At 61.5% G+C, this 223490-nt stretch carries 236 protein-coding genes, 4 tRNA genes and 1 pseudogene (2 of these 241 cut by a window edge); 118 read left to right on the top strand and 123 right to left on the bottom strand.

Annotated features, from left to right (window positions below; translation table 11 throughout):
• The 4 genes from NKF26_RS04435 to ppc all read left to right on the top strand — a co-directional run.
• Positions 1-352, top strand: the final stretch of a protein-coding gene (locus NKF26_RS04435; protein WP_253225534.1) for a hypothetical protein. The gene continues 521 nt to the left of window position 1, outside the view; 352 of the gene's 873 nt are visible here — the last part of the coding sequence; the start codon falls outside the window, past its left edge; it ends in the stop codon at positions 350-352.
• Entirely contained in the window at positions 349-765 is a 417-nt protein-coding gene (locus NKF26_RS04430; RefSeq protein ID WP_253225533.1) for a hypothetical protein, read from the top strand. Before NKF26_RS04435 ends, NKF26_RS04430 begins: the two co-directional genes overlap by 4 nt.
• A gap of 159 nt (positions 766-924) precedes the next feature.
• Positions 925-1254 (top strand): transcription factor S, encoded by a 330-nt coding sequence (locus NKF26_RS04425; RefSeq protein WP_253225532.1) that lies wholly within the window; start codon positions 925-927, stop codon positions 1252-1254.
• A 74-nt stretch (positions 1255-1328) separates the two neighbouring features.
• Entirely contained in the window at positions 1329-4004 is a 2676-nt protein-coding gene (ppc, locus tag NKF26_RS04420) for a phosphoenolpyruvate carboxylase (RefSeq protein WP_253225531.1), read from the top strand.
• A 14-nt stretch (positions 4005-4018) separates the two neighbouring features.
• Here the strand turns inward: ppc and NKF26_RS04415 are convergent, their stop codons facing one another.
• Positions 4019-5584: a globin-coupled sensor protein gene (locus NKF26_RS04415; RefSeq protein WP_253225530.1), complete on the bottom strand. Its 1566-nt coding sequence runs from the start codon at positions 5582-5584 to the stop codon at positions 4019-4021.
• A gap of 193 nt (positions 5585-5777) precedes the next feature.
• On the opposite strand from NKF26_RS04415, the gene NKF26_RS04410 reads away from it, so the two are divergent.
• Positions 5778-6287, top strand: a complete 510-nt coding sequence (locus NKF26_RS04410) for a hypothetical protein (protein ID WP_253225529.1) — start codon at positions 5778-5780, stop codon at positions 6285-6287.
• A 3-nt stretch (positions 6288-6290) separates the two neighbouring features.
• Here NKF26_RS04410 and NKF26_RS04405 read toward each other — a convergent pair whose 3' ends face one another.
• Both NKF26_RS04405 and NKF26_RS04400 read right to left on the bottom strand, forming a co-directional pair.
• A complete protein-coding gene (locus tag NKF26_RS04405) occupies positions 6291-6728 on the bottom strand; it encodes an acyl-CoA thioesterase (protein ID WP_253225528.1) in 438 nt (145 codons plus the stop codon).
• A 68-nt stretch (positions 6729-6796) separates the two neighbouring features.
• Complete coding sequence (locus tag NKF26_RS04400) at positions 6797-7630, bottom strand: ZIP family metal transporter (protein ID WP_253225527.1); 834 nt, start codon at positions 7628-7630, stop codon at positions 6797-6799.
• 107 nt (positions 7631-7737) lie between these two features.
• Between NKF26_RS04400 and NKF26_RS04395 the strand changes: the two genes are divergently transcribed.
• Positions 7738-8421 (top strand): DUF2071 domain-containing protein, encoded by a 684-nt coding sequence (locus NKF26_RS04395; protein ID WP_253225526.1) that lies wholly within the window; start codon positions 7738-7740, stop codon positions 8419-8421.
• Positions 8422-8474: 53 nt separating this feature from the next.
• On the opposite strand, the gene NKF26_RS04390 is transcribed toward NKF26_RS04395, so the two are convergent.
• Positions 8475-9173 (bottom strand): SDR family NAD(P)-dependent oxidoreductase, encoded by a 699-nt coding sequence (locus NKF26_RS04390; protein WP_253234028.1) that lies wholly within the window; start codon positions 9171-9173, stop codon positions 8475-8477.
• A 115-nt stretch (positions 9174-9288) separates the two neighbouring features.
• On the opposite strand from NKF26_RS04390, the gene NKF26_RS04385 reads away from it, so the two are divergent.
• The gene (locus tag NKF26_RS04385) at positions 9289-9759 is read left to right on the top strand and encodes a metal-dependent hydrolase (protein WP_253225524.1); all 471 of its coding nucleotides are present in this window, start codon (positions 9289-9291) and stop codon (positions 9757-9759) included.
• Here NKF26_RS04385 and NKF26_RS04380 read toward each other — a convergent pair.
• From NKF26_RS04380 to NKF26_RS04370, 3 genes are all read right to left on the bottom strand, one after another.
• Positions 9747-10157, bottom strand: coding sequence for a helix-turn-helix domain-containing protein (locus tag NKF26_RS04380; RefSeq protein ID WP_253225523.1), 411 nt, complete (start codon positions 10155-10157; stop codon positions 9747-9749). The genes NKF26_RS04385 and NKF26_RS04380 overlap by 13 nt on opposite strands.
• Positions 10158-10228: 71 nt before the next feature.
• On the bottom strand, positions 10229-11146 hold the full coding sequence (locus NKF26_RS04375; protein WP_253225522.1) for an alpha/beta hydrolase: 918 nt from the start codon (positions 11144-11146) through the stop codon (positions 10229-10231).
• 38 nt (positions 11147-11184) lie between these two features.
• On the bottom strand, positions 11185-11334 hold the full coding sequence (locus NKF26_RS04370) for a hypothetical protein (protein ID WP_253225521.1): 150 nt from the start codon (positions 11332-11334) through the stop codon (positions 11185-11187).
• A gap of 202 nt (positions 11335-11536) precedes the next feature.
• Between NKF26_RS04370 and NKF26_RS04365 the strand changes: the two genes are divergently transcribed.
• The 4 genes from NKF26_RS04365 to NKF26_RS04350 all read left to right on the top strand — a co-directional run bounded on the left by NKF26_RS04365 (position 11537) and on the right by NKF26_RS04350 (position 14754).
• Positions 11537-12274, top strand: coding sequence for an ABC transporter ATP-binding protein (locus NKF26_RS04365; protein ID WP_253234027.1), 738 nt, complete (start codon positions 11537-11539; stop codon positions 12272-12274).
• Positions 12271-13518, top strand: a complete 1248-nt coding sequence (locus NKF26_RS04360; RefSeq protein WP_253234026.1) for an ABC transporter permease — start codon at positions 12271-12273, stop codon at positions 13516-13518. The genes NKF26_RS04365 and NKF26_RS04360 overlap by 4 nt, the downstream gene beginning before the upstream one ends.
• A gap of 121 nt (positions 13519-13639) precedes the next feature.
• Positions 13640-14188, top strand: a complete 549-nt coding sequence (locus NKF26_RS04355; protein WP_253225518.1) for a redoxin domain-containing protein — start codon at positions 13640-13642, stop codon at positions 14186-14188.
• Positions 14185-14754 (top strand): thioredoxin domain-containing protein, encoded by a 570-nt coding sequence (locus NKF26_RS04350; RefSeq protein ID WP_253225517.1) that lies wholly within the window; start codon positions 14185-14187, stop codon positions 14752-14754. Before NKF26_RS04355 ends, NKF26_RS04350 begins: the two co-directional genes overlap by 4 nt.
• 30 nt (positions 14755-14784) lie before the next feature.
• On the opposite strand, the gene NKF26_RS04345 is transcribed toward NKF26_RS04350, so the two are convergent.
• Entirely contained in the window at positions 14785-15384 is a 600-nt protein-coding gene (locus tag NKF26_RS04345) for a TetR/AcrR family transcriptional regulator (protein WP_223301771.1), read from the bottom strand.
• 163 nt (positions 15385-15547) lie between these two features.
• On the opposite strand from NKF26_RS04345, the gene NKF26_RS04340 reads away from it, so the two are divergent.
• The 3 genes from NKF26_RS04340 to NKF26_RS04330 all read left to right on the top strand — a co-directional run bounded on the left by NKF26_RS04340 (position 15548) and on the right by NKF26_RS04330 (position 18134).
• Positions 15548-16156: a TetR/AcrR family transcriptional regulator gene (locus tag NKF26_RS04340; protein ID WP_066141740.1), complete on the top strand. Its 609-nt coding sequence runs from the start codon at positions 15548-15550 to the stop codon at positions 16154-16156.
• Positions 16153-17628 carry an MATE family efflux transporter gene (locus tag NKF26_RS04335; RefSeq protein ID WP_253225516.1) on the top strand — a complete coding sequence of 492 codons (1476 nt, stop codon included), beginning with the start codon at positions 16153-16155 and terminating at the stop codon, positions 17626-17628. The genes NKF26_RS04340 and NKF26_RS04335 overlap by 4 nt, the downstream gene beginning before the upstream one ends.
• 71 nt (positions 17629-17699) lie before the next feature.
• The gene (locus tag NKF26_RS04330) at positions 17700-18134 is read left to right on the top strand and encodes a universal stress protein (protein WP_253225515.1); all 435 of its coding nucleotides are present in this window, start codon (positions 17700-17702) and stop codon (positions 18132-18134) included.
• 13 nt (positions 18135-18147) lie between these two features.
• Here NKF26_RS04330 and NKF26_RS04325 read toward each other — a convergent pair whose 3' ends face one another.
• Both NKF26_RS04325 and NKF26_RS04320 read right to left on the bottom strand, forming a co-directional pair.
• Positions 18148-18762 (bottom strand): TetR/AcrR family transcriptional regulator, encoded by a 615-nt coding sequence (locus NKF26_RS04325; RefSeq protein WP_253225514.1) that lies wholly within the window; start codon positions 18760-18762, stop codon positions 18148-18150.
• 193 nt (positions 18763-18955) lie between these two features.
• Positions 18956-19114, bottom strand: a complete 159-nt coding sequence (locus NKF26_RS04320) for a hypothetical protein (protein ID WP_253225513.1) — start codon at positions 19112-19114, stop codon at positions 18956-18958.
• Positions 19115-19434: 320 nt separating this feature from the next.
• On the opposite strand from NKF26_RS04320, the gene NKF26_RS04315 reads away from it, so the two are divergent.
• The 3 genes from NKF26_RS04315 (at position 19435) to NKF26_RS04305 (ending at position 24390) form a co-directional block, all read left to right on the top strand.
• Positions 19435-21054, top strand: coding sequence for an MDR family MFS transporter (locus NKF26_RS04315; RefSeq protein WP_253225512.1), 1620 nt, complete (start codon positions 19435-19437; stop codon positions 21052-21054).
• Between the two features lie 166 nt (positions 21055-21220).
• Positions 21221-22489: an MFS transporter gene (locus NKF26_RS04310; protein WP_253234025.1), complete on the top strand. Its 1269-nt coding sequence runs from the start codon at positions 21221-21223 to the stop codon at positions 22487-22489.
• Positions 22490-22542: 53 nt separating this feature from the next.
• Positions 22543-24390 (top strand): prolyl oligopeptidase family serine peptidase, encoded by a 1848-nt coding sequence (locus tag NKF26_RS04305; protein WP_253234024.1) that lies wholly within the window; start codon positions 22543-22545, stop codon positions 24388-24390.
• A gap of 39 nt (positions 24391-24429) precedes the next feature.
• On the opposite strand, the gene NKF26_RS04300 is transcribed toward NKF26_RS04305, so the two are convergent.
• Positions 24430-25017 carry a DUF6663 family protein gene (locus tag NKF26_RS04300; protein WP_253225509.1) on the bottom strand — a complete coding sequence of 196 codons (588 nt, stop codon included), beginning with the start codon at positions 25015-25017 and terminating at the stop codon, positions 24430-24432.
• A gap of 90 nt (positions 25018-25107) precedes the next feature.
• On the opposite strand from NKF26_RS04300, the gene NKF26_RS04295 reads away from it, so the two are divergent.
• The gene (locus tag NKF26_RS04295; RefSeq protein ID WP_253225508.1) at positions 25108-25530 is read left to right on the top strand and encodes a pyridoxamine 5'-phosphate oxidase family protein; all 423 of its coding nucleotides are present in this window, start codon (positions 25108-25110) and stop codon (positions 25528-25530) included.
• Position 25531: 1 nt separating this feature from the next.
• Here NKF26_RS04295 and NKF26_RS04290 read toward each other — a convergent pair whose 3' ends face one another.
• Complete coding sequence (locus NKF26_RS04290) at positions 25532-26467, bottom strand: hypothetical protein (RefSeq protein ID WP_253225507.1); 936 nt, start codon at positions 26465-26467, stop codon at positions 25532-25534.
• A 172-nt stretch (positions 26468-26639) separates the two neighbouring features.
• Between NKF26_RS04290 and NKF26_RS04285 the strand changes: the two genes are divergently transcribed.
• The 3 genes from NKF26_RS04285 (at position 26640) to NKF26_RS04275 (ending at position 28495) form a co-directional block, all read left to right on the top strand.
• Positions 26640-27671, top strand: a complete 1032-nt coding sequence (locus NKF26_RS04285) for a PAS domain-containing sensor histidine kinase (RefSeq protein WP_253234023.1) — start codon at positions 26640-26642, stop codon at positions 27669-27671.
• A gap of 144 nt (positions 27672-27815) precedes the next feature.
• Entirely contained in the window at positions 27816-28127 is a 312-nt protein-coding gene (locus tag NKF26_RS04280) for a nucleoside triphosphate pyrophosphohydrolase (RefSeq protein WP_253225505.1), read from the top strand.
• Positions 28128-28183: 56 nt separating this feature from the next.
• The gene (locus NKF26_RS04275) at positions 28184-28495 is read left to right on the top strand and encodes a hypothetical protein (RefSeq protein WP_253225504.1); all 312 of its coding nucleotides are present in this window, start codon (positions 28184-28186) and stop codon (positions 28493-28495) included.
• Between the two features lie 3 nt (positions 28496-28498).
• Here the strand turns inward: NKF26_RS04275 and NKF26_RS04270 are convergent, their stop codons facing one another.
• Together NKF26_RS04270 and NKF26_RS04265 are read right to left on the bottom strand one after the other, a co-directional pair.
• Positions 28499-29416: a sulfite exporter TauE/SafE family protein gene (locus NKF26_RS04270; protein ID WP_253225503.1), complete on the bottom strand. Its 918-nt coding sequence runs from the start codon at positions 29414-29416 to the stop codon at positions 28499-28501.
• 217 nt (positions 29417-29633) lie between these two features.
• On the bottom strand, positions 29634-29879 hold the full coding sequence (locus NKF26_RS04265; protein ID WP_253225502.1) for a hypothetical protein: 246 nt from the start codon (positions 29877-29879) through the stop codon (positions 29634-29636).
• An 86-nt stretch (positions 29880-29965) separates the two neighbouring features.
• On the opposite strand from NKF26_RS04265, the gene NKF26_RS04260 reads away from it, so the two are divergent.
• Entirely contained in the window at positions 29966-30616 is a 651-nt protein-coding gene (locus NKF26_RS04260) for an HAD family hydrolase (RefSeq protein WP_253225501.1), read from the top strand.
• 2 nt (positions 30617-30618) lie between these two features.
• On the opposite strand, the gene NKF26_RS04255 is transcribed toward NKF26_RS04260, so the two are convergent.
• From NKF26_RS04255 to NKF26_RS04240, 4 genes are all read right to left on the bottom strand, one after another.
• Complete coding sequence (locus tag NKF26_RS04255) at positions 30619-31458, bottom strand: fructosamine kinase family protein (RefSeq protein WP_253225500.1); 840 nt, start codon at positions 31456-31458, stop codon at positions 30619-30621.
• Positions 31459-31534: 76 nt separating this feature from the next.
• Positions 31535-31921 carry a hypothetical protein gene (locus NKF26_RS04250; protein WP_253225499.1) on the bottom strand — a complete coding sequence of 129 codons (387 nt, stop codon included), beginning with the start codon at positions 31919-31921 and terminating at the stop codon, positions 31535-31537.
• On the bottom strand, positions 31918-32508 hold the full coding sequence (locus tag NKF26_RS04245) for a signal peptidase I (RefSeq protein ID WP_253225498.1): 591 nt from the start codon (positions 32506-32508) through the stop codon (positions 31918-31920). The genes NKF26_RS04250 and NKF26_RS04245 overlap by 4 nt, the downstream gene beginning before the upstream one ends.
• On the bottom strand, positions 32505-33095 hold the full coding sequence (locus tag NKF26_RS04240; protein ID WP_253225497.1) for a hypothetical protein: 591 nt from the start codon (positions 33093-33095) through the stop codon (positions 32505-32507). The genes NKF26_RS04245 and NKF26_RS04240 overlap by 4 nt, the downstream gene beginning before the upstream one ends.
• Positions 33096-33521: 426 nt before the next feature.
• Between NKF26_RS04240 and NKF26_RS04235 the strand changes: the two genes are divergently transcribed.
• The gene (locus NKF26_RS04235) at positions 33522-34469 is read left to right on the top strand and encodes a TasA family protein (protein WP_253234022.1); all 948 of its coding nucleotides are present in this window, start codon (positions 33522-33524) and stop codon (positions 34467-34469) included.
• 150 nt (positions 34470-34619) lie between these two features.
• Positions 34620-34838 carry a hypothetical protein gene (locus tag NKF26_RS04230; protein WP_253225495.1) on the top strand — a complete coding sequence of 73 codons (219 nt, stop codon included), beginning with the start codon at positions 34620-34622 and terminating at the stop codon, positions 34836-34838.
• 51 nt (positions 34839-34889) lie between these two features.
• Here NKF26_RS04230 and NKF26_RS04225 read toward each other — a convergent pair whose 3' ends face one another.
• Complete coding sequence (locus tag NKF26_RS04225; protein WP_253225494.1) at positions 34890-36398, bottom strand: phosphoenolpyruvate carboxykinase (ATP); 1509 nt, start codon at positions 36396-36398, stop codon at positions 34890-34892.
• A gap of 216 nt (positions 36399-36614) precedes the next feature.
• On the opposite strand from NKF26_RS04225, the gene eif1A reads away from it, so the two are divergent.
• Complete coding sequence (gene eif1A / locus NKF26_RS04220; protein WP_082837733.1) at positions 36615-36899, top strand: translation initiation factor eIF-1A; 285 nt, start codon at positions 36615-36617, stop codon at positions 36897-36899.
• Between the two features lie 181 nt (positions 36900-37080).
• Complete coding sequence (locus NKF26_RS04215; protein WP_253225493.1) at positions 37081-37449, top strand: rhodanese-like domain-containing protein; 369 nt, start codon at positions 37081-37083, stop codon at positions 37447-37449.
• Positions 37450-37528: 79 nt separating this feature from the next.
• Here the strand turns inward: NKF26_RS04215 and NKF26_RS04210 are convergent, their stop codons facing one another.
• The 4 genes from NKF26_RS04210 to NKF26_RS04195 all read right to left on the bottom strand — a co-directional run bounded on the left by NKF26_RS04210 (position 37529) and on the right by NKF26_RS04195 (position 40649).
• Positions 37529-37723: a cold-shock protein gene (locus NKF26_RS04210; RefSeq protein WP_007977946.1), complete on the bottom strand. Its 195-nt coding sequence runs from the start codon at positions 37721-37723 to the stop codon at positions 37529-37531.
• Between the two features lie 223 nt (positions 37724-37946).
• The gene (locus NKF26_RS04205; protein WP_253225492.1) at positions 37947-38651 is read right to left on the bottom strand and encodes a CARDB domain-containing protein; all 705 of its coding nucleotides are present in this window, start codon (positions 38649-38651) and stop codon (positions 37947-37949) included.
• Positions 38652-38816: 165 nt separating this feature from the next.
• Positions 38817-39644 (bottom strand): polysaccharide deacetylase, encoded by an 828-nt coding sequence (locus tag NKF26_RS04200; RefSeq protein WP_253225491.1) that lies wholly within the window; start codon positions 39642-39644, stop codon positions 38817-38819.
• A 162-nt stretch (positions 39645-39806) separates the two neighbouring features.
• Positions 39807-40649, bottom strand: a complete 843-nt coding sequence (locus tag NKF26_RS04195; RefSeq protein WP_253225490.1) for an ion transporter — start codon at positions 40647-40649, stop codon at positions 39807-39809.
• 269 nt (positions 40650-40918) lie between these two features.
• On the opposite strand from NKF26_RS04195, the gene NKF26_RS04190 reads away from it, so the two are divergent.
• Positions 40919-41920: an intradiol ring-cleavage dioxygenase gene (locus NKF26_RS04190; RefSeq protein WP_253225489.1), complete on the top strand. Its 1002-nt coding sequence runs from the start codon at positions 40919-40921 to the stop codon at positions 41918-41920.
• A 66-nt stretch (positions 41921-41986) separates the two neighbouring features.
• Here NKF26_RS04190 and NKF26_RS04185 read toward each other — a convergent pair whose 3' ends face one another.
• The gene (locus NKF26_RS04185; protein WP_253225488.1) at positions 41987-42961 is read right to left on the bottom strand and encodes an amidohydrolase family protein; all 975 of its coding nucleotides are present in this window, start codon (positions 42959-42961) and stop codon (positions 41987-41989) included.
• A 227-nt stretch (positions 42962-43188) separates the two neighbouring features.
• Between NKF26_RS04185 and NKF26_RS04180 the strand changes: the two genes are divergently transcribed.
• The 4 genes from NKF26_RS04180 to NKF26_RS04165 all read left to right on the top strand — a co-directional run bounded on the left by NKF26_RS04180 (position 43189) and on the right by NKF26_RS04165 (position 47511).
• On the top strand, positions 43189-44817 hold the full coding sequence (locus NKF26_RS04180) for an MFS transporter (protein WP_253225487.1): 1629 nt from the start codon (positions 43189-43191) through the stop codon (positions 44815-44817).
• Positions 44818-44982: 165 nt separating this feature from the next.
• The gene (locus tag NKF26_RS04175) at positions 44983-45333 is read left to right on the top strand and encodes a hypothetical protein (protein ID WP_253234021.1); all 351 of its coding nucleotides are present in this window, start codon (positions 44983-44985) and stop codon (positions 45331-45333) included.
• 124 nt (positions 45334-45457) lie between these two features.
• Complete coding sequence (locus NKF26_RS04170) at positions 45458-45847, top strand: pyridoxamine 5'-phosphate oxidase family protein (RefSeq protein WP_253225485.1); 390 nt, start codon at positions 45458-45460, stop codon at positions 45845-45847.
• Positions 45848-46488: 641 nt separating this feature from the next.
• Positions 46489-47511: a lysylphosphatidylglycerol synthase transmembrane domain-containing protein gene (locus tag NKF26_RS04165; RefSeq protein ID WP_253225484.1), complete on the top strand. Its 1023-nt coding sequence runs from the start codon at positions 46489-46491 to the stop codon at positions 47509-47511.
• A gap of 22 nt (positions 47512-47533) precedes the next feature.
• Here the strand turns inward: NKF26_RS04165 and NKF26_RS04160 are convergent, their stop codons facing one another.
• Complete coding sequence (locus tag NKF26_RS04160) at positions 47534-48751, bottom strand: cation:proton antiporter (protein WP_253234020.1); 1218 nt, start codon at positions 48749-48751, stop codon at positions 47534-47536.
• Positions 48751-49266 (bottom strand): cation:proton antiporter regulatory subunit, encoded by a 516-nt coding sequence (locus NKF26_RS04155; RefSeq protein WP_253225482.1) that lies wholly within the window; start codon positions 49264-49266, stop codon positions 48751-48753. The genes NKF26_RS04160 and NKF26_RS04155 overlap by 1 nt, the downstream gene beginning before the upstream one ends.
• 144 nt (positions 49267-49410) lie before the next feature.
• Here NKF26_RS04155 and NKF26_RS04150 point away from each other — a divergent pair, with 144 nt between their 5' ends.
• Positions 49411-49692 carry a hypothetical protein gene (locus tag NKF26_RS04150; RefSeq protein WP_253225481.1) on the top strand — a complete coding sequence of 94 codons (282 nt, stop codon included), beginning with the start codon at positions 49411-49413 and terminating at the stop codon, positions 49690-49692.
• A 3-nt stretch (positions 49693-49695) separates the two neighbouring features.
• Here NKF26_RS04150 and NKF26_RS04145 read toward each other — a convergent pair whose 3' ends face one another.
• From NKF26_RS04145 to NKF26_RS04135, 3 genes are all read right to left on the bottom strand, one after another.
• Entirely contained in the window at positions 49696-50466 is a 771-nt protein-coding gene (locus NKF26_RS04145) for a Nif3-like dinuclear metal center hexameric protein (protein ID WP_253225588.1), read from the bottom strand.
• Positions 50467-50767: 301 nt separating this feature from the next.
• Entirely contained in the window at positions 50768-51583 is an 816-nt protein-coding gene (speB, locus tag NKF26_RS04140) for an agmatinase (RefSeq protein WP_253234019.1), read from the bottom strand.
• Positions 51584-51964 carry a translation initiation factor IF-5A gene (locus NKF26_RS04135; RefSeq protein WP_066141637.1) on the bottom strand — a complete coding sequence of 127 codons (381 nt, stop codon included), beginning with the start codon at positions 51962-51964 and terminating at the stop codon, positions 51584-51586.
• Positions 51965-52418: 454 nt separating this feature from the next.
• Here NKF26_RS04135 and NKF26_RS04130 point away from each other — a divergent pair, with 454 nt between their 5' ends.
• Both NKF26_RS04130 and thiI read left to right on the top strand, forming a co-directional pair.
• A complete protein-coding gene (locus NKF26_RS04130) occupies positions 52419-53048 on the top strand; it encodes an RNA ligase partner protein (RefSeq protein ID WP_253234018.1) in 630 nt (209 codons plus the stop codon).
• 86 nt (positions 53049-53134) lie between these two features.
• Entirely contained in the window at positions 53135-54304 is a 1170-nt protein-coding gene (gene thiI, locus NKF26_RS04125) for a tRNA uracil 4-sulfurtransferase ThiI (RefSeq protein ID WP_253225478.1), read from the top strand.
• A gap of 8 nt (positions 54305-54312) precedes the next feature.
• On the opposite strand, the gene NKF26_RS04120 is transcribed toward thiI, so the two are convergent.
• From NKF26_RS04120 to NKF26_RS04105, 4 genes are all read right to left on the bottom strand, one after another.
• Entirely contained in the window at positions 54313-54828 is a 516-nt protein-coding gene (locus NKF26_RS04120) for a DapH/DapD/GlmU-related protein (protein WP_066141628.1), read from the bottom strand.
• A gap of 62 nt (positions 54829-54890) precedes the next feature.
• On the bottom strand, positions 54891-55190 hold the full coding sequence (locus NKF26_RS04115) for an ArsR family transcriptional regulator (protein ID WP_253225476.1): 300 nt from the start codon (positions 55188-55190) through the stop codon (positions 54891-54893).
• Between the two features lie 69 nt (positions 55191-55259).
• Positions 55260-56549: a phosphoribosylamine--glycine ligase gene (gene purD, locus NKF26_RS04110; RefSeq protein ID WP_253225475.1), complete on the bottom strand. Its 1290-nt coding sequence runs from the start codon at positions 56547-56549 to the stop codon at positions 55260-55262.
• Between the two features lie 74 nt (positions 56550-56623).
• On the bottom strand, positions 56624-57064 hold the full coding sequence (locus NKF26_RS04105) for a hypothetical protein (RefSeq protein ID WP_253234017.1): 441 nt from the start codon (positions 57062-57064) through the stop codon (positions 56624-56626).
• A gap of 128 nt (positions 57065-57192) precedes the next feature.
• On the opposite strand from NKF26_RS04105, the gene mch reads away from it, so the two are divergent.
• The 4 genes from mch (at position 57193) to NKF26_RS04085 (ending at position 60305) form a co-directional block, all read left to right on the top strand.
• Positions 57193-58125: a methenyltetrahydromethanopterin cyclohydrolase gene (gene mch, locus NKF26_RS04100; protein ID WP_253234016.1), complete on the top strand. Its 933-nt coding sequence runs from the start codon at positions 57193-57195 to the stop codon at positions 58123-58125.
• A complete protein-coding gene (locus tag NKF26_RS04095) occupies positions 58122-58607 on the top strand; it encodes a hypothetical protein (protein WP_253234015.1) in 486 nt (161 codons plus the stop codon). The genes mch and NKF26_RS04095 overlap by 4 nt, the downstream gene beginning before the upstream one ends.
• A 161-nt stretch (positions 58608-58768) precedes the next feature.
• Positions 58769-59557 (top strand): TrkA family potassium uptake protein, encoded by a 789-nt coding sequence (locus NKF26_RS04090; RefSeq protein ID WP_253225471.1) that lies wholly within the window; start codon positions 58769-58771, stop codon positions 59555-59557.
• 70 nt (positions 59558-59627) lie between these two features.
• Positions 59628-60305 carry an HAD family hydrolase gene (locus NKF26_RS04085; protein WP_253225470.1) on the top strand — a complete coding sequence of 226 codons (678 nt, stop codon included), beginning with the start codon at positions 59628-59630 and terminating at the stop codon, positions 60303-60305.
• Between the two features lie 15 nt (positions 60306-60320).
• On the opposite strand, the gene NKF26_RS04080 is transcribed toward NKF26_RS04085, so the two are convergent.
• The 4 genes from NKF26_RS04080 to NKF26_RS04065 form a co-directional block, all read right to left on the bottom strand.
• Positions 60321-61967, bottom strand: coding sequence for a GTPBP1 family GTP-binding protein (locus NKF26_RS04080; protein ID WP_253225469.1), 1647 nt, complete (start codon positions 61965-61967; stop codon positions 60321-60323).
• Between the two features lie 90 nt (positions 61968-62057).
• The gene (locus NKF26_RS04075) at positions 62058-63062 is read right to left on the bottom strand and encodes a restriction endonuclease (protein WP_253225468.1); all 1005 of its coding nucleotides are present in this window, start codon (positions 63060-63062) and stop codon (positions 62058-62060) included.
• Between the two features lie 67 nt (positions 63063-63129).
• A complete protein-coding gene (locus NKF26_RS04070) occupies positions 63130-64557 on the bottom strand; it encodes a BGTF surface domain-containing protein (RefSeq protein WP_253225467.1) in 1428 nt (475 codons plus the stop codon).
• A 239-nt stretch (positions 64558-64796) separates the two neighbouring features.
• Positions 64797-65351: an NUDIX domain-containing protein gene (locus NKF26_RS04065; RefSeq protein WP_253225466.1), complete on the bottom strand. Its 555-nt coding sequence runs from the start codon at positions 65349-65351 to the stop codon at positions 64797-64799.
• A gap of 174 nt (positions 65352-65525) precedes the next feature.
• Here NKF26_RS04065 and NKF26_RS04060 point away from each other — a divergent pair, with 174 nt between their 5' ends.
• Positions 65526-66923: a hypothetical protein gene (locus NKF26_RS04060; RefSeq protein ID WP_253234014.1), complete on the top strand. Its 1398-nt coding sequence runs from the start codon at positions 65526-65528 to the stop codon at positions 66921-66923.
• Positions 66924-66974: 51 nt separating this feature from the next.
• Here the strand turns inward: NKF26_RS04060 and NKF26_RS04055 are convergent, their stop codons facing one another.
• From NKF26_RS04055 to NKF26_RS04045, 3 genes are read right to left on the bottom strand one after another with little or no spacing between them, the layout of a single operon-like run.
• Positions 66975-68090 (bottom strand): NAD(P)-dependent alcohol dehydrogenase, encoded by a 1116-nt coding sequence (locus NKF26_RS04055; RefSeq protein WP_253234013.1) that lies wholly within the window; start codon positions 68088-68090, stop codon positions 66975-66977.
• The gene (locus NKF26_RS04050; protein WP_253234012.1) at positions 68087-68791 is read right to left on the bottom strand and encodes an SDR family oxidoreductase; all 705 of its coding nucleotides are present in this window, start codon (positions 68789-68791) and stop codon (positions 68087-68089) included. The genes NKF26_RS04055 and NKF26_RS04050 overlap by 4 nt, the downstream gene beginning before the upstream one ends.
• Before the next feature lie 54 nt (positions 68792-68845).
• Positions 68846-69568, bottom strand: a complete 723-nt coding sequence (locus tag NKF26_RS04045; RefSeq protein WP_253225462.1) for a hypothetical protein — start codon at positions 69566-69568, stop codon at positions 68846-68848.
• Positions 69569-69715: 147 nt separating this feature from the next.
• On the opposite strand from NKF26_RS04045, the gene NKF26_RS04040 reads away from it, so the two are divergent.
• Positions 69716-70432: a class I SAM-dependent methyltransferase gene (locus tag NKF26_RS04040; protein ID WP_253234011.1), complete on the top strand. Its 717-nt coding sequence runs from the start codon at positions 69716-69718 to the stop codon at positions 70430-70432.
• Positions 70433-70635: 203 nt separating this feature from the next.
• On the opposite strand, the gene NKF26_RS04035 is transcribed toward NKF26_RS04040, so the two are convergent.
• The 5 genes from NKF26_RS04035 to NKF26_RS04015 all read right to left on the bottom strand — a co-directional run bounded on the left by NKF26_RS04035 (position 70636) and on the right by NKF26_RS04015 (position 72693).
• Positions 70636-70708: transfer RNA gene (locus NKF26_RS04035), tRNA-Pro, on the bottom strand.
• 42 nt (positions 70709-70750) lie between these two features.
• Entirely contained in the window at positions 70751-71203 is a 453-nt protein-coding gene (locus tag NKF26_RS04030) for a TIGR00725 family protein (protein WP_253225460.1), read from the bottom strand.
• Between the two features lie 2 nt (positions 71204-71205).
• On the bottom strand, positions 71206-71802 hold the full coding sequence (gene trmY, locus NKF26_RS04025) for a tRNA (pseudouridine(54)-N(1))-methyltransferase TrmY (RefSeq protein ID WP_253225459.1): 597 nt from the start codon (positions 71800-71802) through the stop codon (positions 71206-71208).
• 49 nt (positions 71803-71851) lie between these two features.
• A complete protein-coding gene (locus NKF26_RS04020) occupies positions 71852-72064 on the bottom strand; it encodes a hypothetical protein (protein WP_253225458.1) in 213 nt (70 codons plus the stop codon).
• Between the two features lie 35 nt (positions 72065-72099).
• On the bottom strand, positions 72100-72693 hold the full coding sequence (locus NKF26_RS04015; protein ID WP_253225457.1) for a glycosyltransferase family 2 protein: 594 nt from the start codon (positions 72691-72693) through the stop codon (positions 72100-72102).
• Between the two features lie 505 nt (positions 72694-73198).
• On the opposite strand from NKF26_RS04015, the gene NKF26_RS04010 reads away from it, so the two are divergent.
• The 3 genes from NKF26_RS04010 to rnhB all read left to right on the top strand — a co-directional run bounded on the left by NKF26_RS04010 (position 73199) and on the right by rnhB (position 77453).
• Entirely contained in the window at positions 73199-74776 is a 1578-nt protein-coding gene (locus tag NKF26_RS04010) for a PQQ-binding-like beta-propeller repeat protein (RefSeq protein WP_253225456.1), read from the top strand.
• 64 nt (positions 74777-74840) lie between these two features.
• A complete protein-coding gene (locus NKF26_RS04005; RefSeq protein ID WP_253225455.1) occupies positions 74841-76136 on the top strand; it encodes a tRNA pseudouridine(54/55) synthase Pus10 in 1296 nt (431 codons plus the stop codon).
• A gap of 621 nt (positions 76137-76757) precedes the next feature.
• Entirely contained in the window at positions 76758-77453 is a 696-nt protein-coding gene (gene rnhB / locus NKF26_RS04000; RefSeq protein ID WP_253225454.1) for a ribonuclease HII, read from the top strand.
• 10 nt (positions 77454-77463) lie between these two features.
• Here the strand turns inward: rnhB and NKF26_RS03995 are convergent, their stop codons facing one another.
• The 4 genes from NKF26_RS03995 to secF all read right to left on the bottom strand — a co-directional run bounded on the left by NKF26_RS03995 (position 77464) and on the right by secF (position 81866).
• Positions 77464-78675 carry an ATP-grasp domain-containing protein gene (locus NKF26_RS03995; RefSeq protein WP_253225453.1) on the bottom strand — a complete coding sequence of 404 codons (1212 nt, stop codon included), beginning with the start codon at positions 78673-78675 and terminating at the stop codon, positions 77464-77466.
• Positions 78672-79322: a low molecular weight phosphotyrosine protein phosphatase gene (locus tag NKF26_RS03990; RefSeq protein WP_253225452.1), complete on the bottom strand. Its 651-nt coding sequence runs from the start codon at positions 79320-79322 to the stop codon at positions 78672-78674. Before NKF26_RS03990 ends, NKF26_RS03995 begins: the two co-directional genes overlap by 4 nt.
• Positions 79323-79449: 127 nt before the next feature.
• Positions 79450-81009 (bottom strand): preprotein translocase subunit SecD, encoded by a 1560-nt coding sequence (locus NKF26_RS03985; RefSeq protein ID WP_253225451.1) that lies wholly within the window; start codon positions 81007-81009, stop codon positions 79450-79452.
• Complete coding sequence (gene secF, locus NKF26_RS03980; protein ID WP_253225450.1) at positions 81006-81866, bottom strand: protein translocase subunit SecF; 861 nt, start codon at positions 81864-81866, stop codon at positions 81006-81008. The genes NKF26_RS03985 and secF overlap by 4 nt, the downstream gene beginning before the upstream one ends.
• A 131-nt stretch (positions 81867-81997) precedes the next feature.
• Between secF and NKF26_RS03975 the strand changes: the two genes are divergently transcribed.
• Positions 81998-82339 (top strand): hypothetical protein, encoded by a 342-nt coding sequence (locus NKF26_RS03975; protein WP_253225449.1) that lies wholly within the window; start codon positions 81998-82000, stop codon positions 82337-82339.
• Here NKF26_RS03975 and NKF26_RS03970 read toward each other — a convergent pair.
• The 5 genes from NKF26_RS03970 to NKF26_RS03950 form a co-directional block, all read right to left on the bottom strand.
• On the bottom strand, positions 82336-83247 hold the full coding sequence (locus NKF26_RS03970; RefSeq protein ID WP_253225448.1) for a carbohydrate kinase family protein: 912 nt from the start codon (positions 83245-83247) through the stop codon (positions 82336-82338). The genes NKF26_RS03975 and NKF26_RS03970 overlap by 4 nt on opposite strands.
• A gap of 41 nt (positions 83248-83288) precedes the next feature.
• Positions 83289-84107 (bottom strand): DUF63 family protein, encoded by an 819-nt coding sequence (locus tag NKF26_RS03965; protein ID WP_253234010.1) that lies wholly within the window; start codon positions 84105-84107, stop codon positions 83289-83291.
• A 121-nt stretch (positions 84108-84228) separates the two neighbouring features.
• Positions 84229-84609 carry a helix-turn-helix domain-containing protein gene (locus tag NKF26_RS03960; protein WP_253225445.1) on the bottom strand — a complete coding sequence of 127 codons (381 nt, stop codon included), beginning with the start codon at positions 84607-84609 and terminating at the stop codon, positions 84229-84231.
• A gap of 130 nt (positions 84610-84739) precedes the next feature.
• Entirely contained in the window at positions 84740-85411 is a 672-nt protein-coding gene (locus NKF26_RS03955; protein WP_253225444.1) for a helix-turn-helix domain-containing protein, read from the bottom strand.
• Between the two features lie 48 nt (positions 85412-85459).
• Entirely contained in the window at positions 85460-86419 is a 960-nt protein-coding gene (locus NKF26_RS03950) for a ribose 1,5-bisphosphate isomerase (RefSeq protein ID WP_253225443.1), read from the bottom strand.
• A gap of 93 nt (positions 86420-86512) precedes the next feature.
• Between NKF26_RS03950 and NKF26_RS03945 the strand changes: the two genes are divergently transcribed.
• The 4 genes from NKF26_RS03945 (at position 86513) to NKF26_RS03930 (ending at position 90788) form a co-directional block, all read left to right on the top strand.
• Complete coding sequence (locus NKF26_RS03945) at positions 86513-86983, top strand: phosphate-starvation-inducible PsiE family protein (RefSeq protein ID WP_253225442.1); 471 nt, start codon at positions 86513-86515, stop codon at positions 86981-86983.
• Positions 86984-87115: 132 nt separating this feature from the next.
• Entirely contained in the window at positions 87116-88471 is a 1356-nt protein-coding gene (gene serS, locus NKF26_RS03940; RefSeq protein WP_253225441.1) for a serine--tRNA ligase, read from the top strand.
• Between the two features lie 76 nt (positions 88472-88547).
• Entirely contained in the window at positions 88548-89969 is a 1422-nt protein-coding gene (locus tag NKF26_RS03935) for an FAD-dependent oxidoreductase (protein ID WP_253225440.1), read from the top strand.
• Positions 89970-90062: 93 nt separating this feature from the next.
• Positions 90063-90788 carry a helix-turn-helix domain-containing protein gene (locus NKF26_RS03930; RefSeq protein ID WP_253225439.1) on the top strand — a complete coding sequence of 242 codons (726 nt, stop codon included), beginning with the start codon at positions 90063-90065 and terminating at the stop codon, positions 90786-90788.
• A gap of 27 nt (positions 90789-90815) precedes the next feature.
• On the opposite strand, the gene NKF26_RS03925 is transcribed toward NKF26_RS03930, so the two are convergent.
• From NKF26_RS03925 to NKF26_RS03910, 4 genes are all read right to left on the bottom strand, one after another.
• Positions 90816-91283 (bottom strand): hypothetical protein, encoded by a 468-nt coding sequence (locus NKF26_RS03925; RefSeq protein WP_253225438.1) that lies wholly within the window; start codon positions 91281-91283, stop codon positions 90816-90818.
• A 7-nt stretch (positions 91284-91290) separates the two neighbouring features.
• The gene (locus tag NKF26_RS03920) at positions 91291-92859 is read right to left on the bottom strand and encodes a sodium/proline symporter (protein WP_253234009.1); all 1569 of its coding nucleotides are present in this window, start codon (positions 92857-92859) and stop codon (positions 91291-91293) included.
• Complete coding sequence (locus NKF26_RS03915; RefSeq protein WP_253225436.1) at positions 92856-93452, bottom strand: hypothetical protein; 597 nt, start codon at positions 93450-93452, stop codon at positions 92856-92858. Before NKF26_RS03915 ends, NKF26_RS03920 begins: the two co-directional genes overlap by 4 nt.
• 114 nt (positions 93453-93566) lie before the next feature.
• On the bottom strand, positions 93567-93893 hold the full coding sequence (locus NKF26_RS03910) for a nuclear transport factor 2 family protein (protein ID WP_253225435.1): 327 nt from the start codon (positions 93891-93893) through the stop codon (positions 93567-93569).
• Between the two features lie 259 nt (positions 93894-94152).
• Between NKF26_RS03910 and NKF26_RS03905 the strand changes: the two genes are divergently transcribed.
• Positions 94153-94656 (top strand): DUF367 family protein, encoded by a 504-nt coding sequence (locus tag NKF26_RS03905; RefSeq protein WP_253225434.1) that lies wholly within the window; start codon positions 94153-94155, stop codon positions 94654-94656.
• 75 nt (positions 94657-94731) lie between these two features.
• Positions 94732-94881: a 50S ribosomal protein L40e gene (locus NKF26_RS03900; protein WP_253225433.1), complete on the top strand. Its 150-nt coding sequence runs from the start codon at positions 94732-94734 to the stop codon at positions 94879-94881.
• 46 nt (positions 94882-94927) lie between these two features.
• Here NKF26_RS03900 and NKF26_RS03895 read toward each other — a convergent pair whose 3' ends face one another.
• Both NKF26_RS03895 and NKF26_RS03890 read right to left on the bottom strand, forming a co-directional pair.
• Complete coding sequence (locus NKF26_RS03895; RefSeq protein WP_253225432.1) at positions 94928-95473, bottom strand: GNAT family N-acetyltransferase; 546 nt, start codon at positions 95471-95473, stop codon at positions 94928-94930.
• A gap of 81 nt (positions 95474-95554) precedes the next feature.
• Positions 95555-96163 (bottom strand): MBL fold metallo-hydrolase, encoded by a 609-nt coding sequence (locus NKF26_RS03890; RefSeq protein WP_253225431.1) that lies wholly within the window; start codon positions 96161-96163, stop codon positions 95555-95557.
• 81 nt (positions 96164-96244) lie between these two features.
• Between NKF26_RS03890 and NKF26_RS03885 the strand changes: the two genes are divergently transcribed.
• From NKF26_RS03885 to NKF26_RS03870, 4 genes are all read left to right on the top strand, one after another.
• Positions 96245-96430, top strand: coding sequence for a DUF5786 family protein (locus tag NKF26_RS03885; RefSeq protein WP_253225430.1), 186 nt, complete (start codon positions 96245-96247; stop codon positions 96428-96430).
• 1 nt (position 96431) lies between these two features.
• Positions 96432-96977, top strand: coding sequence for a DUF99 family protein (locus NKF26_RS03880; protein ID WP_253225429.1), 546 nt, complete (start codon positions 96432-96434; stop codon positions 96975-96977).
• Between the two features lie 82 nt (positions 96978-97059).
• Positions 97060-97893 (top strand): pantoate kinase, encoded by an 834-nt coding sequence (locus NKF26_RS03875; RefSeq protein WP_253225428.1) that lies wholly within the window; start codon positions 97060-97062, stop codon positions 97891-97893.
• Between the two features lie 64 nt (positions 97894-97957).
• Entirely contained in the window at positions 97958-98701 is a 744-nt protein-coding gene (locus NKF26_RS03870; protein ID WP_253225427.1) for a 4-phosphopantoate--beta-alanine ligase, read from the top strand.
• Here the strand turns inward: NKF26_RS03870 and NKF26_RS03865 are convergent.
• A complete protein-coding gene (locus NKF26_RS03865) occupies positions 98698-99849 on the bottom strand; it encodes a glycoside hydrolase (protein ID WP_253225426.1) in 1152 nt (383 codons plus the stop codon). The two genes, NKF26_RS03870 and NKF26_RS03865, sit on opposite strands and share 4 nt — an antisense overlap.
• Before the next feature lie 250 nt (positions 99850-100099).
• Here NKF26_RS03865 and NKF26_RS03860 point away from each other — a divergent pair, with 250 nt between their 5' ends.
• The gene (locus NKF26_RS03860; RefSeq protein WP_253234008.1) at positions 100100-101989 is read left to right on the top strand and encodes a cation:proton antiporter; all 1890 of its coding nucleotides are present in this window, start codon (positions 100100-100102) and stop codon (positions 101987-101989) included.
• Here the strand turns inward: NKF26_RS03860 and NKF26_RS03855 are convergent.
• The 3 genes from NKF26_RS03855 to NKF26_RS03845 form a co-directional block, all read right to left on the bottom strand.
• Entirely contained in the window at positions 101986-102510 is a 525-nt protein-coding gene (locus tag NKF26_RS03855; RefSeq protein ID WP_253225425.1) for a hypothetical protein, read from the bottom strand. The two genes, NKF26_RS03860 and NKF26_RS03855, sit on opposite strands and share 4 nt — an antisense overlap.
• A 205-nt stretch (positions 102511-102715) precedes the next feature.
• Positions 102716-104341 carry a glycosyltransferase family 39 protein gene (locus NKF26_RS03850; protein ID WP_253234007.1) on the bottom strand — a complete coding sequence of 542 codons (1626 nt, stop codon included), beginning with the start codon at positions 104339-104341 and terminating at the stop codon, positions 102716-102718.
• Between the two features lie 258 nt (positions 104342-104599).
• Entirely contained in the window at positions 104600-105748 is a 1149-nt protein-coding gene (locus NKF26_RS03845) for a thiolase family protein (RefSeq protein ID WP_253225422.1), read from the bottom strand.
• Positions 105749-105890: 142 nt separating this feature from the next.
• On the opposite strand from NKF26_RS03845, the gene NKF26_RS03840 reads away from it, so the two are divergent.
• The 3 genes from NKF26_RS03840 to NKF26_RS03830 all read left to right on the top strand — a co-directional run bounded on the left by NKF26_RS03840 (position 105891) and on the right by NKF26_RS03830 (position 109960).
• The gene (locus tag NKF26_RS03840; RefSeq protein WP_253225421.1) at positions 105891-107699 is read left to right on the top strand and encodes a flippase activity-associated protein Agl23; all 1809 of its coding nucleotides are present in this window, start codon (positions 105891-105893) and stop codon (positions 107697-107699) included.
• Between the two features lie 110 nt (positions 107700-107809).
• Positions 107810-109138 (top strand): ATP-binding protein, encoded by a 1329-nt coding sequence (locus NKF26_RS03835; protein WP_253225420.1) that lies wholly within the window; start codon positions 107810-107812, stop codon positions 109136-109138.
• 3 nt (positions 109139-109141) lie between these two features.
• Positions 109142-109960, top strand: a complete 819-nt coding sequence (locus NKF26_RS03830; protein WP_253225419.1) for an MBL fold metallo-hydrolase — start codon at positions 109142-109144, stop codon at positions 109958-109960.
• 3 nt (positions 109961-109963) lie between these two features.
• On the opposite strand, the gene NKF26_RS03825 is transcribed toward NKF26_RS03830, so the two are convergent.
• The 6 genes from NKF26_RS03825 to NKF26_RS03800 form a co-directional block, all read right to left on the bottom strand.
• Entirely contained in the window at positions 109964-111373 is a 1410-nt protein-coding gene (locus NKF26_RS03825) for an arylsulfotransferase family protein (protein ID WP_253225418.1), read from the bottom strand.
• A gap of 78 nt (positions 111374-111451) precedes the next feature.
• Positions 111452-112408: a DUF5787 family protein gene (locus tag NKF26_RS03820; protein ID WP_253225417.1), complete on the bottom strand. Its 957-nt coding sequence runs from the start codon at positions 112406-112408 to the stop codon at positions 111452-111454.
• A 311-nt stretch (positions 112409-112719) separates the two neighbouring features.
• Entirely contained in the window at positions 112720-113121 is a 402-nt protein-coding gene (locus NKF26_RS03815) for a GNAT family N-acetyltransferase (protein WP_253225416.1), read from the bottom strand.
• Between the two features lie 71 nt (positions 113122-113192).
• Entirely contained in the window at positions 113193-113516 is a 324-nt protein-coding gene (locus tag NKF26_RS03810) for a CTP synthetase (RefSeq protein ID WP_369682116.1), read from the bottom strand.
• Positions 113513-114430 carry a glutamine-hydrolyzing GMP synthase gene (gene guaA, locus NKF26_RS03805; RefSeq protein ID WP_253225414.1) on the bottom strand — a complete coding sequence of 306 codons (918 nt, stop codon included), beginning with the start codon at positions 114428-114430 and terminating at the stop codon, positions 113513-113515. Before guaA ends, NKF26_RS03810 begins: the two co-directional genes overlap by 4 nt.
• A complete protein-coding gene (locus NKF26_RS03800) occupies positions 114430-116076 on the bottom strand; it encodes a CTP synthase (protein WP_253225413.1) in 1647 nt (548 codons plus the stop codon). The genes guaA and NKF26_RS03800 overlap by 1 nt, the downstream gene beginning before the upstream one ends.
• 185 nt (positions 116077-116261) lie before the next feature.
• On the opposite strand from NKF26_RS03800, the gene radB reads away from it, so the two are divergent.
• Complete coding sequence (gene radB, locus NKF26_RS03795) at positions 116262-116960, top strand: DNA repair and recombination protein RadB (RefSeq protein ID WP_253225412.1); 699 nt, start codon at positions 116262-116264, stop codon at positions 116958-116960.
• 86 nt (positions 116961-117046) lie between these two features.
• Here radB and NKF26_RS03790 read toward each other — a convergent pair whose 3' ends face one another.
• Positions 117047-118189 carry a CBS domain-containing protein gene (locus NKF26_RS03790; protein ID WP_253234005.1) on the bottom strand — a complete coding sequence of 381 codons (1143 nt, stop codon included), beginning with the start codon at positions 118187-118189 and terminating at the stop codon, positions 117047-117049.
• Between the two features lie 95 nt (positions 118190-118284).
• On the opposite strand from NKF26_RS03790, the gene NKF26_RS03785 reads away from it, so the two are divergent.
• Positions 118285-118587 (top strand): lycopene cyclase, encoded by a 303-nt coding sequence (locus NKF26_RS03785; protein ID WP_253225410.1) that lies wholly within the window; start codon positions 118285-118287, stop codon positions 118585-118587.
• Between the two features lie 173 nt (positions 118588-118760).
• The gene (locus NKF26_RS03780; protein WP_253225409.1) at positions 118761-119429 is read left to right on the top strand and encodes a hypothetical protein; all 669 of its coding nucleotides are present in this window, start codon (positions 118761-118763) and stop codon (positions 119427-119429) included.
• 479 nt (positions 119430-119908) lie between these two features.
• Here the strand turns inward: NKF26_RS03780 and NKF26_RS24045 are convergent, their stop codons facing one another.
• The 3 genes from NKF26_RS24045 to NKF26_RS03770 form a co-directional block, all read right to left on the bottom strand.
• Complete coding sequence (locus NKF26_RS24045; RefSeq protein WP_256486598.1) at positions 119909-120034, bottom strand: hypothetical protein; 126 nt, start codon at positions 120032-120034, stop codon at positions 119909-119911.
• A 232-nt stretch (positions 120035-120266) separates the two neighbouring features.
• The gene (locus tag NKF26_RS03775; RefSeq protein WP_253225408.1) at positions 120267-120473 is read right to left on the bottom strand and encodes a hypothetical protein; all 207 of its coding nucleotides are present in this window, start codon (positions 120471-120473) and stop codon (positions 120267-120269) included.
• Positions 120474-121045: 572 nt separating this feature from the next.
• Positions 121046-121119 (bottom strand) — tRNA-Val (locus tag NKF26_RS03770).
• Positions 121120-121285: 166 nt separating this feature from the next.
• Here NKF26_RS03770 and trpD point away from each other — a divergent pair.
• Genes trpD through trpG form a run of 4 tightly spaced genes read left to right on the top strand, consistent with a single transcriptional unit; the run spans position 121286 to position 125146 of the window.
• Positions 121286-122290 carry an anthranilate phosphoribosyltransferase gene (trpD, locus tag NKF26_RS03765; RefSeq protein WP_253225407.1) on the top strand — a complete coding sequence of 335 codons (1005 nt, stop codon included), beginning with the start codon at positions 121286-121288 and terminating at the stop codon, positions 122288-122290.
• On the top strand, positions 122287-122925 hold the full coding sequence (locus tag NKF26_RS03760) for a phosphoribosylanthranilate isomerase (RefSeq protein ID WP_253234004.1): 639 nt from the start codon (positions 122287-122289) through the stop codon (positions 122923-122925). Before trpD ends, NKF26_RS03760 begins: the two co-directional genes overlap by 4 nt.
• Positions 122922-124538 carry an anthranilate synthase component I gene (gene trpE / locus NKF26_RS03755; protein ID WP_253225405.1) on the top strand — a complete coding sequence of 539 codons (1617 nt, stop codon included), beginning with the start codon at positions 122922-122924 and terminating at the stop codon, positions 124536-124538. Before NKF26_RS03760 ends, trpE begins: the two co-directional genes overlap by 4 nt.
• Positions 124535-125146: an anthranilate synthase component II gene (trpG, locus tag NKF26_RS03750; protein WP_253225404.1), complete on the top strand. Its 612-nt coding sequence runs from the start codon at positions 124535-124537 to the stop codon at positions 125144-125146. The genes trpE and trpG overlap by 4 nt, the downstream gene beginning before the upstream one ends.
• A 2-nt stretch (positions 125147-125148) precedes the next feature.
• On the opposite strand, the gene NKF26_RS03745 is transcribed toward trpG, so the two are convergent.
• A complete protein-coding gene (locus tag NKF26_RS03745) occupies positions 125149-125313 on the bottom strand; it encodes a hypothetical protein (RefSeq protein ID WP_253225403.1) in 165 nt (54 codons plus the stop codon).
• Between the two features lie 349 nt (positions 125314-125662).
• Here NKF26_RS03745 and NKF26_RS03740 point away from each other — a divergent pair, with 349 nt between their 5' ends.
• Positions 125663-128746 (top strand): adenosylcobalamin-dependent ribonucleoside-diphosphate reductase, encoded by a 3084-nt coding sequence (locus NKF26_RS03740; protein WP_253225402.1) that lies wholly within the window; start codon positions 125663-125665, stop codon positions 128744-128746.
• A gap of 51 nt (positions 128747-128797) precedes the next feature.
• On the opposite strand, the gene NKF26_RS03735 is transcribed toward NKF26_RS03740, so the two are convergent.
• The 4 genes from NKF26_RS03735 to NKF26_RS03720 are packed head-to-tail and all read right to left on the bottom strand — an operon-like array spanning position 128798 to position 131409.
• On the bottom strand, positions 128798-129085 hold the full coding sequence (locus tag NKF26_RS03735) for a hypothetical protein (protein WP_066141450.1): 288 nt from the start codon (positions 129083-129085) through the stop codon (positions 128798-128800).
• Positions 129082-129357 (bottom strand): winged helix-turn-helix domain-containing protein, encoded by a 276-nt coding sequence (locus NKF26_RS03730; protein WP_066141447.1) that lies wholly within the window; start codon positions 129355-129357, stop codon positions 129082-129084. Before NKF26_RS03730 ends, NKF26_RS03735 begins: the two co-directional genes overlap by 4 nt.
• A 40-nt stretch (positions 129358-129397) precedes the next feature.
• Entirely contained in the window at positions 129398-130924 is a 1527-nt protein-coding gene (locus NKF26_RS03725; RefSeq protein WP_253234003.1) for a molybdopterin-dependent oxidoreductase, read from the bottom strand.
• 2 nt (positions 130925-130926) lie between these two features.
• Positions 130927-131409 (bottom strand): PGF-CTERM sorting domain-containing protein, encoded by a 483-nt coding sequence (locus NKF26_RS03720; RefSeq protein WP_253225400.1) that lies wholly within the window; start codon positions 131407-131409, stop codon positions 130927-130929.
• Positions 131410-131590: 181 nt separating this feature from the next.
• Here NKF26_RS03720 and NKF26_RS24040 point away from each other — a divergent pair, with 181 nt between their 5' ends.
• On the top strand, positions 131591-131713 hold the full coding sequence (locus tag NKF26_RS24040; RefSeq protein ID WP_255359056.1) for an HVO_2523 family zinc finger protein: 123 nt from the start codon (positions 131591-131593) through the stop codon (positions 131711-131713).
• Here the strand turns inward: NKF26_RS24040 and NKF26_RS03715 are convergent.
• Positions 131707-132354 carry a TVP38/TMEM64 family protein gene (locus NKF26_RS03715; RefSeq protein ID WP_253225399.1) on the bottom strand — a complete coding sequence of 216 codons (648 nt, stop codon included), beginning with the start codon at positions 132352-132354 and terminating at the stop codon, positions 131707-131709. The two genes, NKF26_RS24040 and NKF26_RS03715, sit on opposite strands and share 7 nt — an antisense overlap.
• Before the next feature lie 86 nt (positions 132355-132440).
• Here NKF26_RS03715 and NKF26_RS03710 point away from each other — a divergent pair, with 86 nt between their 5' ends.
• Positions 132441-132803 (top strand): DUF5830 family protein, encoded by a 363-nt coding sequence (locus NKF26_RS03710; protein WP_253225398.1) that lies wholly within the window; start codon positions 132441-132443, stop codon positions 132801-132803.
• A gap of 50 nt (positions 132804-132853) precedes the next feature.
• On the opposite strand, the gene NKF26_RS03705 is transcribed toward NKF26_RS03710, so the two are convergent.
• Positions 132854-134020: a hypothetical protein gene (locus NKF26_RS03705; RefSeq protein ID WP_253225397.1), complete on the bottom strand. Its 1167-nt coding sequence runs from the start codon at positions 134018-134020 to the stop codon at positions 132854-132856.
• Between the two features lie 192 nt (positions 134021-134212).
• Here NKF26_RS03705 and NKF26_RS03700 point away from each other — a divergent pair.
• The 9 genes from NKF26_RS03700 to NKF26_RS03660 all read left to right on the top strand — a co-directional run bounded on the left by NKF26_RS03700 (position 134213) and on the right by NKF26_RS03660 (position 139985).
• Positions 134213-134364 (top strand) — tRNA-Met (locus tag NKF26_RS03700).
• A 390-nt stretch (positions 134365-134754) separates the two neighbouring features.
• Positions 134755-135555 carry a lamin tail domain-containing protein gene (locus tag NKF26_RS03695; RefSeq protein ID WP_253225396.1) on the top strand — a complete coding sequence of 267 codons (801 nt, stop codon included), beginning with the start codon at positions 134755-134757 and terminating at the stop codon, positions 135553-135555.
• Between the two features lie 163 nt (positions 135556-135718).
• Positions 135719-135883, top strand: a complete 165-nt coding sequence (locus NKF26_RS03690; RefSeq protein ID WP_253225395.1) for a hypothetical protein — start codon at positions 135719-135721, stop codon at positions 135881-135883.
• A 269-nt stretch (positions 135884-136152) separates the two neighbouring features.
• Complete coding sequence (locus NKF26_RS03685) at positions 136153-136410, top strand: hypothetical protein (RefSeq protein WP_253225394.1); 258 nt, start codon at positions 136153-136155, stop codon at positions 136408-136410.
• A 344-nt stretch (positions 136411-136754) separates the two neighbouring features.
• Positions 136755-137561, top strand: coding sequence for a ZIP family metal transporter (locus tag NKF26_RS03680; RefSeq protein WP_253225393.1), 807 nt, complete (start codon positions 136755-136757; stop codon positions 137559-137561).
• Between the two features lie 220 nt (positions 137562-137781).
• The gene (locus NKF26_RS03675) at positions 137782-138045 is read left to right on the top strand and encodes a hypothetical protein (RefSeq protein WP_253225392.1); all 264 of its coding nucleotides are present in this window, start codon (positions 137782-137784) and stop codon (positions 138043-138045) included.
• A 117-nt stretch (positions 138046-138162) separates the two neighbouring features.
• A complete protein-coding gene (locus NKF26_RS03670; RefSeq protein ID WP_253225391.1) occupies positions 138163-139128 on the top strand; it encodes an aldo/keto reductase in 966 nt (321 codons plus the stop codon).
• An 82-nt stretch (positions 139129-139210) separates the two neighbouring features.
• On the top strand, positions 139211-139690 hold the full coding sequence (locus NKF26_RS03665; RefSeq protein WP_253234002.1) for a hypothetical protein: 480 nt from the start codon (positions 139211-139213) through the stop codon (positions 139688-139690).
• Positions 139691-139715: 25 nt separating this feature from the next.
• Complete coding sequence (locus NKF26_RS03660; protein ID WP_253225389.1) at positions 139716-139985, top strand: hypothetical protein; 270 nt, start codon at positions 139716-139718, stop codon at positions 139983-139985.
• Between the two features lie 2 nt (positions 139986-139987).
• Here NKF26_RS03660 and NKF26_RS03655 read toward each other — a convergent pair whose 3' ends face one another.
• Together NKF26_RS03655 and NKF26_RS03650 are read right to left on the bottom strand one after the other, a co-directional pair.
• Positions 139988-141202, bottom strand: coding sequence for a PLP-dependent aspartate aminotransferase family protein (locus tag NKF26_RS03655; RefSeq protein ID WP_369682115.1), 1215 nt, complete (start codon positions 141200-141202; stop codon positions 139988-139990).
• 275 nt (positions 141203-141477) lie between these two features.
• Complete coding sequence (locus NKF26_RS03650; protein ID WP_253234001.1) at positions 141478-143781, bottom strand: PQQ-binding-like beta-propeller repeat protein; 2304 nt, start codon at positions 143779-143781, stop codon at positions 141478-141480.
• A 408-nt stretch (positions 143782-144189) separates the two neighbouring features.
• Between NKF26_RS03650 and NKF26_RS03645 the strand changes: the two genes are divergently transcribed.
• The 3 genes from NKF26_RS03645 (at position 144190) to NKF26_RS24035 (ending at position 145911) form a co-directional block, all read left to right on the top strand.
• Positions 144190-144612, top strand: a complete 423-nt coding sequence (locus tag NKF26_RS03645) for a VanZ family protein (protein ID WP_253225387.1) — start codon at positions 144190-144192, stop codon at positions 144610-144612.
• 15 nt (positions 144613-144627) lie between these two features.
• Positions 144628-145698 carry an archaeosine biosynthesis radical SAM protein RaSEA gene (locus tag NKF26_RS03640; RefSeq protein WP_253225386.1) on the top strand — a complete coding sequence of 357 codons (1071 nt, stop codon included), beginning with the start codon at positions 144628-144630 and terminating at the stop codon, positions 145696-145698.
• A 90-nt stretch (positions 145699-145788) separates the two neighbouring features.
• The gene (locus tag NKF26_RS24035; RefSeq protein WP_256486587.1) at positions 145789-145911 is read left to right on the top strand and encodes a hypothetical protein; all 123 of its coding nucleotides are present in this window, start codon (positions 145789-145791) and stop codon (positions 145909-145911) included.
• A gap of 607 nt (positions 145912-146518) precedes the next feature.
• Here NKF26_RS24035 and NKF26_RS03635 read toward each other — a convergent pair.
• The 4 genes from NKF26_RS03635 to tgtA form a co-directional block, all read right to left on the bottom strand.
• Complete coding sequence (locus NKF26_RS03635) at positions 146519-147322, bottom strand: GNAT family N-acetyltransferase (protein WP_253225385.1); 804 nt, start codon at positions 147320-147322, stop codon at positions 146519-146521.
• 102 nt (positions 147323-147424) lie between these two features.
• Positions 147425-149176: an archaeosine synthase subunit alpha gene (gene arcS, locus NKF26_RS03630; RefSeq protein WP_253225384.1), complete on the bottom strand. Its 1752-nt coding sequence runs from the start codon at positions 149174-149176 to the stop codon at positions 147425-147427.
• Between the two features lie 140 nt (positions 149177-149316).
• A complete protein-coding gene (locus NKF26_RS03625; RefSeq protein WP_253234000.1) occupies positions 149317-149715 on the bottom strand; it encodes an SPW repeat protein in 399 nt (132 codons plus the stop codon).
• A gap of 391 nt (positions 149716-150106) precedes the next feature.
• Positions 150107-151579, bottom strand: coding sequence for a tRNA guanosine(15) transglycosylase TgtA (gene tgtA / locus NKF26_RS03620; RefSeq protein WP_253225382.1), 1473 nt, complete (start codon positions 151577-151579; stop codon positions 150107-150109).
• 842 nt (positions 151580-152421) lie between these two features.
• Between tgtA and deoC the strand changes: the two genes are divergently transcribed.
• A complete protein-coding gene (deoC, locus tag NKF26_RS03615) occupies positions 152422-153057 on the top strand; it encodes a deoxyribose-phosphate aldolase (RefSeq protein ID WP_253225381.1) in 636 nt (211 codons plus the stop codon).
• A gap of 22 nt (positions 153058-153079) precedes the next feature.
• Here the strand turns inward: deoC and NKF26_RS03610 are convergent, their stop codons facing one another.
• Positions 153080-153820 carry a hypothetical protein gene (locus NKF26_RS03610; protein WP_253225380.1) on the bottom strand — a complete coding sequence of 247 codons (741 nt, stop codon included), beginning with the start codon at positions 153818-153820 and terminating at the stop codon, positions 153080-153082.
• Between the two features lie 553 nt (positions 153821-154373).
• Between NKF26_RS03610 and NKF26_RS03605 the strand changes: the two genes are divergently transcribed.
• Together NKF26_RS03605 and NKF26_RS03600 are read left to right on the top strand one after the other, a co-directional pair.
• Positions 154374-155627: a tRNA (N(6)-L-threonylcarbamoyladenosine(37)-C(2))-methylthiotransferase gene (locus NKF26_RS03605; protein ID WP_253225379.1), complete on the top strand. Its 1254-nt coding sequence runs from the start codon at positions 154374-154376 to the stop codon at positions 155625-155627.
• Positions 155628-155975: 348 nt separating this feature from the next.
• Complete coding sequence (locus tag NKF26_RS03600) at positions 155976-156914, top strand: hypothetical protein (RefSeq protein WP_253225378.1); 939 nt, start codon at positions 155976-155978, stop codon at positions 156912-156914.
• A 56-nt stretch (positions 156915-156970) separates the two neighbouring features.
• On the opposite strand, the gene NKF26_RS03595 is transcribed toward NKF26_RS03600, so the two are convergent.
• The 3 genes from NKF26_RS03595 to NKF26_RS03585 form a co-directional block, all read right to left on the bottom strand.
• Positions 156971-157498, bottom strand: a complete 528-nt coding sequence (locus NKF26_RS03595; RefSeq protein ID WP_253225377.1) for a plastocyanin/azurin family copper-binding protein — start codon at positions 157496-157498, stop codon at positions 156971-156973.
• Positions 157499-157594: 96 nt separating this feature from the next.
• Complete coding sequence (locus NKF26_RS03590) at positions 157595-158545, bottom strand: cation diffusion facilitator family transporter (RefSeq protein ID WP_253225376.1); 951 nt, start codon at positions 158543-158545, stop codon at positions 157595-157597.
• A 63-nt stretch (positions 158546-158608) separates the two neighbouring features.
• Complete coding sequence (locus NKF26_RS03585) at positions 158609-159145, bottom strand: HIT domain-containing protein (protein ID WP_253225375.1); 537 nt, start codon at positions 159143-159145, stop codon at positions 158609-158611.
• 232 nt (positions 159146-159377) lie between these two features.
• On the opposite strand from NKF26_RS03585, the gene NKF26_RS03580 reads away from it, so the two are divergent.
• The 3 genes from NKF26_RS03580 to NKF26_RS03570 all read left to right on the top strand — a co-directional run bounded on the left by NKF26_RS03580 (position 159378) and on the right by NKF26_RS03570 (position 162136).
• Positions 159378-160055 carry a TrkA family potassium uptake protein gene (locus NKF26_RS03580; RefSeq protein WP_253225374.1) on the top strand — a complete coding sequence of 226 codons (678 nt, stop codon included), beginning with the start codon at positions 159378-159380 and terminating at the stop codon, positions 160053-160055.
• A gap of 1 nt (position 160056) precedes the next feature.
• Complete coding sequence (locus NKF26_RS03575) at positions 160057-161730, top strand: TrkH family potassium uptake protein (protein WP_253233999.1); 1674 nt, start codon at positions 160057-160059, stop codon at positions 161728-161730.
• A gap of 205 nt (positions 161731-161935) precedes the next feature.
• A complete protein-coding gene (locus NKF26_RS03570; RefSeq protein ID WP_066141277.1) occupies positions 161936-162136 on the top strand; it encodes a hypothetical protein in 201 nt (66 codons plus the stop codon).
• A gap of 87 nt (positions 162137-162223) precedes the next feature.
• Here NKF26_RS03570 and map read toward each other — a convergent pair whose 3' ends face one another.
• Positions 162224-163117: a type II methionyl aminopeptidase gene (gene map / locus NKF26_RS03565; RefSeq protein ID WP_253225372.1), complete on the bottom strand. Its 894-nt coding sequence runs from the start codon at positions 163115-163117 to the stop codon at positions 162224-162226.
• Between the two features lie 66 nt (positions 163118-163183).
• A complete protein-coding gene (locus tag NKF26_RS03560) occupies positions 163184-164032 on the bottom strand; it encodes an isoaspartyl peptidase/L-asparaginase (protein WP_253225371.1) in 849 nt (282 codons plus the stop codon).
• 210 nt (positions 164033-164242) lie between these two features.
• Here NKF26_RS03560 and NKF26_RS03555 point away from each other — a divergent pair, with 210 nt between their 5' ends.
• The 3 genes from NKF26_RS03555 (at position 164243) to icd (ending at position 168734) form a co-directional block, all read left to right on the top strand.
• Positions 164243-165622 (top strand): PQQ-like beta-propeller repeat protein, encoded by a 1380-nt coding sequence (locus tag NKF26_RS03555; protein ID WP_253225370.1) that lies wholly within the window; start codon positions 164243-164245, stop codon positions 165620-165622.
• A 150-nt stretch (positions 165623-165772) separates the two neighbouring features.
• Positions 165773-167368 (top strand): PQQ-binding-like beta-propeller repeat protein, encoded by a 1596-nt coding sequence (locus NKF26_RS03550; RefSeq protein WP_253225369.1) that lies wholly within the window; start codon positions 165773-165775, stop codon positions 167366-167368.
• A 100-nt stretch (positions 167369-167468) separates the two neighbouring features.
• Complete coding sequence (gene icd / locus NKF26_RS03545) at positions 167469-168734, top strand: isocitrate dehydrogenase (NADP(+)) (protein ID WP_066141269.1); 1266 nt, start codon at positions 167469-167471, stop codon at positions 168732-168734.
• Positions 168735-168960: 226 nt separating this feature from the next.
• Here icd and NKF26_RS03540 read toward each other — a convergent pair whose 3' ends face one another.
• The 4 genes from NKF26_RS03540 to NKF26_RS03525 all read right to left on the bottom strand — a co-directional run bounded on the left by NKF26_RS03540 (position 168961) and on the right by NKF26_RS03525 (position 171688).
• On the bottom strand, positions 168961-169224 hold the full coding sequence (locus NKF26_RS03540) for a lipoyl domain-containing protein (RefSeq protein ID WP_253225368.1): 264 nt from the start codon (positions 169222-169224) through the stop codon (positions 168961-168963).
• Positions 169217-170236, bottom strand: a complete 1020-nt coding sequence (locus NKF26_RS03535) for an alpha-ketoacid dehydrogenase subunit beta (RefSeq protein WP_253233998.1) — start codon at positions 170234-170236, stop codon at positions 169217-169219. The genes NKF26_RS03540 and NKF26_RS03535 overlap by 8 nt, the downstream gene beginning before the upstream one ends.
• Complete coding sequence (locus tag NKF26_RS03530) at positions 170236-171231, bottom strand: thiamine pyrophosphate-dependent dehydrogenase E1 component subunit alpha (RefSeq protein ID WP_369682124.1); 996 nt, start codon at positions 171229-171231, stop codon at positions 170236-170238. The genes NKF26_RS03535 and NKF26_RS03530 overlap by 1 nt, the downstream gene beginning before the upstream one ends.
• Before the next feature lie 121 nt (positions 171232-171352).
• On the bottom strand, positions 171353-171688 hold the full coding sequence (locus tag NKF26_RS03525; protein WP_253225365.1) for a cupin domain-containing protein: 336 nt from the start codon (positions 171686-171688) through the stop codon (positions 171353-171355).
• Between the two features lie 185 nt (positions 171689-171873).
• Between NKF26_RS03525 and NKF26_RS03520 the strand changes: the two genes are divergently transcribed.
• A complete protein-coding gene (locus tag NKF26_RS03520; RefSeq protein WP_253225364.1) occupies positions 171874-172602 on the top strand; it encodes a hypothetical protein in 729 nt (242 codons plus the stop codon).
• Positions 172603-172612: 10 nt separating this feature from the next.
• On the opposite strand, the gene larC is transcribed toward NKF26_RS03520, so the two are convergent.
• Complete coding sequence (gene larC / locus NKF26_RS03515) at positions 172613-174004, bottom strand: nickel pincer cofactor biosynthesis protein LarC (RefSeq protein WP_253225363.1); 1392 nt, start codon at positions 174002-174004, stop codon at positions 172613-172615.
• Between the two features lie 198 nt (positions 174005-174202).
• On the opposite strand from larC, the gene NKF26_RS03510 reads away from it, so the two are divergent.
• On the top strand, positions 174203-176425 hold the full coding sequence (locus NKF26_RS03510; RefSeq protein ID WP_253225362.1) for a CDC48 family AAA ATPase: 2223 nt from the start codon (positions 174203-174205) through the stop codon (positions 176423-176425).
• A 659-nt stretch (positions 176426-177084) separates the two neighbouring features.
• Here NKF26_RS03510 and phoU read toward each other — a convergent pair.
• The 5 genes from phoU to pstS all read right to left on the bottom strand — a co-directional run bounded on the left by phoU (position 177085) and on the right by pstS (position 181673).
• Positions 177085-177762: a phosphate signaling complex protein PhoU gene (gene phoU, locus NKF26_RS03505; RefSeq protein ID WP_253225361.1), complete on the bottom strand. Its 678-nt coding sequence runs from the start codon at positions 177760-177762 to the stop codon at positions 177085-177087.
• A 6-nt stretch (positions 177763-177768) separates the two neighbouring features.
• Positions 177769-178620, bottom strand: a complete 852-nt coding sequence (pstB, locus tag NKF26_RS03500) for a phosphate ABC transporter ATP-binding protein PstB (protein ID WP_253225360.1) — start codon at positions 178618-178620, stop codon at positions 177769-177771.
• Between the two features lie 77 nt (positions 178621-178697).
• On the bottom strand, positions 178698-179576 hold the full coding sequence (gene pstA / locus NKF26_RS03495; RefSeq protein WP_082837726.1) for a phosphate ABC transporter permease PstA: 879 nt from the start codon (positions 179574-179576) through the stop codon (positions 178698-178700).
• Positions 179577-180545: a phosphate ABC transporter permease subunit PstC gene (pstC, locus tag NKF26_RS03490; protein ID WP_253225359.1), complete on the bottom strand. Its 969-nt coding sequence runs from the start codon at positions 180543-180545 to the stop codon at positions 179577-179579.
• Positions 180546-180560: 15 nt separating this feature from the next.
• Positions 180561-181673, bottom strand: coding sequence for a phosphate ABC transporter substrate-binding protein PstS (gene pstS / locus NKF26_RS03485; RefSeq protein ID WP_253225358.1), 1113 nt, complete (start codon positions 181671-181673; stop codon positions 180561-180563).
• A 323-nt stretch (positions 181674-181996) separates the two neighbouring features.
• Here pstS and NKF26_RS03480 point away from each other — a divergent pair, with 323 nt between their 5' ends.
• The gene (locus tag NKF26_RS03480; protein ID WP_253225357.1) at positions 181997-182992 is read left to right on the top strand and encodes a phosphate uptake regulator PhoU; all 996 of its coding nucleotides are present in this window, start codon (positions 181997-181999) and stop codon (positions 182990-182992) included.
• Positions 182993-183229: 237 nt separating this feature from the next.
• On the opposite strand, the gene NKF26_RS03475 is transcribed toward NKF26_RS03480, so the two are convergent.
• Positions 183230-183607: a 30S ribosomal protein S8e gene (locus NKF26_RS03475; RefSeq protein ID WP_253225356.1), complete on the bottom strand. Its 378-nt coding sequence runs from the start codon at positions 183605-183607 to the stop codon at positions 183230-183232.
• A gap of 91 nt (positions 183608-183698) precedes the next feature.
• Between NKF26_RS03475 and NKF26_RS03470 the strand changes: the two genes are divergently transcribed.
• Entirely contained in the window at positions 183699-184145 is a 447-nt protein-coding gene (locus NKF26_RS03470) for a DUF2240 family protein (RefSeq protein WP_253225355.1), read from the top strand.
• 24 nt (positions 184146-184169) lie between these two features.
• On the top strand, positions 184170-184550 hold the full coding sequence (locus NKF26_RS03465) for a hypothetical protein (protein ID WP_253225354.1): 381 nt from the start codon (positions 184170-184172) through the stop codon (positions 184548-184550).
• On the opposite strand, the gene NKF26_RS03460 is transcribed toward NKF26_RS03465, so the two are convergent.
• Positions 184547-185221, bottom strand: coding sequence for an HAD family hydrolase (locus NKF26_RS03460; RefSeq protein ID WP_253225353.1), 675 nt, complete (start codon positions 185219-185221; stop codon positions 184547-184549). The genes NKF26_RS03465 and NKF26_RS03460 overlap by 4 nt on opposite strands.
• Positions 185222-185295: 74 nt before the next feature.
• Between NKF26_RS03460 and pyrF the strand changes: the two genes are divergently transcribed.
• Entirely contained in the window at positions 185296-186093 is a 798-nt protein-coding gene (pyrF, locus tag NKF26_RS03455) for an orotidine-5'-phosphate decarboxylase (protein ID WP_253225352.1), read from the top strand.
• Positions 186094-186117: 24 nt separating this feature from the next.
• On the opposite strand, the gene NKF26_RS03450 is transcribed toward pyrF, so the two are convergent.
• The gene (locus NKF26_RS03450) at positions 186118-186345 is read right to left on the bottom strand and encodes a hypothetical protein (protein ID WP_190303713.1); all 228 of its coding nucleotides are present in this window, start codon (positions 186343-186345) and stop codon (positions 186118-186120) included.
• Between the two features lie 187 nt (positions 186346-186532).
• On the opposite strand from NKF26_RS03450, the gene NKF26_RS03445 reads away from it, so the two are divergent.
• From NKF26_RS03445 to cofC, 4 genes are all read left to right on the top strand, one after another.
• Positions 186533-187429, top strand: coding sequence for a complex I NDUFA9 subunit family protein (locus tag NKF26_RS03445; RefSeq protein WP_253225351.1), 897 nt, complete (start codon positions 186533-186535; stop codon positions 187427-187429).
• Between the two features lie 202 nt (positions 187430-187631).
• On the top strand, positions 187632-188807 hold the full coding sequence (locus NKF26_RS03440; RefSeq protein ID WP_253225350.1) for a tubulin/FtsZ family protein: 1176 nt from the start codon (positions 187632-187634) through the stop codon (positions 188805-188807).
• Complete coding sequence (locus tag NKF26_RS03435; RefSeq protein WP_253225349.1) at positions 188785-189582, top strand: DUF4398 domain-containing protein; 798 nt, start codon at positions 188785-188787, stop codon at positions 189580-189582. Before NKF26_RS03440 ends, NKF26_RS03435 begins: the two co-directional genes overlap by 23 nt.
• A gap of 75 nt (positions 189583-189657) precedes the next feature.
• On the top strand, positions 189658-190281 hold the full coding sequence (cofC, locus tag NKF26_RS03430; RefSeq protein ID WP_253225348.1) for a 2-phospho-L-lactate guanylyltransferase: 624 nt from the start codon (positions 189658-189660) through the stop codon (positions 190279-190281).
• A 21-nt stretch (positions 190282-190302) separates the two neighbouring features.
• On the opposite strand, the gene NKF26_RS03425 is transcribed toward cofC, so the two are convergent.
• Complete coding sequence (locus tag NKF26_RS03425) at positions 190303-190950, bottom strand: S26 family signal peptidase (RefSeq protein ID WP_066141213.1); 648 nt, start codon at positions 190948-190950, stop codon at positions 190303-190305.
• A 112-nt stretch (positions 190951-191062) separates the two neighbouring features.
• Between NKF26_RS03425 and cofG the strand changes: the two genes are divergently transcribed.
• Entirely contained in the window at positions 191063-192148 is a 1086-nt protein-coding gene (cofG, locus tag NKF26_RS03420; RefSeq protein WP_253225347.1) for a 7,8-didemethyl-8-hydroxy-5-deazariboflavin synthase subunit CofG, read from the top strand.
• A gap of 33 nt (positions 192149-192181) precedes the next feature.
• Here cofG and cofH read toward each other — a convergent pair whose 3' ends face one another.
• On the bottom strand, positions 192182-193534 hold the full coding sequence (gene cofH, locus NKF26_RS03415; RefSeq protein WP_253225346.1) for a 7,8-didemethyl-8-hydroxy-5-deazariboflavin synthase subunit CofH: 1353 nt from the start codon (positions 193532-193534) through the stop codon (positions 192182-192184).
• A gap of 145 nt (positions 193535-193679) precedes the next feature.
• On the opposite strand from cofH, the gene NKF26_RS03410 reads away from it, so the two are divergent.
• Positions 193680-194699, top strand: a complete 1020-nt coding sequence (locus NKF26_RS03410; protein WP_253225345.1) for a phosphoribosylaminoimidazolesuccinocarboxamide synthase — start codon at positions 193680-193682, stop codon at positions 194697-194699.
• 852 nt (positions 194700-195551) lie between these two features.
• Complete coding sequence (locus tag NKF26_RS03405) at positions 195552-196190, top strand: class I SAM-dependent methyltransferase (RefSeq protein WP_253225344.1); 639 nt, start codon at positions 195552-195554, stop codon at positions 196188-196190.
• 2 nt (positions 196191-196192) lie between these two features.
• Here the strand turns inward: NKF26_RS03405 and NKF26_RS03400 are convergent, their stop codons facing one another.
• Positions 196193-197149, bottom strand: a complete 957-nt coding sequence (locus NKF26_RS03400) for a formyltetrahydrofolate deformylase (protein WP_253225343.1) — start codon at positions 197147-197149, stop codon at positions 196193-196195.
• Between the two features lie 210 nt (positions 197150-197359).
• Between NKF26_RS03400 and purS the strand changes: the two genes are divergently transcribed.
• Positions 197360-197611 carry a phosphoribosylformylglycinamidine synthase subunit PurS gene (gene purS / locus NKF26_RS03395; RefSeq protein WP_066142421.1) on the top strand — a complete coding sequence of 84 codons (252 nt, stop codon included), beginning with the start codon at positions 197360-197362 and terminating at the stop codon, positions 197609-197611.
• Positions 197608-198282, top strand: a complete 675-nt coding sequence (gene purQ, locus NKF26_RS03390) for a phosphoribosylformylglycinamidine synthase I (RefSeq protein ID WP_253225342.1) — start codon at positions 197608-197610, stop codon at positions 198280-198282. The genes purS and purQ overlap by 4 nt, the downstream gene beginning before the upstream one ends.
• Before the next feature lie 33 nt (positions 198283-198315).
• Here the strand turns inward: purQ and NKF26_RS03385 are convergent, their stop codons facing one another.
• Both NKF26_RS03385 and NKF26_RS03380 read right to left on the bottom strand, forming a co-directional pair.
• Positions 198316-199251, bottom strand: coding sequence for an EamA family transporter (locus NKF26_RS03385; protein WP_253225341.1), 936 nt, complete (start codon positions 199249-199251; stop codon positions 198316-198318).
• A 298-nt stretch (positions 199252-199549) separates the two neighbouring features.
• Complete coding sequence (locus tag NKF26_RS03380) at positions 199550-200092, bottom strand: winged helix-turn-helix transcriptional regulator (RefSeq protein WP_253225340.1); 543 nt, start codon at positions 200090-200092, stop codon at positions 199550-199552.
• A gap of 1161 nt (positions 200093-201253) precedes the next feature.
• Between NKF26_RS03380 and NKF26_RS03375 the strand changes: the two genes are divergently transcribed.
• Positions 201254-202183 carry a hypothetical protein gene (locus tag NKF26_RS03375; protein ID WP_253225339.1) on the top strand — a complete coding sequence of 310 codons (930 nt, stop codon included), beginning with the start codon at positions 201254-201256 and terminating at the stop codon, positions 202181-202183.
• Positions 202184-202590: 407 nt separating this feature from the next.
• Here NKF26_RS03375 and NKF26_RS03370 read toward each other — a convergent pair whose 3' ends face one another.
• A complete protein-coding gene (locus tag NKF26_RS03370) occupies positions 202591-203088 on the bottom strand; it encodes a CBS domain-containing protein (protein ID WP_066141194.1) in 498 nt (165 codons plus the stop codon).
• 116 nt (positions 203089-203204) lie between these two features.
• Positions 203205-204167: a diacylglycerol kinase family protein gene (locus NKF26_RS03365; protein WP_253225338.1), complete on the bottom strand. Its 963-nt coding sequence runs from the start codon at positions 204165-204167 to the stop codon at positions 203205-203207.
• A 54-nt stretch (positions 204168-204221) separates the two neighbouring features.
• Between NKF26_RS03365 and NKF26_RS03360 the strand changes: the two genes are divergently transcribed.
• A complete protein-coding gene (locus NKF26_RS03360) occupies positions 204222-204938 on the top strand; it encodes a PHP-associated domain-containing protein (protein ID WP_253225337.1) in 717 nt (238 codons plus the stop codon).
• 28 nt (positions 204939-204966) lie between these two features.
• Here the strand turns inward: NKF26_RS03360 and NKF26_RS03355 are convergent, their stop codons facing one another.
• Entirely contained in the window at positions 204967-206271 is a 1305-nt protein-coding gene (locus tag NKF26_RS03355; RefSeq protein ID WP_253225336.1) for an arginine deiminase family protein, read from the bottom strand.
• Between the two features lie 294 nt (positions 206272-206565).
• On the bottom strand, positions 206566-206979 hold the full coding sequence (locus tag NKF26_RS03350; RefSeq protein ID WP_066141181.1) for an Lrp/AsnC family transcriptional regulator: 414 nt from the start codon (positions 206977-206979) through the stop codon (positions 206566-206568).
• A 102-nt stretch (positions 206980-207081) separates the two neighbouring features.
• Here NKF26_RS03350 and carA point away from each other — a divergent pair, with 102 nt between their 5' ends.
• Positions 207082-208152 carry a glutamine-hydrolyzing carbamoyl-phosphate synthase small subunit gene (carA, locus tag NKF26_RS03345; RefSeq protein WP_253233997.1) on the top strand — a complete coding sequence of 357 codons (1071 nt, stop codon included), beginning with the start codon at positions 207082-207084 and terminating at the stop codon, positions 208150-208152.
• A 64-nt stretch (positions 208153-208216) separates the two neighbouring features.
• On the opposite strand, the gene NKF26_RS03340 is transcribed toward carA, so the two are convergent.
• Positions 208217-208945: an SDR family oxidoreductase gene (locus NKF26_RS03340; RefSeq protein ID WP_253233996.1), complete on the bottom strand. Its 729-nt coding sequence runs from the start codon at positions 208943-208945 to the stop codon at positions 208217-208219.
• 232 nt (positions 208946-209177) lie between these two features.
• Between NKF26_RS03340 and NKF26_RS03335 the strand changes: the two genes are divergently transcribed.
• The 3 genes from NKF26_RS03335 (at position 209178) to NKF26_RS03325 (ending at position 212103) form a co-directional block, all read left to right on the top strand.
• On the top strand, positions 209178-209447 hold the full coding sequence (locus NKF26_RS03335) for a hypothetical protein (protein ID WP_253225333.1): 270 nt from the start codon (positions 209178-209180) through the stop codon (positions 209445-209447).
• 145 nt (positions 209448-209592) lie between these two features.
• Positions 209593-210726, top strand: coding sequence for a hypothetical protein (locus NKF26_RS03330; protein ID WP_253225332.1), 1134 nt, complete (start codon positions 209593-209595; stop codon positions 210724-210726).
• Positions 210727-210963: 237 nt separating this feature from the next.
• On the top strand, positions 210964-212103 hold the full coding sequence (locus tag NKF26_RS03325) for a hypothetical protein (RefSeq protein WP_253233995.1): 1140 nt from the start codon (positions 210964-210966) through the stop codon (positions 212101-212103).
• Positions 212104-212118: 15 nt separating this feature from the next.
• On the opposite strand, the gene carB is transcribed toward NKF26_RS03325, so the two are convergent.
• Positions 212119-215253, bottom strand: a complete 3135-nt coding sequence (gene carB / locus NKF26_RS03320) for a carbamoyl-phosphate synthase large subunit (protein WP_253225330.1) — start codon at positions 215251-215253, stop codon at positions 212119-212121.
• 238 nt (positions 215254-215491) lie between these two features.
• On the opposite strand from carB, the gene NKF26_RS03315 reads away from it, so the two are divergent.
• From NKF26_RS03315 to NKF26_RS03305, 3 genes are all read left to right on the top strand, one after another.
• The gene (locus NKF26_RS03315) at positions 215492-215644 is read left to right on the top strand and encodes a hypothetical protein (RefSeq protein ID WP_253225329.1); all 153 of its coding nucleotides are present in this window, start codon (positions 215492-215494) and stop codon (positions 215642-215644) included.
• Between the two features lie 201 nt (positions 215645-215845).
• A complete protein-coding gene (locus NKF26_RS03310) occupies positions 215846-216391 on the top strand; it encodes an FxsA family protein (protein WP_253225328.1) in 546 nt (181 codons plus the stop codon).
• A gap of 37 nt (positions 216392-216428) precedes the next feature.
• Positions 216429-216502, top strand: a tRNA-Ile gene (locus NKF26_RS03305).
• A 269-nt stretch (positions 216503-216771) separates the two neighbouring features.
• Here NKF26_RS03305 and NKF26_RS03300 read toward each other — a convergent pair.
• The 3 genes from NKF26_RS03300 to NKF26_RS03290 form a co-directional block, all read right to left on the bottom strand.
• Positions 216772-216969, bottom strand: a complete 198-nt coding sequence (locus tag NKF26_RS03300) for a hypothetical protein (protein WP_253233994.1) — start codon at positions 216967-216969, stop codon at positions 216772-216774.
• A gap of 12 nt (positions 216970-216981) precedes the next feature.
• Complete coding sequence (locus NKF26_RS03295; protein WP_253233993.1) at positions 216982-217374, bottom strand: hypothetical protein; 393 nt, start codon at positions 217372-217374, stop codon at positions 216982-216984.
• A 98-nt stretch (positions 217375-217472) separates the two neighbouring features.
• On the bottom strand, positions 217473-217880 hold the full coding sequence (locus tag NKF26_RS03290; RefSeq protein WP_253225323.1) for an SHOCT domain-containing protein: 408 nt from the start codon (positions 217878-217880) through the stop codon (positions 217473-217475).
• A gap of 82 nt (positions 217881-217962) precedes the next feature.
• Between NKF26_RS03290 and NKF26_RS03285 the strand changes: the two genes are divergently transcribed.
• Complete coding sequence (locus tag NKF26_RS03285) at positions 217963-219282, top strand: cytochrome P450 (RefSeq protein ID WP_253233992.1); 1320 nt, start codon at positions 217963-217965, stop codon at positions 219280-219282.
• A 66-nt stretch (positions 219283-219348) separates the two neighbouring features.
• On the opposite strand, the gene NKF26_RS03280 is transcribed toward NKF26_RS03285, so the two are convergent.
• Together NKF26_RS03280 and NKF26_RS03275 are read right to left on the bottom strand one after the other, a co-directional pair.
• Complete coding sequence (locus NKF26_RS03280; protein ID WP_253225321.1) at positions 219349-219726, bottom strand: hypothetical protein; 378 nt, start codon at positions 219724-219726, stop codon at positions 219349-219351.
• Positions 219723-220730: a PGF-CTERM sorting domain-containing protein gene (locus NKF26_RS03275; protein ID WP_253233991.1), complete on the bottom strand. Its 1008-nt coding sequence runs from the start codon at positions 220728-220730 to the stop codon at positions 219723-219725. The genes NKF26_RS03280 and NKF26_RS03275 overlap by 4 nt, the downstream gene beginning before the upstream one ends.
• 106 nt (positions 220731-220836) lie before the next feature.
• Here NKF26_RS03275 and NKF26_RS03270 point away from each other — a divergent pair, with 106 nt between their 5' ends.
• From NKF26_RS03270 to NKF26_RS24350, 3 genes and pseudogenes are all read left to right on the top strand, one after another.
• Positions 220837-221049, top strand: a complete 213-nt coding sequence (locus NKF26_RS03270; protein WP_253225319.1) for a hypothetical protein — start codon at positions 220837-220839, stop codon at positions 221047-221049.
• A gap of 77 nt (positions 221050-221126) precedes the next feature.
• On the top strand, positions 221127-221645 hold the full coding sequence (locus tag NKF26_RS03265) for a peptidylprolyl isomerase (RefSeq protein WP_066141140.1): 519 nt from the start codon (positions 221127-221129) through the stop codon (positions 221643-221645).
• Positions 221646-221839: 194 nt separating this feature from the next.
• Positions 221840-221998 (top strand): annotated as a pseudogene (locus NKF26_RS24350) (creatininase family protein); the annotation flags it as partial.
• Between the two features lie 26 nt (positions 221999-222024).
• Here the strand turns inward: NKF26_RS24350 and NKF26_RS03260 are convergent.
• Positions 222025-222198 (bottom strand): hypothetical protein, encoded by a 174-nt coding sequence (locus tag NKF26_RS03260; RefSeq protein ID WP_253225318.1) that lies wholly within the window; start codon positions 222196-222198, stop codon positions 222025-222027.
• Positions 222199-222378: 180 nt separating this feature from the next.
• Here NKF26_RS03260 and NKF26_RS03255 point away from each other — a divergent pair, with 180 nt between their 5' ends.
• Positions 222379-223490 carry the 5' portion of a DUF255 domain-containing protein gene (locus tag NKF26_RS03255; RefSeq protein ID WP_253225317.1) on the top strand. The gene runs 526 nt beyond the window's last position, so 1112 of the gene's 1638 nt are visible here — the first part of the coding sequence; it begins with the start codon at positions 222379-222381; the stop codon falls past the right edge of the window.

The following is a 223490-nucleotide window of genomic DNA, read 5'->3' as shown; positions in this document are numbered from 1 at the left end:
CGCACTCGTCTCCATCCGCGATCAGACGCGCACCCTCGCGGCGCGGAGCGCGACGCAGGCGGCGACGGCGGAACTCGCCCGGACGGCCAACCGCCACGGGGTGACGAGCGCGAAGTGCGGCGACTGCGAGGGGAGCGTCACCATCGCGCTGTTGACCGAACCGTCCTGTCCGCACTGCGGCGCGACGTTCGAGGACGTCGAACCCAAGGAGGGCTTTTTCGGCGCGAACTGGTTGGTCGTCGGCCGTCCGCCCGCCCTGGAAGGCGACGTGTTCGGGGGCGATGACTTCGACGCCGACACCGACATCGACTCGGACGTCGAGGAGTTCCTGACCGAGGTGACCGAGGAATGAATGGGAGCGGTTCGGACGAGGGTCAGGATACCGGTTCCGGCCGAAACGAACCGCTCGGGAACCTCGCGGCGGAGATCGAGGAGCGTCGCAAACGGCGCTCTGAAACGGGTTCGGCCGACGAGACGTTCGTGGAGATGGACGTTGGCGAGGTTGACGCCGCCGAGGTCTGGGCCGACCTGCTGGGCGAGGACAGCGGCGAACTGGTCGTCACCGCGCCTCGAGTCGAGGAGGACGACCGAGACGTTCGCGTCGTCCCAAAGACGACCTGTCAGGGGTGTCCGCACGTCGCCGACCCGCCGACCTTGCGCTGTACCCACGAGGGGACCGACATCCTCTCGATGGGCGATATGGACCACCTTCGGGTCGCTGATTGTCCGATGGTCGCAGACGACGATTTCGAGGCGACGGAGTAGGTATCGCTAGTTTCTACGACTTTGGCGGCGTCTTCACTCGCTACGAGAGGATGTTGTGATTTCTGAGATTACAACTACCGAGCCGCATGAAGACCACTCGATTTTCTCGCCGCCGTGTTCGTACGTGGCGCTTTTCAGGCTCGACACCCAAGATGTGATATGCAATTCTGCGACGACTGTGGCTCCATGATGCGGACGATGGGGTCGAAGATGGTCTGCTCGAACGAGGACTGTCAGGCGACGATGGAGAAGGACGAGGAACGCGCCGCCGAGTTCGTCTCGACGGAAGCACAGGACGACTCCGACGTCATCGAAACCGAGGAGGGTGCGGACTTCGAGGGGAAACCGACCGCCAAGGACGTACACTGTGACAAGTGCGGTCACGACGTCGCGTGGTACACCATCAAACAGACCGCGTCCGCCGACGAGGCACCGACGCGCTTCTTCAAATGCAAGGAATGCGGCTACCGCTGGCGGGAATACAACTAACTTTCATTTCAAATTTCTCGCAGATATTACCCTGAGACCGACGTTTTACGTTGGGTGCCCACCACCGCTATGGTATGAGATTACATACCCGGGACGTACGACAGGACGTCCGTGAACTCGCCGCACTGCTGGGAGACGTACTCTCACGCCTCGGTTCCCGCGAGGCGTTCGAGGCCGTGGAAACCGCCCGAACCGAAGCGATCGACTACCGCGCCGGAGATTCGGAGTCGCGTGAGGCGCTCCGCGACGAACTCGACGACCTCTCGCCCGAACTCGCGGGCAACGTCGCGCGGGCGTTCGCCACCTACTTCGAACTCATCAACCTCGCCGAGGAGCGCGAACGCGTGCGGGCCATCCGCGAGGGGACGCAGGACGGAACGCTCGAAGATGGGCTTCGCGCGACCGCGGAAACCCTCGCGGAGGACGAAGCCGACTCGCAGACCGTCCAGCGGGTACTGGACGACGTCAACGTCGTGCCGACGTTCACCGCGCACCCGACCGAAGCGCGCCGGAAGACGGTGAAGGCGAAACTGCGCTCCGTCGAAGCGCTGCTCTCTGAACTGGACGAGCGCATGTTGACCGATCAGGAACAGGACAAACTGGAGCGCCAATTGGAGAGCGAGGTCACTGGCCTCTGGGAGACGCGACAGGTTCGAAAACGCCGTCCGGAGGTGGCCGACGAGGCGCGGAACATCCTCTGGTATCTGGAGAACGTCCTCTTCGACATCGTGGGCGACGTGTACGACGAACTCGACCGCACCATCGGCGAGGAGTTCGACGTGGACGTGCCGGAACTGTTCGCCTTCCGGTCGTGGGCCGGGAGCGACCGGGACGGTAACCCGTACGTCACGCCGGAAGTCACGGCCGACACGCTGGCCCGACAGCGCGAAGTCGTGCTGGAACACTACCGCGACGAACTCAAACGCCTCTCCGGAGTGCTGAGTCAGGACGGCGACCGCGTCGAGACGAGTTCCCTGTTCGATTCCTCGCTCGACGCCGACCGCGAGCAGTTGCCCACGATTGCGGAGCGGGCGACCGAACGCTACCCGGACGAACCGTACCGACAGAAACTCGCGCTGATGCGCGAGCGAATCGACCGCGTCGGCGACGTTCGTCCCGGCGGGTACGAAAACGCCGACGAACTGCTCGCGGACGTGGACACCATCGCCGACAGCCTCCGCACCGACGGCGCGGAGAGCGTCGTCGAGACGGAAGTGGACCCGCTTCGACGACGCGTCGAGACGTTCGGCTTCTCGCTCGCCGCCCTCGACTTGCGCGACCACCGGCAGAACCACACCACGGCCATCGCGGAGGCACTGGCACGCGAAGGGTTCGACTACGATTCGATGACCGAGGACGAACGGGTCGAACTGTTGACCGACGCCATCCTCCAGGACGAACCGATAATCGACCTCGACACCGAGGGACTTTCGGAGACGGCGACCCGAGTGCTCACGCTGTTCTCCGAGACCGCCGATTGGCAGCGCGAGTACGGGCAGGAGACCATCAACACGTACTGCATCAGCATGACCGACGAGGCCAGCCACGTCCTCGAAGTGCTGTTCCTCGCCGACCAGGCCGGAATCGTCGACCTACCCGGCTACTCCGGACTCGACGTGGTTCCCCTGCTCGAAACCGAGTACGCGCTGTCAGGCGCGCGACGCATCATCGGAACCCTGTTCGAAAACGAGGCCTACGCCGCCGCACTCGAAGCCCGCGGCGGTTCACAGGAAATCATGCTCGGCTACTCCGATTCGAACAAGGAGAACGGCTTTTTGGCGGCCAACTGGAGCCTCTACCAGAACCAGAAGCGACTCGCGGAGATAACCGACGAGTACGACGTCACCCTCCGCCTGTTCCACGGACGTGGAGGGTCGATTTCCCGCGGCGGCGGTCCGATGAACGAAGCGCTATTGGCGCTTCCCCGCGAGACCGTCTCGGGGCAAGTCAAGTTCACCGAACAGGGCGAGGCCATCGCCGAGAAGTACGCCAATCCCATCATCGCGGAGCGAAACGTCGAGCAGATGCTGGACGCCCAGATTCGGGCGCGGTACGCCTCCCTCGAAGAGGGAGAGGAGACGATTCCGGACGAGTGGGCCGAAGCGATGGATGTCGCGGCGGACGCCGCCCGCGACGCCTACCGCGACCTGCTCGAATCCGACGGCTTCGTCTCGTACTTCGAGAAGACGACGCCGATAACCGTCATCGAGGACTTGAACCTCGGGTCGCGGCCCGCGTCGCGCTCGGGCGAACGAACCGTCGAGGACCTCCGTGCGATTCCGTGGGTGTTCTCGTGGACGCAAGCCCGCTGCATCCTGCCGGGATGGTATTCCCTCGCCCAGGGGTTGGACGCCTACGGCGACATCGACACCCTCCGGGAGATGTACGAGAACTGGCCGTTCTTCCGGACGACGGTGGACAACGCGGCGATGGCGCTCGCCCGAACCGACCTCGAAATCACGGCTGAGTACGCCGACCTCGCACCGAAGCAACTGCGCGAGCAGTTCTTCCCCGAACTCCAAGCCGAGTACGAACGCTCGGTCGAACTCGTGTTAGAGATCACGGGACGCGATGACCTTCTCTCTCGGGAGTGGCTACAGGAGAGCCTCTCCCGCCGGAACCCCTACGTCGATCCGCTCAACCTCCTACAGGTGCGACTGCTCCGGCAGTCGCACCTGACCGAGACCGAACGGCGAACCCTCCGTCTCACGGTGACCGGTGTCGCGGCGGGGATGAAAAATACGGGATAACGGCCGTCTATCGCTCAGATTCGGTCGATATCGCTCTCAGCTTCGCCGAGGTGAGCGACGATGCCGTCCAGTTCCTCGATCGTCGCCGCCTGCTTTTCGTTCGTCTCCGCTATCGACGACACCTTCTTCGATATCCGTGCGGACCGTTCGGCCGCCTCGTCTATCATGGTGGCGACCTCCTGTGTACTCGCGGCCTGTTCGTCCGTCGCAGAGGTGATTTGCTCCATCCCGACGGCCGTTTCGGTGGCCGATTCGACGATACGTTCGAGTTTTTCGCTGGTTCGTTGGACGGCGGTGACCGTCTCGCTGATCGAGGCTTCGCTCTCGCCGAGGCTGTCGAGCGTGCTCTCGGTCCGGGACTGGATGCGGTCACCCATCGACTCGATTTCGGCGGCACGCTCCTTCGACTCCTCTGCGAGCGATTTGACCTCCTCGGCGACGACGGCGAACCCGTCGCCGGCCTCGCCTGCCCGCGCGGCTTCGATCGAGGCGTTCAGCGCCAGCAAGTTCGTCTGGTCCGCCACGTCGTTTATCATCTCGACGGCATCGCTGATTTCGCCCACCGCGTTCTGGAGTTCCTCAGCGTCCTCGACCATACTCTCACGGGCGTCCTCCGTCGATTCGGTCGCGCCGATAGCCCGTTGCCCGAGTTGCTTTCCCTCCTCGGCGAGCGTCTGGGATTCGCGGCTCTGTCGCCCCACTTCGCTCGCGCTGGCCGCGATTTCCTCGACGGTCGCGCTCTGGGTGGACACCTCGCTGGCGATTCGGTCCATGTTGTTCGATTGCTCCTCGGTCAATCCGCTGATTTCGGCGGAACTCGCCGCGACGTCCCCCGCCGACTCGTGTGCATCGAGAACGTGTTCCTCGGTCGATTCACGCAGGTTGCGCGACCGCTCGATTTCCCGCTTCATCTGCCGACTGTGCGAGTGGACGTAGGTGTCCGCCGTGATCTGCATGTCGAGGTTGAGCACGCGAAGCACGGACAGCATCTCCTCGAAGCTCTCGCGTACCGCGTCCCGGACTCCGCCGAGGAGGTCCTCGGCGTTCGTGGACGCGGCGAGTTGCCCGCCGTCGGTCATCGCGGACGAAAACTCGTCACGGACCATCGCTTCGATCTCGTCCTGCAGTCGTTCTTCCACGATGGACGAGATCAGGTCGTAGTAGACGCCGTACTGTCCGATGTAGTGGTTCAACGGCATCCCCAGCATGTCGTGGAGCTTTCCGATCCGCGCGCGGTTGCGGACGTACTCGGTTCCGTAGGACCCGTCGGCGAGCGTGACGAGATACTCCCCTTGCGTCCGCTTGAGCGAGTCGATGGTGCGCGTGGAATTCTTGAGAATCTCGTCCGTTTCCTCGTCCAACTGTAGGTTCGCGTAGAATCGGTCGGCGATCTCCGCGCGATGGTCCTCGAATACGGGACGGAGGGCCGCTAGTCGTCGAGCGTCCGCACTATCGAAGTCGAGAAACGACTTGCGTCGCTCGATTTCCGCCATGTCGAGACCCATCTCCGAAAGCTGTTCGTCCATGTCCACTCGCTTCCCGAGAGCGGAGTTCCCGAATACGTCGCCCGCTGAGTTCATGGCTGGAATTGAGGCAAACGTATTTAAATTATTACCGTTCTCGGAGGCGGAGAGTCGGCGGAAAGCTAAAGGTATACGCGCTGTATTCGGCTCTGCGGTAGAAAGTTGTTCATTTTCGGGATTATTTGACGGGCGGTCCGGACGACCGACCGGAATCGGACGACCTTTCCCCGCGCACGGCAGAACCGCGAACGTGAGCGAAGACACTCCGGTTCGCGTCGAAGTGCATCCGGGCCGCGAGGCAGTCGTGGAGTTCGACCCCGACCTCACGTTCGAATGCGTCGATAGCTGTACGTGGTGCTGTCATCACGGCGTGATGCTGTACGACCGCGAGTACTTCGAGTTGGGCGAGCACGCCGATTTGAACGACGCGACGACGAGTTTTCGTGGTGAGGATTTCGTCCGCCGCGAGGCGAAGGACCACGACGAAACGGGCGAAGACGGCTGTGCCTGTCACTTCCTCCGCGGGGACGGTCTCTGTGAGTTGCAGGCCGAAGACGGGTGGAAACCCGCGCGCTGTTTCGTCTACCCCGTCTCGATTCACACGGAGGATGGGGAGATGTACGTCGATATCCGGGAATCGGCGTGGGATCACTGCGAGGGGATGAACGTCGGAGAGCGCAAAGTCATCGACCACCTCGACGCCTTTTTGCCCGAATATCTCTGGGACGTCGAGAATCCGGATTCGGCGCGGGAACTCTGACTGTTATTTTTCACCGGCGAGGGCGGCTTCACGGAGTTCCTCGCCGCGTTCGGTTTCCACCTGAATGTCCGGCACCTCCGTGGGCCGTCCCTCGTCGTCCACCGCGACGAAGACGAAGTACGACTCGGTCGTCTGTTCGCGCTCGCCCGTCCGGGGTTCCTCGCGGAAGGCGCGGAGTTTCACCTTCACGCTCGTCCGTCCAGTGTCGTAGACGTACGACCGGATGACCGTGGTATCCCCGACGGGAATCGGTCGCTGGAAGTCCATCTGATCCACGTTGGCGGTGACGCACGTCTCGCCCGCGAGGCGCATCGCCGACATCGCCCCGATTTCGTCCATCCACTTCATCACGATTCCCCCGTGGGCGGTCTCGTAGTTGTTGGCGTGGTTCGGTTGCACGCGTTCGCGGTTTTCGATGTAGGTGTCCATCAACGTCGGCATACACGTGGATTCCTCAAGCGAACCAATAGTCGTTGCGTGGTCGGTTTCGTATGATGGTACGCCGACGGTCACATCGGGCGACTGATGACCACCCACAGGCCGAACACGACGGCACCGCCGAGGAGGGTGCTCGCCACCGCGTGCATACGGAGTTCGTCGAGGAGGTGGTGTGCGTTGTCGCTCAACTGTGCGACTTCGTACACCTCGCCGCCGAGTTCACAGCGTGGGAGGAAGTCCATGGCGACGTGGAGGAAGACCCCGGCAGCGAACCCGAAGACGAAGCCGTTTATCGCGGGGTCCGAGGGGAGGTGGAGCAGCGCAGAGCTGATGGCGGCAATACCGATTCCGGCGGCGGGGAGGAGGAGGACGGAGACGGATTTGCCACTCTCCCGAAGACGGTGGGCCGCGACGTATCCGGCGGGACCCTTGTGCGAAACGATGGTGAGCCCGAGGAGCAGACCGAGGCCGGGCATGTTGCCGTAAACGAGTCCGACGATGGCTCCCGCGGCGAGCGAGTGGGCGGTCAGTTCGATCGACGTGTGGTCGAGTGCGGTTTCGAGGTGCGTCGCCCGGTGACCGATGGTGTGGGCGCTGAACCCGGCGAGAATGCCGAAGGCAATACCGAAGCCGCCGAACTCGGCCTGATGGGAAATCGCGCTCGGGACGAGAAACACAGCGGCGCTGGTGATCATCGCGCCGCTCGCCAACCCGAACGCCCAGACGAGTTGCTTCGCGTGCATGGAGTCGTTCACACGGCCACCGAGGGCGGCACCGCCCGCCATGGCGGCGAACGCGACCCACGCGATGACGAGTACCTTCGAGAGATGAGCCACGATTCCGACCCCAGAGAGAACGACGAAGGCGACGAACCCGGCGAGACCCAGACGGGAAAGTCCTGACATTGTTATTAAAACTGTTCGTGGAGTTGTTAAACCCGTCGGTCGCCCGCCGCAAAACTATTGCGGGGCGGAACCGGGAAAGGAAGCATGATGCCGAAGTCGGTGGAACCGTGACCGTTCGCGCACTCCGGTTCACGTGGCGTGACTGTCTGTTCGTCCACTGGCCGGTCGAGTCGGCCGCACTCGACAGCGCGGTTCCGGATTCGTTGGCGCTCGACACCTACGATGGCCAGGCGTGGGTCAGCGTCCTCGCATCGACCATCGAGAACGCGCGAATACCCGGAACGCCCAGCGTCGTGGGGATGACGTTCCCCCAGATCAACTTTCGCACGTACGTCCGCCTGGGGAACGCGCCGGGCGTCTACTTTCTGAGCCTCGATACCGGCAGTCGAATCGCGGCCCGCGTGGCCCGAATGCTCTACCATCTCCCGTACTACTACGCCGACATCGCCAGCGAGACGGGAACGGAAAATCGAGTGCTGGGTCGGCGTGTTCACCCCGACACGCTTCCGGTCGAATTCGAGGCGACCTATCGCCCCGAAGAACCCGCGACCACTCCCGACTCCGGGACGCTCGATTACTTTCTGACCGAGCGCTATCGACTGTTCGTTCCGCAGGCCGGAATGACCGCCCGCGTCGAACACGACCCGTGGACCCTCCAGCGAGCGGCGGCCGACGTGCGCGCCGATTCCCTGTTCGAAGCGAACACCCTTCCCGAACCCGAGACCGAGCCACGGGTTCGGTACTGTCCGAAGACGGAGTTTCACGTTCATACGCCGACCCGACTCGACTGACCACTTGGCTCGCTTCGACCGACCACCCGAATCGGTTCGACTGACCGACGAACTCACTCCCGCGTTGCCTTCCGCCACTCCTTCAGTCCGATGGTTTCGCCATCCACGTCCTCGGCGTTCGCGTCCGTCGCGGCCCAGACGAACAACTCGGCCACGTCCTCCGGGTTACGTCCCTTCCCGCCCATCATCTCGGTTCCGACGACGCCGGGGTCGATGCCGACGACGGGAACGTCGAGTTCCGCGGAGAACCCGCGAACCAACCCCTCGGCGGCGGCCTTCGACACGGCGTAGGAACCGTAGCCCGCGTGCGTTTCGTGCCCGATACTGCCGGTCGGGACGAGTATCCGAGCATCGTCGTTCAGGTGGGGGAGCGATTCCCGAATCGCCGCGTACACCCCACGGCAGTTCGTCCGGAGGGTGTCGTCGAAGGCGGCGTAGGATTCCATCGTCAGCGGCGTTTCTCCGGGCGTCCCGTGATACACTCCGGCGTTGGCGACGACCACGTCGATACCGTCGGTGCCGTTTCTCGCGGCGGTTTCCATCAGCCGCTCCACGTCGAACTCGTCACGTACGTCGGCGCGGAGACCCACCGCCTCCCCACCCTCGTCCTCGATGGCTGCGACGCTCGCCTCGACTTCCTCCGCGTCGCGTCCGCAGAGGGCGACGGTCGCACCATCGTTCGCCAACGCGCCCGCGACCTGTCGGCCGATTCCTCGTGTCCCGCCGGTGACGACCGCCGTCGATTCGTCCATGCGGAAGCGGACGGATGGCTGTGTGAAATCGGTTTCCGTCGTCCCCCCGTACCCGCGAGTCGTCACCTCCCAGCGGTCGCGTTGCAGTTATCCGCGTGCAGTGTAACTGAGAAGCATGTATCAGCCGGGCCACTGTGGCGTGGCACTCGCCCTCTACGCTCCAGTCGGCGGTGCGCTCGTTGCGTCGGGGTTCACCTCGACGGCGTTTCTCGGCGCTGGCGTCGTCCTCGCGTTGACGATGCTCCCCGACCTCGACACGCGGACGGACCGGGTTCGGCACCGCGGTCCGACCCACTCCATCGTCTTCGCGGCGTTCGTCGGACTGCTCACCGGATTCGTCGGCGGTTTACTCGCGGGAACGAGCGGTGCGGAATTCGGCGGTTTGGTCGGGGCGCTCGCAATCGTCGCCCATCTCCTCGCGGACGTCATCACACCGATGGGAATCCGTCCGTTCTGGCCGGTCTCGGACAGGAAGTTCACCTTCGATATCGTACTCGCAAGCAATACGCGAGCGAACGCACTGCTGTTCGTGTTCGGCGTCGTCTTCACCGGGGGGTCGTGGTTTCTCGGCAATCAGTTCGGCTGAACGGTCGCGTCGATGGTACTCGTTCGCTGTTCGTCCTCGGCCGCGAACAGAAGATAGCGCTCGAACTGCCCCGGAATCCGGTTCAACTGAACGGTTCGCTCCGTCCGGTCGTACTCGACGAGTCCCGCCTGCTGTAACTTCGGAAGGTGGACGTGATCCAAGGCGAGAACTACTTGGCGATCCGTTGTTACCGTCTCGTCCGCTGTGATCCCTTCGGTGTCGATTCCGTTTAGCTCACTCCTGGTGACCGCGATAGCGAGGTCGGAGAGCGCGATCGGGTCCGACCGACCGTACAGTTCGTACAGCACCGCTCTTCGACGAGGCGAGACCAGTACGTCGAAGACCTCATCGAGCGCAAGGGCGGCTGCTGTCTCGTTGCCGTTTATTTTCACCGACATCAGTTCAGGTATTAAATTACACGGCAATAAATGTAACTATAATATCGTAGAAGGAGTAAATTCAGAGCATATTACACGCGTACGTTCCGGTCGAGGAACGCCGCCTCGTAGCCGACGACCGTATCGAGCGCGTCGTCGTACACGTCGAAGTGTCCGATCGGCAGTTCGAGGTACGTCGCGTCGGCCGCTTCTGCGGCCGACTGTACCGACGACACTGGGACGATGTCGTCGTCGCGTCCGGCGATCAGGAGCATCGGACACGGGACGTCCTCCACGACCGAAATCGGGCGGTAGAACGGGATTTCGAGGAAGGCACGCGCCGGTACCTCGTTCTCCCACACCGGCGGGTCGGGAACGATGGTTTCCATCCCTTCCATCGCACCCGGCGTGTTCAGGACGGCGAACTCGTCAGGGTACCCGGCGATCGGAACCGTGTGCGGACTCCTGAAGGTGTACTTTCTGACGAGGTCACGCACCCCTGCGACGGTCCCTCTCAGCGATTTTTTGATACCGGACGCGCGGGCGACGGCCCGTCCGTCGACGAACGGTACCTGTGCGACGACGGCGGCGATTCGGTGGTCGTCGGCCGCCGCCTCGATGACGTGTCCGCCGCTGTAGGACGTTCCCCAGAGCGCGATCTTTCGACGGTCGATGGCGTTCAGTCCGCGAACGTGGTCGATCGCCGCTTTCCAGTCCTCGACGTGACGGCTGGCGTTTACGAGATTACGCGGTTCGCCGTCGCTGTCGCCGAAGTTCCGGTAGTCGAAGAGGAACACGGCGTACTCGCGGGCGACGAACTCCTTTGCGATCTCCGGGAGACCGAAGATCCGTTCCGCGCCGAAGCCACCCGCCATCACGACGACGGGCGGGTTCGAGACGCCTTCCGGCGTGTAGAGCCATCCGGCACACCGCGTCCCCTCGCTTTCGAAATCGACATCGTTCTTCGCGTATCGAAGCCGCGACAGCTCACGTGCCCGTGTCTTCGTCATTGTTCGTTACGAGGACGACGAGGAACATAAAACTCGTCTCACGGGTTCACGAACGACAGTTCCTCCTTCTTCCCGGTCACGGCCCGCATCATACACCCACGACACACCCACAACTCGCCGGTTCGCCCGACGAGATGCGTCCCGTTCGACTTGCGCTGTTCGCAAATATCACAAACCCCCATGGTCATTCGTCAACCCCCGTGAATGTCAATCCCGCGCCCATCACCGGTTGGTGTAGGGGGGATGCCGTCCGTTTGGTATCACGTCTCGGGGAAGGTTTATCCCTTGCTGAATGAATGTTCGGTCAGTACGGTGTGGGGGACTCGCCGGTCGTTCACACCCACAAAACGAACCGTTCGAACGTCGAACACCGAACACGCTACCAACCATATGCCAAACGCAACCGAACGAACGACGTCCACCTCGGCAGTAACGCTGACGGACGTGCGCAAGACCTACCATCGCGGCGAACCCGTCCACGCGCTCGACGGTATCGACCTCACCATCGAACGGGGGTCGTACACCGCCGTCATGGGGCCGAGCGGGTCGGGGAAGAGTACACTGATGAACGCCGTCGGTTGTCTCGACATGCCGACGGAGGGATCGATCACGGTGAACGGAACCGAAATCACGACGCTTTCGGATACGAAGCGAACGACGCTTCGGGGCGACGAGATCGGTTTCGTCTTCCAGACGTTCAACCTCATGCCGAAACTCACCGCGAAGGAGAACGTCGCGCTTCCGATGGTCTTCCAAGGGGAGCGAAAGAAAAAACGAAACAAACGAGCCAGCGAACTGCTGGAACGCGTCGGATTGGGGGAACGACTCGACCATCGACCCAACGAGCTGTCGGGCGGCCAACGCCAGCGCGTGGCCATCGCCCGCGCGCTGGCGAACGACCCGGCCATCATCCTCGCCGACGAGCCGACCGGTAACCTCGATAGTGAGACGGAAGGCCGGATTCTCGCCCTGTTCGAGGAGTTGCACGACGAGGGGAACACCATCTTCCTGGTCACCCACGAGCGCACCGTCGCCGAGCACGCCCAACGCATCGTCCACCTGCTGGACGGCGAAATCGAACGTATCGAGACGGTGGACTCCCCACGCCGAATGGAGGTGGGTCCATGAACATCGGCCAGAGTTTCGCGATGAGTTGGCGGTCCATCCGCGACCACAAACTCCGGTCGGTGTTGACGACGCTCGGCATCATCATCGGCGTCGGGTCGGTCATCACGTTCGTCACCCTCGGGGCGAGCCTCCAAGCCGCCGTCGTCGGCCAAGTTTCGGCCGGTTCGAACCCGTCCATCGTCGCGAGCGTCGGCCCAGCGAGTACGAACGACGGCCCCGGCGGCCCGCAAAGTCAGAGTGCGTCGCTACCCGTGTTCACCGAACACGACATCGAGCAGTTACGAGGGCTCGATAACGTCGGTTCCGTGGTCCCACAGGGGAACGTGCAGGTGTCCTCGCTCGGCTACGACGGCCAAACGATCGGGTGGGAGAGCGTGACGGCGACAACGGCGGATTCGTTCGCCGCGGACTCGTTCGAGTCGGGACACGCGTTTACCGCCGGGAAGGAACAAGTCGTGCTGAACAAACCGGCGGCGAGCCTGTTCTCGACGAACGTCTCGACCGGTGACACCCTCACGCTCCAGTTCGGCGACGGCCCGCAAAACGTCACCGTCGTCGGCATCCTGAACGCCTCGTCCAGTGCGAGCGTGTTCGGCACGTCACAGCCACAGGTCTACGTCCCCACGGACCCGTTCTACGTAACCACGGTGAAGAGTCCGGCGACCGGCGAGCAGCAACGCGCCTACCCGCAGGTGACGGTACGGGCGGTCGATTACGACCACGTCGATAGCGTCCAACCGGCGGTCAAGTCGTATCTGGCGAACGACTCCGACGCCAGCGAACTCAAACCCGCGTCCTACGAGGTGTCCCTCCAGACGAACCAACAACTCGTCGATCAGATCCAGGAGGTCATCGGAACGTTCACGAGTTTCATCACCGGCATCGCCGTCATCTCGCTCATCGTCGGGGCCATCGGTATCGCCAACATCATGCTGGTGAGCGTGACCGAACGCACCCGAGAAATCGGCATCATGAAGGCCATCGGCGGGCAGAAACGCGACATCATCCAACTGTTCCTCGTCGAGGCGGTCATCCTCGGCGTCATCGGTTCGCTCGTCGGCACCGTCGTCGGCATCGCGGGCGGATACGCCGCCGCACAGGCCATCGGCTTCGACCTCGCGTTCGCGCCGAAGTGGTTCGTCGTCGCCATCGGCGTCGGTATCGGCGTCGGACTGGTCTCCGGTCTGTACCCTGCGTGGAACGCCGCCAGAATCGACCCCATCGACGCGCTCCGCCACGAGTGAGGAGTGAGCCGAGTCGGCTCCCCGTTCTATGGCCGACAGAGTTCCACTTCTCGATGCTCGTACCACCCGCAACAGATATACTACGTAAAGCCTTGACTCTCCAGAGAGGGGGGAACGGGACATGAAACAATCACCATACGATCAGAAGTTCTCCGTCTGTGGGGCGAACGACTCGGGGGAAACGAGCTACCCGGCGGACGCGCTCGAATGCGGCACGGATGCACCCGACTTCACGCTCTATTCGACGCCGGACCAAACGCTTTCGTTGCGCGAATTTCGAGGAAAACCCGTCATTCTCGCGTTTTATCCCGCGGATTGGAGTCCAGTCTGTGGCGACCAGATGTCGCTCTACAACGAGATACTCGACGAGTTCGGACGATACGATGCACAGCTACTGGGAATCTCGGTCGATGGCGTCTGGAGCCACGATTCGTTCTCCGACGACCACAATCTCCACTTCCCGTTGCTCGCCGACTTCGAGCCGAAGGGAAAGGTGGCGAAAACGTACGGCGTGTATCGACCGGAAGACGGAACGAGCGAGCGGGCGCTCTTCGTCATCGACGACGAGGGGGTGATCCAATGGACGTTCGTCTCCCCCGTCGGTGTGAACCCCGGCGCGAGCGGGATACTACAGGCGCTCAATGCGTTCGAAAACGGGGACGCGAGATGAGCGATCGGACGCCGATTTCCCCGGACAACACGCTCGCCGGTCCGATCGATGAAACCGATCATTTACGAGGGAACCCGGATGCACCCGTCACGTTGGTCGAATACGGGGATTACGAGTGCCCCCACTGTGGCCGGGCGTATCCGATCGTCAAGTCGATCCGGGAGGAGATGGGCGACGACCTCCGGTTCGTCTTTCGAAACTTCCCGTTGAAACAGGCCCATCCACACGCCCTCCACGCCGCAGAGGCGGCCGAGGCGGCCGGTGTGCAGGGAAAGTTCTGGGAGATGCACGACCACCTCTACGAGCATCAGGACGCGCTCGAAGACGACGACCTTCGGCGGTATGCCGAGGAGTTGGAACTGGATACGACACAGTTCGAACGCGACGTGTTCGACGAGGATCGGTTCGAACAGCGGATTCTGCACGATTTCAAGGGCGGAATCCACGGCGGCGTCAACGGTACGCCGACGTTCTTCATCGACGGCGCGCGGTACGACGGGCCGCTCGAAGAGGCGAGCCTCGCGAATGCGCTCCGGGATGCGATGGAGAGAAACGAGCCGCGATAGTTCCGGGAATCGAGCGGCAGCGGCGGGTTCCTACTCGTCCATCAAAACGTGTTCGACGTACTCCCTGGCCGTCTCACGCGCTTCTTCGAGCGCGTTCTTCTCGTCCAGAGAGACGTACCGGTTTCGCGCGCCGTCCACGATGAGCATCAGCGCCTCCGCCGCGTGTGCCGGGTCCTCGGCGGCGAACACGCCCGCGTCCGTCCCGTCGGCGATGACGGTCTTGAGCAGATATCGTGTGTACTCGTCGTTGCGCTGGAACTGTTCGCGCACGGCGTCGTTGTACGGCGCCTGCGCACGCATCTCCAGCATCGCGGTCAGGAATTCGGGGTAGCCTTCGCGGTCGGTCAGCAGTCGATCCAGAAGGGAGTCGAGTCGTTCCCGCGGGGCGGTCGTCTCCACCTCGTGAACCCGGTCGATGAACTTGTCCAACAGATAGCTCAAAAACGCCGCGAGGAGGTCGTCTTTCGTGTCGTAGTGATAGTGAATCGCGGCCGTCGATTTGCCATACTCCTCCGCGATGGAGTGTATCGTGAGGTTCGCATAGCCGTGTTCACAGAGTGCCCGATAGGTCGCCTGCATTATCGCCTGTTCGGCGTCGGAACGCTCGTCACCGTCGGAAGGCGCTGCCATTAACTAAACAACTAGTTATCGCGGCAAAACGCTTGTGGTCTCGATGCGAACAGCGTGTATTGACCAGTATGACACGTGAATTGGCATCCCTCCGTTTCGTCCCTGTTTTTCTCCTGATAAACAACACAACTATTAACTCTCCTGACTAACTATTCAGTTAGAGATGGGAACACAGCAGTCGAACGGGCCGCCGCCCGAAACACACGAGGCCATCATGGCCGCCACACATCGGGCGCTCTGCAAACACGGCTATGCGAACCTCACGATGAAGCGTATCAGCGACGAGTTCGGCAAGAGCAAGTCGCTTCTCCACTACCACTATAACTGTAAGGAGGAGTTGCTCCTCTCGTTTCTGGACCACCTCCACGAGAAGTTCGACGCGAAAATTTCGACGGACGACTACGACACCGCGACGGACGCGCTGCTTTTCAGCATCGATGCGCTGTTTCCCGACCCCGACTCGGAGAGCGACTTCGACATCGCCATGCTGGAGATGGGGATGCAAGCGCCCTACAACGACGCGTTCCGCGACCAGTTCCAGGAGAACAACGACCGACTGCGGGAACTGTTCGCCGATATCATCGCTCAGGGTATCGAGCGCGGCGAGTTCGAGGAGGACATCGATCCGGAACGGGCGGCCGAACGACTCCTGATATTTCTCGACGGGGTCCGGGGCCGAGGAGTCGTCCTCGGATCCAACGACCCGAACGAAGTGGGGCGTGAAGTCATCGACGAGTTCGTCGACGATATTTGTGCCGGAGGCGACGAATGAGCGCCGGAAATAGGGATCTGGACCTGACCGACGGCGACTTGTACAAACCGCTCCTCATCCTGTCGGCACCCATCGTCGCCAGCCAGTTGATGCAGGTCGTGTACAACCTCGCGGACACGTTCTGGGTCGGCCAGATCGGTCCCGGCGCGGTGAGCGCGGTTTCCTACGCGTTCCCGATAATCTTCCTGCTCATCAGCCTCGGAACCGGCTTTTCCATCGCCGGAACCGCGTTAGTCTCACAGAACAAGGGGGCGGGCAACCACGAGCGCGTGGACCACGTCGCGGGACAGACCATCTCGTTCACGTTGCTCGCGTCGTTGGTGTTCGCGGTCATCGGGTATCTCGCCGCACCGACCCTCGTCTCGCTCATCGGGACGACGCCGGGAACGCAGATATATCGGTGGACCGTGGAGTTCACGCGGACGACTTTCCTCGGCGTGTTCTTCATGTTCGGTTTCTTCATGTTTCAGGCGCTCCTGCGTGGCTGGGGCGACACGCGGACGCCGATGTATCTCATGGCGTTCGGCGTCACGCTCAACATCGTCCTCGACCCGTTCTTCGTCTACGGGTTCACCGACAACCTGCTGTTGCAGGCGCTCGGACTCGGTGGCCTCCAGACGACGCTGTTCGACGCCACGGGCTTCGCCGGGTTCGGCGTTCAAGGGGCGGCGATAGCGACCGTCCTGTCGCGCGGAATCGCCGCCGTCGTCGGCCTCACCATCCTGTTCAGCGGCCGCGTCGGGATTCACCTCTCGTTCGACGATATCGTTCCGGAACCGGAGACGGTGAAGAAGATCGTTCGCATCGGCGTCCCGGCGAGCGTCGATATGTCGATGCGGGCGCTCGGTATCACGTTCCTGACCGCCATCGTCGCCATGGCCGGGGACCCGGCGGTCGCGGCCTACGGTATCGGTAATCGGCTGAACTCGCTCGTCTTCCTCCCCAGCATCGGGCTCGCACAGGGGACGACGACGATGGTGGGCCAGAACCTCGGTGCGGACAAACCGGAGCGTTCGGAGCGGGCGGTGTACTACGCGTCCGCCACGCTGGCGGTCGTCCTCGTCGTCGTGAGCGTCGTCGCGTGGCACTTCGCGGAACCCCTCATCGGTATCTTCGTCGGCAGCAGCGAGAACTTCAGCCGTCAAACCGTCATCCACATCGGCGCACAGTATCTCCGCATCATCGGTCCGACGTTCCTGTTCCTCGGCGTCTTCCGGGTCGTCACCTCGGCGTTCCGCGGGGCCGGGGATACGACCACCGCGATGGTGTTCACCATCCTCTCGCTGTGGGTGTTCCGTCTCCCTGTGGCGTACTATCTACTGGAGATACGGGGGATGGGTCCCACGGGTGTCTGGTACGCGATAGCGTTCTCGAACGTCGCCGCGGCCATCCTCGCGTTCCTCTGGTTCCGCCGTGGGACGTGGAAGACGAGCGAGGTCGAGGGAGCCAACACCCCGTCACCGGCCGACTGAACGGGATACTTTTCCTCGCGTTCGTCGTTTCCACCGAAACAACTGTACTGGTCGCTGTCGATAGACGACCTATGTCTCGGCGAATTCTGGTCCCCATAGACGCTGCACCACAGTCAGAAACTGCTCTCGAACACGCCGCCGACGTGTATCCGGAGGCGACCATCGTCCTCCTGCACGTTCTCGATCCTCGATCGTGGATCTCCTCGGACGAGTTCGGGGACATGCTCTACGCGGACGACGTGGAGAAGGCCGAACAGGAAGCCACGGAGGAACTCCTCGAAAAGATGACCGAACTGGCGGACGAACTGGATGTCACGACGGAGACGGTCAAACTGATGGGGCGACCGGCACACACCATCGTGGAATACGCGGGAGACAGCGAGAACGATATCGACGGTATCGTCATGGGGAGCCACGGACGAACCGGTCTCGACAGGATTTTCCTCGGCAGCGTCGCGGAGTCCGTGACGCGGCGGTCACCGGTTCCCGTCACCATCGTTCACTGAGTCCGGTGTCGGTTCAGTTCTCGTCAACGAGGAGGCGAAGGCGGACGTAAGCGTCGAGTTCGTTACGAGCCGTTTCGATGGCATCGTTGTTCGTCGTGACGCGTTTGGTCATCGCCCCCGTGACGATCAGAAGGAGAAACTCCGCGACTTCCTCGGCATCCACGTCGTGGAAGGTTCCCTCGTCGATACCTGACTGGATGACGCGCGTGAGGAGTCCGCGGAAGAACTCGTCGCTGCGCGTGAAGTGGTTCCGATACTTCTCGTCGTGGGCGGCCTGCGCGCGGAGTTCGACCATCGCGCGCGAGAAATCCCGGTAGTCGTCGGGAATCGGTGTGACGAAAATGCGGTCGAAGATGGCGTTCAGATGGTCCCGCGGACTGCCCGAGGACTGCTTCGCCGGAATTCGCTCCTTTTGCTGTTCGAGCATGAATCCTAGGAAATCCAGCAAGAGGTCGTCCTTTCCGTCGTAGTGATGATAGAGGAGGGACTTGCTCTTCGGAAACTCGTCGGCGATGCGCTGAATCGTGAGGTCGGCGTAACCGTGCTTGCAGAGGGCCAAATACGTCGCCCGCATGATGGCACCACGAGTGTCGGTCGGATCCTCAAGAAAAGATGGTTTCGCCGTCATTACCGGCTGAAACCCTCGTCTATCGTTTTCCGCGTTGGCCGAGGCGGGTCGAACGTTTCGCGTTCCGAGGACCGACCACCGAACGCGATGGCTTTCGCATCGAATCGGTGCATACGCTAGCTACGGACTCCGGGTATAAAAATTGAATGAACGTTCAGTCATCTCTCCCCCCTACATGCTCCAGTATGGCGGGTTAATCGGAGCCATCGGCCGGAAAATCCGCCGCCGAGAGCGATACCGAATCCTCCCGATACGACTCGAACTTTCCCTCGGCCCACGAAATAACGACGAACCACATCGTTCGCGGCACCCTCGCTGCTGGCGTAGTTGACGACCGCGTTTGGACTGTCATCGAACCGAAGTAGGGATGAACGGAGATAGAGGAACCTGTGAGTACTATGCAAGCGGTGTGCACCGTGCAATCAGTGTAGTCGTGTCGTCTCCTCGCGACGACTCGCTACCGTGCTGAAAGCGGATGGAGACCGCCAAAACAAAACCACTAATCGTGAGGAATTGGGGGAGGGAAGCGTTCTCGCACCCGAAATGGAGTCCTGAGTGGCAATTCTTCTCTCGAAACATTTATCACTGACTAACTGTTCAGTAAGCCATAGGTGACTGAATGTTCATTCAATATTTACGCAGTGATCCACCGCTCGAACGGAGGATCAACGTATGAGTACAGAATCGAGTAACGGACTCGGTCGTGAACGGGCCATCATCCTCGGTGGACTCATGCTGGGGATGTTGCTGGGCTCCATCGACCAGTCCATCGTTTCGACCGCGCTCCCGCGCATCGTCGGCGACCTCGGCGACGCGAGCAAGATGTCGTGGATCGTCACTGCCTACCTCGTGACGGTCACGGTGACGACGCCGCTGTACGGGAAGCTGAGCGACATTTATGGACGCTCGCTCATCTTCGAGACGTCCATCTCCATCTTCCTGATCGGCTCGATCCTCTCCGGACTCGCCGGGGAGTTCGCCGCCGTCAACGACGTCGTCGGCCCGATGACGCAACTCGCGGCCTTCCGCGCGCTGCAAGGTATCGGCGCGGGTGGTCTCATCGCCATGGCGACGACCATCCTCGGCGACATCTTCTCGCCCCGCGAACGTGGGAAGTACATGAGCTACATGATGCTCATCTTCGGTGGCGCGACCGTCGGCGGACCGCTCCTCGGCGGGTACCTCACCGACCACTACAGTTGGCGTTGGATCTTCTACATCAACGTCCCCATCGGACTCGCGGCGATCCTCATCACGCACTTCAAACTCGACCTCCCGACGCCGGACGCCGACCACGATATCGACTACCTCGGGGCGGCGCTCCTCGTCGTCGCGGTCGGTTCGCTCATGCTCGCCACGACGTGGGGCGGTAGCGAGTACGCCTGGGATTCCGTCCAAATCCTCGGGCTGATCGCTTCGACCATCGTCTTCGGCGTCCTGTTCGTCCTGCAGGAACTGCGGGTCGACGAACCGGTCTTCCCGGTTCACCTGCTCGACAGGCACACCGTCGTGGGCGTCATGACGCTGAGCTTCTGTCTCGGTATCGGGATGTTCGGGGCAACCATCTACCTCCCCGTCTTCCTGCAGGACGTCCTCGGCGCGAGCGCGACCAACTCCGGCCTGCTCCTGTTCCCCCTCGTCGGCGGGATGCTCGTCACGAGCGGTGCGACGGGACAGTTGATGACCCGGTTCGGCCGCTACAAGGTCTTCGCCGTCGTCGGAACCCTCGTCGGGTCGGTCGGCTACTGGTTCCTCCACACGATGGGACCATCGACCACCTCGACGGAATCGACCATCTTCATGATCATCACCGGGATGGGACTCGGATTCGTCATGCCCGTCCTCACCGTGGCGGTTCAGAACGCCGTCGACCGAGAGGACCTCGGTGTCGCGACCACCTCCGTCACGTTCAGTCGGAGCCTCGGGAGCGGTATCGGCGTCGCCGTCCTCGGTGCGCTGTTGAACAACCAACTCACCAACCGCCTCTCCGACGCCTTCGCCGGACAGGCCGGTTCCGGTCAACTCACGTCCGACGCCGCGAGCATCGGCCCGGAGGCCATCGAAAAGCTCCCGGACCAGATTCAGCACGTGGTGGTGACGGCGATGGCGAACAGCATCGACACCGTGTTCCTCGCCGGAATGGGTGTACTCATCCTCGCGTTCATCGTCTCGCTCACGCTCCCCAACGCGGAACTCAGCGAAGAGGCCCACGTCTCGATGGGCGAGGGCGGCGCGGAGCCGATGGACGGCGCGATGTCCTCGGACGACTCGACGGCTTCGAGCGACGACTGACCACCCATATAGTCGATTTGACCGCTTTTTTCGCGCGCTACGGTTCTTTTTTCGGACAATAACATCACGGACTACCTCGTTCGTAACCGTTTTTACTAACTGATCAGTAAGTCGTGTATGAACCGTCTCTCGAACACGAGTAGCCACGCCACGGGGCGTGAGAGACATGCTTGACGAACTCGGCGAGCACAAGGGTGCGTTCGTCGGACTATTCATCGCAACCGGCGTCTCGATGCTCGGCTTCAGCATCCTCGAACCGATTCTCCCGACGTACGCACAGGACCTCGGCGCGTCCGGCGTCATCGTCGGACTCATCTTTTCCGGATTCGCCATCTCTCGGGGCGTTCTCGCGCCGTTTACCGGTCGGGTTTCCGACTCCTACGGACGGAAGAACCTGCTTCTCACGGGTCTCGGTCTGTTCGCCGTCCTCTCCATCGCGTACTCGATGGTTTCGTCGCCGCTCATGCTCGGGGTCGTGCGGTTCTGTCAAGGGTTCTCGTCGGTCCTCGTGACGCCAATCGCACAGTCGTACGTCGGCGACATCACGCCGGAAGGAAGCGAAGGCTCCATCACGAACCTGTTCTACGTCTCGCTGTTCGGCGGTATCGCCATCGGGCCGACCGTCGGCGGCTATTTCGCCGACCACGCGATTCACACGCCGTGGTTCACCCTCACCGGAATCACGACGCCGTTTTACGTGATGGCGGCGCTGACCGTCGTCTCGTTCTTCCTCGTCGTCGTTCTCGTTCCCGAACTCCCCGACGACGTGCGCGATACCGCGGGGGCTCCGAACCCGTGGGAGGCCGCCCGTGCCGTCTGGGCCGACTTCGAACTCCGCGGTATCATGACGTATATCGTCGCTCGAGGATTCTACCGCTGGGGCTTCAACTCCTTTTTCCCCGTCCTCGCAACCTCGGCGGCCTTCGGGCTGTCATCGACGATGGTCGGCGTCGTCCTCTCGGTGTATATGGCGGTCGGTGGTGTTCTCCAGATTCCGCTCGGTCGGCTATCCGACGATTACGCGGAGTATCGCGTTCACTTCATCGTCACCGGCGGTTTGTTGAGCGCGTTCACCATGCTCGCCGTACCGTTCGCCACCACGCTTCCCCTGTTAATCGGCCTCATGATCTGTATGGGCGCGTTCAGCGCCGTCTCCCGAACCTCCGCGGTCGCCATTCGCACCGAACGCGGCCGCGTCCACGGGATGGGTCTCGTGACGGGCGCGTTCACCGCCTCCCTTTCGGCCGGACAGGTGTTCGGCCCGGTCGGTTTCGGAGCCATCACGGACACGTTTCGGATACAGGACGCCTTCTACATCGGCGGTATCGTCGGCATCATCGGGACGCTCGGCGCGTTCTACTACCTTCACAAGGGCCTCCAACAGGACGACGAAGCGGTCGAAGGGGTTACCGAGGACGCCCAACCACTCGACTGAGTAGTTGATAGACGAACAACATTATTACCGTCGGATACGCATCGAAGACAGGTATGTCCGATCCGACGCACGATTCCTCCGACTCGGCGGTCCCGCTCGAAGCGCTCGCGTCCCTCCCGGAGTTCTACCATCCGATGGTGTCACGCGACGGCGAACGCGTCGCGTGTTACTACGACGGAAGCGGCCGAAACGAACTGTGTATCCTCGACGTCGAATCCGGCGAACTCGAACAGGTAAGCGACGGAAACGTCCCGAAGAGCGCCCGCTGGCACGTTTGCTGGGACGCTGACGGTGAACGGATATTCTTCCACCGTGACGACGGCGGCGACGAACAGAACGATATCCACGCGTTGACGACGGACGGCGACCGCGAAACGATCGTGGAAACCGACGGCCAGGCCGTGATTTGCGACGTTTCCCCGGACGGTCGATACCTCCTGTACGCGAGCGACGAGGGCGAGCAGATGAACCTGTACCGCGCCGACATCGAAACCGGAGAAGCCGACCAGCTCACGGACTACGACCAACCGACGTGGAACGCGATGTACGCTCCCGAGGGGGACCGAATCGCCTACGTGACCAACGAAACCGACGACCTCGACAATATGGACGTGTACGTCGCCGCCTCGAACGGGAGCGACCCGCGACGCCTCGACGTCGGCGAAACCAGGTCGGAAACGTCAGTTTCCGACTGGGGACCGGACGGCACGCGCTTGCTGATCGAGGACAACGCGGAGGACAAACCTCGCGCCGGAATCTACGACCTCGAACGGAATTCCGTCGAGTGGCTCGGATACGGCGAACACGTCGAATACCCCGCAACGTTCACTCCGGACGGTCGCCGAGCGCTCGTCCTTCGAACTCGCAGGGCGGCAACGGTTCCGGTCGTCTACGACCTGGAAACCGGAACCGGGCGGGAGCTGAATCTCCCCGAAGGCAACACGACCGTCGTCCAAGGAGCCGACCGGCCGTTCCTCGGGGACGGCCGCGTCGTCCTCACACAAATGACACCGAACGAACGACAGCGACTCCTCGCCTACGACCTCGGAACCGACGAGCACGAGGTCGTCCTCGACGCCGAATACGGGGACATCGACCCGTCGGCGTTCGTCGATGCGGAGTACGTCACCTACGAGTCCGGTGGCTGGACCATCGGCGGACTGCTGTACGACGCCCGACAACGGCCCGGCGCTGATCCCGGGGCGACCGGGCAACCGGCGGTCGTGTTGGTACACGGCGGGCCGCACGCACAGTACACTCGGTCGTTCAACGAACTCACCCAGTTTCTGGTCGCGCGGGGGTACTCCGTCTTCCAGCCGAACTATCGCGGTTCGACGGGGAGAGGTCGGGCGTTCAAGTACGCCATCCGCGGCGATTGGGGCGGCGGCGAACAGGAGGACATCGCCAACGGCGGCCGCTGGCTGATGGAACGGGACTGGATAGACGAGGACCGCGTCGCGGTGTTCGGCGGCTCCTACGGTGGCTACAGCGCCTACAGCCAGCACGTAGGGTACCCCGACCTCTGGGCCGCTGCGATGGCGAACGTCGGCATGACCGACCTTCGAAGGTTGTACGAGGACTCCATGCCGCACTACCAGCACATCCTGGAACAGCAACTCGGGACACCGGACGAGAACGAGGAACTGTACCGCGAGCGCTCGCCGCTGACCCACGTCGAATCGGCGGAATCCCCCATTCTCATGATTCACGGCGTCAACGACCCGCGGTGTCCCGTCTCGCAGGCGCGACTGTATCGTGATGCTCTCGTAGCGCGTGGATGGGCGGACGGCGAGGAGTTCGAGTACGAGGAACTGGGCGAACAAGGGCACGGTTCGACGGACACTGACCAGAAAATTCACGCCTACAGTATCGTCGTCGACTATCTCGATAGGACGCTATAGGGGGTGTAAAGAGGAGCGACGGTCCAGTGAGTTCGAAACCTACTCTCCGGACGGTGCCGGACAGTCGTACGTCTCCCGAAGCGTTTCCGCGAACTGACCGCCCTTCCGGAGCGCGATGGTGACGATGACGTAGGCTCCCTCGGCGGGACGGAGCACGAACACGTCCCGCGGGTCGTCGCCCTCCCCCTCGTTCACCCGGTCTATCAACGGTTCCAGCGGGCGGGTGCCGTCGCGGAACGACTCGAAGACGCGTCCCCCGTCGTCCTCGGCGAACACGTAGAGCACGCCGTTGACCTCGTTGTCGGTGTTTCGCGTCACGGTGCTGTTCATCGACTCGCCCCCCATCCGGGCCTCCGTCCACGCTTGCTGTGCGACCTCGAAAACGGGGTCGATACCGTCGGCGAAGGAGTACAGCGTCTTCCGGCGTACCGAGAGCGACCGAACCGTCGGTTCGGCGCTCGACCAGTCGAGGTCGGCTTCGATACGGTAGCCGGGGTGAACGCCGTCTACGGTCCCTCCGTGGCCGTCGGGGGCGGTGACGACCGGTTCGTACGTCTCCCGGTCGAGCAACCGCAGGCTTCCGTCCGAGCGGGTGGCGAGCACGCGAAAGGACCGGTCTTCCTCCATGCTTTCGACTCCGGTGCGATGCGGGAAAAGCCACTCGAATCCACACGGTTCAGTCGGCCGAGTTATGCCGATGGCCTCCGTAGTGCCGGTATGGAACATTTGGAGTACGTCTACACGTTCGGCATGGACGAAACGGAACTCGAACGGAAATTGAAATCGACGGACACCGGCGTCCTGTCGCTCGCTCGCGATGGTGATGCCTACTCGCTCCCGGTCTCGTTCCACTACGATGGTGAGAAAATCCTGCTTCGCTTCGGCGTCGAGGAGGGGAGCGAGAAGGTGTCGTTCGTGGAATCCACCGATACTGCCAGTTTCGTCGTGTACGAAAAGACGGGTGAGGAGTCGTGGAGCATCCTCGTGCAAGGCAGTCTCGCTCCCGCGTCCGACACGCTCAGCGAGGCCGAGATAAACGAGCGATTCGTCCCTCTCCGGGTGTTCGACGAATCGCTCAGTGACGTGGAACCCGAACTGTACGAACTGCGAATCGAATCGGTGACGGGGCGCAAAACGTAGCTCACTTCCGACCGCGTGCGGCGATTTGATAGCTCAGCACCGTCTTCATCCCCTCCGCGAACGACCCCAAATCGACGCTATCGGCCTGTTCGTCTCGTTCCGTGACTTCCGCGTATCGTTCGTCCCAATCGGTGAGAAACCGGTCCTCGACGTCGTTTTCCTCGATCCGTTTCGTCACCCATTCGATGGCGTCCTCGTCGGCCGGGTCCAAGTCCGACGGCGAGATGATTTTCTCTTGCAGGGCGTACACGATCGGCCCTGCCGTGTAGTCCCCTTCGCGGAGTTCCCGCTCCCACGTCGTTGTCCAGTTGCCGATTCGTGCCATCCGTTGGAGGTTCCAGATGACCGACCTGAGCGACCCGAGGTCGGCTGTATCGAACGACGGCGAGTACATCAGGTCCACGTTCGCGTACGGAAACATGAGCATGTTGTGTGGGTCATAATGCTCGATTCCCTCCATGTTGGCGAGTTCGACGTTGTCGTTGAGGACGCGCGAGTAGTCGATGGCGGTGAGCGTCTGCCGAAGGTCACAGTCGAATATGTCCCGGTGCTCGTCGTGCATGGGGGCCGCCGTGATACCGTCCTCGAAAGCGTCCCACACCTGTTGGATGAACCGAAGTTGCTCCGAATCTACCCCGTCTCGGTCGGGGTTCACGGATTCACGGCGATACGGGATTTGACACGCCTCTTCGAACGTTTCCCGGTCGTGACCCATTTCGGCGAGGTCGTCCAACAGGGTGACGAACATCGTCAGAATCGTCTTCTGTGTCCGAGCCGTTTCCGCATGCTCGTCTGGAACACAGGAGAGCGTAAACGAAGGAAAAAGAGTATAGATCCATTGCCACAGAAATCTGTCACGGTTACCGACCGTCACGTCGTACGAATTCGCCAGTTCGGCGACCGAATCGGGAAGCGTCGCTTCCACTATCTGTGTCACGTGATCTGGAGGATTTGACAGTTTATCTACGAGCCGTTGACGGGGCATCTAGTACTATATCATCACTGATCGATAATAAAAACCCTTTTGCCACATTTTCTATCGATTGTGAGGAACGATCTTTTGGTCTCGATAACGATATATTCTCTGGATAAGGATTGTGGATGGAGACATGAACGGCACCGACCCGAGTATTTACAAAAAGGCGTTTCGGGAGACGAAAAACCCCGCCATCATTACCGATTCGAGTTTCGTCATCCGGGACGTGAACGAAGCGTGTGTCGATTTTACCGGCTACGACAGGGTCGAACTCGTCGGTGAAAAACCGGAGATTCTGTTCGGCCAACGATCCGTGTACGAGGAGATGGCGGCGTCGCTTTCGAACGACGATTCGTGGGTAGGTGGATTCGAAACCACGACGAAGGACGGTCGGCTGATTTACGGACAAGGGTCGTGTACCCCCATCCACGTCGATGGCGAGCTACACGGGTATGCCGGGTTCTTCTCCGACCTGACCGAACGGCGGCAGTACGAACGGAGCCTTCGAATCCTGAACCGCGTCCTCCGTCACAACCTTCGAAACGACGCGAACGTCGTCCTCGGTCACATCGAAATCGTCGCGGAAATCGTGGACGACGAGGAGTTACAGCAGTCACTTTCGACCGCACACCGCCGGATGCACTCCATCATCAAATACGCCGAGACCGCTCGCGATCTGGACGAACTGCTCTCGGAGCGGACCGACCCGACACTTTCTCCCATCCGCATCGACGAGGTGATTCGTAACGAACTCAGGGCCGCTCGGAATGCCTATCCCGGTGCGGAGTTCACGAGCGACCTCGGAGACGAACCGACCTTCGTCGCGGCCGACGATGCCATCGGAATCGCGCTTGAGGCCATCCTCTCGAATGCGGTCGAACACAACGACTCCCGTGTTCCGCGAGTCTTCGTTCGGTTTCACCGCGGCGAATCGACGCTCACGGTGGAGGTCGAGGACAACGGGCCCGGAATCGCCGACGACGAACACGACCTCATCTTCGGGCGAGAGGAGGTCAGCCCGCTCCACCACGGACAGGGGTTGGACCTCTTTTTCGTGGACCGTCTGATGGAGAAGTACGGAGGGGATGTCTGGGCCGAAAACGACGACGGCGCGACCTTCTCGCTTCAGTTTCGCATCGTTTCGCCGACGGACGAGGACGCTTAACGCTCGAATGAGCGATTTTGTCACCCGATAATAAGGTCCGGTGAGGTCGAAACTCGGAGCAGTTACCAGCATGTCTCACGATCCATCACACGATAGGGGCAGTCCCGCCGGTGTTCTTTTACCATCAGTTTCCCTTTCATTCCCATGACCCAAACGTACGACAAACTGGTACGCGACCGGATCCCCGAGATCATCGAGGAAAACGACGAACGCCCGGTAACACACATTGCGGATGAAGGCGAGTATGAGCGACGACTCGCGGAGAAGTTGGACGAGGAGGTAACGGAGTTCCAGGAATCCGGCGAACCGGCGGAACTGGCCGACGTGCTCGAAGTCGTCTATGCGCTGGCGGACTCCGACGGACTCACGCGTGACGAGTTGGAACGGATTCGAGCCGAAAAAGCCGACGACCGGGGCGGGTTCACGGATGGAGTCGTTCTCGAACGGGTCGAGTAAAAAGGCCAGCATTTGCAACCACGCCGCGAATGGTCGGCGGTGGCAAACGCTCCCCCATGTCACTCACGACGTACACGCTCGTGATTCGGGAGAACGAGAGCAACGAAGGAATCGTCGCAGAGGTCCGCGCCGACGGAATCATCGAGGAATCGACCACGGTTTCGTACGGCGATTTCGGCGTGACAGCCATCCGTGACGATTGGGTCCCAGACGAGCGGCAAACTGAATTCGACGCCGACGTGGCGACGATTCGACTCGCGACGGAGCGGAACGGCGAAGGATTCCTGTTCCGCGTCCTGGGCGACGGCGAAACGGTCGCCGAAGAGCGAATAACGGACGACGGATGGAACGTCGCCACGGTACAGTAATTCTCAGAAGAACAGCGCCGGAACCGTCTTCGAGAAGATTTTCAACGAGATGACCAGCAGGATGGCGACGACCAACCAGTTGAACTTCCGCTCGTCGATTTCGACGCGTCGGAGATATGTCCCGGCGAACAGGCCGACGAGGGTGACGACTGCGAAGGTCGAACCCAACCAGAGGTAGTACGTCGTCATCACGCCCGTCACCAGCATCTGGAGGATTTTCACCGTGAACACCAGACCGAGCACCATCGAGAGGCCGCCGACGTACCGCTCCTTGTCCCGCTCGAACGTGTGGAGGTACGTCGGGAGCAGCGGACCGAGGTTGGCCGCGCCGAGGAGAAAGCCCTCCAGCAGGCCGACGACGCCGAGTGCGACGGGATTGTGCGTCCCTTCGATGGAGACGAACCCCTTCCCGAGTTGGAAGAGGACGTACCCGAACAGGACGAGGCCGATGAGGAACACCACCACCGCGCTGGTCTTGAACGCCGAGAAGAAGAACACGCCAGCCACGGTACCGACCAACGCGAGGGCGATGAGCGACCACTCACGGCGGACGTAGCCGAGGCCGGTGTTCGTCTCGCCCACCTGAAAGACGTTGATCATCCACGGCGGGACGGCGAGGACAATGACGGCGATATCGACGTTCATGACCGACGCCGCGAGCGGCGTGGCGATGAGCGCGAAGCCGAACCCGACCATACCCTTCAGCATCGCCGCCAGTATGATGAGCGCGACGAACAGGACGAGGTCAGTCGTCGTCGCGTTCGTCTTCAACCCTTGCGTGACGTTCGCCGTCCCGGGAAAGAGACCGATTGCGCCGACGATGACGGCGACGGTTGCGACCGCCATCATCAGTTCCCGATAACGGAACTGACGCAGGTTTCGAACGAACTCTCCGGGGTGAACCGTCGATTCCCCGGACATCAGCGAGTAGCCTCCGAGGGTCTCGAATCCGTATTCATTACCCCCCTTTGTCACTCCACGTAGTTAGGTGGGAGAAATCGGGAAACGGTCACCGAGAGCGATGACGTGGTGTTTCGGTGAATCACGCCGTATGAGCGCCGAAAGCGCCGAACTGGTCGAAATGGAGCTCGAACGACCGTCGCAGAAAGCGGCGACCTTTGCCATCGCGGCCGCGTATTCACACGGACAGGCGAACCGTCTCGTCGGTGATCGTCCCGATGAACTGCCGCTTGAGTTCGTGCACCGACTGGTTGACGACCCCGCCCCAGCCGAGTTCGTCGATCGTGTCCGGGTTCGGGTTGCCCCCGACTTCGACGTACAGCGTCCCGTCACGAACCTCCTTCACGACGCCGACTTCGGTGCCGTCGTCCGCGACGACGCGTTTTCCCGCCTGTTCGTCCGAAAAGTCCGAATTCGGGTCCATCGAACCTACTTCGGTATCGACGTGCAAACCGGCTTTGGCCGTCGGAAATGGGAACGCCTACCCCCCTCCGCTCACGAGACCGAATCATGTACGATGCGGTGTTGTTCGACAACGACGGCGTCCTCGTGAAACCGCCGAAACGCGAGTTGCTCCAGGAAGCGGCGCGCTCGGCCTTCGAGGAGTTCGACGTAGACCCGGCGGAGGACCACCTTGCCGCTGTAACGCACAGCGCCACCCCCGACGGCTTTCGGGAGGTGTGTGAGGCGTACGGTTTCGATCCGAATTCGTTCTGGGAGACGCGCGACAGCGCCGCCTCGGAGATTCAACTGCGCGAAATCGAGGCCGGACGGACGACGACCTACAACGACATCGACGCCCTCTCCTCGTTCGAGCGACCGCTCGGCCTCGTCAGTTCGAACCAGCAGGCTACCGTCGAGTTCATGCTCGATTACTTCGAACTCGAACGCCACTTCGAGACCTACTACGGCAGGCCGCCGACTGTCGAGGGAATCCGCCGGAAGAAGCCGAACCCGCACTTCCTCGACCGCGCGCTGGCCGACATCGGAGCCGAAACCGCCCTCTTCGTCGGCGACAGCGAGAGCGATGTCGTCGCCGCCGACAACGCCGGACTGGATTCGGCGTTCATCCGCCGCCCGCACAGGACGGAGTACGAACTCTCCGTCGAACCGACGTACGAAATCGAGGGCTTGCCCGAGATTTTCGAGATTTTGGACTAGCTTCAGTAGCCCACCCGCGACAGCGTCCGGTCGAGTTTCGACAGATACCGCTCCCCGAAGTGAAAGACGTGCGAGAGGAGTGGATAGACGACGTACACGTCCCGGCGCGACTCGAATCCCGCGTCGATTCCGCGACGTTCGTCGTAGCGCTCGAAGAATGCAGGTCCGACGGAGTTCGTCCAGTCCATGTACGCGAGTTCGATCTCCGAGTGGGCGTAGTAGGCCGCCGGATCGAGGAACGCACGCAACTCGCCGTCCGATTCGAGCACGTTCGTCGTCCACACGTCGCCGTGGATCAGCGACGGCGCATCGGGTTCGACGATGAGCGAATCGAGGTCAGCGATCAGTTCATCGACCCGTTCGACCATCGACTCCGGCAGTTCACCGGTTTCCCGCGCGACTTCCGCCGCGTGCCTGAGACGGTGTTCGCCGTAGAATTCGACCCACGATTCCGTCCACGGATTCGGCTGTGAGAGCGACCCCGTGAGCGTGTCGCAGTCGAACCCGTAGACGGGCGCGGCGGTGTCGTGCAGGGCGGCGAGGTGGTCGGCCATCTCCCGCTCCACGTCGGGCATGATGGTCGAGTCGCCGTCGATGAATTCGAGCAACAGCAGGTCGTCCTCGACGTGATACACGTCGGGGACGGGGAGGCCGTGGTCAGCGAGGTGATGAAGCATGGTCGCTTCGACCGTCAGCGACGCGTCGCTCGTCTTGGCGACGAGCGGCGCACCGGAAGCGAAATCGGCGCGGTATACCGCGCCGATTTCGCCCCCGTCGAGTTCGCGAAGCTCCGTCGGCGGTTCGTCGGTAACGGCGGTGATCCGAGCAACGAGGTCGTCCATCGGTTCGGATACGTACCGCCGAACCCTAAAACGATACTAGCTCGGCCTGCCGCCGATCACGGTGACGCTATCCCGGTTAGCCACCGTTTTCGGTCCCCGCTTTTCGTGTCGTGATCGGATCGGTCTCCGTCGTTTCGTTCGTCGTCGTCCCTGCCAACGAGGAGGTCGTTGTCCCCGCCGACGAGGTTGTCGTCGCGGTACTCGGTGGTGGCGTCGTCCCTGTCGTCCCGGTGGTAGTGGGGGAAACGGTCGTCGGTTCGACGGCCGTTCCGTTCGCGTTCGTCGTGGTGTGATTCGTCGCGTTCTCGACGGCGGTAGTCGTGACGTTTCCGCCGACGAAGTTCGAACTCATCACCTCGGAATCAGCGTACAGGCTGTGTGTGACTTGGGTATTGGTCGTGCTTAGCAGGCAGAGCGCCGCGATTACGAGCACGGTCGCTTTGGGATTGGGTCCGTGTATCATCTTGCATCGTCACCGTCCGTTTCATCCTTGTCACCGTCCGTTTCATCCTCGTCTTCGCTTTTGGCCCGCGTCGCACCGACGAGCGAGTACGCTTCCGAGATCACGATCAGCAGACAGGGGAGGACGACCAACGAGAGCAACCCTGCGCGCGTCCGTGCGAACAGCAGGAGATGCCCGATGTACGGGATGTGGAACCAGACGCGGCCGATCACGTCGTCGGCCGAGACGAGTCCGACGTCCGGATTCTCGTTCGCGTCTCCCTTCGTTCTAAAGTACAGTCCGTCGTCGCGGTGGACGACGTCGACGACGCGGTGTGTCGTGCGGTCGGAATTCGAAGCCGACTCGCGATGGAAGACGAGGATGTCGCCTTCCTCGATCGCACTCGGTTCGACGTGCTTCGAGACGACGACGTCCCCGGCGTGTATCGTCGGGTGCATGCTTCCCGAGAGCACGACGTAGCTCCCGCTCGCGCCGACGAGTTGCGGAAACACGACGACCGCCAGCAGAAGGATGCCAGCGACGAGGAGCACCACCCCGCCGAGGCGTGCGATTCGCCGTGGCTTTCGAGCGGCGGCGACGGCCATCATAGCGGTGGGCGGCCCTCCTTACCGAGGCGGTGCCGTTCGTCGTGTCGCTTGTGCGCCACGGCGGACGCGAGGAACAGGAGCGAAATCACGAATCCCCACGCGAGGCCCGGTAGTCGGTCGAACGGGAAGAATCCGATCCACGCGAGCGTGATCAGTCCTACCGAGACGCCGCCGAGTCCGAGATAGTAACCGCTCCACGGGATTCCGTCGTGGGGGACGATGTCCAAATAGACCTCCAATTTCGTCGCATCGTCGGTGAGCCGTATCGTCCCACCGTTCGCGTCGAAATGGACGACGTGGGCGTCGTCCATTTTCGGCAAATGTGCCTGTCGAAGCGCCGTGTAGACGCGCATTCGCTGTTCGTACGTGACCTCCTCGGGCACGATCTCGTTTTCCCACGCCGCGAGTTGCTTCGAGAGTTCGTGGAGCGAGACGGATTCGCCCTGCTGGAGGAGATAGTGGACCACGTTCCGTCGCCGCTGACAGCTGAGAATCTTGAACGCGGTCTCCTGTGTGAGTGTCTTGGGTTCTCGATTTTGTTGTGTTGCCTGTTCGGGTTGAGTCGGGACGGGGGTCGTCGTGCTCATACGTCGACCCTGCCGTTATCTTTCATCACTGCCCCCCCGCCTCGTCGTTATCATCGTTTTGCCCGGGTAGATAGCTGGAACTGTAGTGTTATATTTATGAACTTGATAGATATATTTCCATAATAAATTAGTTGTTTATTTGTCATAACCAATGGCTCCGAGACGCTGTCTTCCGACGTTACCGCGAACGAATATGAGCGTCAACAGACCCTTGTGACCCACTATACGGTCTCTATGGGTGCCACTCCAACCGCCTCGAATAGCTTGCAAACCCGCTAGAGACCGTTTATGGGATGGATATACGTTCTCTATGAATCCACTATCGAGTATATATATACACGGTGATAGGTCATCGGGTCGGTTGCGTCTTCGACTCGAAACCGTCGGAAGCTACCGACGATGGGTGTCGAAGAACGGAGACAACTAATGTCAGATAAAAAACTCTCCCTCAATCGGCGTAACGTACTTCTCGGTATCGGCGGCATGGGTGTCGCGGCAGCGCTCGGCGGCGCGGGCACGATGGCGTTCCTGAACGACAAGGAAGGAACCAACGCGACGTTCACTGCTGGCGACCTCGACTTGAAGATTGGCTGGGAAGTCGATCATTACGGGAACGACGTCGATCCCAAAGTCGTTCCGGCACAGGATACCGACAACACGGAGCTCGGCATCGAGTTCAAGGACATCAAACCCGGCGATCAGGGATGGATTCGGTTCACGATCGAGAACGTGGACAACCCGGCGTGGGTGTGGTTCCGCGGTCGGCTCAGCCACTCCCAAGAAAACGGACAAAACGACCCCGAAAAAGAAGCCGAAGGGACGGATACCAACGGCTACGGCGAGATGGACGAAAACCTGGAGTTCCGTACGTTCTACGACCAGAACAAGAACGCGACGGTAGGCGACGGTCCGGAGTCGGGCAACCTCTGGAACGACCGATATATCCAGAAGCCACTCGACCTCAAGGGGACACAAACGACGACGCCGCAGTACGGGTCCGTCCCCGTGCTGCTCGACGGCGTCCGTGACGGCGACTCCCCCGACGTGGTCGGCGGTGCGTATCCCGACGGCGAGCCGATCGATCCGTTCCAGAACGGCACGTGCCAGTACGTCACGGTTCGGTGGGAGCTCCCCGAGGACGTCGGCAACGAGATACAGGGCGACAGCATCCGGGTCAACTTCGATTTCTACGCCGAACAGTCCCGGCACAACCCCGAAGAACGCTTCCGCGACCCCAACGACACTCCCGACGACAAGTATCCGGAGAACCCGTGGGCGGACGAGTACGCATCGGGTGCGTTCCCGACGCTCGCCGAGCAGGACGTGGTTTTGGGTGGAACTCCGGACGACGGCAAACCGAACAGCAGCGCGTGATCGACGCGGCGAACGGTGGCAACGGTCGATTCGAAGCCATTCTTTCCTTCTGTTTTCGAGATAATCGGACGATGCGGACGATGACGGCTCGTCCCCGACCGACGAATTTCGGCCCCTAGCTATTCGGGTCTACGGATAGAAATCCGTCGTATGGCCTACACGTGGCAGTACTACGACCTCGTACTGGGCGGAATAGCCGTCAGCATGTTCCTCGGTGTGGGTGTCGGCTACCTCACTTCGGTTTCGTTGACGGCGGCGGTCATCGGTGCGGCGCTCGTCGCGGTCGCCATCATCGGTCACGGTCTGTTCGTCAACGGACCGGTGGACGAACCGACTGACCTGACGAAGGAAGTCGAGACGCTGAACTGAAATCACGCACGAAGCGACGACCGACCGGGATCGGTTCCAGTCGCTTTCGGCTCAGTAAACCGCGTCCCTGATGTCCTCATCCAGATCCTCGAACGTGTCGAGGTGGACCTGTCGCTCGGTACGGAGCCGTGACAACTCCGAATCGTGGTCGTCGACGTTGTCGGCGACCGAAAACTCGTCGATGTCGATACCGGGGACCGAACTCGGCACGGTGAGTCCGCTCGCGTCGTCGTCCGTCCACTCGACCGTCCCACGCGCAATCTCGCGGAGCAACGTCACAGACTCCGTGACGCCGATGTCCTTGCCGCCGAGGTGTCCGGTGTTGAGGATGTAGGTTTCGACGCCGAGGTCATCGATGAGCGAGCGGAACCGGTTGCCCTCCTCGCCCCTCGATCCGATGATGAACGGGTTGGTGCCCACGACGCGGATGGACTCACCGGCTTTCGATGGGTCGCCCGCGCTGGTCTCGATGGACTCGCCGAGCATGAACGCCACCGCCGCCTCCTCCGGCGACAGTTTCGCGACCGGCGGCATCGTCGGGTTGCGGGTGATGAAGAACAGTTGGTCGACCCGCTCCAGGTCGATGTCCTCGCTCGACGACGAGAGTTGGTCGCGGCGGATGATGGCTCGACCGTTCGAGGTGTGGTAGTCGCTGTCGAAATCGACGGTTCCGTCGTCGTCCACGTCCACGTTTTCGAGGACCGCGGATTCGTGCGTGACGGCGTCGTACATCGCGGGTTGTTCGTCGGCGTCCAAGCCGATGGTCTTGACGTACAGACCGTTACCTTCGCTGCCCGCGACGCTTCCGTCGGGAAGCAACGCACAGACGTCGTCCTGGAGCATCGTCGCCGATTCGGGGTCGTCGAGCCAGAGACCGTGGGCGGTCAGCGTGGACTTGCCGGTCGCGGAGAGACCGAGAAACACCTGCCCCACATCGCGCAGGTCGCCGGTTTCGTCTCGAAGCGTCACTCGCTTGCTTCCGGCGTGCAGTCCGAGGCCACCCTTCCGTTTTGCGTGGAACATGAACAATCGGAGGAAGGACTTCTTCGCCTCGCCGGTGTAGTCACTTCCGAGAGCGACGGTCATTCCCTCCTCGGGAAGGACTCGAATGGCGATTTCGTCCCAGTCGGGAACCTGTATCGTGACGAAATCCGGTTCACCCTCCCCCTCGACCGGTTCGAAGAGGTTCGCCCACGCGAGGGCGATACGGCCGTACTTCTTCGGAACGTAGAGTCTGCACCGGTAGGTGTGGTCAGTGTGGCGGCCCATCAAGCGGTCCACGCAGAGCATCTCGTGTTCTCTGGCGAACTCGACCGCGTCCTCGATGTGTGCGTAGTCGTCCGCGTCGAATCCTTCGTCAACGGCATTTCTCGTCTTGTCCGAGTTGCGCGATCGCTCGCGGCTGACGTACGACGCGGAACCGAATTCGGCCGTCGTCTCCAACTCCCGCGAAAACTCACGAAGTTCCGAAAACGACGGGTTGTAGCGAACGTTGTCCGCCGTTATTGGATTCGGGAGTTTCGACTTCAGGGATTGGACTGACTGCCCAGTGTCTGACATCGTGGTTGTACGGCCCACCTACGAACGTATAATTATGTATGGTGTACGGCCGCCTTAGTGGCCTCATAACGCCGATTTCGGCGGAATTGTGTTTTCGGATGCGAGTAAATAATCCTCTTTTTGGTGAGGGGTCACCCCGATTCAGTATCCAGTTTGCATGTCAAACGGTATCGAAAGACACCTACCACTTAACCGTGTCCGCTACTTATTCCACCTGTGAGTGAAGAAAGTGGGCGTCGGAACCTCCGAATGCCAAACGAGGACGAGATGTTCGCGGTCGTCACCCAACACAACGGTGGCAACCACGTACAGCTCCGATGTAACGACGGAAAAGAGCGAATGGGCCGGATTCCCGGTCGAATGAAATACCGAACCTGGATCGAAGAGGGCGACGTCGTCCTCATCGAACCGTGGGACTGGCAGGACGAGAAGGCCAACATCGAATGGCGATACACCAGCCAGGACGCGGACCAACTCCGCCGCGAAGGCCACATCCAGTGATCCCTTCGGTGAACTGAAACGGACTTCTAATCGCCGATTCCGAGTACGTGTAGATTTTTCCAGCGGTCTCCGCTCGCACCGAGCGGTGCGATTTGAAACGTGACCGACCGACACGTTCGACAGTCGCTACCGTCGCCCGATGACGTCACGGCTTTAACGCTTCGGTACATTTGTGGGGATAATGAGCAAGATTAGACCCGACGAACTGGACGACAGACTCGACGCCGATGACGCGCCGTACGTTCTCGATATTCGACCGAGAAAAGCGTTTCAGTCGGATCATATCGACGGAAGTCGTAACATCCCAGTGTACGACGATTTACGCGGGGGAGACGAGGACGCACTCCGCAGCCGTCTTGATAAGATTCCACAAGACAGCCCCATCGTCACGGTCTGCAAGATGGGCGTAGTCGCAAAACGGGCAACCGGTATTCTCGACGAGGAGGGATACGAAGTCAGTACGCTCGCAGGGGGAATGAGCGGTTGGCGCGGCTATCAAGCTGGGTCGCTCGGCTACCGGCTTCGGTCGGTACTTTGGCGACTGTTCTAACTGTCGCTCTCGGATACTACTGCGCTAAAAAAATCGATGTATACCTTGTCGCCACGTGGCGACAGTGTAAAATCGTTATTTACTGGCGAACGACGTTCTTCGCTCGCGGGCCCTTGGGGGCCTGTTCGATGTCGAACTCGATCTCGGTACCTTCCGTAAGGTCCTCGCCGCCAACGTCTTCCATGTGGAAGAAAACGTCCTCGTCCGCGTCGTCCGTCTCTATGAAACCGTAGCCGCCTGTGTCGTTGAAGAAATCAACTTTACCGTTTGCCATTACAACTATACACAATTGGGGTACACGGTTAAGGGTTCTGCATTCGTTCTCTAAAACGAGTGTTTTTTAGATACATATTCGTTTTAGGAACTCTATTGTGGCCATCTGGCCACAGGCAGGAGATTATTCAGGCCATTGATTCCGATTCAACACAATGAGCGGGGACTTCCGTAATATCCTCAGTTACCATATTCAGTCGTTTCACGAAATCGCCGCCCCGTGATCACCGTCGGCGGATCACGAGGAGTGCGGCGAGGACGAGAGCACCAACAGCGACGAACGACCAGCTTTTGGGACGACGGTCCCGGTTCGTTTTCGACGAGTCGCGGAGCGTCGTCGTGTGGGTCGTCCCGACCGTCTCCGTCGTCCGAGACGAAGTCGAAGCGGTCGATGACTCGGTCGTGGTGACGTCCCCACTCGTTTCCGTCGTTTCGGTAGCGCCCGAGAGGACGAGGGTTCCGGCCGACGTTCCATCGACCGCGACGTCGTAGGTCCCGGGGTGATCGAGCGTGATACCGAACGATATCGTCTTCGTTTCCCCGACGGGGACGGTGATCGTTCGAGTCGCGACGTTCGTCCCGTTGGCCGTCACCGCGACAGTCTCGTCCGCCATCCAGTTACCTCGGTTCGTGATGGTTGCGGAGACCGTGACGGAATCCCCGACGGTTCCGGACGGACCCGACAGACTCGCGCCCGAGACGGAGAGGAGGTCCTCGTTTCGAAGACCGACGGCGTACGTGGACAAACCCGGGGAGTCGGCTCGCAGGACGTACGAATCCCCCGGCGCAATCATCGTCTCGTCCTCCCCATTGATGCCGATGCCGATATTGTTTGCACCGCTCACCGATGGTGGCGTGATTCTGACGACGACCATCAGCGCGATTACTACCAGAAGGGCCGCACGAATACGGCCGTGATTTCGTGACATAGTTATTGGATGGGGAGACGGTTGTCTACAGTTATTAAAATCGATATTATCGATTCATTCGTGCGCTAGAGTCAGTACCGATACAAATCTCTTTGGATGCTTTCTCATCCGAATATCCGAAGTAGATATAGAAAATAAGATATTAACATAGAATAGTCATTCTCCTTATAAGATTCTACGAGCCACATCGTTCAGCAGCGCAAACTCCACGTCCTGCTTCGCGCGCACGGACTCCACGAACGCCTCCAGATAGCGGAGTCGGGGTGGTTGACCCGTCACCTGCGGATGCATCGTCAGCGTGAACACGCCGTCCTCGACGTTCTCGTACATCCAATCGAACTGCTCGTACCAGCCGTCGAAAACGGCTTCCTCGTCGGCCCGCGGCCTGCCGCTTCGTCCGGGCGTGAACTGCAACGAGGGCCAGTCGTCCCGGTGCCACGACACCGGGAACTCCAGCAAGTCCGTCTCCTCACCCGCCACATACGGTTCTTCGGGGTCGGCAATCGGCAGTTCGCGCACCCGATACGGTTCGAAGTCGTGACCCATCAGGCTGGAGTCCCACTCGAAATCCAACTCCTGCAGGATATCGAGCGTGTGCGCCGAGAAGTCCCACGACGGTGATCGATATCCGGTCGGTTTCTCGCCCGTCAGGTCCCGAATCGTTTCGATGCTGCGCTCGAAGTCGGCGCGCTCGCCCTCCCTGTCCGCGAACTTCGCGGGCGGCGTGTGATGCCAGCCGTGATGCTGGATGTCGTGGCCGCGGTCGTGTACCTCGCCGCAGATTTCGGGAAAGCTCTCGATGGTGTGCCCCGGCGTGAACCACGTCGCGGGCACGTCCAGTCGGTCCAGCAGGTCGAGGATACGCGGCGCGGCGACCGCAGCGCCGTAGCGCCCACGCGAGAGTTTCACCGGGCTATTGGTCGCACCATGGCCGTGAATCCATCCCGAAACTGCGTCGAAGTCGAAGCACAAACAGACGGTTGCGTTGGGCATTGGGTACCCCGTCTCGTGGTGGGAGGTTAAGGGTTGGTCGGATTGATTGAGTTGGTTGGAGTGGTCGGATTGGTTGGTGAATCGTCGGAATGGGTCGAGGGGGAAGGGTCGGCGGAGAGCGGTGGTCGGATGATCGGTACCGGATGCGGTTTCTCGGTCCCACTACTGCCGCGAATCGTACTTCTGATAGATGACGTGACCGCACGCTTTACAGTGAGACGCGTCCCGGTCGTGGTAGGAGAGACCGCACTGGGGGCACGTGACGTTGACTTTTCCCCTGTGTGTCCATTCCCGAACGATCTTTCCCGCCTGCCACGGGACGAGGATGATAGCAGTGAGCACCCCGGCTACCGTCACCCATCGGCCCATCCAGGTGGTCGGAATGATGTCGCCGAACCCGACGGTTGTGAGGGTTACGACCGTGTAGTAGAACGCGTCACCGAAGTTGTTCACGGCGGGGTTCGTCCGGTACTCGACGCTGAAGAACAGGCCCGCGGAGACGAAGAAGATGACCAGCACCGTCAACAGGAGTTTCATGGTTCGAAGGGTGCCGACCGACACGGTGCCGAAGAAGAACTCGTCGTCCTCCGTAAATCGGTAGAACCGAAGCACCCGGACGACGCGAATGGCCCGGAGGAACCCGATGTTGACGATGACGACCGAGGCGGGCAGGAACAACACTGCCAGCGTCGGGAGCACCGACAGCAGATCGACCATCGTGTACGGGTTCGTGAACTCCGCGAGGCGGTTCCGAGCGCCGTACAGCCTGAGCACGTATTCGACCACGAACACGAACGCGATGCCGACCTCCAGTCGCCACAGCCACGCCTCCGCCATCGCCGAAAGGGAGTAGGTTTGTGCGACGAAGACGCCGACGAACAGCAGGTTCAATACCAGTAACCAGACGTCGATCGCCTTCCCGAGCGGCGTTCGGTGATCGACGAGATAAAACTGCACCCGATCACGAAAATCGGATGGTGCTCGTGGCGATTCGCGACTGCCCATACGATGCAATAAAGACCCGATGGTAAAAGAATAGCACCGGCTATCTCGGTTTCTGGAGGCAAGTGGAGTACGTCGTGTGTACCGGTTGTGATGTCTCGTAGCAGGGAGGGATGATTCGTTGCGGATTGACAGGACGAATCGACTAGCAGGTCGCGGACGCCGTTCCATCCCATGGCGTCCCCGTTATGGGACGAATTTGTGCCTGACTTCCGGGTCGTTTTCGCGTGATTTCGGCAAATTCCCTTATACGAATCCGACAACGTCGAAATATGGACAACGACGATGAACCGGTCGGTCGGTTACTCACTCGTAGACAGGCCATCGCACTCGGCGGTGCCCCCGCGCTGGCGTTTCTCGCTGGCTGTTCGACGTCGAGCGATTCGAGTGGAAGTACGGAAACGAACAGTTCGTCCGGGACGGTGACCGCTACCCCGATGTCGACGACGGATTCGGATTACCCGGCGACGGGTACCATGACGAGCACCACCGTCACGACGGGCGACGGAACGACAGCGTGCGTCGCCATGACGGAACTCACCGAGGGACCGTACTACGTCGACGAGAACCTCCGTCGCTCCGACATCCGGTCGGACACCGGGACTGGCAACCAGCAGGAGGGAATCCGCCTCGACCTCGACTTCACGGTGCACGACCTGTCGGACGACACCTGTGAACCGCTCGAGAACGCCATCGTCGACGTCTGGCACGCAAACGTCGACGGAGTGTACTCCGACGTCCAAGCGCAGGGAACCGTGGGCAAGGACTTCCTTCGCGGGATTCAGAGCACGGACGAGAACGGCGGAGCATCGTTCACGACCATCTACCCCGGTTGGTATCCGGGTCGGGCGGTTCACATCCACTTCAAGATTCGTTCGTCGGAGGACGCGACCGACGCCTACGAGTTCACGTCGCAGTTGTTCTTCGACGACGACCTCACCGACACGGTGTACACGAAAGAGCCGTACTCGGAACGCGACGAGCGCGACACGCGCAACGCCGACGACAACATCTTCCAGCAGGGAAGCGCTTCACAACTCCTGCTCGACGTCACAAAGACCGATTCGGGATACTCCGGAACGCTCAACGTCGCGCTGTACAAGGACGAAGAAGTGAACGAGGACGACTCGGCGTCCGGTTCGCAGGGAGGGCGCACTGCACCCAACGGTTCCGCTCCACCGAACGGGTCGGCCCCGCCCAACGGGTCGACTCCACCCAACGGCTCTGCGGCCCCGAACGGGACGGTGGCGAACGAGACGACCACGAACGGATAGTCGGCCCGGTCTACTGACGGACGAATACGGGTTTGCGGTCGGATGACCACGAAAATCGGTCGCGTCTCAGTCCTCTGACAGCCCGAAAAGCCGTTCCGCGTTGCGGTGTGTGATCTTTTCGAGGTCCGAGCGTGGAACGTCCACGTTCTCGATGAACCGGCAACCCTGCTCGTTGGAGCTGTACGGGTAGTCCACGGCGAACATGACGTTGTCGGCACCGACGGCCGCAAGCGCCGCCCTGAACGGTATTCGGCTGAACATCCCGCTCGTGGTGAGCCAGAAGTGTTCGCGGAAGTAGTGCGGGACGTCGTGTTCCAGTTCGGTGGTCAGCGGGCTGAGCCACTCGTCGATGCGGTCGAGCATGAACGGAATCATCTCGCCCATGTGGCCGAGGACGATTTTCAAGTCGGGCAGGCGGTCGAACACGCCCGACGCGATCAACCGCAACGCGTGGAGTCCCGCCTCGGCGTGCCACCCCCAACTCGTGGTGGCGAGTGAGAAGTCGATTTCCGATCCGAACCCCTCGTAGTACGCCTCTTCGACCGCATCCGGAGGAAATCCGGGATGGATGTAGAGCGGCACGTCGAGTTCCGCGGCCCGTTCGAGCACCGGCATGTACCTCGAATGGTCGAGGAACTGGCCATCGGTCGTCCCGTTGATCATCGCGCCGACGAACCCGTGCTCCGCGACGGTCCGTTCGAGTTCGTCGGCCGCTTTCTCGGGAGTTGCCATCGGCAACGTGGCGAACCCGGCGAATCGGTCGGGATGGGCGGCAACCGCGTCGGCGAGTTCGTCGTTGGCCGCCTCGGCGAGCGTGGTCCACTCCTCGGTCGTCAACTCCACGCCGTGCAACTGCGTTTCCGAGATGACTTGCACGTCGATACCCCCGTCGTCCATCGCCGTCAAGCGCTCCTCGCCGAGATTCCCGAGTCGGCTCGTCAGCGACGTCTCCGATGTGTCCCCCTCTCCGGGGTCGCTGCCCGCCCCCTTCTCGGCGAAACCGCTTGCGACGAAGTGCTCTTCGACCGCGATGGTTCGCATCGCTCACCGTACAGCCCCCAGAGTGTTAAACGGTACCACACACAGCTCTCGAAGTGGAGCGGCGGCCTCGGCACTCTTTGACTCTCGACGACTCACCGGGTCCATGCTATTTCAAGCTCAAAGTGGTAGGCCGTTGTATGGTCGCGGATGAGTCCACTTCCAGCGGGAGTTCTCATCGCTCTACGAAGGTAAAAACGGTCGTACGATACTGGGGGCCAGCGATCGCCGTGAGTCTGACGACGTTCATCGTGGTCATCAATGCATCCCTGATGAACGTGGCGATTCCGACGATGGTGAACGAGTTCGATACCTCGGTCACCGCGATTCAAGGGGCGGTTTCACTCTATTCGCTGGTGATCGCTGCGCTGATTCTCCCGGCCGGAACGCTGCCGTCTCGGCACAGTAGCAGGCGTGTAATGGCAGTCGCACTGATCGTCTATACCGGTGGGACGCTGGTGGCGGCGATTAGCTGGAATACTACGGTCCTCTATATCGGTTGGTCGCTCATCGAGGGGGCCGCGGCCGCGGTGTTACTTCCACTGACGTTCACCGTCTTGACCGTTAGTTACGAAGACGATGACCGGGCGAAGGCGTTCGGGTTGTTGGCTGGCGTGAACGGCGTTGCATCGACCCTTGGACCGATCATCGGTGGTGCCCTGACTACGTACGCGAGTTGGCGGTGGGGGTTTACCCTCCAACTCATCGGAATGGGGGTTATTCTCTTCTTCGTCCGGTACGTGAGTTCGAATCCACTGTCGGAAACGCCCAGTTCGCTCGATAAAGGCGGGACAGCGCTGTCCATCGTCGGTGCGACGACGCTCGTCACCGGATTCCTCCTCAGCGGGAAGTACGGGTGGTTACTCGTGAGGCGACCGTTTTTCGTCGGCGACGTGCAATTCAACCCGTTCGGCACGTCACCGACGATTTGGTTTCTCGGGGTCGGATTTCTCTCGTTCGCCGCGTTCGTTCAGTACGAACGCCGAATGGAACGTGCCGGGAAATCCCCGCTCGTTCCGCTGCACGTGCTGACGAACCGTTCCTTTTTGTCCGGAGTCGTCACGTACAATATCCGGTCGATAATCTCGGCTGGCTTCATGTTCATCTTCCCGGTCTATCTCCAGGCAGTACTCGGATACACCGCCTTCGAGACCGGGATAGCATTGCTACCGTATTCCCTCGCGTCGATCCTCTTCGCGACGGTTACGCCCGGGTGGCGTAAGTTCGTCTCGCCGAAGACGCTCATCCAGGTCGGCATCGTGTCCATGGGCCTCGGACTGGTGCTGTTGTACGAGCAGACGGGTCCCGGTCAGACGATCGGCAGGATGGTTATTCCGGTGGCGCTGTATGGAGCGGGAGTCGGACTCATACTGGCACAGATCACCAACATGACGATGTCGGCCGTCCCCGACGCGGACTCCGCCGAGGCGTCCGGAGTCCTGAACGTGAGCAGTTCGATAGGATTTTCGCTGGGGACGGCAGTTGTCGGCTCGTTTCTTCTCGGACGGTTCTACGGCAGCGTCGTCGACGGCGTCCTGCGAGCGCGCGACGTGACGCTCTCGATGAAGCAGCGGTACGAATTGGTGATCGCGCTCGAAGATGCGGCGGAGACGGCGACCAAAGCCACACAGCAACACGTCCTGAGTCAACTCACCCCTCCGCAACGACGATTACTCCGCGGCATTTTCGAGGCCGCGATGTTCGACGCTCAACGGGCGGCGCTGCTCCTCCTCGTCCTGTTCGTGTTACTCCTACTCGTCGCATCGACGTTCCTGCCACGGCAGATACCGGGGGACGAAAATGGAGCGGACCATCCCGAATCACCAGAGGGTAAAACGCGTGAGGAACGAGAGAAATGAACGGTCGATACTCGTTCGGCCTCGGCACTCATAGGGCTCGTCATCACCGGCCGCCACGCCGGTTCGGAACGCCGTTCTCGTCATCGGCCATCCGCCGATAGGGACACCGGGGAAAAGAGCGTTTCCGTCGAACGATCTGTTCTCAGGCGACGGGAACTACGATCGGTGTACAAGACCGCGGGAGACGAACCTTCGACCATGCACGCGGACGAATCCGGATCGGAACACGCCGAGTCGGAACAGCGGGCCGAGCAGGTCTGGATGGTCGAACGGACGTTCTCGGCGGACTCGCCGCACATCTTGGTGACCGTCTACGCGACGCCGGACGAGTCTCGATACCTGCAGAAGGAGTGGGCGTTCAACCGCTTCGGGTCAGGACCGGGGCCGGAGGTGACGGCTGCCATCACGGTCGAATCGGAGCGGCTGACGCCCGTCACCGACGCTGAAACACGTGATCGGTACGCGAACGAGGCGGAGCGCATGCGAGCGCGCCACGACCCGGACGACCCCGTGTAGGACGACATCGTGTAGCCGATGAGCTACTGAGCCGATGAGCCACTGTGATCGGGGATTGCGGTGCGAAATCGTCCGGAGCAGTTCGGCAGGAAGTTATTTTCTTCTCCCGTCCTCCCTTTCAACCATGGCAGACGTACTCCCCGACGAAGCCGAGACGCTCCTCTCGGAGGTGTCCGTGATGGCCCACCTCGCGACGTGTTCGGACGACCGACCGCACGTCGCACCCGTCTGGTACCACTACGAGGACGGGATCGTTTCGATCCTCACGAGCGGGCGCAAGCTAGCGAACATCCGAAGAAACCCGCGCGTCGCACTCTCGATTCAGAAGGACACCGCCGGGGATGCCGAGTGGAAGGTCACGATGCAGGGGACGGCCACCGTGGTCGAGGACGAGGAGGAAGTGATGAAAGCCGCCGAACGGATCAACCCGCGGTACGGTGCCGATACGGACGCTTACCCGGAGAACACGCTCGTGAGGATCGAAGTCGGGTCCGGGACGTTCACCCGCTACTGATTTTCGATTGCACTACTCGATCCGTTTCCGTGCGGCGGCGACCATCGCTCCGGAGGTTTCACCCTCTCCGTCGTCGCTGTCGTGGTCGTCGCTGTCGTGGTCGTCGCTCATACGCCGCTCTGGCGGCTACAGGCGATTCGATTTGCCGGTTAGAAACGGTGTTGCCGACTGCCACGAGGGCGCGCGTGGTGCGAGGTCGGGCACCAGCGGCGCTTCGATTAGCCGTAACCGAAGTTCGGCTATCGGGGCCGGTCGGCGACGGCCCGTGTCCGGCGAGACCGGAACGTGACCTCGATAGTTCCGGCGGTCCTCATGGGCCGTTGAAACCCGCAGGACACGTCCGTTTCCTCGCACTCCCCCCTTTTAATACCTCCTCTTTGGACGAAATCGTACGATACATCTCGAAAAATCAGTAGCATCACCGAGGTAGTTGTAGGCGAATGAGACAGTAGTTGCAGACGACACGGGACGTAGTTGTAGGTGACCGAATGTGTAGTTACAGATAAGTCGCCGCGTCAATGAAGGGTGTTACCAACCACCAATGTCCGGCGAGTGATTCGGGCACCCCGCCTCGGGGTCGTCGCCGTCATCGACAATCGGATGCCACAAGGGTCATATTGGACCCCTGCATCCCAGCAGGTATGGATCGTTCACTCGTGCGGAGAATCCTCTTCGGATTTCTTCTGACCGTTCCTGTCTTCGCGCTCTTGTTCTGGTTCGTCGACATCGACCCCGTTCTCGCGGCGCTCGAACAGGCACGGCGAACGGTTCTCGGACTGGTGTTGTTGACGACGATTGGCTGGTTGTTCGCGTGGAGTCAATCGCTCCGAACCGTGCTCCGAACGTTGGACGTTTCGGTGTCCGTCCCGTGGTCGTTCTTCCTGTTCTCGGGCGCGACGTTCTCGAACAACGTGACGCCGTTCGGCCAAGCGGGCGGTGAGCCGATCACGGCCTACCTCATCTCACGGACGTCCGGGACCAGATACGAAACCGGGTTGGCGGCGATCGCCAGCGTCGATACCCTCAACTTCGTCCCCTCGTTCGTGTTCGCAACGGTCGGGATCAGCTACTACGCCATCGTACTGACGCTCTCGTCGCGTCTGAAGTTCGCGGCCGTCCTCCTCGGCGGGATCGGAGTCGTTCTCGTCGGCGGGGGGTACTATCTGTGGACTTCCCGGGCAACCGCTGAACGACGCGTGTCGGCCTGGACTGCTGGCCTCCTCGACCGCGTCGCGGGTTACATCCCCCGCTTTTCGGCACCCAGTCAGGAGTCGATTCGGAGCCGAATCGCACACTTCGTCGGCACTATCGAACAGGTCGCCGCGAGTCCGACACGACTCGCCATCGCGCTCGGGTTTTCCGGTGCCGGGTGGCTGTTTCAGGCGGGTGCGTTGTGGCTGGCGTTTTACGCGATCGGTACCAGCATCTCCTTCTCCGTCGTGCTGTTCGCGATTCCCATTAGCGCCATCGCTGGCGTGACTCCGCTCCCCGGTGGTGCAGGGGGAATCGAAACGGTTCTCGTCGCGCTCCTCGCCTCGGCGACGAGCGTCGAGTCGGCGATCGTGGTCGCGGCGGTCGTCATCTTCCGCGGACTGATCTACTGGGTTCCGACCCTCATCGGGGGTAGCGTGCTCGCGGCGCTCACGGCAAAACGGGCCGCCTGACCGCAAGCAGCGAACGGCCGTCTCACGTATCGGCACCTTTCGAGAGACGGGCGACGAGCGGAACCAGTGCCCCGGTGACCCGGTCCGCATGCTGAATCAGCACGGTTCCGATGATGCTCATGAACAGCACGTAGCCGACGGTGAACGCGGGAAGCACGGACTGGAACGCGACACCGCCGACACCGCCCGCGAGCGTTGCGATAATCAGAGAAAACTCCCCTCTCGGAACCATCCCCAAGCCAACTCGAAGCGAACGCGTCGGCGAGAGTCCGTAGGTTCGCCCCGAAACCACACCGCTGAGAATCTTGCCGAGGACTGAAAGTGCGATGGCGGCCAGCAACAGTCCGAGGACATCCCGGAGGAGCGTGACGTCCGTCGTCAACCCGATGGACAGGAAGAACACCGCGGCGAAGAGGTCGCGTGCGGGAGAGACGACTCGCTCGATTCGTTCCACGTGTCCCGTCTGGCTGAACGCCGTTCCGACGAAGAACGCGGCGACGGCTTCGCTGACGCCGCTCACGAGGGCGAAGCCCGCGATGAGCACCGTCACCCCGAGTATCCGCAAGAGGAACTGTTCGTCCGACTCGGTCGAGAATAGTCGTTCGACGACCCCCGTCCCATACCACGCGACGGCCGTCAGTACGGCGAGAAAACCGAACGCAGTTCCGATGGAAACGATGGCGCTCGTGATACTCCCGCCGCCGAAGGCGACTGCGGACAGAACCGCGAGATAGATCGCGATCAGGATGTCCTCGAAGACGAGAGTCCCCAAAATTGGACCGCTTTCCGGGTTCGCGATCCAGCCGTTTTCGAGCAACGATTTCGTGATGACGGCGCTCGACGAGATGTAGATGATACCCGCGAGGAACAGCGTTTCGAGGGGCGACCAACCGAACAGGACGCCGAGCGCCAGTCCGAGACCGAAGTTGACGGCGAAATCCACGAGACCGATCTTCCCGATTTCAGTTCGTGCACCGAGCAACTGGTCGATGCTGAACTCCAATCCCAGGAAAAACAGGAGGAAGACGATACCGAGTTCCGAGAGCAGGTCGATGACTTCCCGATTCTGGACGAGTTGGAGGGAGATTCCCCCGATAGAGGTCGGTTCGTGTGGTCCGATGAGGATGCCGACGACGATGTACGGCGGAATCACGGAGAGACTGATCCGATTGGCTACTGCGCCCGCGACGGCAATCGCCGTCAGCGCGATACCCACTTCGACGAGCAGTACATCGGCCATCAGTACCCCGTGTTGTCGTCGGGTTCCATCGGCTGATCGGCAGCGACGAGGCCAGCGAGGGAGGCCTGTTCCTCCCGCGTTCCGATCGTAACCAGGATGTCGTCCGATCGAATCGTCTCCTCCGGACCGGGGTTCGGGACCGTCTCTTTCCCCCGTTGAATCGCGATAATGGAGACGCCGGTTCGATTACGCAATCCCAGCGACTGAAGCGTTTTCCCGACCACGTCGGAATCCGCTGGCACGTCGACCCATTCGATGATTGCGTCACCGAGCGGTACGGTTACGTCCTCCAATTCGACGGGTTGGAAGTAGGCCCCTTCGAGGATCGATCCGACCTGACGGGCCTGTTTCCCGGTGAGCGAAAACAGCCGTTCGCTGTCCGCGTCGTCGTCGGGGCGAAGATATATCTCACGTCTCCCGTCGTGGTGCAGGAGGATTACCAGCCGAGTTCCATCGGCGGTGTCCACCTCGTACTTCTTCCCGACGCCGGGAACGTCGGTTTCGTAGACCGTCATACGATGTGGGTATCCCGCGAAGGCAGATAAACCTCGGTTTTACCTCGAAGTGCCGTCGAACGACACCGGACGACCATTGGAGACGAGGTTGCCGCGTCGCCCGGCCGAACTATATCCATCGGTACCTAACCCACTAGCTCGGAGATGACCTTCGCGACGGCCTACCTCGAAATAGAGAAGGAGGACGCACACGAGCACATCATGAAGTCCGTAGAGGGTCTTCGCTCGAAGACGGTCGACGACTCGATAGAGTACCGAAACGCGAGCGGGATGCTCCTCGCCATCCTGTCGGAGACGGACGAAGTGACGGGGGCGAACACGAAGCTACGATACCAAATTTCGGTGATCGCCCCGTTCCTCGCCCACGGTCGAGTGAAGGCGGAGGAAATCAGAGCGGCGGTCGACGAGTACCGAGTCGAAGGATAGTCCTCACAGACCGGTCGGCGCATCGATGAAGGTCGTCGTCAGCCCCCATTCCTCGGCGAGCGATTCGAGCGACTTCACGCCGAACGTTTCCGTCGCGTAGTGTCCCGCGAGGAAGACGTTCAGCCCCGCTTCACGCGCTTCGTGGTAGACCTTTTGCTTCCCCTCCCCGGTAATGAGCGCGTCCGCGCCGACCTCGACGGCCTCGTCCAACCAGTCCACGCCGCTTCCGGTGACGATGGCGACGTGGTCGATCTCCTCGGGGCCGAAGTCGAACTGCTGGACGTCCCGCCCGCCCGTGTCGAGTTCGGACGAGAGGACGTCGCCGATTTCCGCCCGCGTGAGGTCGCCGTGTCCCTGCTGGCCGATGTGCTCCGGTCCCGTTCGTCCGAAGGGTTCGCGCGATTCGAGTCCCAACAGATCCGCAACCCCTGCCGCGTTGCCGAGTTCGGGATGCGAATCGAGCGGCAGATGGGAGACGTACAGCGCCACGTCGTTCTCGATGAGCGGCGCGATTCGTCGGTAGTCGCGGTCGGTCACGCGCTCGATGCCGCCCCACGAGAGTCCGTGGTGGACGACCAGCGCGTCGGCGTCCCGCTCCACCGCTTCCTCGATGGTCTGCTCGGCGGCATCGACGGCGAACGCGACGCGTTCGACGTCTACTTCTTCGGGGTCGTTCGGCCCGACTTGCAACCCGTTCGCGCTGGCGTCGATGTCGGCGAAGTCATCGGTTCGGAGTCGGTCGTCGTACCGTTCGGTGAGTTCGGCGAGGTTCATGCACGGGTATCGTGTCGGCGTCGGTTTGTAAGCCCCGGCTTGCACGTCCCGATTCCAGTTTCGTTTCGTCGTCCGGACCTTCCGTTTCACCTGCCATCACGGTTAAGCCAGCGGGGGAGCGATGTTCATTTCCCCTATATCGGGGGAAGCGATACCGAGGTGAACGAATATGAGCAAGTTCCGGAAGGTCATGGCTACGTGGCGACGAATCCCACGACGATTCCGACGACGTATCATGCGCAAAGTACGGCGAGCGCTCTAACTGCGCCTCAGTCTCGCTTTTTGGGAAAAGAAAGGTCCGTTAGTTGCCGCTCTTCGCCGCCGAAAACACGAACTCCCGCAATAATTTTCCGCCGAGCGTCGCGGCCTGGCCGTCGTCCCGGTCGTTGACCTCGACGACGTCGAAACCGACGACGTCCGTCGTTTCCGCGACGGCGCGGACGACGTCGCGCATCTCCCGTGAGGACAGACCGAACGGTTCCATCGTACCGGTGCCGGGTGCGAACGCGGGGTCGGCACCGTCGATGTCCACGCTGAGGTACGTGCTATCGTCCTCGTCGAAATCCGGTTTCCAGTCGGCCGCCTCCTCGGGCGGGACGACGGTCACGTCCGATTTCGTAGCGCGCTCCCATTCGTCCTCGCTACCGGTTCGAGCGCCGATGATCACGGCCTCGTCGACGGTGTCGAGGACGCGGCGAGTGACGGTCGCGTGACTGAGGGGATTGCCGTCGTACTCCTCACGCAAGTCGAGGTGGGCGTCGAGGCAGACGAACACGTTTGGCTCGGTGGCGCTGACACCCGCCCCCGTGATGGTGTGTTCGCCACCGAGAAGCAACGGGCACGCGTCGTCCCAGACGACGTCGGTGACGACGCCTTCGAGGTACTCCAGATACTCCTCTGCATCGTCCCACGCGTACACGTCGCCGTGGTCGTGAACGTTGAGTTCGGAAAAGAACTGCCCGGTTCGATGGTCGTAATCGTCGAAGGTTCGGGCGTACTTTCGGATTTCGTCGGGACCGAACCGTGTACCGGGCTGAAATGAGGTGGATACGTCGAGCGGCGCACCCACCACCACGAAGTCCGCTCGTCCGCGGTCAGTAGACGCGCCGGGAAACATTTAGCGTTCGATCTTGCGTTGTTCGTCCATCTCGAGGTATTCGATGGTGTCGTCGGGCGACAGTCCCATTCCCTCGGGCGTCTTGATGGTGATGGTCTCGTAGGTGTCGAGGTCCATGACCTGTGCGACGGTTTCGCTCTCGACGTTGACGACCTGTCCCTGTTTGCGGTTGATGATCGGGACCCAGATCTTCGCGTCGACTGGCTGGCTCATGCTTCGTTTCTTGTCGTCGAAGACGCCTTTGCCCTCGATACGGGCCTTCGCGCTTCCGTGTTTACCGGGTTTTGCGGTGCTGTAGGACTTGATAACACACGCCGCATCGTCCATCATCAGGTAGTTGCCTTCCTTGAGTTCGCGGACTTCCTTTTGCTCTTTCGCCATATCGCGGAATTGCGCTCCCTCCGGTATAAACCGTTTGGAAATGGCGCGCTGGCTCGGGAGGTTATAAGTACGAGAAACGCGCAGGAACCACGATTAGAACCCGGATGGGAAACGTTTTCCACGACGCATACGACCGTGGCTGACTCTCGTCAGTTTCACGAACGCCGTTTTCACGCCGTCCGTTACTTGGTCTTCACGACCGTCCTTCCGGACGATTTTTGCATCGCTTCGGTTTTCCGTCGGAGCGTTGACCTCGTTGTCGTTTGACCGACGACTTGGTGTTTGCTCCGCGTCTACGTCTTATCGACGTGGGCCATCCGGTGTGTTCCCGTGGTCCCAGCGACATTTGTACCTTGGTCATCTATCGTTATGAACCTTGTTCAGAAGTTCTGCCATGATACACGTGAACAAATGACATGGAAGTGTTTTTGCCCTCTCACGCGTATCGCCATTCATGCCGGAACATCCGCTGAAACAGCGGTTCGTCCTCGATACGTCACTCTTCCTCTCGGAGGAAATCCGCGACGAAGACGAGGGATTGGAAGACGCACTCGACCGTCTCCTCGACTCCATCGCCACCGCGAAACTCGTGCTCAACATCTCCTGTTACATGCCGCCGTCCGTCCACGACGAACTCACCAGCATCCTCGAAGAGCGCGACGTGTCCGAAACGACCGTCTCGAAGCTCGAAACGTGGGTCATCAAGAAGAATCCCGCCCGCTTCGAGGTGATGATCCCCGCCGAACTCGTCTACCGGTTCATCGACGAGATGAGCGGGCGCGTGGACAAAGGGCTACGCGTCTCCGAAAACGCCGTCCGCGAGGCGTCCGAGGACGGTCACACCAACGTCGGGTCCGTCATCTCCGACCTGCGTAGCCAGTACCGCTCGACCCTCCGTCGTGGCGTCCTGGACTCCCGCGAGGATTTCGACCTGCTCATCCTCGCCCGAGAACTCGATGCGGGCGTCGTCACCGAGGACACGGGCATCGTCAATTGGGCCGAGGATTTCGGCCTGCGATACCTTCGTGGCAGGGACTTCCCAGCGTTACTCGATTCGTATCTCGACGCCAGCGAACGTGTGTGAAAAGGGGAACAGCGGCCGTGTCCGGCGACATCGACGCCCCATACGCCTTCGACAGTCGTTTATCCGGCCCACTGTTATGCCCGGCTATGCATCCGTCGGGAGCCGACACCGTCCTCGTCCGGCACGGTGACGTGGGCGTGAAGAGTGGGAAAGTGCAGACCGAGATGGAAAAGCGGCTTCGGGACAACATCGCCGCGATACTCGAAACGAGGGATATCGACGCCGAAGTCGAGCGACGCTGGTCGCGCCTACTGGTCCACACGACCGAAGCTAACGTCGAGGAGGCGACGACCGCCGCAGCGGACACCTTTGGTGTACAGTCCGCCAGCCCCGCCGTGGTCGTCTCGCCGGAACAGGAGGTCATCGAGGAGACGCTGGCCAACGCGGCACGCGAGCAGTACGACGGCGGCACCTTCGCTGTCCGCGCCCGACGGGCCACCAAGGACCACCCGTTCACCAGCACGGAACTCGAACGGGAGGGCGGTACGGCGGTCTGGAACGCCGTGGAGGACCCGGAAGTCGATCTGGATGATCCCGACATCACGTTCTTCGTCGAAGTGCGCGACTCGGACGCCTTCGTCTTCCTGGAAAAGCGCGACGGCCCCGGCGGCCTCCCGCTCGGCACCCAGACGAAACTCGTCTCGCTCGTCAGCGGCGGCATCGATTCCCCCGTGGCGACGTGGGAAGTGATGAAGCGCGGCAGTCCCATCGTCCCCATCTACCTCGATTTGGGGGACTACGGCGGCATCGACCACCAAGCCCGGGCCATCGAAACCGTCCGAAAGCTCGCCAGATACGCCCCCAACCAGGACATGCGCGTCCGGAAGGTTCCCGCAGGCGAAGCCATGAACCTCCTCGGCGAGGAGGTCGGTCCCGCCCGCATGCTCGTCTTCCGGCGGTTCATGTACCGCGTGGCCGAGCACATCGCCAACGAGGAGTCCGCCCACGGCATCGTCACCGGCGAAGCCATCGGGCAGAAGTCCAGCCAGACGGCCCGAAACCTGGGCGTCGTGAGCACCTCGACCAGCATGCCCGTCCACCGTCCGCTCCTGACGATGGACAAGAGCGACATCGTCGCCCGCGCCCGCCGCATCGACACCTTCACCGAATCCACGATTCCGGCGGGCTGTAACCGTCTCGCGCCCGATTACCCCGAGACCAACGCGACCCACGAAATCGTGGACAACGCGGAGCCTGACGGGTTGTACGAACTGGCGAAGGAAGCGGCGGAGAACGTCGAAATCGTCGAGTTGTAAGTACCGCGTCAGTCGGAGTCGTCGCTCGACATCTCGGTCGCGGGGACGCCAGCGACGGTGGCTCCCGGGGGGACGTCCCGCGTCACGAGCGAGTTGGCGGCGACCCGTGCGTTGTCGCCTATTTCGACGCCGGGGAGGATGGTCGCGTTCGCGCCGATCATGGCGCGCTCGCCGATGACGACTTCGCCGGTTCGATACTCGTCCTGCAAAAACTCGTGACAGAGGATGGTCGCGTCGTAGCCGATGATGGCGTGGTCCTCGACGGTGATGAGGTCCGGCCAGAACACGTCGGGCGTCGATTCCAACCCCCACGACACGCCACGGCCGATCGTGACGCCGATTCCGCGTAGGAGCCAGTTTTTCAGTCGTAGGCTCGGGTTGATACGCACGAGCCAGATGACGATGTACTGTATCGCAACCCGAAGTGGACTCCGGGCGTCCGCCCAGTACTGCAAGGAGTTCAGGCCACCGGGGGTTTCGTGGCGCGTGATTCGCTCGTGGCGCCGGGTCGTATCGTCGCTCACGCCCGCCGCTTTCGTCCGAAATAGCTTGAACCTACCTCTCCGCTGGTCTCTCGTTTCGCGCGCTACCAACTCTCGACCAGTTCGAAAAACGGTTCGAGGTCGGTGACGGCGGTGGTCGGTTCGACCATGCCGGTTTCGGGGTTGTACTCCACGATACCCATCCCTTCGAGACGCGGGAGATGGGAGTGGACCAAGCCGATTTCGATCCGTTCGGGATTGCCGCCGTTTTCCGACCCCGCCATCTCTGCGAGTTCCGAGACGGTCGTCGCCTCGTCGTACTCCAACAGCGCGGAGAGGACGTGTCGGCGCTGGCTATTTCCGAGGACATCAAAGATCTCGTCACACGTGAGTTGCCGTTCCATACCGTTTTCATCAGGATGAACGGACTTGATTATAGGCCGACTGACGAACCGGTAGCCGGTGCGTACCGTTCAGTTACGGAGTTCCTGTACGTGGTCGATCCGGCGCTGGACGAGGTCGGCCGTCCCGATGTCGTGTCGCATGTGGAGACCCTCTTCGCCAGCGACGGAAAGCGCCTCCTCGGCGATTTCCTCGGCTTCTTCGATGGACTCTCCGAGACCGACGACGGCGAACGAGCGGGACGTCGTGGTGTAAATCCCGTCGTCGCGTTCGTCCACGCTGGCGTAGAAGAGGATGGCGTCGCCCGCGTTCTCCTCGCTGATCTTGACTTTCGCACCGGCTTCAGGGTCGGTCGGATAGCCGTCAGGAACCGCATACTTGCAGACGGTCGCCTTCGACTCGAAGGTGAGTGTGGGCAGATCCTCGTCGTCGCGTGCGGCGACGAGCACGTCGAGGAAGTCCGTCGCGAGGACGGGCAGGGTGTTCATCGCCTCGGGGTCGCCGAACCGGGCGTTGAACTCGATGACCTTCACGCCGTCGGCAGTGAGCATGAACTGACCGTAGAGCACGCCGCGGTAGTCGTCCAAGGCCGCGACGGTTTCCTTCAGCACGTCGACGGCCTCGTGGTAGTCCTCCTCGGACATGAACGGGAGTTCGAGACCGGCATCGCTGTAACTGCCCATGCCGCCCGTGTTCGGCCCTTCGTCACCCTCGTAGGCGCGCTTGTGGTCCTGAATCGCGGGCGTCACGCGCAGTTGGCCGTTCGCCACGAGCGCCTGCACCGTGAACTCCTCGCCGACGAGTCGCTCTTCGAGCACCACGCGCTCGTAGTCGCTGTCCCGCAGATACTCCTTCGCTTCCTCCTCGGTCACTTGGTCGCCGATGACTTTCACACCCTTGCCGCCCGTCAGTCCGGCGGGTTTCACCGCGAGGTCGCCGTCGTACTCGTCGATGAACTCGCAGGCCGCCTCCATGTCGTCGAAGGTCTCGAAGTCCGGACAGCCCGGAATATCGCGCTCCTCCATGAACCGCCGCTGGAACGCCTTGTCCGTCTCGATTCGTGCCTCGTCGGCGTGCGGACCGAAGGCGTAGATTCCGGCGTCGTCCAGCGCGTCCGAAACCCCTGCGGCCAGCGGTCCCTCGGGTCCGACCACGGCGAGCGTCGCGTCGACTTCCTCCGCGTAGGAGACGACAGCCGTCGTGTTCGTCGTGTCCAGCGTCTCGAAACCGTCGGCCAACCGGGCGATTCCCGGATTCCGGTTGCCTGCACAGGCGTAGAGGCTTGCGTCGCTCTCGGCCAGCGATCGGGCGATCGCGTGTTCTCGGCCGCCACCACCCACCAGCAGTACGGTGTCACTCATACCGCCACGATGTGGGCACAGCGGTGTAAAGGTTGCCGTTGGCAACCACGGAAGTATGCAAATTTGTGGTCATTTCAGCCGTTTCCATCACTCTCCTCGACGCGCTCAGTCAGTTCCGTGCGGAGCGACACCGCCACGTCCTCGAAATCCGCAATTGGGAGGTTGTCGCTCGTCAGCAGGATGCCGTGGTCGCCCACGATGACGCGACTGACGAATCCGTCCGAGAACGCGCGGATCGTTAGCTCGTACTCGCCGATATCCGGTGCGGATCCCTCCTCTTCGAGCCGCTGGTACGTCTCGTGTGTGCTGAATCCAAGCCGTTCGTTCGCCACCAAAACGGATGTACGTTCCATGGCCATCTCACGGTCCCCGCCGTACAGGTCGCTCCGAAGATACAGCAGTTCGGACGAGCTCGGCGTGAAGTGGATCACGCTCCGCAGCGTGTCCCCGATCCCCGTCCGACAGGTCACTGCGATCTCCTCCGCGAACGTCTCGTCGATGCCTGTTTCGGACATGTGAGTGATGTACGCTAGCGACACGCATGAGTCGTTGGAATGGTCGAACGGTCGAACTCATCATGCCAACACGTCTCCGCAACGTCCGAATCCGGAATTGTTTACCGGATGACCACCAACCCGGAGGTATGGAGAGTCTCAATCGGATGGCGCTCGAACTCGTGGACGAGGCCATCGACTTCGCGGACGAGTTGAACGTCGCCGCGTACGAACTGGAAAACGAGGCCACCGTGCTCGATTTCGGGGTCGAAACCGCCGGTGGAATGGAGGCCGGGCTTCTGCTCGCCGAACTCCAGACGGCCGGATTGGCGACGATACAGAGCCGGATGGGCGACGTGGCGGGCGTGCCGATACCAACCGTCGAACTCTCGACGGACCATCCCGCAATCGCCCTACTCTGCTCGCAGAAGGCCGGGTGGGAACTCGCCGTGGACGGGTTCGAAGGACTCGGGAGCGGCCCCGCACGCGCGCTGGTCGCGGAGGAGGACGAGTACCGCCGCGTCGGCTACACGGACGCGTTCGACTTCGCCGTCCTCGCCGTCGAATCCGACACGCCGCCGACCGAGGAAGTCGCGGAACACGTCGCCGACCTCGCCGAGGTGGACGCCAACTCCGTCTACCTCCCGACGTTCGCAACCGGGAGCATGGTTGGAAGCGTCTCGGTGGCGTCGCGGGCCGCCGAACTCGCCGTCTTCCGCCTGACGGAACTCGGCTACGATCCGCTTGCGATTCGCTCCGCGATGGGCTCCGCCCCGGTTGCGCCGATCAGCCACGACGAGGCGACGGCCATCGGGCGCACGAACGACGCGCTGGCCTACGGCGGGAAAGTCCACCTCACCGTGGAGGAGGAGTTCGACCGGTTCGACGAACTGCCGTCGACCGCGAGCGACGAGTACGGCACGCCGTTCGAGACGTTCTTCGATGACGCCGACTGGGACTTCGAGGAGATTCCGGAGAGCGTCTTCGCCCCGGCGCAGGTGACGGTGAACGTCGTGGACGGGCCGACGCACGTCCTCGGGGAGACGAACGATGACCTCCTGAAACGTAGCTTCGACCTGTGAAGTTCAAGCCCGTCCCCGAAGCGCCCGAGAACCTCGACTTCGTTCGGGACGTCCAGCGTGCCCTCCCGCTGGTGCCCGACGTGACGGACGACTGCTGTGCGCGAGTGATGCGACGGGCAGGGGTCGAAAACCGGGACGCCGCAGGAACGTGGCTCACGTTCCTGCGGGCGCTGGAACTGGCCGAGGAGACCGAAGATGGGACGTTCGTTCGTCGTCGCCGCGAACCGGAACGGAACGAACTGGCCGAATCGTTCCAAGCCCGCGTCTACGGCGCTTCGACCGTGCTGGGTATCCTGTTCGACGAAGATCCGCTCGAAGCGGACGCCGTTTTCGAGGCGTTCAGCGAGACGGTTCCATCGCGGGGACGGGATGGGGATTCGAGAGTCGAAGCGGTGGCGCGAGAGCGCGTCGGCAACGTGCTCGATTGGGCGGTGCTGTTGGGACTCGCGGAGCGAACGAACGGCGGCTACGTTCGAGCGTAGTCGCGTCATTATACAGTTTAATTGCCGTTATAAAATACAATTCCGGGTATAAACAGCGTTATAGGTTTCCAAGTGGCCAAACAATCTGTGACTAATGAATCAATCAAGCACAAATTGCGAGGAGAACTCGACCATGAGGAAATTCACAACCGACGAGTCCGATGACTTCAGTCCCCCTCCCCCTCGGTGCGTTCATTCGGAGGACCCTCGTCCGCCGACTGTTACGGCCGGTCGCGGCGTTCGTGTTCCTCGTCGTGGCGGGGGTCGTCGGGTTCAGCACGGTTCACGGCGTCGGGGTCGTGGACGCGTTGTTCTGGCTCATCGACCCGACGAGCATCGAACTCCACTTCCAAACGCACGAGGGCCCCGCGACGCTGGTCAAGGCGTACGCCATCGTGATATTCACCGGTCTGGTCGTCGTCGGACTCTGGATCGGTGAAACGTTCGTTTCGGCGGCGTTCGGCGGACAAATACACGAAGAACTACGACACATGCAAATTCAGCACGAAATCGAAAACCTCGAAAACCACGTCGTCATCTGTGGCTACGGAACGTTCGGAAAGACCATCGCGGCCCAACTCGACGAGTCGGGACGCGATGTGGTCGTCATCGAGACGAAGGAGACGGGGCATCGGAAAGCGATAGACGACGGCTTTCTCGCCGTCGAAGGCGATGCACGGCACGAGCAGGTTCTGGCCGACGCCGGTGTGTCGCGGGCGGAGACGGTCATCGGCGCGATAGACGACTCGAACGTCAACATCCAGATCATCATCGCCACCACCCAACTCGCACCGGGAGCGAAACTCATCGTCCGCGCGGGTGATGCGACGTACGAATCGCTCGCCCGGCAGGCCGGAGCGGACGAGGTCATCATCCCCGAAGTGGTGAGCGGCGAGCAGGTGTCGATGGCCCTCTCACACCCACAACGAGCGGAAAGACGGGTTTCGTAGCCCCGTTCACGCGGATTCACGAGCGGCCCGACATGGTCGCTTTTATTCACTCGTCGCGTACGTATCGGGAATGACGATCGATACCCTCCTCTTCGACTTGGACGACACCCTGCTGGAGTACGAACAGCGCTCGTGGGACGTCCTCGCGGCGTCGTTCGACCGCGTCGGTGTCGATTCGTTTTTCGACATTCCGGCGTATCACGCCCGTTACGACGAGTTCCTCGAATCGGGGGTAAGCGTGGACGACCAACGAGAGAACTGCTTCGCGGCGATTGCACGGGAGAACGGCTACGACGAGGATACCGGACGTGCGGTTGCGGCCGCGTTCGCCGAGATTCGAGACCACTCCCGAGTCCGATTTCTCCCCGGCGCGTCCGAAACGCTCGAAGCGCTTTCAGGAGAGCACGCGCTGGGAATCGTCACGAACGGCGCGCCGGAGATGCAACGGGCGAAGATGGCCGCGCTCGGCGTCGAACGGTACGTGGACACCGTCGTGTTCGCGGGCCACGACGCACCGGCGAAACCGAACCCCGAACCGTTCGAACGTGCGCTCTCCGAACTCGATGCCACGCCCGAACGCGCCCTGCACGTCGGTAACTCGCTCGACACCGACGTTCCCGGCGCGAAAGCCGCGGGACTCGGCGCGGTGTGGGTTCCGGCCGACCCGGACGAGACGCCCGACCCGACCCCGGACTTCGCGTTCGAGACGCTGCATCCGCTCAAAGAACGACCGTGGCTGGAACCGTAGCAAAACGAAGTACCGCTATTCGACCGGATGCACGTCGGTCACGGTCCCGACGCCCTTGCTCTGCCCCTCGCGGAAGACGAAGCGCTGGCCTTCCTCCACGAGGTACGGACGGAACTTGAATCGAACCGTCGTTATCCCTTTATCGCCCGGGAGGAGATGGCCACCCTCAGGTTCGAAGACGGCGGTTTCGCTGATGGTTTCGAGATGGACGACGGGTTCGTATCCGGTGCCGATGCGGGTGGGGTGGTTGAGCACCATCACCTCGGCCTCGAACTCCCGGACGGGTTTCAGGTCGGCGTTCGCCGGGAGCAACACCATTCCGCGTTCGATTTCGGGCTCTCTGACCCCTTTCAGTGCGATACCGACGATCCGGCCCGCCTTGGCCTCGTCCACGCGGTGATAGTGCATCTCGATGGAGCGGACTTCGACGGTTCGGAAGTTCCCGTCGGCCATGGGACCGAGGAGGAGTTCGTCACCCGCCTCGACCGATCCGGAGTTGATGGTACCGCTGGCGACCGCACCGACGCCGGTCACGCTGTAACTGCGGTCGATGTACATCTTGAACTCGCCGCTGTCGGCCGTCGTCTTCGGCAGTCGCTCGAACATCGTATCGAGCGCGTCGAGTCCTTCCATCGTGACCGCGCTGGTCATCAGGATCGGGACGACGTTCTCGTTTACCTCCTCGATGGCGACGTCGATGCCGTGGCGTTCGACGCGGAGCGGTACCTTCCCCACTTCGCGGAGGAGTTGTTCGACTTCGGCCTCGACCTCCGTCGCTCGCTCCTCGCTCACGGCGTCGATCTTCGTGATGGCGACGATGGTCGGAAGTTCGGTCGCCAGCAGGATACCGAGGTGCTCGCGTGTCGTCTTCGTCGGGCCGTCGTCGGCCGCGACGGTCAACAGGCCGTAGTCGAGTTTCTGGCCGACGAGGCCGCGAATCGTGGTCCGAAGCCACGGTTCGTGGCCGACGGTGTCCACGAAGGAGACGAGACGGTCGCTCTCCTCGACCACGCGAGCGCGGTCGGTTTTCCGATGCGGATTGTCCATGCGAACCGGCCCGTCGTCATCGTCGAAGCCGTACACTGCATAGGAGAGGTCCGCACTGAGGCCGCGCTGTACCTCGTGCGGTTGGACGTCGAGGTAACCGCGCGTCTCGCCCTCGCCGTCGTCGGCTTGACCGGTGACGAGACTCCCGACGAGCGTGCTCTTCCCGTGGTCCACGTGGCCCGCCGTGCCAACGACGATGTGTTCGCTGTCGATGTCGAGGACGGCACCTTCGCGGATGGTGGCGACGCCGACCAGTCCGCCGCTCCCGTTTCGCGTCGAAGCGCGGATGCTGGTCTCGTCGGCGTCGATACCCCACGTCTGGACGTCCTCGATGTGTGCCCCCGCTTCCTCGGCGAGCAAGGAGAGCACGTCCATCGTTTCGGAGAACACGTCCGGTTTGATGCCCGCTAGCCCGCCGTCGTCGGTGACGCCGACGACGTACGTCGCTTCGCCGTCCCCGGAGAGGACACGGTGGCGTAGTTGTGCAGCGAGACTTTCCATTCGCCCGTGGGCGAGGTGGATCTCCCTCGTGAGTCGTTCCTTGAACTCCACGCTGCCACCTTCCTGCTCTCCCCGGTCGAGAGCGCGCTGTAAGGCGGCGCGGTCGGCGCTCATGGAGGCGAATTAGGGATGATAGGTCAAAAGGGTTGCCCGCGTTAGGGGTCGGTTTACACCGAATCGGTACGGACGGCTCGGGAGTTGTATTTAGACGTTCGCTTCGACGGATTTGTCGCGCACGAACCGGACGGGGACGTTACTGCGACGCATCCGACCGCTCGTGACGATCGTCGCGCTTGGCACGTCCTCGTCGATGGAAAAGACGTACCACACGGTCGTGGAGTCACCCGATTCGAGTACGCCGGAGTGGCCGGTCGTGTTCGTGAGCGTCTGTGCGCCCAGCAGCGACCCGTTCGAGCGAACGGCGAAATTCTGCGATTGCAGGCCGACGGTATCGTCGCCGTCGTTCGTGACGTTCATCGAAACGAGAAGGAACCGTTTCCCGTCCCTCGCTTTGTACACGCCGTCGTCCCCTGTCTTCGGGTTCACCTTCGGGACGCGTTTCGCGTTCCAGCGGACTTCGAGCGGGTTCGCCGCGTTCGGGGTCGCCGTCGAGTCCGCGGAGACGTTCCACCCGTCGTCGGTCGCGACGTGACCGCCAGTACCGAGAATCGTCGGGGCGACGACGGCGGCGAGCGCGATAGCGAGGACCGCGACGACGACGCCAGCGACCATCTTTCGAGAAAACGCGTCCGGAATCGGGAGGGAGTCGGGAAGCGAAATCGGGAGTGGGCCGATTCCATCCGTGTCACCCGATTCGTCCGCCCCAGTCGCGTCGCCGTCGGCGAACTGCTCGACGAGGTCGTGGAGTTCGCGCGCTTCGACGATGGTCCGTAGTTTCTCGCCATCGACCAACTGGATGCCCGCCTGCGAGCCGATTTTCTCCGCGTCCTCGGTGAACGTTCCCGGAGTGACGACGGCACCCTCGTTGACGCCGTACTGCTGGCAGATCTTGACGAACTGCTGGAGTTCCTGCCCGCTGACGCCGTCCCCCGTTCGCGGCGTGGCCCAGATGAGTCCTTCCGCGCCCTCCCGCTGGAGGGCGACGAACGTCTTTTCGGACTTCTCTTTCACCGTCGTCGTCCACCCCTGTTTCCGCCAGAGAGTCGCGACGAAATCGGGAAACGCGGACTGTGGTATCTGTCGTATCATGGTCTGGGGAGGGACACCTGGTTTGTGCTGATATGGTCAATCATAGTATAAAAACTATCGTACATATTCACCCCTGTGCCCGGCGAACGACGAGAACGGCCGCCGCCGCGAGTGCCACGAGCGCAACCGGGATTCCGAATCCCGGCAGACCGTCCTTCGACACCGACTGGGCAGTGATTGACTGCTGGGTCGTAACCGGTGGGACGGTTTCCGTGGTCGTCGTAGTCGTCGTAGCCGTGGATGTATTCGTCGTGGTAATCGTGGTCGTCGTCGTGCTGGTAGTGGTCGTGATGGTCGTGGCGGTGGCGGTCGTCGTAGTCGTAGTCGTCGTGGTCGACTTCTCCGAACTGGACGCGACGACACCCGGGAGGGTTTGTTCCTGATCGCGGAGTTCGACCGTGAACGTCCGTCCCGATTCCAACCCGCTGAAATCGAACGTCGCTCCGAACGTTCGGTCTTCCGTGACCGTCGCCGTCTTCGGCCAGAAGAACGCCCCGGAACCCTTGTCGTGGGCGGAGATGTTTATCGTCGTTCCCGGCGCGAGATTCGTCGTCCCGCCGACTTTCGTCTTGCCGTCCACCACCAACACGTCGCCCGAGTGGTCGAGCGAGACGCGGCGTTTTTCGACGGTGAAGTTCGTGCTCGCCGTCTCCGTGTGGGCGACCAAGGGGTTGTCTTCCCCGATCTCGAACGTGGCCTCGTAGCTGTCACCGGCCTCGATTCCGTGTGCGTCGGTGCCGAGCATCAGATACAGAACGTCGTTTTCGTCGTCTATCAACAGCCGTTTCGCCTCGTCACCGTCGAACTCGTTCGCGACGGTGTTTCGCTTCGCGTTCGTCTCACGGAAGTGAACCCGAACGTCCTCGCCGCTCCCGTCGAGCATGGACTTGTCGAGGAACCCGGACATGCCGGAGACGTTGACGGCGAGGACGAGTTGATCGTCCTTCGCAACCGTCCCGTTCTCGGTCCGGGAGACCGACGCGCGCAGGTCGTCCGCCGTTTCGAACTCCGACACGTCCGTCTTTTCGGGAAGGACCCCAGTGCGTGCCGCCCCCAACGTGTGCTTTTTCACCGTGAACGAACCCATGTCCTGCGTGACGCCATCGACCGTGACGTTCATGTCGTACACGCCGGATTGCAGCGGTCCCTTTTCCGATGGAATCCGCACGTTCGGCGTTCCCTTGATTCCCCCCTTACCGACCGTCACGGTGCGGTTCGGGTCGGCCGCTCGGTACGTGTTGAGGTCGAGCGTCGTCGTCCCGCTCGTGACGTTCACCTGCACCCAGAAGCCGTTAGCCGTTGATCCGATGTTCACGGTTCCTCCGTGATCCGTGTGGACGGTGATCGGAATCACGTCACCACGGTCGTTAGTGGGTGAGTTGTTGACGAAAGTGGCGCTCTGTCCGTCCGCGATACCCGACGAAAACGGTCCAACGGCGAGCGTACAGAGGAGGACGGCGACGACCACCAGTGACGCGGCGCTTCGAGTCGCCATCAAGTGACAAACCCTCCGCATGATTTTGTGAACTTGTGTCGAAACACAAGATCCCGGCACATTTGGGACCTGATGGCCGGTGGAGATAGTGTCGTCATTGTTTAGTACTAGATGTGTTATGAATCATCCGTAATAAATTCGTCCGTCAGTACCGCGCGTGATAATCAGGAACCGTCAGCAATTCGTAGTGTTCGGGGAGTCGAGCGCTACGTAGACCAGTCGTTCAGTCGTAAACGCGTCTACTCGCTGAAACTGTCGTAGTAGAGCACGCCGAGTACGGTCCGCCCGTCGTACACGCCGTCCTCCGCGATTTCCTCCCGCAGTTCGTCCATGGTCGTCGTGGCGGACCGAATACTCTCGTTGTGGTCGAGGTCCTGTTCGCCGGTCGGGGTGCAGTCGTAGGCGACGAAGTAGTGGTGGACGCTGTCGGCGTAGCCGTTTGCGGGTTCGACGGTCGTGAGGTGACTGACGCGGTCGGTTTCGTAGCCGGTTTCCTCGATCAGTTCGCGTCGGGCGGCGGCCGCAAGGTCGTCGTCGTCGGGTTCGACGCCGCCGACTGGGAGTCCGCGGGAGACCCGCGACACGGCCTGTCGCCACTCCTCGATGATCACCACGTCGCCGTCCTCGGTGAACGGGAGGACGACCACGCTTTCGGGTTCCGTGATGTAATCGAAGTCCGTCTCGGTGCCGTCCGGCAGGCGGACGTTCTCGTTTCGAACGTCGAACCCCGGACAGTGGTAGGCAACGTCTGAATCGACCGTCTCCCACGCGAGCGGGTCCTTGTCGGATGCCATATGCAGTCTGTCTCGGGCGGGAACAAAGACACACCGGTCTTCCGAACGCCGTCGAAGCGAACGATAGCGTTCGACAGTCGACCGTCGGGCCGGTAGGCTACCGTTGCCGCCGAACTACCGACAGAACGGTTACCGTGCTTTATTCGTGATGGCGTCGGATTCCATCCGGGATTCATGAACACGAAGCGGATCAGCCGACGAGGGGTACTTGCAGCGTCGGCCAGTGTGGTCGGGGTGTCGGGAATGGTCGATACGACGCGACCGACGAAAGCGGAGGGAACGAATGCGACGAGGGGGAATACCATCAATCACCTAGTCATTTTCGGCGGAAGTCCGAAAGCGGTCATCGAATACGAATTCTCGGTGAGCGGTCGTCTCCGGAAGAGTGGAAGCGGCGATGGCGCGCCCATCGCCGACCGATTCGTCACCATCGACGGGGAAGACCGTATTTCGAACCGGGGGCAACACGCCAGCGGCGCGATAGCCGGAGGCGGGGACGCCTATCGATTTACCGGACGAATCACTCGATTTCGGGTTTCGCTGTCGGCCAAGCGGCAGAACGAGGTCAAAATCTATCTCAACGGTCGTCGGGTCCGTCCGGACGAACTCGGCGATGCACCCGCCGCGAACACGCCCATAGAGTTTCTCGACTGCAACACTGCGCGAGTGAAAGGGTCCTTCCGGGGCGTCGAAATGAACACGAGTTTCTGGGACGAGACGGGTCTCGGGACGAACGTGTTGTTTCCGGGGCCGATCAGTGGAACGACCATCCTTCATCCGGCGGCGGCACACGACCCGTATCCGTTCGCCATCGACTCGGTGAGCCTCGACACGCGAAAGTTGGAGTACCCGGGGCAACCCGCGAAGTTCACGGCGGACAATCCGTACGCCGGGCCGTGGTGTCGGAAGGCGAAGGGACACCGGTCGCGGACCGGCAACGAATCGGGTGGGAAGGGTAAACGGGAATCGAACGAGAAGTCGGGGAAGCAGTCGGCACGTATCGAGTTCCTCGGCTGTGAGAAGGCGGTGGTGACTGGGAAGTTCGAGCGAGTGACCATCAACAGTTCGTGGTACGACTCGTCGGGGATCGCCACGTCGTACAGCGAAATCGGACCGGTGAGCGGTCGAACGCGGATCGACCGTTCGAACGTCGGTGACGTCGGCGAGTCGGGATTCGTCGTCGTGAACATCACCGCCTACGAGTCGGGGAACGGGAAGGCGACGATTTCGAAGCGAAACCCGAATACGAAGGCGTGTGATCGAAAGCTCAAGCAGGAGGCGACGACAACCGAGACGGAAACGGCGACAACGGAGACGACGACCGAAACAAAGACCCAAACGAAACGAGGGACGACACGACGGGAAACTGCCAACCCGACGACAACCCGACAGCGGGAGACCGGCGGGGAGACCAGTACGTCACGGGAGTCGAGTACGCCGGCGGAGAGCACGCCGAGCGACTCGCCTGACGCGCCGGACACCGGAGGCGGAACGGTAGGTGGCAGCGGAACGGCAGGTGGCAGCGGAACGGCGAGCGGAGGCGGAACGAGCGGCGGGAACGACACCGAGTGAGTCGTCGCGGAAGGACTCCACGCGGGGATTCGTCACGACCCGAACGCTCGATCAGACCTCACCGATTCGGAGTACTGGTTTGATCGTCCGCCCCGCCTCCAAATCCTCGGCTGCCCGGTTGACGTCCTCGAAGTCGTAGAATTCCACGAGTTCGTCGAACGGAAACCGACCTTGGCGGTAGAGATCGATGAGTCGGGGGATGAATACCTGTGGAATCGAATCGCCCTGCGAGATGCCGCGAATCGCTCGACCGCTCAAAATTCGACCCATATCGAGGTTCGGGTCCGGTTCGGTCGGCGCGCCACCGAGGAGTCCACAGGTCCCCGGTACGCGCGTCGCGTCCACGGCGGCCCGAACGACCGATGGAACGGAGGTCGTGTCCAAGGTGTTATCGACGCCGCCGTCGGTGATCGATCGAATTTCTCCGGAGAGATCGTCCGTGCTCCCGGCGTCGATAGTGTGGGTCGCGCCGAGACGGTTGGCCAGTTCGAGTCGCTCTTCGAGCAAGTCCACGGCGACGACGGTCGTACAACCGGACACGACCGCGCCCATCACGGCGCTCAGGCCGACAGCACCGACGCCGAAGATAGCGATCGACGTGCCCGCGTTCGGGTCGAGCGAGTTCATCACTGCGCCACATCCGGTCTGGATGCCGCACCCGAGGGGACCGAGCAGTTCGAGCGGAACGTCGTCCGGAACCCGAACGATCTGGCGCTCGTTGGCGATCGAGTGAGTCGAGAACGAGGACTGGCCGAAGAACAACCCGACGTTTTCCCCATTCCGGCGGAGCGGGGAGGACCCGTCCGAGCCGCGAACGCCATCGAAGTTGTACCGGGCGAACGCCGAACAGTAGGCCGGGTTACCTTCCGCACAGTTTCGACAGGTCCCGTCGGTATCGTAGCTCAACACCACGTGATCGCCGGGCGTGATGCTCGTCACGTCGTCACCGACTGCTTCGACCACCCCTGCGCCTTCGTGCCCGGGAACCGCTGGGACCGACGTTCCGAACCCACCGTCGCGGACGGCGATGTCCGCAGGACAGACGCCGGTCGCGACGATTCGAACCAGTACCTCACCCGCTCTCGGTTCGTCGATGGAGAGTTCCTCGATGTGGAATCCGTCGGATTGCTCCGTTACGACGGCCGCTTTCACCTGCCGTTCCTTCATACCGATCCCGTCAGTCCGCCATCGACGCGGACGTTCTGCCCGGTCACGTAGCTCGCCGCTGGAGAGACCAGATACGCGACGGTATCCGCGATCTCTTCGGTCTTCGCGGGTCGTCCCATCGGAATTTTCGCTCGCATCTCGTCGTCAACCTCGTAGCTGTCCACGAAGCCCGGAAGCACGGCGTTCATGCGGATGTCGTCGCTGGCAAAGCGGTCCGCGTAGAGCTTCGTGAAACTCCCGAGCGCGGCGCGGAGCACCGAGGAGACCGGAAACTCGGTGCTCGGTTCGAACGCCGAAAAGGTCGAGATGTTCACGATCGCACCGCCGCCCTCCTCGCGCATGACCGGCGTGACGAGCCGCGCGGTTCGAACCGCGTTCAGGAGGACGAGGTCCACCCCGTCGTGCCACTCCTCGTCCGAGATGTCGAGGAGGTCGCCGGTCGCCGGATGGCCCGTGTTGTTCACGAGCGCGTCGATACGACCGTAGCGCTCCGTTGCGGCCGTTACCAGTGCATCGAGGTCGTCCGGATCGGTCACCGAGCCCTCGAATCCGACGCCGCCGAGGTCCTCGGCCACATCGACCGCCGCACCGGATTTCGAGAGGAGGACTGGCGTGTAGCCATCGTCCGCGAGCCTTCGAGCGCACGCTTCGCCGATACCCCGCCCGGCGGCGGTGACGATCGCAACGGTTTCGGAATCCATGCCGGAGAGTCGTCGCGGACGACTTTGTCCCTTGGGGAAGCGGTGTAAAACGGGTTAGAGGGTGACGTGCCCGAGGTCGGCTTCCAACTCGTCCACGTACTCGTTGAACTCCGCGACGAAATCACGGAAGTCGTCGGCCAGTTCACGCACGTCCGGCGCGGAGGGCGGTTCGTACTGCGAGACGAGATACGTGCCGCCCTGACCGCCCACGCGGAGGTACGACGCCCTGCTCTCCTCGCGTTTCAACTCCCAGCGCTTGCCGTTGACGCGGGCCGTGAACGTCCCGTAGTCTACCCCATCGTAGCGGTGGAGTTCACCGGCCATCACGTCCGTAACTTCCCGAATCCGTCCGACGACGCGGTCCCGTTCGGAGACGATCGTGTCGGTCGATTCGACTGCGGGAAAGTCGGTTTCCACGTCGTCCAGCACGCCTTCCTTCGATCGAACGAATTCGTTGTACGCCCGGACGAACGCGTCGTAGTCCCGCATCGCCGTGGCGAGTTCGTCCGGGTCCGGCGGTTGCTGGGACGAGACGACGTAGGTTTCGCCGCCCGCTTTCCCTTTGAACCGAAGGTACTGAACCGTACCCGCTTCGTACTTCAGCGTCCACTTCCCGGCGTTCGTCTTGAACGTCTCTTGGCCGTAGTCCCCTCCCTGAAGCAACGCGAGTTCGCGCGCGACCGTGCCCGCGTGGTCCGTGACCGCGGCAACGACTTCGTCCCGCTGTCCCGCGATCTCCTCTGCACTTGCGACGTCGAAATCGACTCCCTCGGTCATGTTGATGGAGCTAGGAATGGGAGGGGGATAACGGTGGTGACTCGGTGATTCGAACCGCTCCGCTCGTCGGCGTCACTCGACGACGTGTGAGCACGAATGGATATGAATCGGAACTGTTACCGTAGGAACCGACAGACAATCGTGTCCATGTCACCCGACGACAGACCCATCGCGGAGGACGCCTACGATGAACTGGCGGAAGCGTACAGGGAGCACGAAGACGACCCCTACTGTTCGGATTTGGAATTTCCCGCGATGGTAGACCTCGTTCCGGAGGTGGACGGAAAACGGATCCTCGATGCGGGGTGCGGCTACGGTCGATACTCGGAGTGGTTGCTCGACCACGGAGCGGACGTCGTCGCTTTCGATACGAGTGAGAAGATGGTCGACGGGGCGAGAGAGCGCATCGGTGACCGGGCGACCGTTCTCCGAGCGGACATGGAACGGCCGCTCGACGTCGCGGACGACGACGCGTTCGACGGCGTCGTCAGCGGTCTTTCCCTCCATTATGTGGAGGACTGGCGGCGACCGTTCGCGGAGTTTTCCCGCCTCCTCCGACCGGGAGGGTTCCTCGCGTTTTCGGCCCATCATCCGCTCGACGACTACCTCGCGTACGAGGGCGTGAACTACTTCGAAACCGAACGGGAGCGAATGACGTGGACGAGTAATGGTGGAGACGTCGACGTCCCGTTCTATCACCGACCGTTTTCGGAAATCATCAATCCTCTCCTCGAAACCGGCTTCCAACTGGACGAACTGGTCGAACCCACTCCGACGGCGACGTTCGAGGGGAAAAAGCCGGAATCGTACGAAAAGCGGCTGAAGCGACCGACGTTCGTGTGTATTCGAGCGTCGAAACGGTAGAACACGGTTCGGCGGAAATCGTGTGTAAGCGCATGCAAAATGCTCCGCTCGTCGTTTTGAGAATGCGGGAAAGGTAGTGGGCCGGCGCGAATTCGAACTCGCCGAGACATGCTCACTTCGTTGCGCGTGCCTCGTCTGCTCAAATTCGCACCTCGCAACAAGCCGAAACGCACCGCTCAACAACGTAGAATGAGGGGTAGAAATGGGCCGGCGCGAATTCGAATCGCGGTTACGGCCACCCGAAGGCCGAAGGATACCAGGCTACCCCACCGGCCCGCATTCTGAAGATGGCGAGGGGTACCTTTAACGCTTCCGAAGTCAGGATATCTCCGCCGCTTCTTCCTCGACGTATTCGACGGCCTCCGTGGGGGTGTCGACCGGGTGAACGTTCGGCGCGTCGTGGGTCGTCAACCCGGCGGTCGGCCGGTCGAACACGCCCGCGAAACCGAGTTCGGAGAGCGTCCCCGACCCGCCGTCGATGGCGATGACCGCATCGCCGTTCATCACCACGAGAGAGTTCCGTCCGTGACCCAGTCCGGTCGCGATGGCCACGTCGACGTACGGATTCGCCGCGTCGCGGTCGGTCCCCGGCAGGATTCCGACCGTCCGTCCACCCGCAACCTGTGCGCCGCGACAGACGGCCTCCATGACGCCGCCGAGACCGCCACAGACGACGGTGTGGTCCCGCTCGGCGAGCAATCGGCCGACTTCCACCGCCAGTTCCGCTTCCGTCTCGGTGACGGTTCCGCCGCCGATAACGCTGACCCGCATGGTCAGTACTCCGTGTACCCCCGCGTGTCGAGATAGTTGTGTGCGACCGTCATCGCGTGGTCCCCGTGGAGGAGTTCCGGACCGAGTCGAACCCGTTCGTCGGACTCGTCGGCCAGCAGTTCCGCCTCCTCGTCCGTGAAGTCGCCGTGATCAGAGAGCACGAACAGCGGGTTCTCCGGCGGTTCGAGGTCGACGACGGGCGTTCCCTCTTCGTGGAGTTCGACGACGGTGGAATTCCGACTCGCCTCGGAGAGGATGGTTCCGAAGTCGCGCTTCGAGATGAACACGCCGGGCGTGCTCTCGGCTTCCATGTGACCGATGGCTTCCCCCTTCGCCTCCAGCGCTTTGCGGACGAGCGCCGCCGTGCTTCGCTCGTCGGGGTTGAGTCGGCGGAGTTCGCTCCCCTCGAAGCGAATCGTCAGTTCGTCCTGGAGGACGAGGAAGCATCGAACGTCGCTTCGAAAGTCGTGCGAGAGGAAAAACGCGCTGTTGACACACCGACAGAGGGCGTCGAGTCGCCCTGCTGCGCCCGCCAAGTCGTCCAGCGAGAAGTCGGGCGTCGTCGGGGCGTCGTGACCGAGAACGATGAACTGTCGCATACGGATAGTCGTCTCGGGGGGTGTAAGTCGCTTCTGAACGCGGGCGCGATCAGTCGCCCTCGCCGAAGTGTTCGTAGGCCCAGCCCGCAGTCGAGGTGAGCCGCTTCATATAGGCGATGAAAAACAGGAGAATCACTTCGGTCCACGTCAGCGTCGCCACCTCTGTCACGCTCTTGTAGAATCGAATCGGATGTGGGGGGAGATAGTTTCGCGGGTTGAGAACGCTCGGCTTCTTGACGCGGCTCGGGTGGTAGCGTTGCATCTGTGCTCGGCCACGACCCAGTCGGAAGTGCTTTTTCAGGAGCGACGTGAGCGACGAGCGAGCGGGGTGATACATCGTGATCGCGGGCTGGTAGTGCTGACCGAATCCGGCGTCGTACACCCGGTTGCCGAACTCCTGGTCCTCGCCGGAGAACAGACGCTCGTCAAGTTGCCGACTTCGTCGAACACTTCACGTCGGGTAAATAGACAGCCCGTTCCCGAGAACTGCTGTTCCTCGATATACTTCTGGATAGGAAAACCGAAGATCTGGTTGTACTTCGCGGTGAGGGTGTCCTTTCCGTCTTCGACGTAGATTTCGACGTTACAACCCATGTAGTCCCAATCGTTGGATTCCATCGACGCGATGGCGTGTTCGAGCCACGTTTCCTCGACGGTCATGTCGGCGTCGATGAACGCGAGGAGGGACCCCTCGGACTCGGCGACTCCCGTGTTACGGGCCGCGGCGGGACCCTGCACCTCGTCTTCGACAAGCAGCTGTACGAGATCGGGATACTGCTCTTCGTAACTCCTGATGACATCCCGCGTGTCGTCCGTGGAGCCGTTGTCCACGGCCAACACTTCGTACGCCGCTTTTGGATACGTCTGGTCGATGACGGCATCGAGCGTCATGCGAATGCCCCTCGGGTCGTTGTAGACCGGAATGATAACAGAGATAAACGGCGGCTCGGAAGGCATATCGTCACACTGCGTTAGCATGCATATAGCCCCTTCGGTTCCCCATATGCACAACGTACAATACTGCCGACACGACGTTGCATTCTAAACGGGCAAGGAATAAATCTTCCGCGGGACGGGTTCCCATGGGACACCATCGTCACATATTTTATTCATTTTCGAGGAGCAGGGGGAAGACGGCGGTGACGCTCGAAGTCGTGGACGCGATGTCCCGGGGACTGCTCGTCGTAATCGAACGACTACCAGCTACCGAATCCAGTTCCGATAACAGACAGTTAATTCCACTCCGAAACGAAACTCATCCGTTATTATTTCGGTTAATGACCATATAGTAAGGAGACATGTTTCGGTATCTGATGGTACGTCAGTCGAGTGATTCGAGATTGACGTTCACAGATCCAAAGGAAACCATGACAGTAGCTAACAACGGAAGTGAGCGATGAAACGAAATCGGGCACGAGTCGGATTAGTACTCGCCCTCCTCGTCGTCGTCTCGTCGATATCGTTCGTCGCGGCGACGGCACCGCAGTCGCCGACATCTGCGGACGACGGTTGGGCGTCCGACCGCGCCGATTCGGGACGAACCGGTGCGACGAACGATACGGGTCCGGCCCCGTACGCGACCGAGGACTGGAGCACACAGTTCGGTGCGCGTGCCGACTCGGGGGCGGCCGTCGTGAACGGAACGGCGTACGTATCGATGACGACCAACGCCGAACTGCCCGCCGAGGGATACGTCGTCGCGTACGACGCGGAAACCGGCGACCAACGCTGGAAGAGCACGACGGTCGGTGCGGCGACCGGCGCGCCCGCCGTCGCCAACGGGACCGTGTACGTCCAAACGCGCGGCACGCACGCCGATGATTACGACCACAACGGTGGTCTGTACGCCCTCGACGCGGACACCGGCGAAGTGCAGTGGCGCGTCAACAACTCCGCCCAAGCGAGTCCGATAGTCGCCGACGGCGTCGTCTACGTCGCAAACACGGCCTACGACGCGGAGACGGGTGACGAGCGCTGGTCCGCTTACGGCCAGCAAATAATCGGCGTCGTGAACGGGACTGCGTACGCACAGAACAGTACGACGATGTCGGCGATGGACGCGTCGAGCGGAGCGCTGAAGTGGAACGTGTCGAATCCCTATGCGACCGGGGACTTCGACAGCGCCGTGACGAGCGACCGCATCTACCTCACCGCCGAAACCGACGGTGACACACAACCCGTTTACGCGCTCTCGACCGACGACGGAAGCGTCGTCTGGACCCACTCGGTGGCACGCGCCGATAGCAACGAGAGGGACGAGATATCCGAACCGGCGGTCAAAGACGGTACGGTGTACGTCAGCACCCGTGGCGACGATCACGGGAGTGTGTACGCCCTCGACGCCGCAACCGGAGACGAGCAGTGGAGGTACGACACGGCGGCGGACCATCTGTCGGCACCGACGGCCGCCAACGACTCGGTGTACGTCGGCGGACGCCATTTCACCAGACACAGCGACAGACCGGCGTCGCCCGCCATCTACTCCATCGATGCGAGCACCGGCCAGGAACGATGGAACTACTCGGTTAGCGAGGCGAGCCCCCTCGTCCCGTACGCACCTGTCGTTGCCGACGGAAAGCTCTACGTGACCGTGCACGAGTGGCTCGGCGTGCTATCGGAGGAGAGCGAACTGCACGTCCTCGAATCGAGCGACCACAGGCCGTCGCTCGACCATCAAGTCGCGGAGGACGAGATGGACGCCCCGAGCGTCACCATCGAGACGTCGCCGAAGAACGCGGCAAACCGAACGTTCCACGGGAACCGCACCGTGACGCTCCACGCGAACGCATCGACGGCCGATACCGACGAAATCGTCAGCTACGAGTGGGATCTCGACGGCGACGGAGCGTACGAGACCACCGGCCAGAACGTCACGATCCACACGGACTTCTGCGATCAGCGGACCATCAGGGTCCGGGTCACCGACGACGACGGCCTCACGGATACCGACTCGATAACGCTCACTCGCGACTGATTTCCCCTTTCTTTTTTCGACGCAATCGGAAACCGGTTTACCGCGTGACTCCCACGGATGAGATATGGACGTACTTTCGGCGGCGCGGCGGGTCATCGCGGAGGATCCGGTGTGTGATGCCTGTCTCGGTCGCCAGTTCGCCGACCGAAGTTTCGGGCTGACGAACACCGATCGTGGCCACTCCCTCCGGGTTGCGGTCGCACTGGAGGACGACGAGGATTTCGAGGAACCCGACGAAGAGTGTTGGGTCTGTGAAGGACTCATCGACGAGTTCGATGCGTACGCGGAACAGGTCGCGGAGGCCCTCGCTGACGTCGAATTCGAGACGTATCAGGTCGGAACGCGGGCACCGCCGCTCGTGGAGGAGAACGAAATCCTGCTCCGCGAACTAGCGGATCTGCCCGAGGACACCGGTGAACTGTTCAAATCCGAATTCAACCGCGAGGTCGGCAAGCGCGTCGGACGACTCACCGACACGGAAGTCGATTTCGACCGCCCGGACGTGTTGGCGCTCCTCAACCTCGAACGCGGCGACGTGGACGTGCAGGTGAACCCCGCCTTCGTCTTCGGCCGCTATCGAAAGCTGGAACGGGACATCCCCCAGACGAAATGGCCCTGCCGCGAGTGCGGCGGGTCGGGCAAGCAACTCGCCGAAGGCGGCGGCGAGGAATCCTGTGACTACTGCGGCGGCAGCGGTTTCCTCTACGACGAGAGCGTCGAGCAACTGACGACGCCGCCCGTGCTGGAAGCCATGGACGGCAAGGAGGCCATCTTCCACGGTGCGGGCCGCGAGGACGTGGACGCCTTGATGCTCGGGACGGGACGCCCGTTCGCCATCGAGGTCAAGAAACCGCAACGGCGTCGCCCCGACACCGACGAACTCGAAACGGAGATCAACGAGTTCGCGGACGGAAAGGCGGAGGTTGACAGTCTCACCCTCGCCACGCACGACATGGTCGAGCGCGTGAAGGGCTTGGATGCGAGCAAGACCTACCGCGCGCAGGTGGAGTTCGACGAGGCCGTCACGGAGGAGGACCTCGCGGCCGCCATCGAGGAACTGGACGGCGCGACGGTCGATCAGTTCACCCCGAACCGAGTGGACCACCGCCGGGCCAACCTCACGCGTGTCCGCGAAGTCTACAGTATCGTGGGACACATGGACGACGAGCGTCACGGCGAAGTCGAAATCCACGGCGAGGGAGGCCTCTACATCAAGGAACTCATCAGCGGCGACGAAGGGCGCACTGAGCCGAGTTTGGCCGGACTACTGGGTGTCGGCGCGGAAGTCACGGCGCTGGACGTCGTCGCCGTCGAGGGCGAGGACGAGATATTCGGTCACGACGATTATCTGAAAGAGTAAATAGCGGGCAAGCGACAGTGGGGGCGTATTCCGGTCCAGCGAATCCGACTGATTTCGGTTTGAGAAGGTGCTTGGAAGTGGACTTTCTGTTATCCCTGGTCTGATAGTCCTCATTTTGACCCTTCTGTGATTTCAGTTGCCGAGGGACAGTCACCGAATCCCCCGCCCGCTACGCAAAGAGGTGTTTGATGGCTTAGCGATTGCAGTTCCCGAGAAGACGACCTCGACAGCCCCCGTCCGTTCGCGGTCGCTGTACAGGATATCCGCGCGACTGTTGCGGAGAGCGCGGATAGAGCCTACACAGACGACTAAACAAGCGCGACCGGACGGCCCCTTTCATCCACCCAACTACCACCGCAACTGCCCACACACCTCCCCAACCGACTCCCTCCGCCGCTCCTTTTCAGTCGCGGCGTCACTCATCCCTCGCGCGAGGGAATCGGCTGGGGAGGGTGTTGACGGTGCGGTAATTCATGCGGCTCGGTCGTTGTAGTCCGAGAGGAAATAGCGATGTCTTGTCGTAATTCGAGACTTGCAACCACAGAGAAGGTCCAAATCCGTCTCGTAGCGAACAGCCGAAAGCTTTCGAGGTCTATCGCCGTCGGTAAATCAGAAACGACCATGGTGTCCCACTCCCATCGTCCGGTCGTGTTCGGTGTAGACGAAGCGGGGCGCGGGCCGGTGTTGGGGTCGATGTTCGCCGCGGCAGTCGCGGTTGACGACCCCGCGGCCCTCCCCGACGGCATGGACGACTCGAAGAACCTCTCGCCGGAGCGCCGGGAGGCGCTCGCGGCGGCGATTCGCGCGGACGAATCCATCTCGGTCGGCGTCGCCGAAATCACGACGGAGCGGATCGACGACCCCGAGAGCGACATGAACACGCTGACCGTCGCGGCACACGTCGAGGCGATTTCGCGGGTCGCCGCCGACGAAAACGGAAACTGCTCGCGGGGAATCGTGGACGCCTGTGACACCAGCGAAGCGCGATTCGCCCGGCGGGTTGCGGCGGGCGTCGAGGAACGGGGAGGAATCGAGGGTGCGGTCGAAATCGAGGCGGAGCACGGGGCGGACGAGACCCACGCCATCGTCGGCGCGGCGAGCATCGTCGCCAAGGTCGAGCGGGACGCGCACGTCGCGCGACTCGCCGAGAAACACGGCGCGGTCGGCAGCGGCTACCCGAGCGATCCCAACACCCGAGAATTCCTGCGCGAGTACGTCGAAGCCAACGGTGAACTGCCTGGCTGTGCCCGCGCCTCGTGGCGGACGAGCAAGGACGTACTGGCCGCCCGAGAACAGTCGGGACTCGACCAGTTCTGATTTTCGACGGTCATTTGCCGACCAGCGTGGATATGGCTCGTTTGAGCGGTGCGGTTTTCGAGGGCGCATACTCTCCGACGAGGTTCGTCAGGTCGCGGCGGAACGGTCCCGGATCGTCCCGGGAGAAGTAATCGAAGTTCGGGTCCGTGGCCAGCGAGAACAGGACGCGAGCGACGGCGCTGGGAACCGACGGGCGTTCGACGTGGTCGTAATCGTCACGAAGCAGGCTGACGAGGTAGACGAGTTCACCCCGAAGGATGTGGCTCCCCGTGCCGACCGTGTAGCCGTAATCCGGTTTTCGAACCGCGTTCGCGAGTTGATAGTAGCGATACGGGAAGTCCACGCCCGCGTGGACCGCGAGTTGCAACGAACCCCAGAAGCGCGGGTTCACTTCGAGTAGCTTGAACCCGCCGTCGCGCGGGTCGTGGCGGAACTCGACCATCGCGGGGCCGTGCCAGTCGAGCGCCGACAGGAGCCGAACGCCCTGCTCGTGAAGCGTGGGTATCGACACGGCCCGCCGAAAGACGCTCGCACCGCCGGAGTAGGTGTAGCTCCGGATTCGCTGGTGCTGGAAGGTGACGACCGGTTCGCCGTGGTCGAAGAGGGCGAAAAAGCCGTACTCCGTCCCGTCGGGGATGCACTCCTGGACGATTGGGACGTGGCCCATCTCGGCGATCAGGCGGTCCTCGTCGGGGGTATCGAGTTCGTCCGGATCGCCGGAGATGAACCGCACGCCCGGATACTGCGTTCGGTTGTCGCGGACGAGCACGGTGTACCGGGATTTCACGACCGTATCGTCGCGCCAGTCGTCCCACTCCGTGAGGAGCTTCGTCTCCGGAATCGGAATCCCGACCTCCTCTGCCCGCTGAAACAACTGGTTCCTGTCGCGGGCGGAGTCCATCGTCTCGAAGTCGGGCCACGGCGTGGCGACGTGCTCCGCGAATCGCTCCCGGTATTTCGAGAGGACGTAGCTCTCGGGTTCCCGGAGCGGAACGATGGTCTCCACGTCGGGCCGTTCCGCGAGCGATAGCAACCCGTCCCGATAGCCCTCGATGTCGTCGGTCGGTGCGGGAAGGGACGCGCGTTCGTCGACGTACTTCGACGCGAACGCGGGCGAGTCGGGGGATTCGGAAGCCGCGATGACGGGGATTCCCTTCCGACCGAGCGAACGGATACACGCGAGGCTGCTTCCCGCCGCGATGGCCGGGACGACGACGCTCATGCGCTCCGGTCCTCCGCCCGCGTTCCCTCCTTCGTGACTTTCCCATTCACCACGTCGTTTTCGCCTACCTCGCTTTCCCCGTCTTCGACGGTTGCCAGAAACGCATCCACCGCGCCCGTGACTTCGCCATACACCCGCCGGAACGTGGCCCGGTCGGCGTCGTACGGGTCCTCGATTTCGAACACCGGGGAGGTGTCGAACGACCGCACGAAGTAGGCTTTTTCGAGTGCGTCGGGGTAGTCACGTTTGAGATACCAGTAGTTCCACGCGTCCATGAGCAGGACGAGGTCGCTCTCGCGCAACATGATCTCGTCCACGCACTGCGAACGGTGATCGGACAAATCGACACCGAGTTCTCCTGCGGCGGCGACCGCCGCGTCGGGACTCGACCGGCCTTCCTTTTCGATGAATCCGGCCGAGCGAACGGTCGAGCAGTCGAACTCCGTCGTTTGCAGTCGCTCCCGAAGATACCGCTCGGCGAGCGGACTGCGACAGATGTTTCCGAGGCAGAGAAACAGAACCGCCGGTTCGGGAGGAAGCGACCGTACCGCCTGCGCCGTGTCTCGTGGGTGAGCGTCCGGCCGCAGACGCAGCCGCTCCATCTCCACGGCGACCCGTCGTCTGCCGTGCTGGAGGTATTCCAACATCGTCCCCGGTTCGACGCTGTGGCGGTTATAAGGAAAACATCGTTTCGGGAGTAGACGGTGCCTACGGTGGCCGTAGGTGATGAATACTGAATCCGATGAGGCCGAAAAAAGTCGCGTTTCGGTCGGGTTATCTGTCCGTCAGCAGGTAGCGCAGGATGTCACCGTACGCCGGTCGCGTCACCAGCACGCCGATGAGGACGCCGAGGATGGTGATGAGGGCGAACCCTTGCAGGTCGCCGAGCGAGAGGACTGCCAGCGGACTCATGGCGATGATGGTCGTCGCGGCGGCGGCCCCGATGACCCAGAACGCCTTGCGGAAGCGCGACTGGAAGACGCGCGAGGAACTGACTTTTCCTTCGCTCATCACCTCGTCGGCGATGATGATGAGGTCGTCCACCCCGGTCCCGATGACCGCGATGAATCCCGCGATGTGCGAGAGGTCGAGCGGCAAACTGATCGCCGCGGCGAAGCCGAGCAGGATGAACACCTCAGAGAGGGCGGTCAGGATCATCGGCAAGGCGACTTCCTTCTTCCCGTAGCGGATGAAGACGACGCCGCTGACGGCGAGCACCGCCGCGATACCCGCGAGGAGCGAGTAGAGTTTGAACTGACTCGCCAGACTCGGCGCGAGGTAGGTCGTCGAACCCGCCTGCGTGTCGAGCGAGGCGGGAAGTGCACCGGCCTGCAGGTTGATCTGGATCTTACGCGCCTCGGAGGCGTTGTGACCGGTCGTGATCGTGAACGTCGGGTTGTTTTGGAAGTCGCCGCTGTTGATGGAGTTTGCGAGATTACCCATACTCACCCCGGACACTATTTTCCCGTCAGTTTCCGTGTAGAGACAGTATCCCGCCTCGTCCGGGGATTTTGCTGGATAGTTACAGGTCCCGACTCCCTCCGAACTGGTGAATCCGCGATCCTTCATCACCTTGGAGAAGTACTTCGCACCGCCGTCGGTGAGCGAGACGCTGACGCCCCACGTTTGGTCCCGCTGGCTCTGTTGTGCAGGCCCGACGTTGGTGATGTTCTGTTTGGTGATCACCGTCGTGTTCGCGGAACCGTTGTCCGTCGGATAGTGGGCGACGATGGACACTTGACCGCGGTGAGTGACCAAGTCCCGCATCTCCGACTCGTTCGCGTTCGGCATCTCGATCTGGATGTAGTGGTCACCGTTCGCGGCCGTGACCTGTTGGACGCGGCCACCGGCGAGTCCGGCCTTCGAAATCTTGTCGCTCAACACCTTGACGATCTCCGAGCGCGTCTGTGCGGTCACACCCTGTCGAACGGTGCCATGCTTGATGTTCGCGCCGTCGAGCGCGGATGTCAGCTGTGCCGGTTTGACGTTCTTCGAGTACACTTCGACGGTACCGACGGTCGCAGACTGCGTGGCCCGGAACTTCACGTCCGCCTGGCCGACGCCCTTGATGTTGTTGGCGATGCTCTTCTGGAGGTCGGTTTGGGACGTTCCGTTGGCGATGTGTACCTGTTCGGCGGTGACGCCGTTGACCGGCGCGCGGATTCGCGTCCCGCCCGCCAGTTCGAGTCCGTACTTCAGGTTGGTCGGACCGGAAGAGGTGGCGTTTGCGGAAAGGCTGTTACTGTTCCCACCCTGCGGGACGAAGAGCGCGAACGCGCTCCCGAGCAGGAGGATGAGGAGCAACCCGGTACGCCAATGGTCGCGGATGCTCATCGCGCCACCCCTTCGTATTTGTACCAGCGAAGGAGGCTCAAGTTGAGCATGTAGGTGTTCATGAGGTCGGTCGCCAGTCCCATCACGAGGATGACACCGATGGACGTGAGAAGCCCAATCTGGAAGAAGGCGGACACGAGGGTCATCACGGCCATCGCGGCGAGCGAGGTGACCGTCATCGTCACACCGGTTCGCATCGCGCGGTAGGTGCTCTCGTAGAAGTCACCCGAACGCCGGAGAACGTGGTTGTTGAGCAGGATGTCCGAGTCCACGCTGTAACCGATGAGCATCAGGAGCGCGGCGACGGTACCCAGTGAAAGCTTGATGCCGAACACGTCCATCAACGCGAGCGGAATCACGATGTCGCCGAACGCGGAGATGACGACGGCGATGGAGGGGACGAACGAGCGGAACATCAGGAAGACGATAACGCTCATCCCCACGAACGCCGCGACGATACCGTACAGCGCGAGTTGCTGGGCACCTGCCCCGAAGTTCGCGGACGTACTCTGCTTCGAGAGTATCTCGTACCCGTTACTCTGTGCCTGATTCGTCAACGAATTCGTATCAGTACTTTGGAACGTGACGATGTACACGTTGTTTTGCGATGCCGACGGCGTCACCGACGCGACCTGAGAATCGAACGACGTCTCGATATGATGTTGGGACGCGGTCGTCTGAATTCTCATTTCCGTTCCGCCTGTAAAATCGATGCCGGGCGTCACTGGTGCGCCGGTTGCCATGTACCAACCGGCGAGGACAAGCAACGCCAGCATGAGAATGGCGAGGGGAACCCCCGCTAATTGCCGATTCGAGTACCGGGTGTAATCGACCTCCGGTACTTGAAACTCTACCATAACGGATGGGTCCGGGACGGCCCTGAATAAGCTTTCTTAATTACTACGGCCAAAACAGTCATGCGAAACGGGAGTGTAAAGGGGAAAAAGTCGTACGAAGGCATAATTGTCTCGCGCTCCTCTACATCACTATGGCGACAGAAAACGCACAGCAGACGAACGAATCGGCGACCCGAGTCGTCGTCTCGTATCCCGAGGATCTGAGCAACTGGGGGCGGTTCCAGGTCGGGACGAGGCATTTCCTCGCGTACCTTCGGAAGACGAAGGATCACGTCCAAGCGGGCGACGTGTGGGAGGAGTTCCTCGACGTGGGCTGTTGTGGCGATACGCTCGACGTCCCGCTCCGCGTCGAGTCCGTGGAAGGCGGCGAGCGGATGGGACCGGAAACCGAAATCGTCTACGAGGTGCGGGAAGCCTGTGGAATTCGCGGCGGGTGGCAGGTACAGAGTGCTGGCGGCCCGAACGAGATTTAAAACCGCTCGTCGAAGAACGCCTCGACGTCGGCCCGCGTCGGGGACGTTCGCGCCCCGGCGGCCATCGACGTGAGCGCGCCACAGGCGTTGGCGAACTCCAGCGCCCGTTCGTAGTCGGCCGAATCGAGCAACGTGGTGATGAATCCCGCCGCGAACGCGTCGCCCGCGCCGGTCGAGTCCACCGATTCGACGCCGAATCCGGGGTGGGTGTAGACGCCTTTGGTCGTGTCGACCCGCGCGCCGTTCCGACCGTGTTTGATGACGACGACCCGTCCGTGAAGTTCCGAGGAAGGGTGCTCCAGATCACGGTCGAGAATCGTCGCTGCCTCTCGGTCGTTCAGAAAGACGATGTCCGAGTAGGCGAGCGCCCGTGAAAAGTCCCGTTCGGCGAGGCGACGGCCGGGGTCGAAGCTGACGGTCACCCCGGCTTCCGTCGCGATTCGAGCCAGTTCAGCCGCCGTATCGGGCCGTTGGCTGGTCAGGTGGAGATGGTCGGCCGCACGGACGTATCCGGGTTCGATGTCGTCCGGTGCGATGGTTTCGTTCGCACCCTCGTTGCCGAGCACCATCACCTCGCCACTTTCGTCCACGATCAGGTACTTCGTCGTGGTCTCGATGCCCGCTACTTCGAGGACGTGCGTACAATCGACGCCCGCGCTCGTGAGTTCGCGCTGCACCAGCAGACCGTTGTCGTCCGAACCGACGCTCCCGACGAGGCCGGTCGAAACGTCCATACGGGAAAGCGCGACGGCGACGTTCGCGGCGCTCCCGCCGCCGGAGCGCTGTTGTGAGGAGATGCGCGCTTCTCCGTCGGGTTCGGGTAAGGCGTCCACTCTGAGCGTCACATCCCAGTTGATGTGTCCCGCAGTTACGACGCGAACTCCCCCGGCGCGGTTCGTGGACGGCATACCGTTCACGTTCCTCGGCAGGAGTAAAAAATCCCGACGACTTAGCCCGTGATGGCGAACAGGATGAGGTTGTGTGCACCCGGCCCGAGTCCGACGGCAGCGACGACGCCGAGCAGGAGATAGCCCTCGGTCGGTTCGCTGGCGACGTAATCCGCGAACAGCAGGACGACGAACTCGGCGATGGCGAGTTTAACGAGGACGAACAGCCAGCCGACGCCGAGCGAATCCCCGGCGGGAATCGAATGGGCGATTTCGAGGATGGCCCGCGAGAGCGGGGTCTGCTCCCCGAACCCGAGAACGTCGATGCCGACGGCCGTCGAGACGCCGTCCAAGGCGTGTGCGAACAGCGTGAGGACGCCGACCGCACCCGTGATGATGGCGACGTCCGGATAGAAGAACTGCGTCGCGGCCCAGAGCATTCCCGTCAGGATGACCGCGACGACGAGCGCCACGAACGGCCAGAACAGCCGAAGGCTGTCGTGTTCGATGCCGAACCACAGCGCGACGACCAGGACGAGTGCGACGCCCACCAAACCGACGCCCGCGAGCGCACGCGGGACGGGAGTTCGAAGCTGATGGATCGCGAGTAGCCAAACGATTCCCACCAGTACGAACGTCGTGAGATAGACGGACGGCGTCCCGAACAGTGGATCGATGACGTCGGGAACCGGGGAGTTCGGGAGTTGATGCAACGCATTGAATCCCGCGCCGACGACCATCCACGGCGCGAGCGATACGACGGTTCGTTCCCCGATAGTCGGCTCTGCCTCCCAGAGCAACCAGAGAACGACACCGACCGCCAGCAGAAGCGGAAGAAGATACAGCAATGGGGGGAGTGCGAACCCGTCCGGCAGTACCATACTCCGACACGCGAACGGAGGTGGGGAAAGGTTTGCGGTCTGTGCCACTTTCACATCGACGATTCGTTAAATCGTGTTTCGTACGTCGACAGCGGCTAACGACGGGTATCGAGCGCAACCGCTACGAATTCCCATCGACGGAACCGTCGCCGGAAGTATCCGCATCGATGGAATCGTCGTCGGGAGAACCGCCGTCGACGGAATCGCCGTCGGAGTCGGACTGTATCTGGTCGAGAACTGTTTCCGCTGGCGTGGACTCGACGTATCGCACCTCGTTGGACCCCTCGTCGTGTTCGATGAGTCCGAGTTCGCTCAGTTTCGGAAGATGAACGTGAATCAATCGTTGCCGTACCCGCTCTTTTGACTGTACGGTCCCGTCAGCTTCCGACCGGATCGCGTCGGCGAGTTCCGAGACCGAACACCGGTTCTCGGACGTGGACGACAAATGATCGAGGAGCCTGCGGCGATGAGAGTCGGCCATGACCTCCAGGATGTCGCTCACGGAAAGCGGGGAACGTCGACGGGAACTGGTTTCCTTCATTTCGGATCCGTTCGAGGGATACTGGACGCACCAAATTCAAAAATAAGGTTGTTCGAACTGGGCATTTATAAGTGAGGTCGGAGGTGACAGGTCAGTCACGTTTGTCGTCGTTCCCGGAATCGAGAAGCGTCTGTTCGAGGAGCGATTCGTTTCCGCGTCGAATGCGCTCGGAGAGCGCCTGCTGGCTGATATCCAGTTCCGCCGCCAACTCATCGAGCGTTACACGACTCGGCGTGGAGAAATAGCCGCGTTGTAGCGCGAGGAGCAACGCTTCCCGCTGGCTCTCGGTGAGCGACAAGGAAAGCTGGTTCTTCCCCGCCTCCCGAAGGGTATAGATCCGTCCGAGGGTGTACTCGACGTCGTTTTCCAGACTGTAGTTGTGGAACTCGGACAGATCATCATACGAGGGAAAGAGCAGTTCGAACGACCAATCCTCGCCGTCGTATCCCTCCGCGGACCTGATGATGCCGTTCGTTTCCTGAAGTCCTTCGAGGAACGCTTCGTCGGGAATCTCCCAGTCCATGAGATAGAGGACGCGGTCGTCGACGCGGTCTAGTTCCGTGAGGTCGTTGACGTACGACCCGGCACGCACTCGCTCCTCGAAATCGGGTAAATCGTCCCCCCACGCCCAGAAAACCGGGACGACACGCGGTCCGACGGGGACGATTCGCTCGAATTCGATGTGGGTCCGCGTGCCAGCGGTGAGGAGCTTTCCCAGCGGGAAGTCGAACGGTTTCAGGGTGAGTTCGGCAACGACCGCCATGATACTGTCCCGTATCTCGTTTCTACTGGCTTAACGACTTGGGCACCGCTATCGTTCGTCCCACGGTTCGCCCTTCTGTTGGTCCCCGAACATCTCCCGCATCAGCGTCACGATGCTCTCGGGCGGGAACTGTCCTCGTTCGGTCACGATGGCGTCCACGTAGCGCGGCGGCGTCACGTCGAACGCGGGGTTTTCGACGCGGACGTTGCCCACGTCGTCGCGCTCGACGTCGGGGAGAATCTCGCGTTCGTCGCGCATCTCGATTTCCACGGTGTGGCCCGTCATCGTCCCCGGATGAAGCTTCAGGGTTTGAGCCGCGACCATGATCGGAACGCCCCGTTCGCGGGCGTTCACGGCCAACCCAGAGGTACCGATCTTGTTGATGACGCTCCCGTCGGCGGCGATGGAGTCCGCGCCGACGAGGACGTGGTCGGTGTCGTCCAAATACCGGCGGGCCGCGTTGTCCACGATGAGCGTGACCGGGACGTCCCAGTCCCGGAGTTGGCGGGCGGTGATGTGACCTTGTTTCCGTGGTCGGGTCTCCTTGACGATGGCGCTGATTTCCTTGCCGTCGTCCAACGCCTTTCGAACGCAGGAGAGCGCGTCCGTCGAGTGGCAGTGGGTCATGATGGTATCGCCGTCGCGGAGGCGGTTCGCGCCGATCTGACCGAGATTATCCTGCGCTTGGTCGAGATCCAATCGGAACTCCTCGACGGTCGCCATGATGTTCGCGCGCAGTTCCTCGACGGTATCCCCTTCCATTCCGTGCAGCACGTAGCGCAGCGCGTTCGGAAGGCTCACCGCGGTCGGTCGGGTTTCGTGGAGTTGTCGCGCGGCGGCCCGGATTTCCGCTCGAAACGCGTCCGGCGTGTCGGCCTCGCTGGCCTGCGCCTGCTCGCCGATGGCGGCCGCTGCCGCGTCCGCAATGGTCGCCGCCCCGCGGATCTCCATCTCGGAGATGTCGTCCGCGGCGGCGGTGACGGCGGGCGTGATGTCGGGGTCGTTCATGTGCGATACTACGCGGAGCGGCAGTAAAAACGATCGTGTGACTGAACGATCGTCGTGGGTCGGCGATACTCCGGAGGGTTACGCCACGAAGTGATGTTTCGGCGGAAATTCTACGGTGGTGGCAACCGCACGGACCACATGGACATCGATGGGGCCGTCGCCTACTCGGAGTCGGTGATGCGCATCGCGGAACTCGTCGCCGCCTATCTGCTTGTCGGCTTGTTCGTCGTCGGTCTCCTGGATTTCGGGTTTCTCGCCTTCTCGTTTCTCCGTGCCGGACGTGCGACCGATCCGCGAACGCTGCTCGAACTCATCGACGTGATCCTCCTGTTGTTCATCGTCGCCGAGATCTATCGGACGGTCATCGCCTACGTCGAGTCGGAGGGCGAAGTCGGCGTCGTCCGGGCGACCGTGTACGCCGGACTCATCGCGCTCGTTCGGAAGGTTATCACCTTTCAGATGGACGGATATGCGACGACGACCGACGCCGCAATCGCCGCCGGTTCGTACGCACTGCTGCTCGTCGGACTCGGCGTGATCTTGTGGGTGGTCTCGCGGAAATAGCGTAGTCGTTACTCGCTCTACCTTTCGAGCCAACGGATTGAAACGACCCAATCCCTCCCGTCGCCGACAGTGTCACAGTATCCCTCGATAGCGACACGGTTTTTTGCAGGGGTGTTGAAACCCGAGACAGGAATGCTCGACAGGAAGTACATTCGGGAACACCCGGACGAAGTACGGGAGGGTCTCGAACACCGAGGTGACGACGTTGATCTGGACGGATTTCTGGAGTTGGACGCCGAGTGGCGCGAACTCAAATCGCGGGGCGACGACCTCCGCCACGAGCGAAACGAGGTCAGCCGTAGCATCGGCGAACTCAAGCAGGAAGGCAAGGAGGAGGAAGCACAGGAAGCCATCGAGCGCTCGGGCGCGCTGAAGGCGGAGTTGGAGGAGATAGAGGAACGCGCGAGCGAACTGGAGGAGGAACTCGAAGAACGAAGCCTCGAAATCCCGAACGTTCCGCACGAAAGCGTCCCCATCGGGGCCGACGAGGACGACAACGTGGAGGTCCGCCGGGAAGGGTTCGAGAACCTGCGCGAGTTGCCCGCCGACGTGGTGCCACACTACGACCTCGGCGAGGAACTGGACATCATCGACGAGGAGCGGGCGGCCAAGACGACCGGAAGCGGCTTTTACTTCCTGAAGGGCGACGGCGCGCGGCTCGAACACGCCATCATGCAGTTCATGCTGGACGTCCACCGCGAACAGGAGTACGTGGATATCTTCCCGCCGATCCCTATCAACAGCGACTCAATGACCGGGACGGGCCAACTGCCGAAGTTCGCCGAGGACGCGTACAAGATCGAGGGCGAGGACCTTTGGCTCTGCCCGACCGCCGAGGTTCCGGTGACGAACATGTACGCCGGGGACATCCTCCTGCGCGACGACCTGCCGCTGAAACATCAGGCGTACACGCCGAACTTCCGGCGCGAAGCCGGTGAGCACGGAACCGAGACCCGCGGCATCGTGCGCGTCCACCAGTTCAACAAGGTCGAGATGGTCAACTTCGTGGAACCCGAAACGAGCTACGATCGCCTCGATGCGCTCCTGGACGAGGCCGAAGAGGTCCTGCGACGCCTCGAACTACCGTATCGGGTTCTCGAACTCTGTACGGGCGACCTCGGCTTCAAGGCGACCAAACAGATCGACCTCGAAGTGTGGGCACCCGGCGACGACATGGAAGACGGGCCGGAAGCGGGCGGCCGCTGGCTCGAAGTCTCGACGGCGTCGAACTTCGAGGACTTCCAATCGCGGCGCGCGGGGCTTCGCTACCGCCCAGAGCGCCACGAATCGGCCGAATACCTCCACACGCTGAACGCCTCGGGCCTCGCGCTCCCGCGCGTGATGGTCGCCATCCTCGAATACTACCAGAACGACGACGGCACCGTCACGGTGCCCGAAGCGCTCCGCCCGTACATGGGCGGCACGGAAGTCATCGAGGGTCACGACCCCGTCGGCGAGAGTGCCCTCGGATCGGGCGAGCGGGACTGAGCCGTTCGACCCGTTCGGCACCATATTGTTTTGTTCGTGCAATACTGTTTTAGCCATCACCGTCCAAGTGTCCCGTATGGGGAAAACGTTCGTCGTCGTCGGTGGTGACGCTGCGGGAATGAGCGCCGCGAGCAAGGCAAAGCGGGACGACCCCGACCTCGAAGTCGTCGTCTTCGAGAAGGGCGAGTGGGTTTCTTACGGTGCCTGTGGGCTTCCGTACTACGTGAAAGACGACATCGAGTCGTTGGACGACCTCGTCACGCTCACTCCGGAGGCGGTCGCGGAACGCGGCATCGATCTGCGGCAGAACCACGAGGTCGTCGATATCGACCGGAGCAGGATGACGGTCACGGCCGTCCACGACGGTGAGCGAATCGAACAGTCGTACGACGACCTCCTCGTCGCGACCGGGGCGCGGGCGGTCGTCCCACCGATCGACGGCGCGGAGTTTGACGGCGTGTTCACGCTCCATGGCATGGAGTCGGCGGCGACCGTCAAGCGCGCCCTCGCGCCAGCGGCGGGGGTACCGGGCGACGAGTTCCGCGAAGGGTACGGCGCACAGGTACACGAGTACCTCGCCGCGACGTCGCCCGACGCCGTCGGCATCATCGGTGGCGGCTACATCGGCTTGGAGATGGCCGAAGCGTTCGACGCCCGCGGCCTGGACGTCTCCGTCTTCGAGATGTTACCGCACGTGCTCGCCCCCTTCGGGGCGGACGTCGCCGAGGAAGTCGAAGACCACCTCGAATCGAACGGCGTCTCCCTCTCCCTCGACACGACGGTCGAACGCATCGTCGGCGAGGACGGTCGTGTCACCGGAATCGAAGCGGGCGGTGAACGGGTTCCGGTGGACGTGGTACTGGTGGCGACCGGCATCGCACCGAACGCCGAACTCGCGGAGGAGAACGGGATCGAATCCGGCGAGACGGGTGCCATCGCGACCGACGAGTACGGACGGACGAACGACGACCACGTCTTCGCGGCGGGTGACTGCGCCGAAGCGCGCAACGCCGTGACGGGGTCGCCGGACTACGTACCGCTCGCGTTGACCGCGAACCGGGCGGGACGGGCAATCGGGCAAACGGTGACTGGAGAACCGACGCCCGTCGGGGACATCGTCGGGACGGCGGTCGTGAAGGCGTTCGACCTCGAAGTCGCCCGGACGGGTATCATCGACCACGAGATAGCCGAAGCCGCCGGATACGACCCAGTTTCGCAGGTCATCGAGCAGGAATCGCGGGCGCACTACTACCCCGGCGGGTCGCCGATAACGGTTCGGTTGACCGCCGACCGCGACTCCGGACGCCTCCTCGGCGCGAGCATGGTCGGTCACGAAGGGGTCGCACAGCGAATCAATACAGTGGCGACCGCGCTCCACGCCGAACTGACCGTCGAAGAGGTCGAGTACCTCGACTTGGCGTACGCACCGCCGTTCGGTCCCGTCTGGGACCCGATACTCACGGCGGCGAAAGTCCTGCGCGGAAAACTCGACAAATAGAGGAGACCTTCCCGAGATTACATTCTCGTTGTAGAATTACTTAAAAAAGATGGGTTCCGCCATCTATTTCCATAATGAACGATGAGTTGGATTATGATTTCGGTAACGATGGACATGGTGCAGTACGACTGTCCGTACATCGACGTCACGGACGAGACGGACGTCTCGTTTCACACCATGCACTGGGACTTCAACACCGCCAAGCAGAAGTTGGAGACGAGGATTCTCGTGCAGGGGGACGACCGGGGGGCGCTGACGAACGGCCTCGGCGCGCTCCAGGAACACGACCGGATGCTGGAGTTCGAACTGCTCTCGCGGCGGGGTGACACGGCGGTCATCAAGTCGTTCATCGGCCAGACGAACGCGATGCGGACGATTCGCGAACACGACGGCTACATCACCGGACCGTTTCAGATCCGCGACGGGAGCGAACTGTGGAGCGTCGGGTTCGACACCGCCGACAACACGGACAACGCCCTCTCGGAGTTGGAGGACGGGAACGACGTCCGCGTCGAGAGTCGAAACGCCACGTCGTTCGAGGAGTACCTCGACGTGATCCAGCACCTCGGCGCGGCGAAAAACGTCATCGACGGCTGTCGGGAACTCTCCGAGACGGAGCGCGAAACGCTCACGAAAGCCGTCGAAGGGGGATACTTTCAGACCCCACGGCGTGCGACGCTCGGCATGTTGGCCGACGAGTTCGATATCTCGAAGACGGCGACCTCGAACAACCTGCGGCGTGCCGAGGGGAAACTCCTCGAGCGCATCGTCGACGTCCTCCCCGAGGTCGATTCCGAGGACGCGCTGATCGGCAAGTAACCGGAAAAAACAGAAACACGACCGAAATCAGAACAACCCGTCCGTCGTCTCGACGCCGACATCGACGTGCGAGAGTCGCGGGTCGTCCGCGAGCGCTTCGACGTCGTCAACCTGCGAATCGGCCGTCTTCGTCGCGTACAGTTCATACGAGTCGGCCTCGTCGTTCTCTTTCCACGTCACTACCAACTTCGCTCGCCGAAACAGGGTGCCGTCTCGGAGCCGAACCGATTCCAGCGAGTCGAGCGGAACGGCGAAGTTCCGCTCGTCGAGCGACAGCGCCCGGTCCGGCGTCGCATCCTCGATTTCGCTGCGACCGCGTTCTCCGGTGTCCGCCCGCAACAGCATCGATTTGAACGACTCGCCGACGAAGCACCAGACGAGACGCTCCTCCGTGACGAGGAGTTCCCAGTACTCCATCGACGTGGGTCGCCGACGGAACCACCCCGAGAGGTGGGCGATACGCGTTTCGTCCTCGCCGTCTCGTGTCTCGGTCATGCTCATTCTATCCCTCCAGCAGGACGGCGATATCCTCCGGGACGGTCCGTCTGTCCTGCGTTATCAGCGAGACGCCGACGAACAGCGCGATGGCGACCAACAGCGCCACCGTTCCGACCGGGAACGATTCGGTGAACGGGTAGAGGCTCCCGATGAACTCGCTGACGCCCGAGAGCCCTGCGGTATCGGCGATGTGCGGCACGGCGCTGTAGAACAGGTTGACTGCCAACCCGCCGAGGATGGCGGCGATCGCGCCCTCCTTCGTCGCGCCCTTCCAGTTCAGGCCGAGGGCCGCGATGGCGAAGAACGCCGCCGCGAAGAACCCCCAGCCGATGGTGCCGAGAATCCCGACCAGCGTCTGCGAGTAGAAGACGATGAGCGTCGATGCGACGGTGAGACCGGCCAGCGCGGCCTGCGTCACCCGAAGCTCCGTCTTGTCGTCGTCGATGGGTCGGCCGAGCGCTCGCGGGATGTCGCGGGAGACCGCCGCCGCGCCGATGTTGAGGAACGAGTCGCTCGTGCTCATGATGGCCGCGAGCAGCGCCGCCAGGATCAGTCCGGCCACCGCACCGGGCGTGTGGTTGAGGACGAAGACGGGGCCGACGATGGAGGCGCTCTTCGGGGCGGCGGTCGAACCGGCTTCGACCATCGCGCGCATCGACAGTCCGGTCGAGAACGCGAGAAGGCTCGAAATCGCGTACGTCGCCGCCGCGATTGGCGCACCCCAGCGCAGGATCTTGAGGTTACGGCTCATGTAGAACTTGGTGACCAGGTGTGGCTGTCCGGCCGCGCCGACCGAGAACAGGATCCACCACCCGAGCGCCGTGAAGATGGTCGCGGTCGGTGCGCCCATCGCGCCGAACGGCGAGATGAACGCCGGGTCGGCGGTGGCGAGGTTGTGCGAAATCGAACTCATCCCCCCGCCGAACGACAGCGCGTAGGCGAAGACGAACACCGATCCGAAGATCATCGTGATCGCCTGCACGAAGTCGGTCCAGACGCCCGCGATCATGCCCCCGAGCATGCTGTAGAGCAGGAGGATGAACGCGCCGATGAGCAGTCCCCACATCACCGACAGGCCGAAGATGGCGCGCATGACGTACTGGAGCGCGGCGAGGTTCGTCGCCAGATACGCCATCACGCCGACGATGACGGCGACGGCGGTCAGCCCGCGAACCCACGCGCTCTCGTATCTGACGTACATCCCGTCCGCGAGCGTCAACACGTCGCGGATGTCCGCCAACAGGCGCATTCGCTTGGCGAGGAGTACCCACGTGATGATGAACCCGAGCGGGGCCGTGAAGAATATCCACAGCGCCGTCGTCCCGAACGAGTAGACGAGTTCGGGGCCGCCGACGAACCCGAACCCGGACTGAATGACCGAGAAGGCCGTCAACGCGAGCACCCACGTCCCGATGCTCTTTCCGGTGATGAGGAAGTCCTCGGTGCTCTCCGTTCGGAGGTACCCCCAAACGCCGATTCCCAGCACGATCAGCAGATAGACCCCGCCGAACAGGAGGACATACGGACTGTCGGTGACCGGAATCTCCTGTAGTGGGATCGGAAGGGGAGTCATCGTCGGTTCCCTCCTTCGGCCTGCGGCGACTCCTGGGCCGCGCTCTGTGAGGTTCCGGACGCCGAGTTCTCCGACGGCGTCCCCTCGGCGTTACCCACACCGCCATCGGGATCGGGGCTGGCGACCGACAACGGGAATCGCTCCCGTCGTTGAACCCGTCGCGCCTCGTCCAGGATGTCGTCTACCGCGTCGTCGTTCCCGATTTCCGGGAAGACGAGCGCGTAGTAGAGCGCGCCGAGGATCGGAAGCAACCAGAGGAAGACGAAGTACGCCAGCGTCGAAACCGGGAGTCCCAGAACGTAGGTGTACTCGGTCACGTCCGGGTTCCACTGCGACCAGATCACCGTGAACCCGACGACGAAAACCACGCCCAATCCGGCTACCAACCCGGTGTACGGCGCGAGGTCGAGTTCGCCGTCGTTTCGCTCGATGGCGGCCGCGCCGAAGTTCGCCACGATGAACAGCGCGGCAAGATACGAAAACAGCCGATACTGCCCGACCGCCGCCGCGATCAGCAGCACGATAGCCAGTAACGCTATCGTCCCCATGAGTCTATTCCGCGTGCCTCGGTCCGTCGTTTGTGATGATGCCATCCGGTATGCAACAGGATAGCAAATGTCGAATAAGACCGGGTTGATATGTAAACAGCTATCGCGGAATTACAGTTTCCATGTCGCTCCGGAATATTTCACGGAGGAGATGGAGAATTAACGAGTTCGGGTGCGGATTTCGGTGATTTGGCCGTCAGTGATCGAAAAGTCGTCTTCGAAGGCGAACATCACGTCACCATCGGCGTCGAGCAACCGGCCCTCGGCGACGGTCGTTCCGCCGTTTTCGGCGATGTGGGAGAGTTCGTGGCTCGTCTCCTTGTTCGGTCGGTCGTCGCGCATGAACGAGACGAGCGTGTCCCTTCCTTCGATGGTGCGGTCGGGGCGGTAATGCACCACGTCCGGCGCGAACAGTCCGGCGAACGTCTCGTAGTCGTGTGCGTCGATGGCGTCGTAGTAGGCGCGAACGACCACTTCGGAGTCCATACGCGGGGAGACGCGGAGGACCCTCTTTAGCCCCTCGGCGGAAGCTACGTTTGTCTCCGGAGACGACGGAAGAAACACGACGGGACAATAGGGGTCATATAAATGCCTTTACGGTACGTGTACACTGGTTCAGTCGCCGGTGAAATCCGGTCAGGTACGACAAGAGGATACTGTTTCCATACGGCCCCGCTCCGCCTGTCACACCCCGGCGGGGCTTTCTTCGCGCCACTTTTTACCGAGCCACGCCAAGCGTTCGGCAGTGAACCTCCACGTCCGGTACGAGGGTGACGACGACCCGAAGAAGTGTACGGCCCGGAAGCTCGCCCGGTTCGACCTCACGGAACTCCACCGAAGCGCGCGGGCGACGCCGTACGGCATCGTCCTCAATCCGCACGCGGAGCAGGCGCTCTCGCCCGCGGACCGCGCAGAAACGGACACGCTCGTCGCCCTCGACTGCTCGTGGGAGAGCGCCGAGCGGGCGCTGTTCGAGATGCCAGGAGTGCACCGTGCACTGCCGTTTCTCGTCGCCGCGAACCCCGTCAACTACGGGAAGCCGTTCCGGTTGAACACCGTGGAGGCGTTCGCCGCGGGGCTTTGTATCCTCGGCGAGCGTGCGCAGGCCGAGCGAATCCTCTCGAAGTTCAGATGGGGCGAGACGTTTCTCGAACTGAACGAGGAACCGCTCCGTAGATACGCCGACTGTGAGGATTCGACGGAAGTGGTGGCCGTACAGCAGGAATATCTGGACGCTGGGAAGGAGTAGAACGGACGAGGGCGCGAACGGGAACGACGGGACAACTCAATAACGTTTAAACGCGCGGGGACGAAAACGCACGGTATGGCCAGTTTCGACGCAGCAGAGAAACGAACGCTCGACAAGATGATTTGCATGCGCTGTAACGCACGCAACCCACAGAAGGCGGACAAATGCCGCAAATGCGGCTACAACAAGCTCCGCCCGAAGAGCAAGGAAGCGCGTAGCGCATAATCGGATTCGCGGTTTTTCGCTGGAAGCGAAACGGGGAGACGAATCGCTACTCGTCCCGTCCGAACCACTCGTCTTCGAGGACGGCGAAGAAGTCGACGTTCACGTACTCGCCGTCGAGGAACGCGGATTCGACGTGGGTCGCCTCGTGGCGGAAGCAGAGCTTTTCCCAGATACGAGCGGAACCGACGTTGCCCTCGAACACCCGAGCCATAACTCGGTGGTGACGGCGTTCGCGGAACCCGAAGTCGGTGATGAGCCGGGCCGCCTCGGTTCCGTAGCCGTTGCCCCAGAACTCCTCCGCGAGGGAGATACCGATTTCGGCGTTCACGCCGGCCGAGTCCTTCGAGTAGAGGCTGATGGAACCCATGGCTTCCTCGCCGCGACAGATGAGCAGGTCGACGTGGTCCCCGTCGGTGTCCGAGGCGCGCTCCTCGAACCACTCCCGTTCCTGCTCGCCGTTGATGGGCGAGCGGCTACCGAGGTATCGGCGGACGGTCGGCTCGTTCATCGTCCCCTGCAGGAAGTCCAAATCGTCCTCCTCTATCGTTCTGAGTTCGATCCGGTCGCCACGTAGAAATGTAGGTCCGGGCATACTTCGAACACTGGAGTACCTGCGAGAAAAGGTCTCGTGAAACGTGATAGCACACAGCAATGAAACGGGACGTCCCCGAAGTTATTCCGGGTACTTCGGCTCCCGCTTCTCGGCACGCTCCAGCGCCGTTTCGATGACATCGCGTACATCACCGTGGAACTCCTCGCCGTGCCCGGCGTACATGTGCTCGACGGAATCCGGCATCCGGTCGAGGATTTCGCGGATGCTCTCGATGAGTTCCTCGCGGGATTGGCCCGCCATGTCTGTGCGCCCGAAACTGCCGTAGTCGAAGGCACCGTCGTCGTGGACGACGACGTCGCCGCTGAAGATGGTCGAATCGCTCACGAAGGCGAGGTGGTCGTCGGCGTGACCGGGCGTGTGAATGGCTTCGAACTCCTCGTCACCGATTTCGACGGTGTCACCGTCCACGATTGCGTGATCGCGGCGGGGGTGTGGCCCGTAGGACGCGAGTTCCGCGTCGAACTCGTCCAGTACGGCGTCGAGTTCCCCGACGTGATCGCCGTGTTGATGTGTGAGGACGACCGCATCGAGCGTGTCCGTGTAGTCGTGGAGCACGTCCACGACGCCGTCCATCGTCCCGGCATCCACGAGGACCGGGCGGTCGCCGAGCGCGAGATAGGCGTTGCAGGTGAACGTCTCGGCGTCGGCAGTGACGTTAACGACTTGCATGGGGGGCTGTTTTCCCCCATCTACCAAAATTCTGACGGACGCCGAGCGTTTTTAGTGTTCGAAGCTCCAACCATACAACGCATGGGCTTCGGGAGCTACGACGAATCTGAACAAGAGAACCAGGAGTATAGCGCGGACTTAGACGACGACAGCGGTGTCGAAACGTCTGAACACAACCACGAGGGAAGCGTCGACTTCGAGTTCGGTGCGTCGAACGACGAGCTGTTGAACCGGCTCAACGAGATGAAAGACGACGACGAAGAGTAGCGTGAAATCCGGTGTCCGGGCGCTGGGTGTCGCGGAGTCCTATCGCCGCGACACCAGCACGCTCGCTGGCGTCGTTACCCGCGCAAGTCGGGTGACTGATGGCTTTGTTTTTGGAACCTGTACTGTTGGTGGTACCGACCTCACGGACTCGATCATCGACCTCGTGGAGCGTCTCGACCGCGAGGACGTGCGCTACGTCATGGTCGGCGGAATCGCCCTCGCGTGGTACAACGTGTTGGACATGCACCGCCTCCACGACGCCGTCGACCGCCCCGTCATCGACGTCACCTTCGAGGAGAGCGACGGCCTGCTAGAATCGCTGGAGTCGGAGTTCTCGGGCGACGAACTCGACCGACGCCGGGAGACCTATCGAAAACAGCCACCCCGCCGCGAAATCGCCGTGGACGGGGAAACGGTGTTCGTCCGCCACGTCGGAATGGATGCCGACGAAGCCACGGAAGTCGTGCGCGCGTTCACACCCGAAGGAGGGCGTCCAGAACCCCTGCGCGTGGCGCGACTGGCGGCCCGCGCCGTGGACGACTTCTAGACGGACCGAACGGGAGTGAGACGGGGGGAGACGACGCGGACGAATTTTAACCGTTATACGCCGTCGGCCGAAACCGGGAGGTATGAGCGACGAGGTTGGTCGCGCGTTCGTTCCCGGCCATATCACGGGGTTCTTCAGCATCCACGAGGACGACGACCCCGAGCGGGCGGGGTCTCGCGGGGCGGGGCTGACACTTTCGGAAGGCGTCACCGTGACCGTTGAACCGGCAACGGAGACGAGTATAGACCTGAACGGCGAGTTCGCCGCCGTCGAATCGGGGCGTCGAGTGTTGGACGACCTCGACCTGACGGCCCGTATTTCGGCAGAGACGACGCTCCCACTGGGGGCCGGATTCGGCATCTCGGGTGCGCTCGCACTCGGAACGGCGTTCGCCGCGAACGACGTGTTCGGCGGCGGCCGCTCGGAGAACGAACTCGTCACTATCGCACACCGGGCGGAAGTCGAGGCCGGGACCGGACTCGGTGACGTGGTTGCACAGGCCCGCGGCGGCATTCCCATCCGCCTCGAACCGGGTGCACCGGCGCACAATCGCCTCGATGGGGTCCCGACGCGGGCCAACATCGAGTATCTCTCGCTGGGCGAACTCTCGACGGCGGAAGTCCTCTCGGGGAGCACGACCCGGCTTTCGGAGGCTGGCGTGGAGGCGCTCGTCGCGTTGGTGAACGAACCGACGATGGAGACGTTTATGGAACAGTCCAACGAGTTCGCCGAGCGGGCGGAACTGCTCACCGAAGAGGTTCGGGACGTCATCGAGGACGTTCACGACGAAGGGGGACAGGCGTCGATGGCGATGCTCGGAAAGACGGTGTTCGCGCTCGATTCGGGACTCACGGATGCGGGCTACGAAGCGAACGCGTGCCGGACCCACCACGCGGGCGCGACACTCATCGAGTGAGGGCGAACCACCCATCGAACGGGTAAATCACGGCTGTTTTGACCCTCCGTTTCCGATATCGACCATGAGCCACGAGGTAGAGATTCCGGAGGACCATCCGCGACAGCAATCGCTTCTCACGCGACACCGCATCGAGGACGGCGTCGAGAAGGGAGTCACGAGCAAGCAGGGCCTCATCGCCGAAGGGCGCGGCGAGGCGTTCGATTACCTGCTGGGCGAAGCGACGCTCCCGAGCGCCGACGACGCGGAGCGTGCGGCGGCGGCGCAGTTGCTCCTCGCCGACCACGCCGTGCTCTCCGTGAACGGCAACGTGGCGGCGCTCGTTCCGAGGGAAACCGTCGAACTCGCCGAGGCCACCGGTGCGGACATCGAAGTCAACCTGTTCGGCCGAACCGAAGAGCGCATGCGGGCCATCGCCGACCACTTGCGCGCACACGGCGCGGAGAACGTCAAGGGACTCACCGCCGACGCCCGGATTCCGGGCTTGGAACACGAACGCGGGAAGGTGGACGCAGACGGCATCTACGACGCGGACGTCGTTCTCGTTCCGCTGGAGGACGGCGACCGGGCCGAAGCGCTCGCGGAGATGGGTAAAACCGAAATCGTCATCGACCTCAACCCGCTCTCGCGGTCGCCACGAACCGCTGCAGTTCCGGTCATCGACAACATCATCCGCGCGGTTCCGAACATGACGAAACACGCCCGCGAACTCGCGGACGCCTCGCCCGAAGAACTGAAGTCCATCGTCGCGGAATTCGACCGCGAGAAAGCGCTCGACGCCGCCGAGCGAGCGATCCGTGATATCTAGTCGGTCAGCGACCTCTCGACCGGTTTCGCCCACTCCGGCCACTCCTGTCGTTCTTCCCCCGAAAACGACGGGTCGCCGGACATGGCCTTGATGGCACGCGCGTCGTCCAGACTCCAGACCGCGCCGTCCTCGTGGAAGATTCCGCTCAACAACCCCTGTCTCCTGCGGTACACCTGATAGGCCGGTTTGACCATCAGCGACCAGAAGAAGTTCCCCACGCCTGCCCGCCGAATCAACGGCGCGAGCGACGAGTAGTTCGGTGGGTGTGTTCCCTGTCCCCTACGCGGCGGCTTGAGACACTGCCACTCGGACAGCCACATGGGGCGGCCGAACCGACGCTCGGCCGCGTTGATTCGCTTCAACAGGTTCCGATAGTTCTTCTTCGTGTGCCCGAAGTTGCTGTGACACTGAAACACCTCGCTCCCCCACTCTCGATACTGCTCGTTGTTCTCGATGTTCGTCGAACCGACCGATAGCGGCACCCGTCCGCGTTGGTTCCACAGCGTCCGAAACATCCCCTCTGCGAACTGTAGCTTCCACGGCCGCCAACACGGTTCGTTGATGAGTTCGATGGCCAACAGGCGGGAATCGTCGCGGTAGCGGTCCATGAACCACCGGATGAACTCCCGTGGAAGGTGCCACCGTTTCGACTGCTCCATGATCTTTCGCGACGGCGAGAACACCGGACGGGCGGTGACTGGATCCCTGTTCGTCAAGGTGTGGTGACTCGGATTCGCCCCGATACCCTCGAAGATGCCCAACAGCACCCGCAACCCGTGGTCCGCCGCCGTCGTCAGGAAATGCTCCAGTCGAAGTCCGAACCGCGTCGGTTCCCGTTGCCACGCCTCGAAACTCAACCACACCCGTAACGCGTTGAGGTTGATACGACTCGCATAACAGAGGTCACGCTCGATGACGTCCGAGTCGTAGCCGTTCCACATCTGGAACGTGTTGAACGCCCGCGACGGGAAGTAGATGGCCCCCCGAACGTCCACCGGCGCGTTCGTCTCGTCGGTCGTTCCGCCGTCGCCGGACGTGCAATCGGCGTCGCTCTCGGGTCGTTGTCCGAACCCTCCAACGATGCCGATACCGGCCGCTACACTACCGAACCCGAGCACCGCTCGCCGCGTCGAATGTCCGTTCCCCATGAGACCCCGTTCACGGCTATCGATTGCCGGCGACAAATCAGTTTCCAGCTAGATTCATATCAGTTCGCCCTAAACCGAACACCAATGCCGTTTCTCCGCCGGGCGTGTTTTTGACAAACGGTGTGTTTTATTCCGAAGATCGCAACAAACATCCACCAATAGTCGCGGGGCACCCCGTGCAGTCGCGCGTTTTTTTCCACTGATTTTATAACTGTCCACCCTCTCCTACCCGGTACATGGAGGGCCAGCAGTGAGTGCCGAGGCCGCGAGTGCGCAGTTGCTGTACATAGTCACCGCCATCATCGGACTCGGTGTCATCTCACAGGTGCTCGCGGATCGGTTTCAAGTGCCGAGCGTATTGTTTCTCATCGGGGCAGGGATCATCTTCGGACCGGTCGGACTGCACCTGCTGAACCCGTCGGCGTTCGGTGACGCGCTCTCGTCCATCGTGGGACTGAGCGTGGCCATCATCGTCTTCGAAGGTGCGTTCCATCTGAAGGTGAACAAGCTACGGGAGGCACCGTCGGCGCAGATTCGCCTCGTCACCATCGGCGCGCTCATCTCGTTGTTGGGGACGGCGACGGTCATCCGGTTCGCGCTCGATCAACCGTGGGACCTCTCGTTACTCATCGGATCGTTGCTCGTCGCGACCGGTCCGACGGTCATCACGCCGATCCTGTCGGTCGTCCCGGTCAGGGACAGGGTCGCGGCCGCGCTCGAAACCGAAGGAATCGCCAACGACGTGACGGCCGCGATCCTCGCCGTCGTGATGTTCGAGGTGTTGGTTCTCACCGGATCGAGCGCGTTCCACGTCGGCGAGTTTTTCGCGTCGTTCGTTCGCCGCCTCGGAACCGGCATGCTCGTCGGAATCCTCGTCGCCGGGATAATCTGGTACATCCTCCGGCATCTCGACCTCTCGCCGGGGAACGCACCACAGAACTCCCGGTTGTTGGTGCTGGTCGGCGCGTTGACCGCCTACGCCGCCGCCGATATCGTCGCCAGGGAGTCCGGCATCGCGGCGGTTGCGACGGCCGGTATCCTTCTCGGCAACGCGGACCTCCCCTACGAGGAGAAGATCGAGGAGTTCAAAGGGGACATCACGCTGGTCGTCCTCTCGTTCGTGTTCATCACGCTGGCGGCCCTGCTCAAGCCGAAAGACCTCTTCGCGCTCGGAATCGGAGGGGCCATCGTCGTGTTCGTCGTGATGTTCGTCATCCGGCCGCTCATCGTCTTCATTTCGACATCGGGTGGGCGGTTCACGCGGGACGAGAAGCTGTTTATGAGTTTCGTCGGCCCGCGCGGCATCATCCCGGCGTCCGTCGCGACCCTGTTCGCCTTCCGCATCCGTAACTCGGCCGACGTGATTCCGAACGCGGAGCATGCGGCGACGGTACTCATCGGTACCGTCTTCCTAGTCATCGTCGTGACCGTCGTGCTCGAAGGCGGATTCGCCCGATTTATCGCTGAATATCTGAACGTAATTCCAATGCGCGTACTCATCATCGGAGGCGGAAAGGTGGGCCGGTCGCTCGCCGCACGCCTCGAAGACCGTGGAGAGAACGTCGTGCTGATAGAGCAGGACGAAACGATAGTGCAAACCGCCCGCGAGGAGGGATATACCGTCCACGACGGCGACGGCACGGACACCGAAGTGCTCCGCTCGTCCGGGGCAGGAAACGCGAAAATCGTCGTCGCCGCCACCGGCGACGACGACGTGAACCTGCTGGTCGCACAACTCGCCGAGTCGAAGTTCGACGTGGAAACCATCATCGCCCGGGCGAACAACCCGGACAACGTGGACGCCTTCGAGGACCTCGGGGTTCGAACGATTTCCTCGTCGCTCGCCACCGCGTGGGCCATCGACAACGTCATCGAACGCCCGGCGCTCTCGAACTGGATGACGGAACTCGGACGGAGCGGCGACGTGCAGGAGATCGAAATCACCGCCGAAAGTCTGGTCGGCAGAACCATCGACGAGTTGGACGCCGAACTGCCGAACGGGGTCCTCATCGCGCTCGTCGGACGGGACGGCGAAACGCAGGTCCCGAACAAGGGGTTCACGCTCCAGAAAGGGGACCACGTCACGTTCCTCGGGCGGAAGGAGTCCGTCAGGGAGACCATCTCCATGTGTCAGTCCTAACTCCGTCGTCGAGCGAATTCGAGGTTGACGGCCGAGAGGACGGTGAACGCGCCGAGAAGCAAGCCGACGTAGACGAGGACGTTCACGAGGGTGAACGGATACATTCCGAAGAAATTGCAGAGGATGGTGAATCCCCCGAGAACGGCGAGTGCGAGGTAGTATCGACTCCAGTTTCGGTTCCTCGACGGCGGGTGGACGAACTTGTCGAGTTCGGTCGCGGTGTCGCTGAGTTGTACCTGCCCGCGCTGTCTGTCGTAGACGATGATGCCCGCATCCGCCATCTTCGGCAGGTGTGTCTGGTACAACGACGTGTAGACGGATTTTCGTTCCTTCGAGGAGACGAGTTCGACGCTGGTATCCTGTTCCCATGCGGCGACTGCCTCGGCGAGTTCGCCGATGGAGACCTGCTCCGATTTCGACCGGAGGTAAGAGAGGGCGTACCGACGCCGTGGGTTCGTGAGGATTTCGAACGCGGTGTCGCGCGAAATCGGCTCCGGTCCCGTCGATGGTTCGATACTCATCGTCGAACGTTGCCAGTCCCCCGCCCTGCCCTGTACACGATACACCTTGGGTAGCTGAGCGCAAAAAGATATTCGTCTGTTTACAACTCTTCGTCGGAGAAACAAGCCCTCCCCGAATTCGACATCGGTCACAAGGCGGACGGCACGGAGCATGCGTGGTCGGGTGACGGGAAAACCGACCCCGAAGTCGTCACCGTCGAGGCCACTATCCCCGAGACGATTCGACTTTCACGACCGCGACGTCCCGATTTCGAAAGACGACGCTCGTCCCGGCCGATCCGTTTAGCCTCCCCAACATCCCTCGCCACTGTGCCGTCGTCAGCGTCTCACGGGCGATCCAACTCCGTGATCCTTCCCGCGTGAGGTAGACGTAATCGGGCGATACGTCGTCCCGGGAGAGCAGTTTCCGGAGACACCTCGCCGACGCGCAGGTCGAACTCTCACGATAGAGGGCGATCTGGCGTTCGCGCCGGTCGGGCGGGAGCCACTCGGCCCCCCACGGAGAGGCGACGACGGTTCGCTCCGCGAACACCGGGAACCACTCGGCCGCGTCCCCGGCGACGAGCACCGTCGCGTCGGCGGGCGTCCGTTCCCGCACCCACTCCATCGCCGTCATGTCGTCCCCGTCGATGTACGACGGCATGGGGTCCTGTTGCAATCGATCCAGCGGACGCGCCGGAATGGACCCGTAGTTGCTGGCGTATAGCCCGCCCGTCGCCACGCCGTAGGCAGAGAGCAACAGAAGGAGCACGAGCGAAACGCGTGCCAATCGCCCGCCATCGGCCGAGAGACGGCCGCGGTCGGTTTCCGACCGCGACGCCGCGACGGTCGATAGCCAGTCGAACACGAGCGCGGAAACGACGAACGCGCCGATGAGCATGAGAAACCGCGGCTTCGGGAACATCACCACCGTCGCGGCGAACCAGAACGGGAGGAAGTAGCGCTTTCGTAATGTGAGCGAGACGACGCCGACGAGCGTGAGGACGTGCCAGACGGGCAGGAATCGTGTACGGCGGCCGTAGAGAAACTTCGACGGGAACCAGAACAACCCCTGCCCGATGCCGAGGCGCGAGCCAGCGGTTCGGGTGAAGAGGCCGACGCCGTGGACCGAGACGACCCCCCACCACCACGGCAGGGCGAGGAGCAGGCCACCGGCCGCGACGAGCGCGCCACGAGCGAGTCCGGCGAGCGAGCGGTCGAAGACGAGGAAGAAGGCGAGATAGCTCGTGGCGAAGAACACGGGATAGGAGGGATGCGTGAGACAGGTCAGGCCGAACAGGACCGCTCCCGCAACCGCCCACACGAGTCGCTTCTCACGGAACAGGCGAATCCCGACGTACAGCCCCGTCACGGTGAACAGGAACGCCGGGGCTCGGACGATGCCACCAGCCGAGAGGTGCCACTTGAACACGGCAGGGCTGACGGCGACGACGAGCGCCGCGAGTCCTGCGCGCCGGTTTCGATCCGCGGTCCCGACGAACACCTCGCGGCCGAGGAAGTAGACCGGAACGACGGTCAGGACGGTGACGAGACCGGGCAGGAAACGGGTCAGCGTCAGCGGGCCGACGCCGAACCCGTCGCGGATGAACGCGACGAGGTAGAAGGCCAGCGGCGGGTAGCCGAACGGAATTCCGTTCGGCGTGTAGTGCGGGACCCGTGCCGGGAGGCGGTAGCCGTGAGCGCGAATCGCGTCGGCCATCGCGAGATACAGTCCGCCGCCCTCGGCGGGGTACGGATGGGTCAGCAGGTACGCCGCGAAAACGATGAGGCTGGCGAGGAGGGGCGGGACGAGCCACACGAGCGTGGCCGTGGAGGGGCGGCTTCGAGACACATTCCGCAACTCGACCTGCTCCGTAATTATTCTGTCCCGGAACCAGTGAAAGAAGAGTGAAAAATTCAGCGGACGGTGAGTTCACTCGCGCTTCAGCGTTATCGCCGCACCCTACCACGACGACCTTTTACGACGGTCACGAGGTCGCTCCGCTCCCTCGTTCCCTGTAAAAGCTCGATCAAAAGGACTTCCTCGTTCCCTCCGAGGTGTCCCACCTCGACGGTCACGCGTCGCCCGCGAATCGGGGATTCGCGTCGATTACTCGCGCTTCAGCGTGATTGCCGCACCCTGTCCGAAGCCGACACAGAGCGTGGCGAGTCCCTTCTTCGCGTCGCGCTTTTTCATCTCGTGGACGAGCGTCACGGGGAGGCGCGCGCCGGAAGCACCGAGCGGGTGGCCGATGGCGATTGCGCCGCCGTTGACGTTGAACTTGTCGTCCGGAACGCCGAGTTCGCGCTGGCTGTACAGCGTCTGACTGGCGAAGGCCTCGTTCAGTTCCACGAGGTCGAACTCGTCGATGCTCTCGCCGGTGCGCTCCAGCAGGCCCTTCGTGGCCGGAACGGGGCCGATTCCCATCACGGTTGGGTCCACGCCCGCGACGTTGTTGTCGCCGACGGTGGCCATGATTTCGAGGTCGTGTTCGTCCGCGAACGCCTTGCTGGTGACGAGAAGGGCGGAAGCGCCGTCGGAAATCTGGGAGGCGTTGCCCGGCGTCACGGTGCCGTCTGCCTTGAACACGCTCGGGAGGCCCTGCAGGGCTTCCATGCTGGTGCCGCGTCGGATTCCTTCGTCTTCCTCGACCAGTCCGTCCTCTGTTTCGATGGGGACGATTTCGTCGTCGAAGCGGCCGGAGTCGGTCGCTTCGGCGGCACGCTGCTGGCTTCGGAGCGCGTACTCGTCCTGTTCCTCGCGGGACACCTCGTACACCTCGGCGACTTTCTCGCCGGTCATCCCCATTTGAAGTGTGGGGAGGTTGTACTTCTCGGCCATCTCCGGGTGGATGCCCCGCCCCTCGTACCCGCCGCTCATGGGCACGCGGGACATGTTCTCGACGCCCCCGGCGATGATGGCTTGGCGCTGGCCCGCCCGAATCGCGTCGCTCGCGCTGATGAGCGCCTGCATGGAGGACGCACACCATCGGTTGATGCTCGTCGCCGGGACGCCCTCGCCGAGGTCCGAGAGGAGCGCGATGACGCGGGCGACGTTGTTGTCCTGTTCGCCGCGTTGCTGGGCGACGCCCCACATGAGGTCGTCGATGTCGTCTCCGGTCAACCCTGTCTCGGAGAGGATCGTGTTGACGAGCGGGATCGAGAGGTCTTCGCTTCGAACGTCGGCGAAGACGCCACCTTCCTTGCCCTGTGGCGTTCGAATCGCCTTCACGATGACTGGTGTGGTATCGCTATCCATGATTGATGATTCTCGCTCTACGTCCTTAAGTGGGGGTAGAACGCGAAGTAAATGAAGAACAGTTTGAAAGTTTATTGACAACCGATGGGGCTTCAGAAACTATTTGTCCGGACCCATACCATATCGTCGGTAACTTCAGACGATGCAAGGTTCCGACACCGCCCAGAAACGTACTCGCCCGCTCACGTCGAGCGACGAATCGAGCCTCCTCCAGCGACTCACCGAGCCGGTCCCTCTCGTCGTCCTCATCACCGTCGTCGGGCTTGCCCTCCGCCTCGTGAGCCTCGGCGCGCGTGTCGCCCATCAGGACGAAGCGAGGGTTGCGTACTGGATTTACACGTACTCGCAGAACGGCGTCTGGTACTATCGACACATCATCCACGGCCCGTTCCTGATGCAAGTGAACTCCATCGTGTTCTCGCTGTTCGGTGCGAACGACTTCACCATGCGGTTCGTCGTCGCTCTCCTGGGTGGACTGCTCCCGCTCGCCGCGCTCCTCTTCCGGGAGCGACTCAGGCCCTCCGAAACGGTCGCACTCGCCTTCCTCTTCGCTGCGAACCCCGTTCTGCTCTACTACTCGCGGTTCATGCGGAACGACGTGATCCTCGGGGTCGCGATGGTGTTCGCGCTCGGCTTCCTCGTCCGCTACTTCGACACCCACCGCCTGTCGTACTTCTTCGCGGCCGTGGCCTGTTTCGCGCTCGGCTTCACGATGAAGGAAAACGCCCTGCTGTACGTGGCCTGCTGGGTCGGCGCGGGCGTCCTGCTGTACGACCACCGACTCATGCTCAAGCGCGTCGGCAACGAGGGAATCGGGGCGGCCGTTCCGCGGCGCTATCGAATCGGCGCGGTTCGACTGATGGAAGGGGACCGGTCGGTCATGAACTCGGTTCTCAAGGCGCTCGGGGTCGGCCTCGCCGCCGTCATCGAGTTCCTGATCATCTTCATCTACTTCTACGCGCCGCGTTCGCAGAGCCAGCCAGGTCCCGGCCTCTGGAAGTCCCTTTCGCACCCGGAAATGATTCCGAAGGTGCTCGTCGCCGCGACGGTGACGGTCGGAAACAACTTCATCGGGTGGCAGGGACACGCCGACCACGCCTATCTCCCCTACCTCGAACACCTCCTCACGACGCTGAAAGTCGGCGCGTTGGCGCTCTGTATTCTCGCGGTCGTGGGGTTCGTCCTCGACCGCTATTCGGGTGACCGCCCCCGTGACGTCGTCGCGTTCGGCTTCTACTGGGGCGTCGCCAGCATCCTCGGCTACCCGCTCGTGATGGACATCAAGGCCGGATGGGCCGCCGTTCACGCCATCATCCCGCTCGCGTTCCCGGCGGCCGTCGGCCTCGCGCTGGTCTTCCGCTGGGGATGGGAAGCGTACGAGGACCACGACGACGTGAGCCTCGCGGCCGCCGCCGTCCTGCTGTTGCTCGTCGTCGCTTCCGCCGGAACGACGGCATACAGCACGACCTACCAGCATCCACAGGACCCCGATAACCAGTTCGTCCAGTACGCACAGTCCTCTTCGACACACTCGAAGCCGCTCCTTCATACCCTCGAACGCATCTCACGCGAAAACGAGGGAACGGACGTGCTGTTCTACGGGAGTAAGTTCTACTCGTCGAACGAGGCTGCGGACGACGTGTATCCCGTCGAGAGCGGTGAAGGCGGCGAAGGGTGGTTCGCCCGTCTCCCGCTCAACTGGTACCTCGAATCCGCCGACGCGCAGATGGCCAGCACACAGAACGCCAGCAACTTGCGGGGGGACAAACCGCCCATCGTCATCGCACCGGCCAACGTCTCGACCTGTTCCAGCGAGGACAGCACCGCGGAGGACATCGAGGGCTACATGTCCGGGTACACGCGCTATGAGTTCCAACGGTTCAGTTACAACAGTGGCTGTCACATCAGCACGACGGTCATCTACGTGCAGAACAGCTCTCTGTCGTCGTAACGCCACCGCGCGAGTGTGTAAGTCGACCCTTTACTTTCGGCTCACGAAACGCGTGGCGAGCGGGACGTCTCCGACGCCCTTAAGATTCTGCCGTGATTACCCACGGGAGAATGAACAGTGGGGCGCTGGACGTAATCGAATTCTTGCTCACTGCGCGGATCTACAGCGAGAATAGAGATCTGGACGAAAACGACCTGCCACCGGCGATTCGGCAGGTGTTCTGGCACGATGGAACGATAGAGCGGCCGCTTCGGACGACCATCGAGACGGCGCGCGAAGCGACCGGTCTCGATCAACCGTGGGAAGCGATTTCCGAACTGATGTTTACCGACCGGGATACCTTCTCGGGCGGGCTCGAACTCACTCAACAGGAGATGGCCGAAGAGTGGCTCGTTGACCGCGACGAGGAGCGAGTCGAGCGCAATCCGGCGCTCGCCTACGCCCTCGAAGACCGGGATGGCGTGGACGTTACCTACGACGAGGTGCGCGAGGCGAACCGTCCCGTGCAGTCCGACCGGGCGTGGATAGACAGCCTCCTCGAAGAGCACTTCGACGAGGACGAAGACGAGGACGGCGAAAGCATGCTCGACCTCGTGGACGTCTACGCACCCGAGGAAGTCGAACTGACGCTGGACGACCTCGTGCTCACGGCGGACCAGGAGGCCGAGATTCACAAAATCGTGAAGGCCATCGAACACCGCGAGTATCTCGCCCAAATCGGGCTTCGAGAAATCGGGAAACTCCTGTTCGTCGGGCCGCCGGGGACGGCGAAAACCTCGACGGCACGGGCGTTGGGATACGACTTGGACCTGCCGTTCGTGGAGGTCAAACTGTCGATGATAACCAGCCAGTATCTCGGCGAGACGGCGAAGAACGTCGAGAAGGTGTTCGAGGTGGCGAAACGGCTCTCGCCGTGTATCCTCTTCATGGACGAGTTCGACTTCGTCGCCAAAACGCGGCGAAGCGACGAGCACGCGGCGATCAAGCGCGCCGTCAACACCCTCCTGAAGAGCATCGACAACATCTCGCTCATCGAGGACGACGTGTTGCTCATCGGCGCGACGAACCACCCCGACCAACTCGACGCGGCGGCGTGGCGGCGGTTCGACGACATCCTGAACTTCCCGAAACCCGACGAGGGAATGCGGGCGGACATCCTCCGGGTCATCACCCGACGGATGAAAATCTCGGATTTCAACCCCGAGGAAATCGCGGAGTTGACCGAAGGGCTGACGGGAAGCGACCTGCGACTCGTCCTCCGCGAGGCCGTACTGGAGGCGTTGACCGAGGAGCGCACGGAACTCACGCAGGAAGACCTCCACTACGCGATTCAGGACTTCGAGGAGCGTGACCACCTGAAGGACATGGACATGATCGACGGCGACCACGACGCGCTCGTCGCGGGCGGGGACATCAGCGGTCACTCACACGACCACTGACCGATGGAAGTCACCCTCCTCGGCACCGGCGACACGACGGGGACGCCGACGGCTGGCTGTGACTGTGACACCTGTCTGGCGGCCCGCGAACGCGACGTCGAACGCTCGCGTTTTTCGGTTCACGTCCGCAACGAGGAGACCGACGAGTGCCTGCTCATCGACGCGAGTCCCGACTTTCGCTCGCAGTTTCTTACCCACGACGTGCCGCTTCCGGACGAACTGCTGGTCACGCACATCCACTTCGACCACCTCGACGGGTTGGGGAACGCCTACCGACTGTTCGACGCCCTGCCCGTCCACGCGACGAACGAGACGGACCCGGAGACCGGCGAGAGCGTCGCGGAGACGATTCGGGACAAGTTCGACTACCTCCAACAAATCACGGTTCACGACCACGAACCGCTCTCGTCGTTCTCGGCGTGCGGGTTCGACGTGACGTTCGTCCCCGTCGAACACCCGCCGCTGCTCTGTTACGGTGTCGTCGTGGAGGGGGACGGGTCCAAACTCGCGCTCACCGGCGATACGGGGTATGCGATTCCACAGGCGTCCCGCGAGGCCCTCTCGAACGCCGACCTGTTTCTGGCCGACGCCATCGTTCCGGCGTCGCTCTGTGAGTACCACCCGGCGGGAGGCCGCCACCATACCGACGACGGCGTTCCGCGCACGTTCGGCTACAAACACATGACGCGAGAAGGAGCGCTCTCGATGGCGGACGAACTCGGCGCGGAAGAGACGCGACTGGTGCACGTCTCGCACTTCTATCCCGAAGAAGAGGCGTTCGAAGAGCCGCTAGCGATGGACGGCGAGCAGTACCGAATCTGAACTCTATTCCTCTTTCCGGATCAACAACGCGGCGGTGACGAGCAGTCCGGCGATGCCCACGGCGACGCCGAATCCGGGCATCGACGTGTCCGAATCGGCCGTCGTCCCGGAACTGAGGTTCGCGTTGCCGCCGTTATCCCCGTCGCTGTCCTGTACGCCCCCGGAATCGTTCGATGCGGTCGTCGTGTTGTTCGGCTTCTGGCCATCGGCCCAACCGTGGATGGAGTTGAGATAGGCGTTACACTGCTTCATCGACTGCGGGTCGTAGTTGTCGGCGGCACCTTTGAGTTGGTAGCTGCCGGTCGCGTTCTGATCGGCGATTGTCGGACCGTTCGATTCGTCACCCGTTCCGATACGCTCCACGTCGTAGACGAGCCACGGCGTGTAGAACTCCCACTTGACGGTGCCGTTCGGCGACACTTGCATCACGCGCTCGTGCTTCGAGTCGCCGAGGAGGGTGTCCCCGTTCGGCAGGCGGTCGGCGTCGCGGGGCCACGAGAGGTCGTCGCCCTTCCCGAGCGACCACGTTCGGTTCCAGTTGTCGCCCTCCTTCTGGTATTCGACCATCCGGTTGTTGTCGGAGTCGGCGACGAGCATCGTCGGTTTGCCGTCCTCGCTCTCCAAGTAATCGGGGTTGTGTTGTTTGTTGAGGATGCTGGTGTTCCCGGGTTCCCCGAGTTTCATGTCGATCTTATTCGTGGAACGGTTGATGACGATGGCTTGGTCGAAGTTGCGCGGCGAGACGAGATACTCGCCCTCGCCGATCTTCTGCACGTTGTTGACGTGCGTCCAGTCGTGGGTGTAGTTGTGGTAGCCGGTCTTGGCCGTGTCCTTGGGGTAGTGGTCCCGGAAGTACCAGCGCCAAACGACCTTGTCCTTCTTTAAATCGTAGACGAAGACGCTGTCGTCGTTGCGCTTTGCCCCGTCCTTGTAGTTGCGCAGGTTGGCGACCAGCAGTTGCGTGCCGTTGTTGATGAGGTCGACGTCGTGGGTGTCCTCGATGTCGAGGGTCTGACTCCAGACGTGCTTCTGGGTTCGCGGGTTGAACTCGTACACGACCGTTTTGCCGTTCTTCGTCCCCGTGACGAACAGGTTACCGTTCGGCATCGGGTCCACGTCATACCCCCAGACCATACCGTGGTCGCCGGTGTGATGGACCCACTTCACCGTTCCGTTCGGGCCGATGGCGACGAGTTTCGCGTCGCGTTTCTGCCCGCCGTCGACCCACGAATAGCCCTGTACCGCGACGACCGTCGTGCCGTTCACGGACTGCGTGATGGTACCCGTACAGGGATTGGAAGCAACGCTTCCCTGGTCGTCCGATTGGGCAACCAACGTCGGGGTGAACAGGGAGAGACAACACAAGAGTATCGCGCCGACGGCCAACGACTGCCGCCGGGAGAGCGTCTGCATACAACCCCATTCTTGATCCCGGTTCTTGTATGTTCACACTTCACGTCCGTCACTCGACACCTTGTTTTCACACCTAAGCTATCCGAATCTGTCGAGTCCGGACTGCCGACGCGTTCGTCCTGTCGGGTCCGCGACCCACGGTGTCCGATCGTCTCGCTCCGCCTCCCAATCGACCGTTGGCGGGTTGGCGGGGTCGTAACCCGGACACTCCGGCCCGCAATTCGCCGGATTGACCACCCGATCCTTCCAGCCACAGTACGGAACCCCGCCCGAGTGCGATTCGACCGCCGCACACCCTGGCAAGTCGTAACTCCGCCACCCCTTACCGTACGCCCGCTCCGCCATCCGCCTTCGGCGTTTTGCCTTCGCCGCGGCGCTCGCCACGCGAACGTCGGTTCGCCCGACGTGCGTATCGATCAGTTCGGTTCCCGCTCCTTCGCTGTCGAGAGGTGTCGGCTCTCGAATCACCTCCACCCTCGCCGCTTCGGCGTCGAACCGCCAGACGCCCACCGCCTCCGGAATCCGATTCAGATGCGCGCCGGTGACGTAACTCTCGGTCGCAAGGATCACCTCGTCCACCAGTCCCAGACTCACGTCCTTCCGGAGTTGGGTTTCGAGGTCGCCGGGCGCGGCGAGGTCGGGTTTGTTCTCGATGCCGATCAACCGCCCGAACCAGTCGGGATACCGCGCCACCTGTCGGACGTACTCCCGGCCGCCCCGTCTATCGCGCTCGAAAAAGCCGATTTCGACCGCCCGCTCGACCATCTCGCGGGCGTATTCCGGCGACGTGTCGAACGCGTTCCGCCAATAGCACGCCTCGCCGACACCCACGTCGCTCTCGATAGCGGCGGCGGGAATCCGCTCGCTCGTGAGTTCCGTCCGCGCCGCGAACTCCGGGCCGGGTTCGACGCACAGCACGTCGATAACCCGATTCGACGGCGCGTGGACACCGGCACCGATCTGCCGGGCGATGATCCGCTCCGTCGTCGCTTCGAGGTGCGTGCATAGTTTCAGTTCGAACGGGAACTCTCGCACATGATTGGGGTGGGGCTGTGAGCTGAAAAATACCTCGGACGAACCCGTTCACGATGAAAGAATTCCGATTTTGGTTCCACTACGACAACGACTTCCGAGCCGCGAACACCACGACCGCTCGAGGGAATCGTTCTTTTTCTTCGATTTCAGTAGCCGAACCGCATGAAGACTGCCCCGCACCGCGACCGCCTCGGGACGACGTGGTACGGTTTTCACGCAACTCAGTTGCTGAAATCACAATAGAACCAACCACTTCTCGGAACGCGTAACGACGGGATTGCGTTCGGAGTAACGGTAACAGTATCCTCGATTCACATCCGACGGTACATCCCACGCGAGGCGGGCGCAGTGTACTCGAAGCCGAACCGCTCGTAAAAGCCCTCCACGTCGGCCATGAGGTTGACGTAGGCTCTTTCCGGCGCGTTCTCCTCCAGGTACTCCATCAACCGTTCCATCATCCGGGACCCAAGCCCCTGCCGTTGGTGGTCGGGGTGGACGGCCATGTCGCCGATTTGGTACACCATCCCGCCGTCGCCGAGGATGCGGGCCATCCCGACCGTTTCACCCGTTTCGTCCACGGTTATCACGCCGAAAATCGTGTTCGGGAGCCCCTGCTCGACGGCGTCCCTGCTCCGGGCGGACATTCCGGCGGCGTCGCGGAGGGCGACGAACTCGTCGACCGTCGGCAACTCGTCGCGGACTTCGTAGGACATGAAAAAAGGTTGTTTCGGCCGTCGTTAGTTCTACCCATCGCGGCCGAGTCCGTCGATAGTTCTCCGACCGATCAGACCGCCAGTTCTTCCGCGACCGTCTCCACGCCCAGCAGGTCCGGGTCGAGGATGAGGTCGGCCTGACTACGGGCGAACTCCGGGATGGAGTTCTCGTCGTAGACGACGACGCGAACCTCGGGGTTCAGGTCCTTTGCGACCGCGATTGCGGTGGCCTGCCCGACGTCCATGAGGACGAACAGGTCGGCGTCGGTGATGGCGGCGTCCTCCAGCGCGGGGCGGGAGGCGACGCCGCCGATGGTCGTCAGTTCGACGCCCTCGGATTCGAGGGCGCGACCGAGTCCGTCTTCGTCGGAACCTGCGATGACTGCACGCATCACTCGTATTCGATGGTCGCCGGGGGCTTATGTGTCACGTCGTAAACGACGCGGGCGACGTTTTCATTCTGGCCCGTGATACGCGACTGGATCCGCTGGAGGGTCTCCCAGTCGAGTTCCTGTGCCCGGGCGGTCATGCCGTCGCGCGATTCGACCGAGCGGACCGCCACGATCCAGCCGTGGACGCGGTTGTCGCCTTTGACGCCGGTAGCCTTGCCGACGACCGCGGCGAACGCTTGCCACGGGTCGTACTCCTCCAGTTCCTCCTCGACGACGTGACACGCCTCGCGGGCGACTTGGGCCTTCTCGGGCGTGACTTCGCCGACGACGCGGACGGCGAGTCCGGGGCCGGGGAACGGCATGCGCTCGGCGATGATTTCCTCCATGCCGAGTGCGCGAGCGACCTCGCGTACCTCGTCCTTGTAGAGGTCGCGGACGGGTTCGACGATGCCGTCGAAGTCCACCACGTCCGGCAGTCCGCCGACGTTGTGGTGGGACTTGATGCCGCCCTCGCTCTCGATCCGGTCGGGGTAGATCGTCCCCTGCACGAGGTAGTCCGCGTCCGTGACGCGCGCTTCGCGCTCGAACTCGCGGATGAACTGCTCGCCGATGACCTCCCGCTTTTCTTCGGGGTCGATGACGCCCGAGAGCGCGTCGAAGAAGCGCTCCTCGGCTTCCACGACTTCCAGCGAACTCATGTACGAGAACGTCTTTCGTATCTGGTCCGTCTCGCCCTTGCGCATCAGGCCGGTATCGACGTACACCGGCGTGAGTTGGTCGCCGATGGCCTTGTACGCCAGTCCGGCGGCGACGGACGAATCCACGCCGCCAGACAGCGCGATGATGGCGTGTGAATCGCCGACAGTTTCTCGAATCTCCGCAACCGCTTCCTCGATGAATTTTCCAGTGTCTACCATTAAGCTTCGACCTCCTCTCGTTTCTCCGCCTCGTCAAGCACGGCGTCCAGCAGGCTGACGAACGGTGGGCTGGCGCGGTCCGGTCGGGAACGGAACTCGGGGTGGAACTGCGTCCCGAAGAAGTACGGGTGGTCCTCCAGTTCGAGGATTTCCATCCGGTTTCCGGCGCGACCGGAGAACACGAGGTCCTCGCCTTCGAAGTCCTCGAAGTACTCGGGATTCACCTCGTAGCGGTGGCGGTGGCGCTCCGTGCAGCTCGTGCCGCCGTACACCCGCTCCGCGAGCGTTCCGGTCTCGATCTCTGTTTCGTGTGCACCCAGCCGCATCGTGCCGCCCATGTCCTCGATTTCGTACTGTTCGGGCAGGATGTCGATGACGGGGTGTGGCGTGTCAGCATCGAGTTCGGCGGAGTTCGCGTCGGTCAGACCGAGGACGTTCCGGGCGTACTCCACGACGGCCATCTGGAAGCCCAGACAGAGGCCGAGGAACGGGATGTCGTGTTCGCGGGCGTAGCGGATGGCTTCGATCTTACCTTCCGTCCCACGGCTGCCGAACCCGCCGGGGACGACGATGCCGTCGGCCTGCTTGAGTCGCTCCTCGTGGTCGTCGTCCATCTCGTCGGAATCGACCCAGAGGACGTTCACGTCGACGTTCTTCTCCAGTCCGGCGTGTTTGAGCGCCTCGTGGATGGACATGTAGGCGTCTTCGAGCGCGTACTTCCCGACGAGAGCGATATCGACTTCGCCCTCGGTTTCCTGCGTGACGAGTTCGCGCCAGGCGGTGCTCCGTTCGTCGCTCGGCATCGCCTCGTCGGTCAGGTCGAGTTGCCCCATGACGTAGTCGTCCAGCCCCTCTTCCTCCACGACGAGCGGAACGTGGTAGATGTCCTCCACGTCCGGGTTCGAAAACACGGCGTCGGTCGGGACGTCGCAGAACAGCGCGATCTTCTCCTTCGTCTCGGGTTGCAGACCGTCGCTACAGCGCCCGACGAGTACGTCGGGTTGCAGACCGATGGAACGCAGTTCTTTCACGCTGTGCTGGGTCGGCTTCGTCTTCTGCTCGCCGTTCTTCGAGTGCGGAACGAGCGTGACGTGGGTCAACAGGAAATCCTCCTCGTCCTGTTCCGTGGCGAATTGGCGGAGCGCTTCGAGGAACGGCATGCTCTCGATGTCGCCCACGGTGCCACCGACTTCGACGAGACACACGTCGTGGCCTTCGGCGGCCTCACGAATCCGGCGCTTGATCTCGTCCGTGATGTGCGGAATGATCTGGACGGTCTTACCGAGGTAGTCACCGGCGCGCTCCTTCTCGATGACGTACTGGTAGGCCTTCCCGGTCGTGATGTTGTGGTCGAAGGTCATGTCGATGTCGAGGAAACGCTCGTAGTTGCCCAAATCGAGGTCTACCTCGCCACCGTCCTTCAGTACGTACACTTCTCCATGCTGATAGGGATTCATCGTCCCCGCGTCCACGTTGAGATACGGGTCGATCTTCACGGCAGTCACGTCGAACCCGGCGTTTGCGAGCAGTCGCCCAGTGCTCGCGGCGGTAATGCCTTTGCCAAGTCCGGACATGACGCCCCCTGTGACGAAAATGAACTTCTTCCCCATCTCGGGGTCGTAGTCTGTCTCGGGGTCAGTCGGCATACTGAGTTTCTGCGAGCGGTCTTGAAAATCGTTTCGGAGGCGTCCTGCTTCGCCAGAAGATGGCATATGTTGGATACATCAGAGTTCGACCGTGAGATGAATTCGAGGAACTGAACGGAGGATGATTTCGACGTCAATAGCGTGAAAACCGGAACCTTTTGCGTGAGAAGCGCCAAGGCCGGAGTGTGACTGACGCCGAGAAACTGACGACAGGGTGCCCGCCGGTGGACGACTTGCTCGGAGGCGGATTGGAGCGCGGAACCGTCACGCAGGTGTACGGCCCGCCCGCCGCCGGGAAGACGAACGTCGCGCTGGGGGCCGCGGTGGAGACCGCGCGGAACGGCGGCACCGTGATCTACATCGATACCGAAGGACTGTCCATCGACCGGTTCGAGCAGATCGCGGGCGCACGGGCGGACGACGTGGACGAAGTCGCGTCCCGAATCGTCATCAAGGAAGCGCTCGATTTCGGGGAGCAAGAAGAGGCCGTCAAGGACGTCTCGGAGTTCGCCGAGCGCGCCGACCTCGTCGTCCTCGACAGCGCGACCGGGTTCTACCGCCTCGAACGCGGCGACGACCGGGAGGGTGGCGAGGCACTCCGAGGGGTCGCCCGCCAAGTGACACATCTCCTCTCGCTCGCACGCAAACACGACATCGCGGTGTTGCTGACGAATCAGGTGTACACCGACCCGGATTCCGACGGAACGCGCCCGCTCGGCGGGCACACGCTCGAACACTGGACGGGTATCGTGCTTCGAGTGGACCGCTTCCGCGGCGGCAACCGCCGGGCGACGCTCGAAAAGCATCGGTCGAAACCGGCCGGGGGGCGAACCCAATTCCGAATCACGGATTCCGGACTCGAAGGGCCACAAGAGAGCGTTTGAGAATCGCTCCGATCGAGGGTAATTCCGGAGCAGTCGAAAAACGGGAGAATCGTGGTTCGCGGCCGCGTCGGGTTTTCGTCGGCCGTCTACAGTTCGTTGAGTTTCCGGAGCAACTGCCCTTCGTACTCGCGGTCGCTCTGGACGCCTTTGAGTTCGAGGACGTTACGCTCCAAGGTGTCTCGGGCGACGTTGAACGCCTGTTCGGCCCCGTAGCCCTCGCCGGACCCGGCGACCTGACCGCGGTTGGTGCGGAGGCGAATCTTACACTGAACGAGCGGCGTGCCGCGGAGTTTCTCCTTGTGCTCGTGGAACCTCACGTGCGCGTGGCGCACCTGCATGTCCTGGTACTTGTCGGTGATCCCCTCGACGCTCTCTCGGATGGCCTGCCGGGTGATGGTGTCGAGGAGGTCGATGTTCGTGATCTGCACGTCCATGTGATCCTCCTCCGTGTAAGTGAGCGCACGGAGCACGTCGGTCTTCGTGAGGACGCCACCGACGACGCGGTCGTCGTCCTCGGACGTGACGACGAGTCCCGCGTAGTTCTTCTCGAACATGCGTTCGACTGCCGTCTGCACGGAATCGCCGAGCGAAATCGTCACGACGGGGCTGTTCATCACGTCGTACACGGGAAGGTCGAGCATACGGTCGCTGTCCCCCATCCGCTCGCCGCGCGTGGGCTTGTCCATGTTACGGGTGACGAAGTCCACGATGTCGTGGGTCGTGACCATACCCGTCAGGAAGCCGTTCTCGTTCACGACGGGGAGGCGGGAGATGCTGTGCTCGCGCATGAGATTGATGACGCGTCCGAGCGTGGCATCCTCCGGGATCGTGACGGGGTTTTCGGTGTAAATCTGCTGGACCGTCAGGGCGTCCAAGTTTTCGAGGACGCCTTCGAGTATGATGTCCTCGTCGATGATTCCCCAGAGCGTGCCATCCTCGAAGACAGGTGCGACCTTCGACCCGCCTTCGACGAGGGCGCGGGCGACGTCGCGCACGTCGTCGTCTCGGTTCACTTTCGGTGCCGGTTTCGTGAGTGTCGCTACTTTGGTTTGGTCCTCAATATGTGACTGCAGGAGTTGCTTTTGCGTGATGACACCGCTGTACTTGCCGGCTTCGGTGACCACGATTCCCTTTGGGTTCTCCTCTTCGAATATCGAGCGGGCCTTCCCTAGTCGCTCTTCCGCTTCGATTTCGAAGTAATCTGTGGTCGCAATGTCAGAGATATCCATCGGCGTTTTGAATGACGCGTCCATCGGTCTTGAACTTTGTCGCGGAGAAGGCATGTTAGCGGGGTTTTTCCCGGTTGGAAACCTAGGTTTCCGACGTGTTTCCCGACATCGGCGCGGTGTTCGGTCCCTACACCTATCTGGTCAGTGAAATTCTGTTCGGATCGGTCGCGTTGTGGCTGCTCGTTCGAGCGGAGGCGCTCCCGCGTGCCGCGAAAACCCTCCTCGTGATTTATCCCATCGGGTTCGTGTGGGATTGGTACACCCTGACGATCGGTGTGTTCGCGATTCCACTCCGTACAGGGGTCGAACTACTCGGCATTCCGCTCGAAGAACACATCTTCATCGTCGTCGTCCCGGCCCTCGTCCTCGGAATACACGAGAACCTGCTCCGGCGGTGAAACGGGGTGAAAAAGTCCGTGTAACGGGTCATTACCGCCAGACGGCGACGGGGTACAATTTATCTGAAGTTTTTGGTAACCACTCGTTTACGGCTGGTAAATGGTGAATAACAAAGAACAAACCCGGCAATGTTCGAATCCATGCTGGGTTACGAGCAAGGGGTGGCGTAGTAATGAGCACAATCGGTGACTCCTCAGGCACAGGAGACAACAACACGGACAACCAACCAAGTGAATCGGACTCGACTGTCGCCGAGCAGGTCTCGGATATCCTCGACTCGAATCGCTCGCACGAGGAACGAGCAACACCGCTCTCCCGCGATATGGTTTTTGACGTGCTGAAAAACCAACGGCGACGGTACGCGCTCCACTATCTGAAACAGGCCGACGAAACCGTGCAGTTGAGCGACCTTGCGGAACAGGTCGCCGCGTGGGAGAACGACACCACGGTCGGCGCGATCTCGGCGGCGGAGCGAAAACGGGTCTACACCGCACTCTACCAGTCCCACCTCCCGAAATTGGACGACGCAGGAATCGTAGATTACAACCAAAACAGGGGTATCGTCGAGCTCTCCACTGCGGCGGAACAACTCGACCCATATCTCGAAACGAATACCAGAGACGACATCTCGTGGTGCAAGCGATATCTCGGAATCGCGGCCGCCGGATTCGCACTGCTTACCGCGGCGTGGCTCCAGGTCCCGCCGCTCGCGGGAGTCACTGATATCGGACTCGCACTGTTCGTCGTCGTCGCGTTCACCATCGTCGCCATAGCACACACCTACGACGCACGGAACGCACCGTCAACCGGCGAACAGGCACCCGAAGTCTCCGACGAGTAATTCGGATTCGGCTTTCAGACCATCGATATCCGGAGCCACGGGGGTGTGGTTCACCGATGTGATGGCTCAGAATGGGGGGTTCTTCTCACCCATCTCTCGAATCGACCGTTACCGGACGGTAGACCCTCCGTGAGCCGATTTTCTGATTTCTCGGTTGTGAGCGGTTGCACGAAGCACGGACCGATCGACGAGGAAAAACCAGTAAACTGTTATTAACAAACATATTGTAGTCCGCTATCTCGTTCGGACGAAGTGGCTACTCGAAATCCGCTCATTCTACGGGTTTCCTAACCGAACGATCCGAGACGTTGACTGTACCGATGTGCTGATAGTACTCGAATAGTATCCATCCACGATCATCAGAAACCGCCTGTTCGTAGTCAGTGTGAGCGTTCCGATCCGTCCGGAACTCCCGTACGGCATCGCCCTCCCCGGCACGATTCGTTTTCGCCGGAAGCGATTATTCCGTCACCCGTTTTTCACCCGTGAAGTCGCGGAAACGCGACTTTGACCGTCCCCTCCGTCCGATAGAAGTAACTCCGCAAGACGAGATACGCCGGACGAACCAACAGGGCGTCGCTGTAACGGGCAGGCGCTTGGAACACATACCTGCCCGCTTCGGGCTATCGGAGTATGTCCCGACCGATTTTCCGAAAGAAAAGCGTACCGCTCGGCAATCGTCCCCGGAAACGCGTTCAGCGTGTGTCGAACCGATCAGCACGAAGGCGATACTGGGTTCGATTGCTGGGGTGGCCCCCCTCTACGACCATCGTCCCGCCGCGTCGAACTCGTGTCGAGTGCTCGTTTCCGTCTGTTCGAGCGGATGGAGTCGAGTGGCTACTGCTCCGCCGTGTCTCGGTTGTGTCTGTGGATCGTGATCAGCACAAAGGCGGTGACTCCCAGCACGAAGTAGAGGAACGCCGCAATCACGACGTCGATTATCGTCGCGAACCAGATGAGGTACCCACCGATGAGCAACGCGAGGATGTACTTTTGTCGTCGCTCGATTCGGTCGAGTTGGGTCTGGTGGGGGGATTCGTCCATACTGGATCGTGATCGAACGAAACTATATACTTACTCTTCGGACGTTTTGTGGTTCGGCTGAACTCTCTCCATCCGACCCTGATCCATCGCCGTCGAAGGTCGAGAAACGTCACCTCTTTTGATTGGGATTGGACGCGTAAAATAGGATAGTCAGCGTGACTCCCATCGTGACGGCCTTGAGGGTTTCAAGTTCACCGAACAGTATGCTAACGAGTAGGTAAGACAAAGTGGATACGGCCCCAATGAGGGCAGCGTATCCACCACGCGATAGATTTCGCGTCCACTCGTCGAGACGATGGTAGAAGTGGTGCACGTTTCTCATAAGCTACATTTCGGTCGGTGATGCATCAGTGTTCTTCTGTTCTTGCGTACTCTCTTTGCATCGTTTTCAACTCCCGATGAACGGAACGGCATCCACCGGAAGCAGTCTCCTGAGAAAATTTGAGCGGGTTGGCCAGATTTGAACCACGGTCGTTTCGCTGCGCTCCACTCCCTGATTCAAATCTGCCAAACGAGTATTTTCCGCGCTACCGCGACTCGCTTCGCTCGTCGGTTAGTAGCGCGGAAAAGTATGGGTTTGGGCAGATTTGAACTGCCGGCCTCCTCCATGTCAAGGAGGTGTCATAACCAACTAGACCACAAACCCAGTCGGCCTCTGTCTGAACGCATTCATCAGTTACCCGCAAGGGTAATTGAACCTTTCGAAACGCGCCGCCCTGTCACGGTTTTATTCGTGAACGTACCGCACGACAGCTTTAAGTTGATGTACGTATGTGTTCATTGTAACCCAAAGAAGTTCATTGGTGTTCACTATGCAGGATTACATCGAACTCGTTACGGACGGTCAGGATTTGACACTCACCCAAGCACGGGAGGCGGCTACGGCCGTCTTCGACGGGGCCACGGAGGCCCAGATCGGTGCGTTGCTCACCGGGTTGCGCGCCAAGGGCGAGACCGAGGCCGAAATCGCTGGCTTCGCGCAGGGAATGCGCGGAGCGGCCCGGACGATTTCCCCCGACCGGACGCCGCTCGTTGACACCTGCGGAACGGGGGGCGACGACTACAACACCATCAACGTCTCGACGACGTCCGCCATCGTCGCCAGCGGTGCGGGGGTTCCGGTGGCGAAACACGGCAACTACTCCGTTTCCTCCTCCTCCGGCAGCGCCGACGTACTCGACGAAGTCGGTGTCGTCATCGACTCCGAACCGCCCGCCGTCGAGCAGGCCATCGAAGAGCAGGGGATCGGGTTCATGCTCGCGCCGGTGTTCCACCCGGCGATGAAGGCCGTCATCGGGCCACGCAAGGAACTCGGCATGCGAACCGTGTTCAACGTCCTCGGGCCGCTGACGAACCCCGCCGGAGCGGACGCGCAGGTCGTCGGCGTCTACGACCCCGACCTCGTTCCCGTCCTCGCCCGTGCGCTCTCGCACATGGACGTGGATCACGCGCTCGTCGTTCACGGTTCCGGCATGGACGAAATCGCGATCCACGACGAGACGACGGTCGCCGAAGTCGAGAACGGAAGCATCGAGGAGTACACGCTCTCGCCCACCGACCTCGGCGTGGAACAGCACGACGTGTCCGCCGTCGCCGGTGGCACGCCGACCGAGAACGCCCGCGACCTCCGCGGCATCGTGGAGGGGACCGTGGGCGGCGCGAAGCGCGATATCATACTGGCGAACGCCGGGGCCGCGATCTACGTCTCCGGACGGGCCGACTCGCTCGAAGACGGCGTGGAACAGGCACGACAGGCCATCGATTCGGGAAGCGCGGGCGAGAAACTGGCGGCGATGACGGGGGCGTTGTCGGCATGACTCGCGTAAAGATTTGCGGCCTGACGAACGAGGACGACCTCGCGGCCGCCATCGACGCCGGAGCCGATGCGATCGGCTTGCTGGTGGACGTCCCGGTCGATTCGCCGCGCGAAATCAGCCCGGACCGGGCCGTCGAACTGGCCCACGAAATACCGCCGTTCGTCTCGACGGTGTTGGTAACGATGCCCGAACGAATCGAGCGAACCGTCGAACTCGCTCAACTCGTGGAACCCGACATCGTACAGGTCCACGACACCAGCGTCGGCGACCTCGCGTACCTCTCGTCGAACATCGACGCGAACGTGATTCCCGTCATCGCTCCCGACACCGACCGGCCCGAGCGATACGACACCGTGGCCGACGGCCTGCTGCTCGACGCGGGTAAGGTCGGCGGCACCGGTGAAACACACGACTGGGACCGGGCACGGGAGCTATCGGACTCACTCTCCTCCCCGGTCCTGCTCGCGGGGGGACTAACGCCCGAGAACGTCGCGGACGCGGTGGAGACGGTCGAACCGTTCGCCGTGGACGTCGCCAGCGGCGTCGAATCGAGCGGCGGGGAAAAGGACCACGACGCCGTCGAATCGTTCGTCAGAAACGCGAAACGTGGTCGACAGGCAATCGCTCATCAATGAATCGAGGGAAGTTCAGCGAGTTGGCGGGGAGTATCGACTGTAACGAAAGCGACGACGGGGACGCCAACGACGGTGCGGTCGTCTACGTCTCGGCGGAACTCGACCTCGACGCGTCCATCGACCCGCTCACGGCGTACTCGACACTCGGTGGTGGGGAGTACGATTACCTCCTCGAAAGCGCCGACAAAGTCGCCTCCAGCGACCCGTACGGCGCGTTCGACGCGGGCACACACGAGGCCGACACCGGCCACCACAGCCGAGCACGCTACTCCTTCGTCGGCTACGACCCCGCGGCGGTGGTGTCCGTCACTCCGGACGAGACCGACGTGCAGGTGCTACGCGAGAAGTGGAATCGTGAACTGAACGCCGACGGCTCCGAGGACGACGACGTGCTCGACAGGCTTCGGACAGCGCTCCCTGACGTCCCGCGTCGCGGGTTTCCGGACGGCGAAGGGTTCTGTGGTGGACTGGTCGGATTCCTCGCGTACAACGCCGTCTACGACCTCTGGTTGGACGAGCAGGGCATCGAACGCCCCGACACGGAGCTACCCGACGCGCAGTTCGTCCTGAGCACGAAGACGCTCGTCTTCGACCACGTCGAGGGGACGCTGTCGCTCGTGTTCACGCCGCTCGTTTCTCCGGACGACGACGTCGACGAACGGTACGACGAGTTGGTGGCGGAACGTGACCGCGTCACCGAGAAACTCGAATCAGCGACCGCACCGTCGTTCGGCGACTACCGTCCGAAAAGCGGGACGGCAGGGCCGCAGGACGAGTACGAGGCCGCGGTGGAGCGGGCCAACGAACACGTCACGGCGGGCGACATCTACCAAGGCGTCATCTCGCGCAAACGAACCGTGGAGGCGGATATCGACCCGCGGGCGCTGTACGCGGCGCTCCGGGACGTGAACCCCTCGCCGTACATGTACCTCCTCGGCTACGACGACCTGAGCATCGTCGGTGCGAGCCCGGAAACGCTGGTTTCGGTGCAGGACGAGGAAATCGTCTCGAACCCCATCGCGGGGACGTGCTCGCGCGGCAACAGCCCGATGGAGGACCGCAGGCTCGCGGGCGAACTCCTCGCCGACGAGAAGGAGCGTTCGGAACACGCCATGCTCGTGGACCTGGCGCGAAACGACGTTCGACGGGTCGCGGAATCCGGCAGCGTGCGCGTCGAGGAGTTCATGAACGTCATCAAGTACAGCCACGTTCAGCACATCGAGAGCACCGTCACGGGAGCGCTCGCCGAAAACCGCGACGCCTTCGACGCGGTGCGGGCGTCGTTCCCGGCGGGGACGCTGACCGGCGCGCCGAAAATCCGCGCGATGGAGATCATCGACGACCTCGAACGGACGACCCGCGGCGTCTACGGCGGCGGGGTCGGGTACATCTCGTGGACCGACGACGCTGACTTCGCCATCGCCATCCGGACGGCGACCATCTCGCACGGAACCACCGACGAAATCACGGTGCAAGCGGGCGCGGGAATCGTCGCCGACAGCGACCCGGCGTCCGAGTACGAGGAGACCGAACAGAAGATGGGCGGCGTGTTGGCCGCGCTGGATCGACTGGAACCGGGAACGGAAGCCGTCGAAATGGAGGCCTCCAAATGACGCGCCTGCTGTTCGTGGACAACTACGACTCGTTCACGTACAACCTCGTGGAGTACGCCGAGGACGCGCTTCGAGCGAACGAAGCGGAGTTCGAAACGACGGTCGTGAAGAACACGGCGTCGCTCGCGGACATCCGCGACTTCGACCCCGACGTCATCGTCATCAGTCCCGGTCCCGGCCACCCGAAAAACGAGCGGGACGTTGGGGTCACGGCGGACGTCCTTCGGGAGTTGTCGCCGGAAATCCCGACCCTCGGCGTCTGTCTCGGGTTGGAGGCGGCGATTTACGAATACGGCGGCGAAATCGGTCGTGCGCCGGAACCGATCCACGGCAAGGCGTTCCCCGTCGAACACGACGGGAAGGGAGTTTTCGAGGGAATCGAGCAGGACTTTCAGGCCGGACGGTATCACTCGCTCGTGACGACCGGCGTCCCGGATTGTTTCGAAGTGAGCGCGACGACGACCCACGAGGACACGGAACTCGTGATGGGAATCCGCCATCGGGAATATCCCATCGAATGCGTGCAGTTCCACCCGGAAAGCGTTCTCACGGCGCGTGGTCGGGAACTGATCGGGAACTTCCTCACCCGGGAGGATCGACTAGCGTAAAATCAGAACGTCAGCACGCCCGCCGCGTAGAGCGCGGCGGCGACGAGGACGACGACGATACCGACGCGAAAGAGGATGCTGATCGCGAATCGGATGGCGGCGATGAGGAGGATGACGGCGACGATGGCGACGACGATACCGACGGGCTCGATGGCGAGGGGGAACATGTGCGAAATGACACCCTACCAGTTGGTAAACGTATCGATGGTGTCGGTTTTCAATCGGTTGAGACTTGACAGACGGAAGCACGGTAATGACTCGTTACCATGGGAAATATCGTCATTCCGGTCACTTTCGCTCCGGTCTGAACACTCTTATATTGCTCGGCGTGTTACTCAGAGATAGCAAGAAGAAAAATCGCAGAGGCATCACTATTCAACTACAGTTGACATAAAGAAAGTAAGCTTAATTGGGGTTGGGAGAAATGGATTCTTCGTCACGAATGAAACGGGTCTACGTGCGAAACCAAGTGAGAATCGACGTGCAGAGTACTGAACGAACGGTGGTGGCGCGTACATGAGCGACGCGCACGAGGCGAACGCCGACGAGGTCACGCTTCCTGTCAAGCGGACGAGGGGAGAGACGCTAGAGGACCGGATGACCGGAAACGCCTATCAAAACATCCTTCCGGCGCGCTATCTCCGCAAGGACGCGGACGGCAACCTCGTCGAATCACAGGACGACCTGTTCCCGCGCGTGGCGAAGAACATCGCGCTCGCGGAGGCCGTCTACGAGTCCGAAAAGCAGGGCGTCGAACTCACCGTCACGCCCGAGCAGTTGAAGCCCGGTCACCCGCGCCGCGACGAACTCGCCGCGGAAGTGTTCGGGAAGGGAACCACGACGGAAGACGACGAAGAGACGACGCTGTCTATCTACAACGTCAACAAGTTCGCCTACGACACGGTCGTTCCCGAACTTCCCGAGGACATCCGCGACCACGTGGAGTCGGCCCGGGACGAGTTCGAGGACCTGATGGGACAGCTCTCGTTCGTCCCGAACTCCCCGACGCTGATGAACGCGGGCGACGAACTCCAACAGCTCTCGGCGTGTTTCGTGGACTCCCCGGGCGACGACATCACGGACATCCACCAGACTGCGAAGGAAGCCGCCGAGGTGTTCCAGTCCGGTGGCGGGATGGGGTATGCCTTCTGGAAACTTCGACCGTACGGTGACGCCGTCGGTTCGACCGGCGGCATCGCGTCCGGTCCGATCACGTTCATGCGCACGTACGATCAGATGTGCGAAACCATCGCGCAGGGCGGTGCCCGGCGCGGCGCACAGATGGGCGTCATGCGCGTCTCCCACCCCGACGTCATCCAGTTCATCCACGCGAAGAACAAGGACGTGAGCCTCGCCAACACGCTCCGCCTGAACGACCCCGACGACTACACGCACACGTCGTTCAAGGAAGCGCTCGAAGAGGCCCGCGAACTCATCGACGAGGACGGCCGCGTGCCGAAGCACCTCCGCAACGCCGCCGAAGGTCATCTCTCTAATTTCAACATCTCCGTCGGCGTCACGGACGACTTCATGGACGCGTTGTACAACGACGAGGAGTTCGTCTTCACCAACCCGCGGACGGAAGAACCCCACGTCGCCACCGAACACACGGAAGAGATGTACGACATGTTCGGCCTCGGCGACTACGTCACGCCGGGCGAAGTGCTCTCGATTCCGGCGAAGGTCCTCTGGGACCGCATCGTGGACGGTGCGTGGGAGAACGGCGAACCCGGAATCATCTACCTCGAACGGGTGAACAAGGAACACTCCTTCGACGTCGAGAAACACCCGGACCACCGGATTCTCGCCACGAACCCGTGCGGCGAACAACCGCTCGAAGAGTACGAAGCCTGTAACCTCGGCCATATCAACCTCTCGACGCTGGCCGACCTCGATGCGCCGGACTGGCGCGTCTGGTACGAGAACAACGGCGAGGACTACGGGTCGCTCTCGGAAGCCGTCGATGCCTTCCTCCGCGAAGGTATCGACTGGGACGAGTTCGACTACCGCATCGAGTACGGGACGCGATTCCTCGAAAACGTCGTCACGATGTCCGACTTCCCGGTCGAAAAGATCGAGCAGAAGGTTCGGGACATGCGCAAGATCGGTCTCGGCGTCATGGGTCTCGCCCAGTTGTACATCCAACTCGGCGTCCGCTACGGCTCCGAGGAGGGCAACGAAATCGCCAAGCAGTTGATGACCCACATCAACCACGAGTCCAAGTGGGCCTCCCACGAACTCGCGGAGGAACGCGGCTCGTTCAACGACTGGTCGGACTCGAAGTACGCGAACCCGACCGACTACCCCGAATGGTTCGAAGGCCAGACCGGCCTCGACGCCGAGAAGTGGACGGACGGCTTCGCGGTCCGCAACCACAACACGACCACCATCGCGCCGACGGGCACCACCTCGATGGTCGGCAACACCACGGGTGGCTGTGAACCGATTTACAACGTCGCGTACTACAAGAACGTCTCCGACGACGTGCAGGGAGACGAGATGCTCGTAGAGTTCGACGACTACTTCCTCCGCACGCTGGAGGCGAACGACATCGACATGGAAGCGGTGAAACAGGAGGCCCAAGACCAGATGGCGAACAACGAGTTCTCCGGCGTCGAGGGACTCGACACCGTTCCGGACGCCATCGGCGAACTGTTCGTCGTGACGGGCGACCTCACCGGCAAGCAACACGCCGCAGTCCAGTGTGCCTGCCAGAAGGGTGTGGACTCGGCCATCAGCAAGACGTGTAACTTCCCGAACTCCGCCAGCAAGGAGGACATGGACGAAGTCTACCGCTATATCTACGACCACGGCGGCAAGGGCGTCACGGTGTACCGCGACGGCACGCGCTCGAAGCAGGTGCTCACCACGCGGGCCGACAACGCGGAATTCGCCGACGAGGAGGAGGCGGCCGAGACCATCGTGGAGCAGATCGAGACCGTCTTCGGCGGCGTCGAAGGCTTCATCAAGAACGAGGAGGTCCAAGCCAAACTCGGCAACGAACTCGGCGACCTCCTGGACGAGGGCGTCACCGGCGGCGCGTACGCCAAGGAACGACCGCGTCCCGACGTGCTTCACGGCGTAACCCAGCGCGTCGACACGGGCTACGGCAAGATGTACGTCAACATCAACGAGGACGAGAACGGCGAACCGTTCGAGTTGTTCGCCACCATCGGCAACTCCGGCGGGTTCACCAACTCCTTCACCGAAGCGCTGGCGAAGGTCATCAGCTACGCGCTGCGTAGCGGCGTCGATCCGAACGAGATCGCCTCCGACCTGCAGGGCATCCGTAGCCCGAAGGTCGCGTGGGACAAGGGCGAGCAGATCAACTCCATCCCGGACGCCATCGGCGTCGCCATGCGGCGCTACCTCGACGGCGAAATCGAGAAGGCATCCTACCCGCAACAGAAGACGCTCGAAGAGACGGCCGACGACACCGAAACCGATGGCGGTGCCGCGAAAGCGGAAGAGAAGGACGCCTCCCAGTCGCTCATCGACGCGGGTGAGAGTCCGGAGTGTCCCGAGTGCGGGTCGCTCTCGCTGTACTTCTCGGAAGGCTGCAAGACCTGCGAGTCCTGTGGCTGGAGCGAGTGCTCGTAGATAGGTCGAGAGAATAGAATTCGATTTTTCGGTTGCGTTTTTTCGATTTCGCTACTTCACCGTCACCCACGTCAGGAACACGAGGGCGACGAACTGGAGCGTCCGGAGCACCAACACCGCTTGCTGTACCGCCGGATTTCCGGAGTAGAACATCTGCATGCCGAAGAAGTAGTAGAGGGCGACGACGTTTTCGGCGAGCATCACGAGGGCGAAGGCCAACAGTCCGAGGACGAGCGCGGTACGGAACTTCAGGTAGCTTCGCACCCAGACGCCCACCAGTACGGCGAGCAGGAGGATGTTCACGACCGCGAGTCCGCTTGCGAGTTGTATCGAATTCATTCTATCTGCTCCATGATTTCCTCGAATGCGTCCCGATGGTGTTCGAACCGGTCGGTGAGAAAGTAGAGTTTGCCGTACTCGTTGTCGCCCGGTTCCACGACGCCGTGGTCGACGAGCATGTCGAGGTGATGTCGGATCGTTTTGTACTCCACGCCGAGTTCCGACGCCAGTTGGTTGGCGTTTCGTGGGCGCTCCGAGAGGGCGCGAATGATACGCGCGCGATTTTCACCGCCGCGTGTCGCTGTGAGTAGATACCAGAGCGCCTTATCCATCGAACGGTCACTTGGTTGGGAGTCATGCAGCCAGATATATCTACGGCTCGATACGCTTCGACACCCACCCGGATGCCCCGTTCGGGAACGCGTTCTCCTGTTCCCTCGGCTGACGGTTCCCCTCACCGTCCGTCGCGCGAACCACCACTTCGTGCGAGCCGCTCGGCTCGTACGTGTACTCCCACTGTCGCCACACGTCCGTTCCGGGGAGCGGTTCCGAGAGGGTGGCGTCGGTCCACGACGAACCGCCGTCGGTCGAAACCTCGACGCGCTCGATACCGCGCGTCCCGGCGTAGGCGTGCCCGCCGACTTGAACGTTGCCACCATCGAGATGGTTGACGGCGTGGAGTTTGGCGACGGTGTTGACCGGGCCGGTCCCGTGCCAGCCGTTCTTCTCCCAGTAGCCTTCCGCCTTCTGCTCCAACACCTGGATCTCGGTGATCCACTTCACGTTGATTTCGCCCCAGTGACCGGGAATCAGCGCGCGAACCGGATAGCCGTGGCTACGGGGAAGCGGTCGGCCGTTCATCTCGTAGGCCAGAAAGCCATCCTTGAGCGCCGCGAGGGGGAACTCCTCGTAGTAGTTGTCGGCCGCCCGAAACATGACACAGCATTCGTCGGAAACGATCGTCCCGTCCAATAGCGCCGAAATCGGCACGCCCGTCCAGAGCGCGTTGTCCATTTTCTTCCCGTTCAGCGACTCGCCGACACAGCGGAGCGTGATGAACCGATGTTCTTTGTCCATCGATTTGAGGTCGGAGAGACTGAAGGACAACTCCTCCTCAGCGGCACCCGTCACCCGAAGGTTCCAGTCGGAGGCCGAGACGACGGGGTCCACGCTGTTGATGTCCACCTGATAGAAATCCTCGCTCACCAAGCCTTCGAGTCCGCCGACGGCGAGCGATTTGTCCTCGGCTTCGGCGAGCAACGAACCCACGTCCGCGGCCACCGGCCCGGACGGTTTCGGCGTATCGCCACCGCTGCCACGTCCAGAGCCGAGTACGCCACCGATGCCACCGATCGCGATGGTCCCGGCGATAGCCTGGAGGAGACTCCTCCGCGCTGCCGAAATAGAATCGGTGCCAGAACCGGTCGAACCGGCCGATCCGATTGTAGCCGTCGAGCCGAACGATGCGGCGGCGACGACCAGTCCGGCGCCGATTCCGGCCCCCAACGCGGAGATGAGAGCGCCCGTCAACGCCAGTGCAGGCACAACACAGAACAGGCCGACCGCGAGGGACGCAGGGACGGGGGCGGGAATCGCATCCGCCGCTCGCGTCCCGATGGCCGCCGTCACCGCGAACAGCAGGACGGTCAGGGTGAGCGCCAGCAGGAACCCGAGTTGGTCGCCGAGGTCCCCGAGCGTCTGTATCGACCACGTGATGACCGCGCTCGGCGTGGTTGCGACGACGAACGTGCTGACCGGCGCGGCGACGAACGACGGGGTGAACCCGACTGCGGCGTACGACCCGGCGACGGCGGCGATTCCGGCGAGGAGTGCGATCGCTCCCTCGGCCGCTACGACAGGAAGATCGCCTCGATCAGTTTCGCGCAGGTCGTCGGTCATGGTTATCGGTTCCGTGCGATGTACAGTGCGCCAGCGACCAGTGCGACCAGCGCGACACCGATACCGAATCCGGGGAGGGAGTTGCCCGAACCGCCGCTCTCCCCGTCGTTCATCGTGTCGTCCGTCGTGGTGTCGGACATGTTGTCGTCACTCATGTTGTCGTCGGTCGTATCGGTCATCTCGTCGTCCGTCATGTTGTCGTCCGTCATCGTCCCGTCGTCCATCTCGTGAGTCGTGGTCATGTTATCCGAACCGTTGTGCATGCCATCGTCCATCGAGTCGTTACCCATCTCGTCGGTCGTGGTCGTCATGTTGTCGTGCATGCCGTCGTCCATCGTCCCGTTGTGCATCGTCTCCGTCGTCGTCGAACTCTGGGCGAGTTGAACGGGGGAAACGTCATCGACCGGCGTTCCGGCGCTCACCGTGAGCGGAACGGCACAGACGGTCAGTACGAGAGCCACTGCGAGTGCGTGTTTGAATCGCATATCCGAATCGAGTTCTCGTCGCTAAATAGCCGTTTTTCGAACTCCAACCCCACTCCCTTCGCACTGTCTTCCACTCTCTTCCAAATTACTTCCAAATTCGAGATGCAGTGCAGATGTGGGGATCACGTCCCGGACACCACCGACGGAAAACGTGATACCTCACGGGGCTCGTGTTACGAATATGGAAGAGACGCCGAAAGGACGGCCCTGTCCGTTTTGCGGTGCGTCGATGATGCATCGCCATTGCAAGTACGTCTGCCCGCAACACGGCGTCGTCTACGACTGTGCGGACACGTTCTACTGATCGTCGGTGTAGGCCCGGTAGGCGGGACCGGCCAACAACAGAATCCCCCCGAGCGCGGCGGCGACGATGAGCATCCAGTTGTCCTCGATCCCGTCGAGCGAGAGCGTGTCCAGCGAACTTCCGGCGAGGACGGCGACGACCATCCACGGCACTTCGCCGATCGCCGTTCCGAGGAGGAACGAGCCATCGGAGACGTTCGAGAGTCCGGCGGCCGCCGAGACCGCATCGGAGGGGACGGGAAACAGACGCGAGGCGATCATCCCGCGCAGGTCTCCCGTCGTGTCGAAAAACCGTTCTCCGGAGTCACCGAGGCGGCCGAAGATGCCCGAATCGACGCGGAAGTACCGGGCCGCCACGAACGGAAGATACGCACTCATCACGGTCCCACAGAGCGCGGCCGGAAATCCGACGACCGGCCCGTACACGTAGCCGACGGCGACGGCGACCACTGTCGTCGGCCACGCGAACATCGGGCGGACGAGATAGACGGCGAGAAACAATCCGCCCGCGAGAATCGGCGTCTGCTTGACGTGCTTTACCTGCTCGATGAGGAATTTTGGCGAGAGAAGGACGCCAGCGACGACGACCACCGTGACCACCGCGATACCGGTTACTTGTCGTCGATTCCCCGAAAGTTCCATCTGACCAATCGTTGCCGGAGGAGTGGTTAAATTCTTTCCACCCGAGCGCGCAACGCTTAATCCGCTTCGTATCACAGCCATAAACGATGGACGCGGACGCCGACCCCGTGGCGATGGGGGTCGAACTGTTGAGCAAGCTAGAACAACCGGAACTGTCGGTCGCGGAGGCGGTGGACCGTATCGAGACGATCACGACCGACCCGACGACGACGCGAACGATCCTCGACGAGGCCGAAAAACGCGGCGTCATCGACCGAGAAAACGGAATCATTCGACCGAGTGGCGGTGGGTTCGTCCGCTTCGAGAGCCAAGTCGTGACGAAGGAGGGCGATTTTACCTGCCGTCGCTGTGGCACCGGCATCTCGACGGGCCATTTCATCCGCCTCGACGCGGGCGAACTCGGCCCGTTCGGCTCCTCCTGCATCCGGAAGGTAACCGGGCGGGAATAGAAATCAGGTAGGAAGGGAAACCGAACGAGGGTGGAATCGGATGAAGGTTCCTACCGTCCGCGACTGAGTTCGGCGATGAGTTGCTCGATGGTTTTCTGCTGTCGTTCGAGCAGTTCGTTCTGTCGTTCGACCGTTTCGGTCAACGCCGCGAGTTGGGATTCGACGGGGTCGTCCAGATTCTCGCTCGCGGACTCGAAGCCCGAGTCGGCGAATCCGGTGGGTTCGTCCGACGAGGGTTCCTCGGATTCCGGTTCGGTCGCTACCGCGCTCGTCGTAGTCGACGTGTTCGACGTTGTCGTCCCCGTCGCCTCCGTCCGATCGGACGCTTCCTCGGTGGATGCGGCTTCGGCGACGGTGGAGGTTCGTGATTCAGCCGTCGTTTGCGGTTCAGCCGCAGTTTGTGATTCGGTCGTAGTCTGCGGTTCACTGTCGCCGAGCGGGTCGTCGCCGGGCGTATCGATTATCTGCCCCTCGGTGTCCAGTTCGGGTGGGTTCGCGTCGAGGGGTTTGACGCCGCCGCCGAACACGTCGTCGTCTTCGAGCGAGACGTTCTCGTCGGGTTCCGGTTCCGGATCCTCGGGAGTCACGCGTTGCTCGAACTCGGCATAACTTCCCACGTCGTGGTAGGACAGCAGTCCCTGCTCGATTCGTTCACGAACCTCCCGCGTCCGGTCGGTCGGGGTTTTGATCCGCTGTGGGCGACCATCTGCTTCGATGATGATCTGCGAGGAGACGTTTCCTTCCTCGACATCGAGACGCGTCACGTCCGCGAAGTGGAACTGCTCGAAGTCCGTATCCCAGATAGCCTCGCCGACGTGTTTCACGACGCGCGCGCTCGTGAGGACGAGTGTCAATTCACTGAATTGGTAGGTCTGGAGGACTTGTTCGTTCGAGTCGGTGACACCTGCGCCGTTCAGCACGCCAGCGATGACGGGATGAAGCGCATCGTGGAGACGTTTGGACGGAATTTTGAACTGCTCTGTGCCGTCGATGCCGTAGTCGAGCGTGATGGAGGACTTCCGTCGACCTTCGGAGACGGTGATTCGCTCCGCGTCGTGCGGATATTCTTCGACGGATTCGTCGCTGAGCAAGCCGTCGGCGCGGTAAATGAGCGTCCGCGTCGGCGTCACGTAGAGGGTGTCTTCCCCTCCGAGAGATACTTTGGCGGCAACGTGTTCGTCACCGAGGCTGGACTGGACGATTCCCGGAACGTTCATGATGGGAATGGTCATGCCCATGTCTTAAAACCGATGGGTAGACACGACAGGGAGAAAACTCATATCGTCTCGAACACTAACTGGGACGGTTCGCGCGTGGACAAAATCGAGCGACGCGGTGGCAATCGACACTCTCACATCCTCAATCGAGATGGGAACTTTAAAGAGTACCAGTTGCCTACCCGTAATTGAGCCCGGGTGGCTTAGCTGGACATAGCGCCGCACTCATAGGGTTCTGAGATTTGGCGCTCAGGCCTTGGAAGCCTCCCATGCGCCCGAGAGACCCCGCCAGGTCTCGAATCTGGGACATGCGGAGATCGAGGGTTCGGAGCCCTCCCCGGGCATCGTATTCTTACGAAAAACTAATCCTTCGTAGCCGTCGGTGTGGTAGGTCGTGTAATGATGTCGAACGGCTAGTACATCGGGTTCTTTCGACACGAAACGCGACTCCCTCGGGTGAACCACATAACGGTGATCTGTCGTGATTTTATTTCCCATCACGATCCAAAAATAGATTCCTGGAAGAATATTGTCTAGTTTCTGATTCGAAATGTCCATCCGCTATACCACCCCAATATCGCCGGATGGCACCGTTATTGACTCAATGGAATGAGCTCAATTTTAGGAAGTTATCGCTAAAGTTGTCAACTCATCCCTAAATTATATTCCCGCAGATATGAACTTCAGTGACCAAATCATGTTAAGTGTATAATCTGTGTTGGTGCGAATGTATCATGGAGCCCACTCGAAGAACAGTTCTTGCTGGGATAGGAGCGACACTCGCGATCGGCGGCGGTGCAACACAGGCGTTCGGACAGCAGGACGGCACACCGGCGTTCGAAGTGCTGAACGTATCGGCCACCGAGGATACCATCACCTTCTACAACGATAGCGGTGGATCGGTCGATCTCTCCGGGTGGACCGTCGACTTCGAATACGGAAACGACAGCGTGGACCAGACCGGCACGATTCCAAGTGGGACGACGGTCGGGTCCGGGGGGATAATCAAAATCGCCTCCGGTGCGGTATCGGTCGACGACGCCGATGTCGTCGTCCAACCGCCGTTCGACGAACGGGTCATCAAGCGGAACCGCAGCGACGTGATTGCACTCCTCGATTCCAACGACAACGAAGTCGCAAACAGCGAGGACGACATGTTCGGTGGGGGATCCGGTGGTTCCGGCGGTGGCGACGACACCTCGACGACGACCGACGAGACATCGACCACGGAAGAGGACAGTACGACGAGCGAAGAAACCACGACGGAAGAGGAAACCACTACAACGAGCGAAGAAACCACGACGGACGCTAACGACGGGACAACCACGACTACGACAGACGGTAACGAGACAACCACTACCGACGACGGAACAACGTCGACCACGACCACTACCGACGACGAGACTTCCGACGGATCGAACGACACCACCACTACCACCAGTGACAGTTCCAGCGGGTCGGATGATTCCGACATCAGCACATCGTCGAACGGCTCGGAGTCAAGTTCGAACAGCGGTGGCACGGACAACTGCTGACAACGGCTGAGAACGGACGATTTTGTTCGTTTTTTTTCACGCGAGACGTCGTGAAAACGGCCGACAACGACGATTATGCGAACAGTGGGTGGAGTTTCTTCGATTCTGTTTTTCGTCGGACGACTCCTTCGAATCGTCGCTCGTTCGAGGACTCATATCGATCATGAGCCACCTGTTCGCCGACGCCGGTCGGCGACTCCTCGATAACGGGGCACGAACGGAACTCGTCGTCTCCGAAGTGAACCTCCAATCGACCACGTTTCCCCCATCCCTCGTTTACCGCCCGAACGGGATCCGATTTTGGAACGGTACGGAGAGCGATCAATGATCAGTACACGACCAAACGGGAAGAAATGTAATCTATCCTCATACAGAATGAATCAGTTGAGATAGTCGAGAATGTCAGTTATCACCCCATACAGAACCGGATTGGAGATATCGTTTCTAATCGAATGATAAAAGGTCTAAGCGTTTTTGAAGGAGTTATGAAACGTCGATAAATCGACACGGGCGGGTGAAATGTCGTGAATTTCTGTTTACTCTCGGCCTGTTATATGACCCCTCCAGTCATAGAGAGAAATACATCCCGAAGAAATCATGTCCAGTCCTCCAACGCTACGGAACGAACGCGCATCGAACTTCGAATTCCCCGACCAGCACGGCGTCGGGACGGCGGTGAAAAAGCTCCTCATGCCGGTCCAATTCGTCGGCTTCTGGTCGGCGGTTGCGCTTCCGTTCGGATATCTTCCCCTGCTCTACGGGAGTCGCCTCGCCCCCTCCATCGACGTGCTCGGCCCGCTCCTCGTGCTCAACCTCGTCGCGATGTTCGTCGGCCACGGCTACAAGAGCGATTGAGGACGACGAACACGAACCGCCCGTGCCCCCTGCATTGGGACTCCAAACCCGTTCCAATACCCCGGATTCACGCCCTGAATCTACCCTAATCCTCTCCATTCGATTTTCCCGGTTCGTTTCGATACACCGAATATCTTCCGACGGTTTTCCATCGATTCTCGTCGTCGATCACTCGTCTTTTGCCTCCGACGAGTTTTGCTTGACGAGACATATCAGAGAATGAAGAAAGTAATTTTTCCGATTCTTAAACTGTTGTTCCCACAATAGCCCTATAGAGTTTAGGCCTACCAAAAAATGGTAACTAGAATGATAACTATTAACCGCATCGAGTACCTACCCGAAGTATGGATCTCTTTGCGAATCTGACGTTGGTGTTCATCGCGGGCTTGATCACGGCACTGGCGACCGGTATTGGTGCGCTCCCATTTTTTCTCGTCCAGGAAGTGAACGACCGTTGGAACGTCGTCCTTTGGGGACTCGCATCGGGGATCATGGTCTCGGCATCCGTCTTCGGGCTTATCTCCGAAGGGTTATCGAGTGCAAACGGTGGCAGTGTACAGGGCGTCGTCATCGGATTACTGGTCGGCGTCGCACTCGTCGTCGTCAGCGACTACGTCATCTCCGGGGCGGACGTGAACCCGAAGAAGTACGAAGAGGCGGATTTCAAGAAACTCGTCCTCATCCTCGGCGTTCTCACCGTCCACAGTTTTCCGGAAGGTGTCGCCATCGGCGTCTCGTTCGCGGACCTCGGATTCCAAGGCGGCTACCACTTCGACGGATTCGTGATTCCCCTGCTCGCCATCTTCATGACCGCTGCCATCTCGATTCACAACATCCCGGAGGGGGTCGCCATTTCCATCCCGCTCAACGCGATGGGCGTGGGAAAGTGGCGGATGGTCTGGTGGTCGGTCTTTTCCAGCCTTCCGCAACCGATCGGTGCGGTCATCGCCTTCTACTTCGTGCGTAGCGCACGCGGGTTCCTTCCGATGGGCTTCGGATTCGCCGCGGGTGCCATGATTTACCTCGTCCTCTCGGAGTTCATCCCCGAAGCGCTCGAAGTCGGGCAGAGCCTACCGGGAGATGGACACCGCGAACTGGTTTCAGGGCTCACCCTGGGCGTGCTGTTGATGCTCCCACTGGCGTTCATCTGAACCCTGTTGCAAACCCGCCCACTGATACCGTCCTTCACGAAAAACACGGGTTCTCAGACCGGTTCAAAAACGATTTTAAATCAAATAGGACGATTTGGGAGAGTTAGAGGGAGATAGACAGGTCCGTTCATCAACGGTAAACGGTGTGAATCCATCCCAACGCTCTGCCCGTTATAAGGGGTATCTCGTCTACGATTTAGCCGGGCACGGGTGTGCTACCATGTCGGGAACAACCTACAAGAACGATGGTGAGTCGCTCGCCGTCGGCCGCCGGAAACTCACCGCACTGCACGCACGATTCAACGAGCATTCGCTGACGACGCCGATCCAGTTCGTTGGCTTCTGGTCGGCAGTCGTCTTTCCGTTCTGCTATCTCGTTTTACTCCTGAATGGTCTCTCTGACGCAGAGATGACCGTCTTCTTCTGCCTGCTTGGCTGTAACGTCATCTCCCTCCTCATCGGACACGCGTACGGACGGAAGTAACAGACCACTGGTCCGCCCTATTCGAGTCCCCGCTGTCGCCCTCCGGTCCCTGCCGTTCTGCTCGGCCAGTCGCCTTCCTTCGCTCGATTTAACCGTCATGCACGAATACGATGCGATATGGAGCTCGAAACCGTATCGCTGGGGAACACCGGAACGAAAGTAAGCGAAATCGCGTTCGGAACGTGGCGATTCGGTCACGAAAACGACGAAGGCGAGGTCGAAATCGACGAGGACCGTGCTCACGAACTGCTCGACGCCTACGCCGACGCGGGCGGGAACTTCATCGACACCGCCGACATGTACGGCGACGGGGAGAGCGAGCGATACATCGGAAATTGGCTCGCCGACCGTGACCGCGAGGACTTCATCATCGCGTCCAAGATATACTGGCCGACCCGGAAGGACGACCCGAACGGCCGCGGTCTCTCCCGGAAGCACCTGCGACGACAGATGGACCTCATTCTGGACCGCCTCGGCACCGACTACGTCGACCTGCTCTACATCCACCGTTGGGACGACGAAACGCCCGCAGGCGAGTTCATGCGGACGCTCGACGGCTTCGTCCGTGACGGGAAGGTGAACTATCTCGGCACCTCGACGCTCGAACCCAACGCGTGGAAGGTCGTCAAGGCTAACGAGATGGAGTACGAGCCATTCCGCCTCGCACAGCCCCGCTACAACCTCGTCAACCGGGAAACCGAACCGAACTACATCCCGATGTGTGAGGATTACGACATCGGTATCATCCCGTGGTCGCCGCTGGCCGGTGGCTTCCTGACCGGCAAGTACGAACGCGACGAGGAACCGGCGGCGGGCACCCGCGGTGCGACCGACCAGCAGTTCCGCGACAGTTACCTCACCGAGGAGAACTTCGACGTGCTGGACGTCGTCGAAGAAGTGGCTGACGAAATCGGGACGACGCCCGCGAAGGTCAGCCTCGCGTGGTTGCTCGAACACGACGCCGTCACCGCACCCATCATCGGCGCACGAACCGTCGAACAGTTGGACGAGAACCTCGCCGCGACCGAGGTGTCGCTCACCGACGACCAGTTCAAGCGACTGACGGACGCGAAATCGGCGTAATCTCCGGAGCCAAGCGTTTTTGATGGAGAGCGAACGATTCGATAGTATGGACGGTACCGACCATCGAACGGGGCGATGACGAATGAGCGACGACGATCCGCCGTTGACCAGGGTTCGCCGGGCGAAGAGTCGACCGTCGGCACCCTCCCGAATCGACGGCGGGGCAGTCGCGGTCGGACTGATCATCACGCTCGGCGCGCATCTCGTTCCCGCGCTCCTCGTGCTCGTCGGCGTGTTCGACACGCTGTTCGGCGCGGCGGCCCTGGCCAGCACGCTGGCGTTTCCGGTCGGTAGCTACGTCACGGGGAAGTTCGTGGGAGGTAATTCGGTTCGCGGTGGGGTTCACGGACTGCTCACCGCCGCCATATCGCTCGTGATTCTCGCGGGAGGGGCCGCGTTGTTCGTCGGGGCTGACGGACTGGTCGCGGAACTCGGCAAATGGCTCGTCGCCGACAGCGACACCTCCGTCGTCGCCGGGACGGTCGTCTGTCTGCTGCTGGTTGGTGCCCTCACCGGTGCACTCGGTTCGAAACGGGTGTCACCGAGACAACCGAACGACTAACTGATTCGAACGAGGAGCCTCAGGTATGGAACGGCATCAAAAGCGGGGAATCGGGTCCATCATTATCGGTGTCACGACGGCCCTCGCATTTCTCGTCGGTTCCACTCTCGTTTCGCCGTACGCGATACTCGGATCGATTGCCGGGCTACCGCTCGTCGCCATCGGCGTCATGCAGTTCCGTGGCCCGAACCGCGTCGCGGACCCGGAGTCCGCGAGCGCAGTACAGCGACTCGCGATTTTAGCCCTCGCCGCCGTTTCGTTCCTCGTCGGAATGGCGGTGTTCTGGTACCTCTAAGGCTATTCTAGCGCTTCGAACGCCGACTCCAGGTCGGCGATGAGGTCCTGCGGGTGTTCCACGCCGACGGACACGCGCAACAACGAATCCGAGATGCCGATTTCCTCGCGTTCTTCCGGCGTCAGCGGCGCGTGAGTCATGCTCGCCGGGTGCTCGATGAGCGATTCGACGCCGCCCAGACTGACGGCCAACGGGAACTCGTCCAGTTCGGCGACGAAGCGCTCCACGGTTTCGAGGCCGCCGTCGATTTCGAACGAGAGGACGCCACCGCCGCCGTCCATCTGACGCTGGGCGAGTTCGTACTGCGGGTGGGATTCGAGTCCGGGGTAGTACACCGTCGAGACCGCGTCGTGTTCGTCGAGGTACGCGGCGATTTCGGCGGCGTTGGACTCGTGCTGACGCATCCGGAGCGGGAGCGTTTTCAACCCGCGGAGGGTGAGGAAGGCGTCGAACGGCGCGAGCATGTTGCCCATGCCGACCTGCTGGAGGAAGCCGATTTCGTCGGCGAGGTCGGCGTCGTCCGTGATGACGGCACCGCCGATGGAGTCGCTGTGGCCGTTCAGGTACTTGGTCGTGCTGTGGACGACCACGTCGGCGCCGAGTTCCAGTGGCTGCTGGAAGTACGGCGAGAGGAAGGTGTTGTCCACGCCGAGGGTCGCATCGACGGACTCGGCGATGGAGGCGATTGCTTCGATGTCACAGAGTCGGAGCAGGGGGTTCGTCGGCGTCTCCATCCAGATGAGGGCGGTGTCGTCGCGGACGGCGTCGGAGACGGCGTCGGTGTCCCGGGCGTCCACGAAATCCACGGCCACATCGAGGCGCTCGCGGAACAACTCCTTGAGCATCGTCTTGGTGCCGCCGTACAGGTCGTCGAACGCGACGACGTGGTCGCCGGGCCGAACCGACGCCGTGATGGTGGCGACGATTGCGGAGGTTCCGGAGGCGAAGGCCATCCCGTAGTCGCCGCCTTCGAGCGCCGCAAGTCGGTGTTCAAGCGCATTGCGAGTCGGGTTGGCGAGACGCGAGTAGAGATACTGGTTCTCGTCGGGATCCAAATCCTCGAGACCCACGTCCGGGTCGATACCGCCCGCCTCGTACGTCGATGCGAGGTGAATCGGCATCGTCACGTCGCCTGCTCGTTCGTGATGAGGCGGTTGTTCCGCGTGCGTCACCGCCATCGTTTCGAATTTCGGGGAGTCTCCGGATTCGTCGGACATCCTATCGTCCCGTTCGAGAACCAGACTTAGAAGCTTTCGATCCGGCATATGTTGCCATGCGCCGCGAGAATGGCGATCCTTTCTGAATTATCGTGAGACATCGGGATGAAAATTTTCCGAGATGTTTCGGCTAAACTCAGGCGTCGAATCAGCGATTTCGGACGGCGATTCGCTCGCGCGCGTGCGCTCCGGTCGGTTGGAATGGCCGCGTCGGCGACGGAAGAACGGTCACGCCAAGACGAGGAGAAACAAACGGGTCCGGAGCGTGCCCGTCGCTATTCGTCGCGGTCGAAGGAGTAGACGAAGCAGAGGAGTCCACTACCGACCTGTTCCACGCTCGGGACGTATACCGCGTCGTCCGCGACGACGGGTGATTCGGCTATCGTGCCGGTCGTCTCCCAGCGTTCGGTCCGGTTCCCGTCACTGTCGAACGCATACACCCGCCTGTTCGCCGCGAAGTAGACGGTGTCGTCCACGGCGACGGGTGCGGTGACGACGCCATCTCCTTCCGCGTTGCCCTCGAATCGCCATCGTTCGGTTCCGTCGTCGGCCGACAGTTGGACGAGTAGCGGTGTTTCCCCGAACCCGAGCGTCGCGTACAGGGAATCGCCGTCGACGGCGATTCCGTCGATAGGCATGTCTGTCACTTGGGTACTCCACAATTCGCTTCCGTCGGCCACGTCGAACGCCAACACGTTGTTCGGTTCGTCGTCGCTCGTGCCGTTGACGCCGACGTAGGCGATTCCGTCCTCGACGGCGAGACCGGTGTACATGAGACGGTGGTACACCGACCAGCGAATCGTCCCGTCGGTTCGGTCGATCGCGTAGAGGTGGCTGTACGCCCCATAGAGGATGTCGTCGTCGGTTACGACGAAGTCGGTTCGGGGGGAGTGAATGAGCGAGCAATCATCGCCGGTGAGGACCCACTCCTGTTTTCCGGTGTCGGCGTCCAGCGCGAAGAGTTGTTCGTCGGAGTACGCGTACACCGTTCCGTCCTCGGAGGCGGTTATCTGATGAACTCGACTATCGAACGAGTGTCTCCATTGCACCGTTCCGGCCTGTTCGTCCAGCGCGTACAGCAAGTCCTCGCCGGTGTTGTCGCCCTCGCCGACGACGAAAACGGTTCCGTTGGCGGAGACGGGAGCGAGATAGAGTTCGATTTCCTCCTCGAACCGCCATCGTTCCGTTCCGCTCTCATCGTTGATGGCGACCACGTCCCAGCCGGTTCTGCTGTACACCGTTTCCTCGCCGACGGCGGGCGAAAGGTTCGAATTCCGGATGAATTCCTCTGTCGTCTCGGACGCGATTTCGAACCGCCAGTTCGTGCCGTCCGGTGCCGTGGGCGCGAGCGCGTAGACGTAGCCCATGTCGTCGCCGACGTAGAGCGTCCCGTCCGCGATGGTCGGCGACGCGGGTTGGTACGCGTAGTGACTCACGTCACGCGGTTGGTATCGCCACAACACGTCGCCGGTTTTCGCGTCGAGTCCGAACGCACCGATTTCGTCTTTCGTGGCGAACACGCCGTCGTTAACGACGTACACGATGCCATCGGCGACGCTGAGCGACGACGACGAACCACCGACTTCCGACGAGTGCCACAACCTCGTTCCGGTCGCACCGTCGAGAGCGAACGGATTACCCGACTCCGTGATACAAAACAGCGTTCCGTCCGCGTACGCGGACGAACCGCCGAAATAGTCGGAGCCATCGTACGACCAGCGTTCCGTTCCGTCGTCCGCGTCGTACGCCATGACGTACTCCCGATTGTCCGCGTAGACACGGCCGTCGGCGACGGTCAGTGCTGCGTGCGGATTGCGATTTTCTTCGACGTGCCACTGTTCGGTACCGTCGTCGGCATCAAGGGCGTGGATTCCGTCGTCCGCTACGAAGTAGGCCATCCCATCGACGACGGCGGGAGCGTACATCTCCCCCGAGGCGTCGACGGACCATCGCTCGGATCCGTCCACCAAATCGAGGGCGTACAGTCCGTCCTCGTCCGCGGAGACGTACACCGTTCCGTCGGTGACCGTCGTCGGGGAGAGGATCCAATTGTTTTCCGTGTCCGCGTTGTCGAAGGCCTTTGTCCACTGCACGCTCCCGTCAGAGATGTTGCGGGCGTGGAGGACGCCGTGGACGGACGCGAGTACCACGTCACCGACGATGGTGGGACTGAGATTGTGCGTCTGCTGTCCGTCTTTCTGCGGCGTACCGTTCTGTAGCGATACCTGCCAGTCGGTTTCCCTCGTCTCCAAATCGAACGCGGTCAGCGTCCCGTTGGTGTCGACGGTGTATCCCGTGCCATCGACGATGGTCGGCGGGGAGATGATGTCTCCACCGTCGCCGATTTGCTTGCTCCATTCGACGAAGGGATACTCCGACGGCGCACTACCCGGTGAGTGACCGGTGTTCGCGGCATCGTACTGGAACGTGGTCCAACTCTCATCATCGAGGAGGGGCGTGGAGGGCGTATCTCCGTCTGCGAGGACGCCGAGGTTCGTTCCGGTTGCACCGGCGATGCCCGTGGCCCCGACGGCGAGGCCGACCGTCTTCAAAAACGTACGTCGTGTATCTTCCGGCATACGAGACATGGAAGGAACGGCACCCTATTTGCTATCAGGTTTCTAAGGACTCTCCCGCGTTGTTTCTGCCTAGCATAATTGATTGGATCGGCACAGGTCATGTGTGAGTCACATCGTCAGAAAAAGACATTTCCCTGTTATTTGTGCGGCTCCGATAATTCATCAGTAATATCGGCTAGTAGGTCAATTTTCCATCCATTTCGTTCCAGTTTAAAATCACTGTTGTACTCGTTGTCAGTTGAACCCCTATTGTTGTCTCACCTAACTGTCCGATAATGATGAATAATGGCGATAGTTCGGCGAGGTTCGAGGTTCGGTGAAGCTATTTGCCCCACGTTCGGGGGGAATGGTCTCGTCTCGCGGGCGAACCGTCGTCCTTTACAAATCTCCCGACGATGAGACGAACGAATGACTCGGTCCCGAATCGAATCCGTCCGCCTCCGATGGCTCCTCGTGATTCTCGTCGCGACCGTCATCTGTTACTTCTCGGTGTTCGCGTCGCCGGACGTCGGCGTGGAGAAACTCGGTCCTCTCGGGGTCGTCGGCCGGGACAAGTGGTTTCACGCGAGCGGCTACGCCGTGCTCGCCGCCACCATCGCCGCCGCGCTCTCGGCGTCTCGCCCCGACTATCGACGGGTCGTGGTCTTCGCGGTCGGGGTCGTGGCGGCCGTCGTCTTCGGTATCGCCATGGAGATTGCACAGATACCGGTCCCTCGGGACCCGTCGGTGTGGGACGCGCTCGCCGACACGGTCGGAGCGGTCGTCGGCGCACTGGCCCTCACCTGCTCGCGGCGCGTCGCCCGACGAGACGAAGCCGATTTACGCTCGTAACCGTTTTCTCCGACAATGAGTACGCCGACGCCCGAGAGCTACGAGCGGGGCAAGGGCATGGACGCCCACAACTCCGTGATGCGCGATATTCGCGCCCGGAAGGAGAAGCACTACGACCCACACGAACCGACACGGGTGTGGTTGGACGAGGACAACACGCCTGACGGCGTCTACCAGAGTTTGACCATCATCCTCAACACCGGCGGCTGTCGCTGGGCACGCGCCGGTGGCTGTACGATGTGCGGGTACGTCGCCGAATCGGTCGAGGGCGGCAGCGTCCCCCACGACGCGCTGATGGATCAGATCGACGTCTGTCTCGAACACGAACGCGAGGGAGCAGACGAGAAGAGCGGCCTCATCAAAATCTACACCTCGGGGTCGTTCCTGGACGAGCGCGAAGTCGGCGCGGAGACGCGGAAGGCCATCGCCGAGACGTTTTCCGACCGCGACCGGATCGTCGTGGAGAGCCTGCCGGACTTCGTCACCCCCGAGAAGCTACGGGACTTCCGCGAGGAGGGACTGGAGACCGACGTGGCCATCGGGCTGGAGACGGCGAACGACCGCGTTCGCCACGATTGCGTGAACAAGTACTTCGACTTCGACGATTTCATCCAGGCCAGCGAGAACGCCGCATCGGTCGGAGCGGGTATCAAAGCATACCTGCTGATGAAGCCGCCGTTTCTCTCGGAACCGGAAGCCGTCCAGGATATGAAGGAGTCCATCCGGAAGTGCGCCGAGTACGCCCACACCGTCTCGATGAACCCGACGAACGTCCAGCGGTACACGATGGTCGACGAACTGTACTTCCGGAACGGCTACCGTCCACCGTGGCTCTGGAGCGTCTGTGACGTGCTGGAGGACACCGCCGACGCCCCGGCAATCGTCGTTTCCGATCCCGTCGGGCACGGTAGCGACCGTGGCGCACACAACTGCGGCGAGTGCGACGACCTCGTCCAGAAGGCCATCAAGGACTTCGACCTGCGCCAGGACCCCTCCGTGTTCGAGGAGGTAAGTTGCGAGTGTGAGCACACGTGGGACGCGGTCATGGAGCGGGAAACGAGTTATAGCCTCCCGCTGGCCCGGTAGTCAGGGCCGACTTATCGGGGCTACGGCGTGGATAACAAAGTACGTTCCACGCCATTCATCGGACGGGGGGATGGGTACCAGCCCGCAGTGATGACCAAGACAGGGGGAACGTACGAGACGGTGTTCTGTTCGAACGGCTGGGTGGAAATCCGACACCCGGAGCGAACCGCGGAGTGGATAGCTACGGACACGCCGACCGAGGTACAGCGCTGATGTACGTCGAACCGGTCGCTCTGTGGCCGTTCCTCCTGCTTTTCGTCGGCGTACTCATCGTCAGCGCAGTGTGGAAACTGCTGACGCGATAGACGGACTGAAACCAACGTCCTCGAACACTTCCGCCACGCTCGTTTCGTCGGAGAAATTTTGGTACTTTTACGGGGGCAGTTGCTGGGAAGACTTCCTCGAAAACCCCCGCCCGCTCGCGGTCGCTGTGGAAGATATCCGTGCTCTCCACACAACCCGCGCGGATAGGGCCTCCACAGCGACTAAACGATGCGCGAGCGGACGGCCCCTTTCAATCCACCGTCGGAGACACGCTCCGACGAGCACCCGTTCGCAAGCTCACGGGGACACCCAAACGACAGCACCACAACCGCCCACACGCCTCCCCAGCCGATTCCCTCGCTCGTTCTACTCGCTCAGTCATCCCTCGCACGCGTTTCTCGCGCGCGCCACTCGCTTGGACGGGCGAGGGCTTTCGGGATCTGCCTCCTAGCAACTGCAATCACGAAATCACCAAACATATCTCGTCGTCACTGACGACTGACGAAAAACACGAAGATCACGGCTTATCACGTTTATCGAAGACGTATTTCTCGAATCAGAGTTTTCGAGCCATCATGACTTCGTCCACGAACTCGTCGCCGACGAGGTAGTGGTCCGGACGGACGGCCTCGGTCTCCCAGCCGTAGTCCTGCAGCAGTTCGATGGCGGTTTCGTTGGTGGCGGGGAGGCTCTGGTAAACTTTGGTGAAATCCGTCTCAGTGGCCCAGTTCATCGCGCGTTCGAGGAGTCGGCCGCCGATGCCGTGTTCACGGTAGGGGCTTCGGACGCCGACGGTCAATTCGGCGGTGTGGCGCAGTTCGTCGAGTTCCGGCGCGTCCAAGTGGACCCATCCGGCGACTTCGCCGTCGTTCTCGCCGCCGGTGACGGTAGCGACGTAGAACATGCGCGAGCGGCGGTCGTTGCGCCGGAGGAGCGCACCCTCGTCGCCGATGTCGGCCGCGACGCGCTTGGCGGAAATCGACGCGCCCTCGTCGGCGACCTCACGAATCGCGGTTTCGATGCCCCGCCAGTCGGACTGGTGGGCTTGCCGGATTCGGTACGACAGGTCGGTTTCGTCGTACTCCTCAACGTCGTCGTCCATCGCGAGGTGAAGTTCCCCTTCGCTCTGGACGAGGAGACCGGAATCCACGAGCGCGGCGACGGAGTTGTGGAACTCCTCCGCCGGGATTCGAACCCGTGGCTCGGTCGTACCCGAGCGGGCCGGTTTCGACCCGGACGGCGAGTCGATTCGGACCTCGTCACGAACCTCCCCGATGGTGGCCGCCCCGCTGGTCTCGACGTGGTGGTAGATACGTTGTTGAATCGCGTTTTCGAACTCGAGGTCGGCAGGTGCTCCCATAGGAGAGGGTACCACCCCGAGGGGATTTATTATTTATCGCCTAAAAAGTCGCGGCTCGAATTATAAACTCGCGAACGAATTATAAATTCTGAGCGAATCAGCCTACTTTTCTTCGACGTGTCGAACCTCGGTGGCGATGCCACGGGTGGATTCGACCATTTCAGGGCCACTCATCTCGGCGCGGCCGATGGCGAACGCCTTCGGGCCTTCGATGACGACTTCGTCGCCGGGGCGGATGTCGTCGTCCGCGTCCACGACGCCGGGTGCAAGGACGCTTCCGTGGGGGGCAAAGGCGTCGATTTCGACGCGCTTGACCGGCGCGCCGCTCTCGACCCAGTGGCGTGCACCGTTGAGCGTGAACGAGAGGGTTCCGTACTGGGGAACCATCGCGGCGAGTTGCTCGCCGTCGTCGTCGTGCACGCGCAGTTTCGGGTAGCGACTCTGGATGTTGAGTTCCGAGAACAGTTCGTCGCCCGCGCCGTCGCCGAACTGGTAGTCGGCCATCGCCCGGACGGTGTTGTGCTGTCGGTCGCGCTTACCGTACTTCGATTCGCCGGTCAGGGTGCTCGCGAGGTTGGCGAGCGATTCGGTCGTCGTCGGGTGGTCCTCGACGGTGTACTCGAACGACATTCCGAGGGCATCCTCGACGCGCTCACAGATGTCGCGGTAGCCTTCCCCGGGAACGTGCGCGATAACTCTCGGGTACTCGTTTCGCTCCAAGTACCGCCGGAGGACTTCCGCGACGAACTCCTTTTCATCCTCGCTCCAGCGACCGGTCACGACCGAATCGTAGTGCTGTGCGGGATAGGTGAGTTCGAGTTCCTGCGGAACGACGCCGATGGGACTCGTCATCGACACCTTATGCGCGCGGAACTGGATGGCGTCGTGGTACTGACCGTGGCTCTGGGATTCGCTGTAGGGCTTTTTTGCGGAGCAGGGAAGAAGGACGAGCGGGCGGTCGAACCGGTTTCGATAGCGCGTCGTCACGCGGTCGGCGAAGCGCTGAATCTCAACGCGGCGCAGGCTGTCCTCGGTGGCGGCCGCGAGTTCCGAATTGCGGATGACTGGGGTGCGTTCCTCGATGTAGCTCCACTCCTGGTCGAACTCTCTGAACGCCGCGGTGAGCCACTGCTCGTGGCGGGCCTGCCCCTCGATGTAGTCCCGGAGTCGCCCTGCACGGATCCGCTCGCGAACGATGGCCAACTCGGCTCGGAGCGCGTTGACGTTGTGTTCGACGCAGTGTTCGCGCGTGAACTCGTCCAACGGACGCTGGCAGGCCGGGCAGGAACACGGCAGTTCGTGGAGGTCGTCGAGATAGTGCTGGCCTTCCGTGGTGAGGTACTTGCCTTGGGTTCCCTTGACGACGGCCAAATCGGAGTCCACGAGGTCAACTCCGGCGTACACCAGCGTGGCGACGTTTTCCGGCGTGGCGACGCCCGACAGCATGAGCGCGCTGTCGCCGGGAATCGCCTCGCGGGTTTCGATGACGGCGTCCTTGAAACCCGCTCCGTGGCCGACGAAACCACGTGCGCCGGAGAGAACGTAGGCGTCGGCACCGAAGTCCTCGGCCGTCTCCGGGGAGACGACGGCGGCGCTCGGGAACTCCACGTCCGGATACTCGACCGCGAACGACTCCATCACTTCCTCGTCGGTGCCGCTCGGGAACGCGCGGTGTGGCAGTACGGTCAGTTTCGACTCGTCACCTTCCGGCACGTCGCGCTCTTTGAACCAGAGGCTTCCGCCGTCGGAAACCACATCGTCAGCGAGTCCGGGCGTGGTCACTGACTCGGAGAGGCGAAGTTCCCCGATTCGGGCCGCCCCGTCGCGGCCGTGAACCTCGAAATAGTCGGTCATACCCGTGTTTCGGGGAAGCGGATTGAACTATCTTGCGTAACTCCACGAGTTCGTCATCGAGACCGCGATGTCCGACAGGAGCCGTGACCCTCTCGAACTATCGTTTTCGAAAAAAAGCGACGACTGGGTGGATACGATGCTTACTCACTGCCCGCGTTCGCTTCCTGACTGGTCTCCGTCCGGGTACCGGAACCGGTGAACGTCGCGAACCCGGCGAGAACCGCGACGACGACGCCGACGACGATATCGTTCCAGAACAACAGGGCGGTCCCGCCCCAGATGAACGCGGACGCGATCATCCACAACCCGAGCAGCGTGTTGAGTCCGTTGCTCCAGTTCGCCGGTGAATCGCCATTCGTCGCGCTATACACGCCGTACGCGCCGATGATGGTGATGGCTGCTCCGACGATGATGTCGTTCCAGAAGCTCGCGCCACTGGCCGACCAAACGAACGTCGGGATGAGGAACAGCCACAACCCGAGCAGAACGTTCGCACCGGACGCCCATTTCGACGGTGTAGATTCGTTGGTCGAACTCATTGATAGTCACCTCGTACCGGGTTTCCCGGCACTCCTATTACGGTATGCGTCCGGAGGGGAACTCTGGCTTCCATGGCAGGCAGTTTATCCGAACGACGAGGGGTCCAAAGCTCCGTGGAGTAGCCACGCTACTGATCGCGAGAAGTAACGGTCGAAGAGAAGGACAGCGTAGCCGTCGGGTCGAAGTGAGTTGACGCCGCCACCGACCCGGATGGGCCACGCTGGTCACGGGAAGATACTCGCCCTCCACAGCGAGTCCGTGACAGCCATATAAGTTGTCCAGTACCGGGACCCATACCATCCCGGCACCTGAAATAAAGGACGGACCCCGACCCAATGGTTTCGCTTTCGAATTAATGGAATATATATGCCACCGAGGATCTGCGGTCGCTCAAACGGTCGAGAGGTCCACGGTTCGCACCGCATCGGGAACGACGGAGAGCGCCGAGTCGGGCCAGCCACGGTGTGCGAGCGTGAACGCAGTCTCCGGGTTCTCCTCGACCAACCGAGCCACGCCGTGGGCCGCCGACTCGTACCCCGCCGTGTCCATCCGATCCGGAATCTCGGCGGTGAGCGGGTACGTCTCCGAGAGCGCACGCGGGAACGGACCGAACGGCGGGACGACGTTCCACGATTCGTCGTAGCGACTGCTCGGGTTGCCTTCGGTCAGAAGCACCCGACCCTCGGGATTCAGCCGTGAGAGTCGCTGGTGGTGGCGAACGACTTCCGGCCGGGCCGCGCTCTCGCCGGAGAGATAGAAGAAGGCACCTTTCGAGGCGGGGTCGGTGCGTTCGAGTTGCGCCGCGTGGTCGCCGAGCGCCCGGTAGCCGTCGAGCATGGCCGGGTGGGCACGCGCGCGGTTCTCGACCAGTTCGAACAGGTTGCCCGTCCGAATCGCCTGCTTGATGGTCCGGATTTCCTCGAAGGTGACGTGGAGGTTGTGCTCCGCCAGCAGTCGCTCCCGCTCCTTGTCGCCACGACTTCGGATCTCCGCGGGCGTGTGGTTCGCACAGATCGGACACGAACAGGGGAAGTAATCGAGGTCCTCCAACTGCTCCGTCCCGCGAACCGTCAGATAGCGGTCGTCGCGGGCGTACAGCGCGTACGCCGCCGAGTCGAACAGGTCACAGCCCATGGCGACCGCCAGCGCGAACATCATCGGGTGGCCAGCACCGAACAGGTGCACTGGCGCGTCCGCACCCAGTCCGCGTTTTGCCCCCGCGACCACGTCCACCATGTCGCCGTAGCGGTACTCGTTCATGAGCGGGACGACCGCACCGACCGGGAACACGTCCAGCGAGGTGTCCTCCGCGTGGCGGCCCGCCGCCTCGCGCAGGTCGGGATACGTCGACCCCTGTACCGGAGCGTTGACGAGCATGTCGCCCACATCGACCGTCTCCGCGAGTTCGAGGCGTTCTTGGGTCGTCGCGAGTTCGTCCTCCGCCTGTTCGCGGTCCACGTCCGGCGGCGTCGGAATGTCCACCGGCGTTCCGATGTCCGAACCGATGTCGTGTTGGAACTGCAGGATTTCCTCGGTCGTCACCGTGATTTCGCCGTATTCTGCCAACTGGAACGACCCCGAGTCCGTCATGATGGCCCCGTCGAAGTCCAGCAGTTCGTGCAGGCCGACATCGAGCGCCTCGTCGCGGAAATCCTCGCTCTTGTAGAGGATGTAGGAGTTCGTGATGAGGATTTCCGCGCCGAATTCGGATTCGAGTCGCGAGGGTTCGACCGTCTGCATGTGGGGGTTGACCACCGGCAACAGCGCTGGCGTCTCCACCGTCACGCCCGCCCGTGGGACGGTGAGTTCGCCGATTCGACCCCCGCCGTCCTGGTCGCGGATCTCGAAGTTCTCTCTGCTCATTACCCGCGATTGCAAGAGCGCGTGGGTAAGGGTTGCGCTACGGGATGGACGATGGATTCGATTCGTTGGGTGGTCGTTTGGGGCTGTTTCCGGATGTTCACTCTGAACTGGGGTGTTTGGTAGTTTTATCGAGAGCACAGCATCTTCGAGGGAGACGGAGAAAGCCCCCGCCCGCTCGCTACGATGAGTCAGAATTGATCTTGGTCGGTTTGTGATTGCAGTTACCAAGAAGCAGACCGCCCCGAAAGCCACCGCGAGGAACGAGCGGGGAGTTGAAAGACGAAGTCTTTCAGAAGTCCCACCCCGACCACTTCCGCACCACACCCCTCCCCAACCGATTCGCTTCATGCTCAAAAATCGGAGGTTTTTGGCATCGCCAGAAGCCAACGGCTTCTGGCTGGAAGTCAGAACAGCTGTTCTGACGGCATCACGAAAATCGAAGATTTTCGAATGACTCCTTGTCAGTCGTTCCGCTCATCCCTCGCACGATAGCCAGCAGGACCGAGGATAGCGTTCATCCGAGGGCGTGCTGGCCCGCGCACCACCCTGTTGGACGAGCTGATCGATACGAACAGCCGCTGCGGTACGCGAAGTCCTCGTGAACCGGGCGGGTGGGGCTTTCGAGGACCGCTTCCCAGCGAGTGCAATCGCAACCGAATCGAAATCACCTCGACGAAGCGAGCGTGACGAAGTCTCCATCTCAGCAGCAGAAGCCGCGGAAGAATCGAAAACGTCGGTTCGTCGCAAGTGTACAGGAACCGAACCGCCACCAACTCACGAAACACCCATTTCTCACCATCGTGATAGCGGGATTTTTACCCTGCGGGTCCATCCCACCGGCTATGAACGAAGCCGAACTCGCGGAAAAAATCGATCACACCGTGTTGGGACCGGAGACGACCCTCTCGGACGTGAAGAAAGTGATGAACGAAGCGGAGGAGTACGGAATGAACGCGTGTATTCCGCCGTGCTACGTCGCCGAGGCGGCCGAGTACCAACCGGACGTGACGCTCGCAACGGTCGTCGGGTTCCCGCACGGGCAGCACGCGACGGACGCGAAGCGCGAGGAAGCGGTGGTCGCGTGGGACGACGGCGCGGACGAACTGGACATGGTCATCAACGTCGGACGACTGAAGGCGGGCGAACACGACGCGGTGCGGGCGGATATCGAGGACGTCGTCGCCGCCGTGCCGGTCCCGGTGAAGGTCATCATCGAGACGGCGCTCCTCACCGACGAGGAGAAACACGATGCCTGCCGGTTGGCGAAGGAGGCCGACGCGGCATTCGTCAAGACCTCGACTGGGTTCGCCGACGGCGGCGCTGAAGTCGAGGACGTGAAACTGATGGCGGAGTACCTGCCGGTCAAAGCCAGCGGCGGTATCGGCGACTACGAAAAAGCGAAGGCCATGCTCGACGCCGGTGCGGAGCGCATCGGCGCGAGCAGCGGCGTGGAAATCGTCGAGGATTTCCGCGGATAGGCCGCGAAAACCCACCCATTTCTCAGTCGTCGTCGCTCGGTTGCGGACTGGGCGTGCCCTGTCGGGCGCTGCTCATCCAGCCGTCGATGTGCTCGGCGACGTAGTCCCGTCCGCCCCAGCCGAACGCCACACCGGCACCGATGGCGATGGCGGCGGCGACGCCCCACGCGAGGGCGCGAGCGAAGAGGTAGAGGATGCCCACGTCGATTCCCATCGTATCGAGGCCGATGACGATGGCGGTGAAGTACAGGAACATCCGGGTACCCGTGGCGAACCACGTCGTGTAGTCGGTGTGGGTCGCCGCGCGGGTTCGCATGATGGCGTCGCCGATGAAGTCGGCCACGACGAAGCCCAGCACGATGACGAGCAGTCCGGCGATCAGCGCCGGAAGGTACGAGACGGCCGTCGAAACCCACAGTGACAGCGTGGAGATGGCGAGCACGTTCGCCGCCGCGAGGATGGCGAGTGCGTAGATGAACCACGCGGCGAGTTTGCCGAACGCGCCCGACACGGCGCTTTCCGTTCCGCCGAGCATCCGGCCGAGCGGCGTGTCGAGTACCATTCTGTCGAGTTCGATCCTGTCGGCGATTCGGCGGACGACGGCGGCCGCGCCGCGACCGATAACCCAGCCGATGAGAAGGATGACGATCGCGCCGACGAGACGCGGAAGCAGTGCGATGAACCCCGAAACGGGGTCTTGGACCCATCCCGGGAGCCCACCAGCTTGTAAGACGGTGCTTGTGACGAGTTCGTGTTGTGTCATTTTCGGTCTCCCCCACGCAGTCGCGTGGTTCACCCGTTGGTTGGGCTACAGCCAGTTTGTTGTTGGCCGCCTAAATCGTGCGAGTAGAGGGGTAACGTCGAATGAATCCGGTTACGATTCTCATCGAATGGTGTCCGAAAAAGGGAACGAAATCCGGAATACTGACAGAATAAGGACAATCTGAGCGCGAAACGGCGTGACCGAAAGAGTCAGCCTTCTCTGTGATTTCGGTCGTCTCCGCGTGCAGGGACACGAACCATTACCGTCGGATGCGAAACCGATGACAGGATTTGGGGAAGATTCAGTCCTCTCGGAGCGCGTACAGCATCGACGAAGTCTTTCCCCTCCGTGGTGGCGTCGAACGGCGTTCCGCCCGTGATGGCGAATGCATCCCGGATCGGATTCTCGAACTCGCGTTTCCAGCGCTTCGCCGAACCGGGTGTCCCCGACGCCCGAGTTCTCCATCGCGGAGTGTGCACGCATCACACCGTTTGCGGCACGAACGCCACCCAATCGTCGCCCTTTTGCCCGCGTAGGCGAAAGCGAGGAGTGAATGGCCCGGTATCACATCGAAACCTACGGATGCACCTCGAACCGAGGTGAGAGTCGCCAGATAGAGTCCGCGCTGCGCGACGCTGGCCACTACCGTGTCGAGGGACCAGAGGGTGCGGACGTCGCTATCATGAACACCTGCACCGTCGTGGAGAAGACGGAGCGGAACATGGTTCGACGGGCCAAAGAACTGCAATCGGAGACGGCGGATCTCATCATTACGGGCTGTATGGCGCTCGCACAGGGCGATGAGTTCAAAACCGAGGGCGTGGACGCCCAAATCCTCCACTGGGACGACGTGCCCACGGCCGTCACGAACGGCGAATGTCCGACCCCCGGCCCCGGCGTCGAACCCGTGCTGGACGGCGTTGTCGGCATCCTCCCCATCGCCCGCGGGTGTATGTCGAACTGTTCGTACTGCATCACGAAGCACGCGACGGGCAGAATCGACTCGCCGTCCGTCCAAGAGAACGTCGAGAAGGCCCGAGCGCTCGTCCACGCGGGCGCAAAGGAACTCCGGATCACCGGACAGGACACCGGCGTCTACGGATGGGACCAAGGCGAGCGGAAACTCCACGTCCTGCTCGACCGCATCTGCAACGAGATAGAGGGCGACTTCCGGGTTCGGGTCGGCATGGCCAACCCGAAGGGCGTCCACGGCATCCGCGAGGAACTCGCGCAGGTGTTCGCCGAGAACGACGAGTTGTACAACTTCATCCACGCGCCGGTGCAGTCCGGGTCGAACGACGTGCTCGGCGACATGCGCCGTCAGCATCAGGTCGAGGAGTACGTCGAAATCGTCGAGACGTTCGACGAGTATCTGGACTACTGGACGCTCTCGACGGACTTCATCGTCGGCTTCCCCACCGAAACCGACGAGGACCACGAACAGAGCATGGCGCTTCTGCGAGAAACGCGCCCCGAAAAGCTCAATGTCACCCGGTTCTCCAAGCGGCCGGGGACCGACGCCGCGGACATGAAGGGTCTCGGTGGGACGATCAAGAAGGAGCGCTCCAAGGCGATGTCCGAACTCAAGATGGACATCGTCGGCGCGGCCTACGACGACATGGTCGGCACCGAAAAGCGTGTGATGGTCGTGGAGGAAGGCACCGGTGACTCCGTGAAATGCCGGGACGGAGCCTACCGACAGATCATCGTCCAGCACGCCTCCGAGCACGGCATCGAACCCGGCGACTTCCTCGACGTGGAGGTCACCAGCCACCAGACCGTCTACGCGTTCGGCAAACCGGTCTGAAACGTCGATAGCGGGGGTTTCGGCGAGTTCTCTATCGTTTTCTTCGAACGAGCGCGTTCTGTTTTCCCGCGATTTCAGTAGCGACTCCGATACCGGTCCAGAAATCACCTACCCGGTCACGCGAGCGATGCTCACGTGATCAGGCGGACGGTTTCGAGGTATACATCCCTAATTGAATAGTTCCTTAACTAGTCAATTATGCGTATATCGGGGCGACCAGGCTCCTGCGGTGTTTCCGCGGTTGCTGTAATCGCGAGGGAATCGAAATCCTCTCGAAATATCACTCCGCCCATGCACCAAAATATCCCAGACAGAAAACATATATCGGGAGACGAAACATTCGAGAATATGTCCCCCACGAACCGACGGGAATTCCTCGTCGTCGCCGGTGCTCTGTCCGCCGGTTTTGCTGGCTGTCTCGGAGACGCTTCCTCGGGAGCGGACGATTCCGCCTCGTCCACGAAGACGAACGGCACGACGGATACGATGAGTTCGACCACGACCGCCGACGAACCGCCCCAGAAAGCGTCGTTTTCAGTCTCTGATTCGGCGATACGGGCCGTCGGCGACGCGTGGGTTGCCGTTGTAAACCCGACGGTTCGAAAAGCGGTAGAATACGAAGCCGTCATGGGATCAGGTGGGGTTCTCAGTCCGGACGAGAAGCAGTTCGTCGTCGCCGAAATTCAGAGTCAAGACGGTGAAACAGTCAGTGCGAAAGGAAAACCGGAGTACGACGCCTTCGAACTCGTCGTGGACGACGAAACCTATCCGGCAAACGATGTCGGCGGAATCGGTGCCGGGAGCAGACGGTTCGCGGAACGTGGTGAGGTTCGTTACGACATGGGTTATGCGGACGAATCCGATGTCGGCTGGATCGCCTTCGAACCGCCGTCGCCGCTCGACGCGAGCGAGGCGGCCATTCGGTGTCGGTACGACGACGACAGCGCCGAGTGGTCGCTCCCCGACGACGCGGTGGCGAAACTCCCCAAGCCTGCCCCGAAGTTCGAACTCCAGTCGTTCGACGCGACGATGGAAGGTTCGAACGCGAAACTCTCGTTCGCGGCGAAAAACGTCTCGAAGAACGACGGACGGTTCCTCGCGGCGCTGTACTGGCCGACGGACGAGATGTACGACGACGACGAATCGACAATCATCGAGCGCTCGGTGGAGGCTGGCGGGGCAGTCGAGTGGTCGAAGGAGTTCGGGACGGAGTACACGACCGGGACGGTGACCGCTCGCATCGATGGGGCCGTGACCGGAACCGCGAAAGTAGACGTCGAGGAGTAGAACGAATATCGGAGCGGCAGGCCGAACCGCGGACGATAGGTATCGAGGAACGGCAGTCAGTTCCCGCTTCCGGTCGTTGTCGTCGTCTCGCCACCGGACGTCGTCGTCGCTTTGCTTCCCGTCGTCGTCTTTCCGCTACCGCCGTCCGTTTCGTTGGTTTTCGTCCCGCCGTTTTCCGAACCCTCCTTCACCGTGACGGAGCCGACCATCCCGATCGAGCGGTGGGGGTTGCAGTAGTAGTGGTAGTAGCCGGGGACGTCGAAGGAGTGGGTGTAGCGATAGCCGTCGTGGTACAGTTTTCCCTTCCCGCCGGGCGTCCCCTCCCAGTTTGCGTCCTTGGGTTGCTTGTTGACGACGATGTTGTGTCTGTTCGATTTCCACTTCCACGCGACCGTCGTTCCGGTGGTGATCGTGAGGTTTTCGGGGTCGAACCGGTAGTTGCCGTTCGCACCGACGACCACAGTCGTGTCCGCAGGAGTCTTGTCCGGCTCAGGCTGGCTGCTCGAACAGCCAGCGAGCGTCGCGCTGACGACCGTCGTTCCGGTCGCCTTCAGTAGCATCCGCCTGCTAAGAGAGGGAGTCATGAGAGTACGTTCGTCACTCTCTCCTCTCGATAAAAGAATACTGATACCGATTCTCAGATACTGAAAACCCGAAGGGCGTTTCTCCTTAGTTTATTGCTACGACGACCCATCCGGTTGTCCCTCCTCGTCGCCAACCGACGTCTCCGCCAACCTGTCGGCCTCGGCGTCGGCTTTCCACTCGCCGAGTTCCTTCGGGTCGATATGGATGAAAACGTCGTCCACGTTTGGAATGTCCCGAATGGTGTTCATCAGGTCGGTTTCGATGTCGTGGGCTTCGATGAGCGTCCGGTCGCCTTCGACCTCGATGTGCATGCTCACGTCGATTTCCGGGCCGACGTAGTGGGCGACGACGTCGTGAACGCCCTCGACGTCAGGATGTGAGAGCGCGCGTTGGACGATGGTCGCACGGAGGTCCTCCGGCGGTGCGCGGCCGACCAGGTAGTCCACGTTGTCGCGGACGATTTCCCACCCGGTGTACAGAATCCCGAACGAGACCACACCCGCCGCGAGAGGGTCGAGGACGGGAAATCCGAACCGAGCGCCGAGCACACCGACGAGGGCCGCCGTGGCGGTCAGGATGTCGTTTCGGTTGTCCAACCCGGCCGCGACCACCGCGGGCGAGTTGACCGCGTCACCGACTCGCAGGCAGTAGCGGTAGAGTCCGTATTTCACGACGCCCGTACCGACGAGGACGACGACAGCGAGAACGCTCGTCGTCGTCGTGATGTCGCCGGAGAGGATCGAGGTCCCGGCCCGCCACAGCACCAACCCACCCGCCGAGAACACGCCGAGCGCGACGAACAGCGAGACGAACGGCTCGATTCGCTCGTGCCCGTGCGGATGCTCGAAGTCCGGCGGTTGCGTCGTCAGGTACAATCCGGCGAGGACGACGACGCTGTAAATCGCGTCCGAGAGGCTGTTGATGGCCTCCGAACCGACCGCGAGGCTCCCAGTCTGGAACCAGACGGCTCCTTTGGCGACGGCTAAGAGGAGGTTCGCCGTGAGGATGATGGCTCCCGCCGTTCGAATCGCCCCCGCCCGATTCATCGTTCGTGATTGGACCGCACGCCGTATGGGTATGTCGGCGGTCGAGTCGTTGGCGACGACCGCTCACTCCTCGAACGAAACCGCCGCGTCCGGGTTCGGCACGGTCGCACCTTCCTGTTCGGCGAACGCGGCGTGCAGTTTCTCGTAGGTGTCATCGAGCCCCTCCACGATGACTTTCGTGTCCGCGATGACGGGCATGAAGTTCGTGTCGCCGCTCCAGCGCGGGACGACGTGCGTGTGCAGGTGGTCGATGGACCCGCCGCTCCCCTCGCCGATGTTCAGTCCGGCGTTGAAGCCGTCCGGACCGAACGCGGCCTCCATCGCGTCGAACGTCCGCTGTTTCAGGTGTGCGTGGCCGAGCAATGTCTCGTCGTCGAGGTTCGCGTAGTCGCTCTCGTGCACGTCCGGAATCACCATCGCGTGCCCCGGGTTGTACGGGTAGTTGTTGAGCATGACGAACGCGCAGTCGTTACGCGCGACGACCAGATGTTCCCGCGCGTTTTCACGACGCGGAAACTCGCAGAAAACACAGCCGTCGAACTCCTCGTCGCTATCGCGCTCGACCCACTCCATCCGCCACGGTGCGAAGACCTGTTTCATATCGGGATGTCGTCGGGGGACGGTTTAGGTTTTCAGACTCGTCTCGGGGGCAGTCCCGAAGCGAACGAATTCCGCTCGAAACAGCGGTTATAACTGATTTAAGCCATTCATAACCGTATCGAAAGGAACACTTACCGGAATCGAACCGCCGTCACGACCGGCGGAGGACGATGTCAGAGAGACGTGACAACAGTATCTTTTCAACCGATGGCTCCGGAGGAAGGAGTAACGAATGTATCTCATCATCGTCGGCGCGGGCGATATCGGCTCGCAACTCATCGGCATTGCGACACAGGACAACAACGACGTGGTGGTAATCGAAAAGGACGCCGAGCGGGCGGAACGCGCGTCGGTGGAGTTCGACTGTCTCGTCCTCCATAACGACGCGACGATTCTCGACACGTTGGAGGAAGCGGGGGCGAACCGCGCGGACGCGCTCATCAGCACGACGGACCAGGACGCGACGAACATCATGGTCTGCCTGCTGGGACAGGAACTGGAAATCCCGTCGCTCGTCTCGGTGGTGCACAACACCGAGCACATGAGCATTTTCCGCCAACTCGGCGTGAACGTCATCGAGAACCCACAGCGACTCATCGCGAACTACCTCTATCGGGCAGTCAAACGCCCGTCCATCAAGGATTACATGAAGGTCGGCAAGAAGGCCGAAGTGTTCGAAATCACGGTCGATTCCTACGCCCCCATCGCCGGTCTCACGCTGTCGGATGCGGCGGACGACGGGTTGTTCGACGAGGGAATGCTCGTCGTCGCTATCGACCGCGAGAACGAGGTCATCACTCCCCACGGAAACACGAAAATAGAGGGCGGCGACGTGGTCACCGTCTTCTCCGAAAACGGTGCGACGCCGAAAGTGACCGACATCTTCGGTCACTACGAGGACCACGGCTGAGATGGTTCGACGCAATACGGTCGCGGGCGTTCCGGCGCACCTCGCAACCATCCTTCGGGACGTGGGTGCACTCGTCCTGATACAGGCCGTGATGATGACGTTCACCGTCCTCGTCGCGCTGGCGTTTCGGGAGTGGTACGTGGCACTTGCGTTCCTGCTCTCCGGGGGAATCACGGCCGGAATGGGGGGTGCGGCCCGGAGGCTCTTCGGGGACGCACCCGATCCGGTGATGAAACACGGGATGGTCATCGCCGCCGGAGGGTGGTTCGCCACCGCGGTGTTCGGGGGATTGCCGCTGTTTCTCGCCGCACACCTCACGCCGGTTTCGGTGATGAACACCTACGTTCCGGTCGGGGCGGAGTATCAACCGATCCAGGTCGGCGGTGCGACCACGATGTCGAGCCTCGCGTACTTCCAAAACCCGCTTCACGCGCTGTTCGAGAGCATGTCCGGGTGGACGGGGAGCGGCCTGACGATGGCGGTACACGAACCGTCGTTGCCGCGGGCCGTCCAGTGGTGGCGGTCGTTCATCCAGTGGGTCGGCGGCGTCGGCGTTATCGTCCTCACGACCGCAATCCTCGCTCGACCCGGGAGCGGGAGCTACGCGCTCTACCGGGCGGAAGCACGGGAGGAGCGGATTCACCCGAGCATCATCCACACCGTCCAGACCGTGTGGCGTATCTTCCTACTCTACACCGCGATTTCCGTGGCGGCGCTGTTTCTCGCCATCCTCGTCGCGAAGCCGGAGTTATCGCTGTTCGACGTCTTCTGGCAGGCACTCAACGAGGCGATGACCGCGCTTTCGACGGGTGGGTTCAGCGTGACGGACAACTCCATCCAGTCCTACGATTCGCCGTTGGTCGAAGGGGTGTTGCTCCCCATCATGACGCTCGGTGCAATCGCGTTCCCGATTCACTACGTCATGCTTCGGAACAGGGACGCGAAACCGCTGATTTCGGACACCCAGACGCGCTGGCTGTTCATCCTCTACGTCGTTGGCGTCCTCGGCCTCTCCATCCAGAACATCGTCGCGCTCCCGACTGCGAGCAAAGCGTTCGACGCGGTCGGTTGGGTCGGGCTCGGAAACTTCGGAATGTCACCGATGGCGGCCGACGCGGCCCGCGATGCGACGTTTCAGTTCGTGAGCGCGCTGACCTGCACCGGCTTTCAGTCCTCGGATATCGGGAAGTGGAGTGCCGGTGGGAAACTCATCCTCAGCGCGGCGATGGTGCTCGGCGGGGCCGCCGGGAGCACGGTCGGCGGCATCAAAATCATCCGTGGCTACATGATAAGCAAGGGGATTCAGTGGGAGTTCACCCGTGTCTTCCTCCCCTCTTCGGCCGTCGTCAACGTCCGAATCGGAGATCGCGTGCTCAAGCGAGAGCAGATGTTCGAGGAGTTCAGCGAGGCGTCCATCGTGAGTATGCTGTGGATAATCCTGCTAATCTCGGGAAGCCTCGTTCTCGTCAACGTCGCGCCGGGGCACGGTTACGCGGACTCGCTGTTCGAAGTCGCCAGTGCACAGGGGAACGTCGGGCTTTCGACCGGAATCGTCGGACCGACGATGTCGTCGCTCGGCGAGGGGATGCTCGTTCTCAACATGTGGGTCGGCCGTTTGGAGATAATCCCGGTTCTCGTATTTCTCCGCTCGGCCGTCCTCGGACTTAACCCCTAATCAGGTATTTAAAGTATTCGGCTGTTGTAGAGTGTTCCAGCCTCATTAACGGTTCAGGGAGCTCTATAAACGAAATGGGACACTCAGAATCCGTAGAATGGCAAAATCGCAAGACGGCGTTCGAATAAACGGTTCGAACGCCACCCAACAGAGAGGGGTTTTTATGCTCGTGTCAGGGCTTGTATGAACCGAGCAGGAAGTCACGATGGCAACAAAAAATCAGGGGTTTTCGGCAATGGTAGAACTGTGCGATAACTGCGGCCGCGAGACGTCACACGAGGTCTCCGTAGAAATCCGAACCGAGAGCAAAAAACGGGAAAACGCCGAGTTCTCCCGGGAACCGTACCGAGTCACGCGATGTCAGTCGTGTGGTGAGGAGAAAAGCCAGCGGATGAACAACGCGTAATCGAATAGCAGATTCTCGTCGGTGGCGGCCCTATTCTCGATCCGGTTCGCAGCACGTGTCACCGGAATATAACTGCAGAAAAGTTGATTATTCAGTGAACACTTCACAACCGTCCTCGGTGACGATGACCGAGTGTTCCTTCTGACTGACGAGGTAGCCGTCCTCTTCCTTGAGGACCGGGTAGCCGTGAACGATGTTGTTCATCTTCAAGCGACGGAGTGCCATCGTCGGTCGGGACACGTCCAACCATCGAGTGGCGAACGGAAGGGTACGGAACTCCTCGGTGATCTGTGAGAGCGCTTTACGGGCGCTTCGATCACGAACCGACGACTCCCGTTCGAGGGCGAAAATCTCCTCCTCCGCCCCTTCACCGACTTTCCCGCTACCGTCCGTGGCGAACGGTTCGATGGCGACAACGTCGCCGACTTCCAGTTCGACGCCGCGTTCGACGGCGAGGTTCGGGATGTTCGGGTCCGTGTGCTGTTCGTAGTGGGCGAGGCCGTGTCCCGAGAGATTGACGACGGGGTTGTAGCCGTAGCCGTCGATGACGGACTCGATTTTCGCGCCGATTTCGCCGGTCTCGACTCCCGGTTCGACGATTTCGAGCGCGGCGTCGAGCGCTTCCGCGCTCGCCTCCGCGAGGTCGTCGTTTCCGGAGAGGTCCACGGTAATCGCGGTGTCCGCCAACCAGCCATCGACGTGGACGCCGATGTCGAGGTTGACCATGTCCTCGCCGAACGTGGTTTCGTCGTCGATGCCCGGCGTCGCGTGGGCGGCCTCCTCGTCGATGCTGATGTTGACGGGGAACGCTGGTTTCCCGCCGAGTTCGCGGATTCGGTCCTCGGCGAACTCCGCGACTTCGAGGTGGGTCACGCCGACGTCGACTTTTTCGGCCGCCTCCGCTCGCACCTGTGCGAGGATTTCACCGGCTTCCCGATGCTTTTCGTACTTCTCGGCAGAGAGGTCTACCTCTTCGCTCATACTCCGTTGTTCATCCGAACGCCGGAAAGAGTTTGCGTTACGGCGAACGGGGGCAACGCGACGAATCTACCGGTTCACGGCGGTCTGCATCGCGTCGGTGTTGAACGCGCTTCCGGAATTGCCGTCCCGGTCGAGAACGATGACGCCCGCTTCCGATCCGGTGAGTTCCGCGAACTCCTCGATTGCGCGGTCCGCCGCTTCCCCTGCATCGTATCCCGATTCGAGGTGGCGAACCGCCCGGCGGGTGAGCGTCACTTTGGCGATGTCCTCACCGGCACCGGTCGAACTCGCCGCACCGGCGGGGGCCGCGTAGAACCCGCTCCCGATTTGCGGCACGTCGCCGACCCGCCCAGCGAGCGCGAGCCATCTACCGCCGGTCGAAGTCGCCGCCGCGAACTGCGTGCCGTCGTAGGCGACAGCGCCGACCGTATCGTGACCACCAAATTTCTCACGGAGCCAGTTGAGATGCTCGCTCGGCGACCCGTCGGGCGTGTCGTGCTCCGCCCATCGCTCCCGGCTTTTTTCCGTCCAGAGGTCGACGCCCGTTTCGACGCCGAAGTCGGCGGCGAGGTCCACCGCGTGCTCGCCGCTGACGAACACGTGCGGCGTCTCCTCCATCACGACGCGGGCCGCGCTGACGGCGTGTTCGACGCCGGGCATGGAACAGGCCGCGCCCGCTTCGCGGTCGCTCGTCATGATTCCCGCATCGGTTCTGACTACCCCGTCGCTCTGGACCGCACCGCCGACGCCCGCGTTGAATCGCGGCGAGGATTCAAGGACGTGGACCGCGGCTTCGACGGCGTCCACGACCGTTTCCGCTTCGCCGCCGACCTGCGCTGCTTCGTCGAGAACTCCCTGTCGAGGTGTCGGTTCGTCCGGTTCGCCGCCCGCACCGCCGTGCACGATGACGTTCATGGGGGTGCTCTCGCGTACGGTGGCTTAAATACACGTCAAACGGCAGTCCGGCACGCGAATTCGTCTCTCTTCGAACCGGACAGAATGAAACGGAGACGACGATATCCCACGGATATTGTCGGATTATCTGACTGCTAATGGCGTTATTTGATCCGCAGTTTCAATTATGATGCTGATAATTAAAATGCATTATTTTCCATCAGTAGTTGCATGAGCAATAGGCCCAAAGCAAACCGGCGAACCGTGCTGTCGATGGCCGGCCTCGGTCTCGTCGGAAGCGGGACCGCCATCGCCAAACGAACCGCCAACAGTACCAGTTCCTCCAAGTCCGTTCTTGCCGAGTACGACGACGATTCGACCGTGGACATCGACACGGACGCGTGGCCGCAGTCGCGCTTCGACAACGGTAACACGAGCTACAGTCCGAATGGAAGCCCTCCGGAGGGTTCGTTGTCGGAAGCCTGGTCCTACGATGGAGTCTATCACGGACCGATCGTCAGCGACGAAACCGTCCTCGTCACCCGGATAGATGATCCGGGGTTGGTCGCACTGAACGCGACGGACGGGTCCGAACGCTGGTCCGTGGACGTTGACTTCAGAAAGTGGGGAACCAATCTGGCAGTCGCCGATGGAACGGTTTACGTCACGGCTAACGGGTCGAGTTCGTACAACACCGAAAGCGGGATCGATGTCAACTCCGAGGGCATGACGTACGCGTTCGATATCGAGGACGGTACCGAACTGTGGTCCGCCAATGCAGGAGGATTTTCACCGAAGATAACCGACGAGTTCGTCGTCGTCGCCGGTGACGCCGGGCCCGCCGCGATAGCCCGTGAGGATGGAACCGTTCACTGGGAGCACGACTTTGCTGTGACAGAATACTATGCGGTCGCCCACGGAATGGTCTATGCGAGCGACGACTACGAAGGGACGCTGTACGCCATCGACGTCGAAACCGGAGAGACGAGATGGACGCGGGATTTCGACCGAGGTGGGTCTCTCATCGCCACGGAGGGCGAAGTCGTCGCGTCGGTATACGACACCCTCTACGTTCTCGAACCGGAAAGCGGCGAAACGCGGTGGCAGCAAACGTTCGAGAAACCGGACGTGAACGATCCAAGTGCCCCGTGGCCCGGCATCGGTATCGCCTGTGCCGTTACCGACGACGCCATCTACATCGGTCGGCAGAAGTTCTACGCGTTCGACATCGAAACCGGAGATAGACGAACGCTCAGCGAGGACGGCTATTACACCAATAGCGTTCATGGTGACGAATTCTACGAACTAGATGAGACATCCGACGGCGAAATTCAACTCGTCGGACGCGACGTTGACACCTTCCAAGTCGTTCGAAGGCGAACCCTGCCGTCTCAAGACTACACGGGTGCACTCGTTACCTCCCAAACGGTGTACGGGATGATCGAGGGCTCTGACAATACGTTTCAGCTCGTCGCCTTGCGGCCGAGCGACGACGGAACACATGGCGAGGACGGTTCTGATGAATCCGGAGACTCCGAAAACTCCGACGACTCCGATAGTCCAAACGGTTCCGACGACGACGGACACGGCGACTCGGACGACGACTGCTGACGTTCATCGATCCTCGTTTTTCAGTTGCGCTACGTGTGGTCACTGCACCATCTTTCATTTTAACTGATAATTAATCCGATCTGCATCAGTGATGATCTCGCTTAACTCATGCATAGGAATAATCGTTCATTCACTATTTCTAACCTGATCATGCCCGACAAACCAACGGTCAACCGCCGAACAGTGCTGTCGATGACCGCCCTCGGCCTCGCTGGGAGTGGGACCGTCATCGCTAAACAAGCCTCCACGAACAACTCCGTGCTCACCGACCATGGTGAGGATTCACGCGTCGATTGGGGATCCGATGCGTGGCCGCAGGCGAACTACGACAACGGTCAAACGAACTACACCACCGACGGTGCCACTCCGACCGGAGCGCTGTCCGCCGCGTGGACGTTCGGAGAGGATGTGGACAGCAGTATGAGACAGTACAACTTCGGTTACCGGTATCCTATCGTCGCCGATGGCATCGTCTACACGCTCTCGGAACGAAGACAGGATCGCGAAGAAGGCGACGGAACATACGTCACACAGGTACTGCACGCGCTGGATGAAGCTGACGGTACTGAACTGTGGAACGCCGACCTGAAAGTTGCGGTCCGCGGCACCGTCGAAGGGGATCAGTACGTCGGAAAGTTCGGTTTCGATGGGATTGCCGTGGCGGACAACGTCGTGTATCTCAGTCGCTGGGGTCGAACCACGACTTTCGACGCCGAAACCGGTGAACGAGGATGGACCGTCGAACACGGTGGGGGACAACTCGCCGTCACCGATGAATCGCTCGTCGTTACCCACCAAATCGGGGATAATAACCTCACAACACCGGCACAGGGGTATCGAGTGTTGACCATGTCCCGCGAGGACGGGAGCATTCGATGGAAACGAGACTACACCGGTGGTGGGAGCTTCGCGGACGGCTCCGTCAACCTATATCTGGCTGTTGCGAACGGTTCCGTGTACGCGGCGTATGAGAGCTTCAACGATACCCAGTACGTCCACTCCTTGTCGCTCAACGATGGGACGGAGGAGTGGAAATCGGGACGAAAGCAGTTGGGCAGTCTCATCGCAACCGAGAACGTATTGTACATCGAACGAAGCGAGGAAATCGCTGCACTCGATACGGAGTCGGGCAAAACACGATGGAAAACCGATTCGTCGCTTCGACCGGCCGGTCAGGAGTTTGTGTTCGGCGCTGCGGGTGACGGGTCGGCATACGTCACCGTCGGCACGACCGACGATAACCAAGGTCGGTTGCTTGCACTCGATGCCGATACCGGCGGAGTCGAGTGGGAGGTCGAAACGAAATGGTACGGCGGTGAGAGCTGGTTGGATGCCGGTGAGGTCGTCGTCGTCAACGGCGTGGTTCATTATTTCGTGCGGAAATCACGCCCCACCGACGAGGAAACCGCGGTCGAGTACGTGCTGGCCACCAGAGAGACGGACACCGGCAAACTACTCGACAGGCGTTCAGTGCCGTCCGTGCCGTCCGCAGATGGCACCGTCGTGAGCGATTACCCCGTCGTCGCGGGTAACACGCTCTATGCGAACTACGCGGGCTCGGAAGGGCACGGAAAAACGCTCGTTGCACTGCGTTCGTCGGACGACGACAGAAACGATGATGAATCAGGAAGCGACGACGACGGAAATGACGGGGGTTCGGACGGGAGCGACGACGACGGAAATGACGGGGGTTCGGACAGGAGCGACGACGACGGAAATGACGGGGGTTCGGACGACCGCTGTTAACCCTCCGTCGAAACCGCACCATTATCTAAGGGAGTATAAGGCCCATACGGGGGACAAACGGCAGGCCTTTTATCCTCCTCGTTCGGATGTTCACACGTTCATGAGCTACGAGTACGACAAAGTAGAGGTTCCAGAAGACGGGGCCCAAATCACGTACGACGAGGAGACAGGCGAACTCGACGTACCGGAGAACCCCATCATCCCCATCATTCACGGGGACGGAATCGGGACGGACGTCGGCCCGGCAGCACAGAAAGTTCTCGACGCCGCCGCGAAAGCGACCGGCCGAGAGATCAATTGGATGCGCGTCTACGCTGGTTCGAGCGCCCGCGACAAGTACGACGAGAACCTCCCCGACGACACCGTCGAGGCGATCAAGGAGTTCAACATCGCGATCAAGGGGCCGCTCACGACGCCCGTCGGCGCGGGCTTCCGCAGCCTGAACGTCGCGCTCCGCAAGACGCTCGACCTGTACGCGAACGTCCGCCCGACCTACCACCTCGACGGCGTCCCGTCGCCCGTCAAACACCCCGAGGCGATGGACATGGTCTTCTTCCGTGAGAACACGGAGGACGTCTACGCCGGTATCGAGTGGGAAGCCGGAACCGACGAAGTCGAGGAAGTCAAGACCTTCGTCGAGGAGGACATGGGCTACGACGACGTGATCCACGACGGTCCGGTCGGCATCGGCATCAAGCCCATCACGGAGTTCGGCTCGAAGCGTCTCGTCCGCGAAGCGATCGAGTACGCCATCGAGAACGAACTCGACTCCGTCACCCTCGTCCACAAGGGTAACATCATGAAGTTCACCGAAGGCGCGTTCCGTGACTGGGGCTACGAACTCGCGGAGGAGGAGTTCGGCGACGTCACCATCACCGAGGACGAGCTTTGGGACGAGTACGACGGCGAGCAGCCCGAGGACAAGATTGTCGTCAAGGACCGCATCGCGGACAACATGCTCCAGCAGTTGTTGACCCGTACCGACGAGTACGACGTCATCGCCACGATGAACCTGAACGGCGACTACATGTCCGACGCCGCCGGCGCACAGATCGGTGGTCTCGGCATCGCACCGGGTGCGAACTTCGGTGAACACCGCTGTCTCGCGGAACCGGTCCACGGTTCCGCCCCGAAATACGCGGGTGAGGACAAAGTCAACCCGACCGCGATGATCCTCTCCGGCCGTCTCATGCTCGACTACATGGGTTGGAAGGACGCCAGCCAACTCGTCTACGACGCCGTCGAGGAGACCATCTCCTCCGGCGACGTCACCTACGACCTCGAACGCCAGATCGAAGGCGGCAACAAACTCGCCACCAGCGAGTACGCTGACGCCATCGTCGAGAACATCGAAAAACTCTCGTAGAGAGTTTTTCTGACCTTCGCGGCTCCGCCGCGAAGAGGCTCAATCCGTCTGTATTCTTCCTTTTTCACCCACCAAAACACGTCGCTAGCGAGTCGTACGAATCGTGGGCAAGACGAACGCCACCCCGGCGATTCGGAGGGGGTTCCGACGTGTTAGTAGGGTCATGAAAGAGAGAAACCGGAACGGCGGTAAAACCTTTCTGCACGACGAAACGAACGACGGCGAATTACGCGGGCTGAATCCGCGCCAGCGCGTCACCGCGTTCGAACTCCTCGTTCTCGCCGACCAGTCGTTCCAGCAACTCGCCCGTCGCAGGCGCGGGCACGTCCACGCTCACCTTCTCGATCTGAATCTCGGCGATGGTGTCTCCCTCTTCGACTCGGCTTCCCTCGCTGACGAACCAGTTCGAGACGACCGCCTCCTCGACGTCCATCGCATCCTCCGGCCAGACGGCGGCCGAATCGACCGGGACGAGGTCTCCATCACTCATCGTTCACGGAGCGGATTGCGTCTGCGATGTCCTCGGTTCCGGGGTTGACCTCCTGTTCCAGCGGGCGGGCGTACGGAATCGGCACGTCCGGCATGGTCACGCGCTCGACCGCGTCAAGGTCGGAAAGTCCGCCTTCCGCGGCCCGCGCGATGATCTCTCCCGAGACGCCGAACGAGTGATAATCCTCGTCCACCACGACGAGTCGGCCGGTCTTCGACACCGATTCGACGATGGTCTCGGTGTCCAGCGGCACCAACGTCCGGAGGTCGATGACTTCCGCGTCCACTTCTCCCTCATCCGCCAGTTCCTTGGCGGCCTCCATCGCACGGTGCACGTGCAGGCCGAGCGTGATGACGGTGACGTCATCGCCTTCACGTTTCACGTCGGCCTCGCCGAACTCGATGGTGTAGTCCTCGTCCGGCACGGGCGTTTTCGGTCCCTCCGGGGCGGGCATCCACCCGATACCCATCAGGCGCTTGTGGAACATGAAGACGACCGGGTCGTCGTCGCGGATGGCCGCGTGCATCAACCCCTTGGCGTCGTACGCCGTGGACGGAACGACCACCTTCATGCCCGGCAGATGGGCGAACGTGCCGTACAGCGTCTGGGAGTGCTGGGCGGCGTCGTTGTACGTGCCGCCGACGGCCGTCATCAACACCATCGGGACGTTGACGCTCCCGCCGCTCATGTAGGTGTTCTTGGCCATCTGGTTGTAGATCTGGTCCATGGCGACGCCGAAGAAATCCACGAACATCAACTCGGCAATCGGACGCATCCCCTGTTGGGCCGCGCCGACCGCCGCGCCGATGAACGCGGTTTCGCTGATGGGCACGTCCATGATTCGGTCGTGGTCGAACTCGTCGAGGAGTCCCTGCGTGCTGTCGAAGATGCCGCCGTAGTCGGCGATGTCCTCGCCCATGACGAACACGTCGTCGCTTTCGCGCATCTCGTGGGCGATGGCGTCCACCATCGCACGACTCATCGTCAGTTCCTTTCCGTCCGATTCAGCCATCACTCATCACCTCGCAGGGTTTCCGCGTAGCCGTCCGGCGGATTCACGAACACGTCCTCGTAAGCCTCCTCCGGGTCGGGTTCCGGTTGCTCCTTCGCCCACTCGATGGCGTCCTCGACGCGCTCCGTTGCGCGCGAGCGGATGTCGTCGAGGGTTTCCTCGTCGGTTCCCATCGAGCGCAAATCCTCCTCCAGTCGGTCGATCGCGTCGAGTTGCTGTGCCCGCTCGGTGTCCTCCTCCGGGCGATACCCTTCGGCGTCGCCCATGAAGTGACCCATCCGGCGGTGTACCTGCACCTCTAACAGCGTCGGCCCGTTGCCGTCCCGGGCGCGGCCAATGGCTTCCCCCGCCGCCTCGTAGATGGCCACCGCGTCGTCGCAATCGACGCGTTCACCGTGCATGTCGAACCCGTCCGCGCGCTGGGCACCGTTTTCCACGTCCGTCACGCGTCCCTTCGGCATGCTGATGGCCCAGTCGTTGTCCTCCACGACGAACACGACCGGCAGGTCGTGGACGCTGGCGAGGTTCAGCGATTCGAGGAACCCACCCTGGTCGATGGCTCCCTCGCCGAGGAACGCCACGGCCACGCTGTCCTCGTTTCGCATCTTCGCCGCGAGTCCGGCACCGACCGCCGGGGGACACCCCTCGGCGATGATGCCGCTGGCCGCGAAGTTCACGTCCGGGTCGAACAGGTGCATGTGCCCGCCTTTTCCCCGACAGAGACCCGTCTCACGGCCGAATATCTCGGCGGTCATCCGCTCCAAATCCACGCCCTTGGCGATGGCGATGTGATGCGGTCGGTGCGGTCCCGTTACCGTGTCGTCGTCACGCAGATGCTGACACACACCTGCACCGGACGCCTCGTGGCCTGCAGCGAGGTGCAACTCCCCCGGTATCGGCCCGGCGGAAATGTCGAACGCCGGTTGTTTCCCCTCCAAATACTCCTCCTGTAGCCGTTCCTCGTAGTGACGCGCCGTCACCATGTTTTCGAACATCTCCTCCAGTCCGCTGATTCCTATCATGGCACACTACCACGCAGAGGCACGACCCTCACCATAATAAGTTTCAGTTACGGCCCGGCGTGAATCGCGATCGATCCGATTTCGGTCGCTTCCGTCACTTCCACGGCACGCCGAGTCGCGGAGGGCTGAAGATATCGACACCGCGAACCGGCGTGTCGGTTCGGTTCTCCGCCGCGTGGGGTTCATCGCTCGGAATCGCGTAGGAGTCGTCCTGCTCGATGGTGAACTCCTCGCCGTCCACGATAATCGTCAGTGTACCTCCGTAGACGAAGCCGGTTTGCTCGTGTTCGTGGCTGTGTTCAGGCACGGTTACACCGGGTTCGATGTGAAAATGCTGGATACTCATCCGCTCGCCAGCGACCAACTGCGCGAGATACACGCCGTCCACCGCTTCCGTCACCTCACGGTCCGATAGGGCAATCGATTCCATGAGGGATGTTGACTCGCAAGCATCGTCAATCCCTGTGGGAACAGCTAAATACGATGATATAGCGGAGTTTCGAAGCTCTCGACCGAATCGGTTTCATCGTCGTGATTTCGCTTCTGAGATTGCGATTTCGGTTCCAAACAGTCGTGACCGTGGCGACTTTATTCCACCCCGACCAACTTCCAGTAGTGACAGTCGTCGTTGCGACGGAGGATTTCGAGGTGTACCACGACGTGGTCGGCGAGCTACGCGACAGGGGGGTTCGCTTCACCACGGTCGAACCGGGTGCGGAACTCCCGGATGGTGCACGGATCGTCATCCGGGCGGAGGATGACGAGGTGCAGACCGGACTCCCGGTCATCGTGGCCGACCCGAAGCGACCTCGAAAGGCCGTCGAGGAAGCGTTGACCGCACTCCGTGGCGAGAACGGACGGACCGTCATCGGCATCGATCCCGGCACGCGCCCCGGAATCGCCGTCCTCTCGGGCGAGATGGTGATCGCGTCGTTTCACGTCCCGCTCGCGGACGCCGCGGACGTGGTCCACGAGGAGATAGAGGATGCCATCGACCCGGTGGTCAGAATCGGTGACGGGGCGCGGCTTCAGGGAGCGCAACTCATCCGCGAACTCGAAGACGTGCAAGTGGAACTGGTGGACGAAACCGGAACGACGCCGTACCTCGGGACCGGCGCGCGGGGCATGGGCGACGTTCTCGCGGCGGTCAACATCGCCCGAATGGAGGGTGAAATCGTGGAAGAGCGCGACATCGAACCGACGGCGGGCGAACTCGGCGTGATCAAACGCCGGTCGCGCGAGCGGTCGACCGACAACCGCGAAATAGACGAGGAACTCGCACGGCGGGTCGCCGCGGGCGATTTGACCATCGAGGAGGCCTTGGCGGAACACCGCGAGGAGTAAAAATTCGCAGTCACTCGTTTTCGTGAACGGTTCCCTCCGCTCGACGCATGACTTCCCGCACCGCCATTCCCGACTCTTCCGCAACAGCCTGCGCGTCGTCGAACTCCGCGCTCACGTCGAAGACCGACCCGGAATCGTCGCTCGCGACCTTCACCGTCACGTCGTATTTCGATCCGTCGATGTCCAGCGTCACCGTCTCGAACTCCCGGTGAGCGATCCACCGATAACTGCCACCCGATTGCCGAACGCCGAGCGTTCCCGTCTCCTCGGCCAGTTTTCGAGCCACTCGCGCTGCGTCCTCCGGTTTGACGACGACCTTCACGAGGTGTCCGGGGCGGGATTTCTTCATCGAAAGTGGGACGACTGAGACGTCCCGCGCACCCGAATCCGCGAGGGTTTCCTGTAGCCCGCCGAGCACCTCCGGCGACGTGTCGTCAAGGTTCGTTTCGAGAACGGTTATTTCGTCGCGCACGAGACCACCCGCCGATTCACCGACGAGGACCCGCAGAACGTTCGGGTGGTCCGAAAAGTCGTAGCCACCAGCGCCGTAGCCCGAGTTCTCGACGTTCAACGTCGGCAGGGTTTCGACCCCGTCCGCGAAGTGGGCGAGAATCGCGGCACCGGTCGGCGTGAGCAGTTCCGCTTCGACGGGACCACCGGAGAGCGACCAGTCGGCCCCGGCCGCGATTTCGACCACCGCTGGCGCGGGTATCGGGAACGTTCCGTGACTCATGCCGACCTCGCCGCCGCCGGTCGCGAGGGGCGTCGTCACGACCCGCTCGGCGTCGAGGTTCGCGAACAGTAGCGACGCGCCGACGATGTCCGCGATGGCGTCGTCGGTGCCGACTTCGTGGAAGTGCGTCGATTCGAGGTCGGTGTCGTGGACGCTCGCCTCCGCTTCGCCCAGGATTCGGAAGACGGCTTTCGCGTTCCGCTCGATGGGTGAATCGAGTTCCATCGATTCGAGCACGTCGATGACCTCGCGGTAGGTTCGAGCAGGACCGGCACCCTCGGCGTGGTGGTGGTGATCGTGATGATCATGTTCGTGATTGTGGTGGTGGTCGTGGTCGTGGTGCTCGTCGTGGGAATGCTGGTGATCGTGGTCGTGACTATGTTCGTGCTGGTGGCTGTGCGTGTGATCGTCGTGAGAATGGTGGTCGCTGTGGTGGTCGTGAGTGTGGTCCCCGTGCGAACGATCCGATTCTCCATCCTCGTCCGTCAGGAGAACGTGAACGCGTGTCGAGGAAATCCCGTTTTTGACCGTCGTTTCGGCCGAATACTCCACCGGCAGCGCGTCTTCGACGGGGGAGAGTGCGTCCCTGTTCGCTCCCGCGTCGAGCAGCGCCCCGAGAATCATATCACCGCTGGCACCCATTCGCCCGTCGAACGCAAGCGCTCTCATACGTCGCTCCCCGACCCGGAACGGGAAAGTCCCTGCGGTCATGTCGCCACCACTATCCCTTTGTACTGCCCCCACGTAGTGACAGCCATCGAACGCGGGCACCGTCCGACGGTATCGGAGATGGCCGAAGTTCCCGGTAGCACAGGACTTATGCCCTGCGAACTATCACCCACAACTATCCCCCGTGACTGAACAATCATGAACGAAGTGCAACTGGAGGTGGCGAAGGCGTATCCGAACGATTCGGGACGCGGTATCGCCCGTCTCGACCCGGACACGCTCTTGCATCTGAAGCTGAGCCCCGGAGATATCATCGAGATAGAAGGAGGCGATACGACCGCCGCGAAAGTCTGGCGTGCCGACCGACAGGACTGGAACACCGACACCGTCCGTATCGACGGCTTCACCCGCCAGAACGCGGACGTCGGGATCGGTGAACGCGTCGAAATCCGCAAAGCAGAGGCCGACAAGGCCGACAAACTGGTGCTCGCGCCGCCGGAGGAAGCGAGCGTCCAGTTCGGCAGCGACGCGGCCGGAATGGTCAAACGACAGATCCTGAAGCGCCCGGTGGTCGAGCGCGATATCGTGCCCGTCATGTCGAGCACGAATCACCCATTCATGCGCTCGCCGGGACAGGCGATCCCGCTCATCGCAGTAGAAACCGACCCGCAGGGAGTCTGTCTCATAACCGAGGACACCGAAGTCGAACTCCGAGAGGAGCCGATATCGGGCTTCGAGAAGACCGGCGGTGGCATCACCTACGAGGACATCGGTGGCCTTCAGAACGAAATCCAGCGCGTGCGGGAGATGGTCGAACTCCCGATGAAACACCCGCAGATCTTCCAAAAGCTCGGCATCGAGCCGCCGCAAGGTGTGCTCCTGCACGGTCCACCGGGCACCGGGAAGACGCTGTTGGCGAAGGCCGTCGCCAACGAAACCAGCGCGAGTTTCTTCTCCATCGCTGGTCCGGAGATCATCTCGAAATACTACGGGGAGTCCGAACAGCAACTCCGTGAGATCTTCGAGGATGCGGCCGAGGAGTCCCCCTCCATTATCTTCATCGACGAACTCGACTCCATCGCACCGAAGCGCGAGGACGTGACCGGCGAAGTCGAACGCCGCGTCGTCGCCCAACTGCTGACGATGATGGACGGGTTGGAGGCACGAGGTCAGGTCATCGTCATCGCCGCCACGAACCGAGTCGATTCGGTCGATCCGGCGCTCCGTCGCCCCGGTCGCTTCGACCGCGAGATCGAGATCGGCGTGCCGGACGAGGAGGGCCGCACGGAGATCCTGCAGATTCACACCCGCGGGATGCCGCTGTCGGACGACGTGAACCTTCCCGGCCTGTCGAACGACACCCACGGGTTCGTCGGTGCCGACATCGAGAGCCTGACCAAGGAGGCCGCGATGAAGGCGCTCCGGCGCTACCTACCCGAGATCGACCTGGACGAGGAGTCCATCCCGCCGTCGCTCATCGACCGGATGATCGTCAAGCGCGAGGACTTCCGCGGCGCGCTGAACGAGGTCGAGCCCTCCGCGATGCGCGAGGTGCTGGTCGAACTCCCGAAGGTGTCGTGGGACGACGTCGGTGGCCTCGAAGACGCCAAGAGTCAGGTCAAAGAGAGCGTCGAGTGGCCGCTCTCCTCGCCCGAGAAGTTCGAACGGATGGGAATCGAACCGCCGAGCGGCGTCCTGCTCTACGGGCCGCCCGGAACCGGAAAGACGCTCATGGCGAAGGCCGTCGCCAACGAGACGAACGCCAACTTCATCAGCGTCCGTGGCCCGCAACTGCTGTCGAAGTGGGTCGGTGAATCGGAGAAGGCCATCCGGCAGACGTTCCGCAAGGCGCGGCAGGTCAGCCCGACGGTCATCTTCTTCGACGAACTCGACAGCCTCGCCCCCGGACGGGGACAGGAAGTCGGGAGCAACGTCTCGGAACGCGTCGTCAACCAACTCCTCACCGAACTCGACGGGTTGGAGGACAAGGGCGACGTGATGGTCATCGGCGCGACCAACCGCCCGGACATGATCGACCCGGCGCTCATCCGCTCCGGTCGGTTCGACCGTCTCGTCATGATCGGTCAACCCGACGAGGAAGGCCGCGAACAGATCCTCAAGATCCACACCGAGGACAGTCCGCTCGCGCCCGACGTGAGCCTGCGCGAACTCGCGGAGATGACCGACGGCTACGTCGGCAGCGACCTGGAATCCATCGCCCGCGAGGCCGCAATCGAGGCCCTGCGCGAGGACGACGACGCCGAAGAGGTCGAGATGCGACACTTCCGCGCCGCGATGGAGAGTGTTCGCGCGACCATCACCGAAGACCTGCTCGATTACTACTCCCAGATGGAACAGGAGTTCAAGGGCGGGTCGTCCGGTCCGCAGCGCCAGACCGGCGGCCGCATTGGCTTCCAATAAGAACCACCTTTTGCTGCGGTCGCGCGGCATAGCCGCGCTCCCTGGCAAAATCTGGACCAAAAGCACTCCTCCTTCACTTCGTTTTAGACGACTCGCACAGCGAGTCGTCTAAAACGCCGTTCAGTCGTCGGCCCGGAAATCTCCGATTTTCCGGAGAGGACGCTGGCCTCCGCGGTTGTGTCGTTGGTCATTTCTGGCGGTTGCGAAGATTCTGTTTTCGGTGGTTGTGTCATCGGTTGATTCTCGGCGGTTTCGTATCTTCACCAGTGTTGTGACCAGTCTCGCGCAGTCGCTTCTCCTCCGGTGGGAGAGTTCAAATTCGTCGCCGTCCGGACCACGAAATAAATGCTCGCCTTTCAAAGCAAACAGCACCGTTTCATCGGAGGCGAGGGAAGTCTGTGGTTCTCTGAAAATTGAATGAGAGTTGGGTGACGGCATGGAAACAACCGCCAGTCGCGAGCACACTCTCCGGAAAATCTCCGATTTTCCGGGCCGACGACCTCGAAGTGGGATGAGGAGTGTCTTCCTGAACGTAGTGAAGGAAGGCCAGGAAGTCGCATGCCCGCACAGCGTAAGCGAGCAGGAACGTCTTCCGTTGCTTTTGGTCCAGATTTTTATCGAGGGTCGCAGAGCGACCCTCGCAATAAAAAGGTGGGTTCTTAGTAGATGAGTTCGTCGTCGTTCTCAACCATGTAGAACGTTCGGGCGGCGATGTTGACGGAGTGGTCGCCGATGCGTTCGAGGTCGCGGATCGTGAGCAGGAGACGGGAGACGTCCTGCAGGAGTCGTTCGATTTCTTCCTCCGTGTTCTCTTCGAGTTCGGTCTCGATGAGGTCACGGACGACGAGCGCGCTCGCACGTTCACAGAGGTCGTCGAGGTCTTCGTCGCGCTCGGCGACGGCGTAGCAATCTTCGGCGTCGTTCTCGGCGTAGGCATCCATCGTCACTTCCAGCATGTCGAGGGTGATGTTGCCCAGTTCCTGAATGTTGACTTCGGGGAACACGTCGTGGTCGGCTTCGAGCGTGTACTCGCCGAGGTTGACCGCGAGGTCGGCGATGCGTTCGAGGTCGGTGATGATCTTGAACGACGCGGCGATCATTCGCAGGTCGCTCGCGACGGGCTGTTGGAGCGCGAACAGGTCGATACAGTCCTGTTCGAGCGAGAGATACAGCTCGTTCACCTCGTCGTCGCCCTCGATGACCTCCTGGGCGAGTTCCGGGTCTTTCTGTTCCAGTGCGTTGAGACCGAGACGGAGCCGTTCCATCACGACCTCGCTCATGTAGAGGACGTTCTCACGGAGGTCCGTGAGTTGCGCCTGATAGTCGTTTCGTGGCATATGTTATTATCCGAACTTACCCGTAATGTAATCTTCGACGCGCTGACTTTCCGGGTTCTCGAAGATTTTGTCGGTGTTGTCGTACTCGACGAGTTCGCCGCCGGTGAGGAACACGGCGGTCTGATCGCTGATGCGGGCTGCTTGCTGCATGTTGTGCGTGACGATGACGACCGTGTAGTCCTCCGCGAGGTCCGTGATGAGGTCCTCAATTTTCGAGGTGGCGACGGGGTCGAGCGCGCTCGCCGGTTCGTCCATCAGGATCACGTCCGGACTGACGGCGATGGCGCGTGCGATACAGAGTCGCTGTTGTTGACCGCCGGAGAGACCCATCGCGCTCTCGTCGAGGCGGTCGTTCACCTCGTCCCAAATCGCGGCACCGCGGAGGCTGTCTTCGACCAGTTTTTCGGCTTCCTCGGTGTTCGCACGGCCGAGCAGGCGGTCGATCAGGCCGGTCTTGATCTCGCCGTGCTTGTTCGGCGCGTAGGTGATGTTCTCGCGGATGGATTTCGGGAACGGGTTGGGTTGCTGGAACACCATCCCGACGCGGCGACGGAGTTCCACGAGGTCTATCTCGGCCTCGTTTATCTCCTCGTCGTCGAGTTCTATCGATCCCTCGACGCTCGCGGCGTCGATTTCGTCGTTCATCCGGTTGAGACACCGGAGGAAGGTGGATTTCCCACAGCCGGATGGACCGATGAGCGCCGTCACGCTGTTGGCCGGGATGTCCATCGACACGCTCTGGAGCGCTTGATCGTCGTCGTAGTAGACGTCCAAGTCCTCGACGGAGATTTTCGTCTCCGTTTCGGAGAGGTCTCGGTTCTCTTCCTCGCCGGTACGTTCGGTGGTTACGGACCGCATTGATACGTCTTGATCGCTCTTCGGATCAGGCCCGTTTTGGTCTTCCGATACCGTGCTGTCTTGGTTCTGTTGTGACATTATCGACTACCCTCCATTGAACGCCGTTTGACCGCCCAGATCGCTCGTGCGAGAATGTTCGTCACGAGGATGAGGCCGACGAGGAGAACGGCGGCTCCCCATGCGACGTTGTGCCACGCATCGTACGGCGAGGTGGCGTAGTTGTAGATGAGAATCGACAACGTCGCGGTCTGATCGAACACGCCGTGGAACTCGAACTTCGAGAACCCGGCCGTCCAGATCAGCGGTGCCGTCTCACCAGCCACACGAGCCACTGCGAGCATCGTTCCGGTGATGACGCCGCCCAACGCGGACGGCAGCACGATCCAGAGGGTGGTGTGGGTCCGGTTCACGCCGAGTGCGAGGCTGGCGTCACGGTGTGCCTGCGGAACCAATCCGAGCGCGTCCTCGGTTGCGACCGTTATCCACGGGATGGCGAGGAGGCTCAGTGCGATCCCACCGGCGAACGCGGTAACGCCGCCCATGGCGACGACGACGATGCCGTAAACGACGACACCGGCGATGATGGACGGAAGTCCGGACAGGACTTCGGTGGTGAATCGGACGGTCTGTCCGATGCGATTGTCACCGTATTCGTTGAGATAGATTCCCGAGAGGATACCGATGGGGATGCTGAACAGACAGGAGACCAAGACGACCCAGAAGGTACCGATGATCGCGTTCTGGACACCGCCACCTCCGTCACCCGCCATCGGGGACTGCGGGAGTGTCGTGATGAACTCCAACGAGAGCATCGAGAGCCCCTTCGTGGCGATCATGAAGAGGACGGCTCCGAGCGGGACGATGGCCAACAGGAGCGCGATGACGCAGAGACCGACCATCACGCGGGCCTTCATCTTCCGGTACCGATGTCGTTTACCGGTGGTTTCGAAGGACATCTAGCTCGACCCCTCGTGTGAGAGACGGGTGATTGCAAGCCGAGCAAAGCTGTTCACGACGAATGCGACGAGGAACAACACCAAGCCGACTTCGAACAGCGCCGAGTTGTGGAGTACGCTCGGACTCTGGTTGAACTCGTTCGCGAGGAGCGAACTCATCGTCGCGCCGGGACTGAAGAAGTCCGAGGTTACTTGATACTTATTCCCGATGAGCATGGTCACGGCCATGGTTTCACCGATCGCACGTCCGAGACCGAGGATGATCGCGGAGATGATTCCCGTGCGCGCGTACGGAAGAACGACGCCGGTGATGACCTCCCAGCGCGTCAACCCGAGTGCGATGCCTGCATCGCGCTGGTCCGTCGGGACGCGGATGAGCGACTCCCGACTGAACGACGCGATGATGGGCGTTATCATGAGTGCCAGGACGAGCGACGCGAGCAGCATGTTGTAGCTGTAGGACTGCTGCCCGAAGATGGGAAGCATTCCCAGCGGCGTCGCGTTGATGGCGGGGATGACGTACTTATCGACGATGGGCGCGAAGAACAACAATCCCCAGAGGCCGTAGATTACGCTCGGGATTGCGGCGACCAGTTCGACGAGGAAGACGAACGTCTCCCGGACGATTCCTTTCGTGTACTGGGTGAGCAGGACGGCGATACCGATGCTCACTGGCGCGCCGAGAATGAGCGCCATGAAACTGGTGAGCACCGTTCCGCTGATGAACGGAAGCGCTCCGAACTGCTCTTTGGTCGAGTTCCAACTGGCGGAGGTGAGAAAGCCTACACCGAACTGTTCTATCGACGGCATCGCTCGAAGCAACAGAGAACCGAGGATAACGACGATAATCCCGACGATGACCAAACCGGCCAAAAGCGTAAGCGTTCGGAACGCGGAATCCATCGCCACGCCCTCGTCGGCCGTGGTTAATGCCGTCCGCGTCGTTTCGGCGTCGTTCGTTCCGGACATAATACTCAATTCGGCTTAAAGCACCGTGTCGCCATTAAAGGTCATGTTTTTAAGCGTCGCATTGTCCAGCTTGGCAGCAGGACTGGGCAGCTTCGGGTAGTGGAGTTTCGGCGCGTACTGCTGGCCGTCGTTGACTGCCCACTTGACGAACTTGAGCGTCTTCTTCATTTCCTCCTTCGAGGAGTCTTCGTAGGCCTTGCCGAAGTCCTTGTACATGATGACGTACGTGAACGTCGAGATGGGCCACGATTTCTCGCCGGGGGCGTTGCTGATGGAAACGTCCGACCAGTCGTCCGTTCCCTTCGGAAGGTCGTTCGCCGCGCCGGACGCCGCCGCCGAGACGCCTTCCGGGGACGCTTCGACGAACTTCCCGGCCTTGTTCTTCATCTTGAAGACGTCGAGGTCGTTCTGCTTGGCATAGGTGAGTTCGACGTACCCGATGGCGTTCTTCTGCTTCTTCATCGCCGCCGAGACACCCTCGTTCCCTTTGCCACCGACACCGACCGGCCAGCTAGGGGTTTCGGTCTGTCCGATTTGGCTCTTCCACTTGCTGCTAACCTGACTGAGGTAGCCCGTAAAGCCGTAGGTCGTCCCGGACGCGTCCGAACGGTGTGCGACCGTGATGTTCGCGCTCGGGAGATTGGCGTCGGGGTTGAGCTTCTTCAGCTTCGAGTCGTTCCACTTCTTGATGTTGCCGAGGAAGATGTCGGCGAGGACTTCGCCGGTGATCTTGAGGCTGTCCACGCCCTCGACGCTGAACACGGGTGCAATCGCGCCGAGACTTTCGGGGATGTGGACACAGCCGCCTTCCTTCTGGACCTTCTTGTACTGGTCCTTGCTGAGCGGCGCGTCCGAACCCGCGAACACGACCGTCTTGTCCATCAGGTTGCTCACACCGGCACCGGATCCGATGGAACGGTAGTTGACCTCGACGTCATTTTTCTTGTTGTACTCGTCCGCCCACTTGTTCATCAGTGGGGCGACGAACGACGAACCCGCAGCGTCTATGGAGGATGAGCCACCCGATCCACCGAGGCTACTACATCCCGCAAGCGCGAGTGCGCCCGTCGTTCCCGTTGCCGCGAGGAACTTCCGCCGTGAAACACCGCCTGACGACTTGCCTGACATACACTCAAATCCAAGGACAGAACGTAATAATACGTTGCTATTATTTCTATATAGTCCTCTATTTGGTACTGTTCTACGAACGTTGGGAGATCGCATAATTCACCATCAATTGCCGTAAGCGGCAGATTATCGGCGAGTTAGCAAAGAGACGTTATTTGTACTACGTATGTATTTTCTAATTTTGTTCGTTAAACACGGTGGAACCATCGTCCCGTGGACAAGGATTGGAGCGAGAACCATAGTCTCGGACGATATACTCGCATTTTCAAGATAGTATATAGATATAGTTGGATTTATGGTCTCGGCCAAACCACTCCCCGTGTATGGAGACGCGCAAGGTGCAGGTTACCGGCGGTTCGACGTACACCGTTTCGCTTCCGAAGTCGTGGGCGACGGAGAACGACGTCGAGGCAGGGAGCGTCGTCGAGTTCTACCCCGAATCGGATTCGCTGTTGCTCACGCCGAAGAACGAACGCGGGCAGCTGGAAGGCTCGATCGACATCACGAACCTTCAGGACGAGGAACTACGGCGAGCAGTGTTCACGATGTACGTGAGCGGGTTCGACATCATTACACTAGAGGCGACTCGGATCACCACCGAGCAGCGCCGCACGATCAGTGCCGCAACCCAGAGCCTCGTCGGGTTGGAAGTCCTCGAAGAAACGGGGAACAAGGTCGTAATTCAGGACTTGCTGGACTCCTCCGAACTGTCGATCCACAACGCGGTCACGCGCATGCGACTCATCGCCCTCTCGATGCTCGAAGACGCCGTCACCGCGCTCGCGGAGAACGACAACGACATCGCCCGCGACGTGATCGAGCGCGACGAGGACGTTGACCGCCTCTGGTTCGTCGTCTCGCGTATCTTCCGGGCGACGCTTCGCACGGCGAAGGCGACGGAGGAACTCGGCATGTCCCGCGAGGTGTGTTTCGACTACCATTCGAGCGCCCGGCAACTCGAACGCATCGCCGACCACGCCGCCAAAATCGGCCAGCTCACGCTTCAGCTTCCCGAGATAGACGATGAAGTCATCGAGAGCTACGAGGCGCTCCACGAGGATTCGACGGCCGTCATCGACGAGGCGATGGACGCCCTGCTCACGGACGACAGCGAGGAGGCGACGAAGTTGGCGAACGACGCGCGAGAGTCCATTCTCGACATCGACGAGCACGCGCGCGCGATCGACAAACTCCTGCGCAAGCAGGACCCACAACAGGCACAACTGCTCGGACTGGTGGTCGACTCGCTCTCACGGTGTGCCGACTATGGCGGCAACATCGCCGAGACGGCGCTCCAGAAGGCCGCGCCGCGCCCGTAGGAAAACGAACCCTGACTGCTATTCGACAACTGCTTTTCGAACGTTCGCGTGTCGTCCCCGTTGCCAGACGTACAGCAGTGACGACGCCGAGAATTGCCCGCCCGTGTCCGATTTCGTTGATGGGGAACCGAGTGGTTCTCCGTGGCAATATGTGAGATATTCGATACTCTGCCCGAAACTTTCGCTCGGAACGACGCAGTCGCTACGTTCCCTGCGAATCGAAAGAATCGGGGTCGATTATTCGTCGTCGATGGCGACAGCGTTGACCTGTCCGGTCTGGCCGGGACGGGAGGTCACGCGGGCCTTGCCCTCGTTCGTGACGATGACGGCACCCTTCGTGATGATGTTACGGCGGGCGTAGTTCGGGTTCGCGCCGTTTTCGAGCACGTCCTGAATCGTCGCGCTGACCGTTTCGCCGCCGTCGGTCACGTTGGCGACGTTGGTCGTGAGCGCGCGGATCTTCGAGTTGCGGCCACGGGCGTCCGTGGTGCGGAAACGCGGTTCGCCGACCTGTGTTTCGGTGGGCTGACGGCCGAGTTCGTGCTTTTTCTTCTTGTGGAGGGGCTTCAGTCGTCCACCGGTTCGCTTTCGCGTGGAGCGTCCTTGGTCTTTCATACCGGGAAGGTAGCCTACGAAATACTTCAATGACTCGGTTCGCAGTCCTACATCGCCAGATTTAGGCCCTCGTGTCCAGTCTCGCCGGACGATGAGTCTGCGGATAGCAGTCGCAACGCCGTTTCAGCAGCAAGGGCGCGAACGCATGCGCGAGAGCGAGTTCGTGGTCTCGCTGTCGCTCGACCGGGACTGGTTTTCGCCCGACCAAGCGAAGCGCCTCGTTGACGTCGCCAGCAGTCAGGGATTGTTGTCACACGACGACGACGAACTCGTCGCGGAGTTCGACCCCTCGACAGTCGAGATTCCCGAGGAGTTCGTTCCCGACGAGAGCCTCTTGCAGGAGCAATCGACTTTCGAAAAGGTGCTCGACAAGACCGTCGCACACGGGACGACCAAACAGACCGCGGTCGCCGAAATCAACGAACTCCAGCGGAACGCCGGAATCACCGTCGAGGCCGCCGCGGTCGTCTATGCGCGGAAGAAAGGTATCGACGTGAGCACCGAGGCGACCGAGGCGCTCTCGGATCTCAAAACGTAAACCGACGCTCTCCCAATCCGAACCATGGTCGTTGACGAAATCACGGACGGGGTACGGATCGCACAACTTCTCTCCTCCGAGTTCGACGGCAGGGAGGATCCACCGCTCGATTCCGTCGCCGTCGTGAACGCCGACTCGGACGTCGAACCGACCGAAGACGGGGCGCTCGCCTACGAACTCGAACGCGAAGGGGACGACGACCCGTTCGCGGAGGTGTTCGTCCATCCTGATAGGGTCCGTATCGAACTGACCGGGGACGTCGAAGCCGTCGAACGAAAAGCCGCCGAGTCCGACATTCGCGTCCGCCCGAAGGCGGTTCGCCCGCCTCGCGTTCTCGTGTTCGTGGAAAGCGGCGCGGAGGTCAAACGAGCCGTGGATTCCGTCGTCGAGTCGTTGTACTCCTAGTCCTCGTTCGGTTCGACCAGTTTCGCGATTATCCCCGGAAGCGCGGACACGAGTTCCTCGCGGTCGACGTACGCGTCGGCCGACGGTTCCGGTTCCGGTCCGTCGGGAAACAGAACCTGTACCGTCTTCATCCCGATGTCGCTCGCGCCGCGGATGTCCGCCTCCGGGTTGTCACCGATGTACACCATCTCCTCGGGTCGAACGTCGAGTCGTTCACAGAGCGCATCGAACGCGCGGCGGTCCGGCTTTCCAGCTTCGAGTTCGCCGGTGACGACCGTCGCATCGAAGTACTCCTCCCACCCCAACTGGTGAAGCTTTCCGCGTTGTGCCTCTACCGGGCCGTTCGTGAGCAGGCCGAGGCGATACTCCCGGTGGAGTTCCGAGAGAAGCGACGGGATGTCGCCGACCGACGCGAGCGAGTCCAGAATCGCCTGTTGATAGGCGTCGGTGAGTTCCTCCGCATCCGCTCCGAGACCATCGGCGAGCAGGTCGGCAAAGATGGGTTTCCGCGAGTCACTCGTCAAATGACGACTGTGGGCATCGAGATACTCCTCACGGGTGAGTGATGGAGCACCGACTGCCTTCGTCGCATCCGCGAGCAGTTTCTCTCGCGCCCTCTCGGTCACGGCGAGGGTCTCGTCGAGGTCGAAGCCCACAGCGGTCACAGGCATTGTACAGAACTCATGGGTCCGAACTGTCTTTACCAGTTCGATAACTCCTTGAGCCACCGCGAAAATTTCCGAACATGAACTTCTTCGACCGGCTCGCCGACCGCATCGAGACCACCGACAGCATCGTCTCCATCGGACTCGACCCCGACATCGAACGCATCCCCGACCACCTTCACGAATACGACCTGCCGCGCTGGGCGTTCAACCGGCGCATCATCGACGCGACCCACGAACACGCGGCCGTCTACAAACCCAACGCCGCCTTCTACGAGGACGGCGACGGCTGGGCCGCGCTCACCGAGACCATCGCGTACGCACACGGGAAGGGCGTCCCCGTCCTGTTGGACGCGAAGCGCGGCGACATCGGCAACACGGCCCGTCAGTACGCGAAACTCCTCGATTCGGCCGACGCCATCACCGCAAACCCCTACATGGGACGGGACTCGCTCGACCCGTTCCTCTCGCGCGAGGACAAGGGCGTGTTCATCCTCTGTCGAACCTCCAACCCCGGCGGATCGGACCTGCAAAATCTCGAACTGGCCTCCGGCGAGACGCTGTACGAGTGGGTCGCCTCGCTCGCCGACCTGTGGAACGGCAACGGCAACGTCGGCCTCGTCGTCGGCGCGACGACCCCCGACGAACTCGAAGAACTGCGCGAGCGCGTCCCGGACCTCCCGTTCCTCGTCCCCGGTGTCGGCGCACAGGGCGGCGACGCCGAGGCCGCCGCCACCTACGCCCTCGCGGACGGTGCCGGACTCGTCAACTCCTCCCGCGGCATCATCTTCGCGGGCGAGGACGCGGGCGAGCAGTTCGCCAAGGCCTCTGGGCAAGCGGCGAAACGGCTCAAGAAGCGGCTGAACCAGTATCGATGAACCGGGACGGAGGGGATTCGAAGCTCAGAGTTGGTGTGTCTCGTCGTCCGTATCCGGCGGCGTGATGTCCTCCGCCCCCGGCCCGCTCGGTGTCCGATTTTGCTCCCCGCCGACACCCAACTCGGCCGCACACTCGACGCAGTACCCGCTCGACCGGTTCCAGTGTTCGTCACAGACGAGTGCCCCACAGCGGTCACAGTCGTGCGTCGCCTCCGCTGCTTCACAGATCTGACACAGGCCACTGACGCTCATGGTTCGAGAGACGGGAGCGACAACCATCAGTCTGCGGGCGGCGACGAAAACAGGACGTACGTTTTGGACGACCGAACCCCATCGTACCGCATCGCAAGGGCCACACCTTCCTCTACCGATCACTCGCGTTTCCTAGCCGGTTTCGTTGGGAGATACCTTTACCAGCAGTGGAGCATATATCTACGGTATGAAAGTTCTCGTGACCGGCGGCACCGGATTCATCGGTCGAAACCTCGTCCCCGAACTGCACGAACGCGGCCACGAGGTGACGGCGTTGGCGCGGAACCCGGACGAAGCCGAATTTCCGGACGGCGTCGAGACGGCGATGGGTGACGTGACGGCGTACGCCTCCATCGAGGAGGCATTCGCGGGACAGGATGCGGTCGTCAACCTCGTGGCGCTCTCGCCGTTGTTCAAACCGCCGCGTGGGCTGTCGCACATGAGTGTCCACCTCGTCGGGACGGAGAACGTCGTCCGGGCGGCGGAGGAACACGACGTCGGAAAGATCGTCCAGATGAGCGCGCTGGGGGCCGATCCGTACGGCCCGACGGAGTACATCCGAGCGAAGGGGCGGGCCGAGGAAGTCGTGGAGGAGTCCGACCGCCGGTGGACGATTTTCCGCCCGTCGGTCGTCTTCGGCGACGGCGGCGAGTTCGTCTCGTTCACGAAGAAACTCACGCCGCCGTACCTCGCGCCGCTTCCCGGCGGGGGCAAAACGCGGTTCCAGCCCATCTGGGTGGACGACCTCGTGCCGATACTGGCCGACGGACTGGACGAATCCCACGACGGGCAGATCTACGAGATCGGCGGCCCGGAAGTGTTGACCCTGGCGGAGGTTGCGAAACTCGCTCGATGGGCCGAGGGACAATCGGTTACCGTGCTCCCGATACCGATGGAACTCGCGGGCGTCGGGCTGAAGGTCGGCGGCGCGATTCCGGGATTCCCGATGGGTGCGGACCAGTATCGATCACTGAAGTTCGACAATACGACGTCGGACAACGATGTTCGGAACTTCGACATTAAATCCGAAGAATTGACTACGTTGGAGGAATATCTCGGGATTGAGTCCATCGATCCGACATAACACAAACGAGACTGTTCTGGATATATGCAGACTTAAAGAGGGGGCATATGATACAAATCAAGTCGGGAAGAAAACTGCACTAAAATCCGACGCCGTATTGCGTTTTTGTGCTACGTATGTCCGTAGTTTGAAACAGAACATACCACAAAGTTTATACCCTTATTCCTTCTGTTCTTCTCTCAACGGAGAACGGTACCGAAAAATGAAACTCGCGATGATCGGATTTGGTCAGGCAGGCGGTAAAATCGTCGACAAGTTCCTGGAATACGACCAGCGAACACAGAGCGGCATCGTCCGCGCGGCTGTCGCCGTCAACACTGCCCGTGCTGACCTCATGGGTCTACAGCACGTTCCGGAGGAAAACCGGGTGCTCATCGGACAGTCCCGCGTCAAAGGACACGGCGTGGGTGCGGACAACGAACTCGGCGCGGAAATCGCCGAAGAGGATATCGACGAAGTGCAGGGGGCTATCGACAACATCCCCGTCCACGAGGTGGACGCCTTCCTCATCATCGCCGGAATGGGCGGCGGTTCGGGAAGCGGCGGAGCGCCCGTCGTGGCGAAACATCTGAAGCGAATCTACACCGAACCCGTCTACGGGCTGGGTATCCTGCCCGGTGGCGACGAAGGGGGCATCTACACGCTCAACGCGGCGCGTTCGTTCCAGACGTTCGTCCGCGAAGTGGACAACCTGATGGTGTTCGACAACGACGCGTGGCGCCAATCCGGCGAAAGCATGGAGGGCGGCTACGCGGAGATCAACGAGGAGATCGTCACCCGCTTCGGCATCCTGTTCGGTGCCGGTGAGGTCGGTGGCGGCGACGACGTGGCCGAAAGCGTCGTCGACTCCAGCGAGATCATCAACACGCTCGCCGGTGGCGGCGTCTCCACCATCGGCTACGCCGCGGAGGAAGTCGAGATGCAGAACTCCGGCGGTCTTCTCTCCCGCTTCACCGGCGGCAGTGGCGGACAGGCCAAGGACACGGCACACACGACCAACCGAATCACGAGCCTCGTCCGCAAAGCGGCGCTCGGCCGGTTGACCATGCCCTGTGAGATTCAGGGAACGGAGCGCGCCCTCCTCGTCATGAGCGGGCCGTCCCCTCACCTGAATCGGAAAGGTATCGAGCGCGGTCGCAAGTGGCTCGAAGAGCAGACCGGTAGCATGGAAGTCCGTGGCGGTGACTACCCCGTCAACGAACCCAGCGTCGCCAGCGTCGTCCTGCTCTCGGGAATCACGAACGTTCCACGGATCAAGGAACTCCAGCAGGTCGCCATCGAAGCCCAAGACAACATCGACGACATTCAACAAGAGAGCCAGACGAACCTCGAAAACCTCGTCGAGGATGATGAAGATGAACTCGACCCGTTGTTCTAAGCTATTCGCCCTCCTCCTCGTCGCCACGCTCGCCCTCTCGGCAGTCGCACCTGCCACGGCGATTTCGACGAAGGGGAAGGACGTCCCGAGCGACGCGAAAGTCGGCGACTCCGTCACCGCGACGATGACGCTGACCGACCTCTACAGCAACTACGAGGAGTGGACGCTCCACGGGAAAACTGAACTGACCGACGTGACGTGGACCGTCACGACGTACGACCAAGCGGGTAACCAGAAGGCCAAGAAATCCTACGACGGCCGGACGTTCAACCACTCGCTCGCGCTCGACAGCGACGCGAGCAAAGCGGTCGTGAAGGTGTCCGGTACGGTGCCCGAAGTCGAGAACTTCTCGTACGACCCCCAACAGGCGTTCACGTTCGCAAAACTCAGCCAGACCCGAAAGGGCGGCAACACCGAGGAGATAGAAACGTGGACGGCGAACTACCACACCGAGGACAGCAAGAACGCCCGTAACGCCATCGTGGCCGCACAGGGCGCTATCGACGACGCGTCCTCGGGTGCGAACACGGAGGAGGCGCAGAGCTCCCTCGACGACGCCATCTCGGCGTACAACGGGGAGAACTTCGACCTCGCCACGAACCTCGCCGACAAGGCCAAAAAGAGCGCCAACTCGGCATCGGACAAGGCACAGCAGTCGGAACAACAGAACAAGCTGCTCATGTACGGTGGAATCGCAGTTCTCGTCATCATCATCATCGGCGGTGCTGGGTTCTGGTACCGTTCCCAGCAGCAGAACAACTACCGTCTGCGCTGACGGCGACACACCTTCGACCTTTTTGTCGTCCTCGCTTTCGCAACCACTTAACACGCCGACCGAGTACTTCAGTCCATGCAGGTAGTGGTGCCGTTCGCTGCGGGCGAACCGAAGACGAGACTCGCCGGGACACTGTCGGCCGACGAGCGCCGCGAGTTCGCGCTGGTGATGCTCGAAGACGTTCTCGGGACGATTCGTGCGACCGGTCGGAGCCCACGAGTGCTCACGACCCGCGAAATCGATATCGATGCACCACTCACCATCGACACTCGCCCGCTGACGCCCGCGGTGAACGCGGTACTTGCCGAATCGGTCGAATCAAAGGAGCGGGATTCCACGGCAATCGTGATGGCCGACCTCGCGTTGGCGACCCCGGACGCCCTCGAACGCCTCTTCTCGGCCGACGGCGACGTCGTCCTCGCGCCGGGCCGTGGCGGGGGGACGAACGCGCTCGTCGCCCGCCATCCCGACTTTCGGGTGGATTATCACGGCACCTCGTATCTCGACCACGTCGAAATCGCGGCGGCGGCGAACGCGTCCGTCACCGAACTCGACTCCCATCGCCTCGCGACGGACGTGGACGAACCGGACGACCTCGCGGAAGTGCTGTTGCACGGCGACGGTTCCGCCGGCGATTGGCTCGAAGACGCCGGGTTCTCGCTCTCGGTGACGAGCGGTCGCGTGACGGTCACGCGGTAGGAAAACCCGGAAAACGAACGATCAGACCGCCAGTCGAACCCAGCCGAGCCACGGGATTCGAATCTTCGCTTTGGCGACGATCCACGAGGATTCGACGGGGCTGCTGATCGGCCCGCCGATTCCCCGGTAAACCTGGTCGTACTCGCCGTTGTGGTCGCCCTTGGTGATGAACCCGGCGTGCGGTGCGGGGCAGTTCGGCAACTCCTCGCAGTTGTCCGCGCTTCCGATGAACTTCTGATCCGCCCTATCGTACCAGTTCTCGTTCTTTTGCACCCAGAACCGAGCACGATGGATGATCGGTGTCTCCCCGGTCGCGCCGTCCGGCCGATAGATGATCACGTCCCCGTAGCTATGGAACGACCGATAGCCCGACCCCTTCCCCGCGCGATACGGCACGACACCCGTGTCGCCGTACGACCCATCCCCGACGAATCGCCCTTTCTCTATCACGACGATGAGATCGCCCTTCTCCATGTGCGGTTGCATGCTGCCGCTCTCGACGGCGACCATGGGCGGCCACACACCCGTGATCGCAAACAGGAGGGCACCGATGGCGACGAGCCACAGTAGCGTCTTCAGTAGGTCGCGGAGCAGGGGAACTGGCTCCTCGTCGGTCGTCCGAAACCAGTGGAGTAGTTCCTTCGGCCCGGCATCGCTTGGCGGGGACATCTACCGGTTCGTATTTTGTATCGTTGCTTGAAACTTCGGATTCGGGGAGTGGGGGATTCGTTTCCGACCCGAAGCTCCAAACCCTTTTACCCCTCCTTCCGTAGCCCACGGTATGATTCCGGGGGCCGAAGAGTACGACATCGACATCACTTTCGACGAAGCGGAAATCGACCGACTGCTCGCCGTCACCCCGGCGGACGCGTCGCCCGCCGACGCGCTGACCTACGCGAAGAACGTCTTCGTTCCGCTGACGACGGCGTGTCGCTACACCTGCACGTACTGCACCTACTTCGACGCGCCGGGGCAGGCGTCGCTGCTGTCCCCCGAGGAGGTTCGGGACATCCTCGAAACCGGCGTCGATGCGGGCTGTACCGAGGCGCTGTTCACCTTCGGCGACGACCCCGACGACCGCTACACGCGGATTCACGAGCAGTTGGACGAGTGGGGCCACGACTCGATTCACTCCTACCTCCGGGAAGTGTGCGAACTCGCGCTGGACGTGGGTCTGCTTCCCCACTCGAATCCGGGCGACCAGACCCGCGAGCAGATGGAACTCGTCGCGGACGTGAACGCCAGCATGGGCGTGATGCTGGAGACGACGGCAGACGTGGACGCACACGCTGGTCCGCGACGGAAGAATCCGGGCCAGCGACTCGCCACGATTCGCAACGCGGGCGAACTCGGGGTTCCGTTCACGACCGGACTGCTCGTCGGCATCGGCGAGGAGTGGCGCGACAGGGCCGAGAGCCTGTTGGCGATTCGGGAACTGCACGAACGGTACGGACACGTTCAGGAGATCATCGTTCAGAACGTCGTCCCGAACGAGCGCTCGCGGTTCGAGCAACCGTCGGTCGAGACCATGCGCCGGGTCGTGGCGATGGCGCGGGTGGCGCTTCCGGACGAGATTTCGGTGCAGGTGCCGCCGAACCTCTCGCCGACGCGGGAACTGCTCGACTGCGGCGTGGACGATCTGGGCGGCGTGTCGCCCGTCACGGACGATTACATCAATCCGGACTACGAATGGCCCGCCCTGCGCGAACTGGAGGACATCGCGGAATCGGCGGGTGTTCCGCTCCACGAGCGTCTCCCGGTGTACGAACGATACGTCGCGAACGAGTGGGTTTCCGACCGAATTCGGACGGAGATCGACGCGAATACCGACGCCGGTCGGCGATACCGGGACGTTTTGGGGCGCTAATTCGGCCGGAACGGGATCGTCAGTCGAGAATCGTCAGTCGAGGAGCGGCGTACCGTCCGCACACGGGCCGAGCGTCGGGCCGAACGGCGGGTCGTCGGGGTCGATTTCGCGGATCTGCCGGTAGTCGGTCGAACGCTCCGCCGGAGTGCGGCCGATGGTCGTTATCATCTCGACGTATTCCTCGAAGGAGCGGAACTCGCCGAACTGGCCGCCCGCGCGTTTCGTGATCTCCTCCGAGAGGATGGTGCCCATGAAGTCGTTCGCGCCACAGGAGAGCATCTTGAGTCCCTGTTCGTCGCCGTATTTGACCCACGATGACTGGATGTTCTCGATGTTGTCCAAGAAGAGTCGGGCGACGGCGATGAGCAGTTCGTCCTCGTGGATGCTCGCTCCGTTCTCGACCATCCCGCGCTCGTACAGCGGCGTGTTCTGATGGATAAACGAGAGCGGGACGAACTCCGTTATCGCTCCCGTTCGGTCCTGTAACTCGCGGAGTTTTTCGAGATGCATCACGCGGTGCATCTCGTTTTCGACGTGGCCGTACATGATGGTCGCCGTCGTGTCGAGGCCGACGTTCGCGGCGGCCTCCATGGACTCCATCCACTCGTCCGTACGGATCTTTCCGGGACAGATGACGCCCCGCACCTCGTCCACCAGAATCTCGGCGGCGGTGCCCGGCGCGCTGTCGAGTCCGGCGGCCTTCAGCCTGCGGTACACCTCCTCGTAACTCCAGTCCGTGCCGCGACGGGCGTGATACGCTTCCTCGGGCGTCATCGAGTGGATGTGAATGCCGGGAAGGCTCATCGCGCGAATCTGATCGACGTACGTCGCGGGGTCGGTTTTGTACTCGTCCGGGTGTTTGAAGTTCAAATCGCCGCGCTCGCTCGCATCGAGGATTTCGAGGTGTTCGTCGTCGAGCGCGAGTCCGGGGTGGAGACCGCTGACCGACGTAACCTCGTAGATGCCGCGTTCGCGTGCGTCGGCGACGATTTCACGGGATTCGTCCGGCGTTTTCGTGAATCCGCCGTGATCCTCGTCCGCGCCGACCTCGAAGTTCCGTGCGGTGTTCTTGAAGTTGCAGAAGAGACAACCGGTGTTGCACGCCGTCGTGACGTTGTTGTTCAGGTTGGCGACGAACGTGACCGTGTCGCCGACGACTTCCTCGCGGCGGCGGTCGGCGGCCTCCAACACGCGCTCCTTTCGGACGAGGTCGATGCCGGGGTGGTCGGTGCCGGTCGTCAGCAGTTCGACGCCGTCGGCGACCGTCAGTCGGTCGCCGTTTCGCGCCCGTTCGAGGGCGTTCTCGAACGATTGATCCGTCTCCGGGACGTGTTCGAACCCGAACCGGTCCCGTGGGATGTTGCTCTCCGCGCGCACGTTAGCCATGGGACAATCATCCCGTCCGACCCCCAAAAATCGCAGGGTCACGGCAGACACCACTGCATGCATATGTACATCTTTCGGCCACATGTCGGCTCAGTTCAGCACGAAGATGGAAACTACTTAGTCCGGGGACGGCAGAAACACCACCATGACGAGTGTGAAGGAGTTCCGGGTCGAGGAAGAACCGACGCCGGACTCACTCGGGCGCGGGTCGTTCGTGTTCACGAACGACTACTCGGTGTTCGACTGGGGCAAGATGCCCGATACGATTCCGGACAAGGGCGCGAGCCTCTGTACCATGGGCGCGTTCAACTTCGAACGACTGGAGGAGGAAGGCATTCCGACCCACTACCGCGGCGTCGTTTCCGACGGCAACGTGGTTTCCCTCTCGGACGTGACCGAACCGCCGACCGAGATGGCCATCGATCTGACGCAGGTACCGAACCTGCCGCACGAGGGCCGAGATTACGATTACGAACTGTTCCACAGCGGCGCGAACGACAACTACCTCATCCCGCTGGAGGTCGTCTTCCGTAACAGCGTGCCGGTCGGATCGAGTCTGCGCCGCCGCACCGACCCCGCCGACCACGGGCTGGACTTCCCGGAGTGGCCCGATGGAGCCGTCCAACTCGAAGAGCCGGTGATCGAGTTCTCGACCAAGTTCGAGAAGGGCGACCGATATCTCTCGCGGAGCGAGGCGGACGAAATCGCGGGGAAGGCCGACATCTCGGAACTGGAACGCGTCGCACGCGAGGTCAACGACCTCGTCACCCGGCAGGCCGCGAAATCGAACCTGACCCACGAGGACGGCAAGATCGAGTGTCTCTACTACGACGGCGAGATTCGCGTCGCCGACGTGGTCGGCACCTTCGACGAGAACCGGTTCACCTTCCACGGCCAGCAGGTCAGCAAGGAGTTCATCCGCCAGTACCACAAGCGCGAGCAACCCGCGTGGGTCGACGCCGTCAAGGACGCCAAAGTCGAGGCGAAAGAGCGGGACATCGCCGACTGGAAATCGCTGTGTTCCGAGGACCCACAGCCGCTCCCGGACGAACTGCTCACCGCCGCCCGTGACCTCTACACCGCCGGTACCAACGCCTACGTCAGCCGCGACTTCTTCGACGCGCCGTCGCTGGAGGACGCCGTCATGGCCGTCAAAGAGCTGTAAAATCGGCGAACGGGCTTGGATAGGTGCGTTTTAGCGTTGTTTTTCGGAAAGAAGTATTACTCTGGATTCGCTGACTGTCGTCGAGAATCGTCTCTCGGAACAGCAACGAGGTGGGTTTGTCTGGTGTGTGATTGCGGTTACTGGTAGGTAGACTACCTCGAAAGCCCCCGCCCGTTCCCTCCGCACAGAAGGGTTTGATTCCTAGTCTGATTTCAGTACCCGAGCCGCATGAATACCGCAATCGCACCACGCCCTCCCCAACCTATTCCTCCGCTCACGGGAATTTAAGTCGCTCCGTCATCCCTCGCGCGCGTTTCTCGCGCGCGCCACTCGGTTGGACGGGCGGGGCGATATTGGCCAGCTGACCGGCGTGCGGAGGCGCACGTCAGTACGCCCGCGCGAGGTCTTCGTGAGCGAACGATGTGAGTGAACGAATGGCTCGTCAGAGCCTGACGGTGGACGAGCGACCGTAGGGAGCGAGGAGGTTGGGGAGGTGTGTGGGTGGTGCGGTGGCGGTCGGGTAGGACTGAAAGGGGCCGCCCGCTCGCGTTTACGTGGGCGTCTGTGCAGGCAACTATCTGTGCGAACGGTGTGGAGAGCACAGATATCCTGCACAGCGACCGCGAGCGGGCGGGGGCTTTCGAGGTCGTCTGCTTCTCAGCAACTCCAATCGCAAAGCAATCAAACCCATGTCGTAGCGAGCGGCCGGGGGCTTTCTGGGCCTTCATCGTAGTCCTTGCCGTCACAAGAAATTCGGCTCGAAATCAGTTACGTAGCAATCCCTGTCGGTGACGAAGCTTTTTATGCGAGACCGAACCAAGGGACCCACAGCACCGTCAGCTCACATAACCCATGCCCTACGATAGAAACGACGTTCGTCGCGCGTACGACCGAATCGCGGATGAGTACCTCGCTGAGCGAAGTGAAGACGACGACAGCGAGGACCTCGCGTTGTTGGAGGAGTTCTACATGCACCTCCCGGAGGACGCCCGCGTGCTCGACGCCGGTTGTGGTGCCGGTCGTCCCATCGCGCAACTGCTGGCGGGGGATGTCGATCTGGTCGGAATCGATTTCTCGCGCGAACAGATAGCCCGTGCCCGGAAGAACGTTCCCGAGGGGCGGTTCTGCCAAGCGGATATGACCGAACTCGGATTCGGAGACGGCACGTTCGACGGTATCTGTGCCTACCACTCGATCATTCACGTGCCGTCGGGCAACCATCCCGACGTAGCACGGGAGTTCCGTCGTCTCCTGCGGCCGGGTGGCCATCTCCTCCTTACGATCGGTTCCGAGGCGTGGGAGGGAAGTAACGACGATTGGCTCGGGACGGGTGTCGAAATGCATTGGAGCATCCCGTCGCCGGACGAGAGCGAGCGAATTCTGGAGGAATCAGGGTTCGAAATTCGCTGGCGACACACCGTAAACGACGAGATGGGCGGAACCGCCACGTTCGTCCTCGCACGGCGTACCGAGTCGGAAGAGACGAAGTAATTTCAGTCGTCGGACTCGCCGAGAGCGAGGGTCCCGTCGATCGGTCCGTCAGGCATCTCGGCGTCGAGTTCGGGTGGCATGCCGAGTTGATACTTCGATTCGTCACCACCGCTTTCGCGCAGTTCCGTTCGACCGCGACGGATCTCCACGTCGTCGTTGAGGTGGAGGCGGACGGCTTCGAGGAGCGCGTCGGCTTCGAGCGGTTGGCCGCGTTCGCGTAGCGCTTCGACCGCGGCGTCGTCCGGGACGTTGAACACGCGCTGGGAGATAATGGGGCCCTGATCCAGATCGGTCGTCACGTAGTGAGCGGTGACGCCAGCGATGCGAGCACCCGCTTCCTTGGCCTGTCGGTAGGCTTTCGCGCCGGGGAACGCCGGGAGCAGGCTTGGGTGGATGTTGATGATGCGCCCCTCGTAGCGGAAGACGACGTTGGGGCTCAAAATGCGCATGAACCGCGCGAGGACGACGAGGTCGGTGTCGTAGTCGTCCAGCAGTGAGAGCAATTTCTCTTCGTCGTGGACGCCGCCGTCATCGCCGACGTCGTGGAAGGGGATTCCGTGCTCGGTCGCGAGCGGTTCGAGGTCGTCGTGATTGCCGATGATGACTCCGATTTCGGCGTCGAACTCGTCGCGGGCGTCGAGCAGTCGCTGCAGACAGTGGGACTCCTTCGTGACGAGGACGGCGACCTGTCGGGAGTCGCGTTCGGACGGGAAGCGGACGCGGACGTCCACATCCAAATCGTCGCCGAGGTCGGCGAGGTCGCGCCGGAGTCGGTGTTTGCTCACGTCCATGTCGCTCGTCTCGACGTGGACCGTCATCCGGAAGACGCCCTCGCGGACGGCTTGGTCGATGTCCTCGATGTTGATTCCGCGCTCGAAGAGGAGGGTCGTGACGTTGGCGACGAGTCCGGTGTCGTCGTCGCCGACGACGGTGATTTCGGTTAGCTCTCGGTGGTTCATCGCTTCACCTGCCGGTTGCGAAATTGGGCCATAGAGGATGTGTATTGCGGGCGGGCGGGAAAAGTATTCGCTCCCGTGCAAAATTTCCCGACCGTGCTGACAATCGTCAGGGGGTGCCTATACGGGTTCCCACTGCCCGGGAGTACCACGAACGTGCACAACGAATCGGTTCCAAAAGAGCTTTTGAACACGAACGCGCACGGTCAACCGATGACTGCTTACACCGCGACGGTGACGGTTCGGCTAAAGGCGGGCGTGCTCGACCCGGAGGCCGAAACGACCCGAGGAGCGCTCGAACGACTCGGTTTCGAACTGGAATCGCTGCGCTCGGCGGACGAGTTCGAAATCGACCTCGACGCCGAATCGTCCTCGGACGCGGAGGAACGCGCCGGGGAGATGGCCGAGCGTCTGCTGGCCAATCCGACGATTCACGACTACACGGTGGCCGTCGAGGAGCGATGACGGTCGCAATCGTCCAGTTCGGCGGGAGCAACTGCGACCGCGACGCGATTCGCGCGCTCACCCACATCGGCGTGGACGCGGAACTCGTTTGGCACGAGGACGACCTGCCGGAGGACACGACCGGCGTGATGCTGCCGGGTGGATTCTCCTACGGGGACTACCTCCGTGCGGGTGCCATCGCGGCGAACTCGCCCATCATGGGACAGGTGCGCGAGGCCGCCGAGTCGGGCGTTCCCGTCCTCGGCGTCTGCAACGGCGCACAAATCGGCTGTGAGTCCGGACTCACGCCCGGCGCGTTCACGACCAACCGGAGCGCGCGCTTCCAGTGTGAACACGTCTACCTGCGCGTCGAAAACGCCGACACGCCGTGGACCGCGGCCTACGAGGAAGGGGAAGTCATCGAAGTCCCCATCGCACACGGCGAGGGGCGCTTCGAGATTACCGACGAGAAGTACGAGGAACTCGACGCCGACGACCGTATCCTCTTCCGCTACTGCGACGAGAACGGCGTCGTCAACGACGAGACGAACCCCAACGGGTCGAAAGGTAGCGTGGCCGGAATCATCGGCGATTCGGATTCCGTCGCGGTCATGATGCCCCATCCCGAGCGAGCGACGCTCCCCGACATCGGCGGCACCGACGGCGAGGGCGTCCTCTACGGGTTCGCCTGAGCTTCGATTCTCGAACAATCGGATTTTCTCGACTCAGCGTCCGGACGTGAACACGCCCGTCACGCGGGGGAGTTCGCGCGAAATCGCGTGGCGTTTCAGCAGGCAGAAGCCCGCGAAAACGATACAGAATCCGACGACGGTCAGAGGGGTCACCACCTCGTCGAGGAAGTACCAACCCGTGAGCGCCGCGAACAGAGGGGCAACGTACGAAACGAGGTTGATCTCGACCGCGCCGAGGCGATCGAGCAGGTCGAAGTAGATCAGAAAGCCGATCGCGCTCGCGAAGATGGAGAGGTAAGCGATGGCGACGATTGCGTCGGGCGTCCACCGGATCGCCGAGAAAGATTCGCTCGGGCGGGCGACGCTGATGGCGTGCATCATGAGCGCGCCGAGGAGCATCGACCACGCTTCCATCGTCTCGATGGGGAGTTCGGCCTCGATTCGCTGCGTGAGGACGCTGCCGAGCGCGAACGAGAACGCGGCGAGGAACACGAGCAATTGCGGAATCACCGTCGTCGTCAGCGATTCACCCGAACCGGAGTTCGAGAGGCTCAGGACTGCCACACCGACGAATCCGAGAAGCAATCCGGCGATTCCGGCGGGCGTAAGCCGCTCGCTGGGAAGGAATATCCTGGCGAAACCGGAGGTCAGAATCGGGCTGAGGCTGACGATGATGGCGGCGGCGGCGCTCGGCGTCCGTCGTTCACCGATGAACAGGAACGAGTGATACGCCGCGATCATCAGCGCGCCCCCGACGAGGACGAGCGTCCACTCGCCGCGCGTCCGTGGCCGCCAGCGGTCGGTCACGTAGATGGCGTAGGCGAGCATCAACACGCCCGCCACGTCGTAGCGAATCGCCGCGAACAGGACCGGCGGAATGAACTCCAGTCCGGCCCGGATGGCCATGAACGCCGACCCCCAGAACGCGGCGAGAATAACGAACAGCAGAACGTTTCGATACCGGGTCACTGTACGAGGTCTCTCCCGAGAGGTGGTGTAGGTTTCGAAAACCCACCTCGAATGCCGCATCATTTAATCGCTTAAAGCGACAGTGGGAGCTTCGAGACCACTTGATTCCGCAGTTGGACGCTCATCTTCCCGCAGAACGCGAATTGTAATCCTGCATCAGATGAGTGTCGGTACTCCCCTTACTGAGGTTGTGATTAATCTGTTGGCACAGTGGGATAGAGCTATCGGCATAATGTGTCTTAGTCCTCGATCCCATTACCGCTCGAATGGTTCTCGGTTAGTATTGGCTACCAACGGATTAGCTTCCAGTATTATACTTGATTTCGATACCCAGGTGTCTGAACATCCAGTCGATAGCCGCAATCGCACCAGATGCGATGAAGAATCCTGCCGATACCATACTCGCTAATAGACCATATCGAATGACGGTTTCTGTACTGATGAATGGCGGTATAATATCGTATGCGAGTGCTACCGTCGAGATTGAGGTGAAGATAACAGTTAGTACCCCAGACAATATTCCCAACATTGCAAGCTGTAGGCTGATTCGTTCTTGAATCAGTTGGATAATCGGATATTGAGCAGAAGTCGGCTCTCTGACCTCGCTTTGAAGCCACCATAGTTTAGATCGTCCTGGCTTTCGTGATCCTACGATACCTTCGTCCTCCAAATCATCTAATCGCCGACGGACTTGGCGTGGGACGAGATTCACATGTTCTGCAATCTCCGAAGTTGTGAGGATAGAATGGTCCTCTCGTGCGAAGGCATTGAAAATTCCTTCATTTTGCTCTTTCAGATATGGGTCTATATCCTCCACCTCTTCGCTGTCTTTTGATTTCATCATGATGTCCCTATGCGGACACGGACATGTCTGAATGCAGACGCACTGTGTCCTTGTCCCGATAGAGACGTTCGCACCCTCTTATAATCCTATGGCAAGCTGAACCTAATTTGTGATGTATAGCAAACAAACCAATCGTGTCGAAATTGTTCGAGATAGTGACAAAGAGTGCGTAAGAACGGTGGTTACGAATGTCTGAAGAGCCTCTTGTGGTTGGAGGTACATTCCTAATTGGTGGTATTTTCATGAACATATTATCGTCATCGATATATACAGTGATGGATGTCCATCTTCGAGGATGGGCATGGTTGCTAATACTGATTGGCATCACCATCATCGCCGTTCGGTTACTCGCAATGATGGAGTAATCAGTCATCGATGACTATTTGATCAGAGTACCACCACAAATGACAATATTCAGTAGCAAAGTTGAAGTCTTCTTACTCCAGAATTACTTATGTTGGATCCAGCGTAGGTTTCTGGAATGCAGCCAGAATCCTCGTTGTTCTACGAAGGGAATATTTGGTACAGCAACTGCACGGTTACGAGGATGAGGATTGTTGTGCAGATTACGAGGAGCAATGAGAATTGGGAGAGGACGAGAAGCAATACCCAAATGAGACATGCTATAGCAATAACGAACTTCTGAACTGCATTGAGTAGTGTGCTAAGCTTCTCGACAACGACTGTAATTGATTGAATGTTATTCTGGGGCGATTCATCCTTCTGACCGTTGATGTCACTCTCTGTCCTCATGTCTTACTCTCGAAGATCAACGGAGCAGAATACAACGCATGGGTGTTGGATCCAGCGTAGATTTCTGTCCGTGAACCTCGTTTTCAATTTATCCATAATCCATATATAACTGTTGTCCATACACAAGGCTCTTATGACATAGATTAAGGATCTTAAAGGCCCAACAATAGAGAATAGCGGGCTTGTATCGGTGAAATCCTCTATCGTGAAAAACCACGGTGGAAACTCCATTTATATAGGGATAGATCATTCCGTCATAGATAGAATATTTTCCTAACTTCTCTTCGAGAGGGTCATCATACTAGATGGCGAGTGAGCGTAGAGACATCCTTCTCCCGAGATTCATGCATTGTACAAAGATATCTCGGTGTAGGAGTTTTATGTTCTTAGGACAATAATTAGTTTATGAGCTATGAAGATCTCAAATCGGCACATGTTCTTTTTAATCGACTAGAATGCAATAAATGCAAAACAGAGTTCGATGACTCTCCCAAATTTAGTAGAGTGAATGATGGTTCAGATCTTCTCTTCACAACCGATTATACTTGTCCTGATTGCGACACAGATTATAATATTCGAATTTCCGATGTAGAGGCGGGTTTGTCAATAAAGACGTATCTATCCGTTCAAGACCCAGACACCGACGTTGCTAGAATACATTCTGTAGGTATTGATCCACTTGTGAAGATGGAAACTCACAATTTTAGGGAAATTCTTGATAATTTGAATGAGCTAAAACAGGCGTTAAAAATACTCTATGTGAATGGGAGACGAATCATAGAATCTTGCGAAGAATTTCGTGAGAATGGGTTTGACGGTGATAGAGCGTTTAACACGGAGGTGATAACTGATCTCCATAATTATGCTGCATCTGCATATTCGTTTGACCAAATTTTCCATACTACTCAAAATCATTTACCGACAGATGGCGATGTCCCTAAAAGTAGAGAGGAATATAAAGAAAAATACCATGTTATTGAAGGTCTCCGAGTATATTCACAGCACAATCTAACGATTCCTGTCAACTACTCCTATTTCTATAATCCTGATCTCGACACCCAACGTAGTACGATAACTGTCCCACTTGACGAAGTACAAACGATTGAATCAGATGTAGACCGTTATCCTCCGTATGGCTATAACCATCCTAGTAAAGACAAAAATTCAGGTTGGAACCCATATTCAGAAATTGGCTTTGACAAAATTGATGTCGAATACTATGTTGAAGGTCATTTCAATGCAGCAAAATCACTAGTAAGGGTCATCTGGAAATATGCCTATGAGAAAAATGAGGATGAGTTCAAAGACTATATTGAACTACAACGGTCGTTATAGAACGTCTATTAGTTCGATGATGTCCCAAAAGTCACATCAAACGCCGATTCTTCATCATCCTCTACAGCACAATTCTCTTTGATATACCAGTGCCGTCGGTTCTCGTCAAGTGTCTCTTTGTAGTGAGCGTCATCACGTTCTCGACGGATTTCTCGTTGGTGAAGCGAACTATCCTCAACAAGGTGTCGATAGCATCATCTACGCTCTCACGGACATTCTCGACTGACTGAACTGATGTACCAAGCTGATCGACGTTGGTCGAGATACAATTCAACTGCTTCGGTCGGCGGTATTGGGGTTAGGTCCGTCATGTGTATTCAGGCCAAAACCCCAGTAAAAGGAGTCGAGGTGTAGGTTTCGAAAACCCACCCCGAATGCCGGATTCGAGAGCGGAACGTCGATCCGTCTCACCGCGCGCGGCGTTCGTCCCGAAGCGCCCGCAGCACGTCCTGTCGGGCGATGATGCCGACGAGTTTTCCGTCCTCGACGACCGGCAAACGGTTGATGTCGTTTTCCGCGTCGACCAGCAGATCGAGGACGCGGTCGATGTCGTCGTCGGGCGTCACCGTCACCACGTTCTCGCTCATGACCGTTCGGACCGGTTTTCCGGCGTTTCGCACGAGGTCGATACCCACATCGAACTCGTCCCACGAGAGGTCGAACCCGTATTCCAGACTTTCGAGAAACGGCGGGAAGCCGATGGGAATCCACAGCGTTCGGTCGCTCGGCTGAAACATATGTACGAAGTCGTGTTGGGTGACGATACCGACGACCTCCCCGTCGTCCGTGACGGGAAACCCGTTGAACTGCACCCGCGCGAGACGGGTCAGCACTTCCCCGATTTCGTCGTCGGGCGAGACGGTTTCCACCTCAGTCGTCATCAAATCGCGGGCCGTGATTGCCATACGCGAACTGAGGCACGGGGGCGGCGTAAACGTTGTTACGAAGACGGCGATGATGGCGACACGGTTCGAATATCACTTGGTCACGTTCAGCGCCGATTCCGCCGGAACGTCCAACCTCATCGTCGCTTCTCCGGATATCGCTCGTACCCTTCACCGACGGGAATTTCGAGCGCGTTTTCACGAACGTCGAGCGTCAGTTCGTCCCATTCGCCCATCTCGCCGTCCAGGCTGAACTCGACGGGCGAGTTCCCCTCGATTTCGATGTTCAGCGTCGGCGTCTGAAGGTGGGTGACGTTCTCGGTTTCGGCCCCGAACAGGCGCTGCATCGTGGCTTCCTGCAGGAGGTTCGCGGCGGGGACGTTTTCGACGATGGTCACGTCGAGCAGGCCGTCCTCCATGTTCGCCTGCGTGCGCCCCTTCGTCGGAAACCGTCGGCCGTTGCCGACGAGGACGAAGACGGCGTCGCCCGACCACGAAACGTCGCCCTCGTCGGACGCCTCGATGGAGAGCGGCAACCCCTCGTAGTCGGTCATCAACTGGAGGGTGTTCACGACGTAGGCCAGCACGCCGAGGCGCTCTTTCTGCTCGGGATCGGTCTCGTGGCTCGCGTCGGCCGTCAACCCGCCGACACAGGAGTTGACGAAGGGGCGACCGTTCGCCGTCCCGAGGTCGATCCGCCTGCGCTCGCCCGAATCGAGCACGTCGAAGGCGTGGGAGATGCTCCGGACGCCGATGTTTCCGGCGAAGTTGTTGCCCGTCCCGGCCGGGACCACGCCGAACGTCACCGAGTCCAGCGCGTCCGCTTCGTCCAACCCCAGAACGACTTCGTGGAGGGTTCCGTCACCCCCTGCGGCAGCGACCAGCGACGCGCCGCTTTCGGTGGCCTTTCGTGCGAACTCGACGGCGTCGCCCTCACCCTGCGTTTCGAGCACGGTGTAGTCGTGTTCGATGGCGAGGCTCCGGACCTGTTCGCGGTGGGTCCCGTCGCCGCTGATCGGGTTGGAGATCACGACGCGCTCGTACTCGATTCCGTCCTCGGTCGCCGCGAGGTCATCCACGGCGTCCCCGTCGGCTTTCATGCCGAGGAAAACCGGCGGAAAAACCAAAGACCTATCGGCTGCATATTGACGAACGTGTTTGCCATCGACCTACACGCCCACACGCGATTTTTCCACGGCCACGAACAGGCCGCTGCGCTCTTCGACCCGATTGGCGTCAGACTGCTCGAACTGGGAGCCCGCTATCGGGGGTTGGACGGCGTCGCATTGACGAATCACGATTACTACCATTCGTTCTCCGGGCAACTCGTGCAGACGATTCCGGGCATCGAGGTGTCCTCGACGAAGGGCCACATCCTCGTGGTCGGACCCGACCCACCGACGCGCACCTCCCCGGGGACGCTCACGCCGAAGGAGGTGGTCGAGTTGGCCCACGAACGCGGCTGTGCCGCCATCGTCGCCCATCCCTACCGGAACAGCACGGTGCGCGAGGTGGACGCGGAGTTCGACGCCATCGAGGTCAACGGCAAACATCCGCGAACCGAGCAGTGGGCGCGGGACTTGGCGGAACAGTACGACCTGCCGCTCGTCGGCGGGAGCGACGCCCACTATCCCATCGAAGTCGGACGGGCCTACACGCTGGTCGATGCCGACACGCTCACACCCGAGAACGTCGTCGCCGCGATTCGTGACGGCCGAGTGAAACCGGAAGTTCGGCGCGGGACGTTGGACAAACTCGTCCGCCGCGGCTATCGGAAGGTCCACCAACAGAAGGAGAACCTCCATCGCCCGAAGGAGGAAACGCCGGGTGTGGGAGAGCCGCCGAAAAGCGAGACGAACGGGGACGACTGAAAGACGAACGGGAACGACTGAACCATAACTACGCGCGCCGGAGCGGCGTCGTGACGCAGTGGACGCCGCCGTATCCTGCCCGGAGGTGTTCCAGCGGAATTCCGACGCCGTCCGGAACGACGTCGAGTCCTTCCGCGCGCATGGTCTCGATGAGTTCGTTGCGTGCCGGGTCGTACTCACCGTCCTCGTCGGGGTAGTGTATCGGGAGTATCTTCCCGGCGTCGAGCGTGAGGAAGTTCGTCCCGACGGCGCGCTCGTCGAACGGCACGTCGATGATGCGGTAGTCCTTCTCGGAGAGGTACTCCCCGAAGCCGATGGTTCGGAGGTGTTCGTAGCCCGTTCCCGTCCGACCGTACACCTCCACGTCGGTGTTGTCCACGAGGTGTTTTCGAGCGACCGCAATACCCTCATCGGCGATGTTGAACCACGTATCGAGGTGCATCACCTCCATGTCCGTCTCCGCCGTCTCGCCACCGTTCGTCTTCCAGGCCTGTTCCTCGGCGTCCGCGGTCCGCGGCGCGTGGACGAGTCCGACTTCGTCGTAGGACATCACGTCGGCTTCCAGCAGCGTCCGACCCGCGCCGCGTGTCGTCCGAATCGGAATCTCGGTTTCGCCCTCGAACGCCGAGATACCGAGCAGTGCGAACTCGCCCGCCGGAATGAAATCGCCGCCCTCCAACGTCTGGTCCGTGGGCTGGAAGAATTCCACGAGGCCGTTGTGGGGCCGCGGCGAACCGCCGATCGCTTCCCAACCCTTGACCGCGATTCCCGTCTCCGCGTCCCGCGTCTCGTTCCGGAACGATCCGATGACGGGACCGTCGTCCGTGACGATCTGCTGGTCGCGCTGGAAGTAGAGGTTCGAGAGCGGTTGTCGGAAACGGATGCTCGTCGTGTCGAAGCGCCCGACGCTGAAATCGTGGTCGCCAGTCTTCCCCGACCCGTTTCGGTGGCGGTACAGCGTCGCGTTGCTCCCGACGAGTTGCAGTTTTTCGTACGGGGGAAGCGAGAGCAACTCGTTCCACATCGAGTCCCGCGTCGCAGTCCGTCTGTCTCGGGGTAAATCGCTACAGTCGATACGGACGCGCGACGCGAGCAGGGCGTCGAGGGTCGTCCCCTCCGCGAGGTCGTCACAGAGATGGTGGACGGTGACGCCGTTCGCTTCGAGGATTTCGACCAGTCGTTCGTGTTCCCGCTGTGCGTTGGCGACGGAGGACTGACTGCGAAACAGGTTCGGCACCGGATCGACCGCGCCGACGAACGTTTCACACCCCGGTTTGTGTACCCGGACGGCGCGGAGTCGATCGAACTCCGCTTCGCTTCGATAATCGTACATCTGACGTTCGAATAGACGCACGACGAATAACTGCATAAATATAGTGCAAAGTCGAGATTAGATTGCCATACGTTCTATTTTGGCCAAAGATATAAATCGTTTAGACAGAGAGAGCCGCGTAAACAGCCCGAAAAGCCAACGTTCGAAACCTCACGGTCGGCATCCGAACCCGAACGAACGGATTTTATCCCGATTCCGTCGAACGACTCGGGACGCTGCCGCTGACCCGAGTTGCTCGTCCAAAATCACTCTTCGACTCATCTCGAGTGCAACTTGGATTCGGCCGAGATGGCCTCATCCAAGTCGCTCGTCCAAGATGAGTCGAGTCTTCGTGCTCACGACTTCCTCCAATTCTCGCGCGCGAGTGATGAGTTGGTTCACGCCCTGCGTGTCGGAGGCGTCGACGATGAGGACGATGTCGTCCTCGCCGCTGACCTGCCAGACGAAATCGACCTGTTCCCACTCCGCGAACGTATCGGATATCGCTGTCGTGTCAACCGCGACATCGACGCCGATCTCTATCATAGCTTTCACGTTCCCCGTGTGAGTGGTAACGGTGAATCGTTCGATAACGCCGTCCTCAGTCATGCGTTCGACGCGATTTCGAACCGTTCCCTCGGATGTGCCGACGCTCTCGGCGATCTCCGTGTACGGCGTCCGGGCGTCTCGCCGGAGAAGATTCAATATCTGTCGGTCGAGTGCGTCCATGGAGATTTGCAGGTAGTGTCGCCCGCTACTTGATGATTACGAATTTCGTAAGAATGCTTCGAAAGCAAGGTTTATAGTGCCGTGTTGCATATGAATCTCGTAATGCCGGGTGCCTACGTCGCGCTGGAGGGTGGCCATGTGGTGGAAGCCCGTGGTCGCTCCCCAGGTACGGCTTGCGGTGAACTGGTCTTTACAACAGCATACACGGGTTACGAGGAGAGCCTCACCGACCCGTCCTACGAGGAACAGGTCCTCACGTTCTCGTACCCCCTCATCGGGAATTACGGCGTCCGAGAGGAACGCTTCGAGAGCGACCGAGTCCACCCGCGTGCGGTCGTCGCACGCGAACTCACCGAGGACGTCGCGGAGTGGCTCGAAGCCGAGGGCGTCCCCGCGGTGGACCACCTCGACACCCGCGACCTCGTCGGCGGGATTCGGGAAGAGGGCGCGATGAAGTGCGGAATCGCGGTCGGCGAGAACGCCACGCCTGACGACGCGCTCGCGGAACTCGCGCGCTGTTCGGGCATGAGCGACCACCACGACATCGGCGCGCAGGTCAGCGTCTCCGAACCCGAGGTTCACCTCGGCGATGGCGACGAGGACGGCCAAACCGTCGCGCTCGTGGACTGTGGTGCGAAAGGAAGTATCATCGACGCGCTGGTCGAACGCGGCGCGGACGTTCACGTCCTCCCGCACGACGCCACGCCCGAGGACGTCGAAGCCCTCGAGGCCGACATCCTCTTCGTTTCGAACGGCCCGGGCGATCCTGCGAACTTCGAAGCGGCCCAGGAACTGGTCGATACCTTCGCCGGGGAACTCCCGCTCGCGGGCATCTGTCTCGGACAGCAGATCATCGCCCGCGCGCTCGGTGGAACCACCTCGAAGATGGACTTCGGTCACCGCGGTGTCAATCAGCCCGTTCGTGACCTCGAATCGGGACAGGTCGTCATGACCACGCAGAACCACGGCTACACGGTTGCCGACCCCGGTAACCTCGAAGTCACGCAGATCAACGTCAACGACGATACCCCCGAAGGGCTGGAAAACGACGAACTCGACGTCATCACGCGTCAGTACCACCCCGAAGCGAACCCCGGCCCGAACGACACCCTCGGATTCTTCGACGACGTCCTCGCGATGGCACCCCGACGGCGACTCGTCACTGCTGACTGATCCGACCGCGTTTTGACGACGCTGACCGCCGAGGATTGGCGGTCGGCGAACTCCCGCGTACCGCTTACTCCTCGATTTCTATTTCGTGTTCGCCGGGCACTTGCCAGTCTATCTCGACGACTCCCCGAGCGGTGCCGCGCTGACCCTCCCGACTCACGACTTCGAACGTCCGGTTCTCGGCGTCCGACGTGAACAGCGCGGCGATCATCAGTCGGGCGACGTCCTCGCGCGGGATGCTCCCCGAGACGCTTTCACCGCCTTCACCGACCAGCACGTTGCCGGTTGCGGGTGCGTTCGTCAGGCCGCCGGGGCGGATGATGGTGTAGGAGAGACCCGACGTGCGGAGCACCGACTCGGCGTGGTTCTTTTGGTTGAGAACGTGCCAGAGCGGGAGTCGAAGCGCGGCGGGCATCCCCTCGCGGGAGTCACCGACGCCGATGGAACTCTCGAAGACGAAGCCCTCGACGCCCGCTGCGACGGCCGCGTAGACGAGGTTCTCGACACCGGCACCGTCCACGAGGTCACCGCCGAGAAGTGCGTCGAGGCTCGGGGACGACCCGACCGCACAGAGGACGGCATCGCAGTCCGCGACGGCACGGGAGGCGTCCGCCGGGTCGAGGAGGTCACCGACGATGACCTCGTCCGCGCCTTCCTCCGACAGCTCCCGTTCCTTGTTCGGCGAGCGCGTCATGGCTCTGACCTGTACGTCAACGCTGCGTAGCTGCCGGAGGAGTTCGCGCCCCGTGTCACCGCTCGCACCAGCAACCAGCAGGCGCTCGATTTCGTTCGACATCTTACGTGAATTCGTGCAGGAAGCTGAAAGGGTTCCCGGCCAACAGTGTCGCAACCGAGGGCGAAGATACCGCCCTCGTGGACGCTCGTCGTTCGGCCCGTCGATACGAGGGATATCGGTGGTGGACGGTGGATTCCGGTAGCGCCGTCACCGCTCGGTCGGCCAGGTACTGAGTTCAGTAGTGTTTGCCAGAAATAGAATGAAATAATATGAATCAATTCCTGATACAGGTATGCCATCGCGATCAACTACCGATCACCACATCACCGACATCGACCTTCTCGCCGCGATTTTCGGTGTGATAATCGGGGTCCTTGCGGGGTACGCCAGCGAACACGGATTCCGAAGCGTGGCCATCGCGGGCGGTGTGCTCTTCATCGGTCTCTCGCTCGGTGTCGGTGTCAACGGCACGATGCCGGGCGTCCACCGAAAACTCCGCCGGGAACCGTGGTACGCGTTGGCCGCGTTCCTGATGGGCGGAGCGCTCGGAACGCTTCCCTGATTTTCGTCGGTTCTCTCAGCGACGACATTGGATTCTCGAAAACAACCACACAAACCAATAATTTTACCATTCTGCCACTACTTGTTAATTTCACTCAATTTCTAGTTAATTATTTGTGTCCTTGTTTTGATTGTTATTCTGGACCATGAAAGAAAGTCCAAGCAGAGACGGAAACGACGACCGAACGAACAGACGAACCATCCTCAAAACCGGTGCACTCGGGGTGACGAGCCTCGTCGCGGGTACCGGTCTTGCCAGTGCGGAACTGAACGAGAAGCAACCGCGGGGAAGTGCGGTTCACACGGCAAAAGCGTCCCGTGGAGCGACGATTTCCGACGAACAGCGACGGCAGGTCAGGAGACGTGCGGTCCGCGATTTCGAGCGGAAAAACGGGCGTTCCCCGGATGCCATCCCCGCCAGCGACCTGCAATCCGACGACGGTGACGTGGTCGCATACGCATACGCGCTCGATGCGAACGGCGTCGGCCGGGCGTACACCGGCATCGCTGGCGAGGACACGGACGAACCCGAGACGCAGTCCGGACGGGCCGAGGCGCTCATTCACGACCGGTTCGACGGCCGGGTCGCTGAACTCTCATCAGCCGTCACGGCGTCCGAACAAGCGACGACGATGTCCGGTGGTCCCGTGACGGGGACGAACAACATGCAACAGATCTATTCGCACAAACTCGAAAACGCGATAGATCCGTACGGCGTCGCCGGGGCAACGTCGTATTGGTATCAGGACACCCTCGACAGCACCGACGGGGACGTTCACTCGTTCAACTCACCCGCCGGATTCGAACCGGGCACCTCGGCGTTTGGGAGCGACTGGGAGAACGACTGGGGACGCGTGTTTCACCAGTGGGACGAGACTGAGATGGGCAACGTGGACGTCGATTATGGTCAGTGGCAACCGTACGGCACCCAAGGAGGTTCGTCATCCAGAAGCTACTCGCTTAGCGTCAGTGTCGGCTGGATGACGGCATCGGTTACGGCGGGCTTTAGCTGGTCGTACACGCAGCCGGATGTCGAAGTCATCGACGAGTCCTCGTCGTACCACAATTACAACCAGTGGCAGTTGAAGGTCAACGGCGGGGACGACGTGAGTCAGAACTTCGTCGGGTTTCAGCCGTCGAGTGCCGCCTCGATGGACCACTACGATAGCTCGATGGGAGAGAAAACCATCTGCATCAACAAGGTGAAAGGCCAGTTCGTTAACGACGGCTCGGAGCACTGGCTCGCCCACACGTCCACGTTCTACAAAGAACCCGCGTAGGCTGAACGCGTCAGCGGACCGATTCCAAGCGTGTACGAAGACGCCGCCGTAAACCGTGGCTCACGCCCGTCTCGTCTTCACCAAGTGGTGCGATCGAAACGCTCGTGCGACTTCACGTCCCGGTTCGCTCCCAAAGCACGTTTTCGGACACCAAATTGCATCTGGAAAATAAAGTATTAAATTTACTCAATTTCTAGTTAGTTATTTGTATCTTCGTTATTATCATATATTCGTAGCATGGAAGAAAAAGAGTACTCCGGCGGAAGCAACGGACGGACGAACAGACGAACGATTCTCAAAACCGGCGCACTCGGGATGACGAGCCTCGTCACGGGTACCGGGTTCGCCAGCGCGAAGCTGAACGAAAAACGCTCACGGGGAAGTGCGGTGTACACCGCGAAGGCGTCCGGTGGAGCCGCGGTGTCGGACGAGCAACGACGAGCGGTTCGTCGGCGAGCCGCCGACGATTTCGCGGAAAAGAACGGTCGTGCTCCCGCGGTTATCCCCGCGAGTGAGCAGGAGACGAGTTCGGGCGGGGTCGTGGCGTACGCCTACGGTTTCGATGCGGACGGCGTCGGGCACTCCTACGTCGGCGTTGCCGCCGAAGACCTGACGGAACCACAGGCGGAGTCGGGGCGCTCCGAAGCCCTGATTCACGACCAACTCGACAGTCACGTCGCGGACATTTCCTCGACAATCAAAGCGTCCGAGCAGGTTACCACGATGGCCGGTGGAACCGTGTCCAGCACGGACAACATGCAACAGATGTTCTCGCAGAAACTCGAATATGCCGACGACCCGTACGGGACGGTCGGTGCCACGTTCTACGTGTTCATGGACACGCTCGGGAGCAGCGAGGGCGACGTGTTCGCTCTCCACTCCCCGGCCGGGTTCGAGCCGGGAATCTCCGCGTACGGAAGCGATTACAAGAACGAGTGGGGGAGAGTGTATCACAAATGGAATCAGAGCGAGATGGGCAATACCGACGTGGATTACGGGCAATGGAACCCGTACGGAACGCAGGGCGGGTCGTCCTCGACCAGTTACTCGCTCAGTGTGAGCGTCGGCTGGATGACCGCGTCGGTCACGGCGGGCCTTAGCTGGTCGTACTCCCAACCGAACGTCGAAGTCGTGGACGAGTCTTCGCCGACCAACGAGTACAACCGGTGGCAGTTGAAGCTCAACTCCGCGTGGGACGACGACACCCGCGAGAACTTCATCGGCTTCCAGCCGTCGAGCGCAGCGTCGATGAACCACTACGAGGACTCGATGGGGCGACGAACCCTCTCCGGAAACGAGGTGAAAGCGAACTTCTCGAACGGCAGCGATAACTACGACCTCTCCTCGAAAAACGAGTTCTACCTGAACTCCAGTTAAAGAGAATCGGTCCCGTCAGCGACCCCACTCGCGGGCGACTTTCGGCCTGTCGCCGACCGACTGCACGCAGAGGTCTTCGTCACGGGCCGCGAGCGCTTCGAGTGCCGCCTTCGCGCTGGCGACGGTCGTGAAGTACGGGATGTCCTCCTCGACGGCCGTCTCCAGTGCGGCGCGGTCGTCGCTCACGAGGAGGTCGACTTTTCCGGTGCGAATCGCGTCGTTGACGTCCTCGAACTCGCCGAGTTCGTAGTAGTCGCCGAAGCCGTCGAGGTCGAAGTCGACGACTGCAACGCCCTCTTTTGGAAGCGTGTTCGAGGCGGCGGATTGGGCCTTCTCGTACGCCTTGCCGAACGAATCCGCGGTGCCCATCACTTCGCCCGTCGATTTCATCTCCGGGCCGAGGCGGGGGTCGGATCCCGAGAGGCGGTCGAACGGAAGGACGACCTCCTTCACGCTCGTCTGCTCGGGAATCCGTTCGGTCACGTCGAGTTCGGCCAACGTCTTCCCGGCCATCACCTTCGCCGCGAGTTTCGCGATCGGGACGCCCGTCGCCTTCGAGACGAACGGGACCGTCCGCGAGGAGCGCGGGTTGGCTTCGAGGACGTAGACTGTATCGTCTTGGACGGCCAACTGAACGTTCATCAACCCGACCGTGTCGAGGGCGCGAGCGATGTCCTCCGTCACTTCGCGCACGCGGCCCAACGTCTCCTCGGAGAGCGAACGCGTCGGAATCAGGCAGGCGGAGTCGCCCGAGTGGACGCCCGCGCTCTCGACGTGTTCCATGATACCGCCGATGACGATGTCCTCGCCGTCCGAGACGGCGTCCACGTCCAGTTCCACCGCGTCGGCGAGGAACTCGTCCACGAGGATTGGCTTGTCGGGCGAGACGCGAACCGCCTCCTCGATGTACTCCGTGAGTTCCTCGTCGTCGTACACGATGTCCATCGCGCGGCCACCGAGGACGTAGGACGGGCGCACGAGGACGGGGTAACCAATGTCGTGTGCGAGTTCGAGGGCCTCCTCCTCGCTCGTCGCGCTTCCGCCGGTCGGCTGTTCGATTCCCAGGTCGTCCATCAGGCGGTTGAAGCGGTCGCGGTCCTCCGCGAGGTCCATCGCGTCCACCGTGGTCCCGAGAACCTTGCAGTCGAGACCTCTGCGCTCGATTTCCTCGGCCAGCGGGTGGCCGATATCGACCGAAGTCTGACCACCGAACTGCACCATCACGCCGTCGGCGTCCGTCGCCTCGATGACGTCGGCGACCTCCTCGGCGGTGATGGGTTCGAAGAACAACCCATCAGAAGTGTCGTAGTCGGTCGAGACGGTTTCGGGGTTGTTGTTCACGACGTGCGCTTCGATGCCCATCTCGCGGAGCGCGCGAACCGCGTGCACCGAACAGTAGTCGAACTCCACGCCCTGCCCGATGCGAATCGGGCCGCCACCGACGACGACGACGTTCTCGACGTCCGGATCGACTTGCAGTTCGTCGTTCCCGAACACGTTCGTCTCGCGGGCCGAGCGCGCGGAGTAGTAGTACGGCGTCGACGCCGCGAACTCGCCCGCGCAGGTATCGACCTGCTTGAACGAGCGTTCCGGAGCACTCGTCTCGACGGAACCGACGTCCGCACCGGCCATCGCCGCGACTTCCTGATTAGTGAACCCTTTCTCCGCGGCGGGGGCGAACTCGCCGTCCTGTGCGGCCTCGACGGCCTCGGCGATGCGGCCGTAGCGCTCGACGTACCACGACTCGATGCCGGTCAGGTCGGCGACCTGTTCGGCCGTGTAGCCGCGCTCGAACGCCTCGAACATGGCGTACGGACGGTCGGGGGAGGGTCTTTCGAGATAGTAGGATTCGAGTTCGTCGTCGCCGACTTCGTCCCACTCCGCGTCTGGTTCGTACTCCGAACTGCGGAGCGCCTTGAGGAGGCTCTCCTCGAACGTCCGACCGATTGCCATCGCCTCGCCCGTGGACTTCATCGCCGTGCTGAGTTCGAAGTCCACGTCGTCGAACTTGTCCTTGGGCCAGCGCGGCACCTTCGTCACCACGTAGTCGATGGCGGGTTCGAACGCCGCCGTCGTCTCGCCCGTGATCTCGTTCTCGATCTCGTGCAGGCGTTTGCCGAGCGCGACTTTCGCCGTCACGCGGGCGATGGGATATCCCGTCGCCTTGGACGCGAGCGCCGAGGAGCGCGAGACACGCGGGTTCACTTCGACGACGCGGTACTCGCCGCCGGGCGTGCCGTCGTCGTGCCACGCGAACTGGATGTTACATCCGCCCTGAATCCCCAAGTCGCGGATGACTTCGAGGGCCGCGTCGCGCATCTCCTGGTGACCCTCGTCGGGAATGACTTGCGAGGGCGTGACGACGGTGGATTCGCCCGTGTGAATCCCCATCGGGTCCAGGTTCTCCATGTTGCAGATGATGATACACGAGTCGTCCGCGTCGCGCATCACCTCGTACTCCAGTTCGACCCAACCCGCGATGGATTCCGTGATGAGCACCTCGCTGTTGCGCGAGAGGCGCAGTCCCTTGCGCACGCGCTCTTTCAGTTCGTCCATCTCGTGAACGACGCCGGACCCGGACCCGCCGAGGGTGTAGGTCGTGCGCGAGATGACGGGGAGTCCGCCGACGGTCTCGACTGCGTCCTCGACGCGCTGGCCGAGGGCCTCCTCGTCCAACTCGGCGACAGTCTCGCCCTCGTCGAGCGTGATGGTCGTCGAGTACGGCATGGGTTGGCCGAGTTCCTGCATCCGCTGACGGAAGAGGTCGCGGTCCTCCGTCGCGTAGATGGTTTCCAGCGGCGTTCCCATGATCTCCACGTCGTACTCTTCGAGGATGCCCTCCTCGCTGAGTTCCGCGGTGACGTTCAGTCCCGTCTGTCCTCCGAGTCCGGCGATGACCCCGTCAGGGCGCTCCTTCCGGATGATTTCGGCGATGGCTTCGGTGGTGATGGGTTCGATGTACACCTCGTCGGCCATCTCCGGGTCGGTCATGATGGTCGCCGGGTTGGAGTTCACGAGAACGACTCGCGCCCCCTCCTCCTGTAGTGCACGGCAGGCTTGCGCGCCGGAGTAGTCGAACTCCGCAGCCTGGCCTATCTGGATGGGTCCGCTTCCGATGAGCAAAATCGTCCTGTTCTCGGTGTCACTCATGGCTGTTACCCGTGTGAAGTTCGTACATCGTAATAAGCCCCACGAATCATTACGAGGTACGAAACTTGATTTCGAATTTCGGAAGGGCAGACAGAGAATTGGGGATATTGGAGTTATTGGAAGGTATTAGTGGCCGAAAGACGAAGAAACGAGTGTAGAAATGAACGAAGACAGTAGGCACGTTTCTATCCCTTCGTGAATATCGTACTCAAAGAACGGGGCTAAGCGGGAGATACTGATGATCGTTGAGGAAGAATGTGGGCGGCAGGCCGACCAACCGCTTGCGGGCCGGGTGCGCCTCGCACCCGGCCCGCCGCTGTCCTGGCGGGTCCCGGGCGAGCGAGGGATAGTACGAGTGGGCGCGTGCGCCCACGAGCGACTGACCGAGTGAGGGCGGGGTGTTTCCGAGGAACGGGAGTCGTCGCTGTCGTCACGGAAATCGTCATCGTGGCTGTAACTGCGGTCGTTACTGAAGCGCCCTTGCGTCGTCTCACGCCGCACGCGGACGCGGAAAACGAGAATGACTCGTTTCGCTCTCCGAGCACACATCAGCAGGTAAAGGGTTTTACAGCCTGAACCACTACGTCGAATCATGTGGAAACGGATGCTGGCGCTGTTGCTGTTGATTCCGTTACTCGACGGGCTGTTTCTCGTCTTCGTCGCCACCCAGATTGGCTGGCAGATAACCGTCCTGCTCGTCGTACTGACCGCCCTGCTCGGAATGTTGCTGGTTCGTGCCGAAGGGAGACACACCATCAGAAAGATCCAATCCGACCTCGCTCGGGGGGATATTCCCACGAATCGGATCATCGACGGCGGATTCCTGCTCGTCGCCGGTGCCTTCCTGCTCACGCCCGGCCTCATCACCGACACGCTCGGGTTCCTGTTCGCGCTCCCGCCCACGCGCGCGGTGTTCCGGACCGTGGCGAAGAAGTGGGTCATCACGCCCTACATCGACAAGCAGACCGGCGGGTTCGCCTCGGGTAACGTCTACACCTTCGGCTTCCCTGACGGTGGCAGCGTGAGCGGCAGCGGCACGGCCGGTTCGAGTGGTCAGGACGGTGATACGTACCGGGTGGATTCGGACTCCTACGATATCGGTTTCGATGACGACGCGGAGGAGAAAGGAAACCCTTAAAAATCTCACCGGGCAATGAGTAAATGCGCCCAACAGAGGGCCAATAGCTCAGTTAGGTTGAGCGCTCGGCTGATAACCGGGAGGTCCGCGGTTCAAATCCGCGTTGGCCCATCCCACTTTCACTCGGTCTTTGACCGATCGAAAACGGGGGCGTAACCTCCCCAGCCAACTAATCTTACGGTACTCACCTTTTGCAGCGACCCGCTTCTCATGTGGAGTTGAACTTGTCGAAGTTAGAAGATATCAGTTCGACCAAATCGGATAGACAGTTACCTGATATTTTTATATATGATCATGGGTCAGTTACCCGATGAAACTACGTTTCGGGGGGACGTGTGGAAAAATACTCGGCTTATCTTCTCATTCACGCTCTCGTCCGATCACACAGCCGTCGCTTCGTCTGCGAGTTCGGTTTCTTTCCCACTCTGACGACTGGACACCCAAGTGCTCAGGGCCACTGATACCCCGGTCAGGAGGCCGATTCTCGTCTCAAGCTCCTTCCCGCCGACGAGACGCGCAGCGACTGTCGCGACGATGAATGCGATGAGGCCGCTCAGAAGGCTCTTTTTCAGGGCCATGTGGCCACTACTTCAGGCGGATAAAAGGTCCCATCGGTTGTGAACTGTGACGACCGGGTGGCTCCCGTTCGGGTTGTATGTATCCCCGGCACACCCTTCCGCGGTCAGTGTCGTGGTTCGTGATTTCCCGCCGATGATGTCGGCCTCGATACGAGCCCCGTGTTCGAACGTCTCGGAGGACCACAGGAGATGCCCGCTCGGAACCTCGTATTTCGCATCGACCGGCAGCGTTTGGTCCGACTTCCGAGAGATGGCAACGTGGACTGTCCGCGTTTTCGAGCTATCATTTGCTAGTGCGAGTCCTTCGGTTCCGGTGTCCGTCGTGGTTCGAGTGGTCGATTCGTTTGTGGTCGATTCCCCTCTCTCTCGCGGAGTTCGTTGAACCGAGACAGCCGGACAGTCCACTCGACAGGAGGGCACTCCCGCAGATCAGTAGACGGCGTCGTCTCATCGGGAAGAAAAAACGCGAACGACGGCATAAGATTTCAGTTCGATGATCGGTGTTACTCGAATTCCCGTTCCCGCTCCCGCCGCGCCTCCACGTCCGCCACCGTCTCGTTCTCCAACAGCAGATCTACCCGCCGTTCGAACTCTTCTTCGTCGATCTCCCCGCGGGCGTATCTGTCCCGGAGCGTATCGAGGGCGTCCTGTCGGTCATCGTTTCGTTTCCCCGTTCGGTCGGTTTGGCGGTCGTCGTACCGTTGATGGTCTCGTTTTCGTCGTGTCCGTTGGCGCTCCGAAAACGACTGTGAGAGGATCGTCAAAAGCGGGAGAACGACGGCGAATCCAAATACGAACACCATCCAGAACCAACTGTAGCCGAGAAACAGCGCGAGCAACCCGGCTCCGAGGACGGCAATCGCGACGAGGGGCGGAATTTGGTCGACGAGGGAGAGATGTCCATCACTCATATCACCTTCTTTACCACGGTTCATGAAAAGTCTGTCACTCGTTAGGGAGCAGGCTCTTACGGTGTGCAACCCAATCTCTTGCATGGCAAACCGCGTGCCATCGGGACCGGAGGGGGTACCGTTTTTGGGGTCGAGTCTCCAGTACGCAGACGACCCGTTGGGGTTCATGGAGCGCGTCGCACGCGAGTACGGCGACGTGGCCCGAATCGACGTGTACGGGACGGAGGTGTACCAGGTGGCCGATCCGGAGGCCATTCGGCGCGTCCTCGTGACGAACGCCGAGAACTACCGTAAGCCGACGTTGGGCGGGGACGAGGGACTTGGAGGGTTGCTCGGAGACGGTTTACTGACGAGCGACGGCGAGCACTGGCGACGCCAGCGCACGGTCATGCAACCGTCGTTTTACGGTACGAAGCTGAACGAGTACGGCGATATCATCGTCCGTGATACGACCGAGTTGGCCGACTCGTTCACCGACGGGGAGCACACGGACATCCACGCCGAGATGTCCCAACTCACCCTCAGAATCGTCGTCGAGAGCCTGCTCGGTTCGCGAATCGACGGGATGGAGCGCGCCATCCGGGAGGCCCTCATCGAAGTCGGCGAGCGGTTTCAACCCGGGCCGGAAGGGTTCGTCCCCGAGGAGGTACCGACGCCGCGAAACGTTCGCTACCGCCGCGCCGTGGACAGGTTGGATCGAATCCTCCGAGAGATTCGACGACAGCACGACTACTCGGGCGACGAGGACGACCTGCTCGGAACGTTGCTCGGCGAGCGCGAACAGGGGAACCTCACCGACGAGAGCGTTCGCAACGAGATGATGACGTTGTTGCTCGCAGGTCACGACACGACCGCATTGACGCTGACGTACGCGTGGTACCTGCTCGCGAAGCATCCCGACGTGCGGCGGGAGTTCCACGACGAACTCGATGCAGTGGTCGACGGGACGCCGACCGTCGACGACCTCGCGGATCTCGACTACCTCGACGAAATCGTGACGGAGACGTTGCGTCTCTACCCGCCCGCCTACGTCGTCTACCGGCAAGCGAACGAGGCGGACGACCTCGCCGGGTTTCACGTCCCCGCCGACACCGTCGTTTCGACCCCGCAGTGGGTCGTTCACCACGACGAACGCTTCTTCGACGACCCGTGGGAGTTCCGACCGGAGCGCTGGACGGACGAGTTCCGCCGCGAACTCCCACAGTTCGCGTACTTCCCGTTCGGCGGTGGCCCGCGCAAATGCATCGGCGATGGCTTCGCCATGCGCGAGGCGAAACTCGTGTTGGCGACGCTCGGCAAGCGATTCGAGTTCGACCTCGTCTCCGACACGCCGCTGACGCTCGTTCCGCTCGTCACCTTGCACCCCGAAAATCCGGTCGAGGTGACCGTGAAGGATCGCTAACGCGCGTCGTTCCGTTCCGCCGCTCCAGTTCTCCGTTCCGCCGTTCCGTTTCGCCGTGTCGCGTTCTCAGTCCATCGACCGGACGGTGAACGAGATACCGATACCGGCCGCCAGCAGGACGACGAGGTTGAACGCCGCGTTGAACAGCGGTCGGTACCGGTCCGCGACGAACGTCCAAATCACGTCGAGGGCGCTCATGTAGAACTGGAACAGGGCTACGACCGCGAGAAGGACGAGGACGACGAGTGCTCCCTGATACAGATACTTCCGTGGGCTCGGGTCACGGGACGGATTCGTTCGTCCGGCCTTTTCCGGCGTCTCGTGGCGGGCGTGACGGTCCCCTTGCCCGTGTTGCTCGTCAACCGCGTTTGTCTGCTCGCTTTCCTCTCGTTTCGATTCGGATTCCGACCGCTCGGAGGTCGTCGTTGATTCGGTTTCAGTCATGGTTGTCCGTTTCGCCGCACGAGTAGTCCCGCCCCGAGAAGGGCGACGATACCGGCGAGGACGGTGAAACCGGGTTGGCCGCCGTCGTTCGCCGTTCTGGTCGTCCGCTCCGATTTCCCCCTGTCGCCCTCTTGGAAGTCCGAAACGGACAGTTCGACGTCCGTCTGCGTCTCGTTCACCGAGAGCCGCTTCGACGGGTCGAGGTTCGCGGCGCTCCGCGCTGAGCCGACGACGACGCCGTCCTTCCAGAGGATCGCGTCGAGATAGTAGTTGTAGCCGTCCGGGACGGTCACGGTCGCGGACGGGTCCGCAGTTCGTCCCGTCTCGATCGTCCCGACGGGAACGGAGACGCGGTCGGCGACGATGTTGGAATCCGCTTGCCGCGCGACGAAGACGATACGGACGTTCTCCGATGCGTCGTCGCCGCGATTCGTCAGATACGTGGAGACGTTGAGCGACGCCGTATCGTCGTGGACGTCAGCGATGGAGTAGTCGATCGGTGGGAGTCCGCTCGTGTCGCCGTTCCAGTGGAAATCGACGGCCGTCCGCTCGTAGGCAGGTTCGAGCGCATCGACGCCTCGAACCTCCTTACCGCCCTCGGCGATGCGTTCCCCGTTCTCGAAGACCACGGTTTCGATCCGGTAGCCGCCGCGACGTTCGACCGAGAGGTTTTCGATAATGCTCGTTTCCCGTTCCCCGTCGATGGTCGGAACTCGCGTTCGCGTCGTCGCCTCGACCAACCCGGAATCGAGATGAATCGCCCGGACGAGGACGGAGATGTTTTCCGCCAACCCACCCCTGTGGTCGAGTCGGGTTTCGATGCGTAACGTCGCCGTTCCACCGGAAACGTGGCCGGGCGCGATGGCGACGTCCTCGATTCGAAGACGACTCGGGGGGTCGTCCGTGGACGCCGTCGCAATCGCACCGGGAAGAACGGCGAGCGTGAGCAGGCCCGCCACGGCGACGACTGCGATGGCGACCGCCAATATTCGTTCTCGGTTCATGTCCGATTCGTGTAACGTCCCGGCAAATACTTTGTGATCTGTTATGTGTTGTGTTTGTCAGCTCGAAACCGTACGATTCAGGCAGGTGGAGCACGAAGCCCCCTTCATGAGCACGAACAACGCCGGCGGGAAGATCCGCTTCGGCTTGATGATGGCCCTCGGCATCATCGTTCCGGGATTGATAAAATATTTCCTGACCCAGATCGGCTACAGCATGCTCGGAACCGTGATTTTCTTCACGCTATACCTGACGGCCGCCATCTTCATCTGGTTCGTCTGGATACGTCCGCTGGAACTGACCGGGTCCAGCGAGGCGTAACGGCATCCGTCTTTCTCCCGTTCGGATACCGCTGGTGGATAGAACACCTTTTTTCCTTGGAGGCCGACAGTACGGATATGGCAGACGACCTAACGGCCACACTTCACACGAATCACGGCGACATCGAAGTCGAGTTGTTCGACGAGCGCGCACCCAAGACGGTGGCGAACTTCGTCGGACTGGCGACGGGTGACCGCGAGTGGACCGACCCACAGTCGGGCGACCGAAAGACCGACGAACCGCTCTACGACGACGTGCTCTTCCACCGCGTCATCGAGGGCTTCATGATTCAGGGCGGCGACCCGACGGGAACGGGCCGCGGCGGTCCCGGCTACCAGTTCGACGACGAGTTCCACCCGGAACTCACCCACGACAGCGAGGGCGTCCTCTCGATGGCCAACTCCGGACCGAACACCAACGGCTCGCAGTTCTTCATCACGCTCGACGCCACGCCGCACCTCAACAACCGCCACGCCGTTTTCGGTGAGGTCGTAGACGGCATGGACGTCGTCGAGGAAATCGGCTCCGTCGATACGAACCCGCAGGACAAGCCGCTCGACGACGTCGTCCTCGAATCCGTCGAGATTCACGACTGAGCGCCGTTTTTCGATTCGATTACTCGGTTCTTTTTTGCGCGTTGTTTCAGCATTCGCTTTGAAATAACGATCCCAACGAGTCACTGGTTGACGGCTCGAGTCAAATGGAAGACTACGTTCCCTCTCGTGTTTGCCAGTCCATTCCCCCTCCGGCACCCTTGATAGTCAACCAAGCGTACTGAGGAGGTGTATTCTCCGTCTCCCGACTCCTCAGCGAGGGATTCAAACCCATCACCGAGAACGGCGTTCTCGGCGATCCGCGCGAGGGAACGGCGGAGGCCGGGGAGGAGATCCTCGACGCCATCGCGACGGCGTACGCCGAGTGGATCGAAGCAGAACGCGACACTATTTGAATAGCGGTTAGCTACCGGTTCGGCAGTCAGATGGACGCGTTGTCCAGCACGATTTCGACCAGCGCGAAGCCGACGACCATGGCGATGAACACGGTGCTTTCTGTAATTCCATATTGTAACTGCGTGACGAGCAGAAAGTCGAGAAGGCCCCCGATGAGAAGGAAGATAACTGTGACAAGGAATTTCGTCTTCGATCTCATGTTCGTGGCAATGAGTTCGATTTGTATATCTTTTCGGTCAGTTCGAAGCACGTAATTCGATGCGACTGCGTAGGTAACCGACCGTATCGCAGACGGACGAGCCACGGTTCCGGAGGTTGACCCCTTCGTTACCGACGCGAATTCCGAAACCACTTCCCACGTTCGACCCAAAGTCAGGCCATGGATCAGTCTGCGGAACGGACGAAAATCGAGTGGCGCGAGTGGGGTGACGCGGCGTTCGAGGAGGCACAGGAAGCCGACAAACCCATCCTTCTCTCGCTGTCCGCTCGGTGGTGCTCGTGGTGCCACGAGATGGACGACACGACCTACGCGGTGCCGACGCTGGCGGCGAACGTCAACGACTCGTTCGTCCCGGTCCGGGCCGACATCGACCGCCACCCCCGTGTCAGGGAACGGTACAATATGGGCGGGTTCCCGACGACGGTGTTTCTGACGCCCGAAGGCGAACACCTGACCGGCGCGACGTTCCTCGACGCGAACACCATGCGCCAAGTGGTCGGACAGGTGCGCGACCTCTGGGAGCACAAGGGCCGGGAAGCCTCGCAAGTACCGCGCAACATCCGCGACCAGAACCCACCGTCGGGCGAAGTCACCGGCGAAATCGAGCGCCTGATGGTCGGACAGATAGAGGACCAGTTCGACCCGACCAACGGCGGTTGGGGCGACGACGCGAAGTTCCCGCTTCCACGAACCGTGGAGTTCGCGCTGAAACGCGACCGGGAACGCGCACTCGCCACCCTTTCGCCGATCACGGCGAACCTCTACGACGACTACGAGGGCGGGTTCTTCCGCTACTCCGGTACCCACGAGTGGAACGACATCCACCGCGAGAAGATGCTGGATCTGAACGCCGCACTCCTGCACACCTACGCGAACGCCTACCTGTACACGGGCGAGGACCGCTACCGCGACCCCGCCGCGAAGACCGTCGAATACCTGACGACGACGCTCTGGGAGGGCGACGCCTTCGGCGGCAGCCAGCAACCCGGCGACGGCTACTACGAGGGCGACGCGAGCGACCGCGAGAGTCGGGAGGCACCACCCGTCGATTTCACCGCCTTCGCCGACCGCAACGCGCTCGCCGCGGACGCGTTGCTCACGTACGCCGCCTACACCGACGACGAACACGCACGACGGTACGCCGAACGAACCCTCGAATTCCTCTCGACGTGCGTCGAAAACGGTGCGGTCGTTCACTACCGTGACGGCGACGAGGTTGGGGAACGCGGCCTGCTCGCCGACCACGCCCACGTGACGCGAGCCTTCGTCAC

The sequence above is a fragment of the Haladaptatus sp. AB618 genome, assembly GCF_024136965.1.
Taxonomy (GTDB): domain Archaea; phylum Halobacteriota; class Halobacteria; order Halobacteriales; family Haladaptataceae; genus Haladaptatus.
This window is presented reverse-complemented; position numbering and strand designations above follow the sequence as displayed.

Bases quoted from the DNA above. Each gene is read 5' to 3' on its own strand.
- NKF26_RS04430 (WP_253225533.1), top strand. From the start codon at position 349: ATGAATGGGAGCGGTTCGGACGAGGGTCAGGATACCGGTTCCGGCCGA.
- NKF26_RS04425 (WP_253225532.1), top strand. From the start codon at position 925: ATGCAATTCTGCGACGACTGTGGCTCCATGATGCGGACGATGGGGTCG.
- ppc (WP_253225531.1), top strand. From the start codon at position 1,329: ATGAGATTACATACCCGGGACGTACGACAGGACGTCCGTGAACTCGCC.
- NKF26_RS04415 (WP_253225530.1), bottom strand. From the start codon at position 5,584: ATGAACTCAGCGGGCGACGTATTCGGGAACTCCGCTCTCGGGAAGCGA.
- NKF26_RS04405 (WP_253225528.1), bottom strand. From the start codon at position 6,728: ATGCCGACGTTGATGGACACCTACATCGAAAACCGCGAACGCGTGCAA.
- NKF26_RS04400 (WP_253225527.1), bottom strand. From the start codon at position 7,630: ATGTCAGGACTTTCCCGTCTGGGTCTCGCCGGGTTCGTCGCCTTCGTC.
- NKF26_RS04390 (WP_253234028.1), bottom strand. From the start codon at position 9,173: ATGGACGAATCGACGGCGGTCGTCACCGGCGGGACACGAGGAATCGGC.
- NKF26_RS04385 (WP_253225524.1), top strand. From the start codon at position 9,289: ATGTATCAGCCGGGCCACTGTGGCGTGGCACTCGCCCTCTACGCTCCA.
- NKF26_RS04380 (WP_253225523.1), bottom strand. From the start codon at position 10,157: ATGTCGGTGAAAATAAACGGCAACGAGACAGCAGCCGCCCTTGCGCTC.
- NKF26_RS04375 (WP_253225522.1), bottom strand. From the start codon at position 11,146: ATGACGAAGACACGGGCACGTGAGCTGTCGCGGCTTCGATACGCGAAG.
- NKF26_RS04370 (WP_253225521.1), bottom strand. From the start codon at position 11,334: ATGACCATGGGGGTTTGTGATATTTGCGAACAGCGCAAGTCGAACGGG.
- NKF26_RS04365 (WP_253234027.1), top strand. From the start codon at position 11,537: ATGCCAAACGCAACCGAACGAACGACGTCCACCTCGGCAGTAACGCTG.
- NKF26_RS04360 (WP_253234026.1), top strand. From the start codon at position 12,271: ATGAACATCGGCCAGAGTTTCGCGATGAGTTGGCGGTCCATCCGCGAC.
- NKF26_RS04355 (WP_253225518.1), top strand. From the start codon at position 13,640: ATGAAACAATCACCATACGATCAGAAGTTCTCCGTCTGTGGGGCGAAC.
- NKF26_RS04350 (WP_253225517.1), top strand. From the start codon at position 14,185: ATGAGCGATCGGACGCCGATTTCCCCGGACAACACGCTCGCCGGTCCG.
- NKF26_RS04345 (WP_223301771.1), bottom strand. From the start codon at position 15,384: ATGGCAGCGCCTTCCGACGGTGACGAGCGTTCCGACGCCGAACAGGCG.
- NKF26_RS04340 (WP_066141740.1), top strand. From the start codon at position 15,548: ATGGGAACACAGCAGTCGAACGGGCCGCCGCCCGAAACACACGAGGCC.
- NKF26_RS04335 (WP_253225516.1), top strand. From the start codon at position 16,153: ATGAGCGCCGGAAATAGGGATCTGGACCTGACCGACGGCGACTTGTAC.
- NKF26_RS04330 (WP_253225515.1), top strand. From the start codon at position 17,700: ATGTCTCGGCGAATTCTGGTCCCCATAGACGCTGCACCACAGTCAGAA.
- NKF26_RS04325 (WP_253225514.1), bottom strand. From the start codon at position 18,762: ATGACGGCGAAACCATCTTTTCTTGAGGATCCGACCGACACTCGTGGT.
- NKF26_RS04320 (WP_253225513.1), bottom strand. From the start codon at position 19,114: ATGACAGTCCAAACGCGGTCGTCAACTACGCCAGCAGCGAGGGTGCCG.
- NKF26_RS04315 (WP_253225512.1), top strand. From the start codon at position 19,435: ATGAGTACAGAATCGAGTAACGGACTCGGTCGTGAACGGGCCATCATC.
- NKF26_RS04310 (WP_253234025.1), top strand. From the start codon at position 21,221: ATGCTTGACGAACTCGGCGAGCACAAGGGTGCGTTCGTCGGACTATTC.
- NKF26_RS04305 (WP_253234024.1), top strand. From the start codon at position 22,543: ATGTCCGATCCGACGCACGATTCCTCCGACTCGGCGGTCCCGCTCGAA.
- NKF26_RS04300 (WP_253225509.1), bottom strand. From the start codon at position 25,017: ATGGAGGAAGACCGGTCCTTTCGCGTGCTCGCCACCCGCTCGGACGGA.
- NKF26_RS04295 (WP_253225508.1), top strand. From the start codon at position 25,108: ATGGAACATTTGGAGTACGTCTACACGTTCGGCATGGACGAAACGGAA.
- NKF26_RS04285 (WP_253234023.1), top strand. From the start codon at position 26,640: ATGAACGGCACCGACCCGAGTATTTACAAAAAGGCGTTTCGGGAGACG.
- NKF26_RS04280 (WP_253225505.1), top strand. From the start codon at position 27,816: ATGACCCAAACGTACGACAAACTGGTACGCGACCGGATCCCCGAGATC.
- NKF26_RS04275 (WP_253225504.1), top strand. From the start codon at position 28,184: ATGTCACTCACGACGTACACGCTCGTGATTCGGGAGAACGAGAGCAAC.
- NKF26_RS04270 (WP_253225503.1), bottom strand. From the start codon at position 29,416: ATGTCCGGGGAATCGACGGTTCACCCCGGAGAGTTCGTTCGAAACCTG.
- NKF26_RS04265 (WP_253225502.1), bottom strand. From the start codon at position 29,879: ATGGACCCGAATTCGGACTTTTCGGACGAACAGGCGGGAAAACGCGTC.
- NKF26_RS04260 (WP_253225501.1), top strand. From the start codon at position 29,966: ATGTACGATGCGGTGTTGTTCGACAACGACGGCGTCCTCGTGAAACCG.
- NKF26_RS04255 (WP_253225500.1), bottom strand. From the start codon at position 31,458: ATGGACGACCTCGTTGCTCGGATCACCGCCGTTACCGACGAACCGCCG.
- NKF26_RS04250 (WP_253225499.1), bottom strand. From the start codon at position 31,921: ATGATACACGGACCCAATCCCAAAGCGACCGTGCTCGTAATCGCGGCG.
- NKF26_RS04245 (WP_253225498.1), bottom strand. From the start codon at position 32,508: ATGATGGCCGTCGCCGCCGCTCGAAAGCCACGGCGAATCGCACGCCTC.
- NKF26_RS04240 (WP_253225497.1), bottom strand. From the start codon at position 33,095: ATGAGCACGACGACCCCCGTCCCGACTCAACCCGAACAGGCAACACAA.
- NKF26_RS04235 (WP_253234022.1), top strand. From the start codon at position 33,522: ATGTCAGATAAAAAACTCTCCCTCAATCGGCGTAACGTACTTCTCGGT.
- NKF26_RS04230 (WP_253225495.1), top strand. From the start codon at position 34,620: ATGGCCTACACGTGGCAGTACTACGACCTCGTACTGGGCGGAATAGCC.
- NKF26_RS04225 (WP_253225494.1), bottom strand. From the start codon at position 36,398: ATGTCAGACACTGGGCAGTCAGTCCAATCCCTGAAGTCGAAACTCCCG.
- NKF26_RS04215 (WP_253225493.1), top strand. From the start codon at position 37,081: ATGAGCAAGATTAGACCCGACGAACTGGACGACAGACTCGACGCCGAT.
- NKF26_RS04210 (WP_007977946.1), bottom strand. From the start codon at position 37,723: ATGGCAAACGGTAAAGTTGATTTCTTCAACGACACAGGCGGCTACGGT.
- NKF26_RS04205 (WP_253225492.1), bottom strand. From the start codon at position 38,651: ATGTCACGAAATCACGGCCGTATTCGTGCGGCCCTTCTGGTAGTAATC.
- NKF26_RS04200 (WP_253225491.1), bottom strand. From the start codon at position 39,644: ATGCCCAACGCAACCGTCTGTTTGTGCTTCGACTTCGACGCAGTTTCG.
- NKF26_RS04195 (WP_253225490.1), bottom strand. From the start codon at position 40,649: ATGGGCAGTCGCGAATCGCCACGAGCACCATCCGATTTTCGTGATCGG.
- NKF26_RS04190 (WP_253225489.1), top strand. From the start codon at position 40,919: ATGGACAACGACGATGAACCGGTCGGTCGGTTACTCACTCGTAGACAG.
- NKF26_RS04185 (WP_253225488.1), bottom strand. From the start codon at position 42,961: ATGCGAACCATCGCGGTCGAAGAGCACTTCGTCGCAAGCGGTTTCGCC.
- NKF26_RS04170 (WP_253225485.1), top strand. From the start codon at position 45,458: ATGGCAGACGTACTCCCCGACGAAGCCGAGACGCTCCTCTCGGAGGTG.
- NKF26_RS04165 (WP_253225484.1), top strand. From the start codon at position 46,489: ATGGATCGTTCACTCGTGCGGAGAATCCTCTTCGGATTTCTTCTGACC.
- NKF26_RS04160 (WP_253234020.1), bottom strand. From the start codon at position 48,751: ATGGCCGATGTACTGCTCGTCGAAGTGGGTATCGCGCTGACGGCGATT.
- NKF26_RS04155 (WP_253225482.1), bottom strand. From the start codon at position 49,266: ATGACGGTCTACGAAACCGACGTTCCCGGCGTCGGGAAGAAGTACGAG.
- NKF26_RS04150 (WP_253225481.1), top strand. From the start codon at position 49,411: ATGACCTTCGCGACGGCCTACCTCGAAATAGAGAAGGAGGACGCACAC.
- NKF26_RS04145 (WP_253225588.1), bottom strand. From the start codon at position 50,466: ATGAACCTCGCCGAACTCACCGAACGGTACGACGACCGACTCCGAACC.
- speB (WP_253234019.1), bottom strand. From the start codon at position 51,583: ATGTTTCCCGGCGCGTCTACTGACCGCGGACGAGCGGACTTCGTGGTG.
- NKF26_RS04135 (WP_066141637.1), bottom strand. From the start codon at position 51,964: ATGGCGAAAGAGCAAAAGGAAGTCCGCGAACTCAAGGAAGGCAACTAC.
- NKF26_RS04130 (WP_253234018.1), top strand. From the start codon at position 52,419: ATGCCGGAACATCCGCTGAAACAGCGGTTCGTCCTCGATACGTCACTC.
- thiI (WP_253225478.1), top strand. From the start codon at position 53,135: ATGCATCCGTCGGGAGCCGACACCGTCCTCGTCCGGCACGGTGACGTG.
- NKF26_RS04115 (WP_253225476.1), bottom strand. From the start codon at position 55,190: ATGGAACGGCAACTCACGTGTGACGAGATCTTTGATGTCCTCGGAAAT.
- purD (WP_253225475.1), bottom strand. From the start codon at position 56,549: ATGAGTGACACCGTACTGCTGGTGGGTGGTGGCGGCCGAGAACACGCG.
- NKF26_RS04105 (WP_253234017.1), bottom strand. From the start codon at position 57,064: ATGTCCGAAACAGGCATCGACGAGACGTTCGCGGAGGAGATCGCAGTG.
- mch (WP_253234016.1), top strand. From the start codon at position 57,193: ATGGAGAGTCTCAATCGGATGGCGCTCGAACTCGTGGACGAGGCCATC.
- NKF26_RS04090 (WP_253225471.1), top strand. From the start codon at position 58,769: ATGACTTCAGTCCCCCTCCCCCTCGGTGCGTTCATTCGGAGGACCCTC.
- NKF26_RS04085 (WP_253225470.1), top strand. From the start codon at position 59,628: ATGACGATCGATACCCTCCTCTTCGACTTGGACGACACCCTGCTGGAG.
- NKF26_RS04080 (WP_253225469.1), bottom strand. From the start codon at position 61,967: ATGAGCGCCGACCGCGCCGCCTTACAGCGCGCTCTCGACCGGGGAGAG.
- NKF26_RS04075 (WP_253225468.1), bottom strand. From the start codon at position 63,062: ATGATACGACAGATACCACAGTCCGCGTTTCCCGATTTCGTCGCGACT.
- NKF26_RS04070 (WP_253225467.1), bottom strand. From the start codon at position 64,557: ATGGCGACTCGAAGCGCCGCGTCACTGGTGGTCGTCGCCGTCCTCCTC.
- NKF26_RS04065 (WP_253225466.1), bottom strand. From the start codon at position 65,351: ATGGCATCCGACAAGGACCCGCTCGCGTGGGAGACGGTCGATTCAGAC.
- NKF26_RS04060 (WP_253234014.1), top strand. From the start codon at position 65,526: ATGAACACGAAGCGGATCAGCCGACGAGGGGTACTTGCAGCGTCGGCC.
- NKF26_RS04055 (WP_253234013.1), bottom strand. From the start codon at position 68,090: ATGAAGGAACGGCAGGTGAAAGCGGCCGTCGTAACGGAGCAATCCGAC.
- NKF26_RS04050 (WP_253234012.1), bottom strand. From the start codon at position 68,791: ATGGATTCCGAAACCGTTGCGATCGTCACCGCCGCCGGGCGGGGTATC.
- NKF26_RS04045 (WP_253225462.1), bottom strand. From the start codon at position 69,568: ATGACCGAGGGAGTCGATTTCGACGTCGCAAGTGCAGAGGAGATCGCG.
- NKF26_RS04040 (WP_253234011.1), top strand. From the start codon at position 69,716: ATGTCACCCGACGACAGACCCATCGCGGAGGACGCCTACGATGAACTG.
- NKF26_RS04030 (WP_253225460.1), bottom strand. From the start codon at position 71,203: ATGCGGGTCAGCGTTATCGGCGGCGGAACCGTCACCGAGACGGAAGCG.
- trmY (WP_253225459.1), bottom strand. From the start codon at position 71,802: ATGCGACAGTTCATCGTTCTCGGTCACGACGCCCCGACGACGCCCGAC.
- NKF26_RS04020 (WP_253225458.1), bottom strand. From the start codon at position 72,064: ATGCAACGCTACCACCCGAGCCGCGTCAAGAAGCCGAGCGTTCTCAAC.
- NKF26_RS04015 (WP_253225457.1), bottom strand. From the start codon at position 72,693: ATGACGCTCGATGCCGTCATCGACCAGACGTATCCAAAAGCGGCGTAC.
- NKF26_RS04010 (WP_253225456.1), top strand. From the start codon at position 73,199: ATGAAACGAAATCGGGCACGAGTCGGATTAGTACTCGCCCTCCTCGTC.
- NKF26_RS04005 (WP_253225455.1), top strand. From the start codon at position 74,841: ATGGACGTACTTTCGGCGGCGCGGCGGGTCATCGCGGAGGATCCGGTG.
- rnhB (WP_253225454.1), top strand. From the start codon at position 76,758: ATGGTGTCCCACTCCCATCGTCCGGTCGTGTTCGGTGTAGACGAAGCG.
- NKF26_RS03995 (WP_253225453.1), bottom strand. From the start codon at position 78,675: ATGAGCGTCGTCGTCCCGGCCATCGCGGCGGGAAGCAGCCTCGCGTGT.
- NKF26_RS03990 (WP_253225452.1), bottom strand. From the start codon at position 79,322: ATGTTGGAATACCTCCAGCACGGCAGACGACGGGTCGCCGTGGAGATG.
- NKF26_RS03985 (WP_253225451.1), bottom strand. From the start codon at position 81,009: ATGAGCATCCGCGACCATTGGCGTACCGGGTTGCTCCTCATCCTCCTG.
- secF (WP_253225450.1), bottom strand. From the start codon at position 81,866: ATGGTAGAGTTTCAAGTACCGGAGGTCGATTACACCCGGTACTCGAAT.
- NKF26_RS03975 (WP_253225449.1), top strand. From the start codon at position 81,998: ATGGCGACAGAAAACGCACAGCAGACGAACGAATCGGCGACCCGAGTC.
- NKF26_RS03970 (WP_253225448.1), bottom strand. From the start codon at position 83,247: ATGCCGTCCACGAACCGCGCCGGGGGAGTTCGCGTCGTAACTGCGGGA.
- NKF26_RS03965 (WP_253234010.1), bottom strand. From the start codon at position 84,107: ATGGTACTGCCGGACGGGTTCGCACTCCCCCCATTGCTGTATCTTCTT.
- NKF26_RS03955 (WP_253225444.1), bottom strand. From the start codon at position 85,411: ATGGCGGTCGTTGCCGAACTCACCCTGAAACCGTTCGACTTCCCGCTG.
- NKF26_RS03950 (WP_253225443.1), bottom strand. From the start codon at position 86,419: ATGAACGACCCCGACATCACGCCCGCCGTCACCGCCGCCGCGGACGAC.
- NKF26_RS03945 (WP_253225442.1), top strand. From the start codon at position 86,513: ATGTTTCGGCGGAAATTCTACGGTGGTGGCAACCGCACGGACCACATG.
- serS (WP_253225441.1), top strand. From the start codon at position 87,116: ATGCTCGACAGGAAGTACATTCGGGAACACCCGGACGAAGTACGGGAG.
- NKF26_RS03935 (WP_253225440.1), top strand. From the start codon at position 88,548: ATGGGGAAAACGTTCGTCGTCGTCGGTGGTGACGCTGCGGGAATGAGC.
- NKF26_RS03930 (WP_253225439.1), top strand. From the start codon at position 90,063: ATGATTTCGGTAACGATGGACATGGTGCAGTACGACTGTCCGTACATC.
- NKF26_RS03925 (WP_253225438.1), bottom strand. From the start codon at position 91,283: ATGACCGAGACACGAGACGGCGAGGACGAAACGCGTATCGCCCACCTC.
- NKF26_RS03920 (WP_253234009.1), bottom strand. From the start codon at position 92,859: ATGACTCCCCTTCCGATCCCACTACAGGAGATTCCGGTCACCGACAGT.
- NKF26_RS03915 (WP_253225436.1), bottom strand. From the start codon at position 93,452: ATGGCATCATCACAAACGACGGACCGAGGCACGCGGAATAGACTCATG.
- NKF26_RS03910 (WP_253225435.1), bottom strand. From the start codon at position 93,893: ATGGACTCCGAAGTGGTCGTTCGCGCCTACTACGACGCCATCGACGCA.
- NKF26_RS03900 (WP_253225433.1), top strand. From the start codon at position 94,732: ATGGCCAGTTTCGACGCAGCAGAGAAACGAACGCTCGACAAGATGATT.
- NKF26_RS03895 (WP_253225432.1), bottom strand. From the start codon at position 95,473: ATGCCCGGACCTACATTTCTACGTGGCGACCGGATCGAACTCAGAACG.
- NKF26_RS03890 (WP_253225431.1), bottom strand. From the start codon at position 96,163: ATGCAAGTCGTTAACGTCACTGCCGACGCCGAGACGTTCACCTGCAAC.
- NKF26_RS03885 (WP_253225430.1), top strand. From the start codon at position 96,245: ATGGGCTTCGGGAGCTACGACGAATCTGAACAAGAGAACCAGGAGTAT.
- NKF26_RS03875 (WP_253225428.1), top strand. From the start codon at position 97,060: ATGAGCGACGAGGTTGGTCGCGCGTTCGTTCCCGGCCATATCACGGGG.
- NKF26_RS03870 (WP_253225427.1), top strand. From the start codon at position 97,958: ATGAGCCACGAGGTAGAGATTCCGGAGGACCATCCGCGACAGCAATCG.
- NKF26_RS03865 (WP_253225426.1), bottom strand. From the start codon at position 99,849: ATGGGGAACGGACATTCGACGCGGCGAGCGGTGCTCGGGTTCGGTAGT.
- NKF26_RS03855 (WP_253225425.1), bottom strand. From the start codon at position 102,510: ATGAGTATCGAACCATCGACGGGACCGGAGCCGATTTCGCGCGACACC.
- NKF26_RS03845 (WP_253225422.1), bottom strand. From the start codon at position 105,748: ATGGATAGCGATACCACACCAGTCATCGTGAAGGCGATTCGAACGCCA.
- NKF26_RS03840 (WP_253225421.1), top strand. From the start codon at position 105,891: ATGCAAGGTTCCGACACCGCCCAGAAACGTACTCGCCCGCTCACGTCG.
- NKF26_RS03835 (WP_253225420.1), top strand. From the start codon at position 107,810: ATGAACAGTGGGGCGCTGGACGTAATCGAATTCTTGCTCACTGCGCGG.
- NKF26_RS03830 (WP_253225419.1), top strand. From the start codon at position 109,142: ATGGAAGTCACCCTCCTCGGCACCGGCGACACGACGGGGACGCCGACG.
- NKF26_RS03825 (WP_253225418.1), bottom strand. From the start codon at position 111,373: ATGCAGACGCTCTCCCGGCGGCAGTCGTTGGCCGTCGGCGCGATACTC.
- NKF26_RS03815 (WP_253225416.1), bottom strand. From the start codon at position 113,121: ATGTCCTACGAAGTCCGCGACGAGTTGCCGACGGTCGACGAGTTCGTC.
- guaA (WP_253225414.1), bottom strand. From the start codon at position 114,430: ATGGTAGACACTGGAAAATTCATCGAGGAAGCGGTTGCGGAGATTCGA.
- NKF26_RS03800 (WP_253225413.1), bottom strand. From the start codon at position 116,076: ATGCCGACTGACCCCGAGACAGACTACGACCCCGAGATGGGGAAGAAG.
- NKF26_RS03790 (WP_253234005.1), bottom strand. From the start codon at position 118,189: ATGGATATCTCTGACATTGCGACCACAGATTACTTCGAAATCGAAGCG.
- NKF26_RS03780 (WP_253225409.1), top strand. From the start codon at position 118,761: ATGAGCACAATCGGTGACTCCTCAGGCACAGGAGACAACAACACGGAC.
- NKF26_RS03775 (WP_253225408.1), bottom strand. From the start codon at position 120,473: ATGGACGAATCCCCCCACCAGACCCAACTCGACCGAATCGAGCGACGA.
- trpD (WP_253225407.1), top strand. From the start codon at position 121,286: ATGCAGGATTACATCGAACTCGTTACGGACGGTCAGGATTTGACACTC.
- NKF26_RS03760 (WP_253234004.1), top strand. From the start codon at position 122,287: ATGACTCGCGTAAAGATTTGCGGCCTGACGAACGAGGACGACCTCGCG.
- trpE (WP_253225405.1), top strand. From the start codon at position 122,922: ATGAATCGAGGGAAGTTCAGCGAGTTGGCGGGGAGTATCGACTGTAAC.
- trpG (WP_253225404.1), top strand. From the start codon at position 124,535: ATGACGCGCCTGCTGTTCGTGGACAACTACGACTCGTTCACGTACAAC.
- NKF26_RS03745 (WP_253225403.1), bottom strand. From the start codon at position 125,313: ATGTTCCCCCTCGCCATCGAGCCCGTCGGTATCGTCGTCGCCATCGTC.
- NKF26_RS03740 (WP_253225402.1), top strand. From the start codon at position 125,663: ATGAGCGACGCGCACGAGGCGAACGCCGACGAGGTCACGCTTCCTGTC.
- NKF26_RS03735 (WP_066141450.1), bottom strand. From the start codon at position 129,085: ATGAATTCGATACAACTCGCAAGCGGACTCGCGGTCGTGAACATCCTC.
- NKF26_RS03730 (WP_066141447.1), bottom strand. From the start codon at position 129,357: ATGGATAAGGCGCTCTGGTATCTACTCACAGCGACACGCGGCGGTGAA.
- NKF26_RS03725 (WP_253234003.1), bottom strand. From the start codon at position 130,924: ATGACCGACGACCTGCGCGAAACTGATCGAGGCGATCTTCCTGTCGTA.
- NKF26_RS03720 (WP_253225400.1), bottom strand. From the start codon at position 131,409: ATGCGATTCAAACACGCACTCGCAGTGGCTCTCGTACTGACCGTCTGT.
- NKF26_RS24040 (WP_255359056.1), top strand. From the start codon at position 131,591: ATGGAAGAGACGCCGAAAGGACGGCCCTGTCCGTTTTGCGGTGCGTCG.
- NKF26_RS03715 (WP_253225399.1), bottom strand. From the start codon at position 132,354: ATGGAACTTTCGGGGAATCGACGACAAGTAACCGGTATCGCGGTGGTC.
- NKF26_RS03710 (WP_253225398.1), top strand. From the start codon at position 132,441: ATGGACGCGGACGCCGACCCCGTGGCGATGGGGGTCGAACTGTTGAGC.
- NKF26_RS03705 (WP_253225397.1), bottom strand. From the start codon at position 134,020: ATGAACGTTCCGGGAATCGTCCAGTCCAGCCTCGGTGACGAACACGTT.
- NKF26_RS03695 (WP_253225396.1), top strand. From the start codon at position 134,755: ATGGAGCCCACTCGAAGAACAGTTCTTGCTGGGATAGGAGCGACACTC.
- NKF26_RS03690 (WP_253225395.1), top strand. From the start codon at position 135,719: ATGAGCCACCTGTTCGCCGACGCCGGTCGGCGACTCCTCGATAACGGG.
- NKF26_RS03685 (WP_253225394.1), top strand. From the start codon at position 136,153: ATGTCCAGTCCTCCAACGCTACGGAACGAACGCGCATCGAACTTCGAA.
- NKF26_RS03680 (WP_253225393.1), top strand. From the start codon at position 136,755: ATGGATCTCTTTGCGAATCTGACGTTGGTGTTCATCGCGGGCTTGATC.
- NKF26_RS03675 (WP_253225392.1), top strand. From the start codon at position 137,782: ATGTCGGGAACAACCTACAAGAACGATGGTGAGTCGCTCGCCGTCGGC.
- NKF26_RS03670 (WP_253225391.1), top strand. From the start codon at position 138,163: ATGGAGCTCGAAACCGTATCGCTGGGGAACACCGGAACGAAAGTAAGC.
- NKF26_RS03665 (WP_253234002.1), top strand. From the start codon at position 139,211: ATGAGCGACGACGATCCGCCGTTGACCAGGGTTCGCCGGGCGAAGAGT.
- NKF26_RS03660 (WP_253225389.1), top strand. From the start codon at position 139,716: ATGGAACGGCATCAAAAGCGGGGAATCGGGTCCATCATTATCGGTGTC.
- NKF26_RS03655 (WP_369682115.1), bottom strand. From the start codon at position 141,202: ATGTCCGACGAATCCGGAGACTCCCCGAAATTCGAAACGATGGCGGTG.
- NKF26_RS03650 (WP_253234001.1), bottom strand. From the start codon at position 143,781: ATGCCGGAAGATACACGACGTACGTTTTTGAAGACGGTCGGCCTCGCC.
- NKF26_RS03645 (WP_253225387.1), top strand. From the start codon at position 144,190: ATGACTCGGTCCCGAATCGAATCCGTCCGCCTCCGATGGCTCCTCGTG.
- NKF26_RS03640 (WP_253225386.1), top strand. From the start codon at position 144,628: ATGAGTACGCCGACGCCCGAGAGCTACGAGCGGGGCAAGGGCATGGAC.
- NKF26_RS24035 (WP_256486587.1), top strand. From the start codon at position 145,789: ATGACCAAGACAGGGGGAACGTACGAGACGGTGTTCTGTTCGAACGGC.
- NKF26_RS03635 (WP_253225385.1), bottom strand. From the start codon at position 147,322: ATGGGAGCACCTGCCGACCTCGAGTTCGAAAACGCGATTCAACAACGT.
- arcS (WP_253225384.1), bottom strand. From the start codon at position 149,176: ATGACCGACTATTTCGAGGTTCACGGCCGCGACGGGGCGGCCCGAATC.
- NKF26_RS03625 (WP_253234000.1), bottom strand. From the start codon at position 149,715: ATGAGTTCGACCAACGAATCTACACCGTCGAAATGGGCGTCCGGTGCG.
- tgtA (WP_253225382.1), bottom strand. From the start codon at position 151,579: ATGAGCAGAGAGAACTTCGAGATCCGCGACCAGGACGGCGGGGGTCGA.
- deoC (WP_253225381.1), top strand. From the start codon at position 152,422: ATGAACGAAGCCGAACTCGCGGAAAAAATCGATCACACCGTGTTGGGA.
- NKF26_RS03610 (WP_253225380.1), bottom strand. From the start codon at position 153,820: ATGACACAACACGAACTCGTCACAAGCACCGTCTTACAAGCTGGTGGG.
- NKF26_RS03605 (WP_253225379.1), top strand. From the start codon at position 154,374: ATGGCCCGGTATCACATCGAAACCTACGGATGCACCTCGAACCGAGGT.
- NKF26_RS03600 (WP_253225378.1), top strand. From the start codon at position 155,976: ATGTCCCCCACGAACCGACGGGAATTCCTCGTCGTCGCCGGTGCTCTG.
- NKF26_RS03595 (WP_253225377.1), bottom strand. From the start codon at position 157,498: ATGACTCCCTCTCTTAGCAGGCGGATGCTACTGAAGGCGACCGGAACG.
- NKF26_RS03590 (WP_253225376.1), bottom strand. From the start codon at position 158,545: ATGAATCGGGCGGGGGCGATTCGAACGGCGGGAGCCATCATCCTCACG.
- NKF26_RS03585 (WP_253225375.1), bottom strand. From the start codon at position 159,145: ATGAAACAGGTCTTCGCACCGTGGCGGATGGAGTGGGTCGAGCGCGAT.
- NKF26_RS03580 (WP_253225374.1), top strand. From the start codon at position 159,378: ATGTATCTCATCATCGTCGGCGCGGGCGATATCGGCTCGCAACTCATC.
- NKF26_RS03575 (WP_253233999.1), top strand. From the start codon at position 160,057: ATGGTTCGACGCAATACGGTCGCGGGCGTTCCGGCGCACCTCGCAACC.
- NKF26_RS03570 (WP_066141277.1), top strand. From the start codon at position 161,936: ATGGCAACAAAAAATCAGGGGTTTTCGGCAATGGTAGAACTGTGCGAT.
- map (WP_253225372.1), bottom strand. From the start codon at position 163,117: ATGAGCGAAGAGGTAGACCTCTCTGCCGAGAAGTACGAAAAGCATCGG.
- NKF26_RS03560 (WP_253225371.1), bottom strand. From the start codon at position 164,032: ATGAACGTCATCGTGCACGGCGGTGCGGGCGGCGAACCGGACGAACCG.
- NKF26_RS03555 (WP_253225370.1), top strand. From the start codon at position 164,243: ATGAGCAATAGGCCCAAAGCAAACCGGCGAACCGTGCTGTCGATGGCC.
- NKF26_RS03550 (WP_253225369.1), top strand. From the start codon at position 165,773: ATGCCCGACAAACCAACGGTCAACCGCCGAACAGTGCTGTCGATGACC.
- icd (WP_066141269.1), top strand. From the start codon at position 167,469: ATGAGCTACGAGTACGACAAAGTAGAGGTTCCAGAAGACGGGGCCCAA.
- NKF26_RS03540 (WP_253225368.1), bottom strand. From the start codon at position 169,224: ATGAGTGATGGAGACCTCGTCCCGGTCGATTCGGCCGCCGTCTGGCCG.
- NKF26_RS03535 (WP_253233998.1), bottom strand. From the start codon at position 170,236: ATGGCTGAATCGGACGGAAAGGAACTGACGATGAGTCGTGCGATGGTG.
- NKF26_RS03530 (WP_369682124.1), bottom strand. From the start codon at position 171,231: ATGTTCGAAAACATGGTGACGGCGCGTCACTACGAGGAACGGCTACAG.
- NKF26_RS03525 (WP_253225365.1), bottom strand. From the start codon at position 171,688: ATGGAATCGATTGCCCTATCGGACCGTGAGGTGACGGAAGCGGTGGAC.
- larC (WP_253225363.1), bottom strand. From the start codon at position 174,004: ATGAGAGCGCTTGCGTTCGACGGGCGAATGGGTGCCAGCGGTGATATG.
- NKF26_RS03510 (WP_253225362.1), top strand. From the start codon at position 174,203: ATGAACGAAGTGCAACTGGAGGTGGCGAAGGCGTATCCGAACGATTCG.
- phoU (WP_253225361.1), bottom strand. From the start codon at position 177,762: ATGCCACGAAACGACTATCAGGCGCAACTCACGGACCTCCGTGAGAAC.
- pstB (WP_253225360.1), bottom strand. From the start codon at position 178,620: ATGCGGTCCGTAACCACCGAACGTACCGGCGAGGAAGAGAACCGAGAC.
- pstA (WP_082837726.1), bottom strand. From the start codon at position 179,576: ATGTCCTTCGAAACCACCGGTAAACGACATCGGTACCGGAAGATGAAG.
- pstC (WP_253225359.1), bottom strand. From the start codon at position 180,545: ATGTCCGGAACGAACGACGCCGAAACGACGCGGACGGCATTAACCACG.
- pstS (WP_253225358.1), bottom strand. From the start codon at position 181,673: ATGTCAGGCAAGTCGTCAGGCGGTGTTTCACGGCGGAAGTTCCTCGCG.
- NKF26_RS03480 (WP_253225357.1), top strand. From the start codon at position 181,997: ATGGAGACGCGCAAGGTGCAGGTTACCGGCGGTTCGACGTACACCGTT.
- NKF26_RS03475 (WP_253225356.1), bottom strand. From the start codon at position 183,607: ATGAAAGACCAAGGACGCTCCACGCGAAAGCGAACCGGTGGACGACTG.
- NKF26_RS03470 (WP_253225355.1), top strand. From the start codon at position 183,699: ATGAGTCTGCGGATAGCAGTCGCAACGCCGTTTCAGCAGCAAGGGCGC.
- NKF26_RS03465 (WP_253225354.1), top strand. From the start codon at position 184,170: ATGGTCGTTGACGAAATCACGGACGGGGTACGGATCGCACAACTTCTC.
- NKF26_RS03460 (WP_253225353.1), bottom strand. From the start codon at position 185,221: ATGCCTGTGACCGCTGTGGGCTTCGACCTCGACGAGACCCTCGCCGTG.
- pyrF (WP_253225352.1), top strand. From the start codon at position 185,296: ATGAACTTCTTCGACCGGCTCGCCGACCGCATCGAGACCACCGACAGC.
- NKF26_RS03450 (WP_190303713.1), bottom strand. From the start codon at position 186,345: ATGAGCGTCAGTGGCCTGTGTCAGATCTGTGAAGCAGCGGAGGCGACG.
- NKF26_RS03445 (WP_253225351.1), top strand. From the start codon at position 186,533: ATGAAAGTTCTCGTGACCGGCGGCACCGGATTCATCGGTCGAAACCTC.
- NKF26_RS03440 (WP_253225350.1), top strand. From the start codon at position 187,632: ATGAAACTCGCGATGATCGGATTTGGTCAGGCAGGCGGTAAAATCGTC.
- NKF26_RS03435 (WP_253225349.1), top strand. From the start codon at position 188,785: ATGAACTCGACCCGTTGTTCTAAGCTATTCGCCCTCCTCCTCGTCGCC.
- cofC (WP_253225348.1), top strand. From the start codon at position 189,658: ATGCAGGTAGTGGTGCCGTTCGCTGCGGGCGAACCGAAGACGAGACTC.
- NKF26_RS03425 (WP_066141213.1), bottom strand. From the start codon at position 190,950: ATGTCCCCGCCAAGCGATGCCGGGCCGAAGGAACTACTCCACTGGTTT.
- cofG (WP_253225347.1), top strand. From the start codon at position 191,063: ATGATTCCGGGGGCCGAAGAGTACGACATCGACATCACTTTCGACGAA.
- cofH (WP_253225346.1), bottom strand. From the start codon at position 193,534: ATGGCTAACGTGCGCGCGGAGAGCAACATCCCACGGGACCGGTTCGGG.
- NKF26_RS03410 (WP_253225345.1), top strand. From the start codon at position 193,680: ATGACGAGTGTGAAGGAGTTCCGGGTCGAGGAAGAACCGACGCCGGAC.
- NKF26_RS03405 (WP_253225344.1), top strand. From the start codon at position 195,552: ATGCCCTACGATAGAAACGACGTTCGTCGCGCGTACGACCGAATCGCG.
- NKF26_RS03400 (WP_253225343.1), bottom strand. From the start codon at position 197,149: ATGAACCACCGAGAGCTAACCGAAATCACCGTCGTCGGCGACGACGAC.
- purS (WP_066142421.1), top strand. From the start codon at position 197,360: ATGACTGCTTACACCGCGACGGTGACGGTTCGGCTAAAGGCGGGCGTG.
- purQ (WP_253225342.1), top strand. From the start codon at position 197,608: ATGACGGTCGCAATCGTCCAGTTCGGCGGGAGCAACTGCGACCGCGAC.
- NKF26_RS03380 (WP_253225340.1), bottom strand. From the start codon at position 200,092: ATGAAATCAAAAGACAGCGAAGAGGTGGAGGATATAGACCCATATCTG.
- NKF26_RS03375 (WP_253225339.1), top strand. From the start codon at position 201,254: ATGAGCTATGAAGATCTCAAATCGGCACATGTTCTTTTTAATCGACTA.
- NKF26_RS03370 (WP_066141194.1), bottom strand. From the start codon at position 203,088: ATGGCAATCACGGCCCGCGATTTGATGACGACTGAGGTGGAAACCGTC.
- NKF26_RS03365 (WP_253225338.1), bottom strand. From the start codon at position 204,167: ATGAAAGCCGACGGGGACGCCGTGGATGACCTCGCGGCGACCGAGGAC.
- NKF26_RS03355 (WP_253225336.1), bottom strand. From the start codon at position 206,271: ATGTACGATTATCGAAGCGAAGCGGAGTTCGATCGACTCCGCGCCGTC.
- NKF26_RS03350 (WP_066141181.1), bottom strand. From the start codon at position 206,979: ATGGACGCACTCGACCGACAGATATTGAATCTTCTCCGGCGAGACGCC.
- carA (WP_253233997.1), top strand. From the start codon at position 207,082: ATGCCGGGTGCCTACGTCGCGCTGGAGGGTGGCCATGTGGTGGAAGCC.
- NKF26_RS03340 (WP_253233996.1), bottom strand. From the start codon at position 208,945: ATGTCGAACGAAATCGAGCGCCTGCTGGTTGCTGGTGCGAGCGGTGAC.
- NKF26_RS03335 (WP_253225333.1), top strand. From the start codon at position 209,178: ATGCCATCGCGATCAACTACCGATCACCACATCACCGACATCGACCTT.
- NKF26_RS03330 (WP_253225332.1), top strand. From the start codon at position 209,593: ATGAAAGAAAGTCCAAGCAGAGACGGAAACGACGACCGAACGAACAGA.
- NKF26_RS03325 (WP_253233995.1), top strand. From the start codon at position 210,964: ATGGAAGAAAAAGAGTACTCCGGCGGAAGCAACGGACGGACGAACAGA.
- carB (WP_253225330.1), bottom strand. From the start codon at position 215,253: ATGAGTGACACCGAGAACAGGACGATTTTGCTCATCGGAAGCGGACCC.
- NKF26_RS03315 (WP_253225329.1), top strand. From the start codon at position 215,492: ATGATCGTTGAGGAAGAATGTGGGCGGCAGGCCGACCAACCGCTTGCG.
- NKF26_RS03310 (WP_253225328.1), top strand. From the start codon at position 215,846: ATGTGGAAACGGATGCTGGCGCTGTTGCTGTTGATTCCGTTACTCGAC.
- NKF26_RS03300 (WP_253233994.1), bottom strand. From the start codon at position 216,969: ATGGCCCTGAAAAAGAGCCTTCTGAGCGGCCTCATCGCATTCATCGTC.
- NKF26_RS03290 (WP_253225323.1), bottom strand. From the start codon at position 217,880: ATGAGTGATGGACATCTCTCCCTCGTCGACCAAATTCCGCCCCTCGTC.
- NKF26_RS03285 (WP_253233992.1), top strand. From the start codon at position 217,963: ATGGCAAACCGCGTGCCATCGGGACCGGAGGGGGTACCGTTTTTGGGG.
- NKF26_RS03280 (WP_253225321.1), bottom strand. From the start codon at position 219,726: ATGACTGAAACCGAATCAACGACGACCTCCGAGCGGTCGGAATCCGAA.
- NKF26_RS03275 (WP_253233991.1), bottom strand. From the start codon at position 220,730: ATGAACCGAGAACGAATATTGGCGGTCGCCATCGCAGTCGTCGCCGTG.
- NKF26_RS03270 (WP_253225319.1), top strand. From the start codon at position 220,837: ATGAGCACGAACAACGCCGGCGGGAAGATCCGCTTCGGCTTGATGATG.
- NKF26_RS03265 (WP_066141140.1), top strand. From the start codon at position 221,127: ATGGCAGACGACCTAACGGCCACACTTCACACGAATCACGGCGACATC.
- NKF26_RS03260 (WP_253225318.1), bottom strand. From the start codon at position 222,198: ATGAGATCGAAGACGAAATTCCTTGTCACAGTTATCTTCCTTCTCATC.